Source organism: Micromonospora sp. MW-13, from assembly GCF_003434305.1.
GTDB lineage: Bacteria > Actinomycetota > Actinomycetes > Mycobacteriales > Micromonosporaceae > Micromonospora.
In genome coordinates this window covers 344644-575329 of sequence record NZ_QKKX01000009.1, presented here as the reverse complement: position 1 = coordinate 575329, position 230686 = coordinate 344644, and the positions used below count along the sequence as shown (strand labels likewise).

Sequence of the window (230686 nt, the reverse complement as noted above, 5' to 3'; positions counted from 1 at the left end):
CGTAGCCGGTCATCTCGACCCGCTTCGGGTCGATCAGCAGCAGCCGCACCTCGTCCGGGGTGGCCCGGGTGAGGATGGACACCAGCAGGGTGTTGAGGCATGACGACTTACCGGCCCCGGTGGCGCCCGCGATCAGGATGTGCGGCATCTTCGCCAGGTTGGCCACCACGAAGCCGCCCTCGATGTCCTTGCCGAGGGCGACCACCATCGGGTGGTGGTCGCTGGTGGCCACCCGCGAGCGCAGCACGTCGCCGAGGGCCACGTTCTCCGGGTCGGTGTTCGGGATCTCCACGCCGACCGCGCTCTTGCCCGGGATCGGGCTGAGGATCCGCACGTCCGGCGACTTCACCGCGTACGCGATGTTGCGGGAGAGCTGGGTGATCCGCTCGACCTTGACGCCCGGCCCCAGCTCGACCTCGTACCGGGTGACCGTCGGGCCCCGGGTGAAGCCGGTCACCTCGGCGTCGACCCCGAACTGGTCGAACACGCCGGTCAGCGCCGCGATGATCTCGTCGTTGGCCTTGCTCCGGGTCTTCGGCGCGGCGCCGCCGCTGAGCATGTTGGCCGGCGGCAGCGTGTAGTCGCCGGACAGGCCGCTGAGCGCGAGCTGCTCGGCCCGGGTGGGCGGGGGCGAGTGCTCCGGCGGCTCGGCCGGCTTGCGGGTGGCGGGCACCTTCGCCGGGGGCTTGCGGGGCAGGACCACGGTCTCCTGGAGGTCGACGCCCTCGTACGCCTCCTCGAAGTCGTCCGGGTCCGGCAGCGGCGGCGCGGCGCGCTTGGCCGGGCGGCGGCGGGCCGGCTTCTTCTCGACCGCCTCCACCGCCTCGGCCTCGTCGGCGGCCGGCGGCGTGCCGACGACCGCCCCGGCGAGCAGCCCGAGCCGCTCCGGGATCTTGTTGATCGGGGTGGCGGTGACCACCAGCAGGCCGAAGACCAGCAGCAGGAGCAGCAGCGGCACGGCCACCCAGGCGGTGACGGCGGACTCCAGCAGGTCGCCGATGCCCGCGCCGATCAGGCCGCCGGCATAGTCGCGCTGGACCGAGTCCACCGGGTTCTGTCCGATGTGCAGCATCGCCGCCGTGGCGACCAGCATGGACCCCCAGCCGACCAGGCCCCGGCCGCGGTGCTCCGGATCGGCCGGCGTACGCATCAGCCGCCAGGCGCCGATCGACAGCAGCACCGGGACGACGACCGAGATCGCCCCGAGGAAGAGCCGGACCGTGTCCGCGAGCCGGGCGCCCAGCGGGCCGGCCCCGGAGAACCAGATGGCCACCGCGCTGAGCAGGGCGAGGCCGAGCAGCAACAGACCGCCGCCGTCACGCCGGTGCTCCGGGTCGAGGTCGCGGGCCGAGGCGGCCTGCCGGCCGGCGGCCCGCACCGCCCAGCCGACGCCGTGTGCCAGCCCCATCCACACCGTGCCGATCGCGCGGCCGATGTGGACGGCGGGCCCCGGCCGGGCGGCGGCGGTGCGCCGCCGGGGCGCCGCCTTGCTGGTCTTCTTCGCCGGCTGACGGGCACGACTGTTCGTGGTGCCGCGCGGCGACGCGCCGCGTCGCCGGCTCGCCTGAGAGGTACGGCCCGCCATAGAGTCACCGTAACGGCGGGACCCGGCGGATCGCCGCTTTTCCGGGTCGTGTCCGCGCGTCGCAGCGCGAACGGAGCCGCCTGTTGTGTTATTCGCCTCAGAAGGGATGCCCGATGGCGTCGCCGGAGATCGAGGACGGTCCGGACGGCCCCCCGGCCGGGCCCGGCCGGGCGCTGCGCCCGTTGACCGGCGAGCTGATCGCCGCCGTGCTGCGCACCAGGGGGTACGCGGTCTCGGTGGACCCGCAGGGCCGGCTGCTCGGCCGCTGGGACGACAGCCTCATCTGGTTCCTGCGAATGGGCGCCGCCGGCGAGATCCTCCAGGTGCGCACCGTCGCCACGCCGACCTTCCCCATCGAGTACGTGCCGACGCTGCACGCCTTCTGCAACTCCTGGAACCACGACCGGTACTGGCCGAAGGCCTTCGTGCACGTGGACGACGACGGGCGCGCGCTGGTCTGCGGCGAGGTGATCACCGACCTGGAACGTGGGGTGACCCCGCACCAGCTCGACCAGCTCCTCGACTGCGGCATCTCGACCGGTTGCCAGCTCGCCGCCGCCGTCGGGCAGCTCGCGGGCGGGGCACGGCCATGACCAGGGCAGCCGGGCAGCCGCGCCCGTGGGACGGCCGGCTCGGGGGCCGCTGGGAGGGCCGACCGGCGGGCCGGTCCCGGGATCCGGGGCGCGGCGACCGGGGCCCGGCCGAGGCGCTGGCCGCCGCGCGGGACCTGCCCGACTCCGAGCCGCGCGTCGCCGAGCTGGAACGGATCGTCTCCGCGGCCGAGGCGTCCGGTGACCTCCGCACCGGCCTGGACGCCCGGTTCGCGCTGATCGACGCGTACCTGCGGCAGGGTGAGCGGTGGCGGCTCTTCGAACCGGTCCGCCGCTGCCGGGAGCTCCTCGACCGGGTGCCCGAGCTGACCGACGAGCAGGGTGCCGAGCTGCGCCGCTACCAGCGCTTCGCGGTGGAGGCGGTGTTCACCACCCCCCGGGTCGGGCTGGACCAGGCCCGGGCCGCGCTGGACGAGCTCGCCCGCTCCCCCGGCGGGTCGGGCGACGCGGACGACGCCCCGGGCGACCTGGTGGCCGAGCTGCGCTGCCGGCTCGCCGACCACCTCGGCGACGAGCCGGCGGCCCGCCGCTGGTACGACCGCTGGCGCACCGCCCCGGCCGACCCGGCCGCCGGCTGTCCGGGCTGTGCCCCGTCCCGCCGCGCCGACCTGCTGGCCGGCTGGGGCGACTGGGCGGCGGCGCTGGCCGAGCTGCGCCCGCTCCTCGGCGACCGGCCGCCCGACCAGGGCACCGGGCCGGGCGGGACCAGCGGGCCGGGCGGGACCAGCGGGCCAGGCGGGACCAGCGGGCCGACGGACGGGCCTGGCTCGGTGTACTCGGTGTACTGCACCGACCAGCCCGAGCGGGCGCTGGCCGGGGCGCTGCTGCCGCTGCTGCGCGCCGGTGAGCCGGAGCGAGCCGCCCAGGCGCACGTCGAGGCGTACCGGCGGCACCGGCGGGAGCGGGCGGCCTTCCCGTACCTCGCCGCGCACCTGCGGTTCTGCGCGCTGGGCGGGCACCTGGACCGGGGTCTGGACATCCTCGCCGAGCAGTTGCCCAGGCTGGGCCACCCGGCCGACGACATGGCGGCGATGGAGTTCGCCGCGGCCGGGGCGCTGCTGTGCGCCCTCGCCACCGAGGCGGGGCGGGGCGACCGGCGGATGCCCGCCGCCGGGGCCGTCGGCCGGGCGGACGTCGATGTCGATGTCGACGTCGACGTCGATGTGGCCCGGCTCGGCGGGCTGCTGGCCGAGCGGGCGACCGGGCTCGCCGGCAGCTTCGACGCCCGCAACGGCACGGGTCACCAGTCCGGCCGGATCGCCGCCCGGCTGGCCGAACGGCCGGTCGCCGCCCCGGTCCCGCTGCCCGCCGAGGAGGTGGACGGCGGGGACATGGAGCGCGGCGCGGACGGCGACGGCACGGACGGCGGACCCGACGGGCTGGCCGAGGACGAGCCGGGGGCGCTGACCGTCGCCATGGTCACGGCGGCCCTGGACCGGCGCGGGGACGCCTGGACGGTGCGGGGCGGCGGAACGGTGGTCGGGCGGTGGGATCCGGCGGTGATCGAGTTCCGGCAGGCCGGGGAGCGGGGCGAGATCCTGCACGTGCGGGTGCTGGCCACCCGGCGACTGCCAACGGACCGGCGCGCCGAGGCGTACGCGTTCTGCAACGCCTGGAACCACGACCGGCTGCTGCCCAAGGCGTACGCGCACGACGACGGCGGGGAGCTGGTGCTGGCCGGCGACGTGACCACCGACCTGGCCCACGGGGTGGCGCCGGCGCAGCTCGACGTGCTGGTCACCGCAGCGGTCACCACCGGCGTCGCGTACGCGGAGGCAGTCGCCGCGCTGCCCTGACCGGGACCGGAACCCGGCAGCCCGCACAGGCCGACGCCGGCCCGCCACTCGGGGCGGACCGGCGTCGGGACGCGGTGCGGGGTCGGGCCGTCAGACCTCGACGACCGTCGGGACGATCATCGGCCGGCGCCGGTACTTGTCGTTGACCCAGCGCCCGACGGTGCGCCGGACGATCTGCTGGAGCTGGTGCGGGTCGGTGATGCCGTCCGCCGCGGCCCGGTTCAGCGCCTCGGTGACCAGCGGGACCACCGGGTTGAACGCCTCCGGGTCCTCGGAGAAGCCCTTCGCCGATAGGGTCGGGCCGCCGACCACCTTGCCGGTGACCGAGTCGACCACCACCGTGGTGGCGATGAAGCCGCCGTCACCGAGGATCCGCCGCTCGGTGAGCAGCGACTCGCTGACGTCGCCGACGGCCAGGCCGTCGACGTAGACGTACCGGCTCTTGACGTGGCCGACCAGGCTGGCGCGGCCCTCGACCAGGTCGACCACGTCGCCGTCCTCGCAGAGCACCACCCGGTCCGGGGCGACCCCGGACTCGATGCCCAGCCGGGCGTGCGCCCGCAGGTGCCGCCACTCGCCGTGCACCGGCATCAGGTTGCTCGGGCGAACCACGTTGAGCAGGTAGAGCAGCTCGCCGGCGGGGGCGTGGCCGGAGACGTGCACCTTCGCCACGTCCTTGTGCACCACCACCGCGCCGGCCCGGGCCAGCCGGTTGATCACCCGGTACACCGAGGTCTCGTTGCCCGGCACCAGCGAGGACGCCAGCACCACCGTGTCGCCGGGGGCGATCGTGATGTGCCGGTGGTCGCCGCTGGCCATCCGGCCCAGCGCGCTCATCGGCTCGCCCTGCGAGCCGGTGGACATCAGCACGATCTGCTCGGGCGGCAGCGTGGTCGCCTCCTCGATGCCGACGACGAGGCCGGCCGGGATGTTGAGCAGGCCGAGGTCCCGGGCGATGCCCATGTTGCGGACCATCGAGCGGCCGATCAGCGCGACCTTGCGGCCGTGTTCGACGGCCGAATCGAAGACCTGCTGCACCCGGTGCACGTGCGAGGCGAACGAGGCGACGATGATCCGCCCCTTCGCCTTGGCGAAGATCGAGTCGAGCACCGGCCCGATCTCCCGCTCCGGGGTGACGAAGCCGGGGATCTCCGCGTTGGTGGAGTCCGACAGCAGCAGGTCGACGCCCTCGGCGCCGAGCCGGGCGAAGCCGGCCAGGTCGGTGATCCGGCCGTCCAGCGGGAGCTGGTCCATCTTGAAGTCGCCGGTGTGCAGCACCAGGCCCGCCGGGGTGCGGATGGCCACCGCCAGGGCGTCCGGAATCGAGTGGTTGACGGCGAAGAACTCGCACTCGAACGGGCCGAGCCGTTCCCGGCCGCCCTCCCGCACGGTCAGCGTGTACGGCTGGATCCGCCGCTCGGCCAGCTTCGCCTCGACCAGGGCGAGGGTGAACTGGGAGCCGACGAGCGGAATGTCCGGCTTGTGGGCCAGCAGGTACGGCACCGCGCCGATGTGGTCCTCGTGGCCGTGGGTGAGCACGATCGCCTGCACGTCGGCGAGCCGGTCCAGGATCGGCCCGAAGTCGGGCAGGATCAGGTCCACGCCGGGCTGCTCGACGTCGGGGAAGAGCACCCCGCAGTCGACGATCAGCAGCTTGCCGTCGTACTCGAAGACGGTCATGTTCCGACCGATGGCGCCGAGCCCGCCGAGCGGGATGATCCGCAGGCCGCCCTCCGGCAGCGGCGGGGGCATTTCCCCCTCGTTGTGCGCCTCGGTCACGCGTCCACCTCATTCTGCGACGCCGTCACTCGGCGTCCGTCGTGTCGTTCGTTCATCAGGGGAGCTCCAGACCCGCCGCCGCGCAGTCCGTGCGCAGCTGGGCGATCTCGTCCTCGGTGGCGTCCACCAGCGGGGGTCGTACCGGGCCGGCCGGCAGGCCCTTGGCCGCCAGTCCCGCCTTGACCAGGATGGTGCCCTGGGTACGGAAGATGCCGGTGAACAGGGGCAGCAGCCGCCGGTGCAGCGCCAACGCGGTGCCGGTGTCGCCCGCGTCGTACGCCTCGATCATCCGCAGGGTCTGCGCACCGGTGAAGTGGGTCGAGGTGCCGACCACGCCGGCGCAGCCGACCGCCAGGGCGGGCAGGGTGAGCGAGTCCTCGCCGCTGTAGTACGCCAGTTCGGTGCGGCTGGTCACCCACGAGGTGGCGGTGAGGTCGCCCTTGGCGTCCTTGACCGCGACGATGCGGCCGTGCTCGGCGAGGCGCACGAGGGTCTCGGTGGCGATCGGCACCCCGGCGCGGTGCGGGATGTCGTAGAGCATGATCGGCAGTCCGGTGGCGTCCGCGACCGCGGTGAAGTGCCGGACCAGCCCGCTCTGCGGCGGCTTGTTGTAGTACGGGGTCACCACGAGCAGGCCGTGCGCGCCGGCCTTCTCGGCCGCCGCGGCCAGCTCGATGGTGTGCCGGGTGTCGTTGGTGCCGACCCCGGCGACCACCCTGGCCCGGTCGCCGATCGCCTCCACCACGGCCCGGATCAGGCATTCCTTCTCCGCGTCGGTGGTGGTGGGCGATTCGCCGGTGGTGCCGTTGAGCACGAGCGCGTCGTTGCCCTGCTCGTCGACGAGGTGGTTCGCGAGCCGTACTGCGCCGTCGAGGTCGAGGGAGCCGTCGGCGGTGAACGGGGTCACCATGGCCGTGAGCAGTCGGCCGAACGGGCGGGACACCGCCCGCTCGGTGGCAACAGGGTGGTCGTGCGTCATGCTCACAACCTAGCGGACGACCACCGGAGCGTCGGCGGGGAAGGGTTCAGGACTCACTCGCCGTGCGGGCTGGCCGCCACCTGCGTGCCGTCGGGCAGGGTGGTGACGAAGAAGTCGGCGAAGACGTTCGGGGCGACCCCCTGGAGCTGACGCAGGCACTCCACCGCCAACTCCCGGATCTCCACGTCGGCCTGCTCGGTGGCCCGCATCGCGATGAAGTGCCGCCAGGCCCGGTAGTTGCCGGTGACCACGATCCGGGTCTCGGTGGCATTGGGCAGCACCGCGCGGGCCGCCTGCCGGGCCTGCTTGCGGCGCAGCGTCGGGTTGGCCTCGTCGGCGAACCGCTGTTCGAGGCCCTCCAGCAGCTCCGTGTACGCCCGCACGCTGGCCTCGGCGGCCTCGACGAACCGCTTGTGCAGCTCCGGGTCCTCGGCGATCGCGCGGGGCTCGACCATGGCGGCGTCGCGCTCCGGGACGTACCGCTGGGAGAGCTGGGAGTACGAGAAGTGCCGGTGCCGGATCAGCTCGTGGGTGAAGGAGCGGGACACCCCGGTGAAGTAGAAGCTCACCGAGCCGTGCTCCAGCACCGACAGGTGCCCGACCTCCAGGATGTGCGCCAGGTAGCCGGCGTTGGTGGCGGTGGCCGGGTTCGGCTTCTTCCAGCTCTGGTAGCAGGCCCGGCCGGCGAACTCGGCGAGCGCCTGGCCGCCGTCGGCGTCGGTCGACCACGGCACGTCGTCCGGGGGCTGGAACTGGGTCCACGCGATCAGCTTGACCTGGGGCTGCACCATCTCCGGCATTCCTGGGACTGTAGTGGCCGCCCGCCGGTGCGCCCAAGCCAGGCTCGCCCGGTGCAACATCGGTCACCCCTCTGCGCCGCCGGGGAAAGCGGGCGGGGGCGGGCGGTACGGGGGTGCCGGTCCTTTGGAGCTGAGTCGTTCGCGTCGTCACCGGTCCCGGTGGCCCGTGATGACGCGAACGGCTCAGCTCCAAAGGGCCCGCGGGACAGTACCCGAGCCCCACCCGACCGGCCCGGGGGCCGGCGGGCGTCAGACGTAGATCGAGGTGAAGGGGGCCCAGGGGAGGTTACGGGCGACCGAGAAGACCAGCCAGAGGGCCAGGAACCCGCCGATCAGCTTCGAGCTGATCTGTGGTTCCGGCAGCCGCCAGCCGAACGCCTGCTTCCCGGCCCAGGCCACGAAGAGGTACGTCAGGAAGGGCAGCGCGAAGACGAAGAGGAAGTGGTGCCGGGCGGCGGCCGGCAGGTCGCCGTGCAGCACGTACCAGAGCGCGCGGGTGCCGCCGCAGCCCGGGCAGTCCAGCCCGGTGGTGAGCTTCAACAGGCAGCTCGGGGCGGCGTCCGGCGCGGCCCGGGTCGGGTCGCTGAGCAGCGCGTACGCCATGCCGAGGCCGACGCAGCCGAGCGCGGCCAGCGGCACCGCCCAGCGCGGCGAACGGGCGTAGACCCGCATGACGAAGCGGGTGAATCGGTCCGGCTCGGCCATCGGGTAGGCCCCCGGCGGCCACTCGCCCGGCGGCCACTCGCCCGGCGGCGTACCGGCCGGGCTGTCAACGCTCGTCACGCCGCTCACGGTACACCGGACACGCTTCTCAGCGCGGCGGCCAGCGGGACGGCGAGGTCACCGGCGGCGGGCGGGGCGACCGCGTCCAGCCCGAGCCAGCCGGCCAGCCGGTACAGCTCGGCGGCCAGGGCGAGCGCCGTCTCCCCCGGGTCGGCGCCGGGCTCCACCCAGGCGGCTGGGACCAGCAGCACGCCCGCCTTCCGGTCGGCCTTCAGGTCGACCCGGGCGGTGAACCGCTCGCCCTGGAGGAAGGGCAGCACGTAGTAGCCGTACACCCGCTGCGGGGCCGGCACGTAGATCTCGATGCGGTAGCTGAGGTCGAACAGCCGCTCGGTGCGGCCCCGCTCCCAGACCAGCGGGTCGAACGGGCTGACCAGGGTGGCGCCCCGCGCCCAGCGGGGCAGCCGGGCGGCGGTGTGCAGCCAGGCCGGCTGCCGCCAGCCGCGCACCGTCACCGGGGTCAGCTCGCCGGCCTCGGCCAGCTCGGCGATCGCCTGCCGGGCCCCGGCCGCCGGGAGGCGGAAGTAGTCGCGCAGCTCCGGCTCGGCGGCCACCCCCAGCGCCCGGGCGGCGACCCCGACCAGCGCCCGGTACGCCTCCGCGTCGGTCGGGGTGGGCGCGGCCAGCACGGCCGGGGGCAGCACCCGCTCCGCCAGGTCGTAGCGGCGGGCGAAGGAGGTGGTGCGGTCGGCGGCGGCCACCTCGCCGGCCCAGAACAGGAACTCCAGGGCCTTCTTCACGGCCGACCAGTTCCACCCCCAGTTGCCGGTCTCCCGGGGGGCGTCGTGCTCGATCTCGGCGGCGGTCAGCGGCCCCCGGGCGGCCACCTCGTCGCGGACCCAGGCGACCAGGCCCGGCTGTTCCCGGGCGATGCGGCGCATCCCGCCCCAGGCGTCGTCGTGCGCCCGGGCCATCCGCCAGCGCAGCACCGGGTGCAGCCCGACCGGGACCAGCGACGCCTCGTGCCCCCAGTATTCGAACAGTTCCCTGGGGCGGCGGTAGGCCGCCGCGTCGAGCAGCGCCGTCGAATACGGCCCGAGCCGGCTGTAGAGCGGCAGGTAGTGCGCGCGTTGCAGGACGTTGACCGAGTCCATCTGGATCAGACCGACCCGGTCGAGCACCCGGCGCAGGTGTCGACGGGTGGGCGCCCCTGCGGGTGCCGGGTCGGCGAAGCCCTGGGCTGCCAGTGCCACCCGCCGGGCCTGGGCGAGCGAGAGCGATTCCGGTGCGGCCATCGTGGGCACCCTAATCCAGGTGTACGACACCGGTGCGGCTCGCTGGACGACGCGCCCACGGGGGCATAGAACGGACGCATGCTGATCATCCGCCCCGAGGAGCCGGACGACGCCGAGGCTGTCGCCCGGGTGCACGTGCACGGCTGGCAGGACGGCTACGCCGGGTTCATGCCGGACGAGGTGCTGGACCGGCTCAACGTGGCCGCCTGGGCGCAGCGCCGCCGGGACACCGGCACGGCCGACCCGGAGCACCCGTTCACCACCCTGCTGGCCGAGCGGGACGGGACGGTCGTGGGGTTCACCACGTTCGGGCCGTACCGGAACAACCAGGACCGGGCCGACCTGGACCAGACCCTCGGCGAGGTGCTGACCATGTACGTCGAGAAGGCGTACTGGGGGGACGGGACGAGCGGGCGGCTGCTGGCGGCGGCGAAGGAGCGGCTGGCCGGGCGAGGCTGGCGCGCGTACCGGCTCTGGGTGCTCCGGGACAACCGGCGGGCCCGCCGCTTCTACGAGCGGGCCGGACTGTCACCGGACGGCGAGCGGGCGACCTACCGCGTGCCGCTGGCCGGCGGAGCGCCCCCGCTCGGCCTGGTCGAGCTGCGCTACGCCGGGCGCCTCGACGACTGACCCGGCCGGCGGCGGCCCCCCGGCCGACCAGACCCCGGCCGCCCCGGGTCCGGCCCACCGGCGGACCGGCAGGAACAGCAGCAGGGCCAGGCTGATCCAGACGTAGGTGTTGCTGCCGAGGAAGCCCCCGACCCCGGTGAAGTCCTTCTCCCAGGCCCAGACGATCCGGCTGATCAGGAGGCCGTACCCGAGCGCGGCGGCGGCCAGCAGGACGCCGCGCCGACGGCTGCGGGCGGGGGCCGCCATGCCGTTGTCGACCAGCAGGATCAGCCCCGGCAGCAGCCAGACCAGGTGGTGCACCCAGGTGACGGGGCTGACCAGGCACATCACCGCGCCGGTCAGCGCCAGGCCGATGGCCTCGTCGCCGACCGCGGCGGCGGCCCGGGACCGCCACGCCCAGACCGCGAGGGTGGCCAGCACCAGCGCCGCCCAGGCCAGGCTGCTGGGGTGCTCGGGATTCAGCCGGGCCACCACGCCGCGCAGCGACTGGTTGGACACGAACGCCAGCTCGCCGACCCGGCCGGTGTTCCACAGCGCCGAGGTCCAGAACTCCCGGGACGCGTCGGGGAACAGCGCGGCGGCGGCCAGCGTGGCCCCGGCGGCGGCGCCGACGGCGGTCAGCGCGGCCCGCCAGCGCCCGGTGACCAGCAGGTAGACGATGAAGATCCCCGGTGTCAGCTTGATCGCGGTGGCCAGGCCGATGCCCACCCCGGCCCACCGGTTGCCGGCCGGCAGCAGCCGCAGCAGGTCCACCGCGACCAGGAACAGCAGCAGCATGTTGACCTGGCCGAAGTTGACCGTCTCGCGCATCGGCTCGAACGCGGCGGCCAGCAGGAGCGCCACGGCGAGGGCGTACCAGCGGGTCCAGCCGGCCCGGCGGGCGATCGGGTCGACCAGCCACCAGATCAGCACGGCGCTGACCACCACGGACGCGGCCACGCTCACCACGATCGCCGCCGTCCAGGGCAGCACCGCCATCGGCAGCATCGCCAGGGCGGCGAACGGCGGGTAGGTGAAGCCGTACTGGGTGCCGGGCTTGAGGAAGTCGTAGATCTCCCCGCCGTCGTGCACCCAGAAGTTCAGCGCGCCGTAGTAGACCTTGAGGTCGAAGAAGCCGTGCCGCACGGCCGCCACCGCCAGGAAGGCGGCCACCGCGACGGCGAGGCAGCAGACGCCGACGACCTGCCCGGTCGTCCGTTTGGCACCCTGCGCCACCGTCGCCTCCCTCGCCCTGCGTAGGCTCACGTCCCATGGCTCTCGGGTACGTCCGCCCGGCGCGTCCGGAAGACGCCGGCGAGATCGCACGCATCCAGCTCGCGACCTGGCGGGTCGCCTATCGCCGGATCCTGCCCCGGCACGTGCTCGACAACCTGGACGAGGCGTACCTCGCCCGGCGGTGGAGCACGGCGGTGCAGGAGCCGCCCTCGGGCGCGCACCGGGTGCTGGTCGCCGTCGAACAGGCCGAGCAATCGTATCTGGTGGGCTTCGTCGCCTCGGGTCCGGCCGACGCCGAGTCCCTCGCCCCGAACGAGCCGGCCGAGGCGCTCGGCCCGGACGTGGTGGCGGTGACGGACCTGCTGGTCGAGCCGCGCTGGGGCCGACGTGGGCACGGCAGCCGGCTGCTCGCCGCGAGCGTCGACCTGTGGCGGGAGGACGGCTTCGCCCGGGCGCTGGCGTGGGCGTTCGACGCCGACGCGGCGACCCGGAAGTTCCTCACCGCCGCCGGCTGGGAGCCCGACGGGGCGGCCCGGGCCCTCGACGTGGACGACATGCTGGTCAACCAGCTCCGGCTGCACGTCGCGGTGCCCGTCGAGCGTCCCGCCGACGGCTGACCGGCCGACCTCCGCGGGCCTGCCGCCCCGGCCCGCCGGACGAGCCGGAGGAGCCGGGCGGACGGGTCAGCCCTTGTCCGCGCCGTCGTTGGCGTCCCGGACGAAGTACCGCTGGAAGATCACGAAGAGCACCGCCACCGGGATGGTGGCCAGCAGCGCCGCGCCGAGCTTCAGCGGGTACTGGGTGCCCTTGCCCAGCGAGCCGCTGACCAGGTCGGCCAGCCCGCGCGGCAGGGTGAACAGGCCCGGGTCCTGCACCGAGACCAGGCTGTGCGGGAACTCGTTCCAGGAGCCCTGGAACGACAGGATGGTCAGCGTGATCAGCGCCGGCTTCGCCATCGGCAGCACCACCGACCAGAAGGTCCGGAAGACGCCGGCCCCGTCGATCCGGGCCGCCTCCTCCACGCTCACCGGGATCGACTCGAAGAACTGCTTCATGATGAACACGCCGGCCGCGTCGGCGAGCAGGGGCACCACCAGCCCGGCGTAGCTGTCGTACATGCCGAGCTGGTTGAGCACCAGGAACTTCGGGATCAGCAGCACCACGCCGGGCACCGCCAGCACCGCGATGATCGCGGCGAACAGCCCGGACCGGCCCCGGAAGCGCAGCCGGGCCAGCGCGTACCCGGCGAGCGAGTCGAAGAACACCCGGCCGAGGGTGACCAGCACGGTGACCAGCAGCGAGTTGCCGAGCCAGAGCGGGAAGTTGGTGCCGGCGAAGATCCGCTCGAAGCCGGCCAGGGTGAGCGGGTCGGGGACCGGCGACAGCGGGTTCGCCGCCGCGTCCGGCTCGGTCTTGAGCGAGTTGCCGATCTGGATGACGAACGGGTAGAGGAACACCAGCGCGAAGAAGACCAGGACCGCGTACCCGGCGAGGCGGCTGGCCAGGGCGCGGGGCGCACGGTCGCGGCGCGGCCGGGCGGGTGCGGCGGCCGGCGCCGGCCGGTCGGTCAGCACGGCCATCTCAACCCCCTTCCGGTACGCGCCGACGCCACCACCGGCCGCGCCGGGGCGCGTCCGGCTCCCGGTCGGCCATCAGCCGGCGCTGGAGCAGGGTCAGCCCGATGATGATCAGGAACAGCACGAACGAGATCGCCGCGCCGGAGCCGTAGTCGAAGTCCCGGAACGCGGTCCGGTACGACAGGTACGCCGGGGTGAGCGTGGTCTTGGCCGGCTCGCCCTGGCTCATCACGTACACCTGGTCGAAGACCTGCCAGGAACCGATCAGGCCGAGGGTGAGCACGAGGAACATGGTCGGCTTGATCATCGGCAGGGTGACGTGCCGCAGGCGCTGCCACCGGCTCGCCCCGTCGAGGGTGCTGGCCTCGTCGAGGGCCGACGGGACGTTCTGGAGCGCGGCGAGGAACATCAGCATGAACGTGCCCGAGGTGGTCCACACGACAAGCGAGATGATCGAGATCATCGCGACGCTCGGCCCGGACAGCCACTCCCACCAGCTCAGCCCCAACGGGCCGCCGGCGGCGAGCGCGGCGGGCGGCGAGTCCACCCCGACCGCGCCGAGCAGCAGGTGCAGCACGCCCCGGGAGTCGGCGAACCACTGGGGCCCCTCGACGCCGACCATGCCGAGCAGGGCGTTGACCGCGCCGGAGTTGGCGAACAGGAACAGGAACACCACGCTGATCGCCACGGAGCTGGTCACCGAGGGGAAGTAGAACGCGGTCCGGAAGAACCCCCTGCCGCGCAGCATCCGGTTGTTGACGACCAGGGCGAGCCCGAGGGCGAGCACCGTCTGGGTCGGCACCACGATCGCCACGTAGTAGGCGTTGTTGCGGATGCTGGTCATGAAGTCCCGGCGGGCCAGCCCCTCCTCGGTGAACAGCCTGGTGTAGTTGTCGGCGCCGACGAACGGCACCTTCGCGGTGAACGGGCTGCCCTGGCCGTTCCAGTCGGTGAGGCTCACCCAGAGCGCCATCAGGATCGGCAGCAGCAGGAACAGCCCGAGGATCACGATCACCGGGGCGACGAAGAGCCACCCGGCGACGTTCTCGTTGCCCCGGACGCTCCGCCCCCGGCGGGCCACGTGGATCGCCATCTCCCCTCCTCCCTGGCCCCTCCTTCCACCTCAGCCGCCGAGCGCCGCCTTGGCGTTGGCGTCGAAGCGGGCGAGGACGGCCTTCGGGTCGCCGTTGGTCAGCCCCTGCAGGCCGGTGTCCAGGTCGCCGAGGACGCTGTCCATCTTCGGGGCGTTCACCGGACCCTGGGCGTACTCGGCGCCGTCGATGAACGGCTTGTCGGCCGGGAAGGCGCTCGTGTACTGGTCGCGGACGGACTGCCGGGACGGCATGACACCGAACGCCTTGGCGAAGGCCATCTGCTGGTCGCCGGCGGTCATCGCCTCGACGAACTTGATCGCCTGCTCCTTGTACCTGCTCTTGGCCGCGACGCCCCAGCACTGGGTGAAGGAGAGCGTCCCCTTGCCCTTCGGCCCGGCGGGCAGTTCGACGACCTTGTACTTGACGTTGGGGAAGTCGTTCTGCAGGGCGCCCTTGATCCAGTTGCCCTCGATGGTCAGCACCGCCTTGCCCTTGCCGAACGCCTCGCCGGACCAGCCGGCGTCGAGCTGCTTCGGGTACCGGGCGAGGCCGTCGTCGAGCATCGTCCGGACGTACTGGAGGGCGGCCAGGTTCTGCGGGGTGTCGGCCGTGGCCTGCTTGCCGTCGGGGCTCACCAGCCAGCCGCCGTTCTGCACCAGGAACGCGCCGATCCGGTCCCGGGTGTCGCCGAGGGCGAGCGGGACCAGGCCCTTGGCCTTGATCTTCCGCGCCGTGGCGGTGAGCTGTTCCCAGGTGGTCGGCACGTCGGCGTCGGTCAGTCCGGCCTTCGTCCACAGCTCGGTGTTGATCTGGAGGGCGAGGGTGGAGAAGTCCTTCGGCGCGCAGTACAGCTTGCCGTCGTACGTGAAGGTGGTGCGCAGGCTCCCGTAGAAGTCGTCCGGGTTGCTGATCTTGTCGCCGTACGGCTCCAGCGCGCCGACGCTGGCGTAGTCGGCGAACCGGGCGGCGTCGACGTAGAACACGTCCGGCGGGGTGCCGCCGGCCAGCGACTGCCCGAGCTGCTGGGTGAGGTCCTGGGCCGGGGTGACCGTGGCGCTGTTGCCGGAGGCGGCGGCCCATTTCGCCGCCGCGTCCTGCACCGCCCTGGTCTCGGCGTCGCCGGAGGAGCCGATCAGGATTTGCAGGCTGGCCGGCCCGCCGGACTGGGCGGAATCGCCGGAGTCGTCGTCGAAGCCGCTGCCGCAGGCGGCGGAGCCGAACAGCGCCACGGCGGCGACGCCGGCCACCGCCGCGCGGCGCAGGGATCGAGGTGCCATCTCATTCTCCTGGTGGGGATGGTGGTGAGTGGGGGAAAGGGGGTGTCACGCGGTCCGGCGGAGCACCAGCGACGGCTGGAGCAGCACCGGTGAGTCGGTGGGGTGGTCGTCGAGCACGCCGGTGAGCAGGTCGACGCAGCGGGCGGCGGCCGTGCCGAGGGGCTGGCTGACGCTGGTCAGCCCGAGCGCGGCGGCGACGGGGGTGTCGTCGAAGCCGACGACGGCGACGGGGGCCGCCGGCCGGCCCGGCCCGCCGGGGGCGGCCCCGACGGCCTGGAGGGCGCCGAGGGCGAGCGAGTCGCTGGCGCAGACGACGGCGGTCGGCGGCGTCGGCTCGGCGAGCAGCTCGCGCATCATCCACTCGCCCTCGGCGATGCCGTCGACGGTCTCCCGGTGCAGCCCGCCGGGGTCGATGCCGGCCGCCCGCAGCGTGTCGTACCAGCCGGAGCGGCGTTCCCCGCCGACCGCCGAGCTGGGCAGCGGCCAGCCGATGTAGCCGATCCGCCGGTGGCCGGTGGCCAGCAGGTGCCGGGTGGCCTGGGCGGTGCCGTCGGCGTTGTCGACGTCGACCCAGGGGTGGGGATCGGGGACGCCCCACGGCCGGCCGAACGTCACGAACGGCACGCCCCGCCCCGCCAGCCAGGCGGTACGCGGGTCGCCGTGCTCGGTGCCGGTGAGCACGAACGCGTCGAGGTCGTACGCGCCGAGCAGGTCGTCGAACACGTCGATCTCCTGGTGGGCGTCCGTGGCGGTGTAGAGCATGACCCGGTAGCCGGCGCTCTCGGCGGTCTCGGTGAGCCCGTGCAGGAACCGGTCGAGCACCGAGCCGTTGATGCCGTCCCGGGTCGGCTCGATGCGTACCGCGATGAGCCGGGACCGGCCGGTGCGCATCTGCCGGGCGGCCTGGTTGGCCCGGTAGCCGAGCGCGTCGATCGCCTCCTGCACCCGGCGCCGGGTCTCCTCGCGGACGATGTGCGGGGCGTTGAGCACGTTGGACACGGTCTGCCGACTCACCTGGGCGCGCCGGGCCACCGTCGCGATGGTCACCTTCTGTGCCACAAAATCCCCCTCGCCTTCTTGAACGATCAAATGCCGATGCGGCAGGATTAGAACGTTCAAGTTGCCGGAATGTTTCGCACTTTGCACCGCCCCGGACGATCTGTCAAGACACCGCCGACCCGGCGCGGGCGGCCCTCCGTCACCACGCCGGGCGCCGGTCACCCCGACCGGCCGCCGCCACCGTCGAGGCAGGACGTCCCCCCGAGAAGCACCTGGAGCCGCCGTGACCGAACGCCGCCTGCAACCCCTGCTGCACGATCTCGTCGGGGTGGTCCGCGCCCCGACCAGCGCGCTGGGCGACGCGGCCGGGCAGATCCGCCCGGCCGGCGTGCAGGGCGTCTTCCACGCCGACGCCCGGGTGCTGTCCCGGGCCGAGCTGCGCGTCGACGACCGCGAGCCCGAGGCGCTGACCCAGGGCCCGGTCGGCCCGCACGCCGCCCGCTTCGTCGGCCTGGCCCGCTGGCTCGGCGACCCCGGCCCCGACCCGACCGTCCGGGTCGACCGGATCCGCCGGCTCGACCCGGCCGGGCTCACCGAGGAGTTGCACGTCGTCTCCACCGCCGCCGACCTGGTACGCGCCACCGTCAGCGTCGACCTCGGCTGCGACCTGGCCCCGATCGAGGTGGTCAAGTCCGGCGGCACGGCCGAGCCCCTGGAGGCGAAGGCCGGCCGCCCCGGCCAGCTCGCCTGGGCCGCCGATGGCATCACCGTCACCGTCACCGCAGACGGCGCGACGGTCGACGCCGACGCCGACCGGTCCCGCTCGCCCCGGCTGAGCTGGCCGGTCGAGCTGCCGGCACGGAGCGCGGTCACCCTGTCCTGGCGGCTCGCCGTCGACGACCCGCGGGCCGTGGTGGTCGCCCCGCCCGCCGCGCGGACCTGGGCCCGGCCGGAGGTCACCGCCGACGACCGGCGGCTGGTCCGGTTCCTCGACCGCTCGCTGGACGACCTGCACGCGCTGCGCCTCGCCGAGCCCGCCCACCCCGGCGACGTCTTCCTCGGCGCCGGCGTGCCCTGGTTCCTCACCCTCTTCGGCCGGGACAGCCTCTGGGCCGCCCGGATGCTGTTGCCGCTGGGCACCGAACTGGCCGCCGGCACGCTGCGGGTGCTGGCCCGCCGGCAGGGCGCCCGGGTCGACCCGGCCACCGGCGAGGCCCCCGGCAAGATCCTCCACGAGCTGCGCCGGCACGAGTTCGGGGCCGGCGAGGGGCTGCGGCTGCCCCCGGCGTACTACGGCACGGTCGACGCGACCATGCTCTGGGTGTCCCTGCTGCACGACGCCTGGCGCTGGGGGCTGCCGGCCGACCAGGTGGAGCCGCTGCTGCCACACCTCCAGGCCGCGCTCGCCTGGCTCGGCGAGCACGCCGACGCCGACGGCGACGGCCTGGTCGAGTACGTCGACACCACCGGGCACGGCCTGTCGAACCAGGGCTGGAAGGACTCCGGCGACGCCGTCCGGTTCCGCGACGGCCGCCAGGCCCGGGCGCCCATCGTGCTGGCCGAGGTCCAGGGGTACGCGTACGAGGCGGCGATCGGCGGGGCGGCGCTGCTCGACGCGTTCGACCGCCCCGGCGGCGACCGCTGGCGGGAGCACGCGGCCCGGCTGGCCGAGCGGTTCCGGGCCGCCTTCTGGGTCGACGGCCCGCACGGCCCGCAGCCGGCGCTGGCCCTGGACCGGGACAAGCGCCCCGTCGACTCGCTGACCAGCAACATCGGCCACCTGCTCGGCACCGGCCTGCTCGACGACGACGAGTCGGCGCAGGTCGCCCGCCTGCTCACCACCGACGCGCTGGCCGGCGGGTTCGGGCTGCGCACCATGTCCACCGACGACGCCGGGTTCAGCCCGCTGTCGTACCACTGCGGGTCGATCTGGACGCACGACACCGCGATCGTGCTCGCCGGGCTGGCCCGGGGCGGCTTCCGCGCGGCGGCCCTCGGCCTGGCCGAGGGGCTGCTCGCCGCCGCCGAGGCGTTCGACCACCGGCTGCCGGAGCTGTACGGCGGCGACGACCGGGCACTGGCCGGCCGGCCGGTGCCCTACCCGGCCGCGTGCCGGCCGCAGGCGTGGTCGGCGGCGTCGGCGGTGCTGCTGCTCCAGGCGGGGGTCGGGCTCTACCCGGACGTGCCGGCCGGCCGGGTCCTCCTCGCCCCCCTCGCCGGCCCGGAACTGGGCACCCTCGCGGCGCGCAACCTGCGGGTCGCGGACGCTTCGGTCGACGTCACGGTGACCGCCACCGGCGCCGCCCGCATCGACCACCTCCCGCCGACCCTGGCCCTGGCCCGCCCCGTCCCGGTCCCGTCCCCCCGCCGCTCCCCCGACCCCGACCACTCACGTCGGTCATGAGGTTGCCGCTGGGACACGCCGCTCGGGTCACCTGGTGAGCGCAGTCGTCAGGGGGTGCGGGTGAGTTCGGCGACCAGTTCACCGTCCTCCACCAGGCCCGTGGGGGCGAACCCGAGGCGGGGGTAGAGGGCGGCGGCAACCGTGTTGTCCGGGTGGTACGAGAGGCGGACGGCGAGGCAGCCGGGCTGGGCGGCCAGCCAGGTGGCGAGGGTGGTGACCGTGGCCGCCCCCACGCCCCGGCCCTGCTCGGCGGCGTCGACGACCATGCCGCCGATCCACCGGGAACCGTCGTCGTCGACCCCCCACATGACGTGCCCGACGACGTTCTCGTCGGCGTACACCGCCAGGGAGGTCCACCCGCCGCCGCGCATGCTCAGCAGCAGGTAGCGGGCCGCCATCGGATACACCCAGGCCCGCTGGTCGTCGCGGGGCACCACGTCGGCGACGGCCCGCCAGTTGTCGTCGTCGACGGGCCGGAGGGTGAGGTGCCGGCCGGCCCGGTCGCGCAGGTTCGAGTCGATCATCCAGCAAGCCTAGGACCGGGCCGGCCGGCCGGCGCGGTCACAGTCAGTCGAGCAGCGGATCCAGGCCGACGGTGAGGCCGGGACGGTGGCGCACCGCGCGGACGGCCAGCAGCACGCCCGGCATGAACGACGCCCGGTCGTACGAGTCGTGCCGGATGGTCAGCGTCTCGCCCAGGGTGCCGAACAGCACCTCCTGGTGGGCGACCAGGCCGGTGGCGCGGACGGCGTGCACCCGCACCCCGTCGATGTCGGCGCCCCGCGCGCCCGGCACCTCGTCCTTCGTGGCGTCCGGAACCGGCCCGAGGCCGGCCTCGGCGCGCGCCCGCGCGATCTGCCGGGCGGTGTGGGTGGCGGTGCCGCTGGGGGCGTCCAGCTTGCGCGGGTGGTGCTGCTCGATGATCTCGACGGACTCGAAGTGCCGGGCCGCCCGGGCCGCGAACTGCATCATCAGCACCGCGCCGATGCCGAAGTTGGGGGCGATCACCACCCCGACCCCGGGCTTGCGGGCCAGCCAGCCGCGCACCCGGTCGAGCCGCTGCTCGGTGAAGCCGGTGGTGCCGACCACCGCGTTGATGCCCTGGTCGATGCACCAGTGCAGGTTGTCCATGACGACGTCGGGCGTGGTGAAGTCGACGACCACCTCGGCGCCGGCGTCGGACGCGGCGAACAGGCCGTCGCCCTGGTCGACCATCGCCACCAGCTCCAGGTCGGAGGCCGCGTCGACCGCCCCGCACACCTCGATGCCCATCCGGCCCCGGGCGCCCAGCACGCCGACCCGGACCAGTTCCTCGGGGCCCTTCTCCTGCTCGTCAGTCACGGGGCACAACCTATCCCAATCGGGACGCGGTCAGCGGACGGGACCGCCCGCCGTCCCACGGGACGGCGGGTGATCGATTCCGGTTGCGGCAGGTCGCGGCTTCCACCACCACGCGGACCGCGAGATCCCGCACGTCGCGTCGGGCCCCGGCGGGACGGGGAGCTTCCGGCGGTCAGGCGGAGAAGTCACGCCCCTCGAACGGACCGACGACCGAGAGGGACATCGGCCGGGCCAGCAGCTCGGCGGCGAGGGTGTTCACGTCGTCCACGCTCACCGCGTCGACCCGGGCCAGCAGCTCGTCGACCGGCATCAGGTCGCCGTAGAGCAGCTCCCCCTTGGCCAGTCGGCTCATCCGGGAGCCGGTGTCCTCCAGGCCGAGCACGAACGAGCCCTTGCTCATCCCCTTGCCCCGGGCCACCTCGGCCCCGGTCAGCCCGTCGGCGGCCACCCGGGCCAGCTCGGCGCGGGTCAGCTCCAGCACCTCGTCCACCTTCCCCGGCGCGCAGCCGGCGTAGACGGCGAACAGGCCGCTGTCGGCGTACTGGCTGGCGTACGAGTAGACCGAGTAGGCCAGGCCGCGCCGCTCCCGGATCTCCTGGAACAGCCGGCTGGACATGCCGCCGCCGAGGACGTTGTTGAGCACCCCGAGGGCGAACCGCCGCTCGTCCAGGCGGTCGATGCCGGGGCAGCCGAGGATGACGTGCGCCTGCTCGGTCTCCTTCGGCTCGACCAGGGTGGTCGCCGGCTGCACGCGTACCGCCGGGGCGGCCGGGCGGTGCGGGGCCGGCACGGCCGGGTCGGTGTCCAGCGGGGTCCCGGCCAGGGCCTGGCGGACCAGCTTGACCACGGCGCCGTGGTCGAGGTTGCCGGCGGCGGCGACGACGATCTGCGCCGGCGTGTAGTGGCGGCGGTAGAAGCCGTGGATCTGCCGCCGGGTCATCGGGGTGACCGTCTCCTCGGTGCCGGAGATCAGCCGGCCCAGCGGGTGGTCGCCGTAGACGGCGCGGGCGAACAGATCGTGCACCTCGTCGCCGGGCTCGTCGTCGTGCATGGCGATCTCTTCGAGGATGACGCCGCGCTCGGTCTCCACGTCGGCCGGCTCCAGCAGCGAGTCGGCGACCGCGTCGCACATCACGTCGATGGCCAGCGGCAGGTCCTCGTCCAGCACGCGGGCGTAGTAGCAGGTGTATTCCTTCGTGGTGAAGGCGTTCGTCTCGCCGCCCACCGCCTCGATGTCGGCGGAGATGTCCAGCGCGGTGCGCTTGTGGGTGCCCTTGAACAGCAGGTGCTCCAGGAAGTGCGCGGCGCCGGCCTGCGGGCCGGTCTCGTCGCGGGAACCGACGGAGACCCAGATGCCGAACGAGACGCTGCGCATCGCCGGGATCGCCTCGGTGAGCACGCGAAGCCCACTGGGCAGCACGGTACGGCGTACCGTGCCGCCCAGCGGGTCGTCACTCAGCGTGCGGGTGACCGCCCGGGTCGACCCGCCGGCCCGCCCGGGCTGTGCCCCGGTGGCGTGCCGGACGGCCCCGGACGGCGCCACCCCCCGTCGAACCGCAGGAAAAGACGCGCGCTGGGCCCGACTCACAGAAACCTGCTCTCAGTTCGACGAGGGGTGGGTGGTGCTGGGGTACGCGGGTCAGCTGTGCCGGGTCCGGCGGCGCGGACGCTCGCCGCCCTCGCCACCCTCGCCGCCGCCCGGGCCGCGCTCGCCGCCGCCCGGGCCACGACCGCCCCGGTCGCCGCCGCGCTCGCGGTCGCCCCGGTCGCGCGGGCCCCGGTCGCCGCCCCGGCCGGCCGGCCGCTCGTCGCCGGCGACCTCGCCGGTGGCGGCCGGCGCCTCGGCGCCCTCCGGGCGGACCTTGTCGAGGTAGATCTTGCCGCGGGCGTCGATGTCCGCGATCTCCACCTCGACCTTGTCGCCGACGTTGAGGAAGTCCTCGACCCGCTCGACCCGCTTGCCGTCGCCCACCTTGGAGATGTGCAGCAGGCCGTCGCGGCCCGGCAGCAGCGAGACGAACGCGCCGAACGCGGCGGTCTTGACCACCGTGCCGAGGAACTTGTCGCCCATCTTCGGCAGGGTCGGGTTGGCGATCGCGTTGATCCGCTCGACCGCGGCCTGGGCCGACGGGCCGTTGGTCGCGCCGACGTAGATGGTGCCGTCGTCCTCGATGGAGATCTCGGCGCCGGTCTCGTCCTGGATGGCGTTGATGGTCTGGCCCTTCGGGCCGATCACCATGCCGATCTTGTCGACCGGGATCTTCACGGTGGTGACCCGCGGCGCGTAGTCCGACATCTCGGCCGGGGCCTCGATGGCCCGCTGCATCACGTCGAGGATGGTCTGCCGGGCCTCGTACGCCTGCTGGAGCGCGGCGGCCAGCACGTCCGACGGGATGCCGTCGAGCTTGGTGTCGAGCTGGAGCGCGGTGACGAACTCCGGCGTACCGGCGACCTTGAAGTCCATGTCGCCGAACGCGTCCTCGGCGCCGAGGATGTCGGTCAGCGTCACGTAGTGGGTCTTGCCGTCCACCTCGTCCGAGATGAGGCCCATGGCGATGCCGGCGACCGGCGCCTTCAGCGGCACACCGGCCGACAGCAGGCCCAGCGTCGAGGCGCAGACCGAGCCCATCGAGGTGGAGCCGTTGGAGCCGAGCGCCTCGGAGACCTGCCGGATGGCGTAGGGGAACTCCTCGCGCGACGGCAGCACCGGGATCAGCGCCCGCTCGGCGAGCGCGCCGTGGCCGATCTCGCGCCGCTTCGGCGAGCCGACCCGGCCGGTCTCACCGGTCGAGTACGGCGGGAAGTTGTAGTTGTGCATGTAGCGCTTGCGGTTCTCCGGCGAGAGGGTGTCCACCATCTGCTCCATGCGCAGCATGTTCAGGGTGGTGACGCCCAGGATCTGGGTCTCGCCCCGCTCGAACAGCGCCGAGCCGTGCACCCGGGGCAGCACGCCGACCTCGGCGGTCAGCGGGCGGATGTCGCGCGGGCCGCGGCCGTCGATGCGGACCTGCTCGCGCAGCACCCGGTTGCGCACCTCGGACTTGGTCAGCGACCGGAAGGCGGCGGACAGCTCCTTCTCCCGGCCCTCGAAGCGACCGCCCAGCTCCTCGGCGACCTTGGCCTTGACCCGGTCCAGGGCCTCCTCGCGGTCGGCCTTGCCGGCGATCTTCAGGGCCTCGGCGACCTCGGCGCGGGCCAGGTCGGCCACCGCGTCGTACGCGTCGGCCTGGTAGTCCAGGAAGACCGGGAACTCGGCGACCGGCTTGGCGGCCACCTCGGCCAGCTCGCTCTGCGCGCGGCACAGCTCGCGGATCGCCGGCTTGGCGGCCTCCAGGCCGCTGGCGACGATCTCCTCGGTCGGGGCGGTGGCGCCGCCCGCGATCAGGGTCACGGCGTTCGGCGTCGCCTCGGCCTCGACCATCATGATCGCCACGTCACCGTCGGCGAGGGTGCGGCCGGCCACGACCATGTCGAAGGTGGCCCGGGCCAGCTCCTCCAGGGTCGGGAAGGCGACCCACTGGCCGTCGATGTGCGCGACCCGGGTCGCCCCGATCGGGCCGGAGAACGGCAGGCCGGACAGCTTGGTCGACATCGACGCGGCGTTGATGGCCACCACGTCGTACGGGTGCTTCGGGTCGAGCGCGAGGATGGTCTCGACGACCTGGACCTCGTTGCGCAGGCCCTTGACGAACGACGGGCGCAGCGGCCGGTCGATCAGCCGGCAGGTGAGGATCGCGTCCTCGCTGGGGCGGCCCTCGCGGCGGAAGAACGAGCCGGGGATCCGGCCCGCGGCGTACATCCGCTCCTCGACGTCGACGGTCAGCGGGAAGAAGTCGAACTGCTCCTTCGGCTGCTTGCCGGCGGTGGTGGCGGACAGGACGACCGTCTCGCCGAGCTGGGCGACGACGGAGCCGGCGGCCTGGCGGGCCAGCCGGCCGGTGGAGAAGGTGATCTCCCGGGTGCCGAAGGACCCGTTGTCGATCACGGCGGTGCGGGACTCGGTGCCGAGGTTGTGCTCGGTCATGGTGCGGTGGTGCTCCTTCGCATCGGGGGGCCCACGACGCGGGGAGCTGCTCAGACGGCCGGTCTTCGATCGAAGCGCCCGGGGTGCCGGCGAGCTGCCGGGGTTCCCGGGGGCCACTACCGGAGACCGGTACGCTGACCGGCTCCCTGTCGGGTGGTCGCGCGGCCCCTGTTTCGTCAGGTGGTGGACGCCGATCGGGGGAGCGACCCGCTGGGTCGCTCCCCCGTCACGTCACCGGCGCAGGCCGAGCCGCTCGATGAGCGACCGGTAGCGGTTGATGTCCTTCTTCTGGACGTAGTTGAGCAGCCGACGGCGACGGCCGACCAGCAGCAGCAGCCCACGACGGCTGTGGTGGTCGTGCTTGTGCACCTTCAGGTGCTCGGTGAGCTCGGCGATCCGCTTGGTGAGGACCGCGACCTGCACCTCCGGCGAACCGGTGTCGCCCTCGGCGGTCGCGTACTCCGCGCGGATCTTGGCCTTGGCTTCCTGGTCGAGCGCCATGTTCTCCCTGTTTCGATGGGTTGGTCACTGCTGCCCGTCGTGTCGGTCGGTGGACCGGAGACGGACCGGCACCTCGCACCCGCGGCGTCGTGCAGGCACGCGAGGCCCCACGTCGGCTAGTCGACGTCCCCGCCAGACTACCAGCCCGCGCCGGAACCGCCCGCCAAGGGCGGCCCGACCGACCGACGGGACCCGGCCTGGCCTGGGCCGAGGCCGGACCGCGAAACGCGAGCCGACGCGAAACGCGAGCCGGAACGCGAAACGCGGGGCAGGGCGAGAGGGGCAGGGCCGAGCGGCCAGCACGATGTCACTGACATCGCGGCATCCCGGGCCCCAGAAGCCACGACGTCACTGACCTCGTGTGGATCAAGAGCCGGGCCGGCCCCCGGGCCGGGGCCAACGGGCGACGCCGAGAGGCACGCCACTCGGCTCAGCCGAGTGCGCGGCGGGCGCGCTCGACGTCCTCGGTGATCTGGGCGACCAGCGGCTCGACCGAGTCGAAGCGCACCTGGCCGCGCAGGTGGGTGACGAAGTCCAGGGCCAGCCACTCGCCGTACAGGTCCCCGGAGAAGTCCAGCGCGTACGCCTCGACCCGCCGCTCCCGGCCGGAGAACGTCGGGTTGGTGCCGACCGAGACGGCGGCGGCCAGCCGCTCCCGGTGCCCCCGGCGGACCAGCCGGGCGGCGTAGACGCCGTCGGCGGGCACCGCCACGTAGCGGTGGCAGAGCAGGTTCGCGGTGGGGAAGCCCAGTTCCCGGCCGCGCTGGTCGCCCCGGACCACCACCCCCTCGATCCGGTGCGGACGGCCCAGCGCGGCAGCCGCTGCGGCGACGTCACCGGCGTCGACGCAGGCCCGGATGTACGTGGAGGAGAAGACCGTGCTGTCCTCGGCGACCAGCGGCGCCCCCTCGACCGAGAAGCCGAACGTCCGGCCGAGCCGCTCCAGCAGCGCCACGTCGCCGGCCGCCTTGTGCCCGAACCGGAAGTTCTCCCCCACCACCACCAGGGCGGCGTGCAGGTGCTGGACCAGGAGGTCGTGCACGAACGCCTCGGCCGGCACCCGGGAGAACTCCGGGGTGAACGGCACCACGCAGAGCGCGTCGACGCCGAGCGCCTCGATCAGCTCGGCCTTGCGGGCCGGCTCGGTGAGCACCGCCGGATGCGAACCGGGGCGGACCACCTCGGCCGGGTGCGGGTCGAAGGTCACCACCACCGACTGCACGCCCAGCTCCCGCGCCCGGGCCACGGCGTGCCCGATGGTCGCCTGGTGCCCCTTGTGCACGCCGTCGAAGACGCCGATGGTGACGACCGAACGGCCCCAGCCGCCGGGCGCCGCGTCGTACCCCCGCCACCGCTGCATGACGCTCCTCCCCTGCCTTTCGCGACCGGCCGTACCCCGGCGACGGCCGGCCGGCCGTCTTCCCGCCGGCCGGCCGGCGGCTCCCCACCCGCCGGTCAGGCCGGGGCGAGCACGATCTCCGCGCGGGCCCGCCCGTCCCGCTCGCTGACGATAGCGATCAGGCCGCCGTCGGGTCCGAAGACCGCGTACGGCCCGGCGATGCCGGCCGGGTCCAGCGGGCCGCCGTGGGAGAGCACCCTGGCCTCGTCGGCGCCGGCCTCCCGGCGCGGGAAGAACCGGTCGGCCGCCGCGTCGAGCGGCAGGTTCACCACCTCGGGCGCGCGCCGCTCCAGCTCGTCGAGGGTCGCCGCCTCGGCCAGGGTGAAGCCGCCGACCGCGGTGCGGCGCAGCGCGGTCAGGTGGCCGCCGACGGAGAGCGCCAGGCCCGCGTCCCGGGCCAGCGCCCGGATGTACGTCCCGGACGAGCAGGTCACGTCGATGTCCACGTCCACCACGTCGGGGGTGTCCCGGCGGATGGCCCGCACGTCGAGGCGACTCACGGTGACCCGGCGGGCGGGCAGCTCGACGCTCTCCCCCTCGCGTACCCGCTTGTACGCCCGCTGGCCGTCGATCTTGATGGCGCTGACCGCGCTCGGCACCTGGTCGATCTCGCCGGTCAGCGCCGCGAACGCCGACCGGACCGCCTCGTCGGTGACCGTCCCGGCCGGGGTGGTGGCCAGCACGTCGCCCTCGGCGTCGTCGGTGACGGTGGCCTGGCCCAGCCGGACCGTGGCCGCGTAGCTCTTGCCGGCGCCGATGACGTAGGTCAGCAGCCGGGTGGCCCGGCCGACCCCGATGACCAGCACGCCGGTGGCCATCGGGTCGAGCGTGCCGCCGTGCCCGACCCGGCGGGTCCGGGCCAGCCGGCGGATCCGCGCCACCACGTCGTGCGACGTCATGCCGCCGGGCTTGTCGACCACGATCAGACCGTCTGCGCTCACGATCGCCAAGCCTGCCAGACCGGCGCGCGGGCCCTGTCGCCGGCACGACGCCACCGCCCGGGGCGGACCCGGACAGCCGCCGCGCCGGGCCCACCGGCGACAGCTACGACAGGGCCGGTGGGCGGACGACGGCGAGGGTTGGTGAGCCGTCAGCGGACCGCGCCGACGACCGCCCAGCCGCCGGAGCGCAGCCGCAGCAGCAGGGCGACCAGCCGGAGCAGGACGAACAGGGTCAGCCCGGCCCAGATCCCGCCGAGGCCCAGGTCGAAGGCGTACGTCAGCCAGATCGCCGGCAGGAAGCCGCCGAACGCCGCGACGATGGTGAGGTTGCGCAGGTAGCGGACGTCACCCGCGCCGATCAGCACCCCGTCGAGGGCGAACACCACGCCACCGATCGGCTGCAACGCCACCAGCCAGGGCCAGGCGACCATGGCCTGGTCGCGGACCTGCCCGTCGGAGCTGAACAGCCCCGGCACGACGCCGGCCCCGGCGGCGATGAGCGCCGCGAACGCCACGCCGCAGGCGGCGCCGACCAACGCCACCCGCCGGGCCAGGGCGCGGGCCCCGTCGTCGTCGCCGGCCCCGAGCGCCGCGCCGATCAGCGCCTGCGCGGCGATCGCGACGGCGTCGAGCACCAGGGCGGTGAAGAACCACAGTTGTACGGCGATCTGGTGGGCGCCGACCGCCGCCGCGCCGAACCGGGCGGCGACGGCGGTGGCGGACAGGAAGCTGGCCTGGAAGGCGACGCCCCGGACCAGCAGGTCCCGGCTGAGCACGAGCTGCTGGCGGATCACCCCCGGGCGGGGACGCAGCGCCACCCGCTCGCCCACCAACGCGGCGGCGAACAGCCCGCCGGAGATGCTCTGGGCCACCGCGTTGGCCACCGCCGAGCCGGTGAGCCCCCACCCGACGGGGTAGACCAGCAGCGGACAGAGCAGCGCGGAGAGCAGGTTGGGCCCGAGCACGAACCACAGCGGCCGGCGGGTGTCCTGCACGCCGCGCAGCCACCCGTTGCCCGCCGCGGCGAGCAGCAGCCCGGGGGCCCCGAGCGCCGCGACCCGCAGCCACCGCCCAGCCGCGTCGGCGACCTCGCCGGGCCCGGCGAGCGCGTCGGCCAGCGGGCCGGCACCGAGCTGCATGCCGAGCGCGACCAGCACCCCGACGCCGAGGGCCAGCCAGGACGCCTGCACGCCCTCGGCCACGGCGGCGGCCCGGTCGCCGGAGCCGAACCGGCGGGCGGCGCGCCCGGTGATCCCGTACGCCAGCACGGTGCCCAGCCACGCGATCAGGGTCATCACGGTGCCCGCGACGGCGAGCGCGGCGAGCGCCACCCGGTCGAGGTGCCCCACCACGGCCGTGTCGACCAAGACGTAGAGCGGCTCGGCGGCCAGCACCACGAGAGCCGGCAGGGCCAGCGCGGCGATCCGTCGCGGAGAGGCGACGACGGACGGGGCGGAAGGACTCATCGCCGCCGATCCTGGCACGATCCCGTAAGGACCGCAACACCCCCGACAACTTACCGCCCCCGCCGAGCGTCCATGCACTTTCTCGGAAAGAGTGGCCTCACGGCGCCCCGAAGGCACTCTTTCCCAGAAAGAGCACGGGCGCGGCGTGCGGGGTGGATCAGGGCCGGGCGGGTGGCACCCGGCGGTCGGTGACGCCGGCGTCGTGGGACGTGGTCGGCATCACCGCGGGTCGGCCTGGGTCACTGACGGGTGTCCATCGACGTCTGGAGCGCGCGGCGAGCCTGCTCGCGCGCCTCGTCGGTGTTCTCGGGCTTGGGCTTGCTCGGCATGGCTCGGTCCTTCCAGGGTGCGGGCCACGGCGACGTGGTGGCCCTGCGGCCGGTCGTGCTGGCACCCGCCGGGCGGCCCGGGATCACCGGAGCGGCCGGTCTGGGCGCGTTGGCCCGGGTCGGTCGGACCCTGGAGGGAGGCGGCACCGGGTGCGGCACCACCACCGGTGACCTGCGCCATGACGCACGGCGCCGATCGATTCCCAAGCTATCGTTCAGGTCCACATGCTGCCCACTGTTCCCGCCATCTGGACACGTTGGGATGCCCCCGAGCGGGCGAGGATCACGGAACGGTAACCGGGTCAGCGGGCCAGGAAGTGCCAGCCGAGCCACCACCAGAAGCCGAACAGGCCGATCCGGCCGACGGGCACCGGGCCCACCTCGTAGCGCATCACGTACGCGCAGACGTCGGCCAGCGACGGGATCCGGGAGCCGGGGCGACGGGCGGCCCACTCGACCGCGGCGAAGAGGGCCAGGGCGATGACGAAGCCGCCGATGGCGAGTGCCCGCATCATCGCCGCACCAGCCCCCAGAACGCGGCGAGCCAGGCGAACCAAGCCGCCGAGCGGACCAGTTCGTCCTCCAGCAACGGGTCGGCCAGCCGGGAGAAGGTGGGGAAGTCGTCGCCGGCGTGCAGGACGAAGGTGGTCCCCTCGAACACGCCGAACACGGCCACCGGGAGCAGCCACCAGACCGCGCCCGTGCCGAGCCGGCGGGGTGCCGGCCGGCGCGGCACCCGGGCGCCCAGGCCCAGCCAGATCAACGCGCCCCCGGTGCCGAGGGTGTAGAGGTTCGCCGAGGCGGAGAACGAGGGCAGTTGCCCGCCGACGAGGGAGAGGCAGACCAGCATCGGCACGGAGACCACGGGACGGTCCCAGACCCGGGGCTCCGTGCCGGCGAGCTCGCGCGGGTGATCCATCCCGCAATTCTCCCCGCCGTGACGGAGCGCGGGAAGACCAGCACCCCCCGGAGTCTTCCCTGATCTACGAAGCGATCAACGCCTTGTCCAGCTCGGCGCGGATGCCGGCCAGCACGTCCTCGGCGGTGCCGCGACCGGTGAAGCCGGCCGCGAGCCGGTGCCCCCCGCCGCCGAGGGCGACCGCGACGCGGCTCACGTCCACCGCGCCCTTGCTGCGCATCGACACCGCCCACTCCGCCGGGCGGACCTGCTTGACCACGCAGCTCACGTCGGCCTCGGCGGTGCACCGGACCGAGTCGATCAGGGCCTCCAGCACGTACGGTCGCTGGTCGTGCCGGGCCAGGTCGTCGAGCGTGGCGTACGTCCAGACGAGGCCGTGGCCCCCGGCCGCCGCCGGCTCCAGGCGGGCCCGGCAGAGCACCTCGCCGAACAGCCGCACCGCGCCGAAGGGCCGGGTGTCGAAGACCCGGCGCGAGATGTCGCCGGGCCGGATGCCGGTGGCCAGCAGCCGGGCCGCCAGCTCGTGCACCGCCGGCGTGGTCGCCTCGAACCGGAACGACCCGGTGTCGGTGGTCAGGGCCACGTAGAGGCACTCGGCGATCGCGGCGTCCAGGGTCACCCCGAGCCGGGCCAGCAGTTCCTCGGCCACCACCGAGGTGGCCGCCGCCCGGGGGTCGACCAGGTTGATCCCGCCGAACCGGGTGTTCGAGGCGTGATGGTCGAGCACCAGCGCCGCCCCGGCGGTCTCCAGCCGGTCGACCAGGCCGCCGAGCCGCGACTCGCTCGCCGCGTCGAAGCAGACGACCAGCTCCGGCGCCGGGTCCGCGTCCGCCTCCGGGACCAGCAGGTCCATCCCGGGCAGGCCGCGGATCGGCTCGGGCACCTCCGGCGGGCCGGCGAAGGTCGCCTGCAACCGGCGTACGCCGAGTTGGCGCAGGCCCAGCCCGAAGCCGAGCATGCTGCCCAGCGCGTCCCCGTCGGGGTTGACGTGGCAGATCAGCAGGACCCGGGCGTCGGGCGACAGGCCGCGCACCGCCGCGACGGCGGCGGCCCAGTCGGCCTCGCCCGGGCCGGTGTCGGCCGGCCCGGCGTCGGGACCGGTCACCGCCGGTCCGTGCCGCGGGGGGCGTCCTCGGCGTCGGCGTCCGCCCCGTCGGCGGAGTCGGCGTCTTCCTCGTCCTCCAGCCGGTACGGCTGGGCGTCGCCCGCGTACCGGGCACCGGCGGCGAGGCGCTGCACCTCGGCGTCGGCGCTGCGGGCCTGGGCCAGCAGGTCGTCGATCTGCTTGACCTGGTCCTGCACGTCGTCGAGGACGAAGGTCAGCGACGGCGAGTGGCGCAGCCCGAGGGCCTTGCCGACCGTGCTGCGCAGCATCCCCTTGGCGCTCTCCAGCGCCGCCGCCGTGCTGGACTGCGCCGCCGCGTCGCCCAGGACGGTGTAGAAGACCGTCGCGTCGCGCAGATCGGCGGTGATCCGGGCGTCGGTGATGGTGATCATGCCGAGCCGGGGGTCCTTGATCTGGCTCCGCACCACCGACGCGACCAGTTCGCGAATCCGCTCCGCGTGCCGGCGTACCTTGGCCGGATCCGTCATCTCGCCCACCTCCACGGCGTCCTGCTCCCGGCCGGAGCGGCGGCGCGGAGCGCCGCCGGATCCGACCGGCCGACAATTCGAACACTACCTTCGCGGTCGGGTCGACCGCCGGGCACGGGCGGCAACGCCCGGCGCCGCTCAGTCGTCGCCGTCGCCGTGCAGGTGACGGCGCACCGACAGCAGCTCGACCTCGGGACGGCCCGCGACCAGGCGCTCGCACGAGTCGAGCACCTCGCGCACGTGCGCGCCCTCCGCGGCCACCACGGCCACGGCTATCTCCGCCCGACCGTGCAGGTCGAGCGCTCCCACCTCGGCGGCCGACACCTCGAAGCGGCGCAGCGCCGCCACGATCGGCCGTACATATGATCTCTTGGCTTTGAGCGACCGGGAGTCGCCCGGCAGCAGCAGGTCGAAGACCGCGGTTCCGGTGAACATCGCCCCGGACGATACCCGCTGTGGCCCCCACATGATCAAGGGGTTTACGCCGTTGCGGGCGTAAACCCCTTGATCAGGGTGTCGAACGGATCAGGCGCGCGGCTTCTCCCGCATCTCGAAGGTCTCGATGACGTCGCCGACCTGGACGTTGTTGTACCCGCCCAGGGTCAGACCACACTCGAAGCCCTCGCGGACCTCCGTCGCGTCGTCCTTGAACCGCTTGAGGGAGCTGATCGTGAGGTTGTCCGCCACGACCGACCCGTCCCGCAGCAGCCGCGCCTTGGCGTTGCGGCGGATGATGCCGGACCGGACGATACAGCCGGAGATGTTGCCGACCTTGGACGAGCGGAAGACGTCGCGGATCTCCGCGCTGCCCAGCTCGACCTCCTCGTACTCCGGCTTGAGCAGCCCCTTGAGCGCGGCGTCGATCTCCTCGATGGCCTGGTAGATGACCGTGTAGTACCGGATCTCCACGCCCTCGCGGTCGGCGATCTCGCGGACCTTGTTGGCGGCCCGCACGTTGAAGCCGATGATCGTGACCGCCTCGGACGAGGCGCTCGCGAGCATGACGTCGCTCTCGGTGATCGCACCCACACCCCGGTGGATGATCCTGAGCTGGACCTCCTCGGGGATGTCGAGGTTGAACAGCGCGTCCTCGAGGGCCTCCACGGAACCGGAGACGTCGCCCTTGAGCACCAGGTTGAGCGAGGTCTTCTCGCCCTCCTTGAGCTGCTCCATGAGCGTTTCGAGGGTGGCCCGGCCGCGGGAGTTGGCGAAGGACGCCGCCCGCCGTCGTGCCTGCCGCTGCTCGGCGATCTGGCGCACCGTACGGTCGTCCGCCGCCGCGAGGAAGGTGTCGCCCGCCCCGGGGACCGCGGTGAGACCGAGCACCAGCACCGGACGGGCGGGGCCCGCCTCGGCGACCTGGTTGCCGTTCTCGTCGAGCATCGCCCGGACCCGGCCGTGCGCCCCGCCGGCGACGATCGAGTCGCCCGCCCGCAGGGTGCCCTTCTGCACCAGCACCGTCGCCACCGCACCACGGCCCTTGTCCAGGTGCGCCTCGATGGCCACACCCTGCGCCGGCCCGTCGATCGGAGCGGTCAGCTCCAGCGACGCGTCGGCGGTCAGCAGGACCGCTTCGAGCAGTTCGTCGATACCGATGCCCGGCTTCGCGGCCACGTTGACGAACATCGTGTCGCCGCCGTACTCCTCGGCGACCAGGCCGTACTCGGTCAGCTGCTGGCGGACCTTGTCCGGGTTCGCCTCCGGCTTGTCGACCTTGTTGACCGCGACCACGATCGGCACGTCCGCCGCCTTGGCGTGGTTCAACGCCTCGATCGTCTGCGGCATCACGCCGTCGTCGGCCGCGACCACCAGCACCACGATGTCGGTGACCTGGGCACCACGGGCACGCATGGCGGTGAACGCCTCGTGACCCGGGGTGTCGATGAAGGTCACCGCCCGGTCCTCGCCCTCGTGCGGGACGTGGACCTGGTAGGCCCCGATGTGCTGGGTGATGCCACCCGCCTCGCCGGCCACGACGTTCGCCTTGCGGATCGCGTCGAGCAGCTTGGTCTTACCGTGGTCGACGTGACCCATGACGGTCACCACCGGCGCACGGCTGACCAGGCGGTCCTCCGCGACCTCGGCGTCGAGGTCGATGTTGAACTGCGCGAGCAGCTCGCGGTCCTCGTCCTCCGGGCTGACGATCTGCACGTCGAAGCCGAGGTGCTCACCCAGCAGCAGCAGGGTCTCGTCGGAGCAGGACTGGGTCGCGGTGACCATCTCGCCCAGGTTGAACATCTCCTGGACCAGCGAACCCGGGTTGGCGTTGATCTTGTCGGCGAAGTCCGACAGCGAGGCGCCACGGGAGAGCCGGACGACCTGACCCTGACCCCGGGGGGCACCCGAGCTCATGGTCGGGGCCGACAGGTTGTCGAACTCCTGTCTGCGCTGCTTCTTGGACTTGCGGCCACGGGTCGGCTTACCGCCCGGACGCCCGAAGGCACCCGCGGCGCCGCCGCCACGGCCACGGCCGCCACCACCCGGACGACCACCGCCGCCGGCCGGGGCGCCCGGACGGAAACCGCCGCCGGGAGCACCGCCGCCACCACCGGGACCACCGCGGTAGCCACCGCCACCGCCGGCGCCACCACCGGGACCGCCGCGGAAGCCACCGCCGCCGCCACCGCCACCACCGGGACCGCCGCGGAAGCCACCGCCGCCGCCACCGGGACGACCCGCGCCACCGCCGCCGCCGGGGCGACCCGCGCCGGGGCCGCCGGGGCGACCGGGGCGCTGGCTCGGCATGGAGGCCGGGCTGGGCCGAGGCGGCATGGAGGCCGGACTCGGCCGCGGCGGCATCGACGCCGGGCTCGGGCGGGGACCGCCACCACCGGCGGCCGGGGGCCGCTGCTGCTGACCGCCCTGGATGCCGAACGGGTTGTTACCGGCGCCGCGCGCCGGCGGACGACCGCCCGGACGGGCACCCGGGCCCGGGGCCGGCGCGCCGGGGCGACCGGCGGCCGGGGAGCCCGGCCGGGGCGGCATCGCACCCGGACCCGTGCCCGGAACCGGACGCGGGCCGGGGCGGGGACCACCCTCGGTGGGGGGCTCCCGACGGACGTTCTCCCGCTGCTGCTGCCGGGCGGCCTGGGCGGCCTTGACCGCCGCCTCCTGCTCGGCCTTCAGCGCGGCGGCGCGCGCCTCGGCGGCCGCCACCTCGATGTCGTGGGCGCTCGCCGGCTTGGCGACCGGGGTCACCGGCTGCGGCGGGCCGGGAAGTGGCCCCTTGGGCTTCGGGCCGGGGGTCGGCGGGCCGGGCCGCCGCGGCGGCATCGGCTTCGCCGCGACCCGGGGGGCACCCGGGGTCGGGGACGGGGACGGGGTCGGCGTCGGACTCGGTGCGACCGCCGGAGGGGCGGCCGGCGCCGGGGAACCGGCGGAGGCGACGAATGCGTTGCGCAGCCGCCGGGCGACGGGCGCCTCGACGGTGCTGGACGCGGACTTCACGAACTCGCCCATTTCCTTCAGCTTGGCGAGAACGGTCTTGCTTTCGACCCCGAGCTCCTTAGCAAGCTCGTGTACGCGGGCCTTACCTGCCACTGCACTCCTCACTCCGAGGTCGTGCGGGCAGCACCCGCAGCGACCTCACTCGTGCACTTGAAGCCTGGTCATTTCAGGGACTTCATCGTGTGCTCATGTCGGTCGTCCTACCTTGCTAGCGACCCTCGCCCGGTCGGGATGACCGGACGTAGTGGTTGGCGCATCGAGATGCTCGGCCAGCTCACCGTGATCGACGACCCCGGTGACCCGCAACGCACGCCCGAAGGCGCGGCGTCGCACCGCCAGCGCGAAGCAGGCCGGATCTGGGTGCATGTTCGCTCCCCGACCCGGCAGCCTGCGAGCCGGATCGGGCCGGAGGCTGTGACCAGCCTCGTCCCCGACCGCGACCATCCGCAGCAATTCGCTGGCCGGCGCACGTCGCCGGCAACCCACACAGGTGCGCTCCGGCAGCGCGCGTCGTACCACCGGAAGAAGTCTACCCCTAGCTGCCCGAGATCGCTCCGCCCGGCTCCCGGACGTGATCGGCCCCGCTCCGCGCGGCCGTGGAAGTCTGCTCCGCGTCCGACCGGATGTCGATCCGCCAACCGGTCAACCGGGCAGCAAGTCGGGCATTCTGCCCCTCCCGGCCGATCGCCAGCGAGAGCTGGAAGTCCGGCACGGTCACCCGGGCGGTGCGGGTGGCCAGATCCACCACCTCGACCCGCAGCGCCTTGGCCGGCGACAGCGCGTTGCCGACGAAGGTGGCCGGGTCGTCCGACCAGTCGATGATGTCGATCTTCTCGCCGTGCAGCTCGCTCATCACCGCGCGGACCCGCTGGCCCATCGGGCCGATGCAGGCGCCCTTGGCGTTCACGCCCGGCGTGGTGGAACGCACCGCGATCTTCGTGCGGTGGCCGGCCTCGCGGGCGATGGCGCCGATCTCCACGGTGCCGTCGGCGATCTCCGGGACCTCCAGCGCGAACAGCTTCTTCACCAGCGCCGGGTGGGACCGGGAGAGGGTGATCTGCGGGCCGCGCATCCCCTTGGCGACGTGCACCACGACGCAGCGGATCCGCTCGCCGTGTTTGGGCTGCTCGCCGGGGACCTGCTCGGACTGCGGCAGCACGCCCTCCAGCTTGCCCAGGTCGACCGTGATGATGCCCTTCTCGGACCGCGCCTCGTGCGCCTGCACCACGCCGGTGACCAGGTCGCCGTCGCGGCCGACGTACTCGCCGAAGTGCACCTCGTCGGTGGCCTCCCGCAGCCGCTGGAGGATCACCTGCTTGGCGGTCATGGCCGCGATCCGGCCGAAGTCGTGCGGGGTGTCGTCCCACTCCCGCACCACGCTGCCGTCGTCGTCCAGCTCCTGGGCGTAGACCAGGGCCGCGCCGGACTTCCGGTCGATCTCCACCCGGGCGTGCGGTTCGGCCCCGTCGGTGTGCCGGTAGGCGGTCAGCAGCGCGGTCTCGATCGCCGCGAGGATCGTGTCGAACGGGATCTCCCGCTCGCGCTCGAGTGCGCGCAGCGCCGCGAGGTCGATGTTCACCTCTCCTCGTCCTCCACATCATCTTCGTCGTCGATGTCGTCAATGTCCTCGATGTCGTCGAGTTCGTCGTCGCCCGCCTCGTCGAGGCGGTGGAACTCGACCTGAACCCGGCCGGGGCCGAGCTCGGTGTGACGGAACTCCGCGCGGCCGGAGTCGGTCTCCAGCACCACGCGCTCGTCGTCGGCCTCGACCACCCGGCCGGTGACCTGGCGGTCGCCCGCGGGCTGTTCGGCGCGCGGCCCGGGCAGCGCGGCCCTGGCGGTCACCTTGACCAGCCGGCCGACGTTGCGCCGCCAGTGCCGGGGCAGGGTGAGCGGGCGGTCCACTCCGGGGGAGCTGACCTCGAGCTGGTACTCACCGGCCAGGATGTCGCCGCCGGCCTCCTCGGCCGCGTCGAGCGCGGCGGAGACGGCCCGGGAGACGTCCGCCACCGCGTCCAGGCTGATCCCGCCGTCGGCGTCCACGATCACCCGCACCACGTGCCGGCGGCCGGCCCGGGAGACGGAGATGTCCTCCAGGTCGTACCCGGCCTCGTTGACGACCGGCTCGACCACCGCGCGCAACCGGGCCCGCCGGGCCGCGAGGTCGCCCCGGGGGCCGCCGACGCGGTCACCGCCCCGGGGGCCGTCGGCGCGCCGGGGTCTCCCCGTCGGCCCCGTCGACCTGGTGGCACGGCCACGCTGCGTCATCTGGCGCACCCTTTCGTGATCGACGGCGCCCGGTCGGACGCCATGCCGGCACGCCACCGGCGCTCCGCCCCGGTGGCTGCGCAGAGCGTAACGCGCCCACCGCGCGACGGGCCGGGCGGCGCACCGACGCCGGTCGCCCCCGTCCGTGCTCGGATGGTGTTGACTTGTCCGGTGGCGAGGGGCAGAACGACACAGCACGACCGGGCACCAGGACATTCCCGACGAAACCTGCTGCGGGCCGGCGCACTGCTGACGCTCGGCGGTGCCGCCGCACCGCTGACCGGCTGTGATCTTTTCGACCGCGAGGAACCGGACCCGGCCCCCGATCCGCTCGAACCACTCGCCGCCGAGGCGCGCGAACTGGCCGCCCGACACCGCGCCGCGCTGGCCGCCGACCCGGGCCTGGCCGGGCTGCTCACCCCGATCGCCGAGGCCCACGAGGCGCACGCCGCCGAACTGGCGACGCTGTTCGGCCGCCCGGCGTCCGCGTCCCCGGGCGGGCCGTCGGCCGGGGCCAGCGCCGGCGGCGACCGGGCGGCGACGCTGGCCGACCTGCGGCAGGCGGAGCAGCGCGGGCGCGAGTCGGCCGCGAAGCTCTGCGCCGGGGCGCCGGCCGGGCGGGCGGCGCTGCTCGGCTCGATCGCCGCCGCCCGGGCCACCCACGTGGAGGCGCTGAAATGATCCACCGACAGGCACCCTCCGGGCCGGCCCAGGCGCTGGCCGACGCGCTCGCCGCCGAGTACGCCGCGGTCTTCGCGTACGCGCCGATCGGGGTCCGGCTCACCGACGCCGCCCGCACGGCCGCCCGCCGGGCCGAGGCGGCGCACCGGGCCCGGCGCGACGCGCTGGTGCTCCAGCTCAGCGCGGCCGGCGGCCCGGTCCCCGCCGACAAGGCCGGGTACGCGCTGCCCTTCCCCGTCACCGACGCGGCCAGCGCGCTGCGGCTGGCGGTCGAGGTGGAGGAGCGCACCGCCGCGTTCTGGCGGGCGGCGCTGCCGCACACCACCGGCGCGGACCGCAACCGGGCCCTCGCGGCGCTGACCGACTGCGCGGTGCGGGCCACCCGCTGGCGGCGCACCGCCGGGGTGACCCCGGTCACCGTCGCGTTCCCCGGCCGGCCCGACTGACCGGCTGCGGAGCGTTTCCGCTGCTCACCGTGGAGCCGCGGGCCACCGCCCCCGGTTGCGGACGGCATACCAGGTATGCATACTCCGGAGCCATGTCCATCCGTCACGGTCTGCTCGCGCTGCTCGAACGCGGCCAGATGTACGGCTACCAGCTCCGGGCCGCGTTCGAGGAGTCGACCGGCTCGACGTGGCCGCTGAACATCGGGCAGGTCTACACCACGCTGTCCCGGCTGGAGCGGGACGGGCTGGTGCGCCCGCTGCCGGAGAACGAGGGCGGGCAGCGGCCGTACGAGATCACCGACGCCGGGCGGGCGGACCTGGCGCTGTGGTTCGCGACCCCGATCAGCCGGACCGACCGGCCCCGCGACGAGCTGGCCATCAAGCTGGCGCTGGCGCTGACCACCCCCGGCGTGGACGTGCGTTCGGTGGTGCAGACCCAGCGCACCGCCACCATGCGGGCGTTGCAGGAGTTGACCCGGCTGAAGTACGCCAGCGACCGTCCCGAGGACCTGCCCTGGCGGCTGGTGCTGGACGCGATGGTGTTCCAGGCCGAGGCGGAGATCCGCTGGCTGGACCACTGCGAGACGAGCCTCGTGCGGCACCGGCCGGCGACGGGGCCCGGCGGCCGGCCGGCGGAGGCAGGCCGGACGGCGGAGACGGCGGGTCGGAACGGCGAGGAGGCACGGCGGTGAGCGGACCGGACGACGCGCCGGAGGTGGGCACGGCGGTGCTCGACCTGCGCGACGTCCACCGTACCCACGGCAGCGGCGAGGCAGTCGTGCACGCCCTGCGCGGCGTCAGCCTCACCGTCGGCCCCGGCGAACTGGTCGCGGTGATGGGGCCCTCCGGCTCCGGCAAGTCCACGCTGCTCGCCCTGGCCGGCGGGCTCGACGGGCCGACCGCGGGCGAGATCCTCGTCGAGGGGCAGCCACTGGGCGCGCTCGACCGCCGGGCACTGGCCCGGGTGCGCCGCCGACGGATCGGCTACATCTTCCAGGACCTCAACCTGCTGGGCAGTCTCACCGCCGCCGAGAACGTCGCGCTCCCCCTCGAACTGGACGGCGTCGGCGTCCGGCAGGCGCGGCGGGCGGCCCGGGCCGCGCTCGACGAGGTGGGGCTGACCGAGCTGGGCGGGCGCTTCCCGGACCAGTTGTCCGGCGGGCAACAGCAGCGGGTGGCCATCGCCCGGGCCCTGGTCGGCGAGCGACGGCTCGTCCTCGCCGACGAGCCGACCGGCGCGCTGGACTCGCAGACCGGCGAGGCGGTGCTGCGCCTGCTGCGCCGCCGGGTCGACGCGGGCGCCGCCGCCGTGCTGGTCACCCACGAGGCCCGACACGCTGCCTGGGCCGACCGGGTGGTGTTCCTGCGCGACGGGGTCATGGTGGACTCGACGGCGCCGCTGGGCGGCGTCGAGCAGCTCCTGGCCGGCAGCGGTCGGTGAGCCCGAAGCGGGCGGCCACCGCCCCGCTCCGGCAGGGCCGGCGCCCGGCCGACGTGCCGCGGCCGGCCCCGGCGGGCGGGGGCGACGCCCGCGCCCGGCAACGGCGGATCGTGGCGGCCCTGCGCTCCTGGCGGGCCGCGCTGCGTATCGCGCGGCGGGAGGCCGGGCGGGCCCGCGGACGCACCGCGCTGGTGCTCGCGATGATCACCCTTCCCGTGCTGGCGCTGGCCTTCGCCGCCGTCAGCTACGACATGTCCCGGCTGACCCGGGCCGAGCGGATCGACCGGCAGCTCGGCACCGCCGACGCGGAGCTGCGCTGGCTGGCCGACGGCCCGCTGACGCAGGACGCCTGGGGCGACAACAGCTACCCCCGCGACGGCGTCCAGCACCGGACCCGGCCGGTCACCGCCACCGAGCTGACCGCCCAACTGCCGCCCGGCAGCCGGGTCGGCGAGGTGCTGTGGTGGGTGCCGTTCGAGGTGCGCGTCGGCAACCGGCGCGAGATGTTCGACGGCCGGCAGCTCGACCTCGGCGATCCACTGCTGCGCGGGCAGGCCCGGCAGCTCGCCGGCCGCCCGCCGACGGCCGCCGACGAGATCGGGCTGAACCGGGCGGCGCTGCGCCGGCTGCACGTCCGGCCCGGCGACCGGGTCGCCCCGGCCGACGGCTCGGGCGACCGGACCGTGGTCGGGGTGGTGGAGTTCCCCGACGACCTGGGTCCCATGGTGGCCCTGCCACCGACGGCCCGCGCGCCGGTCGGTTCGCGGGGCGAGACGAGGTGGCTCGCCGACCTGCCGGACGACGTCGACCCCGGACTGACCGACCGGCTCAACGCGCGCGGGATCGCGGTGGTCGCCCGCACCCCGGCGCCCCACCCCGGGGTCGACGTCGGGCTGCTCGGCGCGTCGGTGAGCGCCGAGGACGCCGGCAACGCGGTGTTGATCGGCGGCCTCGGTCTGCTGGAGGTCGTGCTGCTGGTGGGGCCGGCGTTCGCCGTCGGGGTGCGCCGCCGACGGCGGGACCTCGCCCTGGTCGCCGTGGCCGGCGGGGACGCCGCCCACCTGCGCCGCATCGTGCTGGCCGACGGGGTGGTGCTGGGCTGCGCCGGGGCCGCCGCCGGGCTGGCGCTGGGCATCGCCGCCGCGGTCGCCGCCCGGCCCCTGACGGAGGAGTACGTCGTCCAGGCGCGGTTCGGGGCGTACCGGATCTTTCCGGCCGCCCTGGCGGCGATCGCCGCGGTCGCGGTGCTGGCCGGGGTGCTCGCGGCGCTGGCGCCGGCCTGGACCGCCGCCCGGCAGGACGTGGTGGCCGGGCTGGCGGGCCGGCGCACCCCGCCCCCGCACCGGCGGCGCTGGCCGCTGCTCGGGGCGGCGCTGACCGCCGGCGGCGCGGCGGTGGCGGCGCTGGGTGCCGCCCGCAGCGTCACGCCGGTGCTCTTCGCCGGCCTGGTCCTCGGCGAGCTGGGGTTGGTCTTCGCCACCCCGACGCTGGTCGGGTTGCTCGCCCGGGCCGGCCGGTGGCTGCCGCTGGCCCCCCGGGTCGCGCTGCGGGACGCGAGCCGCAACCGCGCCTCCGCCGCACCGGCCATCTCGGCGGTGATGGCCGCGGTCGCCGGCAGTGTCGCCCTCGGCGTGTACGTGGCCAGCGACGACGCGCGCACGACGGCCACCTACCGGCCGGGCCTGCCGTACGGCCACGTCCTGGTCCTCGACTCCGGCGCCGCGACCGGGCCGCTGCCGCCGGTGGCCCGGGTCGCCGAGGTCGCTGCCGCCGAGCTGCCGCCCAGCACGGTGGCCCGGGTCGACGCCCCGGCCTGCGCCGCGCCCGCCGCCACCGCCGGAGAGTGGTGCGAGGTCCGGGCGGAGTTGCCGCCCGGGCAGGCCTGCCCGTACGAGGTGCCGCAGTTCCGGGACGCCGCCGTCCGGCTGCGCGCCCGGGCCGATCCGCGCTGCGTCGGATGGCTGTCGGGCGGATACTCCGGCTACTCGCTGCCGTCGGTGGTGGACGACGGCGACGCGCTGGCCGCGCTCACCGGCGCCGCCCCGCAGGAGGTCGCGGCTGCCCGGCGAGTGCTGCGGGCCGGCGGCGCCGTGGTGACCGACCCGCGCTACGTCCTCGACGGCCGGGTCACCCTGGCGGCGACCCGGACGCCCGACGAGCCGGAGTCGAGGGGCACCGTCCGGTCCACCGTGCCCGGGTACGTGCTGCGCGGCGAGGTCGAGGTGGACCAGCTCGTGCTGTCCCACGCCGCCGCCGCCCGGATCGGGCTCGCCGCGCGCCAGGTCGGCTATGTCCTGGCCACCGACGCGGCGCCGACCCCCGACCAGCGGGACCGCTTCGACGCCGAGCTGCGGCGCCTCGCCCCGCTTGAGGTGGTCGTCGAGCGCGGGCGTCCGGACATCGACCGGCGGCCGGTCCTGCTGCTGCTGGCCATCGCCTCCGGCCTGATCACCGTCGGCGCGGCGGCCGTCGCCACCGGCCTCGCCGCGGCCGAGGGACGGGCCGACCTGTCCACCCTGGCGGCCGTGGGCGCCAGCCCCCGGTTACGCCGGGTGCTGTCGCTCTGCCAGGCCGGGGTGATCGCCGGGCTCGGCTCGGCGCTGGGCATCGTGGCCGGGCTGGGCACCGCCGTGATCGTCCTGGCCGCCACGAACCGCCGGTACGCCACGGCCTGGCCGGTGCAGGAGCCGTACCCGGTCGTGGTGCCCTGGCCCACCCTGGGGGTGCTGGTGGTGGTGCCGCTGGTGGCGATGCTCGGCGCGGGCCTGTTCACCCGGTCCCGGCTGGCCGTCGAGCGCCGCCTCGACTGACTGCGCCGGCGGGCCGGCGGCGGGTCCGGATCGGGGGTGCCGCCGCCGGCCCCGGGGCGGCAGACTGGTCGGGTGCCCGCACTCGGAAGCCTCACCCGTCGCCTCGGCCACCACCGCTGGTTCGGCGCGGTGGCCCGGCTGCTCGTCCCCGCCGACCGGGTGGTCGGCCGGCTCACCCGGGGCCGGGTGGTCGCGCTCGGCCTGATCCCCTCGCTCGTGATCACCACCACCGGCCGGCGCTCCGGGCTGCCGCGCAGCAACCCCCTGCTGTACGTCCCGGACGGCGACGCCTACGTGGTGATCGGCTCCAACTGGGGGCAGCAGCACCAGCCCGGCTGGGCGATGAACCTGCTCGCGCGCCCCGAGGCGGAGGTGGACGTCAAGGGCCGGCGGGTGGCCGTTCGGGCCGAGGTGGCCACCGGCGCGGAACGCGACCGGCTCTGGACGCTGCTGGTCACCGAGTGGCCGGCGTACCGGACGTACGTCGAACGGGCCGGCGGGCGGGAGATCCGCGTCTTCCGGCTGGTGCCGGCCGGGCGCGGCGAACCGGGCGGCGCCGCCGCCCGGTGACTAGGGTGGAGCCGGCGTCGCGGCGGCCCTCCCGGCGGCCGGCCCGGCGGGCAGTCGGCGAGGCAGAGGTGGTTCGTGGACCCGTACCAGGACGATCCCCGGTGGTCGGTGGCGGAGCGGGTCGCGGACGCCGCGAGGCGGCGCTTCCCGGCCGACGTCCTCGCGGTCGCGGCGCACGGCCCGCTGGCCCACGGTGACGACGACGGCGGCGGGGACGGCGAGGTCGGGCTGCTGATCGCCACGTACCGGGCCGGCGCGGGCCCGGCCCCGGCGACCCGCCGGGTGGACGGCGTCCTGGTCGACCTGAGCGTCGCCGCCGCCGACGAGCACCTCCGCCAGGCGCGGGCGATCACCGCGCTGTGGCCGCTCACCGCCGACCGGTACGTCACCACCCGGCCGGTGCACGACCCGACCGGGTGGCTGCCGACGCTGCGCGACGAGCACCTGGCCCGGCTGGCCCGGGCCCGGCCGGCGGAGTTCACCGACGCCGCCCGGCAGGCGTGGTACCGGGGCTGCGCCGCGCACTCCCGGGCCGCCCGGCTCGCCGCCTGGTACGAGACGGACCAGGCGCTGCTGATGCTCGGCGAGGCCCGGCTCGCGGCGGCCACGGTGAACGGGCTGCTCAGCCGCACCTACTTCCGGGACCCGGGGGACGCGGTCCGGCGTACCGGGCTGGCCGGGGCGGACATGACCGAGGTCGGCGCGGTGCTGGCCCGGCAGGCCGAGGAGCTGGCCGCCCGGGGCCGGCCCGTCGACGGGACCATCGACGACCTGCTCGCCGGCTGATCCCGGCCGCACGGGCGGTGGTTCGCCGGCCCCGCGCCGCCGGCGGTCGGGAGGGCGCCCCTGCCTACAGGCCGCCCTGGATGCCGATCAGGCTGCCGACCAGGTACGTCGCGCCGGCCGCCGCCCCGCCGAGCAGGAGCTGCCGCAGGCCGCTGGACCACCAGGGGCGCCTGGTGAACCGGGCCACGACCGCCCCGGCCACGAACAGCCCGACCCCGCCGACGGCCAGCGCCAGCCACAGGCTGGTCGCGCCGAACAGGTACGTCAGCAGCGGGACCAGCGCACCGACCGAGAAGAACAGGAACGACGAGGTCGCCGCCGCCCACGGGCTCGGCTGCACGTCCGGGTCGACGCCCAGCTCCTCCTGGACGTGCACGCGCAGCGCCTCCTCCGGGTTGCGCCGCACCGCCTCGGCGACCTGGGTGGCCAGGTCGCGGGGCAGGCCCCGGGCCACCCACGCGTCGGCCAGCTCGCGGGCCTCCGCCTCCGGGTGCCGTTCCAGCTCCCGGCGCTCCTTGGCCACCTCCGCCGCCACCTGCTCGTTGGCCGACCGGACGCTGGTGTACTCGCCGAGGCCCATCGAGATGGCCCCGGCGACCAGGCCGGCGGCACCGGTGAGCACGATGCTGCGCGGCGACACCCCGCCGCCGCCGACGCCCGCGATCAGGGCGATGTTGGTGACCAGGCCGTCCATCGCGCCGAACACGGCCGGCCGCAGCCAACCGCCGGACACGTCCGCGTGGTGCGCCTCACGAAGGGCCGCGGGGGTCTCGGTCATGGCAGGGTCAGGATCTCGTGACCGTCCTCGGTCACGAGGATGGTGTGCTCGAACTGGGCCGTCCACCTGCGGTCCTTGGTGACCACCGTCCAGCCGTCGTCCCACATGTCGTACTGGTACGTGCCGAGGGTGATCATCGGCTCGATGGTGAAGGTCATCCCCGGCTCCATCACGTCCGTGGGGCGGGGGCTGTCGTAGTGCGGCACGTAGAGCCCGCTGTGGAAGGACTCCCCGATGCCGTGGCCGGTGAAGTCGCGGACCACGCCGTAGCCGAACCGCTTGGCGTAGGACTCGATGACCCGGCCGATCACGTTGATCTGCCGGCCCGGGGCGACCGCCCTGATTCCCCGCATCATCGCCTGGTGGGTCCGCTCGACCAGCAGCCGGGCCTCCTCGCCGACCTCCCCCACGCAGAAGGTCGCGTCGGTGTCGCCGTGCACCCCGTCGAGGTACGCGGTGACGTCCACGTTGATGATGTCGCCGTCGGCCAGGACCGTCGAGTCCGGGATGCCGTGGCAGATCACCTCGTTGAGGCTGGTGCAGCAGGACTTCGGGAAGCCCTTGTAGCCGAGCGTCGACGGGTAGGCCCCGTGGTCGCAGAGGAACTCGTGCACCACCCGGTCGATCTCGTCGGTGGTCACCCCGGGCTTGCAGTGCTCCCCGGCTAGCTGGGTGGCCTGGGCGGCGAGCCGGCCGGCCACCCGCATCTTCTCGATGGTCTCCGGGGTCTGCACGTGCGAGCCGCGCCACTCCTGGGGACGCTTCTTGCCCACGTACTCCGGTCGGACGATGTGACCCGGCACCGGTCGCATCGGGGAGAGCGTGCCGGGGGTCAGCGGCGCACGGACGGTCATGGCGCAAGCCTATCGCCGGCCCGGCTCACGACGCGCGGGCGCGGTGCCCGGCGGCGGCCGTGACCTCTCCCACGACGACGACCTACCGGTTGTTGCCGGGCGACAACCGCTGTGCGATCGTGTGCTGCGTGGATCAAGGGGGAACACCTCCCGTCTTCGCCGCCCGGGCGGAGACCGACGGCGAACACGTCCGCGTGGTGGTCTCCGGCGAGGTGGACATGGCCACGGCCGACACGATGCTCCAGAGCGTCCTGCGCGAGCCGGCCGGCCGGGTCACCCTCGACCTGCGGGCGGTCACCTTCTTCGACTCCGTCGCGATCCACGCCGTGGTCCAGCTCTCCCGGCGCTACCCGGACGCGCTGACCGTGCTGCCGTCCCGCCAGGTCCGGCGGGTGCTGGAGATCTCCGGCCTGGCCGAGCAGACCTGGGTCGCCCCGGCCTGAGCCCGGCCTGAAACCCGCCGGCCGCGCCCGGTCCACCCCGACGGCCGGCCGCGGTCAGTCCTGGAGCCGCCGGCGCAGCGTCACTTCCGTCCCCTCGGCGGTCCGGCTGACCGTCAGGTCGCCGAGCGCCCTGATCAGCTCCAGCCCCCGGCCGCGGAAGCCCGCGCCGGTCGACTCCCGCCACCGCCCGGTGTCCAGGACGGTGGCCACCACCGTGCGGTCGGCGATGGTCACCTCCACGCCGATGGTCGGCTCGGTCGGCTCGACCGGATGCTCGATGGCGTTGGCGGCGGCCTCCGAGACCGCCACGGTCAGGTCGAACAGGTCGGTCTCGCCAACCCGGTGGGCGACGAGGAAGTCCTCCAGGCGCCGGCGCAGCACGCTGAGCCGGGCCGGGTCGGCCGGCAGCCGCAGCGCGAACCGGTTCGGCTCGGTCGCCTCCAGCGCGAGGACCGCGACGTCGTCGCGGCGGGGCCGGGAGGCCACCCGCTCGACGACGGCGTCGACCAGGTCGGCGACGTGCCCGGCGTGCCGGGTGGCGTCGGCGCGCAACTGCCCGAGGGCGGCGTCGATGCCGAGCTGGCGGTCCTCGATCAGGCCGTCGGTGTAGAGCAGCAGCCGGGAGCCGGGGGCCAGCTCGTCCTCCAGCGTCCGGTACGAGGCGGCGGGAATCGCACCGACCGGCGGCCCGAGCGCGCGGTCGTGCAGGAAGCCCACCGCGTCTCCTCGGATCAGCAGGGGAGACGGGTGCCCGGCGCTGGCGTAGCGCAGCCGCCCGGTGCGGGAGGAGAACCACAGGCAGACCACCGTCGCGAACGACGGCTGCTCGGTCGAGCCGACCAGCCGGTTGAGCCGGGTCAGCGACTCGCCCGGGTCGTAACCCTCCAGCACGTACGCCCGCAGCGCGTTGCGGAGCTGACCCATCGCGGCGGCGGCGCGGACGCCCTTGCCGACCACGTCGCCGATGACCAGGACGAGTTCGTGGTCGTCGAGCTCGACGACGTCGTACCAGTCGCCGCCGACCTCCACGTCGGCGCTGCCGGGCAGGTAGCGGCTGGCCACCACCGCGCCGGGCAGCCGGGGCAGCGTGCGGGGCAGCAGGCTGTGCTGGAGGGTGGTGGCGATGCGGTGCTCGGCCTCGTAGAGCTGGGCGTTCTCCAGCCGTACGCCGATCAGCCGGGCGAGCTGGGTCAGCGCGGCCCGGACGGTGTCGGTGGCCCCGTCGGCGCGCCCCCAGACCCGCAGCTCGCCGAGCTGCTCGCCAGCGGTGCCGGTCAGCGGCAACACGACGGACGGTTCGACGGCGGCCGGGCCGCCGCCGGCGGCCTCGTAGCGGGCCCCGGTGGCGGTGACCACCACCCGGGCGGCCTCGGCGAGGCCGAGCGCGTGCCGGGCGGCCACCTGGAGCACCTCGGCGGTGGTCCGGGCGGTGTTCACCTCGACGGCGGCGTCGGCCAGCGCGTGCAGCCGCCGGATGATCTGCCCGCGTAGCTGGCCCAGCTCGACGTTCGCCCGGACCCGGGCGATCAGCTCCTCGCTGGAGAACGGCTTGGTCAGGTAGTCGTCCGCGCCGACCGACAGGCCGGCGACCGCCTCGGCCGAGCCGGCCCGGGCGGAGAGCAGCACGATCGGCACGTGCCGGGTACGCGGGTCCGCGCGCAGCGCGGTGACCAGGCCGAACCCGTCCAGCCGGGGCATCATCACGTCGGTCAGCACCAGGTCGAACGGGGTCTGCACGGCCTGACGCAGGGCCTCCACCCCGTCCGGCACGGCCACCACCTCCCAGGTCGGGGAGAGCAGCCGGGCGACGTGCTCGCGCAGGTCGGCGTTGTCGTCGGCGAGCAGGATGCGGCCGGCCGGGCGCCGGTCGAGCGGGCCGGCGGACACCGCCGCCGAGGTGGCCGGCGGCGCGTCGGCCCACAGCGAGCTCTCGGCGGCGAAGAGCCGGGCCTGCGCCGGTTCGGCAGGGGCGGCCGGTACGGCGGCGGTCGCGACCCGGGCGGCGGGCAGGTGGGCCGAGCCGAACGGGAGGGTCACGGTGAAGGTGCTGCCCTCGCCGACCCGGCTGTGCGCCTCGGCCCGCCCGCCGTGCATCTCCACCAGCTCGCCGACCAGCGCGAGCCCGATCCCGGTGCCCTCGTGGGTGCGGGCCCGGACGCCGGGCACCCGGTGGAACCGCTCGAAGACGTGCGACAGCTCCTCGGGGGCGATCCCGACGCCGGTGTCGGTGACCTCCAGGCGGGCCGCGCCGTCGACCGCCCGGACCCGGACCCGGACCTCGCCGTCGAAGGTGAACTTCACCGCGTTGGAGACCAGGTTGAGGACGATCTTCTCCCACAGGTCCCGGTCGACGAAGACCGGCCCGGGCAGCGGCGGGCAGTCGACCACCAGGCGCAGGCCGACGCGTTCGGTGGCCGAGCGGAAGGTGCTGGCCAGCCGGGAGGTGTAGTCGGCCAGATCGGTGGGCTCGTAGTGGGCGGCCAGCCGGCCGGACTCCAACCGGGAGAAGTCCAGCACCGTGTTGACCAGCTTGAGCAGGCGCAGCGCGTTGCGGTGCATCACGGTGAGCTGGTCGGTGTAGGGCGCCGGCAGCACCGGGTCGGCGAGCAGGTCCTCCAGGGGCCCCAGCACCAGGGTCAGCGGGGTGCGGAACTCGTGGCTGACGTTGGCGAAGAAGCTCGTCTTGGCCCGGTCCAGGGCGGCCAGCTCGGCGGTCCGGGCCCGCTCCTGCTCGTACGCCCGCTGCCGGCCCACCGCGCGGGAGAGCTGGGCGGCGACCAGGTCGAGGAACGTGCGGTAGTCGTCGGTGAGCGGCAGCCGGGCGGACACTCCCACCACGAGGGCCCCCGCGGGCTCGTTGGTCGCGGTGAGCGGCAGCACCAGCGCCTGCCCGGCGACCCCGTCCGGCACCTCGGCCAACAGGTCGGCGACGTCGACCGTGCCGGCGGCCCCGCCGTCGGCGACCCGGCTCAGCACGGCCGTGGCGGCCTCGCCGAGCGGTGGCAGGTCGACCGCCGCACCGCCGCCGCTGCGGCCGGCGAGGGTGAGCCGGCCGGTGCCGTCGCGCAGGTAGACCAGGTCGAACGGGACGTCGGCCCGGTGCCGGTCGAGCACCCGGGCGAGGACCGTCCCCAGCTCGCCGGACTGCTCCGCCTCGGCCAAGCCGGCGCCCAGCTCGGCCAGGGCCCGCAGCCGGCGCTCGCCGAGCACCCGGCCGGTGGTCTCGCTCACGATGCAGAAGATCCCGTTGATGCCGCCGTCGGCGTCCCGGATCGGGTCGTAGGAGACGTCGAAGTAGACGTCCTCCAGGAAGCCGTGCCGGTCGAGCACGAAGGGGTGGTTCTCGCCCCGGTACGGCTCGCCGGTCTCCCGGACCGAGTCGAGCAGCGGCCCGAGCACGTCCCAGGTCTCCACCCAGTGCTCCCGGGCGGGCTGGCCGATCACGTGCGGATGCTTGGCGCCGATGGTCGGCAGGTAGGCGTCGTTGTAGAAGGCGCGGTGCTCCGGCCCCCAGAACATCACGATCTGCGCCCGGGAGGAGAGCATCGTGGCGACCGCGTGGCACAGCGCCGCCGGCCAGCCGGCCGGCGAGCCGAGCGGACTGCTGGTCCAGTCGAACCCGCCCAGCCGCTCGCCCATCTCGCCGCCGGCGTCGAACGCGGCCGTGAGCAGCGGCGGGATGGTCTCGTCGATGGTCCCGACGGACGGGTGCAGCCCGTCCTCGCCCCCCTGGGTCGAGCTCATACACCCTCCCGCACCGGGCCGTGTCCCCCCGACGACCGCCAGATCGTCGCCCCCCGACGACCGATGATCGTCGCCGTGCCCCGCCTTCTACCCAGACGGACCAGCAACGTAACGCGTCGGTCGGGAACGACGCTGGTAACCCGCGTGCCACCCGCACGCCCACGGCCGGCGGACGGTGGGGACGGCAGCCGCCGCCCACCACCGGCGGAAACGGCGGGGACGGCGGCGTCCGGCGTCAGAAGACCGGCAGGCCGTCGATGCTCGCGGCGTTCTTCGTGGCCCGGTAGGTGACCAGGTCCTCGGCGGTGCGCCGGGAGTGTGACCTGACCAACAGGTCCCGGTCCCCCTGATAGCCCATGAGGGGCACCGCGTACCCGCAGGAGTCGCTGACCCGGTCGACGTCGACCGTGATCACCGCGCGGGCGGAGTGCAGGTCCGGCGGGTCGGGGAAGTCGCCGAGCCGCTCGGCGAAACCGGCGTCCTCCACCGTCACCGCCGTGCCCCGTCCGTGCAGCCGGACGATGTTCGGCGGGCCGGTGAAGGCGCAGAACATCAGCGTGATGCGACCGTTCTGCCGCAGGTGGGCGATGGTCTCCGCCCCGCTGCCGTGGAAGTCGAGCCAGGCCACCCGGTGCGGGCCGAGGATGACGAAGGTGCCGCGCATCCCCTTCGGCGACAGGTTGACGTGCCCGTCGGCGCCGGAGGGCGCGGTGGCCACGAAGAAGACGGGCTGCTCCTCGATGAAGTCGCGCAGCCGCCCGTCGATGGCCGGATAGACCTTCCCCATGCCGCCATCGTCGCACCACCTACCGGAAAATGGGATGGCCCTTCCCGTCAGACAGGACGGGCGGCGGCCCGGCGGACGCGCTGGCCGGAGGTCACAGCGGGGTGACGTACGCGCCGGTGATCCCGCCGTCGACCACGAACTGGGCGGCGGTCATGAACGAGGAGTCGTCGCTGGCCAGGAAGGCCACCGCCGCGGCGATCTCCTCCGGCCGGCCGAACCGGCCCATCGGCACGTGCACCAGCCGGCGGGCGGCCCGCTCCGGGTCGGCGGCGAACAGCTCCAGCAGCAGCGGGGTGGCCACCGGGCCGGGGCACAGCGCGTTGACCCGGATGCCCTCCCGGGCGAACTGCACGCCCAGCTCGCGGGTCATCGCCAGCACCCCACCCTTGCTCGCCGTGTACGCGATCTGCGAGGTGGCCGCCCCCATCAGCGCCACGAACGACGCGGTGTTGATGATCGACCCCTTGCCCTGCCGGCGCATGTGCGGGATGACGTGCTTGCAGCACAGGTAGACGCTGGTGGTGTTGACCCGCAGCACCCGCTCCCAGGCGTCCAGGCCGGTCTGAAGGATCGAGTCGTCCTCCGGCGGGGAGATGCCGGCGTTGTTGAACGCCACGTCCACCCGGCCGTGCCGCTCGACCACCCCGTCGAACAGGTCCCGCACCGCCGCCTCGTCGGCCACGTCGCAGGCGACGAACTCTCCCCCGACCTCCTCGGCGGCCTGCCCACCCGCCGCCGCGTCGACGTCGACGCAGACCACCCGCGCCCCCTCGGCGGCGAACCGCCGCGCGGTGGCCAACCCGATCCCGCTGCCCGCCCCGGTGACCACCGTGACGCGCCCCGCCAACCGACCCTGCACCTTGTCACTCCTCCGTGGCGATGAAGACGTTCTTGACGTCGGTGAAGGCGTGCAGCGCGTCCGGGCCCAACTCGCGGCCGAACCCGGAACGCTTCATCCCACCGAACGGGGTCCAGTACCGCACCGAGGAGTGCGAGTTGACGCTGAGGTTGCCCGCCTCCACCGCCCGGGCCACCCGGATCGCCCGGCCCACGTCCCGGGTCCAGACCGAGCCGGACAGGCCGTACTCGGTGTCGTTGGCCAGCCGGACCGCGTCCGCCTCGTCGTCGAACGGGAGCACCGACACCACCGGGCCGAAGACCTCCTCCCGCCAGTGCCGATCGGCCGGCGAGTCGGCGAGCAGCACCGTCGGGGCGTACCAGAAGCCGGGGCCCTCCGGGCAGGAGCCGGTGAAGGCCACCGTCGCCCCGTCGACGTACCCGGCGACCCGGTCGCGCTGGCCGGCGGAGATCAGCGGGCCCATCTCGGCGGTCTCCAGCGCCGGGTCCTCGACCCGGAAGCCGCGCACAGCGGGCTCCAGCAACTCCAGGAACCGGTCGTACACCGTGCGCTGGACCAGGATCCGGGACCGGGCGCAGCAGTCCTGGCCGGCGTTGTCGAAGACCGCGTACGGCGCGGTGGCCGCCGCCCTCTCCAGGTCGGCGTCGGCGAAGACCAGGTTGGCGCTCTTGCCGCCCAGCTCCAGGGTGACCCGTTTCACCTGCTCGGCGCAGCCGGCCATGATCCGGGTGCCGACCTCGGTGGAGCCGGTGAAGCAGACCTTGCGTACGGCCGGGTGGGTGACGAACCGTTCCCCCACCACCGACCCTTCGCCGGGCAGCACGGTGAACACGTCCTCGGGCAGCCCGGCCTCGCGGCCCAGCTCGGCCAGGCGCAGCGCGGTCAGCGGGGTCAGCTCGGCCGGCTTGAGCAGCACCGTGTTGCCGGCGGCGAGCGCCGGGGCGAAACCCCAGGCGGCGATCGGCATCGGGAAGTTCCACGGCACGATCACCCCGACCACGCCCAGCGGCTCGTGGAAGGTGACGTCAAGCCCGCCCGGCACGGGGATCTGCCGGCCGGTCAGCCGCTCGGGCGCGCCCGCGTAGTAGTCGAGCACGTCCCGGACGTTGCCCGCCTCCCACCGGGCGTTGCCGATGGTGTGCCCGGAGTTGCGCACCTCCAGCGACGCCAGCTCCTCCAGGTGCGCGTCGACAAGGCCGGCGAACCGCCGCAACACCCGCGCCCGCTCCCCCGGCCCCACCTTCCGCCACGACTCGAACGCCGCCCCCGCCCGCGCAACCGCCTCATCGACCTCCACCAGCGAGAACGCGGACACCTCCCCCACCACAACCCCGCTAGCGGGATCAACCACCTCCATCACGCCCCCCACCTCCCACCCTTCCCACCCTTTCCTCGTCGATCATGGAGTCGTGGCGCCCCACGAAAACCCCGTACCGCCACACTTCGCCCACCACCAGTCCATGATCGACGCGGTCAGAGGCGTTCGAAGCCACGGGTCAGCTCCCAGTCAGTTATCGCGGCGTCGAAGGACGCCAGCTCTACGCGGGCGTGGTTGGCGTAGTGGGCGTGCACCTCGTCGCCGAAGACGGCTCTGGCGATCGTGGAGGACTCCCAGAGGGCCAGGGCGTCGCGGAGGGTGGCGGGGACGCGCTCGGCGGCCGGGTCGTCGTACGCGTTGCCGGCGCACTCCGCGCCCAGTTCCAGCTCGCGCTCGATGCCGTGCACCGCCCCGGCCACCAGCCCGGCGATCGCCAGGTACGGGTTGACGTCCGCGCCGGGCACCCGGTTCTCCACCCGCATCCCCTCGCCGTGGCCGACCAGCCGCAGCGCGCAGGTGCGGTTGTCGGTGCCCCAGCGCAGCGCGGTCGGGGCGAACGAGCCGGGCTGGTACCGCTTGTACGAGTTGACGTTCGGGGCGAACAGCAGGCTGAACTCGCGCATGGTGTCCAGCAGCCCGGCCAGCACCCGCTGGCCGGTGACGCTGAGGTGCGCCGGGCCGTCGCCGAGCATCGCCGAGCGGCCGTCGGCGTCGCGCAGCGAGAAGTGGATGTGGCAGGAGTTGCCCTCCCGGGCGTTCGGCTTGGCCATGAAGGTGATCGACATGCCCTCCTGGGCGGCGATCTCCTTCGCCCCGTTCTTGTAGATCACATGGTGGTCGGCGCAGGCCACCGCCTCGTCGTAGCGGAAGGCGATCTCGTGCTGGCCGAGGTTGCACTCGCCCTTGGCGCTCTCCGGGGTCAGGCCAGCGCCGGCCATCTCGGTGCGGATGCGGCGCAGCAGCGGCTCGACCCGGGCGGTGCCGAGCAGCGAATAGTCCACGTTGTACTGGTTCGCCGGGGTCAGCTCGCGGTAGCCGCGCCGCCAGGCGTCCTCGTACGAGTCGCGGTAGACGACGAACTCCAGCTCGGTGCCGGCGTACGCGGTCAGCCCGTGCGCGGCGAGCCGGTCGAGCTGGCGGCGCAGGATCTGCCGGGGCGAGGCGACCACCGGCCCGGACCCGTCCGGCCACGCCAGGTCGGCCAGCAGCATCGCCGTCCCCGGCTGCCACGGCACCCGGCGCAGGGTCTCCAGGTCGGGCACCATGGCGAGGTCGCCGTAGCCGCGCTCCCAGCTCGACATCGCGTACCCGTCGACGGTGTTCATGTCGACGTCCACGGCGAGCAGGTAGTCGCACCCCTCGCTGCCGTGCTCCACCACCTGGTCGAGGAAGAACGGCGCGTGGAACCGTTTGCCCTGCAACCGGCCCTGCATGTCGACCAGCGCCAGCACCACCGTGTCGAGCTTGCCGGCGGCGACGGCGGCCCGTAGCTCTTCGAGGGACAGGGGAGCTCTGCTCATCCGCGGGCTTCCATCACCAAGGTCTACTGCCTGACCGGATCACCGTCAATGCCCGGCCACGGCGTGCCGGCAAACCCGGAGGCAGGGAAGGTGCCCACCGCTGACCTGAGCCGTACGGCACGATGGGGCGCCATGGTGGAGATCAGCCCCCTGACCGGATCCGATCGCGCCAACTGGGAAGTGCTGGCCCGTGGGCAGAATGCGTACTTCGGGACCGAGATCAGCGACGACGGCTACGAACAGACCTGGCAACGCCTGCTCGATGGGGAGCAGAGACGCGGGATCGCCGCGCGGCTCGACGGCAAGATGGTCGGCATCGCGCACTACGTGTTCCACGCCGCCATCTGGGGGGTCGGGAGATGCTATCTAGCGGACCTGTTCGTGGACCCGGAAGTCCGGCGGCGGGGTGTCGCGACGGCAATGCTCAAGTGGATGGCGTGGGACGCCGAGGAGCACGGCGCCCCACGCCTTTACTGGAACACGCTGGACGACTCCCCAGCTCGCGCGCTGTACGACAAGGTGGCCACATTCCACGAGGGGCTCATCCACTACAGCTACCGGCGCGACGCGAACCAGAGGTCCTAGTCGTCTTTGAACGTTGATCGTGTAATCCGTCGGTTCTGAGGCAGGGTCTTTACGTAGTCGATTGAGGTATGTCTGACCTGGGCGTACGCGATGCGTGGCCTGGCTGAAGGGTGACGCGGGGCAAGACCATTGCCTGGTCGTGGGTGCGGTCCCCGGCCGGCGGGGAACGGTGGCCCGGGCGGAACTGTGGGCGGCGGTCGATGACGTGGGCGGCGGTGCCTATGGAGCTGAGTCGTTCACGTCATCACCGTCGGTCGGGCCACCACCGTTCGCGGTCACCCACCGCCCCGTCGGGTCGCGGCTGGCAGTCGTGGCTGGCGGTCGCCGACGGCGGCGGGCGTGGCCGATGGCGGCGGGCGTGGCCGATGGCGACGGGCGTGGTCGATGGCGACGGGCATGGCCGATGTCGTATTCGACTCAGCTCCATAGGCACCCGGAAGGCACACCTGCTGTGCAGCGGCGCCCACGCCAGGAACCCCCGGACTCCGTGACCGAAGCGCTCCCGCCCGAATTCTTTGCCACCGCCGTGGGTGCCGAGGACGTGTCGGGCAGGCTGCCTCCCCACGCATGAGGCTGTGGGGGCGGTGGCCGGTGAGTAGAAGGATCCGGTAAGCGCTGCGGCGGGCGATCGTGGCGCTGTTCTCGTCGAGGTCGGCCACGTCACGGAACTGACCACCGGATTCGCCACCGAATCCAAGATCCGGCACCCGGATTACCCCTTCAAGGCTGCATGACGGGGCACTAGCCGGGTGGTGAGCCACCGCAGCCCCGCCGGCTGGACGTAGATCGAGCGGCGGGCCACGGCGTCGCCCCTGGCGTCGACCTCGTAGCCGTCCAGCCACAGCCACCCGTGGTAGGTGTGCCAGTCGTCGTGGACGCGGATGACGCGAAAGACGATGGGCCGGACGAACTGGACGCTGGCGGCCCGGTTGACGTACAGGAGATCCCCGCACTTCGGCTTCCTGGGCGGCCCGGCCTCAGTCATCGCCGCTCCGGTGCTCCCCCTGCGCCGGCAGGACCATGTCGAGCCACCCGAGATGCCGCGTCTCCATCTCGGGGTCGAACGGCAGGCCGCGTCGCTCCCGCTCCTCGACCCCCAGGCGGAGCCAGTCGCCCATGTACGCGACGAGCAGGCTCCCCCGGCCGGCGAACTCGACGAGGCTCGCCACCTGGCGATCGAAGCAGGGCCATGGCTTGCCGCAGGTGAGGCACGGTCCGCCGGCGTACCTCGGCGGATGCCGGGCCGTCACCGCTCCCGCACCCCTGGCTCCAGCCGGGCCGGCGGGTCGTCGATGATCGCCTGCACCCGGACCATGACGACGCGCTCCCGCCACGGCGTGCCGTCGGGGCGCAGCTCCAACCCCTCCAGCCGCACCCACCGGGACGCCAGGAAGTTCGCGTACCGAGGGACGTACGTGACCTTCAGCCACAGCACCGTCTGCCCGATGCAGTAGTCGCACGGCTGAAGGGTCAGCACGTCGCCCGTGATGACCAGCGGGTTCACTGCCAACCTCCGCCGATCCTCGGGAAGATCGGGGGCGGCACCATCGGCCCGATGGGGCCGGGGATGTACGGGGCGGGCCGGGACGGCTGAGTCGGCTTCGTGTCCGGCTCCGGCTCCGGCCTTGTGTCCGGCTCCGGCTTCGGCTTTGGTCGGCGGGACCGGTGCCAACCTCCATGATGTCTGCTCATCCCCTCGCCCTCCTCTCGGCAGGTGGGGGGTCGCCAGCTCTTGGAAGGACCGGGCGACCCCCCGGCGCAGAACCCGCCGCCGCCTTTGGCCAGGAGCAGATCCGCGTAGGTGACAGTCTGGTGAGGACACCGCTACTCTCGATATGCGCTCACCCAATCCGCGCAGGTCAGAGGGCTGGTCGAGCGGCCACGCGAGACACACCGACGAAGCTGGGCAAGAACTGGGGGATTGATGGGTACCGCCACAAATTACGTACTCGGAGAGCTGCGGCTGTTCCGAGCGTCACTCGGGGCCAGCCAGGAGGAATTCGGCCGGGCCATCGGTTACTCCGGGTCTCATGTCAGCTCGGTGGAGACAGGCGGTCGCCCACCGACGAAGGAGTACATGAAGGCGATCGACGACCAGTACAACCTCGGCGGCCGGTTCGGTCGGATGCTCCGCGAGCTGGCCAAGCTGGACGCCGAGCCGGCCTGGCTGCGCGAATGGATCGAGTTCGAGCGCGAGGCGACCACGCTGCGGTGGTTCGAGCTGTCCTACCTCCCCGGCCTGCTCCAGACCGAGCGGTACGCGCGAGCGACGCTGGCCGGCGGCCGGTTCACCGCCGAGGAGGTCGAGCGGATCGTCGCATCCAGGCTGGAACGGCAGGAGGTCCTGGAGCGCGAGCGCCCGCCGCAGCTCATCGCCGTCGTGGACGAGAGCGTGCTGCGCCGGCCCGTGCTCGACCAGCCGGGGCTCATGGCGGAGCAGCTCGACCACCTCGCCGGGCAGGCGCTGCGGGAACACATCCAGGTGCACGTCGTGCCGGTGGACGCCGGGATGTACCTGGGGCTGGCCGGTCAGTTCATCATCGCCGAGTTGCCCGACGGCGCCCGGGTGGCCCACGCGGACAACCAGCTCAGCGCGCAGATCGTCGATGCGCCCGCCGATGTTGCTAGGCTGGCGAAGACGTGGGAGATCGTGCGGAACGAGGCGCTCCCCCGACGCCAGTCCATCGAGCTGATCAAGGAAGTGGCGAAGTCATGGAATTGATGACCCCGCAGTGGCGGAAGTCGACCAGGTCCGGCGGCAACGGCGGGTCCTGCGTCGAGGTGGCCGACAACATGCCAGGCATCGTGCTGGTGCGCGACACCAAGGACCGCGACGGCGGCACCCTCCACCTCACCCCCGGCGCCTGGCAGTCGTTCGTCGACCTGGCCAAGCAGATCGGCCCCGTGGGCTGACCCGGAAGCGTGGAAGAAGGCCCTCGGCGCGACGCCGAGGGCTTTTTTCGGGCCCGCCTTCCGCCCGGGGCAGGCAGGCACCGCTGACGCACTACTCGTCGATCAGTTGCTGGTGCCGTTGGTATCCGGCCGGGTGGCTGATCAACTACATGTCCGTGACATGGCGGTCTACCTGCCACTGAATACCGCCATGTCACGGACATGAAGTTGATCAAGCGACGCCCGTCTTCAACGCCCCAGCTCAGTCAGGGTCTTCGTCGGCGGCGGGTCCGGCGCCCGCCTCCGCCGTCGCCGACGCCGAGGTCGGGTCGGGTCGGGTCGGGTCGGGTCGGGTCGGCGGGGGCCTACCAGCCGGCGGTTGTGATCCGGTTGCGGTCCACGGCCGTCTTCCCGGGCTGCCTAATTGCCTTGCCCGCACCGTCGGCGGACCGCATCCTTGAGCCTGTGACCAGGCCCGATCCGGACGGGCCCCGCCGGGCGCTCGGCAACGCCCGGCCTGCGGCGGCGCGGGGTACTCACCTCTCTCTCACTGCGGCGAACCCGCCCCGCGCCGCCGCCCCACACCACAGGACACCGAACTCCCGCACTCAGGCGAACAGCAGGCCGGCGACCCAGAGCACGCCGATCACCAGGCCGGCGAGAAACTCGACCAGCATGGACAGGCCGGCGGCCTTGAGCGCCTGCACCGTCGACGGCCAGGCGAGTTGGTTGCTGCCCAGCCGCAGCCGCTCGGCACCCCACACCCCGCCGACGAAGCCGACCACCAGCCCCACCACCGGGATCACGAAGAACCCGACCAGCCCCAGCACGCCGCCGGCCAGCAGGGACGACGTCGGCACCCCGGCGCTGCGCAGGTTGCGCCCCGGCCAGAGGTACTTGACCACGGCACCGCCGGCCGCGACCACGGTCGCGGCGGCCAGCACCAGCCAGCGGCCCGCCCCGGCGTCGCCGAACAGCGCCCACACCAGCACCCCGCCCCAGCACAGCGGCAGCGCGGGCAGCCCCGGCACCACCACCCCGGCCAGCCCCGCCACGATGGCCAGCGCGGCCACCACCGAGACGACCGCCTGCGAGTCCGTCAGGCTCATGCCATTCCCTCTGGAGAATCGTCGCCGCGCAGCCGGGCGGTGATCGCTGCGGCCGGCACGGGGCCGCCGAACCAGCACCCCTGCCCGGTGTCGCAGCGCAACGCGCGCAGCCGCTCGGCCTGCGCCTGGGTCTCCACCGCCTCGGCGGTGACCCACAGCTCAAGGGCGTGCGCCAGCCGGACCAGCGCGTCGACGATCCGCTCGTCCCGGTGGTCGGCCGGGTCCAGTGGGTCGTCCGCCCGGATCCCCTCCACGAACGGCCCGGCCAGCTTGAGGCAGTGGATCGGCAGCCGCCGCAGGTACGCCAGGTTCGAGTACCCGGTGCCGAAGTCGTCGATCGCCAGTCGTACGCCGAGGTCGGCGAGCTGGTGCAGCGACCGCAGCGGCTCCCCCGTGGTGCCCATCACGGCGCTCTCGGTCAGTTCGAGCTGGAGCAGGCGGGCGGGCAGCCCGCTGCGGCTCAGCGCGCTCGCCACCGTATCGACGATGGCCGGGTCGTTGGCCTGCCGCGCGGCCAGGTTGACGCTGACCACCAGCTCCGTTCCGGGGAACTGCCGGCGCCACGCCTCGGCGTCGCGGCACGCCTGCCGGAGCACCCACTCGCCGAGCCGGACGATCAGGCCGGTCTCCTCGGCCAGCCCGATGAACCGGTCCGGCCCGACCAGCCCCAGCTCGGGATGCTGCCAGCGGACCAGCGCCTCGACCGCCACCATCGAGGAGTCCAGCAGCGACACGATCGGCTGGTAGTGGACGACGAACTCGCCCCGGTCCAGCGCCGCGGGCAGGCCGGCGACCAGCGCCGAACGGGCGATGTCGCGGGCGCTGCGCTCGGGGTCGTAGACCGCCCACCGGCCGCGCCCCTCCGCCTTCGCCCAGTACAGGGTGGTGTCGGCGGCCTTCATCAGCTCCGACGCGCTGGTCTCGGCGCTGGGGCACTCCACGATGCCGATGCTGGCCGACACCACGAGCTGCTGGTCGCCGACGTGCACCGGGACGGAGACCGCCGCGAGCGCCATCTCCGCGACGCCCACCGCGTCGTCGATGCCGTCGCCGCCGTCGACGAGGATGACGAACTCGTCGCCGCCCATCCGGGCGACCAGGTGGCCGTGCCCGGCGACGCACTCGGCCAGCCGGCGGGCGATCACGACCAGCAGCCGGTCGCCGAGGTCGTGCCCGAGGCCGTCGTTGACCGCCTTGAAGCCGTCCAGGTCGAGGAAGCAGACCCCGATCCGGTGGTCCGGGCCGGCGTCGCCGAGCACCTGGCCGAGGGTCTCGAAGAACAGCGTCCGGTTGGGCAGGCCGGTGAGCGGGTCGTGCAGCGCCTGGAAGCGCAGCCGCTGCTGGAGTTCGTACCGCTCGGTGATGTCCTCGATCATCGCCACGGTGAAGCGCGGCCGGCCGTCGTCGTACCGGATCAGCGAGACGGCCAGGTCCGTCCACACCACGCTGCCGTCCTTGCGGTGGTAGCGCTTCTCCACCCGGGCCGAGTCGTGCTTGCCCTCGATCAGCTCCTGGTACAGCTCCCACATCCCGGCCGCGTCCTCGGCGTGGAACAGCCCCGCCACGTTGGTCTGCCGCAGCTCCTCGGCGGAGTAGCCGAGCATGTCGGCGAAGGGCTGGTTGACCTCGATGATCTGCCCGTCGATGCCGGCGATGCCGATCCCGGTCGCCGCCCCGGTGAAGACCGCCCGGAACCGCGCCTCGCTGTCCCGCAGCGCCTGCTCGACGCGGTCCCGGGCCTGCCAGGCGCTGCGGGCGATGCGTTCCTGCTGGGCGAAGGTGCGGTCGCGCAGCGCCCGGGCGAACCCGCCGGCGAAGGCGCCCTGGAGGGCGGCTACCCGGTCGGCCGTGCCGGGCCGGGCCGGGTGGCCCGGCAGCACCTGGGCGACGAACCGTTCCCCGAGGGCGGTGACCGACCAGTCCAGGAACCCGGGCTCGATCAGGTGTGCCTCGACCAGCGCCCGGCCGACGTCCTCGGCGGGCCGGGCGGAGAACGCCTCGGCGAGCAACGCCTGGGCCAGCCGTACCGTGTGCACGAACAGCAGCCGCTCGGTCTCGACGGCGCTCAGCGGCACGAACCCGAGCCGACGCGCCGCGCGGGCCCACCCGGCGGCGTACGCCTCGGCACCGGCGCGGCTGAGCTGCTCACCGCCGGGCCCCGGCACGGCTGTCATGGCCGCCTAGCCGGCGGGCTGGTCGTACCGGGCGACGCCGCCGAACGCGCCGAACCGCTCGGGGTGGTCGTCCACGTCGGACGGCGAGTCGGGGCGCCACAGCGGCATGTGCACCACCCCCGGATCCAGGATCGTCCAGTCGCCGAAGAAGCCGGTGATCTCGGCCCGGGAGCGCAGGGTGATCTCGGTGTCGGTGCGCGCCGACAGCCGCTGCGCGTCCAGCATCTCCTGCGGCTGGTCCTCGAACGTGGAGTGGGAGACGACCAGGAAGCTGCCGGGGACGGCGGCGGCCCGCAGGGTGGCCAGGACGTCGGCGGGACGGTCGGCGTCCGGGACGAAGTGCACCACCCCGGCGAGCAGGATGCCGACCGGCCGGCCGAGGTCGAGCAGGCCCGCGGCCCGGCACTCGGCGAGGATACGCTCCGGCTCCCGCAGGTCGGCGTGGATCACGCCGGTCAGGTCGTTGCCGGCCAGCAGCTCCCGGCTGTGCGCCACGGCCACCGGGTCGATGTCGACATAGACCACCCGGGCCTTCGGGTTCGCGGACTGGGCCACCTCGTGGACGTTGCCGACGGTGGGTATCCCCGAGCCGATGTCGAGGAACTGGTCGATCCCGGCGTCGAGCAGCGCCCGGACCGCGCGGCGCAGGAACTCCCGGCCGGAACGCATCGTGGCGGCCAGGTTCGGCGTCATGCCCGCGATCTGCTCGGCGAGCTTCCGGTCGATCTCGAAGTTGTGCGCGCCGCCGAGGAAGTAGTCGTAGACCCGGGCCGCGCTCGGCCGGCTCAGATCGATCTCGGTGGGAAGTCCGTCCGGCATGTGTGTCGCTCCCGCCCAGTCGTCGCCGCGCCGCGGGCCGCGCCGGCCGCCGGGCGCGCTCGGGCGCACCCCGCCGGTGGCCGGCCGACCCGCAGGTCTGTGGTGTTCCACACTCTAGGCCGCAGGCTCCACGGTAGGCGAGATCCGATTCGGCCACCGGGCACCGGTCAGCCGGCCGACTCCAGCATCAGCGAGATGCCCTGACCCACCCCGACGCACATGGTGGCGAGCGCCCGTCGGGCACCCCGGCGGCGCAGCTCCAGCGCGGCGGTGAGCGCCAGCCGGGCGCCGCTGGCCCCCAGCGGGTGACCCAGGGCGATCGCGCCACCGTTGGGGTTGACGTGCTCGGCGTCCTCGGGCAGGCCCAGCTCACGCAGCACCGCCACCGACTGGGCGGCGAACGCCTCGTTCAGCTCGATCACGTCGACGCCGTCGAGGCCCACGCCGAGCCGGTCGAGCAGCCGGCGGGTGGCCGGCACCGGCCCGATGCCCATGATCCGGGGCGGCACCCCGGCCGCGGCGGCGCCGGTCACCCGGGCCAGCGGGGTCAGCCCGTACCGGGCCACCGCCCGCGCGCCGGCCACCAGCAGCGCCACCGCGCCGTCGTTGACGCCGGAGGAGTTGCCGGCGGTCACCGTGCCGCCCTCCCGGAACGGGGTGGGCAGCGCGGCGAGCTTCTCCAGCGAGGTCTCCCGGGGGTGCTCGTCGACCTCGACCAGCTTCGTCTCGCGCCGCCCGGCCGGCACGGTCACCGGCACGATCTCCTCGGCGAACCGGCCGCCGGCCTGTGCCCGGGCGGCCCGCTGCTGCGACCGGTACGCGAACGCGTCCTGCGCGGCGCGGTCGACGCCGTACTCGGCAGCCACGTTCTCGGCGGTCTCGGGCATCGAGTCGATGCCCCACTCCCGCTCCATCAGCGGGTTGACCAGTCGCCAGCCGATCGTGGTGTCGTACACCTCGGCGGCCCGGGAGAACGCCGAGGTGGCCTTCGGCATGACGAACGGCGCCCGGCTCATGCTCTCCACCCCGCCGGCCACGACCAGCTCCGCCTCCCCGGCGACGACCTGCCGGGCGGCGGTGGCCAGCGCGTCCAGGCCGGAGCCGCAGAGCCGGTTGACGGTGCTGCCGGGCACCTCGCCGGGCAGCCCGGCCAGCAGCGCGGCCATCCGGGCCACGTTGCGGTTGTCCTCGCCGGCCTGGTTGGCGCAGCCGAGAACCACGTCGTCGACCCGGGCCCAGTCGACCGACGGGTGCCGGGCGACCAGCTCGCGGATCACGTGCGCGGCGAGGTCGTCGGGGCGCAGCCCGGACAGCGCGCCGGCGTACCGGCCGATCGGGGTGCGGACACCGGCCACGAGATATGCCACGGTCATCGACGTAGTCCTTCGGGGTGGTGGGAGGGTCGACACGGGCCCGCCGGGTCACGGCGACGCGGGGCCAGGATATCCGCGCGGTGAGCGGATAGGTTGTCGGCATGGCCTGCCCAGTTCAGACGCCGCACGGGCGTGGCTGACCGGAGGCGGCCGGCGCCCACCGGGCCGGCCGGCCCCGGACCCCGATCCGACCGGCCGGCCCCGTCGCCCGCGCCCCGGGCCGCCGCCGCGTCGGCCGCCGCCGGCTGCGTCCTGGCCGGCACGGTCGCGGTGACCGTCGCCGTGGCCGCCGGTCCGGGCCCGGGCCTGACCGGGTACGTCAGCGAGGCCGGCGTCACCGACAGCGGGTACGCCCCGATGTACCGGATCGGGGTGTTCGCCCTGGCCGGCGCGTTGCTGCTGCTCGCCGCGGCGCTGCCGGTGGCGCTGCGGGTCGCGGCCGGCCTGCTCGCCGCCGGTGGCGTGTGCGCAGCGCTCTCCGGCGCGGTGACGTGCAGCGCCGGCTGCCCGCTGCCGCCGTTCGAACGGGCCACGGTGGCCGACCTGGTGCACGGCGGAGCGAGCATCGCGGCGACGGCGTCCGTGGTGTTCGCGATGCTGGCGGTGCTGTTCTCTCCGGCCGCGGCGGCCCTGCTGCGGCGGCTCGCCGCAGCCGGCGCGGCGGTGTCGCTGCCGCTGGCCGGGGCGGTGGGGCTGGCGATGCTCGTCGTCGGTCGGGGTGCCCTGACCGGCGTGCTGGAACGGGTGCTGCTCGCGGTCTGCGCCGCCTGGGGCCTGGCCACCGCCACCGCCCTCGCCCTGCGCCGCCGCTGAGGCCTCCGGTCGACGGCGAACCCCGCAGGCCACCCCTGTAAGGAGCCTCACCGTCGGCGCTCCTTCCACCTGCGGCGGGGGGCGGCGTATCGTCGGCGGGCGATGACCAACGTCTGGCACCTCACCGTGCGCCTGTACGTCGACCTCCGACGGCAGGCCAGCGGCATCTGTCCGGCGCGGCCCGTCTCCTGACGCCCGCCCGACCGACCGCCCCCAGACCCTTGGACGCATCCTCATGGCTTCCGCCCTGCGCAAGTTCCCCTTCTCCGTACAGATCCTGCTCGGCCTCGTCCTCGGCGTGGCGCTGGGCTTCCTCGCCCGCGCCAACGACCTGAGCTGGCTGGCCAGCACCCTCGACACCGTCGGCGGCCTCTTCGTCCAGCTACTCAAGCTGGCCGTGCCGCCGCTGGTCTTCACCGCCATCGTGGTCAGCGTGGTCAGCCTGCGCGGCGTGGCCAACGCCGCCCGGCTGGCGCTGAAGACCCTGCTCTGGTTCGGCGTCACCGCGCTCGTCGCGGTGGCCGTCGGCATCGGCCTCGGCCTGCTCACCGACCCGGGCCGGGGCGTCACCCTGGACGTCGGCGGGGCCACCCCGCCGAAGACCACCGGCTCGTGGACCGACTTCCTCACCGGCATCGTGCCGACCAATCCGGTCGGCGCGTTCGTCGAGGGCAACGTGCTCCAGATCGTCTTCCTGGCCCTGGTGGTGGGCGCCGCCGCGCTGCTGGTCGGCGAGGCCGCCGAGCCGTTCGTGGCGCTCAACCGGTCCCTGCTGGCCATCGTGCAGAAGGCGCTGTGGTGGGTGATCCGGCTCGCCCCGATCGGCACCCTCGGCCTGATCGGCCACGCCGTCGCCTCGTACGGCTGGGACCTGCTGGCCCCGCTGGCGAAGTTCACCACCGCCGTGTACGTCGGCTGCGCGATCGTGCTGTTCGTGGTCTACCCGCTGCTGTTGGCTGTCGCGGGCCGGCTCAACCCGCTGCGCTTCTTCGCCGGCGCCTGGCCGGCCATCGAGCTGGCCTTCGTCTCCCGCTCCTCGGTCGGGACGATGCCGGTGACCCAGCGTTCCGTCGAGCGCCTCGGCGTCCCCCGCGACTACGCCTCGTTCGCGGTGCCGTTCGGCGCCACCACGAAGATGGACGGCTGCGCGGCGGTCTACCCGGCCCTCGCGGCGATCTTCGTCGCGCAGGTCTTCGGGGTGGACCTCGGCGTCGGCGACTACCTGCTGATCGCGTTCGTCTCCGTGGTCGGCTCGGCGGCCACCGCCGGACTGACCGGCGCGATCGTGATGCTCACGCTGACCCTGAGCACGCTGGGCCTGCCGCTGGCCGGCGCCGGCCTGCTGCTGGCCATCGACCCGATCCTGGACATGATCCGCACCGCCACCAACGTGGCCGGTCAGGCCGTCGTCCCGACCATCGTCGCCGCCCGCGAGGGCACCCTCGACCGCGCCGCGTACGACTCGGCCGGCCGCCGGAACCCGGTGGCACCGGACGCCCCCCTCCGCACCGACGACCCGAGCCCCGTCCCCGCCTGACCCCCCGTGTTGATCAAGAGGTTTGCGTCACTGCGGAGATCGTTCCTGACGTAAACCTCTTGATCACGGCGGCCGGCGTCACCCCGCCAGGTGCCCCCAGTCGTTCTCCAGGTCCCGCCACGGGCCCCGGGCCGCCACCGCCCCGCCGATCAGCACCACCACCTGGTCGGCCCGGACCAGCGCCGCCCGCTTCGACGTCGAGCCGACCACCGTCACCCCGTGCTCCCGCAGTGCCGCCCACAGCCCCAGCTCGGTCGTGACGTCCAGCGCCGACGACACGTCGTCGGCGACCAGCAGCTCGGTACGCGGGGCCAGCGCCCGGGCCAGCGCCAGCCGCTGGAGCTGCCCGCCGGAGAGCCGGGTCCCCTTGTGCCCGATCAGCAGCCCGAGCCCGCCCCCGGCGGCGGCCAGGTCGTGGTCGAGCTGGGCGGTCGACACCGCGCCGGCCGCGTCCACGTCGTGGCCGAGCGCGATGTTGTCGGAGACCGTGCCGGAGAGCACCCGGGGGAGCTGGCCGACATAGCCGACCTGCTGCGGGCGCAGGAACAGCTCCGGTGTGGTGACCGGCTCGTCGTTCCAGCGCAGCGCCCCGGTGTGGTGCACGATCCCGGCCAGGGCGCGCAGCAGCGAGGACTTGCCGGAGCCGACCGGCCCGACGACGAGCACGAGCTGGCCGCGTTCGACGGTCAGGTCGACGTCGCGGACGGCGAGCGTCCCGTCGGTGTGCAACGCGCCGAAGCCCACCAGGTCCAGCCGGCGCAGCGGACGCCGGGGCGGGGGCTCGGGCGCGGGCGCCCGCCCGGCGGCCAGGTCCACCCCGTCCACCGGCGCCGAGTACGTCCCCACCCCGGTCATCGCCACCGTCCGGCGCGTCCACACCCGGGCCGACGGGAGCTGGGAGACCAGGGACGCCGTGGTCCACGCGAACCACCGGGCCGCGCCGAGGGTGGACACCGCGACCAGGGTGGCCCCGGCGGACAGCCCGCCGCTGAGGTAGAGCGCCCAGGCGCCGATCGGCAGCAGGCCGCTGACCAGGGCCGGCGTCGAGCGCGACCAGACCTGCACGGAGATCTCCCGGCGCTGCCGCTCGCTGCGGCTGGCGTCCAGGTCGGCGAGGTGGCCCAGCACCGGCCGGGTGGCGCCGGCCAGCTTCACCGTGCGGGCGGCCGACAGGGACGAGACCAGCGCGGTGGCGAACGCCGCCCGCGCCGCGACGGTGGCCCGGGCGGACCGTTCCAGGCGCGGCCCGAACAGCGTCGCCGCCAGCCCGGAGACGACCATCGTCCCGGCGAAGAACGCGGCCGGCACCAGGCTGCCGGAGACCAGCGTCATGGCGACCACGGCGACCAGGGCGATGGCCTGGTCGAGCAGGTTGTCGGCGAGGATCACCACCCGTTCGGTGTCGCCGCCCTGGGCGACCACCTCGGCCGGGGTGTGCCCGCTGATCCGGCGCGGGCCGGTCTGCCCGTGCACCAGCCGCAGGCTGATCCGCAGCATCTGGCGGACCCACCAGTTGGGGAACCAGACGCTGGTCAGGTAGGGCACCGGCGTGGTCACCAGCAGCGCGGTCACGATGCCGACCGCCGGCCACCACGGCCCGCCGACGCCGTCCACCAGGTCCACCCAGAGCCAGGGCAGCACCGCGCCGTCCAGGCCCAGCAGGCCGCCGAACGTGAACAGGGCGATCGCGGCCAGGCCGTACCGGGGGTCGTTGGTGGTCAGGCGCAGGATCTCCCGCATCGTCCGGGCGGGCGGCGTCGGCGGCAGCGGGGGCGGCTCGACCTTCGTCCGGACCACGCCGGCCGGCGCGCCCGCCCCACCGGGGCCGGCACCCGGGGCCGGGGCCGGCGGCCGATCGGTCAGCAGCGCCGTGCCGCCGCCCCGCCCGGCCGCCCCCGCCTCGGCGTACGCGGCGGCGTGGCTGACGGCCAGCAACTCGGCGAACCGCGCCGAGGAGCGCAGTGGCCCGGCCTCGACCACCGCCCCGTCGGCCAGCACCACCACCTCGTCGCAGCGGCGCACCGAGGAGAGCCGGTGGGCGATGACGATGCCGATCCGGTCGGCGAGCAGCCGGTCGGTGGCCCGCTGCACCAGCGTCTCGGTGACCGGGTCCAGCCGGGCGGTGGCCTCGTCGAGGACCACCACGTGCGGGTCGCGGACCAGGATCCGGGCGAACGCGACGAGCTGCTCCTGGCCGGCGGACAGCACGTGCCCGCCCTCGCCGAGCCGGGTGCGCAGGCCGTCGGGCAGCTCGGCGATCCAATCGGCCAGGCCCAGCTCGTGCAGCGCCCGGGCGGCGGCGTCGAGCAGGGCCGGGTCGAACAGCGCGACGTTCTCGGCGAGGGTGCCGGCCAGGATCTCGGTGCGCTGCGGCACCACGGCCACCCACCGGCGCAGCCGCTCGACGTCCAGGTCGAGCAGGTCCACCCCGCCGAGCAGGACGGTGCCGCGCGGCAGGTCCACCGCCCGGGTGAGCACCTTGGCCAGGGTGGACTTGCCCGACCCGGTCCGCCCGACCAGGGCGTACGACCGGCCCCGGACGAAGGTCAGCGAGACGTCGCGCAGCGCCGGGGCGCGGTCGCCCTCCGCCCCGCCCGCCGGGTAGCGGAAGGTGAGGTTCCGCACGGCCAGGTCACCGTCGACGGGCTCCCGGCCGCCGGTCGGTTCCTGCCGGGCGTCCTGGAGAAGCTGCACCCGCCCCCAGGCACCGAGCGCGTACTGCAACTCGGGCACCATCCGGCTGACGTGCTCGACGGTCGCGCCGAAGGCGAGCACCAGCAGCCAGACGGCGGTCAGCCGGGCCGCGTCGATCCGGCCGGCGGCCAGCGCCCAGGCCCCGCCGAGAACCACCCCGACGATGCCGACCCGGATGACGCCGGCGCCGACCGTGGTGACCGCCGCCGACATCCGCCACACCAGCCGCCCCCGGGCCAGCACCTCGGCGGCCCGCCGGGCGTAGAGCCGCAGCACGTACGGCCGGGCCAGGCTGGTACGCACGTCGTCCTGGCCGTGGACGGCCTCCTCCATGACGGCGGCGAGGTCCGTCCAGGCCTCCTCCTCGGCCATCCGGGCCGGGGCGATCCGCCGGGTCGGCCGGCGCAGCACGACCGCGAGCAGCGCGGTCAGCACGAGCATGCTCACCCCGGCCGGCCACCAGACCACCAGGGCCACGACCGTGGAGAGCAGGCCGGTGGCGGACATCTGGGCGATCCGTACGCCGTGCCCGCGCACCTCGGAGGCCACCTGGTAGACGTCCCCGTCGATCCGGTCCAGCAGCTCGCCGACCGGGGTCCCCTCCAGGGTGGGCAGGTCCTGCCCGAGCGCCACCCGGCACAGCCGCCGCCGGACGTCGGCGGACCAGTCCGCGGTCAGCCCGGCCATCACCAGCCCGATGGCGAGGTCGGTGAGAACGGCGGCGCAGAGCGCCACCGCGAGGACGACGAACAGCGCCCCCGAGCGGTGCACCAGCACCGGGCCGGCGAGCGCCGACGCGGCGGCCTGGCCGGCGGCGCCGAGGACGACCAGCACGGCGACGACCGTCATCCGGCGTGCCGAGGTGGCCCACAGGTCACGGAAAAGGCGCATGTCGGTCCCTCCGGACTCCGGGGTGGCGGTGCCTCCACCCTGCGTGATCCGGCCGGACCGTTCAACGCATTTACCCCATCGGGGTCGGGTACGGCGGCGGTCAGGTCCGGGCGACCCGCCGGAGGAAGCGGCCAGGCGGCGGGGGAGCTGCCCCGCGGCTCAGAACAGCACGGTGGCGAGGGTGCCGACCGGGCGGAAGCCGCAGCGCTCGTAGACCCGGCGGGCGGCCAGGTTGAAGTCGTTGACGTAGAGGCTGACCGTCGGGGCGACCCGCAGCAGGGCGTCCCGGGTCACCGCCGCCATCGCCGCCGTGGCGATTCCCCTGCCGCGCCACTCCGGCGCCACCCAGACCCCCTGGACCTGCGCGGTGCGCCGGGTCACCACCGCCAGCTCGGCCTTGAACACCACCTGGCCGTCGACGAACCGGGCGTACGCCCGACCGGCCCGGACCAGGTCGGTGACCCGCCGCCGGTAGCCGTGCCCACCGTCCTCGGTCAGCGGCGAGACGCCGACCTCCTCGGTGTACATGGCCACGGCCGCTGGGAAGAGCCGGTCGACCTCGTTGCCGTGCACCAGCCGCACGTCGGGGTCGACGGCCACCAACGGCAGCGCGTCGGCGGCCAGCAGCGGCTGGTTGGGGCGGACGTCCCGGGCCGGCCCCCAGTGCCCGCAGAGCCGGTCCCAGAGCCCGAGCACCGCATCGGCCCGACCGACGATGGAGGAGCAGAGGCGTTCCTCGGCGGCGAGCAGCTCGGCATAGGCGGCGACGGCGGGCTCCGAGGCGAGCACGGGGGTGAGGTTGCCGCCGAGCCAGCAGATGGACTCCAGGCTGCGGCGCGCGCCGTACCCCAGGATCCGGCCCTCGGCCCGCCACCAGGCCAGCCCGCGCGCGGCGACCCGCTCGGCGACCTGCGCGCCCGCGAACGGGTCGAGGTCGAGCAGCCGCTCGACCGCGCGCCGCTCCGATTCCCCGAGTTGCCGTACCGGCACCGTCAGCACGGTTACCAGCCTGCCAGATCACCCCGCCGCCTCGCCGGCCGAGTGCCGAGCCCACCGAGACCGGCCCGACCGCACCCCGGAAAGGCGGCCCCTGGGCGGGCAGCGCGCTGGGAACGCCCCGCACCCGATGATCCATCCCGGCGTCCCCTGCATCCCCCCGGCACCCCGCGCGGTGACCCGCGGCGCCCTGGTCGCCCCGAGACGACCGCTGACGTATCCGACAGTACGCCACCTTGTCGTCGACACGTTGCCGATATATCGTTGATGCATCAGCGACAGAGCTTGGAAGGGAGAGCCCTGATGGGTTTCCACCAACGGATGCACGTACCCGAGGCGCGGATGCGCGGCTTCGGCTTCCCCCCGTTCCCGCCGGGTCCCCCCGGCCCGCCGTTCCCGCCCGGCCCCCCGCACGGGCACGGCGGCGGCCGGGGCGGCCACCGGGGCCGCGGCCGGGGGCGCCGGCCCAACGTGCGCGCCGCCGTGCTGGCCCTGCTCACCGAGCGGCCGATGCACGGGTACGAGATGATCCAGGAGATCGACTCCCGCACCGGCGGGGCCTGGCGGCCCAGCCCCGGATCGATCTACCCGACCCTCCAACTCCTCGAGGACGAGGGCGTCGTCACCGTCGCCACCGAGGACGCCGGCGGCGGCCGGAAGCGGTTCACCGTCACCGAGGCGGGCCGGGCCGAGGCCGGCGAGGCGGCACAGGCCCCGCCGTGGGGCGAGTTCGCCGAGGACACGGTCAACAGTTGGCACGACATCCGCGACGCCGGCAACCAGGCGATGCAGGCGCTGCGCCAGGTGATGACGACCGGCACCGACGACCAGCGGGAACGGGCCGCGCAGGTGCTGGCCGAGACCCGGCGCAAGCTCTACGCGATCCTCGCCGAATCCGACTGACCTCCCGCCCGCAACGACCTCCCGCCCGCAAATGCAGAGAAAGAGTGGCCACTCCGCCTGGAATGGCCACTCTTTCTCTGAATTTGCGCGGGTGGGCCCGGGTGTGGGCGGGTGGGGGTGGGCGGGTGGGTGGGGTCAGTGGACCGTGACCGTGGCTCCCGGGGCCAGGTCGCGCAGGTCCTCGGGGATTTCCGCGCCCATCTCGTCGGCGATTCGCAGGGCCTCGAAGATCAGGGTCTCCACGATCTGCGCCTCCGGGACGGTCTTGACGACCTTGCCCTTGACGAAGATCTGGCCCTTGCCGTTGCCGGAGGCGACGCCGAGGTCGGCCTCGCGGGCCTCGCCCGGGCCGTTGACGACGCAGCCCATGACCGCGACGCGCAGCGGCACCGGCAGGCCCTCCAGGCCGGCGGTGACCTCCTCGGCGAGCTTGTAGACGTCGACCTGGGCCCGGCCGCAGGACGGGCAGGAGACGATCTCCAGGCCGCGCTCGCGCAGGCCCAGCGACTCCAGGATCTGGTTGCCGACCTTGATCTCCTCGACCGGCGGCGCGGAGAGGGAGACCCGGATGGTGTCGCCGATCCCCTCGGCCAGCAGCGCGCCGAACGCGACCGCCGACTTGATGGTGCCCTGGAACGCCGGCCCGGCCTCGGTCACGCCGAGGTGCAGCGGGTAGTCGCACTTCTCGGCGAGCTGCCGGTACGCCCGGATCATCACCACCGGGTCGTTGTGCTTCACCGAGATCTTGATGTCCCGGAAGCCGTGCTCCTCGAACAGCGAGCACTCCCACAGCGCCGACTCGACCAGCGCCTCGGCGGTGGCCTTGCCGTACTTGGCCAGCAGCCGCTTGTCCAGCGAGCCGGCGTTCACGCCGATCCGGATCGGCACACCCGCGTCGCCGGCCGCCTTGGCGATCTCCTTGACCTTGTCGTCGAACTGCCGGATGTTGCCCGGGTTCACCCGCACGGCCGCGCAGCCCGCGTCGATCGCGGCGAAGACGTACTTCGGCTGGAAGTGGATGTCGGCGATGACCGGGATCTGCGACTTGCGCGCGATCGCCGGCAGCGCCTCGACGTCGTCCTGGCTCGGCACGGCGACCCGGACGATCTGGCACCCGGACGCGGTCAGCTCGGCGATCTGCTGGAGGGTGGCGTTGACGTCGGAGGTGAGGGTGGTGGTCATCGACTGCACCGAGACCGGCGCACCCCCACCGACCGGCACCGAGCCGACCATGATCTGGCGACTGAGCCGCCGTGGGGCGAGCGCCGGGGGCGGCGCGACGGGCATACCGAGACTGACTGCGGTCACTTCAGGCACTCACCTTGAGAAGAGCGTGATCGGGTTGACGACGTCCGCGGTGATGGTCAGCAGCGTGAACGCGCCGCCGATCAGGATCACCGCGTACGTGATGGGCATGAGCTTGAGGTAGTCGACGCGGCCCGGGTCCGGCTTGCCGAAGCGGGCGAACAGCCAGGACCGGGCCCGCTCGAACCAGGCGATCGCGATGTGCCCGCCGTCGAGCGGGAGCAGCGGCAGCAGGTTGAACACGCCGATGAAGAAGTTCAGCGAGATGAACAGCATGAAGAACACCAGCCAGGCGTTGTTCTCCACCGCCTCGCCGCCGAGCCGGCTCGCGCCGACCACGCTGATCGGGGTGTCCATGTCCCGCTCGCCGCCGGTGATCGCCGTCCACAGGGCAGGCACCTTCTGCGGGATCCGCTTCATCGCCTCGTACGTGCCGACGGCCATGTCGCCGGTGAACCGGGCGGTCCCGCCGAGCGCCTCCACCGGCCCGTACGACACCCGGGTCGGGGTGCTGAACTGGAGGCCGACGCCGAGCGCGGAGACCGGGCCGACCTGGCCCTTCGGGTTGTCCAGCGGCGGGCGCTGGGTCTGGGCGAGCACGGTGCTCGTGCTGCCCGGCTGGCCGTCGCGGACGTACCCGATCTCGGCCTTGTCGCCGGGCTTGGTGGCCCGCAGCGCGACCAGCAGGTCACCGTAGTTGTTGACCGGGGTGCCGTTGAGCGAGGTGATCCGGTCGCCGTCGCGCAGGTTGGCCTGGGCGGCGGGGCTGGCCGGGTCGGCGACCGCGCACTCCCGGACCAGGTTCTCCGGCACCACGCACTTGGCCAGCGCGATCACCGCGGGCTCCTGGCGGGCCTCGGCGTCGGTGGTCGGGAAGTCGGGGTTGGGCAGGCCGGCGGACATCGCGACGATCCAGGTCGCCACCAGGGCGAGCGCGAAGTGGGTGATGGAGCCGGCGGACATCACGATCGTGCGCTTCCACACCGGGTAGCGCCACATCACCCGGGACTCGTCGGCCGGGTCGACGTCGTCGTCCTGCGGCGTCATGCCGACGATCTTGCAGAAGCCGCCGAGCGGGATGCCCTTGACGCCGTACTCGGTCTCGCCGCGCCGGAAGGACCAGATGGTGGGGCCGAAGCCGACGAAGTAGCGGGTGACCTTCATCCCGAACGCCTTGGCGGTGAGCATGTGCCCCGCCTCGTGCAGGCTGACCGAGACGAGGATGGCCAGGGCGAAGAGCACCACCCCGAGCAGGTACGCCATCAAGCTCCTTCCACCGACGCCACGATGATCTCCTGCGCGTGCGCGCGTGCCCACGACTCGGCGGCGAGCACGTCCTCGACGGTACCTGGTTCGGCGAAATCGGGAGTGTCCTCCAGCACCCGCCGGAGGGTGTCCACGATCCCGAGGAACGGCAACCGGCCGGCGACGAACGCCGCCACGCACTCCTCGTTGGCCGCGTTGTAGACCGCCGGGCGGCAGCGCCCGGCCGCCCCGGCCGCCTTGGCCAGCGCCACCGCCGGGAACGCCTCGTCGTCGAGCGGGGCGAACTCCCAGGTGTGGGCCGTCGTCCAGTCGACGGCGGCGGCGGCGTCCGGCACCCGGTCGGGCCAGCCGAGGCCGAGCGCGATGGGCAGCCGCATGTCCGGCGGGCTGGCCTGGGCGATCGTGGACCCGTCGGCGAACTCCACCATCGAGTGGATCACCGACTGGGGGTGCACCATCACGGTGATGTCGGCGTACGGCACGTCGAACAGCTCGTGCGCCTCGATCACCTCCAACGCCTTGTTGACCATGGTGGCCGAGTTGATCGTGACCACCGGCCCCATGTTCCAGGTCGGGTGGGCCAGGGCCTGTTCCGGCGTGACCTCGGTCAGCTCGTCGCGCCGCTTTCCCCGGAACGGCCCGCCGCTGGCGGTCACCACCAGCCGGCGCACCTCGCCCCGCGCGCCGCCGCGCAGGCACTGGGCCAGCGCCGAGTGCTCCGAGTCGACGGGCACGATCTGCCCCGGGCGCGTCACCGCGGCCCTGACGAGGGGGCCGCCGGCGACGAGGGACTCCTTGTTGGCCAGGGCGAGGGTACGGCCGGCGCGCAGCGCCGCGAGGGTCGGCGCGAGCCCCAGCGAGCCGACCACGCCGTTGAGCACCACGTCGCAGGGCCACTGGGCCAACTCGGTCATCGCGTCCGGGCCGGCCACGATCTTGGGCAGCTTGAAGTCGCCGCTGGACCAGCCGCGCCGGCTCGCCTCGGCGTAGAAGGCGAGCTGGAGGTCCTGCGCGGCGGACGCCTTCGCCACCCCGACCGCCTCGACGCCGAGTTCGAGGGCCTGGCCGGCGAGCAGCTCGACGTTGCCGCCCCCGGCACCGAGCGCCACCACCCGGAACCGGTCGGGATTGCGCCGGACGATGTCGATGGCCTGGGTGCCGACCGACCCGGTCGACCCGAGCAGCACAAGATCGCGGGGAGAGTTCACCCGCCCATTCTTCCCCACCGCCGCTGGGCGTCCCCTGCGAGCCTCACCGCCGACCCACCCATGATCGTTTGCGCAGAACAGAGACGACACGCCGACGAAGTTCTCCCCAACCAGCAGACGATCATCAGGGATCGCCCAACGACGGTTGGGCACGGCCTCGATCTGCTCGAACGGCAGGCCGCGCCCCGGAGTCGATTCAGCGCTTCACCATGTGGTCTTCGGCTCGCTGATCGAGGGGTTCCTCAGCACCGACCGGAGCGCACTACAGCCAGGAGTACGCGGTCGACCGGGGCGGGGTGACCACCTCAGCACGGCGTCCCCGGCCCCCGACGACCGCCCAGACGGCCGCACCGAAGATCGCGCAGAGGGGGGCGCAGACGACTGACTGCACAGACGAGTCAGCTCCAAAGGGCCGCGAACAGCCTCTCCCCGCCACCCGCGCCACCACGGCTCGGGCCACGGATCAGCAGTCGCTCGGTGTGGAGCACGGTCATGTCGCGCGATCGTAGTGCGTACCGGGGTGCGGCGCGGGGAAGATGATCGCGGTGGGAGACGGATGGCAGCGGACGAAGCGGATCACCAGCGCCGCGTTCCGGCCGGTACGGGGCCGGGACCTGTCGCTGCACGCCGCCGCGATCACCTTCTACGGGGCGGTCGCCGTGGTGCCCGTGGCGCTGCTGGCCATCTGGCTGACCGGGCTGCTCGCCGGTGGCGGCCGGGTCCGGCGGCTCACCTCGTACGCCGTCGACACGCTGCCCACCGACATCGGCGCGAACCGGGCGGTGGCCGCGCTGCTGGAGGCCGGCCTCCACCTGACCCCGGTGCTCGCCCTGGCCTCGCTGCTGCCGGCGTCGCTGTACGGCGAGGGGCTGCGCCGGGCGTTCGTCTCGGTGGCCGCCCCGCGTGAGCCGGGCGGGGCGCTGGTCGGCTGGCGGGGCCGGCTGCTGCTGCTCCCGCTGCTCGCCCCGGCCCCCGCGCTGCTGCTGTCGATCCTGCTGGCGCTGCCGTACACCACCGGCCTGGTCCGCCAGGGCGGCTGGTCCGGCGCGCTCGGGGTGGTGCTGTCGTTCCTCGGGGTGTGGCTGGTGCTCACCCCGGTGCTGTTCTGGGTGTTCCGGGTGGTCGGCCCGGCCTCGCCGGACTGGCTGTCGACGCTGGGGATGGGCTCGTTCACCGCGGCGAATCTGTCCGGGTTCCTGCACGGCTTCGTGCTGTTCGCCTCGCTCCCCCTCGACCTGGGCGTGCCGTTCGGCGGCTTCGACCAGATCGGCGGCGGGGTGGCCGTGCTGCTCTGGCTCTACGTGTTCCACGTGATCGTGCTCGCCGGCTACTCGGCCACCCTCGCGCTGAGCGACTGGCGCGCCCGCCGGGCCGGCGAAACCCCGGCCGGGGCCCCCGACGGTCTCCCGCCGGCAGCCCCGCCGCACTAGGCTGCCCGGGCATGAGCGATACGAGTGAGCTGCCGTCCCGCGCCGACGTGGTGATCGTCGGATCCGGACACAACGGGCTGGTCTCGGCGATCCTGCTGGCCCGCGCCGGGCTGGACGTGCTGGTGCTGGAGGCCGCCGACGTGATCGGCGGCGCGACCCGCACCGAGAACCCGTTCCCGAGGGTGCCGGGGCTGCGCCACTCCACCGGGTCGTACCTGCTCGGGCTGATGCCGCCGGAACTGCTCGCCACGCTCGACGTGCGCATCCCGGTGCTTCGCCGCGACCCGCACTACTTCCTGCCCACCCCGGGCGGCGCCGGCTCGCCGTACCTGCTGATGGGCAGCGACCACGCGGCGACCCGGCGGCAGCTCACGGAGTTCTTCTCCCCCGCCGACGTGGCCGCCGACGACGCCATGCAGGCCGAGCTGGCCCAACTCCGCGAGGACCTGGCACCGGCCTGGCTGGCCGAGCCGCTGGCGGTGGAGGAGACCGCGCAACGGCACGTCCGCCCGGCCCTGCGGCAGGTCTTCGTCGACCTGGTGCGCGGCTCGGTCGCCGACTACCTGGCCCGCTTCGACTTCCGCTCCGAGCTGCTGGTCAGCATGTACGCGGTCACCGACGGCCTGTCCGGGCTGAACGCCGGCCCGGACGACCCGGGCACCGGGCACAACTTCCTCGTGCACAACATGTGCCGGCTGCCCGGCTCCGACGGCACCTGGATGATCGCCGAGGGCGGGATGGGCACGGTCTCGCGTACCTTCGCCGAGGCCGCCCGCGCCGCCGGGGCCACCATCCTGGCCGGCGCCCCGGTCGCCGCGATCACCCTCGACGGCGGCGCGGCCAGCGGGGTGACCCTGGCCGACGGCCGGCAGGTGGCCGCCCGGGTGGTGCTCGGGGCCTGTGACCCGTACCGGCTGATCGACCTGCTGCCCGACGGCGCGCTCCCGGCGCCGCTGGCGCAGCGGATGGCGGCGGCCCGCCGCCCCGGCACCACCCTCAAGCTCAACCTGGCGCTGACCGGGCTGCCCCGGTTCTCCTGCCTGCCGCAGGACGCGCCCAGCCCGTTCGGCTCCACCATCCACCTGCTGCCCGGCTCGGCGTCGCTGGTCGGTGGCGGAGGCGAGCCGCCGATGGCCGCGCTACGCGCGATGTGGGCGGACGTCCAGGCCGGCCGGCTGCCCGACGAGCCGACCATCGAGTGGTACCTGCACACCACCGTGGACCCGTCGCTGTCCGACGCCGCCGGCCACCACTCCTCGGCGCTGTTCGTCCAGTCGGTCCCCTACGAGCTGGCCGGCACCACCTGGGACGAGGCCCTGCCCGGCTACGTCTCGCGCCTGGTCGACATCTGCGAGCGGTACGCCCCCGGCACCGCCGACCTGATCGCCGACGCCGTGCCGCTGCCGCCGCCCGGGATCGAGGCGCACTTCGGCATCACCGGCGGCCACATCCACCACGTCGACAACACGGTCTCGTTCACCGACCGGATGCCCTACGCCACGGGCGTCGACGGCGTCTACGCGGGCAGCGCCGGCTGCCACCCGGCCGGCAGCGTCATCGGCGCCGCCGGCCACAACGCCGCCCGCCGCATCCTCACCGACCTCTCCCGCTGACCCACCACCCCACCCCCTCGGGTGGGTCAGGGGGTGGGGGTTTCTGCGGTGGCGCGGTGGGCGCGCACCTTGTGGCCGACGCTGGTCAGGCACCGGCCGCTGGGCAGGTCGAACCTCCAGCCGTGTAGCTGGCAGGTGAGCTGGTCGCCCTCGACGATGCCGAACCGGGTCAGGTCCGCCTTCAGGTGCGGGCAGCGGCGCTGCACCACCCAGTCGCCGAGGGTGATGTCCTCGGCGTCGTTCGACCGCTCGTGCTCGTCGTACCAGCCCTCGGCGTACTGGAGGCGCTCGGTGGACAGGCACTTGAAGAAGGCGTACACGAACTCGTTGTACTGGCCGATCCGGGCGGCGGAGAACCGGCAGGACAGGAAGAGCGAGTTGACCCAGTCCACCTCGCCGATGTGCAGCAGGTGCTCGATCAGCGCCCGCTCGGTACGGAACCGGTAGCGGACCTTCTCGTCCGCGTACGGGCGCACCTCCTTGCCCGGGAAGTCCACCACGATCGACTCGACGCTCTCCCCGTCGTAGCCCACCAGATCGAAGCGGACCGGGCCGCCGACCCCCTTGGCCAGGTAGATCGACTCCTCCAGCAGCGGCTCGATGCGGCGCTTCATCCCGGCCAGCACGTCGACCTCGGGGTGCCGCCAGGACGCCCTCTCCGCCTCGATGACGCCGCGCTTGCGCTCCCGCATCTCCTCCAGGTGGGCGACCTTGTTCGCGAAGAACTCCGCCACCGGAACCGGGTGGGTGGTCGTCGCGCCGCCGGTGGTGACCTCGGCGACGCTGCCGGGCAGCAGCACGATGCCGTTGCTGCCGCCGACCTTGGCGTACTCGGACAGGAACACCGACTGGTCGGGGAAGATGTTGCCCTCGTCGCCGTGGATGTCGTTGAACTGCCACAGCGCGTCGTCGAGGAAGCACGGCGGCCCGGCGATCGGGAAGACGTGGTCGGCCTTCAGGTCGTCGATGTAGCGCCAGGTGCGGTCGAACTGCCGCTCCCGCTTCTGCTTGCCGAACGCCGTCTTCGCCGACTGCGGCAGCTCGTAGACCATCGGGTACCAGATCGCGCCGGAGAACTGGAGCAGGTGCGCGTGCACGTGGCCCAGCTCGGCGAAGACGCTCAGGTCCGTCGGGCGGGCGTCGTTCTGGTTGAGCAGCCGGACCCCGTCGTACTCGACCCAGAGGGAGGAGTCACCGATCGGGCCGTCGGTCGGGCTGGTCAGCGCCTGAATCATGATCTTGAGGCCGCCGTCGAGCTCGACGACCTGCTCGTTCGGGGCCCTGAGGAACTTCGTGAAGCCCAGCTCGCGCAGTTCGTCCGCCAGCTCCGAGGTGGGGAACTCGGGCAGCAGGACGGTGGCGTCCTTCGACACGTACCGCCTGAGGTGCGCCGCGTCGAAGTGGTCCCGGTGCAGGTGCGACACGTACAGGTAGTCGACCTGGCCGAGGGCTTCCCAGTCGAGCAGGGAATTGTCGGGAAACGGGAACCAGGACGCGAAGTAGGCGGGATTGACCCACGGGTCGCACAGGATGCTGCCCGCGGCCGTGTCGATCCGCATGCTGGCATGTCCCGTACCGGTCACTCGCACCGCAGTCCCCCTCAAACAGGCAATCAAGGTGTACGTCAGAACGCTACCGGAGGCAGTGTGGTCGGCGACCCGCGACGCCGGTAGTGCCCTCCGGCCCGGAGGCCCCGGGCCGGACGGCCGGCGGCCCCGGGTCGCGGCGGCTCCGGCTCGCCCGGGGCCGGACACCGGGAAACCCCCACCGGACGAGGCCAGGCGCGGGGCGTGCCAGACTAACCGGAGATCCGATCGCGAGGGAAGGACCGACAGTGGCAGGAAGCGAGCCGGTGACGTCGCCAGATCAGCACAAGCCCGGGCACCGGAAGGCAGGGCGGATCGGCGCGGTGCTCACCGCGTTGGCGTTGCTCGCGATGCTGTGCGGCAACCACGAGGGCAGGGTCGAGGACATCTGGCTGGTCGGCCTGGCCGTGCTGCTGCTGGCCGTCGTCGTCGGCGACGCGGTGCTGCGGCGCAACGGCCTGCGCTCCTGACCTTGGCCGGCGGCCCGCCGACCCCGGTACGTACCGAGGGCCCGTCCCCCTGCTGACCAGGGGAACGGGCCCTCGCCGTCTGCGCAGGTCGCGGCGGCCCCTGCCGGGCGAACGCCGCACCGCCGGCCGGCGCCCGCGGCGGACGGCTGGTGGCCGGGGAGGAGGCGCCGGGTCAGCGACCGAAGAGGATGTCCTGGACGTCCTTCAGCGCCGCGTCGACCTCCGCCTCGAAGTAGCCGCCGGGCACCAGGCCGAACCGCAGGGTGTCCAGGTCCTTCGGGTTGACCGGCATCGGCCCTCGGCCGGCCATGCCGCCGAGGAGCTCGTCGAAGAGCCGGTCGACCTGCTCCGGGTCGTACCCGCTGCCGAACCGGCGCACCTGGAAGCTGCGGCGGATCTGGTCCACGCGGTGGAGGTCGCTGCCGGGGGGGCCGGCCATCGGCGGGCCGGCCATCGGCGGCGGGCCACCGACCGGCGGGCCGGTGACCGGGGGCGGCGCATTCATCGGCGGGCCGCCGAGCGGCTGCTGCGGCAGGGGCGGCGGCCCGCCCGGGCCACGACCGCGCAGCTCACGCAGGTCCCGCTCGGGCATCCGGATCTCGGCGGTCATGTCGGCCCGACCGTGCCGGCCCGCCTCGAAGCCGTCGAACCGGTCGTCCGGGCCGTAGCCGCCCGGCCCGGCGGGCAGGCCCCGCGGCGGGGGGCCGCCGTGTCCCGGGCCGGGGCCCATCGGGCCGCCCGGACCCATCGGGCCGGCACCACCCGGGCCACCCGGGCCACGCGGGGCGTCGTACCCGCCGCGCGGCGCGTCGTAGCCCCCGGCGGGAAAGGCGCCGCTCGGCTCGTCGTAACGGCCGTACCGGTCGGCGGGCGGGCCGGCCTGCGCGGGCATCGGTCGGGGCGGCATCGGCCCCGGTCCCCGGTCGTCGCGCATCGGCACCGGGCCACGGTCGTCCCGCATCGGGACGGGGCCACGGTCGTCGCGCATCGGGCCGGGCCCCCGGTCGTCGCGCATCGGCACCGGGCCACGGTCGTCCCGCATCGGGCCGGGCCCCCGGTCGTCCCGCATCGGCACCGGGCCACGGTCGTCCCGCATCGGCGGCATCCGGTCGGGCGGGCCCATCCGGTTCGGCGGGCCGAGCCGGTCGGGCATCCCGGAGTCGGTGCTGCGACCGGGCACGCCGCCGCGCTCCTCCAACTCGGCCAGCTGCCGCTCGACCCGGTCGAGGTGCAGGTCGACCTGCCACTCGTCGTAGCCGTTGAAGCGGACCCGGAAGACGACGTCGTGGACCTCCTGGGAGGCCACGGGCGCGCCGATCGGCTGGCCGGCGAGCGTCGCCTCGACCCGGTCCAGGAAAGCGTCAACCTCGTCGACCTTGTAGCCCCGGCGGAGCGCCTTACGTCGGAAACGCTGACCCTGACTCGCCACTATGTCTCCTGGTCTCGTTCGCTACGCCCGGTCACGCCGTCGCCTCCTGCGGCATGTCGGTGTCGTCGTCCTCGGCGGCGGCGAGTTGCCCACAGGCGCCGTCGATCTCACGGCCCCGGGTGTCCCGCACCGTCGTGGACACCCCGGCGGCACGCAGGCGCCGGACGAACTCCCGCTCGACCGGCTTGGGGCTCGCGTCCCACCGGCTGCCCGGAGTCGGGTTGAGCGGGATGAGGTTGACGTGGGTCAGCCTGCCGGCCAGCAACCGGCCGAGGAGGTCGGCCCGCCACGGCTGGTCGTTCACGTCCTTGATCATCGCGTACTCGATGGACACCCGACGCCCCGTCCGGGCCGCGTAGTCCCACGCTGCGTCCAGCACCTCGGCCACCTTCCAGCGCTGGTTGACCGGCACGAGCTCGTCGCGCAGCTCATCATCGGGCGCGTGCAGGGACAGCGCAAGGGTCACCGACAGGTCTTCGCCGGCCAGCCGGCGGATGGCCGGGACCAGGCCGACCGTGGAGACGGTGATGTGCCGCTGGGACAGCCCGAGCCCGTCCGGGGCGGGAGCGACCAGCCGGCGGATCGCCGCGGTCACCCGCGAGTAGTTGGCCAACGGCTCACCCATCCCCATGAACACGACGTGGGACAGCCGCGGCGGGGAGCCGGCGACCGCACCGGAGGCGGCCACCCCGGCCAGGTAGACCGCCTGGTCGACGATCTCGGCGGTGGAGAGGTTGCGGGTCAGCCCGGCCTGGCCGGTCGCGCAGAACGGGCAGGCCATCCCGCAGCCGGCCTGGCTGGAGATGCAGACGGTGACCCGGTCCGGGTAACCCATCAGCACGCTCTCCACCAGCGAGCCGTCGTGCAGCCGCCAGAGCGCCTTGCGGGTGGCCCCGTCGTCGCAGGCCAGCTCACGGACCGGGGTGAGCAGGGTGGGCAGCAGCGCACCGGCCAGCCGGTCCCGGGTGGCGGCGGGCAGGTCGGTCATCCCCGCGGGATCGCGGACCAGCCGGCCGAAGTAGTGGGTGGAGACCTGCTTCGCGCGGAACGCCGGCTCGCCCAGCTCGGTGACCAGCGCCTGCCGACCGGCCAGGTCGAGGTCGGCGAGGTGCCGGGGTGGCATGGCCGCGCGGCGTGCGGCGGGGACGTCCGGGGCGGCGGGAATCAGCGGAAGGCTCGTCATGGCGCTCCCAGTCTCCCACGCCGAATGGACGACGCGCCTGGCCGGAGGTGCCGAATCGGCCCCGACCAGGCGGTCGGCACGGGGTGACCGGCGTGATCCATGCCTCAGCCCACCACCGGGACGAACACGGCCAGCAGCAGGTACGCGGTGGGAACCGCGAACAGGATCGAGTCGAGGCGGTCCATCAGGCCGCCGTGGCCGGGCAGCAGGTTGCTCATGTCCTTCACGCCGAGGTCCCGCTTGATCATGGACTCGGCCAGGTCGCCGAGGACCGCCGCGCAGGAGACGGCCACCCCGAACAGCGCGCCCCACCAGGGGGCCACGTCGAACAGCAGCCAGATCAGCAGGGCGCTGCCGACGGCGGCGGCGGTGACCGACCCGGCGAAGCCCTCCCAGGACTTCTTCGGGCTGATCGAGGGGGCCATCGGGTGCTTGCCGAAGTTGGCCCCGGCCGCGTACCCGCCGGTGTCGGAGAGCACCACCGCGACCAGGGTGACCAGCACCCGCAGGTGCCCGTCGCCGGGCGCCGCGGCGAGCATCGCCGCGAACCCGCCGAGGAACGGCACGTAGACCGCGATCAGGGTGGCCGCCGTCAGGTCACGCTGGTAGTTGCCGGGGCCGTCGCCCAGCCGCCAGATCATCGTGCCGAGCACGGTCACCAGCAGGCCGAGGCAGAGCGCGTCGGGGCCGGCGAACCAGGCCAGCCCGACCGTGAGCACGCCACCGGTGATCAGCGGCACCAGCGGCGGGTGGGCCCCGCCACGGCGGACCGCCCGGGCCATCTCCCAGGTGCCGACCGCCAGGGCGACGGCGAGCACGAACAGGAAGGCGGGCAGGTAGAAGAAGAGCGGCACCAGCACGGCCGCGCCGAGACCGAGGCCCACCCCGATCGCGGCGGGCAGGTTGCGCCCGGCGCGACTCGGCGACGCCTGCTGGGTGGCCGGGCGGTCCGCGCTGGCCCGCCGGCGCCCGGGCTCCCGTCGGCCCCGGGGCGGCTCCGGCACCGCGTCGCCGCCGGTCACCGTCGCGGAGGGCTCCTCCGGCAGGTACGGCGGCGGGGCCGGCTCGCGCCCGGCGACGGGCTCGTCGACCGGCCCGGCGGGGTGCCCGGGGCCGACCGGCCGGTCCCGGGCGGCGTGGCCCGGGTCCCCGACGCCGGGCAGGCCGGGCCAGCTCGACTCGTCGCCGGGCAGCGGACGGGCGCCGTACGGGTCGGTGGCGTCGGCGTCGAACGGCTCCAGCCGGCGCGACTCGGCCCGGCCCCCGGGCCCGGCCGTGTCCGGCGCGATCGGGTCGGGCGCGGGGGCGCCGAGTGTGTCGGGGGCCGAGGGCGCGTACGCGTCGGTGGCGGCGCTGCGGGCCCACTGCCCCGGTTCGAGGTCACGGTCGGGCCAGGGAAGCGCGGCCGGGGCGTCCGGCCGGTTCCAGCCTCGGGGCCCGGCGCTGCGGTAGGGGTCGAGGTGGGACATCACGCACCGAACGGACGCGGTACGGGGTTCACCACATGACGTACGACCAAGACCATCCCCTACAACGACTGTTCCGTCCGGTTGACCGGCCCGACGGCCGGCCGATCCCGGCCGTTCACCGCGTGGTGGCCGGAATCGTGCCGAGCCTACTGCACCGGCCGCCCGGAGAGGGCGGACGATGGGCCACCCGCGCCGACCGGCGGCGGTACGCGGGACTCCCCGGCCGGCCAGGGCCCGGTGCCGGCCCCGCAGGGACACGGCGGCCCGCGACGACGAGGGCACCGGCGTGCCGCCGCCCGACGGCGACGGCACACCGGTGCCACGGCAGGTCACGCGTCCGGCCCGGGCCGGACGCGGATCAGACCTCCAGGAGCTCGGTCTCCTTGTGCTTGACCAGCTCGTCGACGCCTGCGACGTACTTCTGGGTCAGGTCGTCGAGGTCCTTCTCGGCGCGGCGGCCGTCGTCCTCGCCGACCTCGCCGTCCTTGACGAGCCGGTCCAGCTCTTCCTTGCCCCTGCGGCGGATGTTGCGGATGGCCACCTTGGCCTCCTCGCCCTTGTGCCGGGCGACCTTGATCATCTCGCGGCGCCGCTCCTCGGTCATCTGCGGGAGCAGGATGCGGAGCTGGGTGCCCTCGTTGTTCGGGTTCACGCCGAGGTCGGAGTCGCGGATCGCCTTCTCCATGGCGTTGATCTGCGAGGTGTCGTAGGGCTTGATGATCACCATGCGCGGCTCGGGGACCCCGATGGACGCCATCTGGGGCAGCGGGGTGGGGCTGCCGTAGTAGTCGATAATGATCTTGGAGAACATGGCGGCGTTGGCGCGACCGGTACGGATCGCGCCGAACTCCTCCTTGGCGTGCTCGATCGCACGCTCCATCTTCTCCTCGGCCTCGAGGAGGGTGTCGTCGATCACCGGTCTCCTCGCCTCCTTCTTGTGTTCGTCGTGGGCTGTGCTGTCGTGTCGGGACCGTCGCTCGCCGGCCGCCGGCCGCTCACGCGGTGATCAGGGTGCCGATCTTGTCGCCACCCACCGCGCGGATGATCGTGTCCTCGCCCTGCGCGCCGAAGACCAGCATCGGCAGGCCGTTCTCCATGCAGAGGCTGAACGCGGCGGCGTCGGCCACCCGCAGGTTACGGCGCAGCACCTCGGAAAAGGTGATCGAGTCGAACTTGCTGGCGGTCGGGTCGATCCGGGGGTCGGCGGAGTAGACGCCGTCCACGCCGTTCTTGCTCATCAGCACCACGTCGGCGCGGATCTCCAGCGCGCGCTGGGCGGCCACCGTGTCGGTGGAGAAGTACGGCATGCCCGCGCCCGCGCCGAAGATGACCACGCGGCCCTTCTCCAGGTGCCGGATGGCGCGCAGCGGGATGTACGGCTCGGCGACCTGGGCCATCGTGATCGCGCTCTGCACCCGGGTCTCGATGCCCTCCTTCTCCAGGAAGTCCTGGAGGGCGAGGCAGTTCATCACGGTGCCCAGCATGCCCATGTAGTCGGCGCGGGCCCGGTCCATCCCGCGCTTCTGCAGTTCCGCGCCGCGGAAGAAGTTGCCGCCGCCGACCACCACCGAGACCTGCACGCCGCGGCGGACCACGGTGGCGATCTGTCGGGCGATGGCCTGCACGACGTCCGGGTCGACGCCGATCGCCCCGCCGCCGAAGACCTCGCCGGACAGCTTCAGCACCACCCGGCGGGCCCGGCCTGGCGGTGGGGCGGTCGGATCGTCCGCCCCACGGCTCCGGTCACCAACAACCTGCGTCATCCGCCCCGCCCCTCCCCACGCGCACCCCACGTGCGCCGGTTACCGCGTACCTGCCGTCGCTGACCCTATGCGACAAGGAGGCCGCGGTGCCTGTCACGTACACCAGCGACCTCCCGTCGACGTTCCCTGCCCGCGGGCGCGTCACACGCCCGAGCGGCGGCTCAGGCCTGGCCGACCTCGAACCGCAGGAAGCGGGTCACCTCGATGCCAGCCTCGGCCAGCACCTGCTTCACGGTCTTCTTGTTGTCGGCGACCGATGCCTGCTCGATCAGGACGTAGTCCTTGAAGAAGGCGTTGACCCGACCATCGATGATCTTCGGCAGCGCCGCCTCGGGCTTGTTCTCCTCGCGGGCGGTCTGCTCGGCGATGCGCCGCTCGGACTCGACGACGTCGGCCGGCACCTCGTCGCGGGTGAGGTACTTCGGCCGCATCGCGGCGATCTGCATGGCCACGCCGCGGGCGTCGGCGTCGCCGGCCTCGTCGGTCTTGCCGGCGTACTCCACCAGCACGCCGACGGCCGGCGGCAGGTCCTGGCTCTTGCGGTGCAGGTAGACCGCGACGGTGCCGTCCAGCTTGGCGAAGCGGTTGAGCACCAGCTTCTCGCCGATCTTGGCGGACTGCTCCTGGATCAGGTCGGCGACCGGCTTACCGTCGATCGTGCTGGCGAGCAGCTCCTCGGCGGTGCCCACGCCGCTGGCCTCGCCGTGCTCGACGAGCTGCTGGGCCAGCACGATGAAGGCGTCGTTCTTGGCGACGAAGTCGGTCTCGCAGTTGAGCTCCAGCAGCGCCTTGCCCGAGTGCGCGACCAGGCCGTTGGCGGCCGTCCGGCCGGCACGCTTGCCGACGTCCTTCGCGCCCTTGACCCGCAGGATCTCGATGGCCTTGTCGAAGTCGCCCTCAGCCTCGGTCAGCGCCTTCTTGGAGTCCATCATGCCGGCGCCGGTGAGGTCGCGGAGCTTCTTGACGTCCGCGGCGGTGAAGTTGGACATGACTCTCTCTTCGGTGTTGGGACAGCGATGGGATGTTCTGGGGGGCGGTTACCCAAATCCGGGTCGGATCTGCCCGGCCTACCCGCCGCGCCCCGCCGCCCGGGCAACCGGACGGCGGGGACGCGGCGATGCGGTCACTCCGCGGCGGCTGCCGCCGGCTGCTCGGCGGGCTGCTCGGGCTGCTCAGCAGACTGCGCGGGCTGCTCGGTGGGCTGCGCCGGCTGCGCGTCGGCCTTCTTCGGCTCCTCGAGCAGCTCGCGCTCCCACTCGGCCAGCGGCTCGTCGGCACCGACCTGGCCCGGCTCCGGCTTCTCGTCGCCGCCCCGGCGACGGCCGGAACGGGCGATCAGGCCGTCGGCGACGGCGGCGGCCACAACCCTGGTCAGCAGCTCGGCCGAGCGGATCGCGTCGTCGTTGCCCGGGATCGGGAAGTCGACCTCGTCCGGGTCGCAGTTGGTGTCGAGCACCGCGATCACCGGGATGCCCAGCTTGCGGGCCTCGTCGACGGCGATGTGCTCCTTCTTGGTGTCGACCACCCAGATCGCGGCCGGGAGCTTCTGCATGTCCCGCAGACCACCCAGGGTGCGGGTGAGCTTGATCTTCTCGCGGGAGAGCTGCAGGGTCTCCTTCTTGGTGTAACCGGCGGCGGTGCCGCTCAGGTCACCCAGCGCCTCCAGCTCCTTCATCCGCTGCAGCCGCTTGTACACCGTCTGGAAGTTGGTCAGCATGCCACCGAGCCAGCGGTGGTTGACGAACGGCTGGCCGACCCGGGTCGCCTGCTCGGCGATGGCCTCCTGGGCCTGCTTCTTGGTGCCGACGAACAGGATGCTGCCGCCCTCGGCGACGGTGTTGCGCACGAAGTCGTACGCCTTCTCGATGTAGTCGAGGGTCTGGCGCAGGTCGATGATGTAGATGCCGTTGCGCTCGGTCATGATGAAGCGCTTCATCTTCGGGTTCCAGCGCCGGGTCTGGTGCCCGAAGTGGACACCGCTCTCCAGCAGCTGGCGCATGGTCACGACGGCCATGGTGGGTACTCCTTGTGGTCCCTGGTTGTCACGCCCGGCCGGTGGCCGGGCGTCCTGGCGCCTGGTCGCCGGCCATGGTGTTCCCGATCAAGATCGGGACCAGGGAGGCCGTCGCCCCACGACGATTCGTGGAGAGGGCGCGCGAGGTCGACCGCCGAGGCGGTCGCCAGTCGCCCAGTGTACGCCCCTGCCCGGCCCGCCGGTCAGCGGGCGGCGAGCGCGGCGGCGACGAAGAGCACCAGGCCCACCGTGAGGTACGCCGTCGGCGGCCGGAGCCAGCCCCGGCTGCCGTCGGCGAGCGCGAGGCCGCCCGTGCGCAGCCCGTAGAGGCCGACGCCGAAGATCGGCAACCCGGCGACCAGGAAGATGCCCACCACGACGTCGGCGGCGGACAGCGGGTCGCCGAGCACGCCGTGCCGCAGCACCCGCAGGGCCGGGACCTCGAAGACCGCCACCAGCAGTGCGATCAGCACCGCCAGCGCCGGACGGCGGGTCCGGTAGACGCCGTCGGACGGCGGCGGGCCGGGGCGGCGCAGCCCGTCCTGGGCGTACGCCGGGTCCAGGCCCGGCGGGGGCAGGTCCGGTCGGACGGCCACCGGGGGCATCGGTCCGGTCGGCATCTCCAGCGGGTGCGGCGCGCCCACCGCCGGTCCCGCGTCGGCCCCGCGCCCAGCCTCGCCCACCCGCCCAGCCTCGCCCGCGTGCCCCGCCTCGGCCGCCGGGCCGGGGCCCGTGCCCCGGTCCGGGCCGCCCGGGCGGTCCGCCTCCCCGGGACGGTTCGGGTCGACGACCGGGTAGCCGCCGAGCGGCCCGGAACGGACCGGCTCCGACCTGCGCCCGACCGGGTCGACGCCGAGCGGGTCCGGCTCGGGCGGAGCATCCCGGGGGGCCGCGTCGTACGGGGCGCCGGAGACCGGCGTGGGCCGCTGGCCGACGGTCAGCGCGAACTCGCCGGCGCGCTCGCCGGGGGGCAGCGGGAACGCGGCGGAGTGCTGGCCGGCCGGCACGGCGGGGTCGGCGCCCCGCGGCCCGGCGGCCAGTCCGGCCTCGGCGGCCCGGGCCGCCCGGCGCGCCTCCCGCTCCGCGGCCAACTCGTCCACCGACACCCCGAACGAACCCGTGTCGGCCCGCCTCGACCGCGACGGCCGGTAACTGTCGGTATCGGGTTCGGTGAGCCCGAAGGCGTCGTCCGCCCCGTGCCGCCCGGTCTCGCCGTACCGGCCGACGGGCGGGTCGGTCAGCCCGTCATAGCGTCGCTCGCCGGTGTCCCCGCGCTGGTCCGGGGCAGGGAACTCGTCCGCTCGGTAGCGGTCGTCGCCCGGCGAGCGCCAGTCCTGCTCGCCGTACCCCCGCTCGCCGGGGTACCAGCTCGACTCCTGATCATCGGGAAAGCTCCGTCGTGCGTTCACGACGGGCACCGTATGTGACAGGGGCACCCCCGCGCCATCCGATGATCGACTGCCCCCGAACGGCACCGGACGCCCCACTGGATCGCCCACCGTTGGCGGTGGGCAGGACCCGGACGCCGGGACGCGGAACGGCCCGGGGCGGCGGGTCGGACGTCCCGGGGGCCGGGCCTGCGCGTCGCCGTCCGGCGCGGCGCGCGCGACGGCCGGTCACGGCCGCCGGACGGCGGGGCGGGGCCACGCTCCCCCGCCCGGACCGTTCCGGCGGGACCGCCCCCGCGGCGGCCCGGCCACCGGCGGCCCGACCAGCGGTTGCCCCGGCAACCGCCTCCGGTTGTCACGATCGTCGGTCGGATCGGCGGCAGCCGCGCCCGGGCGGCGCCGGCAGCCTTCCGGAGAACCCGATCCACGGAGGTCCCATGCGACTCACATTCCCGGCACGGCACCGGCTCGCCGCCACCCTCACCGCCCTGTTCGCGGTGGCCTGCTCGGCGCTCGCCGCCGCACCGGCCACCGCCGCCCCCGACTGCGACGTCCCCGACCCGCCGCCGATCTGCTCCGAACCGGGGGAGCCCGACCAGGCCCCGACCGGCTCGTTCGAGGCGATCGAGCACCGCAACGGCGGCATCCGGGTCGTCGGCTGGGCGGCGGACGGGGACACCCCCGGGGCGGTCACCGTCAAGATCCGCCGGGACGGCGTGCTGGTCCTGACCGCCACCGCCGACGGGTCCCGGCCCGACGTCGGGCCGCACGGCTTCGACCGGCTGCTGCCGGCCGCCCCGGACGGCCGGCACACCGTCTGCGTGGCCGCGGTGAACGTCTACGGCAGCCTCCCACGCCAGCCGGCCGAGAAATCGCTGGGCTGCCGCGACTACGTGGCCGGCCGCCAGCGGGTGGGCGGCGACCCGTACCTGACCGGCGACACCCAGCACGCCACCGCCGTCGAACCCGACTCCTTCGCCTGGGGGCGGACGATCGTGTCCGCGTACCAGGTCGGGCGGGACGCCGACGCGCCCGGCGGCGCCACCAACATCGGCTTCGCCACCTCGTACGACGCGGGGCTGACCTGGACCAGCGGCACGCTGCCGGGGATCACCCTGGCCGGCGGCGGACCGCACCTGCGGGCCAGCGACCCGGTGGTCGCCTACAGCGCGCGGCACGGCGTCTGGTTGACGGCGAGCCTGGTGATCAACGACCTGCACGACGGCGTGCTGGTCAACCGGTCCACCGACGGGCGGACCTGGTCGGCCCCCGGCTGGGCGGTCGGCAACGACGGGCAGGACCGGGACAAGGAGTGGGTGGTCTGCGACAACTGGACCGCCAGCCCGCACTACGGGACCTGCTACCTCACCATCACCAACCTCAGCGCCAGCAGCCGGATCGAGCTGGCCAGGTCCACCGACGGCGGCCTCACCTGGGCCACCGTGCCAAACCCGCGCGGGGCCGCCTCCTCGCCCACCGGCAACGGCACCGCCCCCGTGGTACGGCCCGACGGGCGGCTGGTCGTGGCGTACGGGCTGAACGGGTCCACCAGGGCGTTCACCGTCGACGGCGCGGGCGCGGTGTGGAACGACAGCGGCACGATCCACGCGGGCACCTACCATCCCGTGCCGGGGATGCGGGCCGTCTCGGTGGTCTCGGCCGAGGCCGACCGCTCCGGCCGGATCGTCGCCACCTGGCACGGCTGCCGGGCCGGCTACCCCTGCCAGGTCAACGACGTGCTGTTCAGCACCTCGCCCGACGGGGTGAACTGGACGTACCCGGCCGAGGTGCCGGTGGACTGCCCCGACCAGGGGCTGTGCGCCGCCACCGACCGGCTCGCCCCGACGGTCGCGGTGGACCCGGACGACCCGGCCCGGATCGGCATCCTCTGGAACAGCTACCTCAACGGCCGGATCGACACCCAGTTCACCTCGTCCGTCGACGGCGGGCACACCTGGCGGCGCTACCCGCAGACGCTCGCGACGATGCGGACGGACCAGCTCGCCAACAGCGGGCTCGGCCGGATGCTCGGCGAGTACCTGGGCCTGTCGGTGGCGAACGGCAGCGCCGTGGCGACCTTCCCGGTCGGCCAGGCACCGCCCGCCGGGCAGGCTTTCGACCAGGCGATCCACGCGTACAACCCGCTCGGTTTCTGAGCCGGGACGCCGGGCCGTCGGACCCCGTCGCGGGGACCGGCGGCCCGGCCGTCCATAGCACGCAGGGAGCATGATCGTCCGATCGTCCACAGCGGCCCCCGTCGTCCACAGCCTCCCCCGGACGGGCTGCCGGGCCGGGCATGGTGCGGCGCATGACGAAGCGGAACCAGGCGGTCGGCGCGTACGGGGAGCGGTGCGCCGTCCGACACCTGATCGGGGCCGGGCTGCGCCCGGTCGCCCGGAACTGGCGTTGCCCGGCCGGCGAGATCGACATCATCGCCTGGGACGGCGCGGTGCTCGCCTTCTGCGAGGTGAAGACGAGGCGCACCGCCGAGTTCGGCGCGCCGGCCGAGGCGGTCGTGCCGGCGAAGGCGCGGCGGCTGCGAGGGCTGGCCGCCCGCTGGCTCGCGGAGACCCGCACCACCGCCGACGAGGTGCGGTTCGACGTGCTCTCGGTCGAGCTGCCCGACGCCGGGGCGGCCCGGGTCGAGCACCTCAAGGGGGCGTTCTGAGATGGGCGGCCGGGCGTGAGCTACGCGAAGGTGCTCTGCGTCGGCCTGGTCGGGGTGGCCGGACACGTGGTGGAGGTGGAGGCGGACCTCGCGCCGGGGCTGCCGGCCGTGGTGATCTCCGGGCTGCCCGACACCGCCCTGCACGAGGCGCGCGACCGGGTCCGCGCCGCGGTCGTCAACTCCGGCCAGCGGTGGCCGAACCGGCGGATCACCCTGAACCTGCTGCCGGCCACGATGCCGAAGTTCGGCTCGGCCTTCGACCTGGCGATCGCCGTGGCGCTGCTCGGCGGCTCCGGGGAGCTGCCGCTGCTGGCGCTGGAGCGGGTGGTGGTCCTCGGCGAGCTGGGCCTCGACGGCACCGTACGGCCGGTGCGCGGGGTGCTGCCGATGGTGGCCGCCGCGGCGCGGGCCGGTCTGGACCGGGTGATCGTCCCGGCCGGCAACGCGGCCGAGGCGGCGGTCGTCCCGGGTGTCCGGGTCCGCGCCGTGGACACCCTGCACCGGCTGGTCGAGTTCGTCCGGGACGGCACGCCGTTGATCGAGCCGCCCGCCGAGGCGCCGTCCACCGGCACGGGCGGGCCGGACCTGGCCGAGGTGGCCGGGCAGGCGCTGGGCCGGCGGGCCCTGGAGGTGGCCGCCGCCGGCGGGCACCACCTGGCGCTGTTCGGGCCGCCCGGGGCCGGCAAGACGATGCTCGCCGAGCGACTGCCGTCCATCCTGCCCGAGTTGGACGACGACGCGGCGCTGGAGGTCACCGCGCTGCACTCGATCGCCGGGCTGCTGCCGCCGGGCGGCCGGCTGGTGCGCCGGCCGCCGTTCCAGGCGCCGCACCACACCGCGACGGTGGCCTCGCTGGTCGGCGGCGGGTCGGGGCTGGCCCGCCCCGGCGCGGTGTCGCTGGCCCACCGCGGGGTGCTCTTCCTCGACGAGGCGCCCGAGTTCGGCAAGGGCTCGCTGGAGGCGCTGCGCCAGCCGCTGGAGCACGGCCGGGTGCAGCTCGCGCGCAGCCGGGGCGGCACCGAGTACCCGGCCAGGACGCAACTGGTGCTCGCCGCCAACCCGTGCCCCTGTGCGAAGCCGGCCGGGGACGCCTACTGCGAATGCTCGCCGCTGGCCCGCCGGCGCTATCTCGGCCGGCTCTCCGGCCCACTGCTGGACCGGATCGACGTGCAGGTCACCCTGCCGCCGTTGCGGGCGGCGGAGTTGCTGGAGAGCACGACGACCGGGGAGCGGTCCGCCGCCGTCGCGGCCCGGGTGGCCGCCGCCCGCCGGGCCGCCGCCGAGCGCTGGGCGGGCACCGGCTGGCGGGTCAACGCGGAGGTCCCCGGTCCCTGGCTGCGCCGTCCACCCTGGCGGCTGCCCGAGCGGGACACCCGCGAACTGCGCGGCCGGCTCGACTCCGGCTCGCTGTCGGCGCGCGGCTTCGACCGGATCACCCGGATGGCGTGGACCGTCGCCGACCTCGACGGGCGGGACCGGCCGGACTCCGACGACGTCCGGGAGGCCATCCAGCTCAGGACGGGGGACGCGGCGTGAACACCGACGAGGACCTGCTGGCCCGGGTGGCCTTGACCTGGCTCGCCGAGCCCGGCACCCGGTCGGTGCACCGGCTGGTCGACGAACTGGGCCCGGCAGGCGCCCTGGACCTGCTGCTCGACGGCGGCGCGCCCGAGGAGTGGCTACGCGCCGCCGTGGCGGCCCGGTCCCGGGACGGGGACGCCCGGGCCGTGGCCGCCGACGCCCTGGCCCGTACCGAGCGGCTCGGTGCCCGGATCGTCACCCCGGACGACGAGGAGTGGCCGCCCCGCGTCGAGGGCCTGCGCCGGATGGTCCTGCCGGGCGCCAACCGACGGGTGGACCGGGAGACGGCGCCCCCGCTCTGCCTCTGGGCGCGCGGCGGTTGGCCGCTCCGGGAGGCGCTGGACCGGTCGGTCTCGGTGGTCGGTGCCCGGGCCGCCACCGGGTACGGCACGCACGTGGCCACCGAGCTCGGCTACGGGCTGGCCGACCGGGACTGGACGGTGGTCTCCGGGGGCGCCTTCGGCATCGACGCCGCGGCGCACCGGGGCGCGCTCAACGCCGGCGGGCTGACGGTGGCGGTGCTCGCCTGCGGGATCGACCAGCCCTACCCGATGGGCAACGCCGCCCTGTTCGACCGGATCGCCGAGACCGGGCTGCTGGTCAGCGAGTGGATGCCGGGCGCCGAGCCGCATCGTCCCCGGTTCCTCATCCGCAACCGGGTGATCGCGGCGGCGACGCTGGGCACGGTGCTGGTGGAGGCGGCGGCGCGCAGCGGCGCGACCCAGACGTTCAACCGGGCGCTCGCGATCGGCCGGCGCCCGATGGTGGTGCCCGGTCCGGTCACCTCCGCCATGTCGGTCGGCGCCCACGAACTGCTGCGCGAGCAACCGTCGGCGAGGCTGGTCACCGGCGTGCCGCACGTGCTGGAGGAGGTGGGCCGCATCGGTGCCGACCTGGCGCCACCGCCCCGCGCCCCGCAACGCCCCCGGGACCTGCTCGACGACGAGGCGACGCTGGTGCTGGAGTCGATGCCCCGGCGCGGAGCGGTCGACGTGGACCGGCTGGCCGCCCGCGCCGGCGTGGACCTCCGGACCGCCCTGCGCAAGCTCTCCCTGCTGGAGGAGCTGGGCATGGTGCGCCGCCGCGACGACGGGTACGCGCTGGCCGCCCGCCCGGCGCGCGCCGCGCCGGCACCGCCGCCGTGACGGGGCACACCCGGGTGGCCCGCAGACGTCGCACGGCACCGTCTCACCCTGCCGGCCCCCGCCGGCGGCAGGGGCCACCGCCGCAGGATCGGCGCGGAGCTCGGCCCGGGTCGCGGGGCGCTCGTAAGCTGAGCCGGTGCGAGGCGACGGACGGGCACGGCCGGAGTGGTCGGCCACGAAGGACACGCCGGGCGGCCCCCGGTGAGCCGCGCCGGGCGCGGCACGAGGGAGACGCACGCGGCCCTTCCGGCAGCGCTGCGGGAGGCGGTGGACGACTTCGCCGACCACCTGGCCCGGGTGCGCAACCGCTCGGCGCACACCGTCCGGGCGTACGTCGGCGACCTGGTCTCCCTGCTCGACCACGCCGCCCGGATGGGCTGCGTCGGGGTGGCCGACCTCGACCTCGGCGTGCTGCGGAGCTGGCTGGCGAAGCAGCGGACGACCGGGGCTGCCCGGACCACGATGGCCCGGCGGGCGGCCTCGGCGCGCACGTTCAGCGCGTGGGCCCACCGGGCCGGCCTGCTGCCCACCGACGTGGCCGCCCCGCTGGCGAGCCCTCGGGCCCACCGGGACCTGCCGACCGTGCTCCGCGTCGACCAGGCGAGGGCCCTGATCGAGGCCCCGGCCCCCCAGCCGACGACCCCGGCCCCCGCCACCGGCCCGACCCCCGACCCAGCCCAGGGCCCGGTCCAGGGAACAGCCCACGACCCAGCCCGGAGCCCAGCCCACGACCCAGCCTGGAGCCCGGTCCAGGGCCGGGCTCCGGCCACGACGGCGGAAGGGCCTGGTGACGAACGGCCCCCGGAGGGGCCGGGCCCTGCCACCGCCCCGCCGCCGGCTCCCGCCGACGGGGCGGAGGCGCGCGCCGTGGTGCTGCGGGACCGGTTACTGCTTGAGCTGCTCTACGCGACCGGGGTGCGGATCAGTGAGGCGTGCGGCCTGGACACCGCCGACGTGGACGACGCCCGCCGGGTCGTCCGGGTGCTCGGCAAGGGCTCCCGGGAGCGGTCCGTGCCGTACGGGGTGCCGGCGCAACGGGCGCTGGACGGGTGGCTTCGCGCCGGCCGGCCCGTCCTCGCCGGCCCGGGCTCCGGCGACGCCCTGCTGCTCGGGGCACGGGGCGGCCGACTTCACCCGACCACCGCCCGGCGGGTCGTCGCCGGGTACGCGGAGGCGGCCGGGCTGCCCCGGACCAGCCCGCACGGCCTGCGTCACTCGGCCGCCACCCACCTGCTGGAGGGCGGCGCGGACCTGCGGGCGGTGCAGGAGCTGTTGGGCCACTCGTCGCTGGCCAGCACGCAGATCTACACCCACGTCTCGGTGGAGCGGTTGCGGGCCGCGTACCGGCAGGCACACCCGCGCGCCTGAACGGCACAGCACCGCGTGCCTGAACTGCACAGCACCGCGCGCCTGAGCCGCACGACTGCCCACCCCGCATGCCTGAGCCGGCCCGGTCCCGCACCGATGTTCCCCCTCGGACCGACCGTCGCGCAGGTCCTTCGGGCGTGACCGGGAAAGCCGGGAGAGCCGGGAGAGCCGACGGGCCGCCGTCGCATGGTGGTTGCGGGCCACCGTCGATGGATGTCGGGCTACGATCATGGGATGAGCGCGCCGCAGCCGCCCGAACCCATCCCCGGCGCCCGGCTGCTCTTCTCCCTCGACCCGGCGGTGAGCCACCTCAACCACGGCTCGTTCGGCGCGGTGCCGATCGGCGTGCAACGCGCCCAGCAGCGGCTGCGCGACGAGATGGAGGCGAACCCGCTGCGCTTCTTCGGGCCGGGCCTGGTGGACCGGATCGCCCACACCCGCCGGCACCTGGCTGGCTTCCTCGGCGCCGACCCTGACGGCACCGCACTGGTCGGCAACGCCACCACCGGCGTCGCCGTGGTGCTCCAGTCGCTCGGCCTGCGCCCCGGCGACGAGGTGCTCACCACCGACCACGGCTACGGCGCGGTCCGCTTCTCCGTCGACCGCGAGTGCCGGCGCACCGGGGCCACCCACCGCACCCTGCACGTTCCGTTGGCCGCGACGGACGAGCAGGTCGTCCGGCTCGTCCGGGCGGGGCTGCGGCCCGGCCGGACGAAGCTGCTCGTCGTCGACCAGCTCACCTCGGCCACCGCCCGCCTCTTCCCGGCCGCGGCGATCGTCGGAGTCGCCCACGAGCAGGAGGTGCCGGTGCTCGTCGACGCCGCCCACGCCCCGGGCATGCTGCCGACCCCCGTCGGGAGCATCGGCGCGGACTTCTGGGTGGGCAACCTGCACAAGTGGGGGTACGCCCCGCGCGGCACCGCGGCGCTGGTGGTGGCCCCGTCGTGGCGGAACCGGATGGAGCCGCTGGTGGTCTCCTGGGAGCAAACGTCCGGCTTCCCGGGCAACGTCGAGTGGCAGGCGACCCTGGACTACACCCCGTGGCTGGCCGCGCCGGCCGGCGTCTGGACCCTGCGCAGCCTCGGCGTCGACCGGGTGCGCGCGCACAACGCCGCGCTGGCCGCGTACGGGCAGCGGGTGGTGGGGGACGCGCTGGGGGTGGCGCCGGCCGACCTGCCGGATCCGGGCGGACCGACGGTGGCGATGCGGATCGTTCCGCTGCCGGCCGGGCTGGCCACCACGATCGACGACGCCAGCGCCCTGCGGGGCCGGATCGCCGAGGAACTGTCCGCCGAGGTGGCGGTGATGTCCTGGAACGACCGTGGCTGGCTACGGCTGTGCGGCCAGGTCTACAACACGCCGGACGAGTACGAGCGGCTCGCCGCGCGGCTGCCGGCCCTGCTCGCCCGGCGCTGATCGGCGACCGCACCGACGTCGACCGCACCGACGCCAACCGCACCGGTGGGCCCCGGGGCGGCGGCTCGCCGGGGCGGCGGCCCCTGGCGACCGGTCGTGCGGCCGTACCGGGCTGAACCGTGCGGCCGGGCCGGTCAGGCACGCCGGTCAGATGGGCAGAAGGCGGAGGGGGCCGAGCCCCAGCAGGGCCAGCGGGTCCAGGTACTCCTCTGCCCGGCGCAGCCCCCAGTGCAGGCAGGCCGGCTCGGGACAGCCCGCGTGCCCGGGCCGCAACCAGCCCAACGGCGTTCCGGCGGTCACCCGGTCCCCGGCGCGGACGCCCGGCCGCACCGGCTCGTACGTGGTCCGCAGCCCCGCGTCGTGCCCGACCGTGACCACGGGACGACCCGCGACCGGGCCGGCGAACAGCACCACCCCCGGCCCGGCGGCCCGGACCACGGCCCCCGGCGCGGCCACCAGGTCGACGCCCCGGTGGCCGGGCAGCCACGGCTGCGGGGGCGGCGTGAAGCGGCGGGCCAGTCGCGGGGCGCCGTCGAGCGGCCACCGGAACCGCACGTCCGGCGCGGACGGCTGCGTCCGGGCCGCTGCGCCCGGCGCTCCCGCCGCCGGCCCGGACCCGGGCAGAACAGGGTCGGACAGAACCGGGCCGGACGGAACAGGGCCGGACGGGACGGGCCCGGACGGGAGAGGGCCGGACGGAACAGGGCCCGGCAGGACAGGGCCAGGCCCGACGGCGGACACGACCACCGCGCCGGCGGCACCGGATTGCGGCGGTACCCCGGGACCGGACCCGTGCCCGGCGGCGAGGACGACCGCGCCCAGCGCCGCTCCGGCCAGCAGCGCACTGCCCCACCCCGGGCCTCCGGCCCCGCTTTTCGTCCGCATGCCCGGCAGCGTGCCGGGTTCCCGGGACGCGCCGCCACCGCCGGCCGCCGGCCTGTGGACGGCCGCGCGGGCTGTGGACAGCCCCCGCCCGGACCGATGATCTGCTACGGCCCGGCCGGCCGGGGCCGGCCCTATGCTGACCCGGTGCGTCGCGGCCGGCACCCCGGCCCGCGACCCGCCCAGCGGTGCCGGCGCAGACCAGGGAGAGCGTGATGGCCACTGTGGACGACATCAGCCGGCCCTCCCGGGTCGCCGGGCCGGACGAGGCGATCAGTGCCGAGGAGCTCCAGCTCGCCGCCCGTAACCACGGTATCCCGCTGGAGGCGCTGCGCTACGACGTGACCCCGGCCGGGCTGCACTACCTGCTCATCCACTACGACATCCCGGACGTCGATCCGGCGACCCACGCGCTGACCGTCGACGGCGCGGTGGGCACCCCGTTCACCGTCGACCTGGCCGAGTTGCGCCGGCGTCCCCGGGTCACCCACCAGGTCACGCTGGAGTGCGCCGGCAACGGTCGGGCGCTGCTGCGCCCTCGGCCGGTGAGCCAGCCGTGGCTGGTCGAGGCGGTGGGCAACGCCGAGTGGGCCGGCACCCCGCTGGCGCCGCTGCTGCGCGAGGCGGGGCTCGCCCCGGACGCCGTGGACGTGGTGTTCACCGGCGCCGACCACGGGTTCGAGCGGGGGATCGAGCAGGACTACCGGCGCGCGCTACCGGTCGCCGACGCGCTGCGCGAGGAGGTGCTGCTGGCGTACGAGATGAACGGTGCTCTCCTGCTGCCGCAGCACGGCGCGCCGCTGCGGTTGATCGTGCCCGGCTGGTACGGGATGGCGCACGTGAAGTGGCTGCGCTCGATCACGGTGCTGACCGGCGAGTTCGACGGCTACCAGAACGCGGTGGCCTACCGGCTGCGCGCCGACGCCGACGACCCGGGCGTGCCGGTGACCCGGATCGAGCCCCGTGCCCTGGTCCGGCCGCCGGGCTTCCCGGACTTCATGTCCCGCGCCCGGGTGCTGCGGCCGGGGCGGTGCACGGTGGACGGTCGGGCCTGGTCCGGGCACGCGCCGGTGACCTCGGTGGAGGTGACCATTGACGGCGGCGTGACGTGGGCGCCGGCGGTGCTGGACGAGCCCACCGGCGGGGAGTGGGCGTGGCGTCGGTGGCGCTTCGAGTGGACGGCGGAGCCGGGGCGGCACGTGCTGGGCGCGCGGGCGACCGACGCCTCGGGGCGGAGCCAGCCGGTGGAGCAGCCGTGGAACCGGGGCGGCTTCGCCAACAACATGGTGCAGCGGGTCGAGGTCGTGGTGCCGGCGGAGTGAGCGTTGGACCCGGCGGGGACGGGCCGGGACGGGTCGGAGGTGGTCAGCCGCCGAAGCCGGAGTCGGCCGGCAGGGAGATGTCGGGCTTCTCCAGCTCCTCGACGTTGACGTCCTTGAAGGTCATCACCCGGACGTTCTTGACGAACCGGGCGGGACGGTACATGTCCCACACCCAGGCGTCGTGCATCTCGACCTCGAAGTAGACCTCGCCGTCGGAGTTGCGCACGTGCAGGTCCACCTGGTTGGCCAGGTAGAAGCGGCGCTCCGTCTCCACGACGTAGGAGAACTGGCGGACGATGTCGCGGTACTCCCGGTAGAGCTGGAGCTCCATCTCGGTCTCGTACTTCTCGAGATCTTCCGCGCTCATCGCACTCCGCCTTCCATGACCACATCTTCCCCCACCGGCGCGGGAGGTCGGGGCTGCTCGCCCAACGCCACGCCGACGGTACCCCCTGACGCGCCGAAGCGCGCCATCGGCTCGTTCGGACCCGCACCCACCGGTCGACGGGATCTGGGGGGCCGCCCGTCCAGGCCGGACACGGCGGCCACGTTCACGTACGAGAAACGGTGTTCCCGGCACGGTCCGTGCGCCCGCAGGGCCGCGGTGTGCTCCGCCGTGATGTAGCCCTTGTGCTCGGCGAAGCCGTAGTCGGGGAACGTTCCGTCCAGCTCGACCATGATCCGGTCCCGGGTGACCTTGGCCAGCACGCTCGCCGCCGCCACGCAGGCGGCCACCCGGTCGCCCTTCCAGACCGCCAGCCCCGGCACGTCCAGCCCGTCGACGCCGAAGCCGTCGGTCAGCACGTAGTCGGGGCGGGTGTCCAGCGACGCCAGCGCCCGGCGCATCGCGGCGAGGTTGCACACGTGCAGGCCCCGGGCGTCCACCTCGTCGGCCGGGATCACCACCACCGCGTACGCCAGGGCGCGGGTGACCACCTGCTCGTAGACCCGCTCCCGGCTGGCCGGGGTGAGCAGCTTGGAGTCGGCCAGCCCGTCGATCTCGCCCCGCCGTCCCTCGGGCAGCACCGCCGCCGCCGCGACCAGCGGGCCGGCGCAGGCGCCCCGGCCGGCCTCGTCGGCGCCCGCCACGTGCCGGAAGCCGCGGCGTTGCAGGGCGCGCTCCAACGCGTACAGCCCGGCCTCCCGGCGCACCACCGTGCGCGGCGGGGTCAGCACGACGTACCGCCGGCGGTGGGGACGCCCCCGGCGGACCCGGCGGACCCGGCGGGCGGGGGCGGCGCGTCGGGCCACACGGCCAGCACCCGGCCCAGCAGGGCCGGCAGGTCGGCCGGGTAGTACCGCTCGGTGGTGGCGGCCAGTTCGTCGGCCGGCCACCAGCGGTGCCCGAAGACGCTGGCCCGCTCGACCGCGTCGAAGCCGGCGGTGTCCACCTGCCAGGACGGCACCCGGACCAGGAAGAACTCCTGCTCCTGCTGGTACTGGCGGCCGTCGAACGGGAACCGGATCGTCTCCCGCCACACCGGCTCGCCCAGCTCGGCCGGGGCCAGCCGCAGGCCGGTCTCCTCGGCCAGCTCCCGGGCCGCGCCGGCGGCCGGGGACTCCCCCGGCTCCAGCCCGCCGCCGGGGGTGAACCAGTACCGGTGCTCGGGACGCGCCGGGTCTGAGCCGGCGAGGAGCAGCACCCGGCCGGCGGCGTCGACGAGCAGCACGCGCGCCGCGCGTCGATGGGTGTAGACCGTCACCGTTCCAGCCTGCCAGACCCGTCCCGGGTCGCCCACGCCCACCCGGGAGCCGGCGGGGACGGCGCGGCGGATCAGGGGTTGGGGACGCCGTCGAACGACTTCGGGACGGTGAGCCAGGTGGCGCGGCTGACCGGCCAGAACACGGTGAAGGCGCGGCCGACCACCTGGTCCTCGGGGATGGTGGCGCTCTGGATGTTCTGCCCGGACTGCTGCCAGTGCTCCAGCGAGTCGCCGGAGGCCGAGCGGTGGTCGCCCATCACCCACAGCCGCCCCTTCGGGACGGTGATGTCGAACTCCTGGTCGGCCGGCTTGTCCTGCTGGCCGTTCGCCGAGTAGATGTACGGCTCGTCGAGCGACCTGCCGTTGATCACCAACCGCTCCTGCGGGTCGCAGCAGACCACGTGGTCGCCGCCGACGCCGATCACCCGCTTGATGAAGTCCTCGCCGTCGGGGTTGCCGCTCCACTCGGTGGGCGCCTTGAAGACGACCACCTCGCCCCGGTGCGGTGACCGGAAGTCGTACACCAGCTTGTTGACCAGCACCCGATCGTTGATCTGGAGGGTGTTCTCCATGGACGGCGAGGGGATGTAGAAGGTCTGCAGCACGAAGGCCCGCACCAACACCGCGACCAGGATCGCCACGCCCAGGAGGATGGGCAGCTCCTTCCAGAAGGAGCCGCTCTTCTTGTCGGTCTGCTCGTCAATCACGGGTGGAGCCTACGTCGCCGGGACCACCCGGGCCGTCCGGAACGCGCGAGAACGGATGCCGCGGCCGAGACCGGGACGAGCAGCAGCACACCGCCCGATCCGGTGGGTCGCACCGGGGCCGGGGAGTCGCCGGCCGTCGTGACGGTCCTGCCGACCCCGGCGAAGGTCTCCGGCACCGGCAGCGACGCCCACCGGGAGGACGGCCAGACCACCATGAACGCCCGCCCGACGACGTTGTCGATCGGCACCGGGCCCTGGCAGCGGGCGTCCTGGGAGACCAGCCGGTGGTCGCCCATCACGAAGATCTGACCGGGTGGGACCACCACCTCGTCGAAGCGCCGCGACCGGCACTCCCGGGGGTTCGGCGGAAGGTCCAGCGGGGAGTCCTGGATCACGTACGGCTCGTCGAGCGGGATGTCGTTGACGGTGACCCGGCCCTGGTCATCGCAGCACCTCACCCGGTCGCCGGGCAGGCCGACGACCCGCTTGATGAAGTCCTTCTCGCCGGGGCGGCTGACCCCGACCAGGTCGCCGATCGTGCGGGCGAACCTCCCGGCGATGCCGGGCTCGGGCTCCTGAGTCTGCTGGGGGACCCACCTGTCGGTGCCCCGGAAGACCACCACCTCGCCGCGCCGCGGCTCCCGCACGTCGTAGACGACCTTGTTGACGAGCACCCGGTCGCCGATGAGCAGAGTGTCCTCCATCGACCCGGACGGGATGAAGAACGCCTGGAACAGGAAGGTGCGGATCAGCAACGCCAGGCAGAAGGCGACGATCAGCAGCAGGGGCAGTTCCTGCCAGAGCGGCATCTGCCGGCGGATGCGTCGGGAGCGCCGGTGCCACGGGTCGACGGAGCCGTCCTCGTCAAGCGTCCGCACCTGGCCACTCCCCGGTCCGCAGAAACGACACTACCGCCCGGGAGCCTCGTCGAGGCCCCGCGGGCGGTAGTGGGACGATCCGTGGTCGCGGCTGCCGCCGCGCCGCGTCGATGCCCGCCTGCGCCCGTGCGAACAGCGTAACCGGGGCTGGCCCGTACGACATCCGCGCAGCTCAGGCGGTGTGGCGAGCGAACGGTCAGCTCGGCTGCTTCTCGCGACGCTCCTTGATCTTGGCCTTCTTGCCCCGCAGCTCGCGCAGGTAGTAGAGCTTGGCGCGACGGACGGCACCACGGGTCACGATCTCGATCCGGTCGATCGCCGGGCTGTTCACCGGGTAGGTCCGCTCGACACCCACGCCGAAGCTGATCTTGCGGACGGAGAAGGTCTCGCGCAGGCCGTCACCCTGGCGGCGGATGACGACGCCCTGGAAGATCTGGACACGGGAACGGTTGCCCTCGACGACCCGCGCGTGCACCTTGACGGTGTCACCGGCGCGGAACTCGGGAATGTCGACCCGCTTCGACTGGGCGTCAAGGGCGTCCAGGATGTTCATCGCTGCGTCCTCGTGAGGCTCACGGCGCACCGTCACTCGGTGCGCGGATGGGTGATTCTGATCCCCGGGTGGCGACCGACGGGCGGCCCCGGTCGGGAATCCTCGCAACCGCCCACGGCGCAGGCGGATACGGCAACCTCCCTACTTTGCCACATCCCCCGGCGGCACCTGAAATCCGGCCCGGTCCAGGGCCGCTCTGTCCCGCTTGTCCAGGCTCGCCGGGTCGAGCGCGGCGAACATGTCGGGCCGGCGGGTCACGGTACGCACCAACGCCTCGTCGCGCCGCCAGCGGGCGATCCGTCCGTGGTCGCCGGAGCGGAGCACCTCCGGCACCTCGTGCCCCCGCCAGGCCGCCGGCTTGGTGTACATCGGCGCCTCCAGCAGCCCGTGGGCGTGCGACTCCTCGTCCAGCGAGCCGGCGTTGCCGAGCACCCCGGGCAGCAGCCGGGTGACCGCCTCCAGGATCACCAGCACCGCCACCTCGCCGCCGAAGAGCACGTAGTCGCCGAGCGACACCTCGGTCACCCGCATCCGGGTGGCGGCGTGGTCGAGCACCCGCTGGTCGATGCCCTCGTACCGGCCGCAGGCGAACAGCAGGTGCGACTCGGTGGCCAGCTCGTGCGCCATGGCCTGGGTGAACGGTTCCCCGGCCGGGGAGGGCACCAGCAGCCGGGGCCGGGCCAGCCCGTCGGGGGTCAGCCCGTCGGGGGTCAGCTCCGGCGGGGCGAGGGCGTCGAGCGCGTCCCCCCACGGCTCGGGCCGCATCACCATGCCGGGCCCGCCGCCGTAGGGGGTGTCGTCGACGGTGCGGTGCACGTCGTGGGTCCAGCTCCGCAGGTCGTGCACGGCCAGCCGCAGCGTCCCGTTCGCCCGGGCCTTGCCGATCAGCGACAGGTCGAGCGGGGCGAGGTACTCGGGGAAGATCGACACGACGTCGACGCGCATGCGCGGGTGCTCCAGCGGTCTAGAGGTCGAGCAGACCGGCCGGCGGGTCGACGACGACGCGTCCGCCGGCGAGATCCACCTGGGGGACGATCGCCTTGACGAACGGGATGAGCGCGGTCCGCCCCTCGGGGCGGCGCAGCACCAGCAGGTCCGAGGCGGGCGCGTGGTCGATGCGGGCCACCTCGCCGAGGTGCTCGCCGCCCGGGGTGACCACGGCGAGCCCGACGAGCTGGTGGTCGTGGAACTCCTCCGGGTCCTCCGGCGGGGCGACGTCGCCACTGTCCACCCCGAGCAGGGTGCCGCGCAGCGCCTCGGCGACGTCGCGTTCGAGAATGCCCTCGAAGGCGACCAGCATCCGCCCCTGGTGCCAGCGGGCGGACTCCACGGTCAGCTCGGCCGGGACCCGGAACTGCACGCCGGGACCGGGGGCGGGGTTGGCCGGCGGCGCCGCGCCCGGCTCGGCACTGAGTACCGAGCCGGGAGCGAAGCGTGCCTCGGGCTCGTCGGTGCGCACCTCCACGGTGACCTCACCGCGGATGCCGTGCGGCTTGCCGATCCTGCCGACGATGAGCAGCATCAGTACGAATCGACGATGTCGACGCGCACACCGCGCCCACCGATGGAGCCGATCACCTGGCGCAGCGCCTTGGCGGTCCGGCCGGACCGCCCGATCACCGTGCCGAGGTCCTCCGGGTGCACGCGGACTTCCAGCCGCTTGCCCCGACGGGAGTCGACCATCCGGACCCGGACGTCGTCCGGGTGGTCGACGATGCCCTTGACCAGGTGTTCGAGCGCCGGACGCAGTGCCATGTCAGGCCTGCTCGCCGGCGTTCGCGGCGGGCTGCTCCTCGGCCTTCGGCGCCTCGGCCGGGGCCTCGGCCTTGGCGGCCTTCCTGGCCGGCTTCGCCGGGGCGTCGGTCAGGCCGGCGGCGGCCTTCGCCTCGGCCTCGTACGCCGCCTTGCGGTCGGCGCGCTCGGCGGCGACCTTCAGCGGCGGCGGGGCCGGCAGGCCCTTGAACTTCTGCCAGTCACCGGTCAGCTCCAGCAGACGCTGCACGGCCTCGCTCGGCTGCGCGCCGACGGACAGCCAGTACTGGACCCGCTCCGACTTGACCTCGATCACCGAAGGGTCCTCCTTCGGCTGGTACACACCGACGAACTCGATCGCGCGACCGTCACGCTTGGTGCGCGCGTCGGCGACGACGATGCGGTACTGCGGGTTGCGGATCTTGCCCATCCGCAGGAGCCGGATCTTTACGGCCACAGTTGTTTCGCTCCTGTTGCGATCTCACCGGCCCAACACGGGCGGTGCACGGGTGAGCGCCGACCGGCACAGTGGGGTTGGGCCGGAGACTGCTCGGTGGACTGGCGACGCGCCCGGGTTAGAGGGCGCCGGACGCGCGCCGGATACCAGCGACCCATTCTGCCAGATCGGGCCCGGATCCCTCACACCGGCGGGCCAGGTCACCCGGCCGGCCGGCCCGATGGCGCCCTTCGCGCCCTTTGTCCGACTGTCCGGGCCCGTCGCGGCGACGGCTCACCGGACCGGCGGGCGATCCCAGCCGTCCGGCAGCTTCTCCGGCACCTCCCACCCGGGCGGCGGGGTGAAGTCGCACCAGGTCCCGTCGAACGGGAACTCGCCGGCCTCGGCCCGGGCGATCACCCGCAGCCCCTCGGCGCGCACCGCGGCCTCGTCGGCAACCCAGTAGTCGTCGGGGAGGGCCAGCCGCTCGGCGAACTCCTCCTCGTCCTTCCACTCCCAGCTGCGGTCCGGCCGGATCACCACGTCGAGGTCCTGGTCGACCATGTCCACCCCGGCCACGGCGCCGTCGTCCCAGCGGACTCCCGGCTCCTCCAGGTTGACGTACCAGTTGGTGAAGCGCCCGTCGGCGTCGGAGAACCACCAGACCGAGTGGGCCGCGCCGACGGGCAGGAACTTCAGCACCGACGGGCCGTTCCACGACCCGCGCGCCAGCCGGTACGACGACGTGACCCACTCGGCGAACGGCATCGCCCGCATCCCGAGGCCGGCCTCGGTGACCTCGTAGGCCACCGGCGAGTCCCGGGCGACGAAGATGAGCAGCCCGCGCTCGTCGTCGCTGACCACCCGCCCCGCCCGGACCCAACCGATCCGGCCGTGCCGCACGTTGCGATGCATGATCAACCGGCCGGGCGCGAACGTCATGGGCACCGACCCTACCGGGGCGCGCCCGGGGAGGGCGGGCGCCGATGTTCCGACACCCGATCGGCCGTTTCGGGCTGTCGATCCCCGTCGCTGAATCGCTACGGTGTGATGGACGCCGGGTCACCGAGGGAAGGACCGCCTGTGTCGGAGGACGTACGGGTCGAACTGCCCAGCGGCGAGACGGTCTGGGTCCGGGTCGCCGGCACCGCCGGCCCGGCCGACGTGGGCTGGCGGGAGGACCAGGTGTACCGCCTGGAGGGCCTGCTGGAGACGGTGCGGGGGGTGGCGGGCAGCGTCCGGGCCGGGCTGCACGAGGCCCGGCCCGACTCGGTCAGCGTGGAGTTCGGGGTCACCATGTCGGCGAAGACCGGCCGGGTGCTCAGCGTGCTCACCGAGGCCGGCGCCGAGGCCAACCTGAAGATCACCCTGGGTTGGCAGACCGGCCCGGCCGACGACCGCCCGGCGCCCACGGGCACGAACGGCTGAGGGGCCGCGCGTCATGGGGGTCCCGCTGATCACCGACGGATTCGACGAGATCAGCCGGGCCCTGCGGTCCACCGTGATCGAGGTGCCCCGGGGCGACGGCATCCGCGGCGGCACGGCCTTCTTCGTCGCCCCCGGCTACGCCCTGACCTGCGCGCACGTCGTGAACGGCCGGGAGGGCGCCACGCTGCCGGTGCGCTGGGGCGGCCGGCCGCTGAGCGCCCGGGTCGTGCACGCCGCCCCCGCTTCCCCCGGCGGCCAGCCGATCTGGCCCCTGCCCGACCTCGCGGTGCTCCGGGTCGCCGACGCGCCCGCCGAGCACCCCTGCGTGTGGCTCGGCGAACAGCCGCCGCCCGACGGCGCGCCGCTGCACACCTTCGGCTTCGCCGGGGCGTACGGCACGCCCGAGCCCACCCCGGCCTGGCTCTCCTCGGCGGGCCGGCAGGGCGTCCGGGGCGCCACGGCGCTGCGGATCCGCGACGACGAGCTGGCCGAGGGCAGCTCCGGCAGCCCGATCGTGGACCTCACCAGCGGCGAGGTGTGCGCGGTGGTGAAGACCGCCCGCAGCCCCGGCGACCCGTACGGTGGGCTGGCCGTTCCTCTGGGCGAACTGCGCGGGCTGCCCGTGGCCCTGCTGCGCGAGCTGTGGCGCGGCCACGACCGGCACCACGGCGCCGACGGCTCCTGGGCCCACGCCGTGGACCGGTTACGGGCCCGGCGCGCCGCCAGCACGCCGCCCGAGGTGGCCGAGCTGCTCGACCCGGGGGCGAAGCTGCCGGTGCTGCGGGCCGCCGAGGAGGCGAAGCTGCGCGGCATCCTGGCCCGGTTGCCGGCGGCCGACGACGCGCACCAGCTCTACGAGCGGGCGTGCGGCCGGTGGTCGCCGACACCGGCCCAGCCGCTGCTGGACCGGCGCGACGTGGTCCGCGCCCTCGACGACGTCGCGCGGGCCCGGCGCGGGGAGCTGCACCCGCTGCTCGTCTTCGCCACCGCGCTGATCCCCCGCTGCCCGGTCGCCGAGCGGGGCCGGCTCCAGGACTGGGTCGACGACCTGGCGTTCCGGCTGGGCCAGCGGGCCCAGCTCGCGCAGCACCGGCCCGCCCGACTCCCCGCCCAGCGGGTGCCGCCGGGGGAAGCGTCGTCGGTGTTGGTCGAGGTCACCCCCGCCGGCCACGACCAGCGGCGCTACCTGTTGTCCGTGTCCGTCTACCGGGGCCGGGACGACGTACGCTGCCTGGCCCAGCACGACGAACCGATGGCCCTGCCCCAGTTGGAGGCCGCCGTGCGCCGCGAGCTGCACGTCGGGCTCCGCCAGCTCGGTTGGGGCCGCACCGTGATGATCGAGCTGACGCTGCCGCCGGAGCTGCTCGACCTGCCGATCGACGAGTGGGTCCTCGCCCCGCACGACGTCGCCCCGCTCGGGCTGGTCCGGCCCGTGCTGGTGCGCATCGCCGACGACGGCGAGGACGGGGCGGCCGGGCCGGAGGCGCAGGAGCGCTGGGAGGCACTGTCGGCGGCGGCGGAGGGAATGTCCTTCGCCACCGTCGACTGTCGCGCCGAGACGGATCCGACCTGGTTCTACGCCCACCTCACCACGACCAACCCGGCGGGCGTGCTGCTGCCCGGCCCGACCACGGACCCGGCCCAGCGCACGCTGCTGGAGGTCGGGGTGCGGGCCGGGGCGCCGGTGGCCCTGTGGAGCCGGGCGGGCTGCGACCGGCATCCCACCCCGGGGGGCGCCGGCGCCTGCCGGGGGGCGGCGTTCCTGGCCGACCTGGAGTCCCGGCTGCGCCGCCGGCCGATCGGGGCGCTGCCGCTGGAGGTCCGGCAGCTACGCGCCGCGGCGGTGGCGGCCCGCGACGACAACCACTGCGGGCACCGGCTGGTCCTGCTCTGGGACAACCCGTTCCGGCGCTACCGGGACCCCTCGACGCTCGACGCGCAGTGGTGAGACCGGCGCGGGCCGGCCGACAGGAGGGACGAGACCTTGCAGGACTGGTGGATCTATCGGGGCACGGGGAGTCCCCACTCCGGGATACTCCGGCTGCCCCCTCCCCCGCCCTGGCGGGTGTTCGACGGCGCCCCCCTGGTGCCGCCGCCGTCGAGCCCGGACGACGCGGCCGGCCGACGGCTCGGTGAGCTGCACCGCGCGGTCAGCTACCAGCCCCGCCCCGACGAGCTGGAGCTGGTGAACGCCGCCCTCTACCTGCGGCGCCCGCTGTTGATCACCGGCAAGCCGGGGGTGGGCAAGTCGACTCTCGCCTACGCGGTGGCGCACGAGCTGGCTTTGGGCCCGGTGCTGCGCTGGCCGATCACCAGCCGGTCCACCCGCGCCGAGGGGCTCTACAGCTACGACGCGATCGGCCGGCTCCAGGAGGCCAGCCTGCACCACCAGCTCGGCACGCCGGGAGACCTCCCGATCGGCCGCTACCTGCACCTGGGCCCGCTCGGCACGGCCCTACTGCCGTACGAGCACCCCCGGGTGCTGCTGATCGACGAGATCGACAAGAGCGACGTGGACCTGCCGAACGACCTGCTCAACATCTTCGAGGACGGCGAGTACCGCATCCCGGAGCTGCAACGGATCGCCGCCAGCCAGCCGCAGGTCGAGTTGCCGATCGAGGGCAGCACGGACCTGGTCGCGGTGCACCAGGGCGTGGTGCGCTGCCACGCGTTCCCGCTGGTCATCATGACCAGCAACGGCGAGCGCGAGTTCTCCCCCGCGTTCCACCGCCGGTGCCTGCGGCTGGACCTGGGCCAGCCGGACGCCGAGCAGCTCGCCGCGATCGTCGCCGCGCACTTCGGGACCGAGCCGACGGCCGAGACGGCCGACCTGATCGAGCTGTTCCTGTCCCGGCGGGAGCGCGGCACCCTCGCCACCGACCAGCTCCTCAACGCCATCTACCTCACCGTCCAGGCACCCGACGGGGGGCGGCCGGACCGGGAGCGGCTCGCGGACCTGGTGCTGCGGCAGCTCGACGCGGGGCCGGACAGCTGATGAACACGGTCCGGCTGGTGGGCGCGCTGCGCGGTCTCGACCTCGACGTGCAGCCGCGGGAGCTCGCGGACGCCCTCTGGCTGGCCCGGTTCCTGCCCGGCGGCGGCCCGCCGGGCGAGGCGCGGACGCCCGTCCCGTCGACCGACCCGGCGGACGCCGAGCCGACCGAACCGGCGGACCCGACGCCCGAGCGGACGGCCCCCGACCGGCTCCCCACGCCCCGGACGCCCCTGACCGGGCCCCGGTCCACGCCGACGCCGGACAGCGACGGCGCGTCCGACCCGGTGCGCTGGGTACGCCTGCACGTGCCCGGGCCGGCAAGACGCACGGCGGGCACCGGCGGGGCGGGCCTGCCGGTCCGCGCCCCGGCACCGCCCGCCCTGGACACCCGGGCGCTGGCCCGGAGCCTGCGTCCGCTGCGCCGCCGGGTGCCCGACCCGCACACGCTCGCCCTCGACGAGGAGGCGACCGCGACGCGGGTCGTCGAGCAGGGACTGTGGGTGCCGGTCCTGCGCCCGACGTCGCAGCCGTGGTTCGATCTGACCCTCGCCGTGGACACCGGGGCGTCGATGGCCGTCTGGCGTCCGCTGGTGGCCGACCTGGAGTTGGCGTTGACCCGGCTGGGGGCGTTCCGGCACGTCCGGCGGGTGCGGCTGCCGTCCGGGGCCGAGCCCCGGCTCACCATCGGCCCGGCCGACGGGCCCGGCGGGCCCGGCCACTCGACGCGGGAACTGCTCGACCCGCGGGGGCGCCAGCTCATCCTCGTGGTCAGCGACTGCGCCGGGCCGCAGTGGCACGACGGCTCGATGTTCCGCACCCTGCAGACCTGGGCCCGGCACGAGACCGTGGCGATCCTGCAACCGTTGCCGCAGCGGATGTGGCGGCGCAGCGGCCTGGTGCCGGTGCGCGGCCGGCTCACCGCGACCGAGGGCGACAGCGCCAACCGCCGGCTCCGGTTCGTACCCCGGCAGTGGCGGCCCGGCGCCGGCCTGCGCGGGCTCGTCCCGGTGCCGGTGTTGCAGATCCAGCCGGACTGGCTGGCCGGCTGGGCACGGCTCACCGGCACCGGCGCCGGCACGATCGACGCGGTGGTCACGCTGCCGCCGCAGCCCGGGCCGCCGGCCCCCGCCGAGCCGGTCGACGGCCCCCCGCAGGACGAGGCGGCCCGGCGGCTGAGCCGGTTCCTGGCCACCGCCAGCCCGGAGGCGCTGCGGCTGGCCACCCAGCTCGCGGACCTTCCGGTGACGCTGCCGATCATGCGCCTGGTGCAGCAGGCGTCGGCGGTGCCGGCCCATCCGGCGCACCTGGCGGAGGTGCTCCTCGGCGGGCTGCTCGTCCGGCAGCCCGACCCGGCGGGCGACCTGCGGTTCGACTTCCACCAGGGCATCCGGCCGATGCTGCGGGACCTGCTGCTGCACACCGACCTGCTGCACCTGCGGCACGAGATCGCCCGGTTCCTGGCCCGCCAGATGGGGATCAGCATGCGGGAGTTCGCGGCGGCGCTGAGCGCCCCGGCCGGGGTGGCCGGCGACGCGGGGCTCGGTGAGTCCTTCGGCCGCCTCCCGGCCACGGTGCTGACCCGGCTCGGCGGCCGGCACCGGGAGCTGATCGAGTTCGTCGAGCAGCGGGAGCAGGACGCCCGCCTGCCGTCCCCGGCCAACGGCCACCACCCGGACCCCCGGGTGACGACGGAGCCGGCCCCGTCCGGCGCCGACCCGCCCGTGGACGCGCAGGATCTCGACGGGCTCGACGCGACCATCCGGGCGTTACGGCAGGCGACGGCCGGCGGCCCGGACCGCGCCGGCCTGACCCGTCTCGCCCACGCGTTGCGCGCCCGGTTCCAGCTCACCGGGGACGTCGCCGACCTGGTCGAGGCGGCGTCGATCCTGGAGCAGGTGCGGGGGCGGGCCGGCGGCGGCACGGAGCCGGACGACCCCGACGCGGTGCTCGACCTCGCCGAGGTCCGGCTGTCGCTGTGCACCGAGCGCGGCGCCACGGCCGACCTGAACGAGGCCGTGGCCCTGTTCCGCAGCGCCCTCGCCGCGCCCGACGGCCCGCGCTCGCAGTGGTGGCGCGGCACCGTCGGGCTGGCCCGCGCGCTGGTGGTCCGGGCCGACCGGCTCGGCACGGTGCCCGACCTCGACGAGGCGGTCGAGCTCTACCTCGCGGCGGCCGGAACGGCCCCCGGGCCGGGCGGGGACGACCTGCGGCTGCGGGCCGTCGACGCGCTGCTGCGCCGGTACGCGCTGACCGGGGACACGACCGCCCTGACCCGGGCGGACGCGGTCAGCGGCGACGCCCCGGCCACGGCGGGGCGGCACAGTCGTCGGGTACGCCTGGCGGACCTGCTGCGCCGCGCCGCCCGGGAGACCGGCGAGCCGGACCTGCTGCGCCGCGCCGCGGCCCTGTACGTCGAGGCCGCCGAGCGTTCCGGGCCGGACGGCGACGCCCGGGTCCTGCGCGGCCTCGCCGAGGCGCGGGGCGAGCTGTCCGTCGCCACCGGTGACCCCGCCGAGCTGGACGCGGCGGTGGAGGCGGCACGGGCCGCCGTGGCGGCCGGCGGCCGGGACGACGTGACGCACGTCGAGTGCCTGGCCACCCTCGGCCGGGTGCTGCGCCTGCGCGTCGACCGGGACCGTCGGGACGGCGACCTCGACGCGCTGGTCGACGCCGCCCGCCGGCTGCTCGACGCGGTGCCCGGCTTCCACCCGGACCGGCACCACCACCTCGCCGCGCTGGGCGACGCCCTGCGCCTGCGGTACGACGCGGGCGGTGACGCGGGCGACATCCAGGAGGCGTGCGCCCGGTACGAGGAGGCCGTGCGGACGTCCCCGACCTCCGGCGCACAGCTCGGCCGGCGGCTGGCCGACCTCGGCGACGCGCTGCGGGCCCGGGCCGACCGGTTCGGCTCCCGGGCCGACCTGGACGCCGCCCGGCAGTCCCTCACCCGGGCGGTCGACGTCACGCCCGCCGACGACCCCCGGCTGCCCGACCGGGTCCGCCTGCTGGCGGAGGTGCTGCTCGCGCTGCGCGAGCGGTCCGCCGCGGTGGCGGTCTACCGCCGGGCGGTGGAGTTGCACGGCCGCCGGCACGGCCCGGACGGCGACCCCACCGTCGACGTGCGGGTCGCGTTCGGCCGGGCGCTGCTGGCGGCGGAGCGGTTCGCCGAGGCCCGGGAGGAGCTGCGGGCGGTGGCCGACATCCTCACCCAGCGGCTCGGCCCCGGGCACCGCCGCACCCTGGCCGTCCGGTCCGCGGCGGCCGAGGCGCTGGCCGGCCTCGGCGACCCCGGCGGGGCCGGTCGTGAGCTGCGTGACGTGCTGGCCGGGCAGATCCGCTCGCTCGGCGCGGACGACGCGGACCCGGCGGCGACCCGGCGGCTGCTGGACCGGCTGGCCGGGGACGGGTAGCTCGGGGCCCGGGCAGTCGGCGGGGCGGGGCGCCCGAGCGGCGTGGTCGGCGCAGCTCGCGCGGGCCCTTCGACCGGGCACCCGCGAGTTATCCTCGGCTCTTGGGATCGACGCATTTATCTGGGTCGCTCGTCGGAGCGCGGCCTGCGGCACTTGGCGGAGGGATGGCCGAGCGCATGAGGGAAGCCGAGTTCGGGTCCGCACCGACGATCCTGCCGGACCAACTGCTCGACGAGCTGGCGGAGAACGGCACCGACGTGCTCCGACACGTGATCCGGCGGGTGCGGGCCGAGGCGGGCGCCGGGGGACGGATCGTGGCCCGGTTCAACAACCAGAACGGCGGCGTGCCCACCGCGCCGTACCTGGGCCGGGACGCCCCGGCCGGGCCCGGCGCGGACGAGGCGGGCCCGTGACGGACGCCGGGCCGGCGCCGGTGCCGTTCCAGGAGTTCGTGCTGAAGGTGCACAGCCGGTGCAACCTGGCCTGCGACTACTGCTACGTCTACGAGATGGCCGACCAGAGCTGGGCCCGCCGGCCCCGGGTGATGAGCGCCGAGGTGGTGCGGCGGACCGGGGAGCGGATCGCCGAGCACCTGCGCGACCACGGGGTCACCGAGGCCAGCGTCGTCCTGCACGGCGGCGAGCCGCTGCTCGCCGGGGCCCGCCGGCTGGAACACGTGGTGACGGAGCTGCGCCGGCTCGCCGGGGCGGGGACCGCGCTGTCCTTCGTGGTGCAGACCAACGGGACCCTGCTCGACCAGGACATGCTGGAGGTGTTCCGGCGGCACGACGTGCGGGTCGGGGTGAGCCTCGACGGCGACCGGGCCGCGACCGACCGGCACCGCCGCCGCCCCGACGGCGCCAGCAGCTACCCGGCCACCGTCCGCGCCCTGGACCTGCTGTCCGGGCCGCGCTACCGGTCGCTCTTCGCCGGCCTGCTGGCCACCGTGGACCTGCGCACCGACCCGGTCCGCGCCTACGAGGCGCTGCTGGAGTTCGACCCGCCGGTGGTCGACTTCCTGCTGCCGCACGGCACCTGGACCGACCCGCCACCGGGCCGGTCGGCCGACCCGGCCTCGACCCCGTACGCGGACTGGCTGATCGCGGTCTTCGAGCGCTGGTACGCGGCGCCGCGCCGGGAGACCGGCGTGCGGATACTGGAGGAGATTCTGGTGCTGCTGCTCGGCGGGGCGAGCCGCGTCGAGTCCGTCGGGCTGTCCCCGGCCGCGTTCGTGGTGGTGGAGACCGACGGCGAGATCGAGCTGGTGGACACGCTGAAGGCGGCCTACCCGGGGGCCGCGGCGACCGGGCTGACCGTGCACTCCGACCGGTTCGACGCGGCGCTGGCCCATCCCGCCGTGCGGGCCGGCCAGCGCGGCGTGGCCGGGTTGCCGGGGGCGTGCCGGGCCTGCCCGGCGCACCAGGTCTGCGGCGGCGGCCTGTACCCGCACCGGTTCCGCGCCGGACGCGGCTTCGACAACCCGTCGGTGTACTGCGCGGACCTGTACCGCCTGATCGGTCACCTGGCCCGGCGGGTCGCCGGGGCGCCCGGACCGCCGCCGGCCGGGCCCCCGGACCCGGCGACGGAGCGGACGGTGCCGGGCCCGGCCGCGGCCTGACCCGCCGGCCGTGTCGGCATCCCGATAGGACATCCGGAGAGTACGGACGGAGGGTGATGTGGGCGGCGCGGAAGGCTATCCTCGTAGCTCGGCCGGGCCGCGCCACCCGGGCCCCGGGAGTCCGGCGGCCGGGACCAGGGAGGCTCGATGAGTGCTCAGCGCAGCGCCGCCGACGGCCGGCCGCGGATCGTCCTGGCCCACGCCGGCGCCGACCAGCTGTGGGCGGAGTGGCTCGGCGAGCAGCTCGAACAGGGCGGGGCCGGCACCGAACCGAAGCAGCTCGAACCCCGGCCCGCCGACGACCTCGGCGCGCTGCTGCGGGACGCGGCCGGCGACGCCGCCGGGCTGCTGCTGGTGCTGAGTGACGCGCTGCTGCGCGCCGGGACGCGCTCGGTCGCCGAGTGGGCGGAGGCGGTGGCCGCCCTGCGGGCCGAACGGGGGGACGTGCTGCGCCCGGTGGCGGTCGGGCTGCGCCGGCCGACGTTCCTCTCCGCCGGCGAGTGCCCGGTGCTCGGCGTGCTGGACGAGGCCGACGCCCGCGCCGAGGTCCTCGCCCTGTTCGGGCTGGCCGCACCGACCTCCCGCCGGTCGTCCGCCGTGCCCTGGCCGCTGCACCAGCCCCGGTACTGGCGCCAGCCCTTCCCGCCCCGCAACCAGCACTTCACGGGCCGCGAGGAGGCGCTGCGGGAACTGCGGGACCGGCTCGCCGGGGACGTGACGGCGGTGGTGCCGACCGCGGTGCTGGGCCCGGCCGGGATCGGCAAGACCCAGCTCGCGGTCGAGTACACGTACCGCTTCGCGGCCTGCTACGACCTGGTCTGGTATGTGCGCAGCGAGCAACTCTCCACGGTCCGGGCCGACCTGGCCGGGCTGGCCGCCTCGATCGGCCTGCGGATCAGCGACGACCTCGGGGTGACCGCCGACGCGGTGCTGGAGGCGCTGCGCCGGGGCGAGCCGGTCCGCGACTGGCTGCTGGTCTTCGACAACGCGCCCGCCCCGCACGAACTGGCCCGGCTGCTGCCCAGCGGCCGGGCGCCGCGGGGGCGGTGCCACGTGCTGGTGACCTCGCGGGACGAGGACTGGCGGTCCCGCGCCGACGTGCTGGAGCTGGACGTCTACCGACGGGTGGAGAGCGTCGACTTCCTGCGCCGACGGGCGCCCCGGCTGACCGAGCACGACGCCTTCGAGCTGGCCGACCGGTTCGGCGATCTGCCGCTCGCCCTCGACGCCAGCGCCGGGTACCTGTCGACCTCGCACCTGCCCGTGCGGGACTACCTGGTCGAGAGCGAGCAGCGGATGACCGCGCTGCTCAACCAGGCCCAGGTCTCGTCGTACGAGCGCCAGGTGGTGATGGCCTGGGTGCTGCCGATGAACCGGCTCCGGGAGCGCCGGCTGTCCGCCGCCCAACTCCTGCGGCTGTGCGCGTTCCTGGGGCCGGAGCCGGTGCCGATGTCCCTGCTGCTCGGCCCGCCCGACGGCAGCCGGCCGGCGGTCGAGCTGCCCGCCCCGCTCGGCGAGGAGATCGGGGACACCATGTCCCGGGCGAGCATGTTCCACGAGATCGGCGCGTACGGGCTGGCCCGGATCGGCGAGCGCGACGGCCGGGAGACCGTCCAACTGCACCGGGTCTTCCAGCAGTTCCTCCGGGAGCAGCTCACCGACGCCGAGCGCCGCACGTACGCCGGCACCGCCCGGCGGCTGCTCGCCGCCGCCGACCCGGGCGATCCGGACCAGATCGCCTACCGTCCCCGCTACGCCGACCTGCTGGTGCACGCGGAGGCCGCCGACGTGGCCGTCGCCGCGGACGATCCGGCGGTCCGCGGCCTCGTGATCAACCTGTGCCGGTACCTCTTCGCCCGGGGCGAGTACACCGCGTGCCAGCGGCTGGGCACCCGGGCCCGGGCGGCCTGGGTGGAGGTGATCGCCCGGAGCCACCCGGACGTGGTGGCGCTGAGCGTCACGCTGGCCAACGCGCTGCGCAGCCGGGGCGAGTACGAGCGGGCCCGGTCGCTGGACGAGGCGAACCTGGCCCGGGCCCGCGCCGACCTGGGCGAGGGGCATCCGGAGACGCTCGGCGCGGCGAACGGCCTGGCGGCGGGCCTGCGCCGGCTCGGCGACTGGAAGGCGGCGTACGAACTGGACCGCCAGGCCCACGAGCGTGGGCTGCTGGCGCTGGGCCCCGACCACCCCCGCACGCTGCTCACCGCGCACAACTTCGCGGTGTCCCGGCGGATGATGGGCGAGTTCCGCGCCGCGCTCGCCCTCGACGAGGACACGCTGCGCCGGTACCGGATCCGGTTCGGCGGCGAGGAGAACCGGTCGACGCTGTTCTCCGCCAACAACGTCGCCCGGGACCTGCGCGAGTGCGGGGAGTACGCCCGGGCGTGGGAACTCCAGGAGGAGGTCCACCGGCGCTACGGGGTGCTCTTCGGCCCGGACCACCCGGACTCGCTGCGGGCGATGAAGAACCTCGCGGTCACCCGCCGCAAGGCCGGGCGGTACCTCGACGCGTACCAGTTGGCCAGCGGCTGCCTGGCCCAGCACCGGCACCGGTTCGGGCCGGACTACGCCGAGACGCTGGCCGCCGCCGTCAACCTGGCCAACGACCTGCGGTGCCTCGGTGAGGCGCCCGGGGCCCGGGCCCGCGCCGAGGACGCGCTGGAGCGGCTTCGCCGCACGGCCGGCGAGGAGCACCCGTACGCGCTGTGCGCCGCCCTGAACCTCGCGATCTGCCTGCGGCTGACCGGCGCGCCGGAGGAGGCGCGCCGGCTCAACGAGCGCACCCGGGCCGGGCTGTCGGCGGCGCTCGCCCCGGACCACCCGTACACCCTGGCCTGCGGCACCAACCTCGCCAGCGACCTGCGGGCGCTCGGCGAGGTCCGGGCGGCGCGGCGGCTCGGCGAGGAGCTGCTGGAGCGGCTGCGCACGGTCCGGGGCGAGGCGCACCCCTACACCCTGGCCTGCGCGTCGAACCTCAGCGAGGACCGGCGCGCCGACGAGGACCACGAGGGCGCCCGCGACCTGCTACGGGACACCATGACGAGCTACGAGCGCACCCTCGGCGCGGACCACCCGGAGGCCGAGGCCGCGGCGGCCCGTAGCCGGCTGGACTGCGACGTGGAGCCCCCGCCGGCCTGAGCCGCGCCCCGCGCGCTCAGCCCGCCCGCCCGGCCGACGGGCTCGGACGGTCGACGGGCTCGGGCGGCGGGTACAGCCGGGCGGTCCACCGCCGCGGCACCCCGGTCGCCCCAGCGTCCCGGCCTCGGGGCCGACCGCCCGCCTGGCGGGGCCGGCCGACGCCGGGCCGCGCCGCCCGCCGGCCCGCCCGGACGGCCGGCGGCCCCGAGGCCGGGACGCGCGGGCCGACGACCGCCGGCCCACTGTGCGCGCTGCCCGGGTCGGCCGCCGGGTCGGGGTCCGCCGAACGGTCGCGGAGCTGGCTGCGGTACAGCGTCCGGTCGCCGACCACCAGGCAGGCGATCCCGGTGGCCAGCATGCTCGGGAAGAGCAGGCTCAGGTTCCCGGTCGTCTCGGCGGCCATCACGACCAGCGCGAGCGGCGCGTGGGCGATCGAGCCGAGGCAGGCCGCCATGCCGATGATCACGTACGGGGCCGGGGAGCCGGGGGCCAGCCCGAGCGGCTCCAGCAGGCGCCACACCGCCGCCCCGGCGGTCGCGCCGATCACCAGCCCGGGGCCGAAGATCCCCCCGGAGCCGCCGGAGCCGACCGACAGCGAGGTGGACACGATCTTGACGAGCGGGATGGCCAGCAGCACCCACACCGACGTGGCGAGCATCGCGTCGGCGTCGAAGGCGCGCTGCGCCGTGCCGTACCCGGTGCCGAGGACGCCCGGCACGGCCAGCCCGATCGTCCCGACCACCAGCCCCGCGAGGGTGGGACGCAGCACCCGGGGCAGCCGGCGCAGCCGCGCCGAGGCGAAGAAGCCGGCCGTCGAGTAGAACGTCCACGCGTACAGCCGGCCGAGCAGCCCGGCGAGCAGGCCGAGCAGCGGCACCACCAGCCACTGCGCGGGATGGTCCCAGCCGGTCCCGGCGACCGTGCCGAAGATCGGCTCGAAGCCGTGGAACAGCCCGAAGACCAGGAAGGACACCGCCGAGGCGAGCAGGGCCGGCACCACCACGCCGGGCGCGACGTCCGCCCGGTAGAGCAGCTCGGCCCCGAGCAGCGCGCCGCCCAGCGGTGACCGGAAGATCGCCCCGACCCCGGCGGCGAGGCCCATCGCCACCGTCGTGCGGGCCTGCTGGTAGCTGAGCTTGAACCGCCGGGCCACCACCGAGGCCAGGGCGGCGGTGATCTGCGCGGTGGGCCCCTCGCTGCCGCCCGACCCACCGGAGCCGATCAGCACCGCGGAGGCGAACATCTTGACCGCCGGCACCCGGGCCCGCATCCCGGTCGGGTCGTGGTGCGCGGCGTGGATCGCCGCGTCCGTGCCGTGCCCGCTGGCCTCCGGCGCGACCCGGAGCACCAGGGCGGTGGCGACGAACGCGCCGGCCGCGACGAGCAGCGGGACGACCACCGGGTACGGGAAGCCGCTCGCCTCGGCCGGGCCGTCCTCGCCGACCAGGCCGGGCACCCGGTGCCCGGCGATCCCGCGCAGCAGCAGCTCGTTGCCCAGGTGCAGCAGCTCGGCGAACGCGGCGGCGGCCAGCCCCGAGAGCGCTCCGGTGAGCGTCGCGAGGGGAACCCACAGGCGCAGGCCACCCGGCCCGCCGCTACCGCTCATCGGCAACTCCATCACCAGCGATGCCTCGCCAGCCGAGGCGGTGCGTCACCCGCCTCGTCGAGCGGCCGGCGACCGGGCCTGCGTCACGGGTGACCGTCCACCGTCGACCGCCACCCGCGTGCCCGATGATAGCGACCGATCCGTCACGATGGGTGCCGCTCGCGCCGTCGTCTTACGGTCTCGTCCTGCCGTCGGCGGCCGGGGCGGTGTGCGGCAGCGGCGTGCTCGGCGTCGGCGTCGTGTCGAACGGACCAACGGACGTGCCGCCGGGCGGTGACGCGCCGACGGGCCCGGCTCCGGTGACCGGGAACGCGTGGCGGGGCGGCCGGGGGTGCCGGCCGCCCCGCGCAGGCGGTGGGTCAGTAGGCGCGGGCCAGGATGGCGACCAGGTCGGACTCGTCCTCGGAGTCGGGGACCGAGCCGTCGGCGCGCAGCAGGCAGCGCACGGTGACGCCCTGGCCGTTCGCCTCGGCCTCGCCGGCCACGCCGACCGCCGACCACGGCACCCGGGCCCAGCCGGTGGCCGCCGCCCCGATCGCCTCGGCGAGCGTGGCGACCTCGACGGTGCGGGACTCGCGGTGCGCGAGGGCCTGGTCGTGCAGCACCCGCTGGTCGGCCTCCAGGGCGGCCAGCACCGCGCCGACCACGTCGGCCACCGGGGTCGGCGACTTCGAGCCGTCCGTACGCCGGACCACGACCGCGTTGCCGGCGGCCAGGTCGCGGGGGCCGACCTCGACGCGTACCGGATAGCCGCGCAGCTCGGCGTCGACGGCCCGGCGGCCGAACGGGGTGTCGGTGCGGTCGTCGAGCGCGACCCGGACCCCGGCGTCGCGCAGCGCGTCGCAGAGCTCTCTCGCCGCCTCGGCAGGGCCGCCTGGGCCCTCGCCGTCCTTGACCACCATCACGTACGCCTGGATCGGCGCCAGCCTCGGCGGCACCCGCAGTCCGTTGTCGTCGCCGTGGGCCATGATCAGGCCGCCCAGCATCCGGGTCGAGGTGCCCCAGGAGGTCGTCCAGGCGTGCTCCCGGCCGCCCTCGGCCGAGGAGTAGCTGATGTCGAACGCCTTGGCGAAGTTCTGCCCCAGCTCGTGGCTGGTGCCGAGCTGGAGGGCCTTGCCGTCGCCCATCATGCCCTCGCACGTGTACGTGGCGGTGGCCCCGGCGAACCGCTCGCGGGCGGTCTTCAGGCCCACCACGACGGGGATGCCGAGCACGTTGACCATCAGGTCCTCGTACGCCTCGTGCAGGATCCGGCGGGCGTAGGCGCGGGCGTCTTCCCGCGTGGCGTGGGCGGTGTGCCCCTCCTGCCAGAGGAACTCGCTGGTGCGCAGGAAGATCCGGGGGCGCAGCTCCCAGCGGACCACGTTCGCCCACTGGTTGAGCAGCAGCGGCAGGTCCCGGTACGAGTCGATCCACTTGGCCATGAACTCGCCGATCACCGTCTCGCTGGTGGGGCGCACCACCACCGGCTCGGCGAGCTGCTTGCCGCCGCCGTGGGTGACCACCGCCAGCTCCGGCGAGAAGCCCTCGACGTGCTCGGCCTCGCGCTTGAGGTAGCTCTCGGGGATGAACAGCGGGAAGTACGCGTTCTCCGCGCCGGCCGCCTTGATCCGGGCGTCCATCTCGGCCTGAATCCGCTCCCAGATGGCGTAGCCGGCCGGTCGGATGACCATGGTCCCCCGGACCGGGCCGTTGTCGGCCAGCTTCGCCTTGGCGATCAGGTCCTGGTACCAGCGGGGAAAGTCCTCCGCACGGGGAGTGAGCACGCGTGCCATGACCGCACATCCTATGCGGCCCCCGCCGGGACGCCGTCATCGGGCGCGGTGCGCCGTTCGCCCGTCGCCCCGGGTGCACCGGTCCCCCGCCGCCGGAACTCCGACGCAACTTCTTGATCACCGGGGCGAACCGGGGTGGGTGGGGGTCAGGGGAGGGGGTGGCCGCGGAGGATGATGCGGGTGGGGGTGCGGACGACCGAGAGGTTCCGGCGGGGGTCCTCCGGGTAGACCGTCAGGTCGGCGAGGCCGCCCTCGACCAGGCCCGGGAAGCCCAGCCACTCCCGGGCCTTCCAGGAGGCGGCGGCGAGGACGTCCACCGCCGACATGCCGGCCTGCTCGTGCAGCAGCAGCATCTCCTCGGCGGCCAGCCCGTGGTCGATGCCGCCGCCCGCGTCGGTGCCGACGTAGATGGGCACCCCCGCCTCGTACGCGGACCGGACCACGTCGGGGAACCGGTCCCGCAGGGCGAGCATGTGGTCGGCGTACCCGGGGAACTTCGGGCGGGCCTGCTCGGCGATCCCGCCGAACGTCCGAATGTTGATCATCGTGGGGACGAGGGCGGTGCCCTGCCGGGCCATCAGGTCGATCAGGTCGAGGCTGAGTCCGGTGCCGTGCTCCACCGAGTCCACCCCGGCCCGCACCATGGTCTCGACGGCGGACTCGGAGAAGGTGTGCACCGCCGCCCGCGCCCCGGCGGCGTGCGCGGCGGCGACGGCGGCGGCCATCGTGTCGGCGTCCCAGGCGGGCGCGAGGTCGCCGACCCCCCGGTCGATCCAGTCGCCGACCAGCTTGACCCAGCCGTTGCCGGCGGCGGCCTGGGCGGCGACGGTGGCGGCCACCTCCGCCGCGTCGACCTCGACGCCGATGTCGCGCAGGTAGCGCTTCGGCGGGGCGACGTGCCGGCCGGCGCGGGCCAGTCGCGGCAGCTCCGGGTCGTCGTCCAGTTCGGGGTACGGGTACGGCGAGCCGGCGTCCCGGATGGCGAGGACCCCGGCGTCCCGGTCGGTGCGGGCCAGCTCGCGGGCCTGGTCGAGGGAGGTGATCGGGGCGCCGCCCCGGGCGATGCCGAGGTGGCAGTGGGCGTCGGTCAGCCCGGGCAGGATGAAGCCGCCGTCGACCACCGTCTCCGCCTCGGGCACCGGGTCGAAGGTGACCCGGTCGCCGACCAGCCAGAGATCCCGGACCTCGTCGTCCGGCAGGAGCACACCGCGCACATGCAGAGCCATGTGCACAGTCCTACCGGATCACTGCCGCGTCCGCGCGGGGGACCTCCCGTCGCCCGCCGTCGCCGACCCGGTCAGCGGGGGCGGTTGTCGCCGCCCTTGCCGAGCTTGTTGAAGTCGATCTTCGGGAGCTTGAAGCCGGGCGGCAGGCCCTGGCCACCGGCCAGGTCGTTCGGGTCCAGGCCCGGCGGGAGCTGCGGCATCCCGCCCGGGAAACCGCCCGGCAGCCCGGCGCCCGCCCCGGTGCGCGGCCGGTTGCCGCCCTTGGTGCCCTTGCGCTTGTTCTTCGGCGACTTGGTCGCCTTGCGCCGGCCACCGCCGGGCAGGCCCATCATGCCGCCCATCTGCTTCATCATCTTCTGCGCGTCGGCGAAGCGGTTGAGCAGCTGGTTGACGTCCATCACCGTGACGCCCGAGCCGCCCGCGATCCGGGCCCGGCGGGAGCCGTTGATGATCTTCGGATTGGTGCGCTCGGCCGGGGTCATCGACCGGATGATCGCCGTGACCCGGTCGAAGTGCTTGTCGTCCAGATCGGCGAGCTGGTCCTTCATCTGCCCCATGCCGGGCATCATGGCCAGCACGTTGGCGATCGGGCCCATCCGGCGCACCGCGATGAGCTGGTCGAGGAAGTCCTCCAGGGTGAACTGCTCGCCGCCCATCAGCTTGGCGGTCATCTTCTCCTTCTGATCGGAGTCGAAGGCCTGCTCGGCCTGCTCGATCAGAGTGAGGACGTCGCCCATGCCGAGGATCCGGCTGGCCATCCGGTCGGGGTGGAAGACGTCGAAGTCCTCCAGCTTCTCCCCGGTGGAGGCGAACAGGATCGGCTGCCCGGTCACCTCGCGGACCGAGAGCGCGGCACCGCCCCGGGCGTCGCCGTCGAGCTTGGAGAGCACCACGCCGGTGATGCCGACGCCGTCGCGGAACGCCTCGGCGGTGCGCACGGCGTCCTGACCGACCATCGCGTCGATGACGAAGATGACCTCGTCCGGGTTGACCGCGTCGCGGATGTCGGCGGCCTGCCGCATCATCTCGGCGTCGATGCCGAGCCGGCCGGCGGTGTCGACGATGACGATGTCCCGGGCGGCCCGCTTCGCGTGCTCGATCGAGGCGCGGGCGACCTGCACCGGGTCACCGGTGCCGTTGCCGGGCTCCGGGGCGTACACCTCGACCCCGGCGCGGCCACCGAGCACCTGGAGCTGCCCGACGGCGTTGGGACGCTGGAGGTCGGCGGCGACCAGCAGCGGCTGGTGACCCTGGGCCTTGAGCCAGCGGGCCAGCTTGCCGGCCAGGGTGGTCTTGCCGGAGCCCTGGAGGCCGGCGAGCATGATCACCGTCGGCGGCTGCTTGGCGAACTGGAGCCGCCGCCCCTCGCCGCCGAGGACGTTGATCAGCTCCTCGTTGACGATCTTGACGATCTGCTGGGCCGGATTCAGCGCCTGGGAGACCTCCGCGCTGCGGGCCCGCTCCTTGACGTTCGCGATGAAGCCCTTGACCACCGGCAGGGCGACGTCGGCCTCCAGCAGCGCCATGCGGATCTCGCGCGCGGTGGCGTCGATGTCGGCGTCGGTGAGCCGACCCTTGCCGCGGAGCTTGGTGAAGATCCCGGAGAGGCGGTCACTCAAGGTGTCAAACACGCGAACATCCCGTTTGTCAGTGTTCCGGCGGGCACAACGCGGCCGGGCGCAGGTGTCCGGCCATCGCTAGGGTAGCCCGCCGCCCGCGCCCGCGCTCCGGCCCCGCCGCCCGCGCCCGCGCTCCGGCCCCGCCGTCGAGCAGCGGGATCACGGCGGCCGGCGGCGGGCCCCAGGGCGGGGACGGTCGTCCCCGGCTCACACGGCGGCCAGGACGGCGGCCTCCAGGCGGGCCCGCTCGTCGTCCGGCGGCCAGCCGCCGACCAGGTAGAAGGCGTCCACCACGTCGCCGCCGAGGGTGCAGATCCGGGCCGCGCGGACCTGGGCGCCGGCCTCGTCGAGGGCGCAGGTCACCCGGTACAGCAGCCCGGCCGCGTCGGCGGCGCGCAGCTCCAGCAGCACCGCGTCGGTGGCCGCCTCCCGGTGCCAGACCACCCGGGGCGCCGCGCCCGACCCCCGCGCCGCGAGGGCCCGGCCGCGCAGCCGCCGGGTGACCGAGACGTCCCCGGCGACCGCCCGGCGCAGGTCGCCGCCGAGCGCGATCGGGTCGGGCGGCAGACCGTAGCGGGGTTGCACCCGGCACTCGACCAGGGCCCGGCCGTCGACCGTGGAGGCGTCCGCGGAGAGCACCTCCAGCCGGTGCAGGGCCAGGCAGCCGGCCACCGTCGCGAGCAGGCCGCGTCGGTCCGCCGCGGCCACCGCCACCCGGTCCCCGGTCAGGTGTACGACCGGCAGCGGCCCGGCGACCAGCGCCGGGTCCGGGGCGGGCGGGGCGGGCAGCACGCCGGTGTCCAGCGCGGTGCGGACCCGGGTGACCAGCTCGGCGACGAGCCGGCCCTTCCAGTCCGACCAGGCGGCCGGGCCGGTGGCCGCCGCGTCGGCGCGGACCAGGGCGTGCAGCAGGTCCAGGGTCGCCGGGTCGCCGACCTGCTCGGCGACCCGGGCGATGGTCACCGGGTCGGACAGGTCTCGGCGGGTGGCCACGTCGGGCAGGAGCAGGTGCAGCCGGACCAGCGTGCCGATCAGCGCCACCTCCGTCCCGGGCAGGCCGATCCGGGCCGCCACGGCCTCGGCCAGCGGCGCGCCCACGATGCTGTGGTCGGCGGCACCGCCGGCCCGCCCGGCGACACCCTCGCCGGGCAGCCCCTTGCCGATGTCGTGCAGGAACGCGCCGAGCAGCAGCAGGTCCGGCCGGTCCACCTCGCGGGTGTGCCGGCCGGCCTCGTACGCGGTCTGCACGAGATGCCGGTCGAGGGTGTAACGGTGCACCGGGTTGTGCTGGGGCAGGCTGCGCAGCCGGGTCCACTCGGGCAGCCAGCCGTCGATCAGCCCGTACCGGTCGCAGGTCTCCCAGGCGGGCACCAGGCCGGGACCGGCCCCGAGCAGGGTGATCAGCGCGGCGCGCGCCTCGACGGGCCACGGCGACGGCAGCGGCGGGCAGTACGCGGCCAGCCACTCGCAGGTGGCCCGGGCGATCGGCAACCGGGTGGTGGCCGCCGCGGCGGCCATCCGCAGCGACAGGCTCGGGTCGGGGCGGGCCCCGATGGCGGTGCGGGCCAGCACCAGTTCCCCGTCGTGCTCGACGACGTCCCGGGCGACCGGACGGCGCACCGGCCGGAGGTCGCCGCCCCGGCGGCGGCCGGAGCGCAGCCGGTCGGCGGACCGCCAGGCGTCGTCGAGGGCATGGCTGACGCTGCGGGCGTCCCCGGCCACCCGGCGCAGCAGCGCGTCGCCGTCGCGCACGACGACCTCCGGCCCGTGCGCGGCGTCGGACTGGGGTTGTCGCAGCCCGAGCCGGGCGGCGACCCCGTCGCGTTCCTGGGCGACCAGCCGGTCGACCCGGCGGCCGGCCTGCTCGTGCAGGGCGTCGCGGGTGTCCAGCAGGCGCAGGTGAGCGGCCCGGACGGCGGGGCGCAGCGCGTCGGTGACGCCGGCGGTGGCGATGGCCCGCAGGATGCCCACGTCGCGCAGCCCGCCGGCGGCCTCCTTGAGGTCGCCCTCCAGCAGGAAGGCCAGCTCACCGTGGGCCTGCCAGCGGGCGGTGGTGATCTCGCGCAGGCCCGGGAGCTGGCGCACGGCGGTGCGCCGCCAGTGGTCGGTGGCGGTCCGGACCAGCGTGTCGGCCAGTTCCCGGTCCCCGGCGACGAACCGGGCGTCGAGCAGGCCGAGGGCGACCTTGACGTCGTCCCGGGCCACCGAGAGCGCCTCGGCGAGGGTGCGCACCGAGTGGTCCAGCCGCACGCCGGCGTCCCAGACCGGGTACCAGATCTTCGAAGCCAGCTCGTCCACCCCGCCCACCCCGGCGTGCAGCAGCACCAGGTCAAGATCCCCGTACGGCGCACACTGCCGCCGCCCGAGCCCACCCACGGCGACCAGCGCGACGCCCTCCGGCCAGGCCGACAGGCCGCCCAACCACCGGTCGAACGCCTCCGCCCGCGCCCCCCGAGCCCCTTCCCCGATCCCCCCGGGAACGCCGACGACCCCGTTGATCAAGAGGTTTGCGTCACCGTCGCCGGTACTTCCCGACGCATTCCTCTTGATCAACGAGGTCATCTCCCGTGTTCCGGACTAGAGGGCGTCCAGGCCGCGTTCGCCCGTGCGGACCCGGACGACCTCCTCGACGCCCGTGACCCACACCTTGCCGTCGCCGATCTTGCCGGTCCGGGCGGCCCCGACGATGGCGTCCACGATCTTGTCGACGTCGATCTCGTCGGTGAGCACCTCCACCCGGATCTTGGGCAGGAACTCGACCGTGTACTCGGCACCCCGGTAGACCTCGGTGTGCCCCTTCTGCCGGCCGTACCCCTGGACCTCGCTGACGGTCAGCCCGGCCACCCCGAGGGCGTGCAGGGCCTCCTTCACCGCGTCCAGCTGGTACGGCTTGATGACTGCGGTCACCAGCTTCATGTCCAACCCCTCCATCCCAGGAACGTTAACCGGCGACCTTCTCGCTGACCGGCTCGGCGGGCTCCTCCGGGGCCGGCTTGGCGCCGGCGGTACCGCTCGGCGTCCCGATCCCGGCGAGCGCGAACGCGCCGCCGCTGCCGCCACCGGCCGGCGAGAGGTCGTAGCCGCTCTCGGCGTGCTCGGCGATGTCGATGCCCTCGACCTCGGCCTCGGGCCTGAGCCGGAAGCCGATGGTCTTCTCGATCACGAAGGCGAGCACCCAGGCAACCGCGAACGACCAGACGGTCACGATCAGGCCGGCCACGGCCTGCCGGCCGAACTGGGTCAGGCCGCCGCCGTAGAACAGGCCGTCGGAGGCACCGATCACGTCGGTGATCGCGCTGTTGACGGAGTTGGTGGCGAACAGGCCGAGCCAGAGCGAGCCGATCCAGCCGCCGACGAAGTGCACGCCGACCACGTCGAGGGAGTCGTCGTAGCCGAGCCTGTACTTCAGGCCGACGGCGAAGGCGCAGGCCGCACCGGCGACGATGCCGAGCAGGACTGCCGCCCAGGGGGCGATGAAGCCGCAGGCCGGGGTGATGGCGACCAGGCCGGCGACCGCGCCGGAGGACGCGCCGACCAGGGTCGGCTTCCTGTCCTTGATCCACTCCACCGCGAGCCAGCCGAGCACCGCCGCGGCGGTGGCGAGCTGGGTGTTGATGAACGCGAGGCCGGCGACCGAGTCGACGGTCAACTCCGAGCCGGCGTTGAACCCGAACCAGCCGAACCAGAGCAGGCCGGCGCCGAGCGCGACCAGCGGGATGTTGTGCGGCTTCATGCCCTCGCGGGGCCAGCCGAGCCGCTTGCCGAGCACCAGCGCCACGGCCAGGGCCGCCGCCCCGGCGTTGATGTGCACCGCGGTGCCACCGGCGAAGTCCAGCGCGTGGAGGTCACCGCCGACGATGCCGCCGCCCCACACCCAGTGCGCGACCGGGAAGTAGACCAGCGTCGCCCAGCCGAAGGCGAACAGCAGCCAGCCGGCGAACTTGGCCCGGTCGGAGATGGCGCCGCTGATCAGCGCGACGGTGATCACCGCGAAGACCATCTGGAACGCCATGAACACGTAGAGCGGAACCCCGATGCCGCTGGGGTTCTCCGCGGTGGCACCCCACAGGTCCGTCTCGGCCAGGAAGGTCCTGGTGCCGAGGTACGCGCCCGGGTCCCCCCAGAATCCGTTCACGTCGGTCCCGAAGGCGACGCTGAAGCCGTAGAACCACCACAGAACAGAGATGAGCCCGATGGCGGAGAAGCTCATCATCATCATGTTGAGCACGCCCTTGGCGCGGTTGAGCCCGCCGTAGAACAGCGCGAGCCCGGGCGTCATGAGCAGCACGAGCGCGGTCGAAACCAGCAGCCAAACGGTGTTGCCGCCGTCGATCGTCGGTGCTTCAGGCACGCTGGCCTCCTAAAGGTGAGGTTCCCTCCTTCGCGGCTTCCGGGGCAGCGTCGCCCGTACGCCGGTTGCGCGGAAGCTTGGCCGCCTCCTGTTCCCCCAACGTCACCGATCGATTTCCAACCAGTGACGCTGTGTTTCGCACGTGTGAAGAAACCCTCACCGCCGCCAACCCGCCCTCTCACGGAAAGCCCCGCCCTCTTTCACGGAAAGAGTGGCCATCCCGGCGGGAATGACCACTCTTTCCGTGAAAGTGCGCGCGCGGCGCGGGCGGGGCGGGGTCAGCGGAGGGCGTGTTCCAGGGCGTGTCGTTCGTAGTCGAGCAGGCGTAGGTCGCGCATCGGGCGGCGGAGGTGGCCCTTGTGCACGATCCGGACGAACGCCGGCTCCCCGGCGGCGGCCATCCGGCGGATGCCCTCCACGTGGTCGACGATCCGCTTGCGGATGGTCCGGATCAGCCGGTGCCGGTCGCGCGGGATCAGCCCGTACGCGTCGGCGAACAGGCGCAGCCGGCGCGGCCGGTCCGGGCGCTTCCAGCCGAGGGTGATCGAGTCCCGGTCGGAAAAGATCGGCACCCAGGTCCACGCCGCGTACGCCACGTCGTAGATCCGCGCGCCCGGCGAGGCGAGGTCGAAGTCGATCAGCCCGAGGGTGCCGTCCGGCCGCCAGATGACGTTGTGCGGGGCGGCGTCGTGGTGGCAGATCACCTCGGTGTCCGGCGGCGGCGGGCCGAACGAGCGCCAGACCGCCCCGGGCGGCGGGGCGAAGCCGTACTGGGCGTCGTGGAACATCCGCAGCATGGTGGCGACGGTCACCAGCGCCTCGTCGGTGACCCAGTGCGGGGCCAGCGGGTACTCCCCGCACTCCCCCTCCAGGTACGACAGCACCTCGCGGTTGCGCTCGTCCATCCCGAGCGCCCGGGGGGCGCCGGTGAACCCGACGTACTCCAGGTGGCGCAGCAGGGCGTGCACAGACGGGGTCCACGGCCCGGCGTTGCGCCGGACGGTGTCGCCCACCCGGACCACGGTGCTCACGTTCCCGCCGTGCAGCGGGATCTCCTGCGAAGTCACGTACGGTCTCCCGAGGCCCGGCGCCGGGTGGCGGTCCCCGCGCCATCCGGCGTGGGCGCGATCGTCACTGGTCACTGCGAGGTTACGCGTCCCGGGCGAGCGGCTCGGTGCCGAGCAGCGCGTCGACGAACTGCGCCGGGTCGAACGGGGCCAGGTCGTCCTTGCCCTCGCCGAGGCCGACCAGCTTGACCGGGATGCCGAGCTTGCGCTGCACGGCGATCACGATGCCGCCCTTGGCGGTGCCGTCGAGCTTGGTCAGCACCACGCCGGTCACGTTGACCACCTCGGTGAAGACCCGGGCCTGCTCCAGGCCGTTCTGGCCGGTGGTGGCGTCGAGGACGAGCAGGGTCTCGTCGATCGGGCCGTGCTTCTCGACCACCCGCTTGACCTTGCCCAGCTCGTCCATGAGGCCGACCTTGTTCTGCAACCGGCCGGCGGTGTCGACCAGCACGGTGTCCACGCCGGTGTCGATGCCGCGCTTGACCGCGTCGAACGCCACGCTGGCCGGGTCGGCCGCCTCCGGGCCCCGGACGGTCTCCGCGCCGACCCGGCCGCCCCAGGTTTCGAGCTGGTCGGCGGCGGCGGCGCGGAAGGTGTCGGCCGCGCCGAGCAGCACGGTGCGGCCGTCGGCGACCAGCACCCGGGCGATCTTGCCGCAGGTGGTGGTCTTGCCGGCGCCGTTGACCCCGACGACCAGCAGCACGGCCGGGACGCCGTCCTTCGGGGCGGTGCGCAGCGACCGGTCCAGGCTCGGGTCGAGGGCGTTGACCAGCTCGGCGGCGAGCAGGGCGCGCAGCTCGGTGGCGGAGCGGGTGCCGAGCACCCGGGTCCGCTCCCGGAGCCGGTCGACGATGTCCCGGGTGGCGTCGATGCCGACGTCGGCGGTGATCAGGCTGTCCTCGATCTCCTCCCAGGCGTCCTCGTCGAGGTGGTCGCGGGAGAGCAGGCCGAGCAGGCCCTTGCCGAAGGCGTTCTGCGAGCGGGACAGCCGGGAACGCAGCCGGACCAGCCGGCCGGCGGTCGGCTCGGGCACCTCGACGGTGGGCGCGGGCGCCTCCACCACGGGCGGCGGCTCGACCAGGATCCCGGTGGAGAGGTCGGACTCCGGGGCCTCGACGGGCGGCCCGGCGAGGTCCTCCTCGGCCCGGGTGTCCACCTCCGTCTGCGGCAGCGGCGGTTCGGGGCGCCGGCGCAGCCGCGGCACCACCAGCCCGAGGCCGCCGAGGATCAGCACGCCGAGCAGGGCGAGCGCGATGAGGAGGTATTCCGTCATGCCGAAATCCTGTCAGATGCCGACGACGGCGTCCCAGCCACCGCACCCGGCGCGCACCCGAGCTGCGGGTACGCTCGCCCAGCGGTGGCTGGCGGAGTGGCCGACCGGGTAGAAATGATGAGATCGGCTCACCCTGGAGGTTCCCGTGCCGGCTCCCCGCCTGCTGATCGGCCCGCTGCTGCGCCGGGTCGTCGGCACTCGGGCCACGGTGTGGGTGGAGACCAGCGCGCCCGCCACGGTCCGGGTCCGCACGGCCGGCGGCGCCGAGGGCACCGCGGCCACCTTCTCGGCGTACGACCACCACTACGCGCTCGTCGTGGTGGAGGGGCTGACCCCGGACAGCGCGACGACGTACGAGGTGCTGGTCGACGACGAGACGGCCTGGCCGGAGCCACGCGGCGGCTTCCCACCCAGCGTGATCCGCACCCGGGCCGCCGACGACCGGAACCAGCCGGTTCGCCTGGTCTTCGGTTCCTGCCGGGAGACCACCCAGCACTCGACCGCCCGCAGGCTGCCCCCGGACGCGCTCGACGCGTACGCCCGGCGGTTGATGGCCGAGCCGGACCGGGCCGCCGCCCAGCCCGACCTGCTGGTGCTGCTCGGCGACCAGGTCTACGCCGACGAGACCTCGCCGACCGTACGCCGGCTGCTCAAGCGGCGCCGGCGGCGGCCGGAGGGCGCCCCGGCGACCCAGGTGGTCAGCTTCGACGAGTACACGAAGCTCTACCTGGAGTCGTGGCGGGACCCGGAGATCCGCTGGCTGTTCTCCACCGTGCCCAGCGTGATGATCTTCGACGACCACGAGGTGATCGACGACTGGAACACCTCCGCGTCGTGGCGCGCCGACATGCGCGAGCAGCCGTGGTGGGCCGAGCGGATCGGCAGCGGGCTGGCCTCGTACTGGGTCTACCAGCACCTGGGCAACCTCGACCCGGACGAGATCGCCGCCGACCCGGTGTACGCGAAGGTCACCGCCGCCGCCGGGGGCGACGCCACCGAGGTGCTGCGCGAGTTCGGCGCGCGGGTCGACCGGGAGGCGGACGAGGCGCACGACACCGACCGCTGGCGCGCCGTGCAGTACCAGTGGAGTTACGCCCTGGACCTGGGGCGGACCCGGCTGGTGATGCTGGACAACCGGTGCAGCCGGGTGCTGGAGCCGGGCAACCGGGCGATGCTGCCGCCGGGCGAGTGGTCCTGGTTCCTCGACCGGGCCCACGGCGTCTACGACCACCTGGTGGTGGGCGCGTCGCTGCCCTGGCTGCTGCCGCCGGGCATCCACCACGTGGAGGCGTGGAACGAGCGGCTCGCCGACTCCCGGCACCCCTGGCTGGCGGGCCTGGCCGAGAAGATGCGCCGGGGGCTGGACCTGGAGCACTGGGCGGCGTTCCGCCGGTCCTTCGACGCCCTCGGCGCGCTGTTCGCCCGGCTCGGCAGCGGTCCGCCCGGGCACACCGGGGACCGGGTCGGCGCCGGCCCGGCGTACCCGCCGCCGGCGTCGATCAGCGTGCTCTCCGGGGACGTGCACCACTCGTACGTGGCCCGGGCCCGGTTCGACGACCCGGCGGTGCGTACGCCGGTGCACCAGCTCACCTGCTCGCCGATCCACAACCAGGTGCCGGCCGCCATGCGCCCGCTGATGAAGCTCGGCTGGTCGCCGGGGCCGGCCGGGGCCAGCCGGGCGCTGGCCCGCTCGGCCGGGGTGCGCCGCCCCACCGTGCGCTGGCGCAAGCTCGCCGGCCCGTACTTCGGCAACGCGGTGGCCACCCTCACCCACCGGGGCCGCGCCGCCGAGGTGATCATCGAGGGCACCACCGAGGACGGGCACCTGCGCACGGTGGCGCAGCGCCGGCTCGCCGTCGAACGCTGAATCCGGCTGTCGTACGCCGTACCCTTGCGGCGTGGACGATGATCACCTTCCGGACACCCTGCGGGCCGTGGAGCACGAACTGACCGCGCTGCTGCGCCGGGGCCGCTCGCTGTCCTGGGAGGTCGCCAAGGAGGTGCACCCCAACCTGGAGCCGAACGCGTACGGGCTGCTGCTGTGGCTGCGCCGGTCCGACGCGATCCGGTTGACCGACCTGGCCGCCCGGCTCGGCATCAGCAAGGGGACGCTGAGCCGGCAGATCAACGGCCTGGAGGGGCTCGGGCTGGTGCGCCGGGAGCCGGACCCGGACGACCGGCGGGCGTTCCAGCTCAGCCTGACCGAGGAGGGGCAGCACCGGTTCGACGCCGCCCGGTCGTCCCGGCTCGCGGAGTTCCGGCGGATCGTGGAGAGCTGGCCGAAACGGGACGTGGAGGACTTCGGCCGGTTGTTGCGCCGGTTCAACGACGCCATCGACTGAACGCCGGGACGGGCGCGGCGGTGGTCCGCGCCGGCGAGCGACAGTGAGGAGCCGACCATGAGCCTGGGAGCTCCCCTCGACCGGGAGGACTACGGCCCGCGGGTCCGACCGCTGCCCTTCGAACGCGGCACGGACGGGCCCCGGGTGGTGCTGGTCGGCGTCGACGGCACCCGGACCTCGCTGCGGGCCGCCGCGTACGCGGCGGGGCTGGCCCGGCGGCAGGGCGCCGGGCTGGTGGTGGTCTTCGTCAGCACGCCGGCCGCCGGGCGGCGGGCGACCTCACGGGGACGGCCGGTTAATCCGGTCGCCGGTTGTCGGGGCACCGGCCAGGATGACCCGATGACCTGGACAGCACCGGAGATCACCCGGACCAACGAGCCCTACGTCGGCGACGAGCGCACCATGCTCGACGGCTGGCTGGACTACCACCGGCAGACCCTGCTGCTCAAGTGCGCCGGGCTGACCGCCGAACAGTTGCGTACGCCGAGCGTCGAGCCGTCCGCGCTCACCCTGCTCGGGCTGGTGCGGCACCTGGCCGAGGTGGAGGCCTGGTGGTTCCGGGAGAACCTCGCCGGCCAGCGGGTCGACTACCCGTACTTCACGCCCGAGCACCCGGACGCCGACCACGACGTCAGCACCGCCGACGCCGAGGCCGACCTCGCCACGTACCACCGGGAGGTCGAGTTGGCCCGGGCCGCCGCCGCCGGCCGCTCCCTCGACGAGGAGTTCACCGAGGTCGGGTCCAAGAAGCGGACGTTCAACCTGCGCTGGGTGTACGTGCACATGATCGAGGAGTACGCCCGGCACAACGGCCACGCCGACCTGATCCGGGAACGCCTCGACGGGGTCACCGGCGAGTGACCGACCGGCGCCCGGCGGGCCGTCCGGCCGGACGGCCCGCCGGGGGTCAATACGCCAGCGCCGCCCGCAGGTAGCGCAGCCCCGAGGGCCCGTCCCACCGGTACGCCGACAGCCCGGCGGCCCGGGCGCCCCGGACCGCCCAGTCCTCGTCGTCGACGAAGAGCACCCGGGCCGGGGATGTCTCCAGCGCCGCGCAGGCAGCCTGGAAGTACTCCTTCGCCGGCTTGTGCACCCCGACGACCGAGGAGTTGACCACCACGTCCAGCTCGCCGACCAGGCCCAGCGCGGCGAGGTCGGTGTCGAGCAGGTCGGTGGCGTTGGTGCCGAGACCGACCCGCACCCCGGCGGCCCGCACCTCGCGCACGAACGCCAGCACCCCGGGGTCCACCTCGCCCCGGTAGCGCTGCCACTGCTCCACCGCCGCCCGGGCCCGCTGCGGGCCGACCGACTCGGCCAGCGCGTCGGCCACGCTGGACGTCCAGTCTGCGTGGCTGACCTGGCCGGTCAGCACCGGCTGGAGCCGCCCCCACTGCGAGGCGATCTCGGTGAGCACCCCCGCCGAGAGGCCGTACTCCCGCTCCACGCCGGCGGCGACCGCCGGGTCCCAGCGCCGCAGCACCCCGTCGAGGTCCACCAGGAGCGCCGTCGCACGTTCCCGAGCCACTACTCGTTCTCCTCGCCGCGGCTGTGCCGCTCGTCGTCGGCCCGGTTGAGCCGCTGGCTGATCACCTGGGTGACCCCGCTGCGCATGGTCACCCCGTAGAGGGCGTCGGCGATCTCCATCGTCCGCTTCTGATGGGTGATCACGATGAGCTGGCTCTTCTCCCGCAACTGGGCCAGCAACGTGATCAGCCGGCCCAGGTTGACGTCGTCGAGGGCCGCTTCCACCTCGTCCATGATGTAGAACGGGCTGGGCCGGGCCCGGAAGATCGCCACCAGCATGGCCACCGCGGTCAGCGACCGCTCGCCGCCGGAGAGCAGGGACAGCCGCTTGATCTTCTTGCCCGGCGGGCGGGCCTCCACCTCCACGCCGGTGCTGAGCAGGTCGTCGGGCTCGGTGAGGATCAGCCGGCCCTCCCCGCCGGGGAAGAGCACGGTGAACACCTGCTCGAACTCCCGGGCGGTGTCTTCGAACGCGCTGGCGAAGACCTCCAGGATCCGATCGTCGACGTCCTTGACCACGGTGAGCAGGTCCCGCCGGGTGGCCTTGAGGTCCTCCAACTGCTCGGAGAGGAACTTGAAGCGCTCCTCCAGCGCGGCGAACTCCTCCAGCGCGAGCGGGTTCACCTTGCCGAGCAGGGCCAGCTCGCGCTCCGCCTTGGCGGCCCGCTTCTCCTGCACCGGGCGCTCGTAGCGGACCGGCTCGGGCACCGGCAGCCCGTCCCGCTCGGCCGCCGCCACGTCCGCCTGGGTCGGCGGTACGGGCTGGTGCGGGCCGTACTCGGCGACCAGGGTCTCCACGTCCAGGCCGAAGTCCTCGGCGGCCTTGGCCTCCAGCTGCTCGATGCGCAGCCGCTGCTCGGCGCGGGCCACCTCGTCCCGGTGCACCTGGCTGGTCAGCCGCTCCAGCTCCGCGCCGAGGCGCTTGGCCGCGCCGCGTACCTCGGACAGCTCGGCCTCCCGGGCGGCGCGTTCGCGCGCCACGGCATCGCGGTGCTCCTCGGCCCGCGCGATCGAGGTGGTCAGCCGGGTCAACGCCTCGCGGGCGCCGCCGGCCACGGCGCGGGCGATGTCAGCGCCCCGGGCCCGGGCGGCCCGGCGGGCCGCCGCGCGCTCCCGCGCGGCCCGCTCGGCGGTGGCCTGCCGGCGCAGCGAGTCGGCCCGGCCGGCGATCGAGGAGACCCGTTCCTCGGCGGTACGCACCGCGAGCCGGACCTCCATCTCGTTCTGCCGGGCCTGCGGCACCATGGCGGCGAGCTGGTCCCGCTCCTCGGTGGACGGCTCGGCGTCGATCGGGGTGGCCTCGGCCAGCCGGAGCCGCTCCGCCAGCTCGGCCAGGGCGGTCAGGTCGCGTTCCCGGGCCGCCTCGGCGCGGGACCGGGAGTCGCCGAGCCGGTCGGTCTCCGCCTGCGCCGACCGGGCGGCGGCCCCCAGCTCGGCGAGCCGGCGGGCGGCGGCGTTGCGGTGGCTCTCGGCCTCCCGCTTCGCGGCGGCCGCGTGCTGCACCGCCTCCTTCGCGGCGGCCACCTCGGCGCGCGCCTCGACGAGCTGGTCGCGCAGCTCGGCGGCGGCCCGTTCGGCGGCGAGCCGGTTGGCCCGGGCCTCCTCCACGGCGGCCTGCACCTCGATGAAGCTGGGCGCCTTGGCCGACCCGCCGGCCGCCGCGTACGCCCCGACCACGTCTCCGTCCACGGTGACCGCGCGCAGCTCGGGGTTGCCGGCGACCAGCTCGGACGCGGCGGCGAGGTCGTCGACCAGCACCACGTCGCGCAGCGCCCGGTGCACGGCCGGGCGCAGCTCGGCGGAGCACTCGACCAGGTCGGGGGCCCAGCGGGCGTGCTCGGGCAGCTTCGGGCGCAGCGCGTCGGCCGGCCCGGTCATGCCCGGCCCGGCAGGGCTGCCGACCAGCAGTCCGGCCCGGCCGGCGTCGGAGATCTTCAGCAGCCGCATCGCCTCGACGGCCTCGTCGACGCCGCTGACGGCGACCGCGTCGGCGAGCCCGCCGAGCGCGGCGGCGAGCGCCGCGGAGTGGCCGGGGGCGACGGTGAGCAGCCCGGCGAGGCTGCCGAGCAGGCCGGGCACCTCGTCGGCGCGGGCGAGCAGCGCGCCCGCGCCGTCCTTGCGGCGCAGGCCCATGGCGAGCGCCTCCTCGCGGGCCTTCTGCGTGGCGGCGTCCTTCTCGGCGGCCCGTTCGGCGTCGGCGAGGGCCCGGACGGCGGCCTGCGCCCGTTCCTGCACCGCGACGGCCTCGGCGTGCCGGGCGTCGAGGTCGGCGTTGTCCCGGTCGGCCTCGGTGGACTGCTCGGCCACCGCGTCCAGGTCGGCCTGCGCCTGCTCGGCACGGGCCAGGGCGTCGGCATGCGCGGCGGCGAGCCGGTCGATCTCCTCCCCGGCGCTGGTGGTGCGGGCCCGCGCCGAGTTCACCTGCCCGGTGAGCCGGGCCAGTCCCTCCCGCCGGTCGGCGATGGCCTTGGCCGCCGCGACCAGCTCCCGCTCGGCGGCGGCGAGCTGCCGTTCCAGCTCCTGCCGGTGCTCGACGGCCTCGGCGAGCCGGATCTGGTCGTCGGTCAGCGCCGCCCGCAGCTCCTCCTCCTGCTCGTGCACCCGCTCGGCCTCGGCCTCCAGTTGGTCGGGGTCGCGGCCGGGGCGCTCGTCGTCGCCGGTGGCGCTGAGGTGGCGCAGCCGCTCCCGGGCGAGCTGCTCGATGGAGCGGAACCGCTCGGACAGTGCGGAGAGCTTGTACCAGGTGTCCTGGGCGGCGGCCAGCAGCGGGGCGTCCTCGGCCAGCGCCGCCTCCAGCTCACCGAGCCGGCCCTGCACCTCGGTGTGCTCCGCCTCGACCTGCTCCCGTCGCTCGCGCAGGGCGCTCTCGTCGGCGATCTCCCTGTCCAGGGTGGCGCGCAGGGTGGCCAGGTCGTCGGCGAGCAGCCGCAGCCGGGCGTCGCGCAGGTTGGCCTGGATCGCGGCGGCCCGCCGGGCCACCTCGGCCTGCCGGCCCAGCGGCTTGAGCTGGCGGCGCAGCTCGGCGGTGAGGTCGGTGAGCCGGTTGAGGTTGGTCTGCATCGCGTCGAGCTTCCGCAGCGCCTTCTCCTTGCGCTTGCGGTGCTTGAGGACGCCGGCCGCCTCCTCGATGAACGACCGCCGGTCCTCCGGCTTGGCGTGCAGCATGCCGTCGAGCCGGCCCTGCCCGACGATGATGTGCATCTCCCGGCCGATGCCGGAGTCGGACAGCAACTCCTGGATGTCGAGCAGGCGGCAGGAGTCGCCGTTGATCTCGTACTCGCTCTCACCGGAGCGGAACATCCGGCGGGTGATCGAGACCTCGGTGTACTCGATCGGCAGCGCGCCGTCGGTGTTGTCGATGGTGAGGGTGACCTCGGCCCGGCCCAGCGGCGCCCGGCCGGCGGTGCCGGCGAAGATGACGTCCTCCATCTTGCCGCCGCGCAGCGCCTTGGCGCCCTGCTCGCCGAGCACCCAGGCGATGGCGTCGACGACGTTGGACTTGCCGGAGCCGTTCGGGCCCACCACGCAGGTGATCCCGGGCTCCAGCTTCAGCGTCGTCGCGGAGGCGAAGGACTTGAACCCCTTCACCGTCAGGCTCTTGAGATACACCTTCTCGATCCTCGTCGGTGGTCGCCGACCGTCGTGGGCTGCGCGGACCTGCTGAACCCGCAGACTAACCCGGCGTCGCCGGGGGCCGGGCACGCGACCCGCCCCGGGCGGCCGTCGGCCACCGGCGCTCACGACCGGCACCGGGCGTCACCGGTACGGATCGGACGGATCGCCGGGCCGCACCTTGATCAATTATTCAAGATCGGGAAATGGTGGCCGGAAAATGGCCCGGACATGGCTGCGCGCCGGCACATAAGTGTCGGCGCGCGATTTCGCGTGGTGCGATTCAGTTGTCTGACAACCGGAGATCAGGTCAGCGCCGGCTCGGCCAGACGGAGCAGATCGTCCGCCTCCGCCGCAGCCGCCGCGAGCCGATCATTCTCGGCACGCAGGCGCGTGATCTCGAACTCCAGTGCCTGAACCCTGGACCGCAGTCGGGTGACCTCGTCGAGCAGACGCCGATCGGGCGCTGCACCTACGTGGCCGTAGAGGGCCTTCGCCATGCTGACTCCTTGATATGCGCTGCCGGAAAGGCCGGTCCAACGCGCGCCCACTCGTTCGCGGCTGCCATTCCCAGCGATTCTGGGCATGGCCGGGCGCGACTGGCGACACCTACATATTGAGCCGACAACCCCGCATTCGTCAAGTTGCCGCAGGCCGTAGATCATCTCCACGTCGGCCGGTCCACTTGTCGGGGGCTGCCACCAGGCACGGACACGCTCTGTCCGGACGTGCTAACTGTACGCCCGGGATCACCGGAAGGGACCACTCGTGCGAGTCGGATTCGCTTAACTCTTCCTTAGCCACGTTGCCGCAGCTCGCGCCGCACCCGTAGGTTCAGCCCGGTCCGCAACCGACCCGTGGAGGCGACAGGCGTGTACGGCTCGACCGACCCGACCGACCCGGAGGGCGCCCGCCGCCGCCAGGACTTCCCGGCCGGCGAGCCGGCCTGGCTGACCGACCGGCCCGAACCGCGGTCGGCGTACCTGTTCGGGGACGAGCCGGACCAGCCGGGCGACCGCCGAGCGGCCGATCCGCACCGGGCGGAGCCCGTCCACCGGCCCTGGGCGCCGCCGCCCACCGCGCGGTGGGAGCGACCGGGCGACGAGCCCTGGCGGGAGGAGCCCACCGGGCGGCGGCAGCCCGCGGGCGGGCCGCGACGGCCGGCGGGCGAGCCGTGGCGGCCCGACGCCGAGCCGTGGCGCGACGAACCGACCGGACGGCGGTACGACCAGCCGACCGGACCGTGGCACGGCCAGCCGACCGGACCATGGCAGGACGAACCGGCCGGACGCTGGCACGACCAGCCGACCGGACCGTGGCACGGCCAGCCGGCCGACGGGGCGGGGGAGGCGGAGCGCACCCGAATCGTGCCGGTCGTCGGGCGCGCCGCGTCGGCGGCCGACGGGCCGCGGGCCGGCCGCACGGCGTACCGGGAAGACCGGGCCGGGGACGCCCCGACCGGCGGCGAGGGGCGGCACCGGCCGGCCCGCCGGCTCCCGCGCCCGCTGCTGATCGGCGGGGCCGCCGCGGCGGCCACGCTCGTGGTCAGCCTCGGCGTCGGCGCCCTGCCCCTGCCCGGCGGGGACGACCTGCGGACCGACCGGGCCGCCGCTGACGCTCCGGTCGCCGCGCCGGCCGACCCCGACGCCGCGTCCGGCCCGGGTGGCGCCGCAGCCACGCCCTCGCCGGGTGCGTCCACCGCCCGCCCGTCGGCCACGCCGAGCCGGACCGGCAAGCCGACGCCGGGGCCCAGCCGGTCCACGGCCGCGTCGCGGAGCAACCAGCGCAGCACCCCGGCGACGACGTCCCGCAGCGCCGCCGGGATGGGTGCCAGCAGCCAGGCGCAGCAGGTCGTCGACCTGGTCAACGCCGAGCGGGCCAAGGCCGGCTGCGGCGCGCTGAAGATCAACAGCAAGCTGACGGCCGCCGCCCAGGCGCACAGCCAGGACCAGGCCGACCACCGCAAGATGTCGCACGACGGCAGCGACGGCAGCGACGTCGGCGAGCGGCTCGACCGGGTCGGGTACTCGTGGCGGGCGTACGGCGAGAACGTGGCCTGGAACCAGCAGACCCCGGCCGCGGTGATGGACGCCTGGATGAACAGTTCCGGGCACCGGGCCAACATCCTGAACTGCTCGTTCACCCAGATCGGCGTCGGCGTGGCCAGCAGCAACGGGCCGTACTGGACGCAGGACTTCGGCACCCCGCGCTGAGGCGGCGGCGCTGACCCCCTGCGGCCCGGGCGAGTCGTCGCGGGAGCCCGCTCGTTGCACCGGGTGAGGCCCGCCGAGGCGGTACGTGGGGGCGGCGGACCCGACCGGGCGGCCGGGGGCCGCCCGCTACCCGGGAGCTGCCGATGCGGATCCGGCTGCGCTCGCCCGGCATCGGGCGTGGACCGCGCCGGATGCTGCGGTCACTCGTCGCGGTGACGCTGCTCACGGCGGCGTACGGCTGCCGGGCGGACCTGCTCCCGCCGGGCGCACCCACCCCGTGGCCGGCCGGCTCGGCCCGACACTGGCGCTGGCAGTGGCAACTGACCGGGCCGCTCGACAGCACAGTGGACGCGGACGTGTTCCTGCTCGACCCGGTGCGTACCACCGCCACCGAGACCTCGGCGTTGCGCGCCCGGGACCGCCGGCTGATCTGTCAGGTCGCCGTCGGCTCGTACACCCGGACCGACCCGGACGCCGACCGCTACCCGGCGGCGGTGCGCGGCGGGGCCGGGCCACGGCCGGACACCCGCTGGGTGGACGTCCGGCAGTGGGACGTGCTGGCACCGATCCTCGCCGACCGGTTCCGACTCTGCCGGGGCAAGGGCTTCGGCGCGGTGGCGCTGGCCGACGCCGACGGGTACGCCCACCGGCCCGGCCTTGCCCTGGACTTCGACGACCAGTTGCTGTTCAACCGGCGGGTGGCCGCGCTGGCCCGTTCGCTGGGCCTCTCCCCCGGCCTGCTGGGCGACGTACCGCAGGTGGCCGCGCTGGCGCCCGACTTCGACTTCGCGGTCAACGAGGAGTGCGTCCGGCGGGGCCAGTGCGCGAAGCTGCTGCCGTTCACCGACGCCGGCAAGCCGGTGTTCCACGTCGAGTACACCGGCGACCCCGCCGACTTCTGCGTGACCACCGTCGGGTACGGCTTCGCCTCCATCCGCAAGGAGCGCGGACTCGACGCGTGGCGGTCGCCCTGCCCGGCCGCCCCCTGACCGGCTCCCGGGTCAGCCCCGCAGCGCGCCCCGGGGCCGGGGCTGGCAGCGGGGGCAGCTGAACGACGAGCGGTTCATGAACGCCTCGCGGCGCATCGGTGTCCCGCACCGCCGGCACGGCTCACCCTCCCGCCCGTACGCGTTGAGCGAGCGGTCGAAGTAACCGCTCTCGCCGTTGACGTTGACGTACAGGGCGTCGAAGCTGGTGCCGCCCTCGGTGATCGCCTCACCGAGGACGTCCCGGACGTGGCCGAGCAACCGCAGCGCGGCAGGCCCGGTCAACGCGTCGGTCGGCCGGGCACCGTGCAGCCGGGCCCGCCACAGCGCCTCGTCGGCGTAGATGTTGCCGACGCCGGAGATCAGGGTCTGGTCGAGCAGCGCCCGCTTCACCTCGGTACGCCGGCGGCGCAGGGTGGCGACGAAGGCCTCGTCGGAGAACTCGGGGTCCATCGGGTCCCGGGCGATGTGCGCGATCTCCCCCGGCAACTCCGCCCCGCCCTCGGAGACCGACAGCCCGCCGAACGTGCGCTGGTCGACGAAGCGCAGCTCGGGGCCGTCGTCGGCGAACCGGAACCGGACGCGCAGGTGCAGCTCGTCGGCCGCCGTGGCCGGCTGGAGCAGCAACTGGCCGGACATGCCGAGGTGACCGACGACGGCGTCGCCACTGTCCAGCGGCAGCCACAGGTACTTGCCGCGCCGCCGCACGTCACGCACCGTCCGCCCGGCCAGCACGTCGGCGAAGTGCCCCGGCCCGGCGAGGTGGCGGCGGACCGCCCGGGGGTGGCGTACCTCGACGGCGGCGATCCGCCGGCCGGTGACCCACTGGGCCAGGCCCTGCCGGACGGTCTCGACCTCGGGCAGCTCAGGCACGGCCCGCCTCGTCGGCCGCTCGGGCGCCCAGCGCGGTGCCGCCGGTCGCGTCCCCGACGGACCCGTTCGGCCCGCCGGGGGCGCCCGTCCCCACCGCCGCCGGCGTCGCCACCTGGTCGGCCGCCGCGTACTCGGCCGCCGCCTGCTCGGCCTGGTCCCGCTCGGCCTGGTCCCGCTCGGCCTGTGCGGTCAGCTCCCGCCAGGCGGACTCGGCGGCCCGCTGCTCGGCCTCCTTCTTGCTGCGCCCCTCCGCCCCGCCGTAGCGGTTGCCGGCAACCACCACCCAGGCGGTGAACGTCTTGAGGTGGTCGGGGCCGGTGCCCTCGATCCGGTACTCCGGAACGCCCAGCCCCAGGGCGGCGGTCAACTCCTGGAGGCTGGTCTTCCAGTCCAGCGCGGCGCCCCGCCCGGCCGACTCGGCCATCAGCGGGTCGAACAGCCGGTGGATCACGATCGCGGCGGTGTCGAGGCCGTACTGGAGGTAGATCGCGCCCAGCAGGGCCTCCAGGGTGTCGGCGAGGATGCTCGCCTTGTCCCGGCCGCCCGTGCTCTCCTCGCCCTTGCCCAGCAGCAGGTACGCGCCGAGCCCTTCCGGGCCCAGCCCGCGCGCCACGTCGGCGAGCGCCCGCATGTTCACCACGCTCGCCCGCAGCTTCGCGAGCTGCCCCTCGGGCAGGTCGGGATGGTTGTGGAAGAGCGCGGTGGTGATCACCACGCCGAGCACCGAGTCGCCGAGGAACTCCAGCCGCTCGTTGGTGGGCAGGCCGCCGTTCTCGTACGCGTACGAGCGGTGGGTCAGCGCCCGCTCCAGCAGTTCCGGGTGCAGCGAGACCCCGAAGGCGGACTCCAGGTGGCCGACGGGGGCCCGCCGCCGCTTGTCGTTGGTCATGATGCGGTTACCTCTTCGTTCGCGACCGGGCGGGCCGCGCGCGGCAGGCCCCCCGGGGCCGGCGCGGGGCGCGCGGCCGGTCGGGCCGGGACGGGACGGGACGGGCGGTCACAGGCTCACCTCGGTGTCGGTGGTGCGATCGGCGTGGTCACCGGGCTTCGCGGGGGCCTGCGGAGCACGATCGAGCAGCGTGGAGACAGTGTCGGTGGCTCGCCGACGCCACAGGTGGGCGGCGAGGGCGATGCCGGAGGCGACGTCGTCCGCGCGGGCCGCGCCGTGGCAGACGACCACCGTCCCGGCCACCCCGAGCAGGGCCGCCGCCCGGGGGGCACCGCCGCTGGCGGGCGGCCCGCCGGCCAGCGCGTACGCGCCCTCGATCGCCTTGAGCAGCACGTTGCCGGTGAAGCCGTCGGTCACCACCACGTCGGCGCGCGCGCCGGAGGCGATGTCGTAGCCCTCGACGAGGCCGACGTAGCGCGCTCCGTCGGGCAGCGGCGCGGCGGCGAGCAGCGGGGCGGCGGTGCGCCGCAGCCGGTCCCCCTTGCCGCCCTCGGTCCCCACGGACAGCAGCCCGACCCGGGGCTCGGCCACCGCGTGCGCGACGGCCGCGTAGGCCGCGCCGAGCACGGCGTGCCGGGCCAGCGTGGCGGGGCCGGGTTCCAGCGAGCCGCCGACGTCGAGCAGCACCACCGGGCCGACGACCGCCGGCAGGGTGGCCACCAGCGCCGGCCGCCGCACGTGCGGCCAACGACCGAGCCCCAGGGCGGCGGCGGTGACGGTGGCGCCGGTGGCACCGGCGGAGACCACCGCGTCGGCGATCCCGTCGCGGACGGCGGTGACCGCCGCCCGCACGGTGCTGTCGGCACGGGCGGCGACGGGGTGGTCGGCCATGCCGACGGCGGCCCGCACCGGCCGGACCGTGACCCGGGTGCGCTGCACCGGGTCGAGGGCACCGATCAGCCCGTCGGCGACCTCGGCGGGGCCGACGAGCAGGAGGTGCAGGTCCGGGTCGGCGCGCATGGCCCACAGAGCGCCGTCAACCACGACGGCGGGAGCATCGTCCCCGCCGAGGAGGTCAACGGCGATCCGCGCGGTGCCCGGCTCCACCGGAACGTCGGCCGGAACGGTCCGGCCGGCGACGGCGGGAGCCGGGGCACCGGGCGATCGCCAGGATGCGCGCGCCACCCGACCTGGGGTCGGGGGCGTCACTCGGCGTCCAGGTCAGACCTCGATGACCTGGCGGCCGTTGTACGTGCCGCAGACGGAGCACGCCGTGTGCGGCAGCTTCGGGGACTTGCACTGCGGGCAGGCCACGGTCGACACCACGGCCGCCTTCCAGTTCGCCCGGCGGGACCGGGTGTTGCTGCGCGACATCTTGCGCTTCGGGACGGCCACGGTTCCTACTCCTCTGTACGGTTCAGTTGCGACAGGCCCGCCCAACGCGGGTCGATCTGCTGGTGACTGTGGTCGGCCGGCAGATCGTCCCAGTGCACCCCGCACTCGGGGCACAAGCCTGGGCAGTCCTCCCGGCAGAGCGGGTTGGTCGGCAGCATGAGCACCACCGCGTCCCGCAGCGCCGGCTCCAGGTCGATCAGATCGTCCTGCATCCGGCCCACCTCGTCCTCGTCGGTCGTGATGTCCGTGGTGCTGTTCTCGTACGCGTACAGCTCCTGGACGTTCACGACCATCGACTCGTTGATCTCGCGCAGGCACCGGCCGCACTCGCCCCGGACGGGACCGCTCACGGTCCCCGAGACGAGCACGCCCTCGGACACCGACTCCAGCCTCAGATCGAGGTCGAGGTCCGCGCCCTCCGGCACGCCGATCAACTCCACGCCGAGGTCCGCCGGTGCCGGGACGACCCGCCGATGCGTACGCAACGCGCCAGGGCGACGCGGCAGGTCCCTCGTGTCGAGGACCAGCGGCGCCCTGGGGTTGAGTGATGAAGGCGAGTGTTTGGGCATAGTCAGACTCCGGCCGGTGAGAGGCCGACAAAAAAGGTTACCTGGACGCCCGCCGGACCGTCGAACCGGGGGCGACGCCCGCCCCGCCTGTCGGCTGCTGAGGTGCCGCTCAGAAGGGTAGCGGGCGATCCGCCTCGTCCCCACCGAAGGTGCCGATCTCCCGCAGCGCGTGCATCTTGTCCCGGCCGCGCTCTATCGAGGCCAGCGCCCGGGTGAGGAACTGCTCGAAGTTCGCCAGCGCGGTGTCGACGTAGTCGTCGACCTCCTCGCGCAGCCGCTGCGCCTCGGCCCGGGCCTCGCCGATGATCCGGGCGCCCTCGTGCTCGGCCGAGACGGTGATCTCGTTCACCGACACCAGGCGGGCGTGTTCCGCCTCACCCTCGCTGATGATCCGGTCGGCCTCCCGCTTGCCGGCATCCATGATCTTGTCCCGCTCCTCCAACAGGGCGGCGGCCCGGCGCAGGTCGGCGGGAAGCTCGGCACGCATCTCGTCGAGGGCGGCGATCATCTCGCCCCGGTCGACCATGCAGTTGTTGCGTGACATCGGGACGGAGCGGGCCTGCTCCACCATGGCGATCAGTTCGTCGATGCGATCGAGCGGGTCCACCGGTACCTCACTCCTGTCGTTCGTCGGCCGACCTACATGATGCGGGCTACGGCCGGGTTCCCGCTCGACCCATCATGTCGCGCCGGGGCCACCGCCCGCCGGTCTGCCCCGCCCGGCGGGCGTCGTGTCGCGACCGGCGGGCCGATCGGGCACGCGCGAGCCCGACGAATCGCCCGTTACGGGACGGTCCGGGGCCGAGGTGCGAGATCGGGCGCGCGGGTCAGGGGTGCGGGGTGAGACGGGACCGCAGGGCGTCGCGGACCAGGTCGGGGACGTGGGCGGAGACGTCGCCGCCCCACTTGGCCACGTCCTTGACCAGGCTGGAGGAGAGGAAGGAGTAGAGCGGGTTGGTCGGCATGAACAACGTCTCCACGCCGGCCAGACCGATGTTCATCTGGGCCATCTGAAGCTCGTAGTCGAAGTCGCTGACCGCCCGCAGGCCCTTGATCAGGACACTGGCCTGCTGCGCCCGGCAGAAGTCGACCAGCAGGCCACGGAAGGACGCGACCCGGACGTTGTCGTACGAGGACGTCACCTCCCGGAGCATGTCGATCCGCTCCTCGACGGTGAACAGGCCGCTCTTCGACTGGTTCACCAGCACGCCGACGATCACCTCGTCGAAGAGCCGGGCGGCCCGGCCGATGATGTCGAGGTGTCCATTGGTGACCGGGTCGAACGAGCCGGGACACACCGCACGTCTCATGAGCGGCGACCGTACCAAAGGGTGGTCTCGCCGTACCGGCGGCTGCGCTCCCCCGTGACGCCCCGCACCCAGGCGACCGGGCCGGTCCGGCTGGACCGTTCCACCACCACCAGGGCGTCCGCCGCCAGCCAGTCGCCGTCGACCAGCGCGGTCAGCATCGCGGTGACCTCGGCGTCGGGCACGGCGTACGGGGGGTCGGCGAACACCACGTCGTACGGCCCGCCGTCCGGACCGGCCGCCAGCACCGTGCCGACCCGACCGGTGACCAGCCGGGCGGCCGGGGCGGCCCGCAGCGCGGTGATGTTCTCCCGGACCACCCGGGCGGCCCGGGGATCCGACTCGACCAACAGCACGTGCGCCGCGCCCCGGGACAGCGCCTCCAGCCCGACCGCGCCGGAGCCGGCGTACAGGTCGACGAAGCGCGCCCCGGCCAGGTCGACGTCGGCCTGCACCGCGCTGAACAGCGCCTCCCGCACCCGGTCGGAGGTGGGTCGGGTACCGGCGCCGGGCGGCGCGGCGATCCGCCGGCCGCCGAGCGTCCCGGCCACGATCCGGGTCACCGCCTGCTCCTGCTCATGCCCCGACGCTACGCGACCCCACCGGCCGCCACGGTGCGTGCCACGGACGTCGCGCCGCGATCACCGGACGTACATCAATGATCTCAAATCCATAACATCACCCTCGGAGGTTTCCGTGCGCTGTGCCGGCCGGCCCGTTCTCGCTAGGGTCTGCCGGGTGCCGGCCGCGTCCCGCCGGCCCACCGGCGCCGGGAGGCGTCGTCGCGGGCGCGCCGCACCCGGCCGCGACCGCCGTTGCCCCCGCGCCGCACCCCCTGACGCTTCTTCACCCCGGGAGTACGCGTGATCCGTCCCAAGCTGTCGCCACGGCGGCCGGTCGTCGTGGCCGCCGCCGCCCTGGCCGGCCTCGCCACGGCGTTCGCGGCGTCGTCTCCGGCGCTGGCCACCAGCCCGTCGCCGCAGCCGTCGGCCTCCCCGGCCACGTCCGCGCCGACGGCGACGCCGCCTGCTAGCGAGTCGTCGACCACGCCCGCCCCGGAGGGGCCGACCTGCGTCAGCGCCGCCGACGCGCGGTACACGCACAAATTCCGCGGCAAGCTCGGCGAGGCCAGCATCACGCTGGTCAACGGCCCGCTCTGCGAGGGCGAGGAGCAGGCCTTCGCGCTGGTCTCGTACGTCGCCCCGTCGGCGAAGGTCGAGTTCCCGCAGTACGTGCTGAGCAAGTCGGTCGACAAGTTCACCTCGGTCGCCAAGGACGAGGTGGGCACCCGGTCGACGCTGAAGTTCAAGGTCGAGGTCCCCACCTGCTACACCCAGGTCGACTTCGTCTTCGGTGACAAGATCATCGACCCGCTGACCAAGAGCGGTCCGCGCTACGGCGACCGCAAGGTCGGCAGCCCCAAGGGCATCGGCTCCCAGTCGAAGGGCCCGCAGGCCTGGTACAACGGCGGCGGTGAGACCTGCGAGGCCGCGCCCGAGGCGGTCGTCGAGTCCGACTGCGCCGGCAAGGTCACGTTCAGCCTGATCAACCGCGACGGCAACGCCCCGGCGAACTTCGTGATCGCCACCGACAAGGGCTTCAGCAAGGCCGTCACGGTCCCCCTGCGCAGCATCGAGAAGGTCGAGCTGGACGCCGCCGCCGTGGACGGCCAGATCACCGTCACGGCCAACGAGAAGAGCGTCTGGACCGGTACCCCGAAGGCCCCGGCGGAATGCCAGGAGCCCGAGGTCGGCGAGCCGGAGACCTCCTACGAGTCCACCTGCGACGAGCTGGTCCTGCTGGTCCAGAACCCGAAGAACGGCGTCAGCCTGACCTCGACCTTCACCCCGAGCACCGGCAAGCCGCAGACCGTCACCATCGAGCCGGGCACCAACAAGTCCGTGCGCTTCCCGGCCGCCAAGGGTCTGACCGTCGTCGTCACCGGGGACCTGGAGTCCGCCGAGCCGATCAAGTGGACCGCCCCGCTGAACGGCTGCGACGAGGGCGGCACCGGCGGCGGCGAGGAAGGTGGCCTGCCGGTGACCGGCGCGGCGGCCGGCGGCATCGCCGCCGGGGCGGTCGCCCTGCTGGCGGCCGGCGCGGTGCTCTTCGTGGTCGCCCGGCGTCGACGGATCCGCTTCACCTCCTGACCCACCGACCCACCCCGACCCGCTGAGCTGACCGGGTCCCCCCGAACCGCACGGCCCGAGGGCGCGTCGACCACCCGGCCGACGCGCCCTCGCCCCATGCCGGCCGTCCCCCACCCCGCCCCGCAGAGTTCGCGCTCTTTCACGGGATCAGTGGCGTCGTGCTCGCCGGAGGCCACTGATCCCGTGAAAGAGCGCCCGCGTGGGGCGCGGCGGGACGCGGCGGGTGGGTGGGGGTGGTCAGTTGGTGGTGAGGAGGTGGTCGATCAGGGTTGGGGCGACCGGGTCCTCGTCGTCGTTGGTCAGCACGACCAGCCGGCGGTCGGAGTCCGGCAGCCAGGCGACGAACGCCTTGAAGCCGAGGTTGTGCCCGGAGTGGCCGACCGACCGCTCCCCCGCCAGCGGGCCGACGAAGCAGCCGTACCCGTACGCCTGCGGTCCGGAGCCGGCCTGCGCGTACGCGGTGATCATTTGTGCGACCGAGGCGGGGGTGAGCAGTCGGGCGTCCCGCAGCCCGTCGAGCCAGGCCAGTAGGTCGCCGGCGGTGCACCAGACGTCACCCGCGCCCATGCTCACCGTGTCCAGGTCCCAGGAGAGCACCGGACGGCCGCCGGAGTGGCCCGTCGCCACGTCGGCGCGTCCGGCGCCGGAGCCGGCGAAGCTGCCGGTCATGTCCAACGGCGCGAAGACCTCCTCCGCCAGGAAGTCCCGGTACGCCCGGTCGGCGGCCCGCTCGACGGCGCGGGCGAGCAGAACGTAGCCCGGGCTGCTGTAGTGCCAGCCCGCACCGGCGGCGAACAGCGGCGGGACCTCGCGGAACACGGCCAGCAGTTCGTCGGGGTCGATCGCGCCGGCCAGGTCGAGCAGCGGGTACTCCTCCCAGTGCCCGAGGCCCGAGGTGTGGGTGAGCAGGTGGTGCAGGGTGATGGGCCGCCAGGCCGGCGGGCAGTTCGGCACCCACCGGTCGACGGGATCGTGCACGTCGAGCCTTCCCCGCTCGGCGAGGAGCAGGACGGCCGCGGCGGCCATGTTCTTGCTGATCGAGGCGATCTGGAACCGGGTCCGGCCGGAGCAGGGCTGACCGGTGGCGTCGTCGGCGAGGCCGGTGGCCTGCTCGACGGCGCGCCGGTCGCCCTGGGCCAGCAGCACCATGCCACGAAGGAGAGACGGGGTCGACATCGGTCGAGCCTAGGCGCGGACGCGTCCCCGGTGGGGGGCCGCCGACGACCCTCGCGGCCGGCGACACCGCTCCTCCCGGGGTGCGGCACCATGCACCGCCCGACGGGGGCCGCCGGTGCCTCACCCGGAGTCGATCAGGCCGCCCGGGGCGAGATCAGCCCTTCTCCAGGTACTCCGCTCGTTCCTCGTCGACCAGGGCGGCCACCGATGCGGCCAACGCCGGGTGGCGTTCCAGCTCCGGGTCCTCCTCGACCAGGGCGATCGCCTCGGCCCGGGCGTCCCGGATCAAATCGGCGTCGCGCAGCAGCGACAGCAGCCGCAGGTGCGAGCGCCGGCCGGACTGGGTGGCCCCGAGCACGTCGCCCTCGCGGCGCTGCTCCAGGTCCAGCTCGGCGAGCTTGAAACCGTCCGTGGTGGACGCCACCGCGTCGAGGCGCTCCCGGGCCGAGGAACCCTCGGCCGCCTCGCTGACCAGCAGGCAGAGGCCGGCCGCCGAGCCCCGGCCCACCCGGCCGCGGAGCTGGTGCAGCTGGGAGACGCCGAACCGGTCGGCGTCCAGCACGATCATCACGGTGGCGTTGGGCACGTTGACACCCACCTCGACGACCGTGGTGGCCACCAGCACGTCCAGGTCGCCGGCGGCGAAGGAGCGCATCACGGCGTCCTTCTCGTCGGCGGGCAGCTTCCCGTGCAGGATGCCGATCCGCAGCCCGTGCAGCGGCCCCTCGGCGAGCAGCGGGGCGACCTCGGTCACCGCGAGCGGGGGCCGTCGGCCGTTGTCGTCCTCCCGGGGCGGCTCCTCCTCCGACGCCGGTCCCTCTCCGATCCGGGGGCACACCACGTACGCCTGGTGGCCGGCGGCGACCTCCTCGCGCAGCCGGCGCCAGGCCCGGTCCAGGAAGGCCGGCTTCTCGGCGGCCGGCACCACGTGCGAGGCGATCGGCGAGCGCCCCTGCGGGAGCTGGGACAGGGTGGACGTCTCCAGGTCGCCGTAGACGGTCATCGCCACCGTGCGCGGGATCGGGGTGGCCGTCATCACCAGCACGTGCGGCGGCTGGTCGGCCTTGGAGCGCAACGCATCGCGCTGCTCGACGCCGAACCGGTGCTGCTCGTCGACCACCACGAGGCCCAGGTCGGCGAAGTCCACCCCCTCGTACAGCAGGGCGTGGGTGCCGAGCACGATCCCGGCCCGCCCGCCGGCCACCTCGGCGAGGGCCTGCCGGCGGGCTGCCGCACCGAGCGAGCCGGTGACCAGCTCGACCCGGGTGGCGTCGTCGGCGGCACCCAGCTCACCGGCGCGGGCGAGCGGGCCGAGCAGGTCGAGCATCCCCCGGTGGTGCTGGGCGGCGAGGACCTCGGTCGGGGCGAGCAGCGCGGCCTGCCCGCCGGCGTCGACCACCTGGAGCATCGCCCGCAGCGCCACCACCGTCTTGCCGGAGCCGACCTCGCCCTGGAGCAGCCGGTGCATCGGGTGCGGGACGGTCAGGTCGGCGGCGATCTCCGCGCCGACCGTCCGCTGGCCGGGCGTCAGCTCGTACGGCAGCCGGGCGTCGAACGCGTCGAGCAGCCCACCGGCGCGGGGTGGCCGGGCCTTCGCCGGCCAGGCGGCGGCCCGGAGCTTGCGCTGCACGAGGGTGAGCTGCACGGCGAACGCCTCGTCCCACTTGAGCCGGCGGCGGGCCCGGTACAGGTTCTCCTTGCTGGACGGTCGGTGGATCTCGCGCAGCGCGGTGCCGATCCCGACCAGTTTGCGGTCGGCCCGGACGGTGGCGGGCTGCGGGTCCTCCGGCGGGGTGAAGGTGTCCAGCACCACCCGCACGCAACGGGCGATCACCCAGGTCGGCACCGCCGCCGCGGCCGGATACACCGGGATCAGCGCCCCGGCGAACTCCTCGACCTCCTCGTCGACCGCGGCCTCACCGTCGCCGCCGTCGCCGAGCATGACGTACTCCGGGCCGTTGAGCTGCCGCTTGCTCCGGAACTCGGTGACCTTGCCGGCGAACAGCCCCCACCGGCCGGGACGCAGCTCCCGCTCCCGCCACGCCTGGTTGCCGAAGAAGGTCAGGGTGAGCACACCGCCGGAGTCGTCCCCGACGGTCACCTCCAGGAGGTTGCCCCGCCGCTGGCGCATCGGCCGCACGGCGGTCTTCTGCACCTGGGCCAGGACGGTGACCTGCTCGCCGACGTCCAGGGAGCGGATGTCGGTGTGCTCGCCGCGCTCGTCGTACCGGCGGGGGAAGTGGTAGACCAGGTCACCGGCGGTGTGCAGGTCGAGGTGCGCGGCCAGGGCCTTGGCCGTCTTCTCCCCGACGAGCTTCTTCAGCGGCGTGTCGACCGTGGCCGGCTCGGACGTCGTCATTCGACCCCCACCAGGAGCGGATAGTGCGGTTGGCCGCCCGGGTACGCCTGGACCTCCACGAACGGCCAGCGCCGGGCGACGTGCTCGGCGACGGCGGCGGCCAGCCCGTCGGGGGCGTCCGCGCCGGAGAGCAGGGTGACCAGCTCACCGCCGCCGCCGAGCATCCGGTCGACGACGGCGGCGCAGGTGTCGGTCAGATCCACGCCGATCAGGTGCACCTCCCCCTCGACCAGGGCGAGCACGTCGCCGGGGCGGCACGGGCCGGCGACCGTCAGCGCCTCCCGGCCGGCCCAGCAGACCTCGGCGTACCGGCACGCGCCCGCGGCCTCGGCCATCGCGATCACGTCGTCGGCGAAGCGGCGCTCCGGGTCGCGCACGGCGAGGGCGGCCAACGCCTGCACCGGCGACCGGGTGGGCACCACGCTGACCTTCACCCCCAGCGCGTGCGCCTCCCGCGCGGCGGCGCTCGCCACGGCCTGGGTGTTCGGGTCGTTGGGCAGCACCACCACCCGGGCCGCCGCGGTGGCCAGGATCGCGTCGAGCAGGTCACGGGTGGACGGGTTGCCCGGCACCACCGTCGCCCCCTCGCCCGCGCACAGCTCCGCGATGCCGGCGCCGGAGGCGACCACCACGGCCGCCCGGCCGTCCCGCGCCGGCGCGGCCACCTGGTCCGCGAAGCGGGTCACCGAGATCCGGTACGGCCGGCCGGCCTCCACCCCCGCCTCCACGGCCGCGCCCACGTCGTTGACGTGCACGTGCACGTTCCAGGTGGTCGACGCCGCATCGGTGGCCCCGTCGCCGACCACCACCAGCGAGTCGCCGAGCCCGGCCAGGATCTCCCGCAGCCGGGCGACCGCCTCGGGCCCGGCGTCGAGCAGGAACTGCACCTCGTACGCGTACTGCGCCGAGCCGGTCTCCCGCACGGCGGTGGCCGGCGGGCGGGCCTCGCGCGGGGCGGGCGCCGGCCGGTGCGGGCTCTCCCCCGTGATCGCCTCGACCAGCGCGTCGAGCAGCAGGCACAGCCCTCGGCCGCCGGCGTCGACCACGCCGGCGCGGGCCAGCGCCGGCAACTGCTCGGGGGTACGCGCCAGGGCCCGGGCGGCGGCCCCGGCCGCCGCCCGGGCGACGGTGCGCAGGTCGTCGCTGTCCGCCGACTCCGCCGCCCCGGCCGCCGCCGCGACCACGCTGAGCAGGGTGCCCTCGACCGGGCTGGCGACGGCGGCGTACGCGGCGTCGGTGGCGTCGCGCAGCGCGGCGGCCAACTGGCGGCCCCGCACCACCGGCGCGGTGGCCAGGGCGTCGGCGAAGCCGCGCAGGATCTGCGACAGGATCACCCCGGAGTTGCCCCGGGCGCCGAGCAGCGCGCCGCGCGCCATCAGCCGCAGCGCGTGCCCGTGCGGGGTGGACCCGCCGTCGCCGACGGTCTCCAGGTCCATCGCCAGGGCCTGCTGGGCCGAGGTGAGGGTGAGCACGAGGTTGGTGCCGGTGTCGCCGTCGGGGACCGGGTAGACGTTGAGGTCGTCGATCTCCCCCTGGTGCCGGCGGAGCGCGGCCAGCCCACCCGCGCACCAGCGGCGCACCGCGGCGGCGTCGAGGGTGTCCAGCACGGCGAGAAGCCTACTGGCGCACACCGACACCCGCCCGGGCCGACCGCCCCGCCCCGGCGTGTCCACCCGCCGTCATGCCCGACAGGGGCCGGTTGGCCAGGCACGGGGGGCATCGGGTAACCTGACCAGGTTGCCCGGGCAGCGCCTGGCGGCGACCTCATGAACGTTTCAAACCCAGGAGTATCCCGTGGCTAGCGTGTGCGACGTCTGTGGCAAGGGACCGGGCTTCGGCCACAACGTGTCCCACTCGCACCGGCGGACCAACCGCCGCTGGAACCCGAACATCCAGTCGGTGCGTACCCCGGCCGGTGGTGGTAACACCAAGAAGTTGCAGGTCTGCACCTCCTGCATCAAGGCCGGCAAGGTCACCCGCGCCTGACGCGGTAGCGCCGACCCCACCATTTTCGCCGGACAGCCGGCGGGCCTGAGGGCTCGCCGGCTTTTCGTGTCCGCCCCGAACGTCGCCCGCCGGCCCGGCAGGCCACCGCGCCGGGGCGGCCGGTCAGAGGGTACGGCCGAAGGAGAGGCAGCCCGGGGCGTCCTGGTAGAACCCGAAGTTCGGGATGCTCTCGTACCCGGCCGAGGTGTACATGGCGATCGCCTCGGGCTGCTTGTACCCGCACTCCAGGATGAGCCGCTTGCGTCCGTGCTCGCGCGCCGACCGCTCGACGGCCGCGAGCACCGCCCGCGCCACGCCCCGGCCGCGCGCCGCGGGGCTGGTGTACATCCGCTTCAGCTCCGCGGTGTCCCCGGCGTCGCCGTGGCTGCGCCAGCCGCCGCACCCCACCGGCTCCCCCGCCAGGTACGCGACCAGGAACGCCCCGCCCGGCGGCTCGAACTCGACGGCGTCGACCGGGGTGTCGTCCCCGCTGCCCCCGTACCGCTGGCCCAGGTCCGCCAGGGCGGCCCGGATGAGCCCCTGCGCCTCCGGCGAGTCGAAGCGGGCCGCGCGGATCTCGATCTCACTCACGGAGTGAAGGGTACGTCCCTGACCAGTGCCTACCGGAAGTGGTCCCAGCCGGCCGGGCCGGCGTACGGCGCGCCGTCGACGGTCACGCCCGCGCCCTCGACCACCCGGCCGACCGGCCGCCACGGCGCGGGCAGCACCACCGCCGGGGGGAAGGTCGCGGCCAGCGCGTGGTCGTCGCCGCCGCCGAGGATCCACGAGTACGGGTCGACCCCGAGTGCCTGGGCGGCGTCGCCCATCTGCCGGGGCACCTCGAAGGCGTCCCGGCGTACGTCGATGCCGACCCCGCTGGCCCGGGCCACGTGCCCGAGGTCGGCCAGCAGCCCGTCCGACACGTCGATCATGGCGGTCGCGCCGAGCCGGGCGGCGTGCGGCCCGGCCGAGTACGCCACCTCGGGCCGTCGGTACGCCTCGACCAGCAGCTTCGGGGTGCGGAAGCCCCGGGACAGCACGGTGTACCCGGCGGCGGCGTACCCGCTGCGGCCGGCCAGGGCCAGCACGTCTCCCGGGCGGGCGCCCGAGCGGACCACCGGGGCCCGGCCGCCCAGGTCGCCGAGGGCGGTGACCGCGATCGTCAGCGTCGGGCTGGCGGACATGTCGCCGCCGACCACGCTCGCCCCCACCGTGGCCGCCTCGGCGGCCAGCCCGTCGGCCAGTTCCTCGGCCCAGGCCGGGTCCAGGTCCGCCGGCATGCACAACGCCACCAGCAGTGCGGTCGGGGTGCCGCCCATCGCCGCGATGTCGGCCAGGTTGGCCGCCGCCGCCCGGTGCCCCACGTCCCGGGCGCTGGACCAGTCCCGCCGGAAGTGCCGTCCCTCGACCAGCACGTCGGTGGACGCGACGACGCGGGCGTCCGGCGCGGCCAGCACCGCGGCGTCGTCGCCGGGCCCGAGCAGGCAGGCCGCCCCCTGGGGCAGCCGGGCGGTGACCCGGTCGATCAACCCGAACTCGCCGATCCCGGCCACGCTCATGCCCGTCCCCCGTCGTGCCCGTACCCGCCGTGGGCCCGGAACCGTCCCACGCCGCACCCGCTGTCGCGCCCGTCGCGCTCGCTCACCGCTTCTCCTTGGCCACCGATAGGGATCAGACCTGGTCCGTAAGGTAGTTTCACCCTTCGGGCCGCCCACGGGCGGCGACGGACGGAGGTCGAGTCGTGGTACAGGCGTACATCCTCATCCAGACCGAGGTCGGTCGGGCGCGTGACGTGGCCGGCCTGATCGCGGACCTTGCCGGCGTGGTCCGGGTCGACGCCGTCACCGGGCCGTACGACGTGGTCGTGCTCACCGAGGCGAACACGGTCGACGAGCTCGGCAAACTCATCGTCAGCAAGGTGCAGATGGTGCCCGGCATCACCCGCACCCTCACGTGTTCGGTGGTGCGCCTGTAAGTGGACGAGATCACTTCCTCCTCGGACAAGACCGACGACAGGACCGACGGGGCCGACAAGACCGACGGGCGGACCCAGGGCCCGGCGCGCCGGAACCGGACCAACCGGAGCGCGGCGCTGGTGGCCACGCTGGTCGCCGTCCCGGTGACCGTGGCCGTGGCCGGATTCACCTTCGCCAAGCTCACCCCGGACACCCCGGCCGCCGAGCCGGGCCCGTCGGCGACCAGCGCCCGGCCGCAGTCCACCGCGCCGGTCGAGATGGCCGCCCCGAAGCTGGCCGAGCGACCCGAGATCGTGTGCCGCGCGCTGACGTCGCAGCTCCCGCCGACCGTGCGGGATTTGGCCCAGCGGCCGGTCACCGCCGGCCCCGAGCAGAACGCGGCGTACGGCGATCCGGCGCTCACCGTCGCCTGCGGCGGCGACGAGCCCACCCCCGGGTCCACCGACGACGTCTGGGTGGTCAACAAGGTCTGCTGGTACGCGGTCGAGGGGCCGGACGCGACCGTGCTCACCACCCTGGACCGGGAGACCGCCGTGCGGGTCACCGTTCCCCACTCGTACGGGTCGGCCCTGCAGTGGGTGAGCCCGATCGCCGACGTGGTGGTCGCCTCGGTGCCCTCCGGCGGCGCCGTCCCGGCCGGCTGCACGGGCTGAGCGCAAGCCGTGCCCGCCCGGCGCGGCGGGACCCGACGCGGGTTCAGTGCAGGCCGACGCCGCGCCGCTGCGCGGTGCGGATCAGGCGGTTGACCAGCTTCGGGTACTCCAGCCCGGAGGCGGCCCACATCAGCGGGAACATCGACGTCGGGGTGAACCCCGGCATGGTGTTGATCTCGTTGAGGTAGATGTCCATCTCGGGGGTGACGAAGAAGTCGACCCGGGCCAGCCCGGCGCAGTCCAGCGCGGCGAACGCGCGGACGGCGTACTCCTGCACCTGCCGGGTGACATGGTCGGGCAGCGGCGCCGGGAGGTCGTACTCGGGCTCGGAGAGGTACTTCGCCTCGAAGTCGTACCAGTCGTGCGCGCCGCCGGCACGCACCTCGGCCAGCAGGGACGCCTCGGCCCCGCCCCCGGCCTCGCCCTCCAGCACGCCGCACTCGATCTCCCGGCCGACGATCGCGCCCTCGACCAGCACCTTCGGGTCGATCTCCCGGGCGGCGGCGACGGCGGCCTCCAGGCCGGCCCAGTCGTCGACCTTCGTGATGCCGAACGACGAGCCGGCCCGGGACGGCTTGACGAAGACCGGCAGGCCGAGCCGCCGCTTGTCCTCCTCGGACAGGGTCACCCCGTTGCGGAGCACCGCGTACGGCCCGACCGGGATGCCCTCGGCGGCGCAGAGCTTCTTGGTGAACTCCTTGTCCATGGCGGCGGCGGAGGCGAAGACGTTCGCCCCGACGTACGGGATGTCGGCCATCTCCAGCATCCCCTGGATGGTGCCGTCCTCACCGTAGGCCCCGTGCAGCACGGGGAAGACCACGTCGACGTCGGCCAGCGCCCGGGGGCCCTCGGCCGGGTCGAGCACCATCAGCCCGTTGCCCGTCGGGTCGGCGCGCAGCACGATGTCGGCGCCGGCCTCGGCGGTGATCTCCGGCAGCCGCCGGGCGCTGATCGCCAGGTCGCGAGGGTCCCCGCTGGTCAGCACCCACTTGCCGGCCCGGGTGATACCCACGGGGACCACCTCGAACTCGTCCGGGTCGAGCGCGCCGAGGACGCTGCCGGCGCTGACGCAGGAGATGCCGTGTTCGGGGCTGCGACCGCCGAAGACGAGGGCCACACGGGTCTTGCCTGGGGTGGTCACTCGGTCACCCTTTCGTCCGCGACTGCGAGGCTGGTGGTGCTCGCCGGTGGTGCTCACCCGGTTGACCTTACTGTGGGTGGCGAGATATGGATGCCGATACCCGGGGAGAGCGGCAATACACCGCAACCGGTCAACATTGCCTAAACGCAGCGTAATCGCATCAGCTCGCCCACGCCTACTCGCCCGCACGCCTCTTGCGCCCGCACGTCTCTTGCGCACGCCCGACTCCCGGCGAGGATGCGCATTCGGGAGCCTTTGGAGCTGATGTCGCAGACGACTCACCCCATCGGCCGCCACGGACCGAAGAGCCGAGGGCAACGAGTGAGGACGCGGGCCGGGCGGACGGGCGAGAGCAGCGCATCCCTGGCCGGGACGTGATGTCGCAGACGACTCAGCTCCAAAGGACGCTCGGGGCGGTCGGCGGTCGGCGGTCGGCGGTCGACCAACGATCAAAGACCGTAGCGGCGGTCAGAGGCCGTAGCGGCGGCCGACCGCGATCACCTTCACCCGCTGCCGGCCGGCCCGCACCATGCCCAGCGCCATGAACGCGCCGGCGATCCGGTCGGCCGCCTCCCGGCTGCTCGCGCCGACCACCTGCCGGCGCCGCTCCGGCGCGCGCCGCTCGTCCCGGACGACCCCGTCGACGGGCCGGACGTCGGTGAGCACCACCAGGAACCGGGTCATCGCCGCTCTCCAGCCCTGCCCCACTCCGACCGGGCGGACGCCTGCTCCGGCTCCGCCGTGGTCGCCGCCAGGCCGCCCGAGGGGTCCCGGCACACGTAGGCCAGGCTCGCGTGGATCCACGCGTCGTCGTTGTCGCGAAGCACCGGATGCGTGCACCAACGGCACCGCGACACCCGGGGCCAGGAGGCGGTCACCGTCATGCGATTCCCTTCCGGTGCGTCCCGGGTGGCGGCACGCGGCGATCGGGTACGGGGGAGAAAACCCGATCGCCACGCGCCCCATCCCCTCCGGTCACTCACCACCGCCGTCGCCACGACAACCGGTGGTGAGGAACTGGTCACACATTGACATGTGGATGGGCGTGAATGCAACTCTCATCGGCGTTCTCTCATGTACACCTTCCCGAAGATGTATGTCACCATCAATGCATGGCTCCGAAGACCGCCAGAGCCCGACGGCTCGGCATCGCGCTACGTACGCACCGGGAGGCGGCCGGCCTCACCCTCGAGGCCGCCGCCGACGAGATCAACAGCACCCGGAGCACCCTGTCCCGGTACGAGAACGCCCAGACGTTGATCAGCCCGGCCACGGTGCGCGCCCTGCTCACCCTCTACGGCGTCGGCGCCGACGAGCTGGCCGCGGCCGTCCAGCTCGCCAAGGACGCCCGCAAGCCGGGTTGGTGGGTGTCCTACTCGTACCTGCTGGACCGGCGGACCATCGACTTCATCGCGCTGGAGGCGGAGGCGACCGGCATCGCCAACTTCGAGCCGTCGGTGGTGCCCGGCCTGTTGCAGACGGCGGACTACATCCGGGCGGTGATGCGGGGCGGCCCGCACACCCTCAGCGACGACCAGGTGGAACAGCGGGTCCACCTGCGACTCGACCGCCAGCAGCGGCTCACCGACGAGGACCCACCGATCCTCGACGCGATCATCGACGAGGGCGCGCTGCTGCGCCCGGTGGGCGGTGCGAACGTGATGGAGGGGCAACTGCGTCACCTGCTCAAGACGGCCGAGCTGCCCAACATCACCGTCCAGGTGATACCGCTGGCCGCGGGCTACCACCGGGGCACCCGGGGCTCGCTGCACATCCTGGAGTTCCCCGACCCGGAGGATCCGATCATCGCGTCGGTGGAGACAGTGGCCGGGCAGATGGTCCTGGACCGGCCCGGCGACCTGCGCACCTGTACCAAGATCATGGAACATCTACGGTCGGTCGCGCTCAGCCCCTCGGCCAGCCGGGAACAGCTTTTCCGCATCCTGAAGGGACGGTAGGACCATGACCCCGACGACGAGCACGGCGCTGGCCGCGGCGCGATGGCGCAAGAGCAGTCGCAGCGGCGACGAAGGCGCCTGCGTGGAGATGGCGGTCGTGCCCGGCGCGATCGCGGTCCGCGACTCCAAGGACCCGGCCGGCCCGGCACTGATCTTCCCGCCGGCAGCCTGGACCGCCTTCGCCGCCGCCCCGCCCCGCCCCTGACCGCCGCGCCGGCCGGGGTCCCGCCCCGGCCGGGGGGTCCCGCCCCGGCCGGCGCGGCCCGCCCCGGCCGGCACCCGCCCGGCCCCTCGTCGTGGTCCACCCGCCGCCCGGTCCGCACCGCCGGCCGGCGGGTGGGCCACCACCGCACACCACCACCCCACGGCGCCCCGCCCGCCGCGGCCGACCGCACCGCCGGTCGCCGGGGCGGGTCAGCCCGGACGACGAGCGGTCATCGCGGTGGCGTCGAGGTCGTCGTCGTGCACCACGGCCGGCTCCAGGCCCAGTCCGGTCAGCGTCGCGCGCAACGCGTCGACCTGGCCGGCGGACACCTCCACGACGAGGTGCCCGCCCGGGGCGAGCCAGTCCGCCGCCGCCTCGGCCACCCGGCGCAGCACGGTCAGCCCGTCGGAGCCGCCGTCGAGCGCCACCGGGGCCTCGTGCAGCCGCGCCTCGGGCGGCATCAGCGTCACCGCGTCCGTCGGCACGTACGGGGCGTTGGCCACGATCAGGTCGAGTTCGCCCCGCCACCGCACCGGCAACGGCTCGAACAGGTCGCCCTGGTAGACCGGCACGCCGAGGTGGGCGAGGTTGCGCCGGGCGCAGGCCACGGCCGCCGGATCCAGGTCGGCGGCGGCCAGCCAGCGGGGGGTGAGCCGCCCGGCGAGCACCAGCGCGGCCGCGCCGGACCCGCAGCACAGGTCGAGCACCGCCGCGCCGGGTCGGGTGACCGCCGCAGCGGCCGACACCAGCAGCGCGGTACGCGCCCGTGGCACGAACACGCCGGGGTCGACGCCGATCCGCAGGCCGCAGAACTCGGCCCAGCCGAGCAGGTGCTCCAGCGGCAGGCCGGCGACCCGCCGGTCGACCAGGTCGGTGAGCCGCCCGGCCGAGTCGGCGGCGGCGATGAGCAGTTCCGCCTCCTCCTCGGCGAAGACGCAGCCGGCGGCGCGCAGCCGGGACACGAGGGCGGGACGGTCGGGGTGGAACTCGATGGACGTCATGCGCAGCCTCCGGGAAACGCTCGTCGGCGGCTCAGGCGTCGAGGGCGGTGGTGACGTCGGCGAGCAGGTCGGCGGTGTCCTCCACCCCGCAGGAGAGCCGGACGAAGCCGGGGGCGGTGTCGTCGCCCCACTGGGCCCGGCGGTCCGCCGTGGTGTGCAGGCCGCCGAACGAGGTGGCCGCGGCCACCAGCCGGGCCGCGTCGACGAACCGGCCGACCCGCTCGGCGTCGCCCAGGTCGAACGAGAGCACCCCGGGCAGCCGGCGCATCTGCGCCGCCGCCACCGGGTACGCGGGGTCCCCGGGAAGGCCCGGCCAGCGCAGGCCGGTCACGTCGGGGCGGCCGGCGAGCAGCCGGGCCAGCGCCTCGGCGTTGGCGGACTGCCGGGCCAGCCGCAGGTCGAGCGTGGCCAGCGAACGGTGCGCCAGCCACGCGTCGAACGCCCCGGGCACCGCGCCGGTGACGGTGCGCCAGGCGGTGACCGGGTCGAGCAGCTCCGGCGTACGGCTGGCGACGTAGCCGAGCAGCAGGTCCGAGTGCCCGGTCAGCGCCTTGGTGCCGGAGGCGACCACCAGGTCCGCGCCGAGGTCGAGCGGGCGCTGGCCGAGCGGCGTGGCGGTCGTGTTGTCGACCGCGACGAGGGTGCCGGCGGCGTGCGCGTCCCGGGCCAGCGCGGCCACGTCGGCGACGTCCAGGCCGGGGTTCGCCGGGGTCTCCAGCAGCGCCAGCCGGACCCCGCCGAACGACGGGTACGGCCCGGCGGTCGGCGCGAAGAGCACCCGCACGCCGATCCCGGCGAGGGTGTCGGTGGCGAACGCCCTTACCGGGAAGTACCCGTCGGCGGGCAGCAGCACGGTGTCACCGGGACGCAGCAGCGCCAGCAGCAGGCCGGTGATCGCCGCCTGACCGCTGGCGAAGACCCGGACGTCACCGCCCTCCAGCTCGCCGATCGCCGCCTCCAGCAGCCGCCGGGTCGGGTTGTCCGGCCGGCCGTAGCCGTTCGGGCTGGCCGCCGGCCCCCGCCACGGATCGAGGTGGTACGGGGCGGCCAGTACCGGGCCGGGCAGGAACGGGTCCCCCGGCACGGGCTCCGGCAGGCCGGCCCGGACGCACCGGGTGCCGTCGCCGTCGCTGGTCGGCGCGTTCATCCGGGCCTCACTCGTACGACTCGGGCTTGGCGGTCCGGCTCATCAGCGCGTCCACCGCGAGCCGCGGGTCCATCCCCTCGTGACAGATCCGCTCGATCTGCTCGGTGATCGGCATCTCCACCCCGTGCGACCGGGCCAGGTCCCGGATGGCCAGGCAGCTCTTCACGCCCTCGGCGGTCTGCCGGGTGGCCGCCTGGGCCTGCTCCAGGGTCTCCCCCCGGCCCAGGTGCTCGCCGAAGGTCCGGTTGCGGGCCAGCGGCGACGAGCAGGACGCCACCAGGTCACCCATCCCGGCCAGCCCGGCGAAGGTGATCGGGTCCGCGCCGAGCGCCACCCCGAGCCGGGCGGTCTCGGCCAGCCCCCGGGTCATCAGCATCGCCCGGGTGTTGTCCCCGAAGCCCATGGCGGTGGCGATGCCGTACGCGAGGGCGATCACGTTCTTCACGGCCCCGCCCAGTTCGCAGCCGATCACGTCGTCGTTGGTGTACGGCCGGAAGTACGGCGTCCGGATCGACGACTGGACGAGCTGGGCGCGGCGGTCGTCGGTGCCGGCGACCACGGTGGCGGCGGGCTGCTCGGCGGCGATCTCGGGGGCGAGGTTCGGGCCGGAGACCACCACCACCCGGTCCGGGGTGACCCCGGCGGTCTCCACGATCACCTCGCTCATCCGCCGGGTGGTGCCCAGCTCGATCCCCTTCATCAGCGACACCAGCGTCGAGTCCGGGTGCAGGTCGCCGGTCCACTCGGCGAGGTTGCCGCGCAGCGTCTGCGACGGGACGGCCAGCACCACGATCTCCGCGCCGGTGATCGCCTCGGCGGCGTCCGCGGTCCCGGTGACCCGCTCGGGCAGCCGCGCCTGCGGCAGGTACTCCGGGTTGCGCCGGTCCCGCCGGATCGCCTCGGCGACGGGCCGGCGACGGGCCCAGATCGTCACGTCCCGCCCGGCGTCGGCGAGGATCTTGGCGAACGCCGTTCCCCAGGAGCCGGCCCCCAGCACGGCCACGTGCCCGGTCATGCCGCATCCCCCTCGTCCTGCCGGGAGCGGGCGGCGGCGGGGCGGGCCGGCCGTTCCCAGAGCGGGGGCGGCGTCCCGCCACGGATCTCGGCGAGCTGGTCGCGTAGGCGGATCATGATGGCGTCCGTCATCTCTTCCAGGATGGCTTTGCTGGGCGTCGAGCCGGCCCACCGGTCCAGGTCGACCGGTGGCCCGGCGACCACGGTCACCGGGATGCGGGGCCGCAGGCTCAGCCGGTTGGTCCGGGGGTCGAAGATCCGCTCCGGGCCCCACATGGCAACGGGGATCACCGGGGCCCCGGTGGCCAGCGCCAGCCGGGCGGCGCCGGTCTTGCCCCGCATCGGCCACAGCTCCGGCTCACGGGTGGTGGTCCCCTCCGGGTAGATCACCACCGCGCCCCCCTCGGCCAGCGCGGCGACCAGGGAGTCCAGCGACTTGACCGCGTCCACCGTGCCGCGCTCCACCGGAATCTGCCGGCACCGGTGCAGGATCCAGCCGACCACCGGCACCCGGAACACGCTGGCCTTGCCGAGGAACTGCGGCCAGCGCCCCGCGTCGTAGACGAAGTGCGCGGAGACCAGCGGGTCGGCGTGCGACAGGTGGTTCGGCACGATGATGATCCCGCCGTCGCGGCGCAGTTGCTCCATGCCCCGCCAGGTGCGCCGGGTCCAGACCGTCATCACGGGCTTCACCAGCACCACGGCGAACCGTCGCCAGAATCCCAGCCTGCGCCGTGTCACCCTGCCTCCTCCTGGCCCCGACCCGCACACCGCACCGCCGCGCGTCGCCCGCAGCGAAATCATGCCTGCTCGCCCCGGGTACGGCCAGTGAGGGTACCGCCGCCCGACTGGCAGGATTGTGCCGTGCGGCAGCGGACCTGGACTGTGGTGGTACCGGTGAAGCGCCTCGGCGTGGCGAAGAGCCGGCTGCGCGGGGCGCTGCCCGCCGTACCCCACGAGGAGCTGGCGCTGGCCCTGGCGGCCGACACGGTCGCCGCGGTACGGGCGTGCCCGGCGGTGGCCGACGTGGTGGTGGTCACCGACGATCCGAGGGTGGCGGCGGTGGCCGACGCGGCGGGCGCGCGGGCGGTGCCGGACCCGCCCGGCGCCGGCCTGAACGCCGCCTTCCGGCTGGGCGCCGCGGTCGCCACCGCCGGCGGGGCGTGGGTGGCCGGGCTCACCGCGGACCTGCCGGCGCTGCGCCCGGCCGAGCTGGCCGCCGCGCTGCACGCGGTCGCCGCCGGGCCGGCGGGGGTACGCCGGTTCGTGGCCGACGCCCCGGGCACCGGCACCGTGCTGCTCGCCGCGCCGCCCGGCGTGCCGCTGGCCCCCCGGTTCGGGGTCGGCTCGGCGGCGGCCCACCTGGCCGACGGCGCGCTGCCGCTGACCGGTGCCTGGCCGACCCTGCGCCGGGACGTCGACACCGCCGCCGACCTGGCCGCCGCCGCCCGGCTGGGGCTCGGGCCGCGCACCGCCGCCCTGGCCGGCGTCGGCCGGCCGGCCGCCCGTCCGGGCTGACCCGCCCGGCCCCGGCGCGGGGTGTACGGTGCTGCCATGCAGGGCACGGTGGCCACCTACGACGCGGCGACGCGCAGCGGCGTGCTGCTCCTCGACGACGGCACCGAGTTGGCCTTCCCGGCCCGGGCGTTCGACGCCTCCGGGCTGCGGCTGCTGCGGCTGGGCCAGCGGGTCCGGGTCGAGACCGACGGCGCCGGGGAGATCGTCCGGGTGACGTTGCCGACGATGCCCTGAGCTACCCGCCCAAGTTCATTTTGCGTTAACCCGTTCCGGGACATCATGAGCGGGTGAGCACCCCTCGCGAGCACCCCACCGGCCCGTCCACCGACCATCGACCCGTCGACGACCGCCCCATCGGTGAACGGGAGACCGGCGACCCGGCGCCCGCCCGCAACGGGTCCCCCCGGCGCGGCGTCGACGGCCGCTTCCGGGCCCGCGAGACCGCCGAGGACGAGCCGGCGGCGTCCGGCCCTGCCGCCGCGTCGGCCTCCGCCGGGCTGGAGGAGGTGCTCGACGCGCCCGTGGAGCAGCCCACGCCGGCGGTGCGGCCCGGGCCCGAACCCGACGACGAGCCGGCGCGGCCCGAGCCGCTGCCCGAGGACCGGTTCCTCAACCGGGAGCTGTCCTGGCTCGACTTCAACGCCCGGGTGCTGACCCTGGCCGAGGACCCGGCCACCCCGCTGCTGGAGCGGGCGAAGTTCCTGGCCATCTTCGCCAGCAACCTCGACGAGTTCTACATGGTCCGGGTGGCCGGGCTCAAGCGCCGCCTGTCGGCGGGGCTGCCGGTGCGCGGCGGGGACCGGCTGCCGCTGCGCACCCAGCTTGAGCTGATCACCGAGCGGACCGCCGACCTGGTCGGCCGGCACGCCGCCTGCTTCGTCGACGACGTGCTGCCGAAGCTCGCCGCCGAGGACATCCGGATCCTGCGCTGGTCGGACCTGGACGCGCCCGAGCGGGAGCGGCTGCGCACCTACTTCCGCGAACACGTCTTCCCGGTGCTCACCCCGCTCGCGGTCGACCCGGCGCACCCGTTCCCGTACATCTCCGGGCGGTCGTTGAACCTGGCCGTCGCCGTCCGCGACCCCGACGGCGGCTCGGAGCTGTTCGCCCGGGTCAAGGTGCCGAACAACGTGCCCCGGTTCGTCCGGGTCGCCCGGGACTCCCCCGGGGTGCGGGTGCTCCCGGTCGAGGAGCTGATCTCGGTGCACCTGGGGCAGCTCTTCTCCGGCATGCAGGTGGTCGAGTGCCACCTGTTCCGGGTCACCCGCAACGCGGAGGTGGAGGTCGACGAGGACCGCGACGAGGACCTGCTCCAGGCCCTGGAGCGGGAGCTGGCCCGCCGCCGGTTCGGCCCGCCGGTACGGCTGGAGGTGGCCGCCTCGATCTCCGACCACATGCTGGAGCTGCTGGTCCGCGAGCTGGACATGGACGGCCACGACGTGCTGCGGGTCCGCGGCCTGCTCGATCTGTCCGCGCTGTGGCAGCTCTACGGCGACGCCGACCGCCCCGATCTGAAGGATCCGCCGTTCGTGCCGGCCACCCACCCCCGGCTCACCGAGGGCGAGGTGCCGCGCAGCGTCTTCGCCACCCTGCGCGACGGGGACGTGCTGGTCCACCACCCGTACCACTCGTTCGCGACCAGCGTGCAGCGCTTCGTCGAGCAGGCCGCCGCCGACCCGGACGTGCTGGCCATCAAGCAGACCCTCTACCGGACCAGCGGCGACTCCCCGATCGTCGACGCGCTGGTCGACGCCGCCGCCGCCGGCAAGCAGGTGGTGGTGCTGGTGGAGCTGAAGGCACGGTTCGACGAGGTGGCCAACATCGGCTGGGCGCGCACGCTGGAACGCGCCGGCTGCCACGTGGTGTACGGCCTGGTCGGCCTCAAGACGCACTGCAAGACCGCCCTGGTGGTACGCCAGGAGGGCAACCAGATCCGCCGCTACTGCCACATCGGCACCGGCAACTACCACCCGAAGACCGCCCGGCTGTACGAGGACTTCGGCATGTTGACGGCCGACCCGGAGATCGGCGCCGACCTCACCGACCTGTTCAACGTGCTCACCGGCTACAGCCGGCAGACCGCGTACCGGCGGCTGCTGGTGGCCCCGCAGGGGATCCGGCGGGGGCTCGTCGAGCGGATCGAACGGGAGATCGCCCACGTCCGCCTCGGCATGCCCGGGCTGGTGCAGTTCAAGGTGAACTCGCTGGTCGACGAGGAGGTCACCGACGCGCTCTACCGGGCGTCCCGGGCCGGGGTGCACGTCGACCTGCTGATCCGGGGCATGTGCACCCTGCGCCCGGGGGTGCCGGGGCTGTCGGACAACATCCGGGTCCGGTCGATCCTCGGCCGGTTCCTGGAGCACTCCCGGATCTTCCGGTTCGGCAACAACGGGGCCGCCGAGTTCTGGATGGGCTCGGCCGACCTGATGCACCGCAACCTGGACCGCCGGGTGGAGGCGCTGGTGCAGGTGAGCGACCCGGTGGCCCGGGCCGAGCTGGACCACGTGCTGGTCGCGGCGTTCAGCCCCGACGTGGAGGCGTTCGAGCTGGCCGGGAACGGCTCCTGGACCCGGCGGACGGGAACGCCGGACGCCCCGCTGACCCATCTGCAGGACCTGCTGCTGCGCCGCGTCGGTGGCACCGCCGGTTGAGCCTAGGCTGAGCGGATGTCGGAGCGGGACCAAATGATCCGGGCGGCGGGCGGGGTCGTCTGGCGCCCCGCCGGGGGCGACGTGCTGGTCTGCCTGGTGCACCGTCCCCGATACGGCGACTGGTCGCTGCCCAAGGGCAAGCTGGAGCCGGGCGAGCACCCGCTGTCGGCCGCCGTCCGGGAGGTCGCCGAGGAGGCCGACGTGCGGGCGGTGCCGCAGGTCCGGCTGCCCACCATGCGGTACCGCAGCGAGGGCCGGCCGAAGACCGTCGACTACTGGTCGATGCGGGCGGTCGGCGACGGCGGCTTCCAGCCCGACACCGAGGTCGACGAGATCCGCTGGCTCCCCGCCGGGGAGGCGGCGCGCCTGGTCAGCTACCCGCACGACGCCGAGGTGCTGGCCGCGTTCGCCGCCCTGCCGCCGGTCACCGCGACCGTGGCGCTGGTCCGACACGCCCACGCCGGCCACCGCGGCACCTGGTCCGGCCCGGACGCCGGCCGCCCGCTGGACGACACCGGCTGGGCACAGGCGCACGCCCTGGCGCCCCTGGTGGCCCTGGTCCGCCCGGTCCGGCTGCTGTCGGCCTCGGCCCGCCGCTGCGTGCAGACCCTGGACCCGGCGGCGGTCCTGCTGGACCTGCCGATCGAGGTGGCCGGCGACCTCGACGAGCCGCAGCCCGGCCAGGACCTCCACGAGCAGGCGCTGGCCGCGGCGGCCTGCCTGACCGAGCTGGCCGCCACGGGATCCGCCGCCGGGGTGTGCAGCCAGGGCAAGGTGATCCCCGAGGCACTGGCACGCCTCACCGGCCGGGCCGACGACTTCACCACCGCGAAGGGCGGCGGCTGGCTGCTCGCCTTCGCCGCCGACCGCCTCCTCGCCGCCGACCGCCTGTAGCCAGGGGGCCGGCGGGGCGGTCAGCCGGCCGGTGCGGGCCGCAGGACGAGGGTCACCGCGACCGGCAGGTGGTCGCTGGCGGTGCTGCGCGGCGCCACCGGGTCGGCGGCCACCAGCCCCGGCGAGACCAGGACGTGGTCGATCTGCTCGCGCGGATCGTCGGCGGGGCTGGTCGGCAGGGGACGGGCCGCGGCGAGCGCGTCCACCAGCCCGGCCCGGATGAACTCCGCGTACGCCGGGGCGCCCGGCTCGGTGTTCAGGTCGCCGGCCACGACGAGCGGCCGGCCGGCGGCGTACCCCAGGGCGAACGCCGCCACCGCGCGGGCCTGTGCCACCGGTTCCCGGCCGGGTGGCGGTTGCAGGTGGGTGGCGACCACCGCGAGCGGGACGCCGCCGATGTCGACGGTGACGCCGAGCGCCTGGGCGCCGGTGGGCGCGCCGAGGGCCGCCAGCGCCACGGTCCGGGCCGACGACACGGGGTACCGGCTGAGCACCGCGTCGCCCCACACCGGGTCGGCGGCGGGCGCGAAGACGTACGACATGCGCAGCCGCGCCGCGAGCAGGCCGAGGACGTCGTGGCCGCCGTTGAGCAGCCAGCCCCGGTCGACCTCGCCGAGCACCACCACGTCGGGATGTTCGGCGGCGGCCACCCGGGCCAGTTCGTCCGGGTCGAACCGTCCGTCCAGGCCGAATCCCATCCGGACGTTGTACGCCACCACCCGGACGCCCGCCGCCGGCCCGCCGGAGCGGACCGGCACGACCTCGGTGGACGACAGGTTCGTCGCCACGAGGGCGAGCAGGGCCGAGGCCGCGGCGGTCCGCACCGCCCACGCCCGGGACGCCGGCGGCTGCGCCGCCTCACCCCCGGGCCCACCGGTGAGCGCCACGACGGCGACGAAGCCGGCCACGGCGACCGGCACCGCCGCGTTGGGGTAGCCCAGGTCGTAGGCGGCGTAGTAGCCGACGGCGGCGACGGCGAAGAGCAGCATGCCCAGCACCGCCGCGAGAGCCGACCGGTCGGGCCGGCCCGGAGCGCCGGCCGGAGCCGCCCCGGCGAGGCCGAGGCAGGCCCCGGTGCCGGCGGCGGTCAGCAGGACCGCCGGTCCCAGCCAGCCGGGCTCACCGGCGGCGAACAGCGCCGCACCGGCCAGCAGCGCCAGCGGGCCGCCCAGCCGCGGGTACCCGCGGGGCGGCCGGGCCAGCGCGGTGAACAGGAAGAGGGCGACGGCCAGGCTGAACAGGACAGGCACCGCACCGGCGTCCGGCGAGCCGGCGAGCCCGTCGGCGGGGCCGCGCCGGTAGGACGACGCGGCCCACGTCACCGCCGGGGAGAGCGCCACCAGGCCGGCCAGCAGCAGCGCCGGGCCGGCGAGTAGCCAGGCGCGGGCGCCGCCCGGTTCGGCCGGTGGCGCCGGGCGGGCCGTCCCGGCCAGGAACAGCGCCACGAGGGCGACGCTGCCGGCCCACCCGGCCCAGCCACCCCGCCAGACCAGGTCGTACGTGCCGAGTGCCCCGTGCGCCACCGCGGCGACGGCCAGTCCGAGCGCCAGCCCGGGCACCGGGCGGTCAGTGCTGGCGGCGCGGCCGGCGAGCCAGAGCAGCCCGGCGACGAGGCCGGCGGTGGCCAGCCAGAGCTGGGTCCGGCCGCCCGGAGCGGCGGTGAGGGCGAGCCGGGCGCCGGCCAGCAGCACGGCGGCGGCGAGGACGACCGGGCGGGCCCCGAGCCGGCGGACCAGCGGGGGAAAGGCCAGGGCGAGCACGAACCAGCCGAGCGCGAACGCTCCCAGCAGTTCGGCGGGGGTGGCGGCGGCCTGCCCGAAGATGGTGATGACCGACGGGAGGAAGACCCGCAGCACGTCGGTCAGGACGACGACGCCCAGGGCGAGGGTGGCGGTGCTGAGGTGGCGGTAGCGCACGGGCTGCCTTTCGCCGACCGGCGGGGGTCCGGCGATTCTGCGCGCGCCGTCCGGCGTCGGTCAACGCCCGTCCGTGGCCCCGCCGCGTCGGCCCAGCTCTCGGGCCCGCACCGGCCAACGGACCGAACCGCCCCAGACCCGTCACCGAGCCGCGGCGGCGGGCGACCCGAGGCGGGCTGCCACCGGCACGGGCGGGCGACGTGAGGAACCGACGCCGACCGCGCGGCGGGCGACACCAGGAAGGGGCGCCAACCGGTGCGGTCGGCGCCCCTTCCTGCGGTCTCGGCCGGTCAGCGCTTGCTGGCCGCTTTCTTGGCCGGTGACTTCTTCGCCGGCGCCTTCTTCGCCGCCGTGCTCCTGGTCGCCGCCGCGGTGGTCTTCTTCGCCGCGGTCGACTTGGTCGCCGCCGCGGTCTTCTTCGCGGGAGCGGCCTTCTTGGTGGCGGTCTTGGTCGCCGTCGCCCTGGTCGCCTTCGCCGGGGCGGCCTTCTTGGTGGCGGCGGTGGCCTTCGCCCCGGCCGCCTTGGCACCCGCCGCCTTGGCAGTGGTCGCCTTCGCCCCGGCCGCCTTGGCGGTGGTCGCCTTGGCAGTGGTCGCCTTGGCGGTGGTGGCCTTGGCAGTGGTGGCCTTCGCCCCGGCCGCCTTGGCACCCGCCGCCTTGGCAGTGGTCGCCTTCGCCCCGGCCGCCTTGGCGGTGGTCGCCTTGGCGGTGGCGGCCTTGGTGGCGGCCGTGGCGGTCTTCTTCGCCGCCGCCGTGGCCTTCGGCACCTTGCCGCTGGCCACCATCTCCTTGAACCCGGCGCCGGGCCGGAAGGTCGGGACGGATGTCTTCTTGACCTTCACCGCCTCGCCGGTCCGCGGGTTGCGCGCTGTTCGGGCTCCCCGGGCGCGCTTCTCGAACGCTCCGAATCCGGTGATCGCCACCTTCTCGCCCTTGGTGACCGCCGCCTGGACCTCAGCGAGGACCGCGTCGAGCGCGGCCGTCGCCGTCTTCCGGTCCCCCAGGCGAACGGCGAGCGCCTCGATGAGCTCGGCCTTGTTCACGACTTCCTCCCGATTGTGCAACTGACTCGACGCGAGCCATTCTGCGCGCACGGTATGCCCTGTGCTGCCTGGACACAAACATTCGGCGGAAAAAAGCCCTTGTGTCGTAACGGATTCGCCCCCACCGGGCGGGCCGGTGGGGGCGGAAACCGATGGCGGATCGGGCGAACGGCTATGCCACGGAGGGCAGGAACGGCAGCCGGCCGCCCTCGTACACGGTGATGTCGGACTCATGGCGGAGGGTGAGTCCAATGTCATCCAACCCCTCCATCAGCCGCCACCGGCTGAAGTCGTCGAGGGGGAAGGGCCAGGCGGCGCCAGCGGCCCGGACCTCTCGGGAGGCCAGGTCGACGGTGACAGCGGTGGTCGGGTCGGACTCGACGAGGCGCCACAATTCCTCGACGGCTTTCAATTCCAACTCGACCGGCAGCAGACCCTCCTTGAGGGCGTTGCCGCGGAAGATGTCGCCGAACCGGGGCGAGATCACCGCCCGGAACCCCCAGTCCCGCAGGGCCCAGACGGCGTGCTCCCGGGACGACCCCGTACCGAACTCGGGGCCGGCCACAAGAATCGACGCGCCCGAATGTACGGAATCGTTCAGCACGAATGACGGGTCCTCCCGCCACGCGCTGAACAGCCCGTCGGCAAAACCGGTCCGGGTCACCCGCTTGAGGTACACGGCGGGGATGATCTGGTCGGTGTCCACATTGGAACGGCGCAGCGGCACGGCGGTGCCGGTGTGCACGGTGAACTTGTCCATCTGTCGCGGCTGCCCTTCTACAGGTCGGCGGGGGCGGCCAGCCGGCCGACCACGGCGGTGGCGGCGGCGACCGGCGGCGACACCAGGTGGGTGCGTCCGCCCCGGCCCTGGCGGCCCTCGAAGTTGCGGTTGGAGGTCGAGGCGGAACGCTCGCCCGGGGCGAGCGTGTCCGGGTTCATGCCCAGGCACATCGAGCAGCCGGCGAACCGCCACTCGGCCCCGGCGTCGGTGAACACCTTGTCCAGCCCCTCGGCCTCGGCGGCCTCGCGGACGGCGGCGGAGCCGGGGACCACGAGCATCCGTACGCCGCCGGCGACCTTCTGCCCGCGCAGCACGTCGGCGGCGGCGCGGAGGTCCTCCAGCCGCCCGTTGGTGCAGGAGCCGACGAAGACCACGTCGACGGAGAGGTCGCGCAGCGGGGTGCCGGGCGTGAGGTCCATGTACTCCAGGGCCCGGCGGGCGGCGGCGCGCTCGGAGTCGGTGCCGAACTCCTCCGGGTCCGGCACGGCCGCGCCCAGCGGGGCGCCCTGCCCGGGGTTGGTGCCCCAGGTGACGAACGGGGTGATCCGGCTCGCGTCGAGGGTCACCTCGGCGTCGAAGGTCGCCCCCTCGTCGGTGGGCAGGGTCCGCCAGTGGTCGACGGCCGCGTCCCAGTCGGCCCCCTGGGGCGCGTTCGGCCGCCCCTTGAGGTACGCGAACGTGGTCTCGTCCGGCGCGATCATGCCAGCCTTGGCGCCCCACTCGATGGACATGTTGGCGACGGTCATCCGCCCCTCCATGGACAGCGCGCGGATCGCCTCGCCCCGGTACTCCACGATGTGCCCCCGACCGCCGCCGGTGCCGACCTGGGCGATCAGGGCGAGCACCAAATCCTTGGCGGTGACGCCGGGGCCGAGCTGGCCGGTGACGTTCACGGCCATCGTCTTCGGGCGGGCCTGCGGCAGCGTCTGGGTGGCCAGCACGTGCTCGACCTCGCTGGTGCCGATGCCGAACGCGAGGGCTCCGAAGGCGCCGTGGGTGGCGGTGTGCGAATCGCCACAGACGATCGTCATGCCGGGCTGGGTGACGCCGAGCTGCGGGCCGATGACGTGCACGATGCCCTGGTTCGCGTCGCCGAGCGGGTGCAGCCGGACACCAAACTCGGCGCAGTTGCGGCGCAGCGTCTCGATCTGGGTGCGGGAGGTGGGGTCCGCGATCGTGAGCAGATCGCCGCGTCGCTGCTGGAACGCCGGATCCGCGTACCCCGTCGGGGTGTTGTGGTCCTCGGTCGCGAGCGTGAGGTCGGTGCGCCGCACGGGGCGGCCGGCGAGCCGCAGCCCGTCGAAGGCCTGCGGGCTGGTCACCTCGTGCAGCAGGTGCAGGTCGATGTAGAGCAGGTCCGGTTCGCCCTCGGCGGACCGGACGACGTGCGTGTCCCAGACCTTCTCGGCCAGGGTCCTCGGTTGAGTGACTCCCACCATCTGGACATCCTAAATTCTGGGAGGTAAATTTCGGCTTGTGGGACACAGTATGAGCGGTGTCGGCGTTCTCGACAAGGCGGTGGTCATCCTGGCCGCCTGTGTCGACGGCGCCAGCCTGGCCGAACTCGTTGAACGCACCAAGCTGCCCCGGGCCACCGCGCACCGGCTGGCGCAGGCGCTGGAGATCCACCGGATGCTGGTCCGGGACACCCAGGGCCGCTGGCGCCCCGGCCCCCGCCTCGGTGAGCTCGCCAACGCCGCGCCGGACGTGCTGCTGACGGCGGCGGAGCCGCTGCTGGCCGCGCTGCGCGACGCCACCGGGGAGAGCGCCCAGCTCTACCTGCGCCGCGCCGACGAGCGGATCTGCGTGGCCGCCGCCGAGCGGGCCAGCGGCCTGCGGGACACCGTGCCGGTGGGCTCGGTGCTGCCGATGACCGCGGGTTCGGCGGCGCAGATCCTGCTGGCCTGGGAGCCACCGGAGGCGGTGATGCCGCTGCTGCCCCGGTCGAAGTTCACCGGCCGCACCCTGGCCGAGGTGCGCCGGCGCGGCTGGGCGCAGAGCGTCGCCGAGCGGGAGGCGGGTGTGGCGAGCGTCTCGGCCCCGATCCGCGACCGCACCGGCCGGGTGATCGCCTCGATCAGCATCTCCGGCCCGATCGAACGCCTCGGCCGCCGCCCCGGCGAACGCCACGCCATGGCCGTGGTCAGAGCCGGCCAACGCCTCTCCGGCCTCTAACCCACCCATTCCCACCCCACCCCCTCGCGGGACGGCGGGGGGTGGGGTGGGAATGGGGACGGCCCGCCTCACTTGGTGAGACGGGCCGAGTGGGACTGTAGCCCCGACCGGATTCGAACCGGCGCTACCGCCTTGAGAGGGCGGCGTCCTGGGCCGCTAGACGACGGGGCCAGAACTTTCCCTGCATCGCCGCCCTGCCGGGCGGCGCCGCTGTAGTCTAGCGGCGTGCCCCGCGCGGGGCACGCCGGGGGTGGGCTGTCGCGCAGACCGCCCGCCACCACGGCCCCGGCCACGGATTTCCTCGCCGGCCGGGCCCGTACCGGGCCCAGAGCGCACGATCCAGGTACGCGAAACAGCCCGCCTCACCGGAGTGAGACGGGCTGAACGGAACTGTAGCCCCGACCGGATTCGAACCGGCGCTACCGCCTTGAGAGGGCGGCGTCCTGGGCCACTAGACGACGGGGCCAGAACTTTCCCTGCGCCGCCCTACCGGGCGACGCCGCTGAACTCTACCAGAGATCCCTTCCGGCCCCTTGCGGGCTACCGGAGCGCTCTCCAGCGCATCCAGCGACCGGCGCTCTCGCGACCACCGGTTGCTGGGGTACCAGGACTCGAACCTAGACTAACTGAACCAGAATCAGTTGGGCTGCCAATTACCCCATACCCCATTGGCACCTCACGGTGCCGTTCGGCACCTTGCGGCACCGGAGAGAAACTCTACCCTCCCGGCCCCGGCAGGCCAAATCGGGGACCCGAAACCCGTGCTGTGCTGCGGTTGCGAGCCCCCCGACGAGTCAGCTGACCGGGACGACCGGATTGGTCAGCTCCCCGATCCCCTCGATACGCACGGTGACGGTATCCCCCTCCACGAGCGGGCTAACCCCCGCCGGGGTGCCGGTGAGCACCACGTCGCCGGGGAGCAGCGTCATCACGTGCGAGACGTACGACACCAGGGCCGGGACGTCGAAGACCATGTCCCGCGTCCGGCCGAGCTGCCGCACCTCCATCTCCTCCGGGTTGCGGCCCACCTCGCACCGGACCTCCAGGTCGGTGACGTCCAGGCCGGTGGTGATCCAGGGACCGATGGGGCAGAACGAGTCGAACCCCTTGGCCCGGGTCCACTGCCCGTCGGACCGCTGGAGATCCCGGGCGGTCACGTCGTTGGCGCAGGTGTAGCCGAAGATGGCCCGCTCGGCGGCTGCCCGGTCGGCCCGCCGCGCGCCCGGTGCGCCGATCACCACGGCCAGCTCGGCCTCGTGCTCGACCCGCTTGGAGAAGATCGGCAGCCGGATGGCGTCGCGCGGGCCGATCACCGAGGTGGACGGCTTGAGGAAGAGCAGCGGCTCCTTCGGCACCTCGCTGCCCTGCTCGGCGGCGTGCTCGGCGTAGTTGCGGCCCACGCAGACCACCTTGCTGGGCAGGATCGGGGAGAGCAGCCGGACGTCGGAGAGCGCCCATCGGGCACCGCTGAACTGGATCTGGCCGAACGGGTGCCCCTCGATCTCGGCGATGGTCAGGCCCTGCGGGCCTGCCTCCGACTCGCCCTCGACGACCCCGAACGACATTCCCTTGGCATGAGCGAAACGAGCGATACGCACCAGGCCAATCTAGCCCCGGGACGGCGCCCGGCCGCGCCGGCCGCGCGCCACGGGCGGCGCGGACAGCCGGCGCCGCACGGGGGACGCCCCGGCGACGGCGGGCGGTGGGGCCCGGAACGGCCCCGGGCCGGCCACCCTACGTCGTCCGTCACCGGCGTGGGCCGGGTTCGCCACTTCGTACCCGCACGACGTGCCGCCGCACCTAGCGTCGGCTACCGGAGGTTCGTTCGTATGCCTGCAACGACACGACACCACAGGGCCCTAGCAGTGTTCGTACACTGCCTCGGCATTCTCGCCGCCGTGCCGGCACTGCCCACGGCGGCCCCGGAGGCGGCGGCCACGCCGGCAGCGGCGGTCCGCCCGGCGGCGGCCGTCGCCACGCCGACGGAGACCCCGACGCCCACCGACTCCGCGACGGCGCCGACGCCGGCGGCTCCCGCGCCGCCGCCGCTGGTCTCGCCGTCCGTGGTGGTGCCGACCCGGGGCGCGCCGTCACCGGTGACGGTGGCGGTGGCGCCGGCCGGCACGCCCGCGCCGGGCTACCAGGTCCAGGTCCGCAACACCGGGAGCCTGCCGCTGGCCACCACGGTGCGCCAGGAGCTGCCGGTCGGGACGTCCGCGACCTGGATCACCCCCGGTGGGCGGGCCACCCGCTCGGCGACCAGCACCGAGGTGACCTGGCAGCTCAACCTGCCCGCCCGCAGCACCACCACGCTGCACACCGCGCTCACCGCCGCCGCGCCGGGCCGGCCGCTCACCGCGCCGGCCTGCGCCTTCACCAGCGACGGCAGCCGGCCGTACGACTGCGCGACCGCGACCTGGAGCGGGCTGGCGGTGCCGGCGGCCCAGGCCACCGCGGCCCCGCCGTGGCGTCGGCCCCCAGTGCTGCTCGCCGCGCTGGCCGTGGTCCTCCTGGCCGGGCTCGGCGGGGTGTGGTGGTGGCAGCGGCACGCGCGCTCCGGCGCCGGGCGGCCCGGGGCCGCCGCACCGGCCGGGACCGTCGGGGCGACCGTGCCGGCGACGGACGACCGGGGCACGGTGTACCCCCGGCCCGCCACGCCGGCGGCCGTGACCCGCCGCCGCCGGCCCCCGGTCTGGCTGCTGGTGGGGGCGGCCCTGGTGCTCCTGGCCGGGGTGGTCCTCGCCGCCACGCTGACCGCCACCCGGCGGGTGGCCGCCATCGACACGGCCAAGCAGCCGACCAGCGGCGCCTGGGTGGGACGCAGCGCGACGGGGGTGGTCGGCGTACCGCTGCGCGAGCAGGCGCTGGAGTTCACCGTCTACCGGGTCGTTTGCCCGAACGCGCCGCTCGCCGGCGGGCAGTGCCAGGCCACCGTCGGGGTCCGCAACGTCACCCCGCAGCAGCAGACCTGGCACGGTCAGATGCAGCGGGCGTACCTGCCGGGCGGCACCTGGGTCAGCACCGACGAGACCGCGACCCGGCTGGCCAACCAGGGGCGGGACGTGTTCGCCCAGCCGCTCGCCGCGGGCAGCCGGCTGGTGCTGCCGCTGGTGTTCACGGTCGACGGTCCGGCCCGGCCGAAGCAGCTCGAACTGCGCAGCGGGGTGTTCTCCGCCGGGGTCCGGGTGGACGTGCCCTGACCCGGGGCCGCGGGGGCGGGCGGGCGACGGTCGTACGCTGGGTCGGTGACCGCCGCCCTCGCCCCCGCCGCACCGCTCGACCTGGCCGACTGGCAGGCCCGGCGGCGCGCCCACGAGAAGCGGGTCGACGGGTGGCTGGCCCCGCACCTGGCCCGCCGCCGCACCGGCGCGAAGCATCCGGTGGAGGACTTCCTCTTCACCTACTACTCGCACCGCCCCGCCCAGCTCCGCCGCTGGCATCCCGGGGCGGGCGCGGTGCTGCGCGGCGCGGACCCGGCCGAGTTCGGCCCGGACTACCGGGCCACCGCCAGCGGGCTCACCCTCGACACCGAGGGGGTACGCGCCCGGCGGGCCGACTCGGTCGACTGGATCCGCGCCCTGCTCGCGGCGACCGCCGGCCGGCCGGCGCACCTGGGCTGCTTCGGGATGCACGAGTGGGCGATGGTCTACCGGCAGACCCAGGAGGAGGTACGCCACAACGCGTGGCCGCTGCGGCTCAGCCCGGCGGAGACGGCAGCCGTGGTCGAGGAGCGGGGCGTGCGGTGCAGCCACTTCGACGCGTACCGGTTCTTCACCGCGCCGGCCCGGCCGCTGAACCTGCTCGCCCCGACCCGGGAGAGCCAGCACGATCTGGAGCAGCCGGGCTGCCTACACGCCAACATGGACCTCTACAAGTGGGCGTACAAGCTCTCCCCGCTGGTCTGCTCGGAGCTGGTGGCCGACGGCTTCGCCCTGGCCCGGGAGATCCGCGCGCTGGACATGCGGGCCAGCCCGTACGACCTGGCCGCGCTCGGGTACCCACCGGTGCGGGTGGAGACGCCGGAGGGCCGCGCCGAGTACGCCGCCGCGCAGCGCGGGTTCGCCGAGCGGGCCGCCGTCCTGCGCGCCCGGCTGCTCGCCGCGCTCGGCTGAGCGGAGGGGCCCCTCCCGACGCCCGCGGCCGGTGGACTGGAGGCGGTTCCACAGGATGGACCGCCAGCAGCCGGGCGAGCCGGTGATCGAGTCGCCCAGCGGCATGCCGGCACCCGCCGGCCCGGGTCGCCCACGACGGCCCGGCGCCCCGGACGGGCGCGGCCCGCGTCAGGGGTGGCCGCGGTGCGTCGCCCACTCGGGGGCGAGGATCGACATCACCGTGGCGTCGACCCAGTCGTCGCCGTCGCGCAGCACCTGGCGCAGTACCCCCTCGGCGACGAACCCGACCTTCTCGTAGACCCGCCGGGCCCGCGGATTGACCGCGAACACCTCCAGCGAGATCCGGTGCAGGCCGAGCCGCTCGAAGCCGTACCCGACGACCAGCCGCACCGCCTCGGTGCCCAGCCCCCGGTTCCGGCCGGCCGCGGCGAACAGGGTGCGGAAGTTGCAGGCGCGGTTCCACTCGTCCCAGTCGTTGAGGACGACCTCGCCGACGCAGTCGCCGGTGGCCCGGTCGACCACCGCGAGGTCGAGCCGGTCGGTCTGCGCGTTGCGGCTGCCGTACCAGTCGCGCAGCCGCTGCTCGTCGAGTTCGTCGGGCGGGCTGCCGGTCAGCCGGCGGACCTCGGGGTCGGTCACCGCGGCGCGGAGGGCCGCCACGTCGTCGTCGACGAACGGGCGCAGGACCACGCGGTCCCCGGTGAGGGTGGGCTTGACGGAGAAGTCGGGCGTCGGTGGGGTGCTCACGCCCCGGCACGCTACGGCCGGCCCCGCCGCGCCGCCGCCGATTTCCGCCCCGGGACGGTCAGTCGCCCTCGGCCCGGCGGTCGCGCTTGCGCTGGGACTGGCGCTTCTTGTCGGCGAGGCGGCGCTCCTTGGCGCCCCGGGACGGGCGGGTCGGGCGGCGCGGCGGGGGCGGCGGGGCCACCGCCTCGCGCAGCAGCGCCGCCATCCGTTGCCGGGCCGCCTCCCGGTTGGCGAGTTGGGCCCGGTGCTCGCTGGCGGCCACGGTGAGCACCCCGTCGACCAGCCGGCCGGCCAGGCGTTGCAGCGCCCGGGCGCGCAGCGGTTCCGGCAGGCTCGGCGAGCCGGCCACGTCGAAGCTCAGCTCCACCCGCGAGTCGGTGGTGTTGACGCCCTGCCCACCCGGGCCCGACGAGCGGGAGAACCGCTCCCGCAGCTCGGCGTCCGGCACGACCAGTCGGTCGGTCACCCGCAGTCCGTCGTCCACGCCCCGAGGCTAGCGCCCCACCCGCGCCCGTGGTGCGGAGCCGAGGGGCCGGGCGGACGACCCGGCTCAGCCACCCTTGCCGATGATGGTGTCGGCGGTCTGCTGCACCTGGTCGATCGGGATGGCGAAGCCGATGCCGATCGAGCCGCTGCCGTCGATGGTGGCGATGGCGGTGTTCACCCCGACCACCTCGCCCCGGGCGTTGACCAGTGGGCCGCCGGAGTTGCCCGGGTTGATCGACGCGTCGGTCTGCACGGCCCGGTGCCGGTTGGTACCGAGCCGCACCTGACGGTCGAGCGCGCTGACGATACCCGCGGTGACGGTGCCGGCCAGCCCGAGCGGGGAACCGACCGCGAGCACCGGCTCGCCGACCCGGGTGGCGCCCGGCTTGGCCAGTGGCAGCGGGGCCAGGCCGGCGTCCGGGGGCACCCGGAGCACGGCCAGGTCGCTGCCCGGTTCCCGGCCGACCACCTCGGCGGCGAACCGCCGGCCGTCCGGCAGCTCCACCGTCACCGCTCCCCCGCCCCCCTTGGCCAGGATGTGGTCGTTGGTGATCAGGTGTTGCTGGTCGTCGATGGCGAACCCGGAGCCGGTCGCCCCGGCGCCGGAGCCGCCCCCGACCAGCACCGACACCACGCCCGGCACGGTCCGCTCGGCGGCGGTGACCAGCTCGGCGGGCACCGGCGCCGCCGATGCCGCGGCCGGACCCGGCGCGCCGGCCTGGTCGGCGACCCACGCGCCGGCCGCCGCGCCGGACAGGGTGGACAGGGCCACCACCCCGGCCGCGGCCAGCAGCCGGTCCCGCCAGCCGCGCCGCCGCCCGCCCCCCTCCTGGCCGGGTACGTCCCACCGGCTGCGTCCGTCCGGGTCGAGTTCGGGCGAGACGAACCACGGTCCGCGCGGCTCGCCCAGTCCGGTCTGCACTGCCATGCGTGCGCTCCTCACGTCCTCGTCACCGCGGATGTCCGTCTCGGTCACCCGGAAGGGTCGGCGCGCCGACGCCCCGGGACCCGCGCTCGGCCGGTTCAGGGCAGCCGGGAGAACCACCGCATCGACCCCGCCGCTGCCCCCATCGCCAGGACCAGCCCGAGCCCGATGAACCGGGCGGAGACGTCCTGCCGTTCCCGGCGGTAGCCGACCGAGGTGCCGATGTCGTCGTAGACCGCCCGCAGCTCCGCGCTGCTGGTCGCCTCGTGGAAGCCGCCCCCGGTGGAGTCGGCTACCGCCCGGAGGGTCTGCCCGTCCACCGGCACCTGGATGGGCCGGCCGCCCCGGTCGACGAACCCGGACGGGGTGCCGAACGAGATGGTGTGCACCGGCACCTTCGCCGCGACCGCCTCGTCGGCGGCCTCCATCGGGTCCATGCCGGAGGTGTTCGCCCCGTCGGAGAGCAGGATGATCCGGGCCGGCGGTGGCTGCTTGGCCGCCTGGCTGTCCAGCCCCTTCACCGCGCCGAGCGAGGTGTTGATCGCCTCCCCGATGGCGGTGCCCTGCACGCCGGTGGCGCCCTCGGCGAGGCGGTCGATCCCCTCGTGCAGCGACTCCCGGTCGGTGCCGGGCGGCACCAGCACCGCCGCGCTGCCGGCGAACGCGACCAGCCCCACGTTGAACTCGTCGGGCAGGCCGTCGACGAACCGCCGGGCGGCGTGCTTGGCCGCGCTGAGCCGGTCCGGGTCGACGTCGGAGGCGAGCATCGAGGTGGACACGTCCACGGCCACCATGACGGTGGCCCGTTCCCGGGGCACCCGCACCTCGTCGTGCGGCCGGGCGAAGCCCACCACCAGCAGCCCCAGCATGGCCAGGAAGAGGCCGGCCGGAACGTGTCGGCGCCACGCGGGGCGGTGCGGGGCGACCCGGTCGAGCAGCCGCAGGTTGGTGAAGCGGACGGCGTACCGGCTGCGGCGGCGCTGGGCCAGCAGGTAGCCGGCGGCGAGGGCGGCGACTCCGAGCAGCAACCAGAGCCGGGCGGGTGACTGCCAGGTCACGCGGCACCTCCCCGGGCCGCGCCCGGCCGCGGCGTCGGGCCGCCGCCGCTCGCCGCCGGCGCCAGGGCGAGCCGGCGCTGGGCGTGCACGTGCCGGACGATGTCGGCGCACCAGTCCCGGTCGGTGCGCAGCGGCAGGTGGCCCGCACCGCACCGGCGCAGCGCCTGGCGGACCTGGTCGCGTTGGGCGACGGCGGCCTCGGCGTACCGCTGACGCAGCCGGGGGTCGCCGGTCCACACCTCCCGCCGCCGGCCGGTCTCCGGGTCGACCAGGGTGATCAGGCCGACGTCCGGCAGCTCCAGCTCGCGCGGGTCGGTCACCTGCACGGCGAGCACCTGGTGCCGCACGGCGAGCCGGCGCAGCGGCGCCTCCCACGGCGGCGGGGCCGCCGGTTCGTCGGGCAGCCCGTCGAGGAAGTCGGAGACCACCACGACCAGGCCCCGTCGGGCGGCGACCCGCCCCACCGCGGCCAGGCCGTCGGTCAGGTCCGGGGGCGCCAGCGGCGCGGTGTCCGGGTCGTAGCCGCCGACGCGCGGCGCGGACAGCAGCGCCCGGAGCAGACCGAGCAGGTGGGTCCGGCCGCTGCGGGCGGGGAACCGGCGCAGCCCGTCCGGGGCCAGCAGTTGCGCGCCGAGCCGGTTGCCGGAGCCGGCGGTGAGGAAGCCGACCGCCGCCACCGCCGCCACCGCCAGCTCGCGCTTGTCCAGCTCGGCGGTGCCGTACTCCATGCTGGGGCTGGCGTCCACCAGCAGCCAGGTGGTCAGCTCCCGGTCGGCGTCGACCTCGCGGACGTGCGGGACGGTGGTCCGGGCGGTGACGGCCCAGTCCATCCGGCGTACCTCGTCCTCGCCCGGCCGGTACTCACGGCTGCCGGCGACCTCGCTGCCCGGGCCGGGCAGCAGCCCGCGGTACTGGCCGTGCAGCAGCCCGTCCAGGCGGCGGGTGACGGTCAGCTCCAGCCGGCGCAGCCGCCCGTCGGGCGCGAGGTCGGCCAGGGTCGGGTCGGCCGGCGGGGTCCCGCTCCGCGCCGGCGGGGCGGCGGGGCCCCTCACGCCGCCGCCAGGTCGGTGGCGTACCCGGTGTGCTGGGTGGCGATCCGGGGCGGCGGCACCGCGTCGACCAGCCGGTGCACGACCGCCTCGGCGGAGACCCCATCGGCCACCGCGTCGAAGGAGAGCACCAGCCGGTGGGCGAGGACGTCCACCGCCAGTTCCCGGACGTCCTCGGGCAGCACGTGGTCCCGGCCGCGCAGCAGCGCCTGGGCCCGGGCGGCGGCGACCAGGCCGAGGGTGGCCCGGGGGCTGGCCCCGTACGCCAGCAGCGGCGCGATCTCGGGCAGCCCGAACCGGCCCGGGTCCCGGGTGGCCAGGATCAGCCGGACGACGTACTCGGCGAGGGCGTGGTGCACGAAGACGTCGCCGGCCCGGCGTTGCAGCGCGCGTAGCCGGCCGGGGTCGAGGACCGGGCGGGGGCTCGGCCGGCCGGCGCTCATCCGGTAGAGGATGGCCAGCTCGTCGGCGTCCCCCGGGTAGTCCACGACGATCTTGAGGAGGAACCGGTCGCGCTGTGCCTCGGGAAGCTGGTACACCCCCTCGGACTCGATCGGGTTCTGGGTGGCGAGCACCAGGAACGGGTCGGGGACGGGCCAGCTCCGCCCGCCGATGGAGACCTGCCGCTCGGCCATCGCCTCGAGCAGCGCGGACTGCACCTTGGCGGGGGCGCGGTTGATCTCGTCGGCGAGCACCAGGTTGGCCATGATCGGGCCGAGCTCGACGTCGAAGCTCTCCTTCGAGGCCCGGTAGATGCGGGTGCCGACGATGTCGGAGGGCACCAGGTCCGGGGTGAACTGGATCCGGGAGAAGGTCCCGCCGACCACGGTGGCGAGCGTCTGCGCGGCGAGCGTCTTGGCCACGCCGGGGACGCCCTCCAGCAGGCAGTGGCCGTTCGCGAGCAGCGCGGTGAGCAGGCGTTCGACGAGCCGATCCTGCCCGACGATCACGCGTTTGACCTCGAAGAGCGTCTGTTGCAGCTCGGCGCCGGTCGGATCGGGATCGACCGGGCTGGGCAGGCTGGCCAGGGTGTCCGAGATGTCCGTCACGGTGCTTGCTTCCCGTGGCGGCGGTCCGGCAAACGTCGGAATCTACGCCACTCGGGGTGCCTTTGTCCCCTGACCGGGACGACCCTCGCCATCCGCCGCGAAGCGCGCCCCAGGTCCGGTAACGGACGCGACGACGCCGGCCCGTCCGGGGCCGGCGTCGTCCGGTGGTACGGATCAGGGGGTGAACACCGACAGGTGGAAGGGTCGGTCCGCCGCGGCGCCGGTCGAGTCGAAGGTCTGCACGAACACGCCGTTCGGCGTGCCGAGCCGCGGCGCGACCGAGACCTGGCCGGTCGGCGGGATGCAGCAATCGGCGGCGTCGCCGATGGTGGCCACGTAGCCGCCCCGGGTCAGGCTGTGGTTGAACACGACCTGGTACTGGCCGGGGCCGTACTTGGTCGTGGAGACCGCGTCGTGCCCGCGGACCAGCACGCCGGCGGCGCTGACCACCGCGAAGGAGGTGGAGCCGGCCACGAACGACGGGCTCGCGCCCTCCTGCAGCGCGGCCTTGGCCTGGGCGGCCTCGGCCGGCGTCAACGCCGGCTGGCCGGCCGGGGCGGCGGGTCGGGCGCCCGGCTGCCCGGTCTGGGCCGCGGGCTTCGCCGCCGTCGTCTGGGCGGCGGCGATGCCACCACCGGCCAGCGTCAGCGCCAGCACGCCGAACGTGACCGCAACCGCCCTACCGGAAATGAATCTCGCCATGACAGGTCCCCCTTTTGTTGACCGTGTCGACACGACCGGCTCGTCAGGCAACGAGCCGGATTGCTTCCGAGCCCGACCGGTGCTGCGGAAAGGCGTCGGCACAGCCGCCGCCGACGCGTTGACGATTGCCGGACGGGCCGCCAGATGGCCTCTGAACAGCTATAACTACCGAGAGTGCCAGGGCTGGAACCAGGTGGAAACTAGCATCGGAAAAAGTGCTGGGTCAATAGCCGACGGCGGCGTTTCAGATTTGTTCAGGCTTTCGGAAAAATGCGAGATGTGAGCGCCGGACAATTCACGAAAGGCATTCGGGACGCCAGTGCGCCGGGCGCCGGCCGGAGGCGTTAGCGTGGCTCCGTGAGCACGTCCGAGAAGGCGCCGCCCGGGCTCGACCGGGGCGCCCGGGTCCGCGCGGGACTCTGCTGGCTGGCCGTGGCGCCCGGGCTGGCCTGGGCGGCGGTGCGGCTGCCCGGCCTGGAACGGGGCCCGCTCGTGCAGGCGGTCGCCTTCACCCCGTACGTCGCGGCCTGGACGCCCGTGCCGCTGCTGCTCGCGCTCGCCCTGCGGCGGCGCTGGCCGGCGGCGGTCGCGGCCCTCGTCGCGGTGGCGCTGATCGGGGCGGTCGGGCCCCGGGCGCTGCCCGCCGGGCAGCCCGCCGCGCGGGGGCCGGAGCTGCGGCTGCTCACCGCCAACCTGCTGGCCGGCGCTGCCGATGCCCGCACCGTGGTGGACCTGGTCCGCGCGCACCGGGTCGACGTGCTGACGGTGCAGGAGTTCACCCCGGACGCGGCGGCCGAGCTGGACCGGCTGGGCCTGGCCGGCCTGCTGCCCCACCGGCAGCTCAACCCGCAGGTGGGCACCACCGGCTCGGGCCTCTACGCCCGCTTCCCGATCGCCGGGGGCGGGATCCGGCAGAACCGCGGCGGCTGGGGGTTCAGCCAGGCGTACGGCACGGTGACGCCGCCGGGCGGGCCGCCGGTGCGGGTCGAGTCGGCCCACCCGGCGGCCCCGTACGCGGTCGACCAGGTCGGGCCCTGGCGTGCCGACCTGGAATCACAGCCGGCGGCCACCCCGGCGGCGGGGCTGTCGATCCTGGCCGGGGACTTCAACGCCACCCTCGACCACGCGCCGCTGCGCGCCCTGCTGGCCACCGGGTACGCCGACGCGGCCGACGCCGCCGGTACCGGGCTCGCCGGCACCTGGGGGCCCTACGACGGCGACCCGATCCCGCCGGTGACGATCGACCACGTGCTGGTGGACCGGCGGATCGCCGTCCGGTCGGTGGCGGTGCACCCGCTGCCGGGCAGCGACCACCGCGCGGTCCTCGCCGGGCTGCGGCTGCCCGCCCCGCCCCCGGCGGGTGGGTGAGCGGGCGGGCCCGGCCGCTTCGGTACGGCGCTCCCGCTCAGGCGTGGGCGCGGTCGAGGCCGTAGGTGAGCGCGTCGACGAGGGCGTGCCAGGACGCCTCCACCACGTTGGGGTGCACGCCGACGGTCGTCCAGTCCCGGCCCGTCCCGTCGGCGGTCTCCACCAGCACCCGGGTCACCGCGCCGGTGCCGTGGCTGCCCTCCAGGATGCGCACCTTGTAGTCGGCCAGCTCGAAGTCGCGCAGCTCCGGGTAGTGCCGGGACAGGCCGACCCGCAGCGCCTCGTCGAGGGCGTTGATCGGTCCGTTGCCCTCGGCCGTGGCGATCACCCGCTCACCGCGTACCCGGATCTTCACAGTGGCCTCGGACACCACCGCGCCGTCCTCCCGGTGCTCGACCAGCACCCGGTACGACTCCAGGGCGAACGGCCGGGCCGGCGCGGCGCCGGCCAGCTCGGAGCGGACCAGCAGCTCGAAGGAGGCGTCGGCGGCCTCGAAGGACCAGCCGCCGGCCTCCAGCTCCTTCACCCGGCTGGTCACCCTCGACAGGGTCTCCGGATGGCCGGCCAGGTCCAGGCCAAGCTCGCGGCTCTTGAGCTCGACGCTGGCCCGGCCGGCCATCTCGGTGACCAGGATCCGCATGTCGTTGCCCACCACCGATGGGTCCACGTGGTTGTAGAGCAGCGGATCCACCTTGATCGCGCTCGCGTGCAGCCCCGCCTTGTGGGCGAAGGCGGCGGCCCCGGCGTACGCCTGGTGGGTGTCGGGGGCGATGTTGGCGATCTCGGCGATGGCGTGGGAGACCCGCACCATCTGCTCCAGGCAGCCCTCCGGTAGGACCGGCAGCCCGAGCTTGAGCTGGAGGTTGGCGACGACGGCGAAGAGGTCGGCGTTGCCGGGGCGCTCGCCGTACCCGTTGGCGGTGCCCTGCACGTGGCGGACGCCGGCCTCGACGGCCGCGATGGTGTTGGCCACCGCGCAGGCGGTGTCGTTCTGGGCGTGCATGCCGAGCCGCCCGGCGTCGACGCCGGTCCGGGCGACCAGGTCGGCGATCGCGGCGGTCACCTGGGAGGGCAGCATCCCGCCGTTGGTGTCGCAGAGCACCATCACCTCGGCGCCGGCGGCCAGCGCGGTCTGGACCACCGCCGCCCCGTACGCCGGGTCGTGCCGGTAGCCGTCGAAGAAGTGCTCGCCGTCGACGAAGACCCGCCGCCCCTCGGCGACCAGGTGCGCCACCGTGTCCCGGATCATCGCCAGGTTCTCGGCGGCGGTGGTGCGCAGGGCCCGCTCGACGTGCCGCAGGTCGGCCTTGGCGACCAGCGCGACGGCCGGGGTCCCCGCGTCCAGCAGCGCCTGGACCTGCGGGTCGACGGCCACCGCGACGCCGGCCTTGCGGGTCGCCCCGAACGCGACGAGCTGGGCGTGCTTCAGGTCAAGCTCGGTGCGGGCCCGGCGGAAGAACTCGGTGTCCTTCGGCACGGCGCCCGGCCAGCCCCCCTCGATGAAGCCGACCCCGAACTCGTCGAGCAGCCGGGCGACGGCCAGCTTGTCGACCACCGAGTAGGTGAGCCCCTCTCGCTGGGCGCCGTCGCGCAGCGTCGTGTCGTAGACCTGGAACGTCATGGGGAGTCCTCTCGGGCGCGGGTGGGACGGGGCGGGCGGCGGGGGCGGGACCAACAAAAAGACCCCCCGCGGATGCGGGAGGTCTGCGCGCTCGGCGGAGGGGAGGCCGGGCGCGCTAGGTGCCGATAATGACGACGCTGCTGGTCACGATCACCACTCTGCCACTCGGCCCACGGTTTTGGGAGGCACAATCCACATGCCGGGACGGTGACTCAGGGTTGCGATACCGCAACCGCCCTCGCCTGCGGGGCAGAGCCCGCCGTTGGTGATCGGTTTCACAAGTCACCTGGCCGCTATCAAGCCGAAACACCGCTGCGGAAGTATCTGGAACCGATCCAGTTACCGGCCTCGTGCCGCTGTCAAGGAGGACCCCGTGCTCACTGTCGGTGACCGCTTCCCCGAGTACGAACTCACCGCCTGCGTGTCCCTCGACGCCGACAACGCGTTCGAGTCGATCAACCACAAGTCGCACCAGGGCAAGTGGCGGGTGGTCTTCTTCTGGCCGAAGGACTTCACCTTCATCTGCCCGACGGAGATCGCCGAGTTCGGCCGGCTGAACGGCGAGTTCGCCGACCGGGACGCCCAGGTGCTCGGCGTGTCGGTGGACAACGAGTTCGTCCACTACGCCTGGCGCAAGGACCACCCGGACCTGCGCGAGCTGCCCTTCCCGATGCTCAGCGACATCAAGCGCGAGCTGACCGCCGCCTGCGGCGTGCTCGGCGAGGACGGCGTGGCCCAGCGCGCCACCTTCATCGTCGACCCGGACAACGAGATCCAGTTCGCCATGGTGACCGCCGGCTCGGTCGGCCGGAACGTCTCCGAGGTGCTGCGGGTGCTCGACGCGTTGCAGACCGACGAGCTGTGCCCGTGCAACTGGAACAAGGGCGGCGACACCCTCGACGCCACCAAGCTGCTCGCCGGCGCCGGGGCCTGACGATGGGTCTGGACGCGGTCAAGGCGGCCCTGCCCGAGTACGCCAAGGACATCAAGCTCAATCTCGGCTCCACCGTCGGCACCTCGACGCTGAAGCCGGAGCAGGCCTGGGGCACCGCGCTGGCCTGCGCCGTCGCGGCGCGCAACCCGGTGGTGCTGCGGGAGATCGCCGCCGAGGCGGCCGGGCACCTCACCCCCGAGGCGGTCGAGGCGGCCAAGGGCGCCGCCACGATCATGGCGATGAACAACGTCTACTACCGGGCCAAGCACCTCATCGGCGACGACCAGTACGCGTCGATGCCGGCCCGGCTGCGGATGCAGATCATCGCCAGGCCCGGCGTGGAGAAGGGCGACTTCGAGCTGTGGTGCCTCGCCGTCTCGGCGATCACCGGCTGCGGCGTCTGCCTGGAGTCACACGAGAAGACGCTGCGCGGGGCGGGCTACACCCGCGAGCAGGTGCACGAGGGGCTGCGGATCGCCGCCGTGGTGCACGCCGCCGCGGTGGCCCTCGATGCGCAGGCCGCGCTGGCCTGAACCGGCCGTCCAGACTCCGCCGGTGCCGCGGTCGCGGCACCGGCGGAGTCGGCGTTCGCGCCGTACGCGTGTAGGGGCCGACCGGGCTGGGTAGGTGTATTTCGGACACGAGAACACCTTCTCTCCGACGCGACTACGACAGTCGAGGCAGGAGCACCCCATGGACAGGCTCGACCCGCACACCACGCACGGCACACCGGAGCCCATGACCCACGGCGGGCAGGGCGCGATCGCCGGCGGCGCCCCCGCCGGCGCGTTCGACCCGTGGAGCTACCGCGACCGGGCGTCGGTGGCCGACGCCGACCTGGTCGGCTACAAGATCGAGGCCACCGACGGCGGCATCGGCAAGATCGACAGCGCGAGTCACGAGGTCGGCGGCAGCTACCTCGTGGTCGACACCGGCCCGTGGATCTTCGGCAAGAAGGTCATGCTGCCGGCCGGCACGGTCAACCACGTCGACCACGACGAGCGCAAGGTGTACGTCGACCGCGCCAAGGACCAGATCAAGGCCGCGCCCGAGTACGACGAGGACAGCCACAGCGACCCGGCGTACCGGGACAAGCTCGGTGGCTACTACGACGAGAGCTACGGCAGCCTGCCCCCGGGCACCGCGCGCTGAGCCGCGCCACCGGCACGGCCGGCGGGATCGATGCACCGTCGCGGCCGGTGGGGTTCAACCCCACCGGCCGCTACCGTGTCAGGGGTGGACCCGATCGAGGCACACCGCAGGATTTCCTTCTCCACGATGTTCAACTTCCGCGACGTCGGCGGCTACCCGACCGGCGACGGGCGCGCCGTCGCCTGGGGCCGGCTCTACCGTTCGGACTCACCCCACCGGATCGACGGCGCCGACCGGGACGCCTTCGTCGCCCTCGGCATCCGCACGGTGATCGACCTGCGCCGCCCGTTCGAGGTGGCCCGGGACGGCCGGGTGCCGGAGCTGGACGGGCTCACCTACCGGCACATCCACCCGGAGCACACCGCGTGGTCGGAGTCGCAGTACGAGCCCGGCTCCAGCCTGGCCCGCTACCTCGCCGACCGGTACGCCGACCTCGCCGGGACCGGCGCCGCCGGGCTCGCCGAGGCGGTCGGGCTGATCGCCGACGGTGCCGCCGCCCCGGTCGTCGTGCACTGCGTGGCCGGCAAGGACCGCACCGGCATCGTCTGCGCGCTGACCCTCTCGGCGCTCGGCGTGAGCGACGCCGACATCGCCGCCGACTACGCGCTGAGCACGGAGGCGGCGGCGCGGTTCAGCGCCTGGGTGGCCGCCACCACCCCCGAGACCGAGGAGCTCCCCGCACCGTTCCTGGCGTCCCCGGCCGAGGCGATGTCGCTGTTCCTGACCGAACTGCGCGCGGGACACGGCTCCGCCGAGGAGTACCTGCGGCACGCCGGCGTCACCGACGCCCAGCTCGCCGCCCTCCGCGACCACCTGCTGGAGTGACTTCCCGGCCCGGCCGCTCCCCCGGCGCGCTCAGTGGACCTGGGTGACCCAGCCGTGCGGGTCGGCGGCCCGGCCGCGCTGGATGTCCACCAGCCGCCGGTGCAGGTCGGTGGTCACCCGGCCCGGCTCGCCCCCGCCCACCAGGAACTCGCCGTCGGGGAAGCGGACCTCGCCGATCGGCGTGACCACGGCCGCGGTGCCGCAGGCGAAGGCCTCGCGCAGCCGGCCGCTGGTCGCGTCGGCCTGCCACTCGGCGAAGCTGACCGGCCGCTCCTCGACCCGGTGGCCGGCCTCGGCGGCGAGGGTGAGGATCGCGTCGCGGGTGATGCCCGGCAGGATGGTGCCGGTCAGCGGCGGGGTGACCAGCGTGTCGTCGTCGTAGACGAAGAAGACGTTCATCCCGCCCAGCTCGTCGACGAAGCGGCGCTCCACGGCGTCGAGGAAGACCACCTGGTCGCAGCCGGCCTCGATCGCCTCGGCCTGGGCGGCCAGCGAGGCGGCGTAGTTGCCGCCGCACTTGGCCGCACCGGTGCCGCCCGGGGCCGCGCGGGTGTAGTCCGGCGAGACCCACACCGTCACCGGCTTGACCCCGCCGGAGAAGTACGCCCCCGCCGGGGAGGCGATGACCACGTACAGGTACTCGTTGGCCGGGCGGACACCGAGGAAGACCTCGCTGGCGAACATGAACGGGCGCAGGTAGAGGCTGCTCCCGTCGCCCTCGGGGATCCACTCCCGGTCGATCTCCACCAGCCGGCGCAGCGACTCGACGAACGTCTCCGGCGGTAGCTGCGGCATCGCCATCCGGCGGGCCGAGGCGGCGAACCTGGCGGCGTTGGCCTCCGGCCGGAACATGGTCACCGCGTCGCCGGTGCGGTATGCCTTCAGGCCCTCGAAGATCTCCTGCGCGTAGTGCAGCACCGCGGCGGCCGGATCCATCGGAATCGGCGCGCGCGCCTCGACCCGGGCGTCGTACCAGCCCTTGCCGTCCGCGTACCGGATGGTGACCATGTGGTCGGTGAAGACCCGGCCGAAGCCCGGGTTGGCGAGCAGGGCGGCCCGGTCCGCGGCGGATACCGGCGCGGGATTCGGACGGATCTCGAATTCGAGCATGTCACCACCGCTCATCGCGCGGACCTCCCTGGGACGACGGCGCGCGGGACCGCACGCCGGATTCACTGGTGCCAGCAATTTACCCCGAACGCTCGTTCAGCGGGTAGCCGCGTGCTGGCGGGACGGACGTCCCGAGCGGACGTTCCGGCTGATCGGACGCCCTTCCGGGGGCGTCGGGGCGGGATGGGCCGTCAGGCCACCGCGTGCGCGGCGAGGCGGTCGCCCACCTCGGCGGTGCGCAGCGGTACCCCCGGGGCGCGGCCGGCCAGCTCCGTGCCGACGGCGGCGGTCACCCGGGCCGCGGCCTCGGCGTGCCCGAGCTGGTCGAGCAGCAGGGCGGCGGAGAGCACGGCGGCCACCGGGTCGGCGACCCCCTGGCCGGCGATGTCCGGCGCGGAGCCGTGCACCGGCTCGAACATCGACGGGTACGCCCCGGTGGGGTTGATGCAGCCGCTGGCGGCCAGCCCGATTCCGCCGGTGACCGCGGCGGCGATGTCGGTGAGGATGTCGCCGAAGAGGTTGTCGGTGACCACCACGTCGTACCGCTGGGGCTGGGTGACCAGGAACATCGCGGCGGCGTCGACGTGCTGGTACTCCGTGGCCACGTCCGGGTGCTCGGCGGCCACGGCCGCGAAGGCCCGGGCCCACAGCGACCCGGCGTGGGTCAGCACGTTGGTCTTGTGCACCAGGGTGACCTTGCGCCGCTCGCGGCGGGACGCGCGGGCGAACGCGTCGCGGATCACCCGCTCCACCCCGTGCCGGGTGTTCAGGCTCTCCTCGGTGGCCACCTCGGCGGGAGTGTCCCGGTGCAGCGAGCCGCCCGCGCCGGCGTAGAGCCCCTCGGTGCCCTCCCGGACCACGACCAGGTCGACCTCGCCGGGCTTGACGGTGGCCAACGGGCCGGCCACGCCGGGCCACAGCCGCGACGGGCGCAGGTTGACGTACTGGTCGAAGGCGAACCGGAGCTTGAGCAGCAGGCCGCGCTCCAGCACGCCCGGCGGGACGGTCGGGTCGCCGACCGCGCCGAGCAGGATCGCGTCGTGGCCGGCCAACTCGGTCAGCACTGAGTCCGGCAGCACCTCGCCGGTGCGGTGGTAGCGGGCCGCGCCGAGGTCGTACTCGGTAGCCTCCACACCGGGGAGCACGGCGTCGACGACCTTGAGGGCCTGCGCGACCACCTCGGGTCCGATCCCGTCCCCGGCCACCACCGCGATCCGTGCCACGTCGTGAGCTCCCTCGCCTCGTCGTCTTCGGCAACGGTACGACTCCGTCCCGCCTCCCGGTACGACCCTTCCGCATTCTGGGAAACTGGGATGCACAGCAGGCTCCCAGGTGGGATTCATGATGCGGTCAACTTCGCTGCCTAGGGTCGGTGGCGAACGGGTCACGGGGGCCCGGACGGGATTCGCCGCCACGCTGCGGCGCCGTCAGCGAAGGAGTAGCTGTGATGCGGATCGACGAGCAGCCCCGGCACCGGTGGGCCGACGAGCAGCCGCGCACCCGGTGGGTGGAGCAGCCGGCGATCGCCAGCCGCCGCCCCGACCTGCGCCTGGGCAGTCGCAGCCACCGCCTCGACCGGGCCGGCGGCACCGCCGTCGACCGGATCGCCGTGCAGCACACCGTCCGCACCAGCACGGCCGAGTACTCCCTGCTGCTCAACGCCCCGAACTGGCTGGGCCGGCGCGGGGTGGGCGAGGCTCTCGCCGACGCCGTCGCCGAGCTGCGCGCCATCGACCTCACCTACGGCCCGAACCGGCGGGACAGCCTCGTCTCCCGGCTGCGCCGGGGGGAGATCAGCCCCGAGTCGTACCCGCCGCTGGCCGACCTGGTGGACCGGTGCGCCGCGATGCGGGCGGCGACCGACGGCTGGTTCGACGCGTGGGCGGTGCCCGGCGGCTTCGACCCGGGCGGCCTGCTCGGCGGCTGGGCGGTGGAGCGGGCCGCAGCCCGGCTGCGGACCGCCGGCATCCACGACTACGCCGTCCTCACCGGCGCCGACCTGGTGGTACGCGGGCACGCCGCGCACGGGGGCCCGTGGCGGGTGGCCGTGCACCACCCGACCGACCCCCGCCGGCCCCCGCTCGTGCTGGAGATGACGGCCGGCGCGGTGGGCACCTCCGGGGTGACCGGCCGACGGGGGCACGTGGTCGACCCGCACACCGGGGAGCCCGCCGACCAGCTCGACGCCGCCACCGTGATCGGGCCGGACCTGGCGGTGGCCGACGCGTACGCCACCGCGCTCTACGCCGCGGGCCCGACGGGCCTGGCCTGGTTCCGCACCGGGTCGGACTACCGGGCGTTGTTCGCGCACCGCCGACGCTGAGAGCCCGACCGGGGCCACCCTCGGCGGCCGGTCTTCGCATCCCGGCCGTGGGTGGACCCGCGATCGGCCCCCACGGTCTCGGCAACGACTGTGGGGGCCGGTCAGCGACGAGTGCGCGTGGCTCGCGCAATCGAGGGGTACGGACCCGGGCCGGCCGAACGTCGACCGCGCCACCCGAAGACGGGCCGACGCCGAACTCAGCCAGTGACCGCACGAGTACGCTAGCGAATCGACGCAACTCAACGCAAGAGTCTCCACAGCGGACGGTCTCCGGGGGACGATCGGAAGTTTCGCGGCTGACCTGCCGCGGGGTCGCGGTGACTTAGCGGGCCCGGGATGGCACGCTGTCCGCCGTGAGTTTCGATCTGAGCGTGTGGGCCCTCCCGGACGGGGCCACGCCCGCGGACGTGCGGGCAGCGGTGCAACGGTGCCGCCAGGGGCAGCACAGCGACCGCTACCCGGACCCGCGGGTCGTCGCCTTCTACCGGGCGATCACGGCCAGCTATCCGGACCGGCCGGCGGGACCGGGTTCCCCGTGGGAGGTCGCGCCCCTGCACGCGGCCAACGACCACATCGAGATGAACCTCAACCCGGCCTGCGAGGACCAGGTGCTGCTCGACATCGAGCGGCTGGCCGGCGAGTGCAACCTGATGCTGTTCGACTACCAGGACGGCTCGGTCTACCCACCGCCCGCCCCGGCGCGCCGCTGACCGGGTACGACGAGGGGCCCGGCCGTTCGGCCGGGCCCCCGATCCGTCCTGCGTGGACGCGCGTCGCGCGGGTCCTGGAGGGACCTTACTCGTCGCGCAGGTCGGCGGCGCTGGCCGAGGTCGCGCCGATCGACTCGGCCGCCGAGGTGAGCAGGTCGGCGCCCAGCGCCTGGTCCACCGTGAGGGTCATCAGCGTCTCGCCGCCGGCCTCCCGGCGGGCCACCTGCATCGCCGCGATGTTGATGCCGGCCTCGCCGAGCAGGGTGCCGACGGTGCCGACCACGCCCGGCCGGTCGGCGTAGCGCAGGAAGAGCAGGATGCCCTCCGCGCCGATCTCCACGTCGAAGCCGTCCACCTCGGTGAGCTTGAGGACGTCGCGGGCGCCGGCGTGGGAGACCGTGCCGGAGACGCTGACCGTGCGGCCGTCCGGCAGCGCGCCGCGCACGGTCACCAGGGTCGGCTGGTCGGCGGTCTCGCCCTGGCTGGCGAGGTTGACCTCGACGCCCCGCTCGGCGGCCAGGTGCGGCGCGTTGACGTAGGTGACCTGCTCCTCGACCACGGAGCTGAACAGCCCCTTGGTGGCGGCGAGCTTGAGCACCGAGACGTCGTGGTTGACGATCTCCCCGCGCACCTCGACGGTGACGCTGGCGGCCACCCCGCCGGCCACGGCGGTGAACGCCCGGCCGAGCTTCTCGGCCAGCGGCAGCAGCGGGCGGACGTCCTCGGCGACCACGCCGCCGGCCTGCACGTTGACCGCGTCCGGCACGAACTCGCCCTGCAACGCCAGCTTCACGCTCCTGGCCACGGCCAGGCCGGCCTTGTCCTGCGCCTCGGCGGTGGAGGCGCCCAGGTGCGGGGTGGCCACCACGTTGTCGAAGGCGAACAGCGGCGAGGAGGTGCACGGCTCCTTGGCGTACACGTCGACGCCGGCGCCACCGACCCGGCCCTCGGCGATCGCGTCGGCGAGGGCCTGCTCGTCGACCAGCCCGCCCCGGGCGGCGTTGACGATCCGCACCCCCGGCTTGACGATCGCCAGCTCCTTCTCGCCGATCAGGCCCACGGTCTCCGGGGTCTTCGGCAGGTGGATCGAGATGAAGTCGCTCTCCCGCAGCAGCTCCTCCAGCCCGACCAGGCGCACCCCGAGCTGCGCCGCGCGGGCCGGCTGGATGTACGGGTCGTACGCGATCAGCCGGGTGCCGAAGGCGGCGATCCGCTGCGCGAAGAGCACCCCGATCCGGCCGAGGCCGACCACGCCGACGGTCTTGCCCTGCACCTCGACGCCGGTGTACCTGGACCGCTTCCACTCGCCGGCCTTGAGCGCGGCGCTGGCGCTGGCGGTGTTGCGGGCCACGGCCAGCAGCAGCGCGACGGCCTGCTCGGCGGCGGACACGATGTTGGAGGTGGGGGCGTTGACGACCATGACGCCCCGCGCGGTGGCGGCCGGCACCTCGACGTTGTCCAGGCCCACGCCGGCCCGGGCGACCACCTTCAGCCGCGGGGCGGCGGCGATCGCCTCGGCGTCGATCTGCGTGGCGCTGCGCACGATCACCGCGTCGGCCTCGGAGAGCGCGGAGAGCAGAGCCGGACGGTCGGTGCCGTCGACGTGCCGGACGTCGAAGTCGTGGGCGAGCACCTCGATGGCGGCGGGGGCGAGTTCTTCGGCGATCAGTACGACAGGATTCATCGGTCCTCGTAGAGGTCGTGTGGCGGTCGGCCGGGACGTCGGGGCGCCGCGCTGCGCCCCGCGCCGAGTCGTGCCATGGCCGTCAGGTGCCGGCTACGCACCTACCCGCGATCGTAGGGCGCGGGCCGGCCGGCAGGCCCCGGACCTCGGGGTGAGTGCCCTCACAAACCCGACATGTCAGTGGCGTTACGGGTGGGTGTAGAGACAGCGACGACCCGCCCGGCGCCGGATCGGCGTCGGGCGGGTCGCCGCTGTCCGCGCCGGAGTCAGGCGGTCTCGGTGATCGGCCGGTCGACCCAGCTCATCATGGACCGCAGCTTCTGACCGGTCTCCTCGATCGGGTGCGCCGCGCCCTCTGCCTGCCACTTGGCGAAGTTGGGCCGGCCGGCCTCGTCCTCGGCCACCCACTCCCGGGCGAACTCGCCGGACTGGACCTCGCCGAGGATCTTGCGCATCTCCTCCTTGACCCGGGCGTCGATCACGCGCGGACCACGGGAGAGGTCGCCGTACTCGGCGGTGTCGGAGATGCTGTAGCGCATCTTCGCGATGCCGCCCTCGTACATCAGGTCGACGATCAGCTTCAGCTCGTGCAGGCACTCGAAGTAGGCCACCTCGGGGGCGTAGCCCGCCTCGGTGAGCACCTCGAACCCGGTCTGCACCAGGGCCGCCGCGCCGCCGCAGAGCACCGCCTGCTCGCCGAAGAGGTCGGTCTCCGTCTCCTCCTTGAAGGTGGTCCGGATCACGCCGGCCCGGGTGCCACCGATCCCCTTCGCGTAGGCCAGGGCCAGCGCGAGGGCGCTGCCGGTGGCGTCCTGCTCGACGGCGACCAGGCAGGGCACGCCCTTGCCGTCGACGTACTGGCGGCGGACCAGGTGACCCGGGCCCTTCGGGGCGACCATCGCGACGTCCACGTCGGCCGGCGGCTTGATCAGGTCGTACCGGATGTTGAAGCCGTGGCCGAAGAGGAGGGCCTTGCCGGGTGCCAGGTTCGGCGCGATCGCCTCCGTGTAGAGGGTCCGCTGCGCGGTGTCCGGGGCCAGGATCATGATCACGTCGGCCTCGGCCGCGGCCTCCGCCGGGGTGAGCACCCGCAGGCCCTGCTCCTCGGCCTTGGGCCGGCTCTTCGAGCCCGCCGGCAGGCCGATCACCACGTCGACGCCGGAGTCGCGCAGCGACAGCGCGTGGGCGTGGCCCTGGCTGCCGTACCCGATCACCGCCACCTTCTTGGCCTGGATCAGGCCCAGGTCGGCATCGTCGTCGTAGTACACCTCAACGCTCATTGACTTCCCTTTCGTACGACGGCCCGGGCGGCCCGTCGTGGCTTGTGCGGGTGGTGTGGCGGGCAAGGGGCTCAGGCGGCCCGCAGGGCCGGGCCGGCGGTGATCGAACGCGAGCCGCGCCCGATCGCCACCGTGCCGGACTGGACCATCTCCTTGATCCCGAACGGTTCGAGGTCGCGCAGCAGCGCGTCCAGCTTGTCGGGGGTGCCGGTGGCCTCGATCGTCAGCGTGTCGGGCGCGACGTCGACCACCCGGGCGCGGAACAGGGCGACCGTCTCCAGCACCTGGCCGCGGACGGCCCGGTCGGCGCGGACCTTGACCAGCAGCAGTTCCCGGGCGACCGAGACCTGCGGGTCCAGTTCGACGATCTTGAGCACGTTGACCAGCTTGTTGAGCTGCTTGGTGACCTGCTCCAGCGGGGACGACTCGGCGTTGACCACGATGGTGATCCGGGAGACGTCCGGGTTCTCGGTCTCGCCGACGGCGAGGCTGTTGATGTTGAAGCCCCGCCGGGAGAACAGCCCGGAGACCCGGGCCAGGACGCCCGGCTTGTTCTCCACGAGCACGGAAAGGGTGTGCAGGTTCATTACAGTGCCTTCCTCGTCAGGCCCTCATGGCCCTCGCTCCGCTCGGTGCACTCGGTCACGAAACAGCCTTCCTCGTCATGCCCTCATGGCCCTCGCTCCGCTCGGTGCACTCGGTCATGACTACACATCGTCCTCGTCGAAGGTCGGGCGGACGCCGCGGGCGAACATGATCTCGTCGTTGCTGGTGCCGGCGGCCACCATCGGCCAGACCATCGCGTCCTTGCCGACCACGAAGTCGATCACGACGGGGGCGTCGTTGATCGCCATCGCCGCCTCGATGGTCTTGTCGACGTCGGCCGCGTTCTCGCAGCGCAGGCCGATGCAGCCGAGCGCCTCGGCGAGCTTGACGAAGTCCGGGATGCGGTGCTTGTGGGTGCCCAGCTCGGTGTTCGAGTACCGCTCGTTGTAGAACAGCGTCTGCCACTGCCGGACCATGCCGAGGTTGCCGTTGTTGATCACGGCGATCTTGACGGGGATGCCCTCCAGCGCGCAGGTGGCCAGCTCCTGGTTGGTCATCTGGAAGCAGCCGTCGCCGTCCACCGCCCAGACCACCGTGTCCGGCCGGCCGACCTTGGCTCCCATCGCGGCCGGGACCGCGTACCCCATCGTGCCGAGTCCGCCGGAGTTGAGCCAGGTGGCCGGCCGCTCGTACGAGATGAACTGCGACGCCCACATCTGGTGCTGACCGACGCCGGCGACGTAGACGGCGTCCGGCCCGACGATCTTCCCGAGCCGCTCGATCACGAACTGCGGGGAGAGGGTGCCGTCGGCCGGCTCCTCGTAGCCCAGCGGGTACCGCTCGCGCAGGTCGTCGAGCTGGGTCCACCAGTCCCCGAGGTCGGCCGGGTGGCCGGCGGCCCGCTCGGTGGTGACCGCGGCGATCAGCTCGTCGATCACGTGCCGGGCGTCGCCGACGATCGGCACGTCCGCGTGCCGGTTCTTGCCGATCTCGGCCGGGTCGATGTCGGCGTGCACGACGGCCGCGTCCGGGGCGAACGAGTCCAGCTTGCCGGTGACCCGGTCGTCGAACCGGGCGCCGAGCGCCACGATCAGGTCCGACTTCTGCAGGCCGTAGACCGCCGCGACGGTGCCGTGCATGCCCGGCATGCCCAGGTGCTGCGGATGCGAGTCGGGGAACGCCCCGAGCGCCATCAGCGTGGTGACCACCGGGATGCCGGTCAGCTCCGCCAGCCGGCGCAGCCCCTCCGTGGCGCCGGCCTTGAGCACCCCGCCGCCGACGTAGAGCACCGGCCGGCGGGCCGAGGTCATCAGCCGGGCCGCCTCCCGGATCTGCTTGCCGTGCGGGTGCAGGGTCGGCCGGTACCCGGGCAGGTCCAGCGTCGGCGGCCAGGAGAAGGTGGTCTGCGCCTGGAGGACGTCCTTCGGGATGTCCACCAGCACCGGGCCGGGGCGGCCAGTCGAGGCCAGGTGGAACGCCTCGGCCAGCACCTGCGGGATCTCCTCGGGCGTCTGCACCAGGAAGTTGTGCTTGGTGATCGGCAGGGTGATGCCCTGGATGTCGGCCTCCTGGAAGGCGTCCGTGCCGATCGCCGGCCGGGCCACCTGACCGGTGATCGCCACCACGGGCACCGAGTCCATGTACGCGTCGGCGATCGGGGTGACCAGGTTCGTCGCGCCCGGGCCGGAGGTGGCCATGCAGACCCCGACCTTGCCGGTGGCCTGGGCGTACCCGGTGGCCGCGTGTCCGGCGCCCTGCTCGTGCCGGACCAGGATGTGCCGGACGGTGGAGTCGTAGAGCGGGTCGTACGCCGGGAGGATCGCCCCGCCCGGGATGCCGAAGACGACGTCGACGTCGAGCGCCTCCAGGGACCGCACGAGCGAACCGGCTCCGGAGGTCTGCGCGGGAGCGGGCTGCCGTACCCCCGGGGTGGCCGGGCCGGCGGCGCGGGTGGCCGGCGCGACCTGGTCGGCGGTCGCCGGCTCGGCGCCGGCGCGGGCCCGGCGGGCGGAGTGGGCGAGGGTCTCTGGCGTGGGTCTCGTCATGGCGGTTCAGGCCTTCGGCTGGAGTGGCTGATGCTCTTCAGGCGGTGCAACGCGGGCGGGGTCCGCCCCGATGGGTCCGACGGCAATAAAAACGGCCCTCGTGCAGATGCACGGGGCCAGCGCACTCTCGATGACGGAGAGTGCGCTCAGGTAAGTACTCGCGGAGAGGTCGACGACATGCGGTCAAGCCTGCCGCATCTCACGCGATGAGTCAACTGATCCCACATTTTGGTTCACGGACTTCGACGGAGTGCTCTCCGACACACCGCTGCCGACCGTCCCGAGCTGCGCGGACGCCTCCCCGTCGGGGCGCGGGGCGGGCATCGACGGCAGTCGACGGGGACGCGCCGCCGCGGGCGGGGGCGCGACGGCGGCGGGGTGCCCGGCGGCCGGCGCCGACACCGGGGCGGGACGCGCGCCGGCGGACGTGGCGGCCTCCAGCATCGCCTCCAGGTGCTCGGCCGGCACCCCCCAGCCGAAGAGCGCGCCCTGGCCCCACCGGCAGCCGGCGGCGACCACCGCGGCCAGCTCGGTGGGGGTGGTCACCCCCTCGGCGATCACCTCCATCCCGAGCTGGTGGCCCAGCCGCATGACGATGTCGACCATCGGGGCGAAGGCCGGGCCGTCGGTGCCCACCGGGCGGACCGGCTCGTGCTCGGCGACCAGGCTGTGGTCGATCTTGAGAATGTCGATCGGCAGCCGGCGGAGCTGCCCGAGCGACGAGTACCCCGCGCCGAAGTCGTCCAGGGCGATCCGGACGCCGGTGCGCCGCAGCGCGGTCAGCCGCCGGATCAGCTCGTCGAGGTCGGTCGCGACGGCGTGCTCGGTGACCTCCAGCACCAGCCGCTGCGGCGGCACGTGGTGGGCGCGGAGCGCCTCGGCGACCTGGACCACGTACTCGGGGGCGTGCAGCTCCCGGGGCGAGACGTTCACCGACACCCACACGTCGTGCCCGTCGGCCAGCCAGCGGGAGAGCTGGTAACACGCCTGGTGCAGCACCCACGCGCCGAGCTTGGCGATCATCCCGCACTCCTCGGCCAGCGGGATGAACTCGTCCGGGCGGACGTTGCCCAGCTCGGGGTGGTGCCAGCGCAGCAGCGCCTCCGCGCCCACCGGGCGCACCGACGGCAGCGACGCCACCGGTTGGAACGCCAACCGCAGCTCGTCGCGCTCGATCGCCCCGCGCAGCTCGTGCTCCACCGTCGTGCGGCGGCGCAGGAGCTGGTCGTAGGCGACGTCGTAGTGCTCGATCCGGTTCTTGCCGCGCTGCTTGGCGTAGCGCAGGGCCAGGTCGGCGTGCCGCAGCAACAGCTCGGTGTCCGGCTCGTCGGGCTGCCCGGCCACCCCGATGCTGACCGAGAGGAAGACCGGCCCGCCGGGCTGCTCGTACGGGCGGCCGAGCACCCCGAGCAGCCGCTCGGCCACCCGGCCGGCGTCGGCCGGGCGGCCGGGCATGAGCACCGCGAACTCGTCGCCGCCCAGCCGGGCGGCCAGGTCGCCGGGGCGCAGGTTGCCGCGCAGCCGCCGGCCCACCTCGGCCAGCACCTCGTCGCCCACGTCGTGCCCGCGCATGTCGTTGACGTTCTTGAAGCCGTCCAGGTCCAGGCCGAGCAGCACGCACGGGACGCCGGAGCCGGCGCTGTCCTGCAGGGCCCGCAGCAGCCCCCGCCGGTTGGCCAGGCCGGTCAGCGGGTCGGTGTGGGCCAACTCCCGGAAGTGCGCCTCGCGCTCGGCCAGCCGGCCCGCGTACCGGCGCACGTCGTTGAGGGCGAGGTACTGCCGGGCCACCAGGGCGAACCCCTCGACGCTGCCGGCGACGATGCCCAGCGCGTCGAACCGGCCGCCCTGGAGGAGGTGGTACATCGCCGAGGCGGCCATCGCGACCATCGGTACGAAGGCGTACATGCCGTCCCGGCGGATCAGGTCGACGTCGACCTGACCGGGCGGGACGGCCCCGCGCATGGCCAGCGCGGCGGCCAGCAGCCCGGCCGCGACCAGCCCGGCGCCGCCCAGCACCATCCCCGGCACGCCCTGGCAGAGCCCCCCGGCGAGGCCGAGGCCGCCGCAGGTGACCGCCGTGATCCCGGTGCCGAGCCAGGCCAGCCGGCGGCGGGGCGCGGCGGCCCGCACGAGCACGATCAGGGTGAGCCCGGCGGTGAGCGCGACGCCCACCGTGGCCAGCAGGATCGGCGCGCAGGCCACCGGGGTGGCGCTCGCCAGCAGTCGGCTCGGCTCGGAGAGGAGCACCCAGCCCACGAACCAGAGCGCGGCAGCCACGACCAGCCCGTCGAGCACCAGCCGGGCCGTCGCCGCCCGGGTGACCCCCGCGCCGGGCAGCCGGAGCAGGCCCGCCCCGAAGGCGAACGCGCTCATCGTCGTGCCGGCGGAGATCAGGGTGGCCCACCCCGTACGCTGCCCCTGCGTGTGCGCCAGGTGGCTGCCGCCGGCGAGCGCCGCGGTCAGCCCGGTCAGCAGGCTGACCAGCGCGAAGGCCGCCGCGGCGGCGACCAGCGTGCCGGCCCACCCGTACGGGCGGCCGGCCCGGCGGGCGAGGACGACCAGCAGCGCGGTGGCGCCGGCGGCGACGAGCCCGCTCAGCGCCGCGACGGCGATCATGACCGGGGTGGAGTACACGTCCTCAACTGTGCCGGATGCCCGCCTCGCGTGGGGGGCCGGGTGCGCAATTGTTGGGACACCGCGCAGCACCCCTGGGAGGGCGCCGGCCGGCGGTGCAAGACTGGTACGCATGCCTGAGCTGCGGTCGAAGACCTCCACGCACGGCCGGACGATGGCCGGCGCCCGGGCCCTCTGGCGGGCCACCGGGATGACCGACGACGACTTCGGCAAGCCGATCGTCGCCATCGCCAACAGTTTCACCCAGTTCGTACCCGGCCACGTGCACCTCAAGGACATGGGCGGCCTCGTCGCCGACGCGGTGGCCGAGGCCGGCGGGGTGGGCCGGGAGTTCAACACCATCGCGGTCGACGACGGCATCGCCATGGGCCACGGCGGGATGCTCTACTCCCTGCCCAGCCGCGAGCTGATCGCCGACGCGGTGGAGTACATGGTCAACGCGCACTGCGCGGACGCCCTGGTCTGCATCTCGAACTGCGACAAGATCACCCCGGGCATGCTGCTGGCCGCACTGCGGCTGAACATCCCCACCGTCTTCGTCTCCGGCGGGCCGATGGAGGCCGGCAAGACGGTGGCGATCGAGGGGATCGTGCACTCCAAGATCGACCTGATCGACGCGATGGTCGCCTCGTCCAACGACGCGGTCACCGACGACCAGCTCGGCGAGATCGAGCGCTCCGCCTGCCCGACCTGCGGCTCCTGCTCCGGCATGTTCACCGCGAACTCGATGAACTGCCTCACCGAGGCGATCGGCCTGGCCCTGCCCGGCAACGGCTCGACGCTGGCCACCCACGCCGCCCGCCGGTCGCTCTTCGTCGAGGCCGGCCGCACCGTCGTGGAGATCGCCAAGCGCTGGTACGACGGCGACGACGCCTCGGTGCTGCCCCGGCAGATCGCCAACCGGGCCGCGTTCGAGAACGCCGTCGCCCTGGACGTGGCGATGGGCGGGTCGACCAACACGATCCTGCACCTGCTCGCCGCCGCCCGGGAGGCGGAGCTGGACTTCTCCGTCGCCGACATCGACGCCGTCTCCCGCCGGGTGCCCTGCCTGGCCAAGGTCGCGCCGAACTCGCCGCAGTACCACATGGAGGACGTGCACCGGGCCGGCGGCATCCCGGCCATCCTCGGCGAACTGGACCGCGCCGGCCTGCTGCACCGGGACGTGCGCTCGGTGCACTCCCCCAGCCTTCAACGGTGGCTCGCCGACTGGGACGTGCGGGGCGGCTCGGCCACCGAGGAGGCGGTCGAGCTGTTCCACGCCGCCCCCGGCGGGGTGCGCACCACCGAGCCGTTCTCCACCACGAACCGCTGGTCCACGCTGGACACCGACGCGGCGGGCGGCTGCGTGCGGGACCTCGCCCACGCCTACAGCGCCGACGGCGGGCTGGCCATCCTGCACGGCAACCTCGCCCCTGAGGGCTGCGTGGTGAAGACCGCCGGCGTGCCCGACGAGTGCCTGACCTTCCGCGGCCCGGCCAAGGTGTACGAGTCGCAGGACGACGCCGTCACGGCGATCCTGGCCAAACAGATCGTGGCCGGGGACGTGGTGGTGATCCGGTACGAGGGCCCGAAGGGCGGCCCCGGCATGCAGGAGATGCTCTACCCCACCTCGTTCCTCAAGGGCCGGGGGCTGGGCCGGTCCTGCGCGCTGCTCACGGACGGCCGGTTCTCCGGCGGCACCTCGGGCCTGTCCATCGGGCACGCCTCCCCCGAGGCGGCCTCCGGCGGCCTGATCGCCCTGGTCGAGCCCGGCGACGAGATCGTCATCGACATCCCGGCCCGGTCGATCTCGCTCAATGTCGCCGAGGACGTGCTGGAGGCCCGACGCATCGCCCAGGAGAAGCGCGACCGGCCGTACACCCCGGTCGACCGCGAACGGCCGGTGTCGGCGGCGCTGCGCGCGTACGCCTCGATGGCGACCTCGGCCAGCGACGGCGCGTACCGCCGGGTGCCGGAGTAGGCGCGGGGGCCCTGCCGGACGCGGAGCGGCGGCAGGGCCCGACACCGTCCACGAGCGACGCTCAGTACCCGAACAGGGCGATGACGAGCGACGACACCGCGGCGGCGAGCAGCACCCCGCCCGCGCCGATCCCGACCGCCGCGCTCACCGGCACGGTGCGGGCCCGGGCGACCGGAACCGCCGCCAGCGCCGCCGCCGTCACCAGGGCGGCGACCACGTGGATCAACGGATAGTCGAGCAGTGCCGCGACCGGGAACAGGTGCACCCCCACCACGAGGGCGACCCAGGCGGGGATCAGCTCCCTGCGGCCTCGCAGGGCGAGCAGCCCGGCACCGAGTGCCGCGACGCCGAACTCGCTGCCGACGACCAGGCCGAAGGAGACGTCACGCTCTGCTGATCGGGATCGTCCTGGTCGGTCAGCCCGGCGTGGTGACGCTGATGGTCGGACCGGTAGTCCGCGAGCGAGTGGGTCGCCGCCGTCGCACCGGCCAGGTCTCCGACGATGGCACTTATCCGCCCGAAGTCGCCGTGGCTGGCGTGATGCAGCAGATAGTTGTGCATCGCCCGAAGCAGTCCGATCGTGGTCAGCACCGATGCGGCCGTCAACAGAATCAACATTCCACCGACGTACCAGGCGACTTCCGGCACTGACATGATCAGCGTCGCCGAAACGGCGACCAACAACCACAATCGTAGGCTTCGCAGCGCGGACACGTGGAGCTCTGCCGTTGGTAGACGACACACCCGGAGGGTGCTGTACTCACGATCGCGTCGGACGAGCTCCTCACCGCGGCGGGATTATGCCGCATCCGCCTACCGCGCCCTCATGGGAATTCGTTGCTGAAAGGGTCGCATCGTCAACTTGTTCCGCCGGGAGCCAGTCCCCGAACGCGCAATTCTTCGCGCAACGTCCGCCACATCGTTTGCGGTGGAAATCGGATCGGTCAGGATACAGAAGGTGTCCCTTCTCACCGCTGCGTCAGGGCGGCGAAGCGGACCGGCTCCGCCAGCACCGACGCCGCCCCGGGGATGTCCGTGAGGCGTGCCGCGAGGGTCGCGCGGGCCAGCCGCTCCGGCAGCGCGACGCCGAACTTCAGCCCGGCGAGGGCCCGCGCACTGACCTCGGGCAGGCAGATCCGCTGCGCCGCGTCCGCGACTAGGGCCCGCCACTGCGTCCGGTTCAGGTCCGCGCGGAGCCGGATGGTGTGGTCGTCGAACCGCTGCATCGGATCGACGACCTCGCCCAACGTCGCGGTCAGGGTCGCGTTTGCCCGCAGGCCCGCCCACGTCCACCAGGTCAGGTCGCCGTTAGGTGCCCTGACGACGAGGCTCCCGCCCGGGTGCACCACGGCCGACCGGTCGGTCCGTTCCGCCGCCAGCCGTTCCACCGCCCGCCCGGTCAGCCGGACCGGTGGATCCTCGCCGAGGAGGACGTCCCGCATCGCCCGGGTGAGCGGGTGACTCCAGCCCACCCAGCCCAGCGAGGTCCAGCGGGCCCGGCCGCCGTCGTCGGCCGGCTCCACGAAGCAGCGCCGCCGACGCCAGTCGACGTACGTGACCCGCCAGCTCCGCCCGCCGAGCAACAGCAGCCGGTCGCCGGGCACCTCCTCGGTGAGCAGGCTAGGGTCGATCCGGCCCAGTTCCTGGCGGCCGTGCAGGACGGTGAACTCCGGCGGCCCGGTGAAGACGGCCGTCATGTCGATGAAGTGCCGCCTGCCGAACCGTCGCTCCGCCTCCGGCCCGACGAACAGCAGCCCCCCGTCGCTGTCCAGGTAGCCGTGATCGAGAAGGTGCCGGACGATCGGCTCGGCCCCCGGGCCGAAGGGCGCGAGGCCGTTCCACGCCTGAGCCCAGAGGCGGTCACCGACCCGGTGCTCCTGCAGGCAGAGCGCGAGCATCTGCTGGGCGACGATGTGCCGAGGGTCGGGCGGCGGGACGACCGGTTCCACCCAGCCTCGCCCCCACAGCGTCAGCAGCGCAGCCGCCCGGGTCAGGTCCTGTCCGGTGCGGCACAGGAACAGGCAGTTCCGGGTGCTGCCCGGGCGGCGGCCGGTGCGGCCGAGCCGCTGCAGGAACGACGCCACGGTGGCGGGCGCGTCGATCTGGACGACCCGGTCCAGGTCACCGACATCGATGCCGAGTTCGAGCGTGCTGGTGGAGACGATGACGCAGTCCCTCGCCTCGGCGAACGCCTGCTCGGACCGGCGTCGCTCGTCAGTGGAGAGGGAGGCGTGCGACAGGAAGGTCGTCCCCCCGCGTTCCCGCAGCAGTTGGCCGAGTTCCTCGACGGTCTGCCGGGACTCGCAGAAGACCAGCCGCTTCTCGCCGGCGTGCAGGGCGGAGATCACCTTCGCCGCGTTGAACAGCGACCCGACGTAGTCGAGTTCGATCTCGCCGGGCGGCGGGCCGGCAGTCTCTGCGGAATCGGAACCGGAACCGGAATCTGCAACGGCAACGGAAGCGGAAGCGGGCACGTCGGGAGCGATCACCCGCCCCGGCCGGCTGCCCGCCGCCGAGCCCTGCAGCCAGGTCAGCAGTTGCGCCGGGTTGCCGACGGTCGCGGAGAGCCCCACCCGTTGCAGCGGCCGGCCGGCGACCCGGGTCAGCCTCTCCAGCACCGCGAGCAGGTGCCAGCCACGATCGTCCCCGGCGAAGGCGTGGACCTCGTCGACCACCACCGCCCGCAGCCCGGCGAAGAAGGTCCGGTGGTCGACGTTGACGCTCACCAGCATCGCCTCGAGAGACTCGGGAGTGGTCAGCAGGATGTCGGGGCGCTGCCAGAGCACGGCCCGCCGGGCGGCGGTGTTGACGTCGCCGTGCCAGATCGCCGCGGTGCGGCCGAGCCAGCCGGCGTACCGCTCGATGCGGGGATGCAGGTTGTTGAGCAGGGCCTTGAGCGGGCACAGGTAGAGCACCGAGGTGCCGGTCCAGCCCTCCCGCGCCATCCGCGACAGCAGGGGGAACACCGCCGCCTCGGTCTTCCCGCCCGCCGTCGGGGCGAGCAGCAGCCCGTCGTTGCCGTGGAGCAGCGGCCCGATCGCGTCTCGTTGCAGCGGACGCAGCTCCGGCCAGCCGAGGCTGTTGACGACGTGGTGCAGCACCACCGGGTCGAGTGAAGTCTCTTCGTTCACAGGGTCAGGTCGACGTCGTCGGCCGAGGCGGCGTTCCGTTCGACCTCCGTCAGTTCGTCGGAGCGCAGCGTCAACGCGTAGTGCTCCCGGGGATTCCAGTCGGCGAACTGGTCCACCCGGTCGAAGATGTCGGCGACGAGCTTCTTGAGATAGACCCGCGGAGCGACCCCGACCTGACCACCCAGCCGGCCGGCGACGGCCCGGGCGAGTTCAGCGAGGTAGTCGTCGCCGACCACGTCGGTCACCCGGTCGCTGCCGTAGATCTCGCGTACCCGTATCCCGAGCTGGACCAGGGCTGCCTCGGTGAACCCGGGGAGCCGAAGCTGGGTGGCGCGAGGGTTGTCCCAGCGCGGTTCCGGGCCGAAGTCGGTGGCGAGGCGCTGGGCCAGCGGCGCGAGCCGCTGCACACCCTGCTGGCCGTCGAAGAACGCCGGGGTGCCGGTGATCAGCAGGAACAGGCCCGGGAAGCGCCCGGCGTAGATGTCGTCGACCAGTTGCCGCAGCGCGTTCAGGGCCTTGTCGCGGGCGTCCGACCGAACCCTCTGCAGGGTCTCGACCTCGTCGAGGACCAGGAGCAGGCCGGGATGCCCGCTGTCCCGGAGCACCGTCAGCAGGCCCTGCAGGAAGCTGAGCGCCCCGAAGTGGTCGAGGTCCCCCTTGACCCCGGCGGCCCGGCGAGCCGTGGCCGCGACGTGGGGCTGTCCGCCCAGCCAGGCGGCCAGCCCGCCAGCGGTCACCTGGTCGCCGGAGGCGATGGCCGCCCGGTAGCCGCGCAGCGCGGCTGCGAAGCCGGGTGTGCTCCGGGAGATGTCCGCCAGCCGGCGTTCCAGCAGCTCGCCGACCGCCCGGTCGAGCCCGTCCGCGTCAGTTTCGGCAACCGTGCCAGCGGCCAGCACGTCCTCCTCGAGAGCGAAGATCCACCCGTCGAGGACCGGACGCAGCGCGCTCGGGGCGAACTGCTCGGTCGTCAACTGTTCGACGAGCCGGCGGTAGACAGTCTCCATCCGGTGCAGCAGCGTCTCCAACTCGGAGACCTGCACCTCGGCCACCGCGAATCCCCGGCGCTTCGCCCGCTCCCCCAGCCACCGGGTGAGGAAGGTCTTCCCGGCGCCGTACTCGCCCCGCACGGCCTTGAACACGCTGCCGCCACCGGCGACCCGGTCGAGCTCCTCGTCGAGGGTGGAGGTGAAGCGGTCCAGTCCGACGGCGAGTGCGTCCAGGCCGTTGGCGGGCACCGCTCCCCGCCGGAGGGCGTCGACGATGTCCCTGCGCCGCCGCGCGCTGACCTCTACCGTCACGGGGCCTCCAGCCCGAACTGCTCGACCATCAGGGCGATGTCGAGCTTGGCGGTCCGGCCGTCCGGGTCCAGGCTGAGCACGGGGTACCCCTCGACCTGCAGCAGCCGCCGCAGCACGGTGAACGTGCCGGTGACCCGGTGCACGGGTACGCCGGCCCTGGTGGCCAGCGTCTCCAGGGCTGCCCGCCCGTTGCCGGCGATGAGAGTGGCGACCATGGCGGCCACCCGCTCGTCGGACAGGGGCGCCCGGGTGCCCCGGCGGTCGGCGTACACCGGGCTGGCCAGCAGTGCGTCGACGAGGACCGTCGCGGGATCAGCCGCAGCAGGCGGTTCGGGCGGGGCCGGCGCGGCAGTCGGGGCGGGCAGGTCGAACAGGCCCTCGTCCTGGACGGCCGGCCGGGCGGCACGGCGAACGGAACGCCTGTTCTCCGGTTGGGCGGCCTCGCGGGAGGTCGCCTCCCCGGCCGTCGGCCGCAGCGGCTCGCGCCACCACTCGGGGCTCGACACCGGCGCTCCCGCCCACCCCGGGACGGCGTTCTCGTCGTGTACCGCGAAGAGCAGCAGTGGGATCACGGCCTCGGCGGGAGCGGCACCCCCATGGTATCCGGCCTTGCGCGGGCCGTACCGCAGTTCCTCCCGCCAGGGCAGGATCGCCTTCCCCTCGGCGAGGGCCACCCGGCTGCCCCAGAAGAGCAGCTCGCCGTCACCGGGTTCACCCGTCGCCGGACGCCACCGGTTCTCGCTGGAGTCGGCGGGCAGGAGGACCGCCTCGGTGCCCCGGTCGACGACGTGGCCGTGGTCGGAGACCAGCACCACGACCCGGTCCTGTGCCACCGCGAGCAGGTCCCGCAGCCCGTTGACGGTGTCCGTGCTCCACTCGGTGGTGCCGGGGTCGCTGCGGTCCAGGGCGTCGTCGATGGTGTTGATGACGGCGGCGACCAGCGGGACGGCGGGGTCGGCGATGGCGGCGGCCACCTCGGGGTCGACGGCCTGCCCGGCCGGGGTGCGCAGGTCGGACTTGTGCAACAGCACGCTGCCCGGGAACTGCTCGCGGAAGGCGCGCAACTCGGCGCCACGGTCACCGACGGCGATCCGCCCGCTGAACAGGCTGCACCGGTTGACCTGCGTGACCGTCGGCAGCGCGGCAAGGACCCCGGTCCGGGGGCCGCCGCCGGGGGTCAGTTCGGTCCAGACGCCGCTGCGGCCGAGGGAGTCGGCGATCTCGATGCCCGCCGCGGTGCCCATGCCGTCGAGGACGAGCATCAGGACCCGACGCCCGCCGTCGAGGACGGGACGGACGACGCGGTCCAGCACGTCCTCCACCCGCAGCAGGGCACCAGGTTCCCGCTCGGCGCCGGTCATGTCCTGCAGCAGCTCGGCGAACTGGCGGTCGTGCCGGGCGCGACGGGCGTCGACGGCCGCATGCAGCAGCCGGTACGCCTGCGCTACCTCCTGGTCGACGTCGCCGGCGAAGACGTCCAGCCGGGCGCGGTCGACCCACCCGTCGGCGCGGACCTGTCGGTGCACGGCGTCGAGAATGGTGGCGGGGGCGGGTCCCTCGGGCACGGCCAGCCACCGCAGCAGCCGGACGGCCATCCTGGCGGTCTCCACCCGGGGCCGGTCGGCCGACCGGTGGGCCTCGACCTCGGCGAGCCGGTCCTGCGCCCGTTCGATCAGCTCAGCGGCGGGCCCCGCCCCGGCCACCGGAACGGCGAGCCGCACCGCGGCCCCGAACGCGCGCATCCGCTGGGTGAAGCCGGCCGGCAGCAGGGCCGACGCGGCGAGCCGCCCGGCGATGTCGATCTCGGCCGCGATCTCCTCGGCCCGGCGCAGCATCCGATGCGCGTCGTGGCGTACGGCGTCGTCGCCGTCGAGGGCCCGGTAGATCCACGCCTCCGTGGCCTCCCCGAACGCGGTCGCCTGCGCCTCCGTCAGCCGGGCACCGCCGAAGCGCGGTTCGAGCCGGGTCCGGGCGACCACCAGCTCCACGTCGGGTCGCGGCTCGACGTCCCGGGGCCGGAGCACCCCGGCGAGCAGGCCGAGCGGGATGGCGTCGATGCCGTGCCCGGCCCGGACGGCGGCGAGCACCGGCACGGCGACCGGGCCGGCCACCTCGGCGAGGAACACGGCGATCCCGTCGGTCCACTCGGTGGGCAGGTCGGCGAAGCGCAGTTGGGTACGTGCGTCGGTGCTCCACTGGAGGAGCCCGGCGCCGTCCAGCTCGTCGGGGTCGAGGCCGAGCACCGCCCCGGCGAGGTGCCGCAGGGCGTGATCTCGGGTGAGGATGAGGCCCGCGGGCGGGGCCCAGCCCTCGACCGGGGCGAGATCGGTGAGCGCGTCGGCGACCCAGCGGCCGGTGCGCACCAGGGTCGAGTCGAGCCGCACCTGGCCGCCGAACACCTGGGTGACCACGTCCCACGGGTCGACGCTGCGCCCCTTCTGCATGCTGACGTGGGTCAGCAGGCCGTCGCCCAGTTCCATGTCGGTCAGGTCGGTCAGCAGGACGAGCTTCTCGTACGCGGCCCGGTCGGCGAGCGCGGCCCGTGCGGCGATCGGCGTCGGGCAGGGCACGATCCGCACCGGGGTGTCCCCCACGGTGAGCACCGGCTCGTCGGTCCACTCGGGGCGGGCGTGCAGCACGATGGCGTCGCTGTCGTCCCGCTCGGCGAGCCACGCCTCGACCTTGCGCCGTACGGCCGCCGGGCGGACGGCGGCCCGGGTGAGGCTCACGGCCGGCGCTCCGACTCCTCGACCTGCCAGGTGACGGTGACCCGCCTGCCGGCAGCGACCTCGACCCGCAGCACGTCGACGAACCGGTCCAGTTCCTCCGCGCCGGTCACGACCGCCTGGCGGGCGGCTGGCGGCGGGAGAACCGGGTCCCCGGGATCGCGTGGCTTCGGGACGACGCCCGGCGGGTTCGGGATGACGGGCGGCGGATCGAGGGCCAGCGGGTTGGAGTCCGGCGGGACAAAGACCGGCGGGTCGACAACCGGCGGCTTCGTGGGTGCGACCGGCCGATCGTCGTCGGCCAGCAGTGCGGCTGCGGCGTCGACCGCGTCCTGCAACGCCTTGGCCAGGTCGGAGCCGTGCTGCTCGTCCCGGGCGGCGGCCCGAAGCCGGTCGAGTACGGATTGGGCGCGGGAGTCGGACGTGGCCCGCTGCTTCACGGCCCTGATCAGCGGCCACTGCGTGGCGGCCAGCGCCGTGCAGAGCTTCCCGGCCTGCTTGTAGACGCCGCTCGCGGCCAGGCCGTCCAGGCCGCTGAGGCGCTTCTCCCCTTCGGCGACCACGCCGACGAGCACCACATCGTCCTGTTCGGCCTTGACCTGGGCGAGCAGCTCGGCGACCCGCCGGGCGGTGGCGAGCCGGCCGACCTGCGCGTCCGGCTCGAGGCCGAGCAGCGCGGCGTGCTCCGTCAGGCTGGCCACGAGTTTCCCGGCGGTCTCGGCGTACGTGGTGGCGACGCCCCGCATCTTCCCGGCCAGGTCCACGAGGTTGGCCGGGTTGCGGAACCGGGGCAGCACCTCGCCGAAGAAGGGCTGCCCGAACTGCACGGCCGCCTTCCATGCCTCCTCCGTCGGCATCGGCGGGTGCCGCAGCTCGAAGCGGTCCTCCACGCCGTTCACCACGCCGACGTTGACCTTCCGAACGCTGTCGTACCAGCTCAACTGCTGTTCGAGAGCGAAGACGGCGATGATCAGGTTCTGCAGGTCGCGGTCGAAGCCGCGCCGCTTCGGCACGTCCAGCCAGCCCCGGAGCCGGTGCACGGGGAAGTGGTCCCGGTAGTCCTCCTTGGCCGCCTCCTGCAGCAGGTGCCGGCTCCAGTAGCAGGTGCCCATGGTGAGCACGTAACGGTTGTCGATCAGCTCGCCGAGCTGCAGCGGGTTGCAGATCCGGCGGAGCAGCCGCTGGTCGGCGGGGGTCGCGACGGAGACGCCGCCGGTGGGGTCGGCGGCGGCCAGCTTCGCGTACTCGAAGACCTTGGCCAGGTCGCCACGGGTGAGCGGCTTCTCCTCCACCGGCAGGGCCGGCGTGCCCGGGTACGACCACTCCAGCAGCTCGGCGGTGAGGTTCTTGAACGCGTCGGCGAGGGTCCCGCCCCGGGGGTCGCCGATGCGCAGCCCCTCGGCCAGGGTGTGCAGCACCCCGACGGTGTCGTCGTGCACGTCGGAGGGCTGCGCGTTGGCCGCCCCGTACGCCTGCTTGAGCGCGGTGATCAGGCCCTCGCGGAGCTGGGTCTGCCGTTGCAGCAGGTAGACCCGGCCCTGCTGCCGGTCGGCCTTGGGCCAGTCCGCGGCGAGGGTGTTGAGCCGCTCCCCCGCGCCGCCGACACCGAGCAGGTAGTTGATCTTTGCGAGTTGGGCGACCCGGCCCATCAGGTCGTCGGTGAGGTAGAGCGGCAGCCAGAACACCGTGTTGGAGCCCCGGGGCAGTTCCTCGATCCGGGCCCGGTCGGCGCTGCGCGGGTAGTCCTGCGGGTCGAACGGGTAGTCCACGACGATCCGCCAGGACTCGCCGGGGGCGAGCAGCGCGGCGATCGGCATGGTGTCGGGGTCCCGGACGTTGCCGAACTTGACCTGGACGACGTGCCGCCGACCCCGCCAGTCGCGCGGCTGCTGCAGCTCGCCGTGGCTGCCCTCGCTGCCGGCCAGCCCCATCTCGGCGCTGATCAGTTCCCGGAGCAACTGCTGCCGCACGCCGGCCGAGGTCTCGTTGTGCGGTACCAGGTCGAGCAGCTTGTCGAAGTCGACGGTGTGCAGCTTGAGCGACACGACCTTGTCGTGGTCGTCGGTCAGGTGCAGCTCGCCGGCGTCCTGCTGGATCTTCGTCAGCCGGTTGAGCACCATCGTGTTCTCGTAGCCGGGGATCGGCGAGGCGATGGAGCCGAAGTTCAGCGCGTGCAGCTTGGCGGCGGTCAGGTTGTGCAGGGCCGGCACCTCGGGCACCAGGGCCCCGAGCAGGATGGTCTTGACCAGCTTGTCGTCGAGCTGGAACTGGGTGTGCGAGGCGGTCTTCTCCTCGTCGATGCCGCTGAGGGCGAGCAGGATCGGGCGCAGCTTACGCAGGTAGAGCGTGCGGGCGGCCTCGAACTTCTGGCGCAGCTCCGGGCGGTCGGGCAGCTCGCCGTGCAGCACCAGCGGGTCGAACAGGGCCGCGACCCCGATCAGGTCGTTGACGCGCAGGGTGTCCCGCCGCTCGACCAGCAGCTCCGTCATCACCTTCAGCGCCGTCCGCTCACGCTGCAACGCCTGGGAGAGTGCGACGAGGGTGGCCACGAGGGCCGGCGAGAAGGGGTAGAGCTGCCGGAAGGCGGTGGCGTCGGAGCCGATGCCGGCGTCGCCGTACTGCGCGCCGAGCAGCAGCGTGTCCCACACCTCGCGGTTGTGCCGGACTGCGGCGAAGGCGTTGTCGATGACCGCGCGGGCCGTCTCGTCGTTCGGCTTGAGCAGCCGCCCCTCGGTGATCTCGGGCAGGTTGGTGTCGGCGAGGACGATCTCCCCGAACCGCCCTTGGACGCTGCGCATCACCTGCGCCAGCGCCTCCCGCTCGGTGCCGCCGACCTGCGGGCCGAGGAACTCCTCCAGGTTGCGCTGGCGGGCCACGAAGGAGACCAGGGGCAGCGGACGGGTGGCGTCGGCGGACTCGACGAGCTTGTTGAGCTTGGCGCCCTCGGTGTTGACGAAGGTGTGGTCGGCGATCCGGCCGGAGAGCCAGAGGATCAGCTCGTCGAGGAAGAGCACGATCGCGTCGTACCCGAGGGACTTGGCGTGCCGGGTGATGACGGCGAGGCCGGTGTCGAGGTCGAGGTACTCGGCGCTGTGCACCGCGCCGCTGAAGAACGCCTGCGTGAGGGCGCTGACCAGCGCGTCGCGCTCCTTGGTGCCGGGCGGCTGCGCGGCAGCCTCGGCGTACCGCTGCTGGGTCCAGCCCTCGGCCTGGGCCCGCATCGCCGCCAGGCCGCCGCCCGTGACGGTGCCGCCGCCCAGTGCCGCGAAGAACTTGTCGTCACCGAGCGTCCGGCGCAGGCCGGCGGCGTTGCCCAGCAGCGCGTCCGACCGGTGTACGGCGGGAAGCGGCGCGTCCGGGTGGGCGACGGTGACGTGGCGCAGGTACCCCTCAAGGATCGCCTGCTCCACCGAGCGCGCGTCGAGCATGTGCAGGGTCAGGGTGAGGAACTTCCGGTCGGGCAGCCAGTCGTCGGCGGCGACGACCGCGCCGTCCAGCCCTCCGATCTCCCGGGCCCTGGGGTTATGCGCGAGGATCTCCCGCAGCACCGACATGAAGTGCGACTTGCCGGAGCCGAACGAGCCGTGCAGGAACAGCGCCTGGGAGCGGCCGGTGGTGACGGCGTGGCCGATCCGCCCCAGCGCCTTGGCGAAACTCTCCCGAAGCTGGTCGGTGACGACGTACCGGCTCAGGTCGGCGCCCTCGGCCGCCTTCACCACGAAGTCGCCCTCGCCGACGGACGTCGGGATGTCGATCAGGTCGCGCAGCAGCGTCGCCAATGTTCCTCCAGCTCCCCAGGTGCCCGACACGCTACCCATCGACCTGATTGAACGGGTACCGCACTGGTTGGCCAATTTGCGGTCCGGCTGACGGGACCACAGTGGACCAATGGCGGGCGCTTCCTCCGATCGTCCGAGAAGTCCCAGCTCAGCGTCGACCGCTCGCGGCAGGGCCGGTTGGGGACTGAACGAGAGTCTGAATCTCGACACTCAGGGTCAGCCGGCCAAGGTCCGGCGCTGGCACAGCTCCGAGAGCTGCAATCACAACTGTGAGGGTTCCTCCACCACGACGGGCCGGCCGATCGGGGTGGTGCCCGGTGACGGTCATGCCAGCCGAAGGGCGGCCAGGGCAGCGGGCAGGTCGTCGCCCTCGACCAGCAACAGGGGGCCGTCGTCGTCGTGGCGGTAGACGGCGCAGCCGGCCCGGCTGAATCGGACGCTGAGCGGGCGGCCAGCGTGCTGCCCCGCCAGCCGCCGCAGCCCCGGAACCGGGTCGGGCGGCAGCGGGCGGGCGTCCGACCGGGGCACCGGCACCGCCACCCCGGGGTCCTCCGGCACGGTTTCGGGGAGAGCGACGTCCAGGCCGTCGAGGCAATGCGCCACGGCCGTCTCCAGGCTGGCCCGGCACGGCAGGTCGTCGTGGTGCACCGGGGCTGCCGGCGGGCGCAGCTCGACCGACCAGAGCACGCCGTGCGCCCGCATCGGCGCCGCCGGATGCCGGCGCAGGTCGAGCACGTTCACCACCAGCGCCAGGTCCAGGCCGAGGGCGAGCCGGAGCAGCTCGGCCAGCGGCGGCGGGTCGGGGCGTACCGCGGTCACCAGCAGGCGCGCGGCGGGCAGCGCCGGGCCGACTGCGCGCACCTGCTCCCCCACCGGGTCCGCGCCCGCCCAGGGCAGGGCGACGTAGCCCTCGCGCACGTCCGGTGGGAGGTCGTGGCCGCCGTCGGCTTCGGCGAGGTCCTCCGGGCGTACGCCGAACACGGCCGCCCAGGCACCCAGCCGGTAGCGGCCGGGGAGCCGGACGACGGCCCGGCCGCCGGGCCGGACGCTGACCGCCGGCACCGCCTCCGGCGTGCCGACCCGCCAGGTCAGGTGCACCACCCGATGCCGCAGGTCGGTCAGGGTGATCAGGGCCGCCAGGTGCACTCGGCGGGTGCCGCCGCAGGTGGTGCAGGTCAGCGCCGACGGCCGCGCCGGGCGGCAGTCCGGGCAGGACCGCCATGGCACCGGCTCGCCGAGCCACGGCGGGTCCGGCGGCTCGGCCGCCCGGCGCAGCGGCACCCGGGTCCGGCGCACCACCTGCCCCGTGGGCTGCTCGACCAGAGTCTCCACCGGCTCGCCGCAGCGCAGGGCGGTGTGCCACCAGCGGCCGTCCCGCCATACGGCCTGCGCTCCGGAGGCGGTGCAGTCGGCGCGCACCCGACGGGCGAACTCCGCCACGTCCGTCGTCGCCGGGATGAGCGGCCGGAGCGGATCGGGGCTGAGCATCCGGGCGGGCGCGTCCCGGCCGCGCTCGCCGAGCCCGGCCAGCGCGTCGGCCACGTCCGTGCCGGCCAGGCCGGCGGTCAGGTCGGCGAAGCACGACTCCGGCGGCCCGTCCGGCACCGGGGAGCCGGGCACTTCGTACCGGAGGGACCAGCGCAGCCCGCCGCCGTGCCGGCGGGCCTCCACGACCAGGTCGAGCAGGAGCAGGTCGGCCACCCCGCAGAGCCGGGCCAGCCGCCGCATCGGGTCGACCGGGGGCGGGGCTGCCGACCGGCCCACCAGCACCCGCCACGCCGGCCGGGCTGCCTCCGCAAGCGCCCGCGCAGCCAAGTCGTGCCGCTCGGCCGCCGGCAGGTCGGGCCGCCAGGCAGCCGGCAGCCGTACGGTCAGCGAATCCACGCCTGCGGCGACGCCCGCCTCGGCGGCCAGTTCGCGTACCCGGGGCGTCAGCTCGACCGCCCAGCCACCCGCCGGGCACGGGCGGGGGTCGAGGTCGTCCGGCACGATCTCGTGGGAGGCGACCGCGCCGGTGTCCAGGTTGGCCACCGTCAGCACGAGCTGCGCGCGCCGCCGGCCCCGCCGCCCGCAGCGATGGCAGGCCACCGCGACCGTGCCTGTGCCCCGGCACAGCCCGCACGCGCGGTACGGCTCCCGGTGCCCACCCGCGCCGCAAGCCGGACCGTCATCGTTGCCGCCGTCGGCCAGGAGCCGGTTGCCGTAGCGGGTGCAGCGGCAGGGGTCGAGCCGGAAGGTGGTGCCGTCGCAGTCCGGGCAGGCGACGGTGGTCACGCCGATCATCGGGGCGGCCGGGCGGAGCACGGCCCGTCGTGGTCGGTGCGGCGCACGCAGCGCCGGCCACCGGGCAGCGGCAGGTCGCAGAAAACCCGCTGGCGTACGCCCTGCTCCTCCTCGGCCGACACGGTGGTCTCGCCGGCGTCCACCTCGGGCAGGAACGTCACCGAGCGGGCCAGCGCCGCCGCGAACCGACGGGCGGTGGGCAGGTCGGAGGCGGTGAACGGCAGGTGCACCACCCAGCGCGGGCTCACCACCGGGCCGCCCGGTCCGCGCCGGCGCGCTGCAACTGCCAGGCCCGCAGGACTTCTCTGATCCGCTCGATCTCCCGGCGGCTGCTGTCGAGCGCCGCGTAGACCTCGGCCAGGTCGTCGGCGACCCGGTCGAGGAATGCGGCTACCTCGACCGCGTCCACCCCGCGCCGGCCGCGCCGGGTGAACCGGCGCTCGCGCACCTGCCAGGGCTTCAGCGGTACGTGGTCGGCAACCCGGTACGCCGATGACCTCGGCGACCCGACCGGACGCGGATGACGGGGGAACGCGCGCACGCCAGCACCTCCTCGATGACCAATAGGGAGCGGCATTCAATAGACGGTGGGAATTCCACGGTCGTCGCCTTTGTCAGGGCCATCTTGTAAGGTCAGGGGCACTATCACAACCAATGTCAGCCCATACTGTTCCGCTATTCGTGCGCAACATTCCCGTACCTCCAGTGGGCGTCGAGATGTTGCAAAATTCAACGGAGGGAGGCCGGATGGCCGAGGACATGGGATCGACAGTGCCCCGACGGCGGCTCGGCAAGGCGCTGCGTGACCTGCGCACCGAGGCGGGGATAACCCTGGACGCCGCCGCCGAGGCGCTGGAGTGCAGCCGGCAGAAGGTGTGGCGGATCGAGAGCGGGCTCGGCTCGGTGCGCGGCCTCGACGTCCGCGCCATGTGCGAGCTGTACGCGGCGAAGGCCGAGCTGACGCGCGCCCTCACGGCGTTGGCCGGCGAGACCAAGGCGAAGGGCTGGTGGCACGCCTACGGCGACGCCATCCCCGACTGGTTCGAGCTGTACGTGGGCCTCGAATCCGCCGCCTGCCGGATCCGGCGATACGACGAGGCGTTGATTCCCGGCCTACTGCAAACCCGTAGCTACGCGCACGCCGTCTACCAGCATCGCGCGGAGGTGACCGAGGAGGAACGCGAACGGCTGGTTGAGGTACGACTACAGCGACAGTCCCTGTTGACCCGCCGGCTGCCCGCAGCACCCGAGATGAAGGTCGTCATCTCGGAGGGCGCGCTTCTGCGGATAGTCGGAGACCGGCCCACGATGGCCGAGCAACTGCGTCATCTGCTCGAAGTCGGTGAGCGGGACTCGGTGAGCATCCGCGTCCTCCCGCTGTCGATCGGCCTTCACCGTGGCGTCGAGGCGGGCACCTTCGTCATGTTGGAGTTCCCGCTCGGCAACCGGGCGACACCGGAACCGCCGGTGATCTACAGCGAGTCGTGGACCGGAGCCCTCTACCTCGACCGGCCGGACGAGTTCGCCGCCTACGAGAATGCCTGGGGAAGCCTGGATCAGCTCGCCCTTGATGAAGGACAATCAAGGCACTTTATCGACAAGATCATCGGAGAGGTCCACCATGGCTGACCTGACCGGCGCGCGGTGGCGCAAGAGCACCCGCAGCGGCAGCAACGGCGGCGACTGCGTCGAGGTCGCTGACAACCTGCCCGACATCGTCGCCGTCCGCGACAGCAAGGATCCGCACGGCCCGACCCTCGCCTTCACCCCCACCGCCTGGACGGCCTTCATCCGGTCCGCTCGCCGCTGACGTACGCCGACATCGCACAGCGCTCCCGACGAACCCGGCGGGGGCGCTGTGGCAGCCGACCGACCAGCTCATTGACTCGGCGCCGGCGGAACCACCTCTATAAGGCGGCGGACGGCGGCGGCATGGGGGTCTCCGAGCGGATCGAGGATCTGAAGTGCCTCCTGCCAGCAGCGCTGCGCGTCGTCGTGTCGGTCGGTGGCGTGAAAGGTATCGCCGAGCGCGGCGAGGGTGAGTCCTTCGCAGCGTCGGTCGTCGAATCTGCGGAAGAGTTCCAGAGCCCGCTGATGTTGTTCGAGGGCCTCGTCCAGTCGGCCGCTCTGCTGGTAGGCCAGGCCCAGGGGGTAAGAGGCCCAGGCGACGCTCCACTGGTCGTTGATGCCGTCGAGGATGGCGACCGCTGCCTGGTAATGGGCGACGGCGGTGTCGAAGTGTCCGCGTGCGCGGTGGCAGTTGCCGAGGCTGAGCATCGACATGCCCTCGCCTCGGGTGATGCCGTGGTGACGGAAGACCTCCCGCGCCTGGCCGTACAGGTTGAGGGCCTCGTCTATCTGGCCGAGTTCCTCGTGGATGAGGCCCAGGCCCCGCAGGCAGAAACCTTCTACCCAGTGGTCCTCGACGTCACGGCTTGCGTCGGCACCTTGGCGGTAGCAGTCAAGGGCGGTCTCGCGCTGCTCCATCCGCCAGTAGGCGTCGCCGAGGCAACGCAGGTTGGCGGCCTCGCCGAGGCGTGACCCGGCGGACCGGGCGGCACGAAGGCCGGTGAGGTGGACGTCGCGCCAGTCGGCCCAGTACGACTTGAGTTCGAAGAATCCGTCGCTGACCACGGGCAGTTGCCAGGCGATGTCGTGGTCACCCAGCTCGTCTGCCTGCCGAATGGCGTCAAGGATGTTCAGCCGCTCCCGCTCAAACCACGCCATCGCCTCGGCCACGGTCCTGACGGGAGTGATCGGCACGTCGGGTTCGGCTGGGACGAGAGCGACGGCATGGGAGGAGGGAAGAATGACCTTACGGCCTTCCTCCGCCATCCACAGGTACCAGGTGTAGACGCGGCGTCGCGCTCGGCGTTGCTGCTCGGGCGTCTCCTCGGCCTGTGCACGTTCAAGGGCGTAGGCACGCAGAAGGTCGTGGAACAGGTACCGGTCGCGGGCAGGGCTCTGCACGAGATGCGCCGCAGTGAGCTGGTCGAGAAGACTGCGGGCTCGGGGGAGGCTCACGCCGGCGATGGCTGCCGCTGCGGAGACGGAGATGTCGGAGCCGGCGTGCAACCCGAGGAGCCGGAAGAACCGCGCCGCATCCTCGGGTAGCGCCTGATAAGACCAGGAAAACACGGCCCGTACGTCGGACAGTTCGTCATCATCGACCGTCAGGGCGTCAAGCTGATGGTCGACGAGCGCAAGATCAGCCACGAACTCCGCGAGGGTGACGTAGGGAGTGTTGGCGATGCGTTCCCCAATGATCCGCAGGGCAAGCGGAAGGTAGGCGCAGCGGCGGGCGAGTTCGGCGGCGGCCTGCGGTTCGGCGCTGACGCGGTCTCCGCCGACGCTGTCGCCCAGCAGTGCGATCGCTTCGTCCGGGGACAGGACATCCAGGGTCATCCGTGACGCTCCTTCCCGCGCGACAAGCCCGGAGAGCCGGCTGCGGCTGGTGATGATCGCCATGCAGGTCGGTGTGGCGGGCAGCAGTGGCCGAACCTGGCCGACCGTGGACACATTGTCCACCACGATCAATATCCGCTTGCCGGTCAGGGCGGACCGGTAGAGGGCGGCGCGTCCCTCGGTGTCTGTCGGGATCTGTTCGGCCGGCACGTGAAGGGCGCGAAGGAAGGTGTCCAGTGCCTGTCCGACGTCCAAGGCGGGGCCTGGCCCGTAGCCTCGCATGTCGACGTAGAGATCGCCGTCGGAGAACCAGTGCCGGGCTCGGTGAGCCCAGTGCACAGCCAGCGCCGTCTTGCCCACACCCGGGGCGCCCGCGATGGCAGCGACGGTCATCGACGGGCCGCCCGCAGCCGTGGCGTTGCCGGCGGGCAGTGCCGCGTCGAGTCGGGTGAGGGTCTGCTTGCGGTTGACGAAGCGGGTCGCGTCGAGGGGTAGTTGGCGGGGCGGCGGTGGAGGAGGCGGCCCAGCGAGCCCGAACAGGTTGACCCCGCCGTACACCGTCCCAGCCTGTACGACAGCCTCAGCGTCGCCTGACGACTCATTATGCGCCGGGCGCACGCTGCCTCCTCCCCGAAGGCGAGTAGGGGATCTATGGGGAACTGGGCTGGAGTTGGGCTGCATACGTTCGGTAGGGGATCGACGCCGAGACGGCGGCATCACGCCACAGGTTGGCCTGCACGATCTTCTCCGGCTCGCTGATCAGCGCGCCGGAGACGAACCGCCCCTCCTCGTCGTAGTACATCGCCACGAGCTGATGGGAGTCGAACAACCAGTAGTCGTAGTGCGGCAATGCTGCCGGCCAGTCGTTACCGGAGGCCACGATGAGGCGGACATCCTCACCCGCCTCGACCGTGTGTTCGTAGGCCCAGCCGCACTCGAAGCGGACGTAGTCCGACAGCGGCTCGGTCACGACATGGACGCGGTGCATCCGCTTGCCGGCCGTCACCGCTGCCCGCACCGTGTCGCACCAGGCGGCGATCCCGGGGAACTCCCCGCGGGACTGGCCCGCCAGGAACCGGGCGAACTCATCCTGCTCGTACGACACGTCGTACCGCTGAAGCGTCTCCAACCGGTAGGCCGTGTAACGGAAGTCGCGGAACAGTTGGTTGAACTCGTCGTCATTCAGCGACGTGAACGATCGGGTCAACCCTCGATCACCGCTGCCCGGACTCGCGGTAGCGCTCAATCGCGCCGAGCACCACCTCGGCAGAGATCCGAACCGCACCCTCACCAGGAAGAACGTTCTCCAGCTCGCCGAGGGTGTCTCCGTCGACCAGGTGCCCTTGGACGACCAGCTCTCCGCTCTCGGCGAGGTAGACCGTCGGGCAGCCGTTGCCACCCGACCCCGGGTCCTTGTAGAGCTTGGTCAGCTTCACCGCGACCTCCTCCGAGTAGACAACCAGCCGGCGTCTCTTGCGACGAGGGTAGTACGCAGCGTAGCGGCCGAACAAGCCGATACCGGCGATCTGGGACCCTCCACTAGCATCGAGGACAACCAACAGTCCCTGCCGCCTCCGATTGACCTCGTGACGTTCGAAGTCGGCTGCTCGGAGGTGGAACCGACAGTGGATCCGATAATGGTTACCGCCGCGACAACGCTCGTCGCGTGGACGACCAACGAACTCGCCCAGGGCGGCCGACTGGCGGTAACGGCGCTGATCGACTTCCTGAGGGACCGATTCCGGCGCGAGCCTGAGGCGCGCGAGGTCATTGAGGGGCTGCTCCACCAGCCGTCACCGGACGCTGCGCGCCCTCTTGCGGAATTGCTGGATCGCGAGGCGCAACGCGACCCGGCGTTCGGCGCGGAGTTCCAGGCCCGATGGAAGCGGACCGACGCGGCCGTCGCAGCAGGTCCGGGCGGCGTCGCCAACTCGATCTCCGGTGACGTCAGCGGGCCCGTGGTGCAAGCCCGCGACGTCCATGGGGGCATCTCGTTCGGCTGAGACGACACGACACTGACCAGCGACCTCGTGCACGGTTGCCGGTGGTCGAATTGCAGTCCTTCATCCGGGGCCAGGGGCGGCTGGTAGTACCCGCGTCGTGCGTGGTGACAACGCTCGATAACGCGGGCGAGGTCCTTCGGCTGCGGCGGCGCCGGCGACGAGGAGAGCGCCCCGCAGGCCGGCGAGGTTCCATCCCGGCGCAGGGGATTCGACCCGTCCCGGCCATCAGCACCGAGCATACCCTTAATGGGCGATGATCAGCAGGGGATGAGGCGGCTGCTGCACGTGGCTGAGATGCCAACACTGGGCATAGCCGCTGATGAAATATGACGGTGTGTTCATCTTGACCCACCAGTGGTGACGGCTACGATTCGTCGGTGCCGCTGACTGTCTCCCTCCGCGAGCTGACCAACAGCTACATTCGGCTTCGAAAGGCCGCCGAGACGAGCCCCGCACCCGTCGGGCACCTGCTGCGCTTCTACTCGGTCGAGTGCGGATTGAAGACGTGGGCGCTCAAGGATCGAAACGCACGATCCACCGCTCAGCGGCAGGAGCTCATCACGCATGACCTTCGGCAACTGGCCAGGAGCCTGAACCTCAGCGCCTCCGCCTACCGCGACCTGATGGCCTGCCGACGTCCCCCGCGAGGTGGATTCAGCCATCCGCCCGTGGAGGTGAGGGAGCTTCACGAGGCATGGAGGTACGGCGCAGAGCTTGATCCCGAGGACGAGGTGCGGGCTGTGGCAGTCTTGACCACGCTCGGAAGACTCTGCGAAGAAAGGATCGGGCGGTGAACGACGACCAGCCGAATGCCGACCAACCCGGCCACCCCGATCACCTCTTCACCTGGTTGGATGTCAACCAATACTTTGCCGATCTCGCCCGGCATGGCGGCTGGCCCCACTGGCTGCGCGAGGTCGACGCGTACTGGGACAGCGCCCGCTTCGTCGTAGATCCGACGGTGCCGGCGAATGAGGTCTGGGCATGGCTACGGAATGCTCTCGGGCCGCTGACTGTCGAGCCCGAAAACGCCGTACTCCTGCTCGATGACGCCGGTCCGGACGGCCCGCAGCGGCCACTCGCCATCGAGATCGAGGCCACCGGCGACGTCCCCCCCGCCGAACGCCGGCCACGCTGGAACGATCGCCGGGTGGTCGCCGAGTTAGCGACGGTGCTGCCCGAGCCGCAGTCGGCCCTGCCGCACGAGGTCTCCGTCGTCGCCTTCCACTCGTTCAAGGGCGGGGTCGGGCGCACTCTGCACTGCGTCGCCACCGCACGGCGCCTCGTCGAGCTGGGGCGGAAGGTACTACTGATCGACGCGGACCTCGAAGCGCCGGGAGTCACCTGGATGGTGGCCGACTCGACGCGTATCGACTTTGCCTACGAGGACTTCCTCGCGCTGGTGCACGGTGCCGTCGATGAGACGTACGTCGAAGCCATTAGCCTGGGCCGAAAGTTCCTGGCGAATCAGGAGTTGGGCGGGGTGGTAGTGCTGCCCGCCCGCCGGGACCATCTACGGGTCGCCCCACCCCGCATCGAGCCGGTCGATCTGCTCACCACCGACCGGGATCCGTACGTGTTGACCGAAGCCCTGGCCGAGCTGGGGCACGCGGTCGGCGCGGACACCGTGCTCGTCGACCTGCGAGCCGGATCAAGCGAGCTGAGTGCTCCGCTGCTGCTCGATCCCCGAGTGCTCCGGGTCTTCGTTACCAGCATCAGCGACCAGTCGGTTCGCGGCACCCGCCAGATCCTGCATGAGCTGGCCCGCCGGGCGCCCGGCCGACAACCGAGCCACCCGGACTGCGCGCTGCTCCTAACGCAGTTCCACGCGGTGGACCACGGAAACCGGCTGTCCGACGTGGTGGCCGAGCTGCGGGACAGCGCACTTGAGGTCTCCGGCCGGATCGGCGACCTCAACAACGACCTGCCGGCAACCGATGCGGCCATTCCGATTATGACCAGCCGGTTCGAGCCCGGCCTGCTGAATCTGCCGGCCAACTGGGACGAGGTGGTGGCACTCATTGCCCGCCTGCGGTTGACCGACGTGGTGGCTACCCTGGTCGAGGCACTACCCGCGACGACCAAAGCCCCCGCCTCGGTCGAGGCCGAACCGACCACGGTCGAGGAGCGGCGACACCACCTGGCCGGGGTCGCCGATGCCATGATTTACGCCGAGCAGACCGCCGAGTCGGACTTCCTCACCACTGACGCGCTCCGGAACCTCGCCGAGGCCCACCGCACGGAACTGCCGGTGGAGGTCGTCATCGGCGGCAAGGGAGCCGGAAAGACATTCACCTTCATGCAATTGTGCCGGCGGTCCGACTGGGCATCCTTCGTCCGGGACGTCGGGGTGTCAAACGCCTCGCTGGACGTCCCGACCGTGCCGGTCCTGGCCTCCACCAACCTGTCCGACGAATCGGCGAATCTGATCGATCGGCTGCGGTCGGCCGCGTCGGTCGGTCTCACCGGACGGAAGCCGGCGAGTCGGCAGGCGATTCGGGACCTCATCGCGGAGGCGCTGACCGACAAACTTACCCAGGTCGGTTGGCGACGGGTCTGGCTGGCTTGCTTCGCCCGGTCGATCGGGTTGGATTCCACTCCGGCCATGGCCGAGGAGGCTCTCACCAGCTTCGCCCGGGACCGGTCGGCAGTGTTCGTACTCGATGGACTAGAGGATATGTTCCCCAAGTTCGCCGAGCGGGCCCAGCAGCAGGACGCTCTCCAGGCACTACTGGTCGGTTGCCCGGAGTGGCTGCGCACGTTGCGCGGCCGGCCGCTCGGCTTGGTGGCGTTCGTCCGCCGGGACCTGGCCCTGGCCGCAATCCGGCAGAACCCCGGCCAGTTCGAGAAGCGATACGAGAAATACTCCCTGCGCTGGAACACCGAGGAGGCGCTGCGGCTGGCCGCGTGGGTCTGCCAACGAGGTCGAAGCCTGCCGAACGTCTCCAGCGAGGACATCCGCACCGCCACCGAGGCCCGACTCTCCGAGCTGATGTCGACCGTCTGGGGCGAGAAGATGGGCAGCGCCAAGTCCAAGGAGGCCCGCTCGGAGGTGTGGTTCTTCGCCGCGCTGTCCGACTTCCGAGGCCAGATCCAGGCTCGGGACATCGTCGCGTTTCTCGCCACTGCCGCCGCCGAGTCGTTGGGCGCCGACCAGCGCTGGTCCGATAGGGTGTTGGCCCCAGCCGCAATGCGCAACGCCCTGCCAAAATGCAGCGAACAAAAGATCGAGGCAATCCGGCTAGAGAACCCCCCGGTGCGCGAACTGCTCGACCGTCTCCGAGACCTTGACGTCGACCGGAAGAAAGTGCCGTTCCGGTTGGAGTCCGTCGGGCTCAGCAGCGAGGAGGCACGGTTACTGGACACGAACGGTGTCGTGTTCCGGGAAGGTGACCAGTACTGGATTCCGGAGATTTTCCGGCACGGGCTGGGCTTTTCGGTTCAGGGTCGGCCGAGGGTGGTTGCGATGGCGAAGTTGGTACGTCGCCGGAACGACATTTCCGGCTGACGCTCACACAAACTCCCACCCTGGCGTGCCGCTCAAACCCGTTACTGCCTGCCGACCCCGTCCCTCTATCCTCAGTCGTGGATCCATGACTGCTGACGTTGACCTGCGATGCCCGGAGCCCCGCCCACCTGGCGCGGTTCTGGATCGGCCTGATCGGCGGGAGGTCGTCGAGGAGGCCTGCGGCGGGCTCCGCGTTCCTCGGCACGAGCCGGCAAGGCGCGATTCATTTCAGACACCCCGAAGAGAGACCTATGCCTGCATCACTGCATCCGGTTCCGACACCCTCACCCGACCAGGTGCGGAAACACCTCGCATGTTGGCGCGAAGGCGACAGCGAAAAAATCGATGCTGCGCTGAGGGTTACGTTTGGGGCAATTCCACAGAACACCGATGTCGGTGCGGCCGGGGTCAAGGTCGCAGCGCTGAACAGCCTTTACGCAACCGGTATACTGGGCGTGCTTAAGGTCGCACGGCACATCGTCAGCCTGGACATCGACGCTGCACTGGCCGAGCCCGACGTAAACCCTGACCTCATCGAAAAGATCGCCATCGTTGATTTTGGTGGCAACAAGCGACGCAACTACTCTTTTGCGACCAAGTACTGCAGCTTCCACAGGCCCGACCTATACCCCATCTACGATTCTCTGGTAGCCGGGGTCCTCAACGAATTACTCAAGCAGGGTGCGACGTTCGACAACTTCGCACCTGGCGAACGCTGGGCAGCCGACTATGCGATCTGGCACCGCTCGATCAACAGGTTCCGCACGCACTATAGCTTGGAAGAGTTCTCCATCCGGGAAATCGACAAGTACCTGTGGATGTTGGGCAAGGAACGGAAGGAAGGCCACGCCCGTCGGCCAGCCTTCCGCACCCGAAGACCGCGCGGCCGTCTGACTCGCGCTTGTTCGGAGGGCACCAACTGGGCTCCTCAATCAGGCTGGCCGGCGGGGTGACCGCGCTTTCTAAACCGAACTCTCCACGCCTGGGCCGGCGACCACCGGCCCAGGCGGACTCCGCCGGCTAATCTCATGCAGACGTCGCAGCTTGGGATAAGCCCCGCAGGTTGGTTAGCTCGGCGCGGTCGGCTCCGAGCTGGGACAGCTCGGCGTCGATGAGATCGGTGAAGAACTGTGCCGGCGAGCCGGGGAAGTCGGGCCGCTCATCGGCGTGCCATTGGTGCAGCCAGAGCTCCAGCTCGGCGATGCCGGCGAGCAGCGGCAGCAGCCGCTCCGCCGGCCAGGCCGCCTGAAGCTTCCGGTCCAGGTAGACGGTCGCCAGCGCCTGGGCCTGGGCGAGGTGGTCCCACCCTGCCCAGCCGAGCAGTTCCGTGCCGTCGCCATCCCGGCCCGCCTTCGGGTACGAGATGAACCGCTCCTTCGGCACGTCGAGCTTGCCGCGCGCCCGCCAGTACGACGGCTTCGCAAAATCGGCCGAGGTGTACTTCGGCGGAACCGCGATCTGCACGCCCTCGCCCGCGTCCTCCAACCGCTGCTGCTCCCAGGTCCGCTCCCACTGCGCCCGCTTCCGCAGCCCCGACGGCTTGTAGCGGTAGGTGGCGAGGTACGGCACGTGCTCGTCGGCGACCAGCTTGGCGAGCGTCTTCGTGAGGTCGTAATCGTCACGGCTGACCCAAAGCTCCAACACCGACCGGAAGTCGTCGTCGTGGCGCACCTTGTCGGCGAGCTGCGCCACGGACTGAGGCGTAGGACGGTCGCCCCACAGCTTCGGGGCCTCCAGGCGGTCGAGCAGCCAGTCCCGCAGCGCCTTCGTCTGCATGGCGTCCCAACCGTCGGTGGCCCAGCGCCGCTTGCACTCCGGCCGCTCGATCAGCCCGATGTTGCGATCCGACTCGATGACCTCGATCCGCCGCTGCACCAGCGCCCGGTAGTCATCCGGCCAGTGCGTCGGCAGCTCCGTAACCGGCGTCGACCCGTGCCGCGCGAACCACTGCGTCTCCACCTCGCCGGCCGCCATCTTCCGCGCCAGCACGATTTCGAACGCACGCTCGCCCAGCTTGAGTTCCGGCGGCTCCGGGCAGGTCAGCTCCTCGCGAAGCAGCCCGTAGAGCCGGTAAACCTCCCAGTCCAACTCCTCCTGGAGCGCGATCATCTGCGATCGGGTCAAGTCATAGTCGCGGTTCGCCGCACGCAGCCTCTCCCGGGTCGGTACCCCGGACTCCGCGACCGCCGCCGGGGTCAGGCTGGAAAGCCGCTGCGCCAGCGAGTCGAGCACCCGCGCCCGCCCCAACGGGTACGTCTTCGGCAGCGGAAACTCCTGGAGCTTCGTCCCGGTGAACTCGTATCTCGGCTCCCAGTCCTCGTCGCCGATGCCGCCACCAATACCGCCGTTGCCCTTGTTATGGCTGACCTGCTTGAGCCAGAAGCAGGCGGTCGAGCTGTTCAGCACCCCGAGCAGCCGCAGGTGATCGTCCTCCGTCGCCTCCCGCCTCAGCTTTATCATCGGAGCATGGCGATTGAAAAGCTTCGCGCCCCTACTCAGAACAAAGTGGTTGTGGGTAGCCACAAAGGCGAAGCAAATGCATAGGGACACACCGAGTCGCTGCGATGCAACTTGGTGCCAGCCCCACCACGGGCGACCTTCTTCTTTGTAGGATAACTTGGCAAACGTCCGTCGAGCCCACAGTGACTCTCGAAGCGGCCATAGCCGACGCAGGACACCTGGATAATCAGCAATATCGAGATGTTCCGAACCGCGATGGAGAAAGAGGGAATGATCACCCCCATGAACAACAAAGTCGCGAACCGCTTCGCCAGTAACGAACTGGAGATGAGCGTCAGACTCAACCCCAACCCGGGCAAGCTGCTCCCTGGTTGCCAGCATTGACGAATCTGCGTTTGTTTGTCCGACGTAGCCGATGTTGTCCACAACGCCGCTCAAGACATCCGCGCCGGATTGGAGCTTCGACATGACTGGAGAAGCAACGCCTGCGGAGAGACTCCATGGATGAAGCGAAAGATTAGCACGTGGCAAATCAGCAATCGAGACCCATTCGGACACACTTCCCGGCTGGCCGATCTGATCCACTACAGCCCGCCAGACAAGGCCCTTCGACGGTTCGTTCGGCTGACTCGGCTCGCCCCGGACGCCAAGTACAGCTCGAACGGCAGATGCTCGCCGACGCGAATTTGCCCGCCCAATCAGGATCACGGTCGGAGTTCCGTGACCAGGAATATACGCCCCTGAAGCATCGATCACCTCAGTCAATTCAACGTGATGGGCCAGGTATTTTTCGATCAACCTCTTGCCGAACTCGCGCTTCATGAAGCCGTTACCGGTGATCTGGCCGGCGTGGCCCGCCCCCTCGCCGTGCTCGTCACCGCGCTTGGCCAGGTCGAAGAAGCGCTTGGCGAACGGCACCGTCAGCGCGTACTGGCGGTGACAAACATCGGGGTAGATGCTGCGGTAGAGCTGGTTGCGGGCCGAGTCTGCCACCGTGATGTACGGCGGGTTGCCCACAACCACCGTGTACTGCCCCTCGCGCAGGTAGTCGCCCAGCACGTCGGCGTCCTCGGTCGCGTACGCGAAGGCGTTTCGGCCCTCCAGCTCCGCGATCAGATCCCCCTGGTGCCGCGACTTCCGCCCCCAGTGCAGCAGCGAATCGCCCGTCGCAACCCGCACCGGCCAAGCCGGCGTCCGCTCCAGCGACGTCAGCCCGCACTCCCTCATCGCGGCGACCAGCAGCCGGAACCGGGCGATCGCCACCGCGAACGGGTTGATGTCCACCCCGGTCACCTGCCCGAGCGCCCGCTCGACCAGCACCCGCACGTCGGTCGTCGGCTCCCGCTTGCGCCACAGCTTCACCAGCCGGTCGAACGCCCCGAGCAGGAAGTGCCCCGAACCGCACGTCGGGTCGATGACCAAGGTCTCCGAAAGCCCGAACTCCTTCACCGCCGGCTCGAACG

Annotated in this window: 198 protein-coding genes, 3 tRNA genes and 3 pseudogenes (2 of these 204 running past the window's edge); 69 read left to right on the top strand and 135 right to left on the bottom strand. The window is 74.0% G+C overall.

From position 1 onward, the window contains the following. A protein-coding gene (locus C5N14_RS06700) for a DNA translocase FtsK (protein ID WP_117666505.1) crosses the window boundary here: on the bottom strand, positions 1–1585 show its 5' portion. It extends 887 nt beyond the left edge of the window; the window shows 1585 of its 2472 coding nt (coding positions 1–1585); it begins with the start codon at positions 1583–1585; its stop codon lies off the left edge, out of view. Positions 1586–1698: 113 nt separating this feature from the next. On the opposite strand from C5N14_RS06700, the gene C5N14_RS06695 reads away from it, so the two are divergent. Next, complete coding sequence (locus C5N14_RS06695) at positions 1699–2178, top strand: YbjN domain-containing protein (protein ID WP_117666503.1); 480 nt, start codon at positions 1699–1701, stop codon at positions 2176–2178. Then, positions 2175–3992, top strand: coding sequence for a YbjN domain-containing protein (locus C5N14_RS06690; RefSeq protein ID WP_117666501.1), 1818 nt, complete (start codon positions 2175–2177; stop codon positions 3990–3992). The genes C5N14_RS06695 and C5N14_RS06690 overlap by 4 nt, the downstream gene beginning before the upstream one ends. 90 nt (positions 3993–4082) lie before the next feature. Here the strand turns inward: C5N14_RS06690 and C5N14_RS06685 are convergent, their stop codons facing one another. The 5 genes from C5N14_RS06685 to C5N14_RS06665 form a co-directional block, all read right to left on the bottom strand. Further along, positions 4083–5771, bottom strand: coding sequence for a ribonuclease J (locus C5N14_RS06685; protein WP_117666499.1), 1689 nt, complete (start codon positions 5769–5771; stop codon positions 4083–4085). 55 nt (positions 5772–5826) lie between these two features. Beyond that, complete coding sequence (gene dapA, locus C5N14_RS06680) at positions 5827–6750, bottom strand: 4-hydroxy-tetrahydrodipicolinate synthase (protein WP_117666497.1); 924 nt, start codon at positions 6748–6750, stop codon at positions 5827–5829. A gap of 53 nt (positions 6751–6803) precedes the next feature. Then, positions 6804–7541, bottom strand: coding sequence for an FAD-dependent thymidylate synthase (gene thyX / locus C5N14_RS06675; RefSeq protein WP_117666495.1), 738 nt, complete (start codon positions 7539–7541; stop codon positions 6804–6806). A 258-nt stretch (positions 7542–7799) separates the two neighbouring features. Next, positions 7800–8342, bottom strand: a complete 543-nt coding sequence (locus tag C5N14_RS06670; RefSeq protein WP_371685803.1) for a DUF2752 domain-containing protein — start codon at positions 8340–8342, stop codon at positions 7800–7802. Beyond that, positions 8339–9568: a winged helix-turn-helix domain-containing protein gene (locus C5N14_RS06665; protein ID WP_117666493.1), complete on the bottom strand. Its 1230-nt coding sequence runs from the start codon at positions 9566–9568 to the stop codon at positions 8339–8341. The genes C5N14_RS06670 and C5N14_RS06665 overlap by 4 nt, the downstream gene beginning before the upstream one ends. Before the next feature lie 78 nt (positions 9569–9646). Between C5N14_RS06665 and C5N14_RS06660 the strand changes: the two genes are divergently transcribed. Continuing rightward, the gene (locus tag C5N14_RS06660) at positions 9647–10198 is read left to right on the top strand and encodes a GNAT family N-acetyltransferase (RefSeq protein WP_117666490.1); all 552 of its coding nucleotides are present in this window, start codon (positions 9647–9649) and stop codon (positions 10196–10198) included. On the opposite strand, the gene C5N14_RS06655 is transcribed toward C5N14_RS06660, so the two are convergent. Further along, positions 10097–11413, bottom strand: coding sequence for a glycosyltransferase family 87 protein (locus C5N14_RS06655; RefSeq protein WP_117666488.1), 1317 nt, complete (start codon positions 11411–11413; stop codon positions 10097–10099). The genes C5N14_RS06660 and C5N14_RS06655 overlap by 102 nt on opposite strands. 35 nt (positions 11414–11448) lie before the next feature. Between C5N14_RS06655 and C5N14_RS06650 the strand changes: the two genes are divergently transcribed. Then, positions 11449–12030 (top strand): GNAT family N-acetyltransferase, encoded by a 582-nt coding sequence (locus C5N14_RS06650; protein WP_117666486.1) that lies wholly within the window; start codon positions 11449–11451, stop codon positions 12028–12030. A 66-nt stretch (positions 12031–12096) separates the two neighbouring features. On the opposite strand, the gene C5N14_RS06645 is transcribed toward C5N14_RS06650, so the two are convergent. From C5N14_RS06645 to C5N14_RS06630, 4 genes are read right to left on the bottom strand one after another with little or no spacing between them, the layout of a single operon-like run. Further along, a complete protein-coding gene (locus C5N14_RS06645; RefSeq protein ID WP_117666484.1) occupies positions 12097–12993 on the bottom strand; it encodes a carbohydrate ABC transporter permease in 897 nt (298 codons plus the stop codon). A 1-nt stretch (position 12994) separates the two neighbouring features. Further along, positions 12995–14083, bottom strand: coding sequence for a carbohydrate ABC transporter permease (locus C5N14_RS06640; RefSeq protein WP_117666482.1), 1089 nt, complete (start codon positions 14081–14083; stop codon positions 12995–12997). A gap of 30 nt (positions 14084–14113) precedes the next feature. Beyond that, entirely contained in the window at positions 14114–15361 is a 1248-nt protein-coding gene (locus C5N14_RS06635; RefSeq protein ID WP_117666480.1) for an extracellular solute-binding protein, read from the bottom strand. A gap of 45 nt (positions 15362–15406) precedes the next feature. Beyond that, positions 15407–16420, bottom strand: coding sequence for a LacI family DNA-binding transcriptional regulator (locus tag C5N14_RS06630; RefSeq protein ID WP_117666479.1), 1014 nt, complete (start codon positions 16418–16420; stop codon positions 15407–15409). Between the two features lie 223 nt (positions 16421–16643). Here C5N14_RS06630 and C5N14_RS06625 point away from each other — a divergent pair, with 223 nt between their 5' ends. Next, positions 16644–18764: a glycogen debranching N-terminal domain-containing protein gene (locus tag C5N14_RS06625; RefSeq protein WP_117666477.1), complete on the top strand. Its 2121-nt coding sequence runs from the start codon at positions 16644–16646 to the stop codon at positions 18762–18764. A 47-nt stretch (positions 18765–18811) separates the two neighbouring features. Here C5N14_RS06625 and C5N14_RS06620 read toward each other — a convergent pair whose 3' ends face one another. The 17 genes from C5N14_RS06620 to rimP all read right to left on the bottom strand — a co-directional run bounded on the left by C5N14_RS06620 (position 18812) and on the right by rimP (position 36992). Then, complete coding sequence (locus tag C5N14_RS06620) at positions 18812–19288, bottom strand: GNAT family N-acetyltransferase (RefSeq protein WP_117666475.1); 477 nt, start codon at positions 19286–19288, stop codon at positions 18812–18814. A gap of 43 nt (positions 19289–19331) precedes the next feature. Beyond that, positions 19332–20105, bottom strand: a complete 774-nt coding sequence (gene dapB / locus C5N14_RS06615; RefSeq protein WP_117666473.1) for a 4-hydroxy-tetrahydrodipicolinate reductase — start codon at positions 20103–20105, stop codon at positions 19332–19334. Between the two features lie 172 nt (positions 20106–20277). Further along, positions 20278–21648, bottom strand: a complete 1371-nt coding sequence (locus C5N14_RS06610) for a pitrilysin family protein (RefSeq protein ID WP_117666471.1) — start codon at positions 21646–21648, stop codon at positions 20278–20280. Between the two features lie 96 nt (positions 21649–21744). Continuing rightward, on the bottom strand, positions 21745–24129 hold the full coding sequence (locus C5N14_RS06605; RefSeq protein WP_117666469.1) for a polyribonucleotide nucleotidyltransferase: 2385 nt from the start codon (positions 24127–24129) through the stop codon (positions 21745–21747). A gap of 231 nt (positions 24130–24360) precedes the next feature. Further along, positions 24361–24630, bottom strand: coding sequence for a 30S ribosomal protein S15 (gene rpsO / locus C5N14_RS06600; protein WP_043962418.1), 270 nt, complete (start codon positions 24628–24630; stop codon positions 24361–24363). Between the two features lie 430 nt (positions 24631–25060). Beyond that, positions 25061–25990 carry a bifunctional riboflavin kinase/FAD synthetase gene (locus C5N14_RS06595; RefSeq protein ID WP_117666468.1) on the bottom strand — a complete coding sequence of 310 codons (930 nt, stop codon included), beginning with the start codon at positions 25988–25990 and terminating at the stop codon, positions 25061–25063. 95 nt (positions 25991–26085) lie between these two features. After that, positions 26086–26970, bottom strand: coding sequence for a tRNA pseudouridine(55) synthase TruB (truB, locus tag C5N14_RS06590; protein ID WP_117666953.1), 885 nt, complete (start codon positions 26968–26970; stop codon positions 26086–26088). Positions 26971–27119: 149 nt separating this feature from the next. Further along, a complete protein-coding gene (locus C5N14_RS06585) occupies positions 27120–28436 on the bottom strand; it encodes an MATE family efflux transporter (protein WP_117666465.1) in 1317 nt (438 codons plus the stop codon). A 631-nt stretch (positions 28437–29067) separates the two neighbouring features. Continuing rightward, positions 29068–29277 carry a DUF6186 family protein gene (locus C5N14_RS06580; RefSeq protein WP_207892624.1) on the bottom strand — a complete coding sequence of 70 codons (210 nt, stop codon included), beginning with the start codon at positions 29275–29277 and terminating at the stop codon, positions 29068–29070. Beyond that, positions 29277–29684, bottom strand: a complete 408-nt coding sequence (locus tag C5N14_RS06575) for a hypothetical protein (protein WP_117666461.1) — start codon at positions 29682–29684, stop codon at positions 29277–29279. Before C5N14_RS06575 ends, C5N14_RS06580 begins: the two co-directional genes overlap by 1 nt. A 64-nt stretch (positions 29685–29748) precedes the next feature. Further along, a complete protein-coding gene (locus C5N14_RS06570) occupies positions 29749–30789 on the bottom strand; it encodes a bifunctional oligoribonuclease/PAP phosphatase NrnA (protein WP_117666459.1) in 1041 nt (346 codons plus the stop codon). After that, complete coding sequence (rbfA, locus tag C5N14_RS06565; protein ID WP_117666951.1) at positions 30786–31277, bottom strand: 30S ribosome-binding factor RbfA; 492 nt, start codon at positions 31275–31277, stop codon at positions 30786–30788. The genes C5N14_RS06570 and rbfA overlap by 4 nt, the downstream gene beginning before the upstream one ends. Before the next feature lie 138 nt (positions 31278–31415). After that, entirely contained in the window at positions 31416–31712 is a 297-nt protein-coding gene (locus tag C5N14_RS06560; protein WP_117666457.1) for a DUF503 domain-containing protein, read from the bottom strand. Between the two features lie 90 nt (positions 31713–31802). Continuing rightward, positions 31803–34817 carry a translation initiation factor IF-2 gene (gene infB, locus C5N14_RS06555; RefSeq protein ID WP_117666455.1) on the bottom strand — a complete coding sequence of 1005 codons (3015 nt, stop codon included), beginning with the start codon at positions 34815–34817 and terminating at the stop codon, positions 31803–31805. Between the two features lie 93 nt (positions 34818–34910). Then, on the bottom strand, positions 34911–35243 hold the full coding sequence (locus tag C5N14_RS06550; protein WP_117666453.1) for a YlxR family protein: 333 nt from the start codon (positions 35241–35243) through the stop codon (positions 34911–34913). Between the two features lie 16 nt (positions 35244–35259). Continuing rightward, positions 35260–36303 (bottom strand): transcription termination factor NusA, encoded by a 1044-nt coding sequence (nusA, locus tag C5N14_RS06545; RefSeq protein ID WP_117666451.1) that lies wholly within the window; start codon positions 36301–36303, stop codon positions 35260–35262. Then, entirely contained in the window at positions 36300–36992 is a 693-nt protein-coding gene (gene rimP, locus C5N14_RS06540; RefSeq protein ID WP_117666449.1) for a ribosome maturation factor RimP, read from the bottom strand. Before rimP ends, nusA begins: the two co-directional genes overlap by 4 nt. Positions 36993–37220: 228 nt before the next feature. Here rimP and C5N14_RS06535 point away from each other — a divergent pair, with 228 nt between their 5' ends. The 7 genes from C5N14_RS06535 to C5N14_RS06505 all read left to right on the top strand — a co-directional run bounded on the left by C5N14_RS06535 (position 37221) and on the right by C5N14_RS06505 (position 43726). Then, positions 37221–37673: a hypothetical protein gene (locus C5N14_RS06535; RefSeq protein WP_207892639.1), complete on the top strand. Its 453-nt coding sequence runs from the start codon at positions 37221–37223 to the stop codon at positions 37671–37673. Further along, entirely contained in the window at positions 37670–38119 is a 450-nt protein-coding gene (locus C5N14_RS06530; RefSeq protein WP_117666447.1) for a ferritin-like domain-containing protein, read from the top strand. Before C5N14_RS06535 ends, C5N14_RS06530 begins: the two co-directional genes overlap by 4 nt. 92 nt (positions 38120–38211) lie before the next feature. Continuing rightward, positions 38212–38811 carry a PadR family transcriptional regulator gene (locus C5N14_RS06525; protein WP_117666445.1) on the top strand — a complete coding sequence of 200 codons (600 nt, stop codon included), beginning with the start codon at positions 38212–38214 and terminating at the stop codon, positions 38809–38811. A 23-nt stretch (positions 38812–38834) separates the two neighbouring features. Continuing rightward, positions 38835–39560 (top strand): ABC transporter ATP-binding protein, encoded by a 726-nt coding sequence (locus tag C5N14_RS06520; RefSeq protein WP_117666947.1) that lies wholly within the window; start codon positions 38835–38837, stop codon positions 39558–39560. Beyond that, positions 39557–42370, top strand: coding sequence for an FtsX-like permease family protein (locus C5N14_RS06515; protein WP_243639215.1), 2814 nt, complete (start codon positions 39557–39559; stop codon positions 42368–42370). Before C5N14_RS06520 ends, C5N14_RS06515 begins: the two co-directional genes overlap by 4 nt. Before the next feature lie 72 nt (positions 42371–42442). Continuing rightward, on the top strand, positions 42443–42940 hold the full coding sequence (locus C5N14_RS06510) for a nitroreductase family deazaflavin-dependent oxidoreductase (protein ID WP_117666443.1): 498 nt from the start codon (positions 42443–42445) through the stop codon (positions 42938–42940). Between the two features lie 75 nt (positions 42941–43015). Beyond that, positions 43016–43726, top strand: a complete 711-nt coding sequence (locus C5N14_RS06505) for a nucleotidyltransferase domain-containing protein (protein WP_117666441.1) — start codon at positions 43016–43018, stop codon at positions 43724–43726. 64 nt (positions 43727–43790) lie between these two features. On the opposite strand, the gene C5N14_RS06500 is transcribed toward C5N14_RS06505, so the two are convergent. Together C5N14_RS06500 and map are read right to left on the bottom strand one after the other, a co-directional pair. Next, entirely contained in the window at positions 43791–44504 is a 714-nt protein-coding gene (locus C5N14_RS06500) for a VIT1/CCC1 transporter family protein (RefSeq protein WP_117666439.1), read from the bottom strand. Continuing rightward, entirely contained in the window at positions 44501–45358 is an 858-nt protein-coding gene (gene map, locus C5N14_RS06495) for a type I methionyl aminopeptidase (protein ID WP_117666438.1), read from the bottom strand. The genes C5N14_RS06500 and map overlap by 4 nt, the downstream gene beginning before the upstream one ends. A gap of 128 nt (positions 45359–45486) precedes the next feature. Here map and C5N14_RS06490 point away from each other — a divergent pair, with 128 nt between their 5' ends. Beyond that, on the top strand, positions 45487–45801 hold the full coding sequence (locus tag C5N14_RS06490; RefSeq protein ID WP_117666435.1) for an STAS domain-containing protein: 315 nt from the start codon (positions 45487–45489) through the stop codon (positions 45799–45801). 54 nt (positions 45802–45855) lie between these two features. Here C5N14_RS06490 and C5N14_RS06485 read toward each other — a convergent pair whose 3' ends face one another. The 5 genes from C5N14_RS06485 to C5N14_RS06465 form a co-directional block, all read right to left on the bottom strand. Then, positions 45856–49545, bottom strand: coding sequence for a SpoIIE family protein phosphatase (locus C5N14_RS06485; RefSeq protein WP_117666433.1), 3690 nt, complete (start codon positions 49543–49545; stop codon positions 45856–45858). A gap of 235 nt (positions 49546–49780) precedes the next feature. Continuing rightward, positions 49781–50332 carry a pyridoxamine 5'-phosphate oxidase family protein gene (locus C5N14_RS06480; protein ID WP_117666431.1) on the bottom strand — a complete coding sequence of 184 codons (552 nt, stop codon included), beginning with the start codon at positions 50330–50332 and terminating at the stop codon, positions 49781–49783. Between the two features lie 91 nt (positions 50333–50423). Next, entirely contained in the window at positions 50424–51191 is a 768-nt protein-coding gene (locus C5N14_RS06475; protein WP_117666429.1) for a 3-oxoacyl-ACP reductase, read from the bottom strand. A 4-nt stretch (positions 51192–51195) separates the two neighbouring features. Then, positions 51196–52548, bottom strand: coding sequence for an aldehyde dehydrogenase (locus tag C5N14_RS06470; protein ID WP_117666428.1), 1353 nt, complete (start codon positions 52546–52548; stop codon positions 51196–51198). A gap of 116 nt (positions 52549–52664) precedes the next feature. Continuing rightward, positions 52665–54029 (bottom strand): glutamine synthetase family protein, encoded by a 1365-nt coding sequence (locus C5N14_RS06465; protein ID WP_117666426.1) that lies wholly within the window; start codon positions 54027–54029, stop codon positions 52665–52667. Positions 54030–54161: 132 nt separating this feature from the next. On the opposite strand from C5N14_RS06465, the gene C5N14_RS06460 reads away from it, so the two are divergent. Then, a complete protein-coding gene (locus C5N14_RS06460; RefSeq protein WP_117666424.1) occupies positions 54162–54614 on the top strand; it encodes a GNAT family N-acetyltransferase in 453 nt (150 codons plus the stop codon). A 712-nt stretch (positions 54615–55326) separates the two neighbouring features. Here C5N14_RS06460 and C5N14_RS06455 read toward each other — a convergent pair. From C5N14_RS06455 to C5N14_RS06445, 3 genes are all read right to left on the bottom strand, one after another. Then, a complete protein-coding gene (locus C5N14_RS06455) occupies positions 55327–55599 on the bottom strand; it encodes a hypothetical protein (RefSeq protein WP_117666421.1) in 273 nt (90 codons plus the stop codon). Further along, positions 55592–55783, bottom strand: a complete 192-nt coding sequence (locus C5N14_RS06450; RefSeq protein WP_117666420.1) for a hypothetical protein — start codon at positions 55781–55783, stop codon at positions 55592–55594. The genes C5N14_RS06455 and C5N14_RS06450 overlap by 8 nt, the downstream gene beginning before the upstream one ends. A 77-nt stretch (positions 55784–55860) precedes the next feature. After that, positions 55861–56118 (bottom strand): hypothetical protein, encoded by a 258-nt coding sequence (locus C5N14_RS06445; protein WP_117666418.1) that lies wholly within the window; start codon positions 56116–56118, stop codon positions 55861–55863. Positions 56119–56538: 420 nt separating this feature from the next. On the opposite strand from C5N14_RS06445, the gene C5N14_RS06440 reads away from it, so the two are divergent. Then, positions 56539–57336 carry a helix-turn-helix transcriptional regulator gene (locus C5N14_RS06440; RefSeq protein ID WP_117666416.1) on the top strand — a complete coding sequence of 266 codons (798 nt, stop codon included), beginning with the start codon at positions 56539–56541 and terminating at the stop codon, positions 57334–57336. Continuing rightward, on the top strand, positions 57327–57527 hold the full coding sequence (locus tag C5N14_RS06435) for a DUF397 domain-containing protein (protein WP_371685802.1): 201 nt from the start codon (positions 57327–57329) through the stop codon (positions 57525–57527). The genes C5N14_RS06440 and C5N14_RS06435 overlap by 10 nt, the downstream gene beginning before the upstream one ends. A 587-nt stretch (positions 57528–58114) precedes the next feature. Here C5N14_RS06435 and C5N14_RS06430 read toward each other — a convergent pair. From C5N14_RS06430 to pcaF, 4 genes are all read right to left on the bottom strand, one after another. Next, positions 58115–58615 (bottom strand): DUF456 domain-containing protein, encoded by a 501-nt coding sequence (locus C5N14_RS06430; protein ID WP_117666412.1) that lies wholly within the window; start codon positions 58613–58615, stop codon positions 58115–58117. Further along, positions 58612–60789 (bottom strand): bifunctional diguanylate cyclase/phosphodiesterase, encoded by a 2178-nt coding sequence (locus C5N14_RS06425; protein ID WP_117666410.1) that lies wholly within the window; start codon positions 60787–60789, stop codon positions 58612–58614. Before C5N14_RS06425 ends, C5N14_RS06430 begins: the two co-directional genes overlap by 4 nt. A 6-nt stretch (positions 60790–60795) precedes the next feature. Next, positions 60796–61608 carry an SAM-dependent methyltransferase gene (locus tag C5N14_RS06420; RefSeq protein WP_117666408.1) on the bottom strand — a complete coding sequence of 271 codons (813 nt, stop codon included), beginning with the start codon at positions 61606–61608 and terminating at the stop codon, positions 60796–60798. A gap of 167 nt (positions 61609–61775) precedes the next feature. Continuing rightward, on the bottom strand, positions 61776–62981 hold the full coding sequence (pcaF, locus tag C5N14_RS06415; RefSeq protein WP_117666406.1) for a 3-oxoadipyl-CoA thiolase: 1206 nt from the start codon (positions 62979–62981) through the stop codon (positions 61776–61778). A gap of 132 nt (positions 62982–63113) precedes the next feature. Here pcaF and C5N14_RS06410 point away from each other — a divergent pair, with 132 nt between their 5' ends. After that, positions 63114–63794, top strand: a complete 681-nt coding sequence (locus C5N14_RS06410; protein ID WP_117666404.1) for a DUF998 domain-containing protein — start codon at positions 63114–63116, stop codon at positions 63792–63794. A 247-nt stretch (positions 63795–64041) separates the two neighbouring features. Further along, the gene (locus C5N14_RS06405) at positions 64042–65331 is read left to right on the top strand and encodes a dicarboxylate/amino acid:cation symporter (RefSeq protein ID WP_207892638.1); all 1290 of its coding nucleotides are present in this window, start codon (positions 64042–64044) and stop codon (positions 65329–65331) included. A gap of 78 nt (positions 65332–65409) precedes the next feature. Here the strand turns inward: C5N14_RS06405 and C5N14_RS06400 are convergent, their stop codons facing one another. Further along, on the bottom strand, positions 65410–68916 hold the full coding sequence (locus tag C5N14_RS06400) for an ABC transporter ATP-binding protein (RefSeq protein ID WP_117666400.1): 3507 nt from the start codon (positions 68914–68916) through the stop codon (positions 65410–65412). A 159-nt stretch (positions 68917–69075) separates the two neighbouring features. Next, positions 69076–69915, bottom strand: a complete 840-nt coding sequence (locus tag C5N14_RS06395) for a DUF4081 domain-containing GNAT family N-acetyltransferase (protein ID WP_117666398.1) — start codon at positions 69913–69915, stop codon at positions 69076–69078. A gap of 300 nt (positions 69916–70215) precedes the next feature. On the opposite strand from C5N14_RS06395, the gene C5N14_RS06390 reads away from it, so the two are divergent. Beyond that, the gene (locus tag C5N14_RS06390) at positions 70216–70815 is read left to right on the top strand and encodes a PadR family transcriptional regulator (RefSeq protein WP_117666397.1); all 600 of its coding nucleotides are present in this window, start codon (positions 70216–70218) and stop codon (positions 70813–70815) included. A 135-nt stretch (positions 70816–70950) separates the two neighbouring features. Here the strand turns inward: C5N14_RS06390 and ispG are convergent, their stop codons facing one another. The 3 genes from ispG to dxr are packed head-to-tail and all read right to left on the bottom strand — an operon-like array spanning position 70951 to position 74594. Next, positions 70951–72123, bottom strand: coding sequence for a flavodoxin-dependent (E)-4-hydroxy-3-methylbut-2-enyl-diphosphate synthase (gene ispG / locus C5N14_RS06385; RefSeq protein ID WP_117666395.1), 1173 nt, complete (start codon positions 72121–72123; stop codon positions 70951–70953). 9 nt (positions 72124–72132) lie between these two features. Beyond that, the gene (locus tag C5N14_RS06380) at positions 72133–73383 is read right to left on the bottom strand and encodes an RIP metalloprotease (protein ID WP_117666393.1); all 1251 of its coding nucleotides are present in this window, start codon (positions 73381–73383) and stop codon (positions 72133–72135) included. Next, positions 73383–74594 (bottom strand): 1-deoxy-D-xylulose-5-phosphate reductoisomerase, encoded by a 1212-nt coding sequence (gene dxr, locus C5N14_RS06375; protein WP_117666391.1) that lies wholly within the window; start codon positions 74592–74594, stop codon positions 73383–73385. The genes C5N14_RS06380 and dxr overlap by 1 nt, the downstream gene beginning before the upstream one ends. Positions 74595–75139: 545 nt before the next feature. On the opposite strand from dxr, the gene C5N14_RS06370 reads away from it, so the two are divergent. Together C5N14_RS06370 and C5N14_RS06365 are read left to right on the top strand one after the other, a co-directional pair. Next, positions 75140–76024 carry a YhjD/YihY/BrkB family envelope integrity protein gene (locus C5N14_RS06370; RefSeq protein ID WP_117666943.1) on the top strand — a complete coding sequence of 295 codons (885 nt, stop codon included), beginning with the start codon at positions 75140–75142 and terminating at the stop codon, positions 76022–76024. Positions 76025–76035: 11 nt separating this feature from the next. Continuing rightward, positions 76036–77637, top strand: a complete 1602-nt coding sequence (locus C5N14_RS06365) for an NAD(P)/FAD-dependent oxidoreductase (protein WP_117666389.1) — start codon at positions 76036–76038, stop codon at positions 77635–77637. 26 nt (positions 77638–77663) lie between these two features. Here the strand turns inward: C5N14_RS06365 and C5N14_RS06360 are convergent, their stop codons facing one another. Further along, positions 77664–79226, bottom strand: coding sequence for a Rieske 2Fe-2S domain-containing protein (locus C5N14_RS06360; RefSeq protein WP_117666387.1), 1563 nt, complete (start codon positions 79224–79226; stop codon positions 77664–77666). 245 nt (positions 79227–79471) lie between these two features. Here C5N14_RS06360 and C5N14_RS06355 point away from each other — a divergent pair, with 245 nt between their 5' ends. After that, a complete protein-coding gene (locus tag C5N14_RS06355; protein WP_117666385.1) occupies positions 79472–79693 on the top strand; it encodes a DUF2631 domain-containing protein in 222 nt (73 codons plus the stop codon). A 172-nt stretch (positions 79694–79865) separates the two neighbouring features. Here the strand turns inward: C5N14_RS06355 and C5N14_RS06350 are convergent, their stop codons facing one another. The 8 genes from C5N14_RS06350 to C5N14_RS06315 form a co-directional block, all read right to left on the bottom strand. Beyond that, positions 79866–81122, bottom strand: a complete 1257-nt coding sequence (locus C5N14_RS06350) for a DivIVA domain-containing protein (protein ID WP_117666383.1) — start codon at positions 81120–81122, stop codon at positions 79866–79868. 31 nt (positions 81123–81153) lie between these two features. Next, positions 81154–82305 (bottom strand): 23S rRNA (adenine(2503)-C(2))-methyltransferase RlmN, encoded by a 1152-nt coding sequence (gene rlmN, locus C5N14_RS06345; protein WP_117666382.1) that lies wholly within the window; start codon positions 82303–82305, stop codon positions 81154–81156. Positions 82306–82409: 104 nt separating this feature from the next. Then, positions 82410–83774, bottom strand: coding sequence for a phosphatidate cytidylyltransferase (locus C5N14_RS06340; protein ID WP_117666380.1), 1365 nt, complete (start codon positions 83772–83774; stop codon positions 82410–82412). A 358-nt stretch (positions 83775–84132) separates the two neighbouring features. Then, positions 84133–84690 (bottom strand): ribosome recycling factor, encoded by a 558-nt coding sequence (gene frr / locus C5N14_RS06335; protein ID WP_117666378.1) that lies wholly within the window; start codon positions 84688–84690, stop codon positions 84133–84135. A gap of 79 nt (positions 84691–84769) precedes the next feature. Beyond that, positions 84770–85537: a UMP kinase gene (gene pyrH, locus C5N14_RS06330; RefSeq protein WP_117666377.1), complete on the bottom strand. Its 768-nt coding sequence runs from the start codon at positions 85535–85537 to the stop codon at positions 84770–84772. A gap of 161 nt (positions 85538–85698) precedes the next feature. After that, positions 85699–86526 carry a translation elongation factor Ts gene (gene tsf, locus C5N14_RS06325; protein WP_117666375.1) on the bottom strand — a complete coding sequence of 276 codons (828 nt, stop codon included), beginning with the start codon at positions 86524–86526 and terminating at the stop codon, positions 85699–85701. A gap of 134 nt (positions 86527–86660) precedes the next feature. Then, complete coding sequence (gene rpsB / locus C5N14_RS06320; RefSeq protein WP_117666373.1) at positions 86661–87551, bottom strand: 30S ribosomal protein S2; 891 nt, start codon at positions 87549–87551, stop codon at positions 86661–86663. A gap of 203 nt (positions 87552–87754) precedes the next feature. After that, positions 87755–88960, bottom strand: coding sequence for a hypothetical protein (locus tag C5N14_RS06315; protein ID WP_371685801.1), 1206 nt, complete (start codon positions 88958–88960; stop codon positions 87755–87757). A 416-nt stretch (positions 88961–89376) separates the two neighbouring features. Between C5N14_RS06315 and C5N14_RS06310 the strand changes: the two genes are divergently transcribed. From C5N14_RS06310 to C5N14_RS06285, 6 genes are all read left to right on the top strand, one after another. Next, a complete protein-coding gene (locus C5N14_RS06310; RefSeq protein ID WP_117666369.1) occupies positions 89377–91095 on the top strand; it encodes a sialidase family protein in 1719 nt (572 codons plus the stop codon). A 152-nt stretch (positions 91096–91247) separates the two neighbouring features. Continuing rightward, the gene (locus C5N14_RS06305) at positions 91248–91607 is read left to right on the top strand and encodes a YraN family protein (protein ID WP_117666941.1); all 360 of its coding nucleotides are present in this window, start codon (positions 91248–91250) and stop codon (positions 91605–91607) included. Between the two features lie 15 nt (positions 91608–91622). Then, positions 91623–93143, top strand: coding sequence for a YifB family Mg chelatase-like AAA ATPase (locus C5N14_RS06300; RefSeq protein WP_117666367.1), 1521 nt, complete (start codon positions 91623–91625; stop codon positions 93141–93143). Beyond that, a complete protein-coding gene (locus C5N14_RS06295) occupies positions 93140–94333 on the top strand; it encodes a DNA-processing protein DprA (RefSeq protein WP_117666365.1) in 1194 nt (397 codons plus the stop codon). The genes C5N14_RS06300 and C5N14_RS06295 overlap by 4 nt, the downstream gene beginning before the upstream one ends. 201 nt (positions 94334–94534) lie before the next feature. Continuing rightward, entirely contained in the window at positions 94535–95701 is a 1167-nt protein-coding gene (locus tag C5N14_RS06290; RefSeq protein WP_117666363.1) for a tyrosine recombinase XerC, read from the top strand. A 234-nt stretch (positions 95702–95935) separates the two neighbouring features. Further along, on the top strand, positions 95936–97117 hold the full coding sequence (locus tag C5N14_RS06285; RefSeq protein WP_117666361.1) for an aminotransferase class V-fold PLP-dependent enzyme: 1182 nt from the start codon (positions 95936–95938) through the stop codon (positions 97115–97117). A 147-nt stretch (positions 97118–97264) separates the two neighbouring features. On the opposite strand, the gene C5N14_RS06280 is transcribed toward C5N14_RS06285, so the two are convergent. Further along, positions 97265–97954: a murein hydrolase activator EnvC gene (locus C5N14_RS06280; protein ID WP_371685809.1), complete on the bottom strand. Its 690-nt coding sequence runs from the start codon at positions 97952–97954 to the stop codon at positions 97265–97267. 260 nt (positions 97955–98214) lie between these two features. Between C5N14_RS06280 and C5N14_RS06275 the strand changes: the two genes are divergently transcribed. Continuing rightward, on the top strand, positions 98215–99321 hold the full coding sequence (locus C5N14_RS06275; protein ID WP_117666357.1) for a sulfite oxidase: 1107 nt from the start codon (positions 98215–98217) through the stop codon (positions 99319–99321). Between the two features lie 43 nt (positions 99322–99364). On the opposite strand, the gene C5N14_RS06270 is transcribed toward C5N14_RS06275, so the two are convergent. The 11 genes and pseudogenes from C5N14_RS06270 to C5N14_RS06220 form a co-directional block, all read right to left on the bottom strand. After that, positions 99365–99688, bottom strand: a complete 324-nt coding sequence (locus tag C5N14_RS06270; RefSeq protein WP_007075222.1) for a DUF2469 domain-containing protein — start codon at positions 99686–99688, stop codon at positions 99365–99367. Further along, entirely contained in the window at positions 99685–100497 is an 813-nt protein-coding gene (locus C5N14_RS06265; RefSeq protein WP_117666937.1) for a ribonuclease HII, read from the bottom strand. Before C5N14_RS06265 ends, C5N14_RS06270 begins: the two co-directional genes overlap by 4 nt. After that, entirely contained in the window at positions 100491–101024 is a 534-nt protein-coding gene (locus C5N14_RS06260) for an NUDIX hydrolase (RefSeq protein WP_117666939.1), read from the bottom strand. Before C5N14_RS06260 ends, C5N14_RS06265 begins: the two co-directional genes overlap by 7 nt. A 71-nt stretch (positions 101025–101095) precedes the next feature. Then, positions 101096–101731: a signal peptidase I gene (gene lepB, locus C5N14_RS06255; protein ID WP_117666355.1), complete on the bottom strand. Its 636-nt coding sequence runs from the start codon at positions 101729–101731 to the stop codon at positions 101096–101098. A 9-nt stretch (positions 101732–101740) separates the two neighbouring features. Continuing rightward, positions 101741–102609, bottom strand: a pseudogene (lepB, locus tag C5N14_RS06250) (signal peptidase I). Positions 102610–102805: 196 nt separating this feature from the next. Next, on the bottom strand, positions 102806–103162 hold the full coding sequence (rplS, locus tag C5N14_RS06245) for a 50S ribosomal protein L19 (protein WP_117666351.1): 357 nt from the start codon (positions 103160–103162) through the stop codon (positions 102806–102808). A 141-nt stretch (positions 103163–103303) separates the two neighbouring features. After that, the gene (gene trmD / locus C5N14_RS06240; protein ID WP_117666349.1) at positions 103304–104107 is read right to left on the bottom strand and encodes a tRNA (guanosine(37)-N1)-methyltransferase TrmD; all 804 of its coding nucleotides are present in this window, start codon (positions 104105–104107) and stop codon (positions 103304–103306) included. A gap of 19 nt (positions 104108–104126) precedes the next feature. Continuing rightward, positions 104127–104681 carry a ribosome maturation factor RimM gene (rimM, locus tag C5N14_RS06235; RefSeq protein ID WP_207892637.1) on the bottom strand — a complete coding sequence of 185 codons (555 nt, stop codon included), beginning with the start codon at positions 104679–104681 and terminating at the stop codon, positions 104127–104129. A 2-nt stretch (positions 104682–104683) separates the two neighbouring features. Continuing rightward, the gene (locus C5N14_RS06230; protein WP_013732101.1) at positions 104684–104917 is read right to left on the bottom strand and encodes an RNA-binding protein; all 234 of its coding nucleotides are present in this window, start codon (positions 104915–104917) and stop codon (positions 104684–104686) included. Between the two features lies 1 nt (position 104918). Continuing rightward, positions 104919–105371 carry a 30S ribosomal protein S16 gene (rpsP, locus tag C5N14_RS06225; RefSeq protein ID WP_117666346.1) on the bottom strand — a complete coding sequence of 151 codons (453 nt, stop codon included), beginning with the start codon at positions 105369–105371 and terminating at the stop codon, positions 104919–104921. Between the two features lie 273 nt (positions 105372–105644). Continuing rightward, positions 105645–106292, bottom strand: coding sequence for a DUF402 domain-containing protein (locus tag C5N14_RS06220; protein ID WP_117666344.1), 648 nt, complete (start codon positions 106290–106292; stop codon positions 105645–105647). Between the two features lie 141 nt (positions 106293–106433). Here C5N14_RS06220 and C5N14_RS06215 point away from each other — a divergent pair, with 141 nt between their 5' ends. The 7 genes from C5N14_RS06215 (at position 106434) to fxsT (ending at position 117939) form a co-directional block, all read left to right on the top strand. Further along, positions 106434–106778, top strand: coding sequence for a CU044_2847 family protein (locus C5N14_RS06215; RefSeq protein ID WP_117666342.1), 345 nt, complete (start codon positions 106434–106436; stop codon positions 106776–106778). A 13-nt stretch (positions 106779–106791) separates the two neighbouring features. Next, entirely contained in the window at positions 106792–108726 is a 1935-nt protein-coding gene (locus tag C5N14_RS06210; RefSeq protein ID WP_117666341.1) for a trypsin-like peptidase domain-containing protein, read from the top strand. A 36-nt stretch (positions 108727–108762) separates the two neighbouring features. Further along, the gene (locus tag C5N14_RS06205; RefSeq protein ID WP_117666339.1) at positions 108763–109773 is read left to right on the top strand and encodes a MoxR family ATPase; all 1011 of its coding nucleotides are present in this window, start codon (positions 108763–108765) and stop codon (positions 109771–109773) included. Further along, positions 109773–113183, top strand: a complete 3411-nt coding sequence (locus tag C5N14_RS32005) for a tetratricopeptide repeat protein (RefSeq protein WP_165878039.1) — start codon at positions 109773–109775, stop codon at positions 113181–113183. The genes C5N14_RS06205 and C5N14_RS32005 overlap by 1 nt, the downstream gene beginning before the upstream one ends. A gap of 176 nt (positions 113184–113359) precedes the next feature. Then, positions 113360–113596, top strand: a complete 237-nt coding sequence (locus C5N14_RS06195; RefSeq protein WP_128763522.1) for a hypothetical protein — start codon at positions 113360–113362, stop codon at positions 113594–113596. After that, positions 113593–114801 carry an FxsB family cyclophane-forming radical SAM/SPASM peptide maturase gene (locus tag C5N14_RS06190; RefSeq protein ID WP_117666335.1) on the top strand — a complete coding sequence of 403 codons (1209 nt, stop codon included), beginning with the start codon at positions 113593–113595 and terminating at the stop codon, positions 114799–114801. Before C5N14_RS06195 ends, C5N14_RS06190 begins: the two co-directional genes overlap by 4 nt. 147 nt (positions 114802–114948) lie before the next feature. After that, a complete protein-coding gene (gene fxsT, locus C5N14_RS06180; protein WP_117666333.1) occupies positions 114949–117939 on the top strand; it encodes an FxSxx-COOH system tetratricopeptide repeat protein in 2991 nt (996 codons plus the stop codon). Positions 117940–117955: 16 nt separating this feature from the next. Here the strand turns inward: fxsT and C5N14_RS06175 are convergent, their stop codons facing one another. The 9 genes from C5N14_RS06175 to ftsY form a co-directional block, all read right to left on the bottom strand. After that, entirely contained in the window at positions 117956–119545 is a 1590-nt protein-coding gene (locus tag C5N14_RS06175) for a chloride channel protein (RefSeq protein ID WP_165878038.1), read from the bottom strand. A gap of 359 nt (positions 119546–119904) precedes the next feature. Then, positions 119905–121320 (bottom strand): proline--tRNA ligase, encoded by a 1416-nt coding sequence (proS, locus tag C5N14_RS06170; protein WP_117666329.1) that lies wholly within the window; start codon positions 121318–121320, stop codon positions 119905–119907. Positions 121321–121466: 146 nt separating this feature from the next. Beyond that, on the bottom strand, positions 121467–122546 hold the full coding sequence (locus tag C5N14_RS06165) for an amidohydrolase family protein (RefSeq protein WP_117666327.1): 1080 nt from the start codon (positions 122544–122546) through the stop codon (positions 121467–121469). A gap of 71 nt (positions 122547–122617) precedes the next feature. Then, entirely contained in the window at positions 122618–124177 is a 1560-nt protein-coding gene (gene ffh / locus C5N14_RS06160; RefSeq protein WP_117666325.1) for a signal recognition particle protein, read from the bottom strand. A 195-nt stretch (positions 124178–124372) separates the two neighbouring features. After that, positions 124373–126727: a [protein-PII] uridylyltransferase gene (locus C5N14_RS06155; protein ID WP_117666323.1), complete on the bottom strand. Its 2355-nt coding sequence runs from the start codon at positions 126725–126727 to the stop codon at positions 124373–124375. A gap of 15 nt (positions 126728–126742) precedes the next feature. Beyond that, complete coding sequence (locus tag C5N14_RS06150; protein WP_174537509.1) at positions 126743–127081, bottom strand: P-II family nitrogen regulator; 339 nt, start codon at positions 127079–127081, stop codon at positions 126743–126745. Between the two features lie 25 nt (positions 127082–127106). Further along, on the bottom strand, positions 127107–128516 hold the full coding sequence (locus C5N14_RS06145) for an ammonium transporter (RefSeq protein ID WP_117666321.1): 1410 nt from the start codon (positions 128514–128516) through the stop codon (positions 127107–127109). 278 nt (positions 128517–128794) lie between these two features. Further along, positions 128795–129658, bottom strand: a complete 864-nt coding sequence (locus tag C5N14_RS06140; RefSeq protein ID WP_207892623.1) for an aminoglycoside phosphotransferase family protein — start codon at positions 129656–129658, stop codon at positions 128795–128797. A 7-nt stretch (positions 129659–129665) separates the two neighbouring features. Next, positions 129666–130856: a signal recognition particle-docking protein FtsY gene (gene ftsY, locus C5N14_RS06135; protein ID WP_117666319.1), complete on the bottom strand. Its 1191-nt coding sequence runs from the start codon at positions 130854–130856 to the stop codon at positions 129666–129668. Positions 130857–131001: 145 nt separating this feature from the next. Between ftsY and C5N14_RS06130 the strand changes: the two genes are divergently transcribed. The 4 genes and pseudogenes from C5N14_RS06130 to C5N14_RS32575 all read left to right on the top strand — a co-directional run bounded on the left by C5N14_RS06130 (position 131002) and on the right by C5N14_RS32575 (position 134059). Then, the gene (locus C5N14_RS06130; protein ID WP_117666317.1) at positions 131002–132723 is read left to right on the top strand and encodes an alkaline phosphatase D family protein; all 1722 of its coding nucleotides are present in this window, start codon (positions 131002–131004) and stop codon (positions 132721–132723) included. 31 nt (positions 132724–132754) lie between these two features. Then, entirely contained in the window at positions 132755–133198 is a 444-nt protein-coding gene (locus tag C5N14_RS06125) for a MarR family winged helix-turn-helix transcriptional regulator (RefSeq protein WP_117666315.1), read from the top strand. Between the two features lie 57 nt (positions 133199–133255). Further along, a pseudogene (locus C5N14_RS32580) lies at positions 133256–133447 on the top strand (universal stress protein); the annotation flags it as partial. Positions 133448–133537: 90 nt separating this feature from the next. Beyond that, complete coding sequence (locus tag C5N14_RS32575; protein ID WP_207892635.1) at positions 133538–134059, top strand: DinB family protein; 522 nt, start codon at positions 133538–133540, stop codon at positions 134057–134059. Positions 134060–134105: 46 nt separating this feature from the next. Here the strand turns inward: C5N14_RS32575 and C5N14_RS06115 are convergent, their stop codons facing one another. From C5N14_RS06115 to C5N14_RS06105, 3 genes are all read right to left on the bottom strand, one after another. Next, a complete protein-coding gene (locus C5N14_RS06115; RefSeq protein WP_117666311.1) occupies positions 134106–134723 on the bottom strand; it encodes an HAD family hydrolase in 618 nt (205 codons plus the stop codon). Further along, positions 134723–138331, bottom strand: coding sequence for a chromosome segregation protein SMC (gene smc, locus C5N14_RS06110; protein ID WP_117666310.1), 3609 nt, complete (start codon positions 138329–138331; stop codon positions 134723–134725). The genes C5N14_RS06115 and smc overlap by 1 nt, the downstream gene beginning before the upstream one ends. A 308-nt stretch (positions 138332–138639) precedes the next feature. Continuing rightward, positions 138640–138834 (bottom strand): hypothetical protein, encoded by a 195-nt coding sequence (locus C5N14_RS06105; RefSeq protein ID WP_036374707.1) that lies wholly within the window; start codon positions 138832–138834, stop codon positions 138640–138642. A gap of 372 nt (positions 138835–139206) precedes the next feature. On the opposite strand from C5N14_RS06105, the gene C5N14_RS06100 reads away from it, so the two are divergent. Continuing rightward, entirely contained in the window at positions 139207–140547 is a 1341-nt protein-coding gene (locus C5N14_RS06100) for a CAP domain-containing protein (RefSeq protein ID WP_117666308.1), read from the top strand. 143 nt (positions 140548–140690) lie between these two features. Then, positions 140691–141536 (top strand): endo alpha-1,4 polygalactosaminidase, encoded by an 846-nt coding sequence (locus C5N14_RS06095; protein ID WP_117666306.1) that lies wholly within the window; start codon positions 140691–140693, stop codon positions 141534–141536. Between the two features lie 12 nt (positions 141537–141548). Here C5N14_RS06095 and mutM read toward each other — a convergent pair whose 3' ends face one another. The 8 genes from mutM to rsmD all read right to left on the bottom strand — a co-directional run bounded on the left by mutM (position 141549) and on the right by rsmD (position 147129). Further along, on the bottom strand, positions 141549–142406 hold the full coding sequence (mutM, locus tag C5N14_RS06090) for a bifunctional DNA-formamidopyrimidine glycosylase/DNA-(apurinic or apyrimidinic site) lyase (RefSeq protein WP_117666304.1): 858 nt from the start codon (positions 142404–142406) through the stop codon (positions 141549–141551). Then, a complete protein-coding gene (gene rnc, locus C5N14_RS06085) occupies positions 142399–143295 on the bottom strand; it encodes a ribonuclease III (protein ID WP_117666302.1) in 897 nt (298 codons plus the stop codon). The genes mutM and rnc overlap by 8 nt, the downstream gene beginning before the upstream one ends. A gap of 108 nt (positions 143296–143403) precedes the next feature. Continuing rightward, positions 143404–144402 carry a phosphate acyltransferase PlsX gene (locus C5N14_RS06080; RefSeq protein ID WP_117666300.1) on the bottom strand — a complete coding sequence of 333 codons (999 nt, stop codon included), beginning with the start codon at positions 144400–144402 and terminating at the stop codon, positions 143404–143406. Between the two features lie 114 nt (positions 144403–144516). Next, positions 144517–144690, bottom strand: coding sequence for a 50S ribosomal protein L32 (gene rpmF / locus C5N14_RS06075; RefSeq protein ID WP_117666298.1), 174 nt, complete (start codon positions 144688–144690; stop codon positions 144517–144519). Between the two features lie 5 nt (positions 144691–144695). Next, positions 144696–145259, bottom strand: a complete 564-nt coding sequence (locus tag C5N14_RS06070; RefSeq protein WP_117666296.1) for a DUF177 domain-containing protein — start codon at positions 145257–145259, stop codon at positions 144696–144698. A 109-nt stretch (positions 145260–145368) separates the two neighbouring features. Further along, positions 145369–145866, bottom strand: a complete 498-nt coding sequence (locus C5N14_RS06065) for a hypothetical protein (RefSeq protein WP_117666294.1) — start codon at positions 145864–145866, stop codon at positions 145369–145371. A gap of 220 nt (positions 145867–146086) precedes the next feature. Beyond that, positions 146087–146569: a pantetheine-phosphate adenylyltransferase gene (coaD, locus tag C5N14_RS06060; RefSeq protein WP_117666293.1), complete on the bottom strand. Its 483-nt coding sequence runs from the start codon at positions 146567–146569 to the stop codon at positions 146087–146089. Further along, positions 146566–147129, bottom strand: a complete 564-nt coding sequence (rsmD, locus tag C5N14_RS06055) for a 16S rRNA (guanine(966)-N(2))-methyltransferase RsmD (RefSeq protein ID WP_117666291.1) — start codon at positions 147127–147129, stop codon at positions 146566–146568. Before rsmD ends, coaD begins: the two co-directional genes overlap by 4 nt. Positions 147130–147429: 300 nt before the next feature. Between rsmD and C5N14_RS06050 the strand changes: the two genes are divergently transcribed. Next, a complete protein-coding gene (locus tag C5N14_RS06050) occupies positions 147430–148716 on the top strand; it encodes a cell wall anchor protein (protein ID WP_117666289.1) in 1287 nt (428 codons plus the stop codon). Between the two features lie 237 nt (positions 148717–148953). On the opposite strand, the gene C5N14_RS06045 is transcribed toward C5N14_RS06050, so the two are convergent. From C5N14_RS06045 to C5N14_RS06035, 3 genes are all read right to left on the bottom strand, one after another. Further along, positions 148954–149892 carry a serine hydrolase gene (locus tag C5N14_RS06045; RefSeq protein ID WP_117666287.1) on the bottom strand — a complete coding sequence of 313 codons (939 nt, stop codon included), beginning with the start codon at positions 149890–149892 and terminating at the stop codon, positions 148954–148956. Between the two features lie 154 nt (positions 149893–150046). Continuing rightward, positions 150047–152251: an ATP-dependent DNA helicase RecG gene (recG, locus tag C5N14_RS06040; RefSeq protein WP_117666285.1), complete on the bottom strand. Its 2205-nt coding sequence runs from the start codon at positions 152249–152251 to the stop codon at positions 150047–150049. Beyond that, positions 152248–153858, bottom strand: a complete 1611-nt coding sequence (locus tag C5N14_RS06035) for a DAK2 domain-containing protein (protein ID WP_117666283.1) — start codon at positions 153856–153858, stop codon at positions 152248–152250. Before C5N14_RS06035 ends, recG begins: the two co-directional genes overlap by 4 nt. Positions 153859–154045: 187 nt before the next feature. On the opposite strand from C5N14_RS06035, the gene rpmB reads away from it, so the two are divergent. Next, positions 154046–154237: a 50S ribosomal protein L28 gene (gene rpmB / locus C5N14_RS06030; RefSeq protein WP_007456456.1), complete on the top strand. Its 192-nt coding sequence runs from the start codon at positions 154046–154048 to the stop codon at positions 154235–154237. A gap of 123 nt (positions 154238–154360) precedes the next feature. On the opposite strand, the gene C5N14_RS06025 is transcribed toward rpmB, so the two are convergent. Continuing rightward, entirely contained in the window at positions 154361–154828 is a 468-nt protein-coding gene (locus C5N14_RS06025; RefSeq protein ID WP_117666281.1) for a GNAT family N-acetyltransferase, read from the bottom strand. Positions 154829–154857: 29 nt separating this feature from the next. Then, on the bottom strand, positions 154858–155796 hold the full coding sequence (locus C5N14_RS06020) for a thiamine-phosphate kinase (RefSeq protein WP_117666279.1): 939 nt from the start codon (positions 155794–155796) through the stop codon (positions 154858–154860). A 182-nt stretch (positions 155797–155978) separates the two neighbouring features. Here C5N14_RS06020 and C5N14_RS06015 point away from each other — a divergent pair, with 182 nt between their 5' ends. Both C5N14_RS06015 and C5N14_RS06010 read left to right on the top strand, forming a co-directional pair. Further along, positions 155979–156212, top strand: a complete 234-nt coding sequence (locus C5N14_RS06015; RefSeq protein WP_013284547.1) for an Lrp/AsnC ligand binding domain-containing protein — start codon at positions 155979–155981, stop codon at positions 156210–156212. Beyond that, positions 156213–156866 (top strand): DUF3515 family protein, encoded by a 654-nt coding sequence (locus C5N14_RS06010; protein ID WP_117666277.1) that lies wholly within the window; start codon positions 156213–156215, stop codon positions 156864–156866. It begins immediately after the preceding gene. A gap of 43 nt (positions 156867–156909) precedes the next feature. Here the strand turns inward: C5N14_RS06010 and C5N14_RS06005 are convergent, their stop codons facing one another. Continuing rightward, positions 156910–158007, bottom strand: a complete 1098-nt coding sequence (locus C5N14_RS06005; protein ID WP_117666275.1) for a D-alanine--D-alanine ligase family protein — start codon at positions 158005–158007, stop codon at positions 156910–156912. A 468-nt stretch (positions 158008–158475) separates the two neighbouring features. After that, positions 158476–158691, bottom strand: a complete 216-nt coding sequence (locus C5N14_RS06000; RefSeq protein WP_117666273.1) for a hypothetical protein — start codon at positions 158689–158691, stop codon at positions 158476–158478. 428 nt (positions 158692–159119) lie between these two features. Between C5N14_RS06000 and C5N14_RS05990 the strand changes: the two genes are divergently transcribed. Next, complete coding sequence (locus C5N14_RS05990) at positions 159120–159965, top strand: helix-turn-helix transcriptional regulator (protein ID WP_117666269.1); 846 nt, start codon at positions 159120–159122, stop codon at positions 159963–159965. Positions 159966–159969: 4 nt separating this feature from the next. Further along, on the top strand, positions 159970–160170 hold the full coding sequence (locus tag C5N14_RS05985; protein WP_117666267.1) for a DUF397 domain-containing protein: 201 nt from the start codon (positions 159970–159972) through the stop codon (positions 160168–160170). A 209-nt stretch (positions 160171–160379) separates the two neighbouring features. Here C5N14_RS05985 and C5N14_RS05980 read toward each other — a convergent pair whose 3' ends face one another. Genes C5N14_RS05980 through C5N14_RS05965 form a run of 4 tightly spaced genes read right to left on the bottom strand, consistent with a single transcriptional unit; the run spans position 160380 to position 164073 of the window. Further along, complete coding sequence (locus tag C5N14_RS05980) at positions 160380–161171, bottom strand: putative protein N(5)-glutamine methyltransferase (RefSeq protein WP_117666265.1); 792 nt, start codon at positions 161169–161171, stop codon at positions 160380–160382. Positions 161172–161202: 31 nt separating this feature from the next. Next, entirely contained in the window at positions 161203–162318 is a 1116-nt protein-coding gene (locus tag C5N14_RS05975) for a cystathionine gamma-lyase (protein WP_117666264.1), read from the bottom strand. A gap of 7 nt (positions 162319–162325) precedes the next feature. Beyond that, complete coding sequence (locus C5N14_RS05970) at positions 162326–163333, bottom strand: NAD(P)H-dependent glycerol-3-phosphate dehydrogenase (protein ID WP_117666262.1); 1008 nt, start codon at positions 163331–163333, stop codon at positions 162326–162328. Beyond that, complete coding sequence (locus C5N14_RS05965) at positions 163330–164073, bottom strand: 1-acyl-sn-glycerol-3-phosphate acyltransferase (protein WP_117666260.1); 744 nt, start codon at positions 164071–164073, stop codon at positions 163330–163332. The genes C5N14_RS05970 and C5N14_RS05965 overlap by 4 nt, the downstream gene beginning before the upstream one ends. 123 nt (positions 164074–164196) lie before the next feature. Here C5N14_RS05965 and cofC point away from each other — a divergent pair, with 123 nt between their 5' ends. Genes cofC through C5N14_RS05945 form a run of 4 tightly spaced genes read left to right on the top strand, consistent with a single transcriptional unit; the run spans position 164197 to position 168395 of the window. After that, positions 164197–164850, top strand: coding sequence for a 2-phospho-L-lactate guanylyltransferase (gene cofC, locus C5N14_RS05960; protein ID WP_207892622.1), 654 nt, complete (start codon positions 164197–164199; stop codon positions 164848–164850). Between the two features lie 36 nt (positions 164851–164886). Continuing rightward, positions 164887–165084: a cold-shock protein gene (locus tag C5N14_RS05955; protein WP_117666257.1), complete on the top strand. Its 198-nt coding sequence runs from the start codon at positions 164887–164889 to the stop codon at positions 165082–165084. A gap of 53 nt (positions 165085–165137) precedes the next feature. Next, positions 165138–167501, top strand: coding sequence for an RNA degradosome polyphosphate kinase (locus C5N14_RS05950; protein ID WP_371685800.1), 2364 nt, complete (start codon positions 165138–165140; stop codon positions 167499–167501). Positions 167502–167516: 15 nt separating this feature from the next. Then, positions 167517–168395 (top strand): NUDIX hydrolase, encoded by an 879-nt coding sequence (locus C5N14_RS05945; RefSeq protein ID WP_117666255.1) that lies wholly within the window; start codon positions 167517–167519, stop codon positions 168393–168395. A gap of 20 nt (positions 168396–168415) precedes the next feature. Here the strand turns inward: C5N14_RS05945 and C5N14_RS05940 are convergent, their stop codons facing one another. The 4 genes from C5N14_RS05940 to leuC form a co-directional block, all read right to left on the bottom strand. After that, entirely contained in the window at positions 168416–170311 is a 1896-nt protein-coding gene (locus C5N14_RS05940) for an endonuclease/exonuclease/phosphatase family protein (RefSeq protein ID WP_117666253.1), read from the bottom strand. A gap of 290 nt (positions 170312–170601) precedes the next feature. Next, positions 170602–171354: an HU family DNA-binding protein gene (locus C5N14_RS05935; protein ID WP_207892621.1), complete on the bottom strand. Its 753-nt coding sequence runs from the start codon at positions 171352–171354 to the stop codon at positions 170602–170604. Positions 171355–171526: 172 nt separating this feature from the next. Beyond that, positions 171527–172114 carry a 3-isopropylmalate dehydratase small subunit gene (gene leuD, locus C5N14_RS05930; protein WP_117666249.1) on the bottom strand — a complete coding sequence of 196 codons (588 nt, stop codon included), beginning with the start codon at positions 172112–172114 and terminating at the stop codon, positions 171527–171529. A 17-nt stretch (positions 172115–172131) separates the two neighbouring features. Continuing rightward, the gene (gene leuC / locus C5N14_RS05925) at positions 172132–173574 is read right to left on the bottom strand and encodes a 3-isopropylmalate dehydratase large subunit (RefSeq protein ID WP_117666247.1); all 1443 of its coding nucleotides are present in this window, start codon (positions 173572–173574) and stop codon (positions 172132–172134) included. Positions 173575–173623: 49 nt separating this feature from the next. Between leuC and C5N14_RS05920 the strand changes: the two genes are divergently transcribed. Beyond that, positions 173624–174310, top strand: coding sequence for an IclR family transcriptional regulator (locus C5N14_RS05920; protein ID WP_091671614.1), 687 nt, complete (start codon positions 173624–173626; stop codon positions 174308–174310). A gap of 98 nt (positions 174311–174408) precedes the next feature. On the opposite strand, the gene C5N14_RS05915 is transcribed toward C5N14_RS05920, so the two are convergent. The 4 genes from C5N14_RS05915 to C5N14_RS05900 form a co-directional block, all read right to left on the bottom strand. After that, positions 174409–174481: transfer RNA gene (locus C5N14_RS05915), tRNA-Glu, on the bottom strand. 222 nt (positions 174482–174703) lie between these two features. Further along, a tRNA-Glu gene (locus C5N14_RS05910) sits at positions 174704–174776 on the bottom strand. Between the two features lie 130 nt (positions 174777–174906). Continuing rightward, positions 174907–174978, bottom strand: a tRNA-Gln gene (locus tag C5N14_RS05905). 126 nt (positions 174979–175104) lie between these two features. Beyond that, positions 175105–175908 (bottom strand): fumarylacetoacetate hydrolase family protein, encoded by an 804-nt coding sequence (locus tag C5N14_RS05900; RefSeq protein WP_117666245.1) that lies wholly within the window; start codon positions 175906–175908, stop codon positions 175105–175107. 231 nt (positions 175909–176139) lie between these two features. Here C5N14_RS05900 and C5N14_RS05895 point away from each other — a divergent pair, with 231 nt between their 5' ends. Together C5N14_RS05895 and C5N14_RS05890 are read left to right on the top strand one after the other, a co-directional pair. Next, the gene (locus C5N14_RS05895) at positions 176140–177510 is read left to right on the top strand and encodes a hypothetical protein (RefSeq protein WP_117666243.1); all 1371 of its coding nucleotides are present in this window, start codon (positions 176140–176142) and stop codon (positions 177508–177510) included. A 45-nt stretch (positions 177511–177555) separates the two neighbouring features. Next, a complete protein-coding gene (locus C5N14_RS05890; protein ID WP_117666241.1) occupies positions 177556–178422 on the top strand; it encodes a 3-methyladenine DNA glycosylase in 867 nt (288 codons plus the stop codon). Between the two features lie 168 nt (positions 178423–178590). Here C5N14_RS05890 and C5N14_RS05885 read toward each other — a convergent pair whose 3' ends face one another. The 7 genes from C5N14_RS05885 to C5N14_RS05855 form a co-directional block, all read right to left on the bottom strand. Further along, positions 178591–179169 carry a GNAT family N-acetyltransferase gene (locus tag C5N14_RS05885; protein ID WP_117666239.1) on the bottom strand — a complete coding sequence of 193 codons (579 nt, stop codon included), beginning with the start codon at positions 179167–179169 and terminating at the stop codon, positions 178591–178593. 58 nt (positions 179170–179227) lie between these two features. Continuing rightward, positions 179228–179653 (bottom strand): alternative ribosome rescue aminoacyl-tRNA hydrolase ArfB, encoded by a 426-nt coding sequence (arfB, locus tag C5N14_RS05880; protein ID WP_117666237.1) that lies wholly within the window; start codon positions 179651–179653, stop codon positions 179228–179230. A 66-nt stretch (positions 179654–179719) separates the two neighbouring features. Then, a complete protein-coding gene (locus C5N14_RS05875; RefSeq protein WP_117666235.1) occupies positions 179720–180583 on the bottom strand; it encodes a S1C family serine protease in 864 nt (287 codons plus the stop codon). Positions 180584–180678: 95 nt separating this feature from the next. After that, on the bottom strand, positions 180679–181638 hold the full coding sequence (locus C5N14_RS05870) for a VWA domain-containing protein (protein ID WP_117666233.1): 960 nt from the start codon (positions 181636–181638) through the stop codon (positions 180679–180681). After that, on the bottom strand, positions 181635–182690 hold the full coding sequence (locus C5N14_RS05865) for a DUF58 domain-containing protein (RefSeq protein WP_117666231.1): 1056 nt from the start codon (positions 182688–182690) through the stop codon (positions 181635–181637). The genes C5N14_RS05870 and C5N14_RS05865 overlap by 4 nt, the downstream gene beginning before the upstream one ends. Continuing rightward, positions 182687–183736 (bottom strand): MoxR family ATPase, encoded by a 1050-nt coding sequence (locus C5N14_RS05860; RefSeq protein ID WP_117666229.1) that lies wholly within the window; start codon positions 183734–183736, stop codon positions 182687–182689. The genes C5N14_RS05865 and C5N14_RS05860 overlap by 4 nt, the downstream gene beginning before the upstream one ends. Before the next feature lie 174 nt (positions 183737–183910). Beyond that, positions 183911–184438: a hypothetical protein gene (locus C5N14_RS05855; RefSeq protein WP_117666227.1), complete on the bottom strand. Its 528-nt coding sequence runs from the start codon at positions 184436–184438 to the stop codon at positions 183911–183913. A 426-nt stretch (positions 184439–184864) separates the two neighbouring features. Between C5N14_RS05855 and C5N14_RS05850 the strand changes: the two genes are divergently transcribed. Further along, positions 184865–185806, top strand: a complete 942-nt coding sequence (locus tag C5N14_RS05850; protein ID WP_243639260.1) for an endonuclease/exonuclease/phosphatase family protein — start codon at positions 184865–184867, stop codon at positions 185804–185806. Between the two features lie 37 nt (positions 185807–185843). Here the strand turns inward: C5N14_RS05850 and cimA are convergent, their stop codons facing one another. Then, a complete protein-coding gene (cimA, locus tag C5N14_RS05845; protein WP_117666222.1) occupies positions 185844–187427 on the bottom strand; it encodes a citramalate synthase in 1584 nt (527 codons plus the stop codon). 373 nt (positions 187428–187800) lie between these two features. On the opposite strand from cimA, the gene C5N14_RS05840 reads away from it, so the two are divergent. The 4 genes from C5N14_RS05840 (at position 187801) to C5N14_RS05825 (ending at position 190338) form a co-directional block, all read left to right on the top strand. Then, on the top strand, positions 187801–188361 hold the full coding sequence (locus C5N14_RS05840) for a peroxiredoxin (RefSeq protein ID WP_117666220.1): 561 nt from the start codon (positions 187801–187803) through the stop codon (positions 188359–188361). 2 nt (positions 188362–188363) lie between these two features. Continuing rightward, positions 188364–188894 (top strand): carboxymuconolactone decarboxylase family protein, encoded by a 531-nt coding sequence (locus C5N14_RS05835; RefSeq protein ID WP_117666218.1) that lies wholly within the window; start codon positions 188364–188366, stop codon positions 188892–188894. 160 nt (positions 188895–189054) lie between these two features. Beyond that, a complete protein-coding gene (locus C5N14_RS05830) occupies positions 189055–189513 on the top strand; it encodes a PRC-barrel domain-containing protein (RefSeq protein ID WP_117666216.1) in 459 nt (152 codons plus the stop codon). Between the two features lie 84 nt (positions 189514–189597). Next, positions 189598–190338, top strand: a complete 741-nt coding sequence (locus tag C5N14_RS05825; protein WP_371685799.1) for a tyrosine-protein phosphatase — start codon at positions 189598–189600, stop codon at positions 190336–190338. Between the two features lie 30 nt (positions 190339–190368). Here C5N14_RS05825 and C5N14_RS05820 read toward each other — a convergent pair whose 3' ends face one another. Both C5N14_RS05820 and C5N14_RS05815 read right to left on the bottom strand, forming a co-directional pair. After that, positions 190369–191463: a branched-chain amino acid aminotransferase gene (locus tag C5N14_RS05820; protein WP_117666213.1), complete on the bottom strand. Its 1095-nt coding sequence runs from the start codon at positions 191461–191463 to the stop codon at positions 190369–190371. A 176-nt stretch (positions 191464–191639) separates the two neighbouring features. Then, on the bottom strand, positions 191640–192671 hold the full coding sequence (locus C5N14_RS05815; protein WP_117666211.1) for a 3-isopropylmalate dehydrogenase: 1032 nt from the start codon (positions 192669–192671) through the stop codon (positions 191640–191642). 224 nt (positions 192672–192895) lie between these two features. Between C5N14_RS05815 and C5N14_RS05810 the strand changes: the two genes are divergently transcribed. Beyond that, positions 192896–193771: an FAD:protein FMN transferase gene (locus C5N14_RS05810; protein WP_117666209.1), complete on the top strand. Its 876-nt coding sequence runs from the start codon at positions 192896–192898 to the stop codon at positions 193769–193771. Positions 193772–194124: 353 nt separating this feature from the next. Further along, positions 194125–194481, top strand: coding sequence for a hypothetical protein (locus C5N14_RS05805; protein WP_117666207.1), 357 nt, complete (start codon positions 194125–194127; stop codon positions 194479–194481). Between the two features lie 85 nt (positions 194482–194566). Here C5N14_RS05805 and serA read toward each other — a convergent pair whose 3' ends face one another. From serA to C5N14_RS05780, 5 genes are all read right to left on the bottom strand, one after another. Further along, positions 194567–196165, bottom strand: coding sequence for a phosphoglycerate dehydrogenase (gene serA / locus C5N14_RS05800; protein ID WP_117666205.1), 1599 nt, complete (start codon positions 196163–196165; stop codon positions 194567–194569). Between the two features lie 266 nt (positions 196166–196431). Beyond that, entirely contained in the window at positions 196432–197445 is a 1014-nt protein-coding gene (gene ilvC, locus C5N14_RS05795) for a ketol-acid reductoisomerase (RefSeq protein WP_117666203.1), read from the bottom strand. Positions 197446–197516: 71 nt separating this feature from the next. Continuing rightward, positions 197517–198032, bottom strand: a complete 516-nt coding sequence (gene ilvN / locus C5N14_RS05790; RefSeq protein ID WP_117666201.1) for an acetolactate synthase small subunit — start codon at positions 198030–198032, stop codon at positions 197517–197519. Between the two features lie 120 nt (positions 198033–198152). Continuing rightward, a complete protein-coding gene (locus tag C5N14_RS05785; protein ID WP_117666199.1) occupies positions 198153–200036 on the bottom strand; it encodes an acetolactate synthase large subunit in 1884 nt (627 codons plus the stop codon). Positions 200037–200219: 183 nt separating this feature from the next. Beyond that, entirely contained in the window at positions 200220–202670 is a 2451-nt protein-coding gene (locus C5N14_RS05780) for a bifunctional diguanylate cyclase/phosphodiesterase (RefSeq protein WP_117666197.1), read from the bottom strand. 112 nt (positions 202671–202782) lie between these two features. Here C5N14_RS05780 and ilvD point away from each other — a divergent pair, with 112 nt between their 5' ends. Next, entirely contained in the window at positions 202783–204630 is a 1848-nt protein-coding gene (ilvD, locus tag C5N14_RS05775) for a dihydroxy-acid dehydratase (protein ID WP_117666195.1), read from the top strand. Positions 204631–204691: 61 nt separating this feature from the next. Here ilvD and C5N14_RS05770 read toward each other — a convergent pair. From C5N14_RS05770 to C5N14_RS05730, 9 genes and pseudogenes are all read right to left on the bottom strand, one after another. After that, positions 204692–205009, bottom strand: a pseudogene (locus C5N14_RS05770) (hypothetical protein); the annotation flags it as partial. After that, positions 204925–205191 carry a hypothetical protein gene (locus C5N14_RS05765; protein WP_371685808.1) on the bottom strand — a complete coding sequence of 89 codons (267 nt, stop codon included), beginning with the start codon at positions 205189–205191 and terminating at the stop codon, positions 204925–204927. The gene C5N14_RS05765 and the pseudogene C5N14_RS05770, both read right to left, overlap by 85 nt. A gap of 407 nt (positions 205192–205598) precedes the next feature. After that, positions 205599–207761, bottom strand: a complete 2163-nt coding sequence (locus C5N14_RS05760) for a DEAD/DEAH box helicase (RefSeq protein ID WP_117666189.1) — start codon at positions 207759–207761, stop codon at positions 205599–205601. After that, positions 207758–209059 (bottom strand): BREX system ATP-binding protein BrxD, encoded by a 1302-nt coding sequence (gene brxD, locus C5N14_RS05755; protein WP_117666188.1) that lies wholly within the window; start codon positions 209057–209059, stop codon positions 207758–207760. Before brxD ends, C5N14_RS05760 begins: the two co-directional genes overlap by 4 nt. Beyond that, entirely contained in the window at positions 209056–211788 is a 2733-nt protein-coding gene (pglZ, locus tag C5N14_RS05750; RefSeq protein ID WP_117666186.1) for a BREX-2 system phosphatase PglZ, read from the bottom strand. Before pglZ ends, brxD begins: the two co-directional genes overlap by 4 nt. Continuing rightward, a complete protein-coding gene (locus C5N14_RS05745) occupies positions 211785–215603 on the bottom strand; it encodes a phage resistance protein (RefSeq protein WP_117666184.1) in 3819 nt (1272 codons plus the stop codon). The genes pglZ and C5N14_RS05745 overlap by 4 nt, the downstream gene beginning before the upstream one ends. Before the next feature lie 285 nt (positions 215604–215888). Then, complete coding sequence (locus tag C5N14_RS05740) at positions 215889–217838, bottom strand: hypothetical protein (RefSeq protein WP_128763520.1); 1950 nt, start codon at positions 217836–217838, stop codon at positions 215889–215891. A gap of 5 nt (positions 217839–217843) precedes the next feature. Next, a complete protein-coding gene (locus tag C5N14_RS05735; RefSeq protein ID WP_117666931.1) occupies positions 217844–218095 on the bottom strand; it encodes a hypothetical protein in 252 nt (83 codons plus the stop codon). Next, positions 218092–218388, bottom strand: a complete 297-nt coding sequence (locus C5N14_RS05730; protein ID WP_243639212.1) for a DivIVA domain-containing protein — start codon at positions 218386–218388, stop codon at positions 218092–218094. The genes C5N14_RS05735 and C5N14_RS05730 overlap by 4 nt, the downstream gene beginning before the upstream one ends. 206 nt (positions 218389–218594) lie before the next feature. Between C5N14_RS05730 and C5N14_RS05725 the strand changes: the two genes are divergently transcribed. Both C5N14_RS05725 and C5N14_RS05720 read left to right on the top strand, forming a co-directional pair. Beyond that, a complete protein-coding gene (locus C5N14_RS05725) occupies positions 218595–219476 on the top strand; it encodes a helix-turn-helix transcriptional regulator (RefSeq protein ID WP_117666178.1) in 882 nt (293 codons plus the stop codon). Then, the gene (locus C5N14_RS05720; protein ID WP_117666176.1) at positions 219469–219657 is read left to right on the top strand and encodes a DUF397 domain-containing protein; all 189 of its coding nucleotides are present in this window, start codon (positions 219469–219471) and stop codon (positions 219655–219657) included. The genes C5N14_RS05725 and C5N14_RS05720 overlap by 8 nt, the downstream gene beginning before the upstream one ends. Before the next feature lie 68 nt (positions 219658–219725). Here the strand turns inward: C5N14_RS05720 and C5N14_RS05715 are convergent, their stop codons facing one another. From C5N14_RS05715 to C5N14_RS05705, 3 genes are all read right to left on the bottom strand, one after another. Then, entirely contained in the window at positions 219726–221810 is a 2085-nt protein-coding gene (locus C5N14_RS05715; RefSeq protein ID WP_243639210.1) for a tetratricopeptide repeat protein, read from the bottom strand. A gap of 91 nt (positions 221811–221901) precedes the next feature. After that, the gene (locus C5N14_RS05710; protein ID WP_117666172.1) at positions 221902–222459 is read right to left on the bottom strand and encodes a DUF6879 family protein; all 558 of its coding nucleotides are present in this window, start codon (positions 222457–222459) and stop codon (positions 221902–221904) included. A gap of 7 nt (positions 222460–222466) precedes the next feature. Further along, the gene (locus tag C5N14_RS05705; RefSeq protein WP_117666929.1) at positions 222467–222688 is read right to left on the bottom strand and encodes a hypothetical protein; all 222 of its coding nucleotides are present in this window, start codon (positions 222686–222688) and stop codon (positions 222467–222469) included. 150 nt (positions 222689–222838) lie between these two features. Between C5N14_RS05705 and C5N14_RS05700 the strand changes: the two genes are divergently transcribed. From C5N14_RS05700 to C5N14_RS05685, 4 genes are all read left to right on the top strand, one after another. Then, a complete protein-coding gene (locus tag C5N14_RS05700) occupies positions 222839–223255 on the top strand; it encodes a hypothetical protein (protein WP_117666170.1) in 417 nt (138 codons plus the stop codon). Between the two features lie 377 nt (positions 223256–223632). Further along, positions 223633–224049: a hypothetical protein gene (locus C5N14_RS05695; RefSeq protein WP_117666169.1), complete on the top strand. Its 417-nt coding sequence runs from the start codon at positions 223633–223635 to the stop codon at positions 224047–224049. Then, positions 224046–226763: a ParA family protein gene (locus C5N14_RS05690; RefSeq protein ID WP_117666166.1), complete on the top strand. Its 2718-nt coding sequence runs from the start codon at positions 224046–224048 to the stop codon at positions 226761–226763. The genes C5N14_RS05695 and C5N14_RS05690 overlap by 4 nt, the downstream gene beginning before the upstream one ends. A 251-nt stretch (positions 226764–227014) precedes the next feature. Beyond that, a complete protein-coding gene (locus tag C5N14_RS05685; protein ID WP_128763519.1) occupies positions 227015–227716 on the top strand; it encodes a hypothetical protein in 702 nt (233 codons plus the stop codon). A 73-nt stretch (positions 227717–227789) separates the two neighbouring features. Here C5N14_RS05685 and pglX read toward each other — a convergent pair whose 3' ends face one another. Next, on the bottom strand, positions 227790–230686 hold the 3' portion of the coding sequence (pglX, locus tag C5N14_RS05680; RefSeq protein ID WP_117666162.1) for a BREX-2 system adenine-specific DNA-methyltransferase PglX. Its footprint extends 622 nt past the window's final position; 2897 of the gene's 3519 nt are visible here — the last part of the coding sequence; its start codon lies beyond the right edge, outside the window; it ends in the stop codon at positions 227790–227792.

Bases quoted from the DNA above. Each gene is read 5' to 3' on its own strand.
- C5N14_RS06210 (WP_117666341.1), top strand. From the start codon at position 106,792: ATGGGGGTCCCGCTGATCACCGACGGATTCGACGAGATCAGCCGGGCC.
- rimP (WP_117666449.1), bottom strand. From the start codon at position 36,992: ATGACGCAGCGTGGCCGTGCCACCAGGTCGACGGGGCCGACGGGGAGA.
- dapA (WP_117666497.1), bottom strand. From the start codon at position 6,750: ATGACGCACGACCACCCTGTTGCCACCGAGCGGGCGGTGTCCCGCCCG.
- proS (WP_117666329.1), bottom strand. From the start codon at position 121,320: ATGGCACGCGTGCTCACTCCCCGTGCGGAGGACTTTCCCCGCTGGTAC.
- C5N14_RS06425 (WP_117666410.1), bottom strand. From the start codon at position 60,789: ATGACAGCCGTGCCGGGGCCCGGCGGTGAGCAGCTCAGCCGCGCCGGT.
- rlmN (WP_117666382.1), bottom strand. From the start codon at position 82,305: ATGACGAGCCTTCCGCTGATTCCCGCCGCCCCGGACGTCCCCGCCGCA.
- C5N14_RS06500 (WP_117666439.1), bottom strand. From the start codon at position 44,504: ATGACCGAGACCCCCGCGGCCCTTCGTGAGGCGCACCACGCGGACGTG.
- C5N14_RS06605 (WP_117666469.1), bottom strand. From the start codon at position 24,129: ATGACCGAGCACAACCTCGGCACCGAGTCCCGCACCGCCGTGATCGAC.
- C5N14_RS06480 (WP_117666431.1), bottom strand. From the start codon at position 50,332: ATGGGGAAGGTCTATCCGGCCATCGACGGGCGGCTGCGCGACTTCATC.
- C5N14_RS06650 (WP_117666486.1), top strand. From the start codon at position 11,449: ATGGCTCTCGGGTACGTCCGCCCGGCGCGTCCGGAAGACGCCGGCGAG.
- pcaF (WP_117666406.1), bottom strand. From the start codon at position 62,981: ATGACCGTGGCATATCTCGTGGCCGGTGTCCGCACCCCGATCGGCCGG.
- C5N14_RS06595 (WP_117666468.1), bottom strand. From the start codon at position 25,990: ATGCAGCGGTGGCGGGGGTACGACGCGGCGCCCGGCGGCTGGGGCCGT.
- C5N14_RS06365 (WP_117666389.1), top strand. From the start codon at position 76,036: ATGAGCGATACGAGTGAGCTGCCGTCCCGCGCCGACGTGGTGATCGTC.
- C5N14_RS06045 (WP_117666287.1), bottom strand. From the start codon at position 149,892: ATGTCGACCCCGTCTCTCCTTCGTGGCATGGTGCTGCTGGCCCAGGGC.
- C5N14_RS06420 (WP_117666408.1), bottom strand. From the start codon at position 61,608: ATGCCGGACGGACTTCCCACCGAGATCGATCTGAGCCGGCCGAGCGCG.
- C5N14_RS05835 (WP_117666218.1), top strand. From the start codon at position 188,364: ATGGGTCTGGACGCGGTCAAGGCGGCCCTGCCCGAGTACGCCAAGGAC.
- rplS (WP_117666351.1), bottom strand. From the start codon at position 103,162: ATGAACATCCTGGACGCCCTTGACGCCCAGTCGAAGCGGGTCGACATT.
- C5N14_RS06430 (WP_117666412.1), bottom strand. From the start codon at position 58,615: ATGAGCCTGACGGACTCGCAGGCGGTCGTCTCGGTGGTGGCCGCGCTG.
- C5N14_RS06380 (WP_117666393.1), bottom strand. From the start codon at position 73,383: ATGGCGTACCTGCTCGGGGTGGTGCTCTTCGCCCTGGCCATCCTCGTC.
- thyX (WP_117666495.1), bottom strand. From the start codon at position 7,541: ATGGTGCAGCCCCAGGTCAAGCTGATCGCGTGGACCCAGTTCCAGCCC.
- C5N14_RS06575 (WP_117666461.1), bottom strand. From the start codon at position 29,684: ATGGATCACCCGCGCGAGCTCGCCGGCACGGAGCCCCGGGTCTGGGAC.
- C5N14_RS06400 (WP_117666400.1), bottom strand. From the start codon at position 68,916: ATGCGCCTTTTCCGTGACCTGTGGGCCACCTCGGCACGCCGGATGACG.
- C5N14_RS05765 (WP_371685808.1), bottom strand. From the start codon at position 205,191: ATGCACAACTATCTGCTGCATCACGCCAGCCACGGCGACTTCGGGCGG.
- pyrH (WP_117666377.1), bottom strand. From the start codon at position 85,537: ATGACGCAGGTTGTTGGTGACCGGAGCCGTGGGGCGGACGATCCGACC.
- C5N14_RS06560 (WP_117666457.1), bottom strand. From the start codon at position 31,712: ATGTTCACCGGAACCGCGGTCTTCGACCTGCTGCTGCCGGGCGACTCC.
- C5N14_RS05975 (WP_117666264.1), bottom strand. From the start codon at position 162,318: ATGAACGCGCCGACCAGCGACGGCGACGGCACCCGGTGCGTCCGGGCC.
- C5N14_RS06220 (WP_117666344.1), bottom strand. From the start codon at position 106,292: ATGACGTTCGCGCCCGGCCGGTTGATCATGCATCGCAACGTGCGGCAC.
- rbfA (WP_117666951.1), bottom strand. From the start codon at position 31,277: ATGACGGATCCGGCCAAGGTACGCCGGCACGCGGAGCGGATTCGCGAA.
- C5N14_RS05990 (WP_117666269.1), top strand. From the start codon at position 159,120: ATGGCTCCGAAGACCGCCAGAGCCCGACGGCTCGGCATCGCGCTACGT.
- C5N14_RS06465 (WP_117666426.1), bottom strand. From the start codon at position 54,029: ATGAGCAGAGCTCCCCTGTCCCTCGAAGAGCTACGGGCCGCCGTCGCC.
- C5N14_RS05685 (WP_128763519.1), top strand. From the start codon at position 227,015: ATGCCTGCATCACTGCATCCGGTTCCGACACCCTCACCCGACCAGGTG.
- cimA (WP_117666222.1), bottom strand. From the start codon at position 187,427: ATGACGTTCCAGGTCTACGACACGACGCTGCGCGACGGCGCCCAGCGA.
- C5N14_RS05980 (WP_117666265.1), bottom strand. From the start codon at position 161,171: ATGACGTCCATCGAGTTCCACCCCGACCGTCCCGCCCTCGTGTCCCGG.
- C5N14_RS06150 (WP_174537509.1), bottom strand. From the start codon at position 127,081: ATGAAGCTGGTGACCGCAGTCATCAAGCCGTACCAGCTGGACGCGGTG.
- C5N14_RS06660 (WP_117666490.1), top strand. From the start codon at position 9,647: ATGCTGATCATCCGCCCCGAGGAGCCGGACGACGCCGAGGCTGTCGCC.
- C5N14_RS06275 (WP_117666357.1), top strand. From the start codon at position 98,215: ATGGCCACTGTGGACGACATCAGCCGGCCCTCCCGGGTCGCCGGGCCG.
- C5N14_RS06635 (WP_117666480.1), bottom strand. From the start codon at position 15,361: ATGGCACCTCGATCCCTGCGCCGCGCGGCGGTGGCCGGCGTCGCCGCC.
- C5N14_RS06390 (WP_117666397.1), top strand. From the start codon at position 70,216: ATGGGTTTCCACCAACGGATGCACGTACCCGAGGCGCGGATGCGCGGC.
- C5N14_RS06230 (WP_013732101.1), bottom strand. From the start codon at position 104,917: ATGGCACTGCGTCCGGCGCTCGAACACCTGGTCAAGGGCATCGTCGAC.
- C5N14_RS06440 (WP_117666416.1), top strand. From the start codon at position 56,539: ATGGGTACCGCCACAAATTACGTACTCGGAGAGCTGCGGCTGTTCCGA.
- C5N14_RS06580 (WP_207892624.1), bottom strand. From the start codon at position 29,277: ATGCGGGCACTCGCCATCGGCGGCTTCGTCATCGCCCTGGCCCTCTTC.
- trmD (WP_117666349.1), bottom strand. From the start codon at position 104,107: ATGCGCGTCGACGTCGTGTCGATCTTCCCCGAGTACCTCGCCCCGCTC.
- C5N14_RS06070 (WP_117666296.1), bottom strand. From the start codon at position 145,259: ATGCCCAAACACTCGCCTTCATCACTCAACCCCAGGGCGCCGCTGGTC.
- C5N14_RS06665 (WP_117666493.1), bottom strand. From the start codon at position 9,568: ATGGCCGCACCGGAATCGCTCTCGCTCGCCCAGGCCCGGCGGGTGGCA.
- C5N14_RS05810 (WP_117666209.1), top strand. From the start codon at position 192,896: ATGCGGATCGACGAGCAGCCCCGGCACCGGTGGGCCGACGAGCAGCCG.
- C5N14_RS05785 (WP_117666199.1), bottom strand. From the start codon at position 200,036: ATGACGAGACCCACGCCAGAGACCCTCGCCCACTCCGCCCGCCGGGCC.
- C5N14_RS06020 (WP_117666279.1), bottom strand. From the start codon at position 155,796: ATGAGCGTGGCCGGGATCGGCGAGTTCGGGTTGATCGACCGGGTCACC.
- C5N14_RS06435 (WP_371685802.1), top strand. From the start codon at position 57,327: ATGGAATTGATGACCCCGCAGTGGCGGAAGTCGACCAGGTCCGGCGGC.
- C5N14_RS06155 (WP_117666323.1), bottom strand. From the start codon at position 126,727: ATGACCTCGTTGATCAAGAGGAATGCGTCGGGAAGTACCGGCGACGGT.
- C5N14_RS06195 (WP_128763522.1), top strand. From the start codon at position 113,360: ATGAGGGAAGCCGAGTTCGGGTCCGCACCGACGATCCTGCCGGACCAA.
- C5N14_RS05945 (WP_117666255.1), top strand. From the start codon at position 167,517: ATGTCGGAGCGGGACCAAATGATCCGGGCGGCGGGCGGGGTCGTCTGG.
- leuC (WP_117666247.1), bottom strand. From the start codon at position 173,574: ATGGTGGGAGTCACTCAACCGAGGACCCTGGCCGAGAAGGTCTGGGAC.
- ilvD (WP_117666195.1), top strand. From the start codon at position 202,783: ATGCCTGAGCTGCGGTCGAAGACCTCCACGCACGGCCGGACGATGGCC.
- C5N14_RS05970 (WP_117666262.1), bottom strand. From the start codon at position 163,333: ATGACCGGGCACGTGGCCGTGCTGGGGGCCGGCTCCTGGGGAACGGCG.
- serA (WP_117666205.1), bottom strand. From the start codon at position 196,165: ATGAATCCTGTCGTACTGATCGCCGAAGAACTCGCCCCCGCCGCCATC.
- C5N14_RS05725 (WP_117666178.1), top strand. From the start codon at position 218,595: ATGGCCGAGGACATGGGATCGACAGTGCCCCGACGGCGGCTCGGCAAG.
- C5N14_RS06620 (WP_117666475.1), bottom strand. From the start codon at position 19,288: ATGATCGACTCGAACCTGCGCGACCGGGCCGGCCGGCACCTCACCCTC.
- C5N14_RS32575 (WP_207892635.1), top strand. From the start codon at position 133,538: ATGACCTGGACAGCACCGGAGATCACCCGGACCAACGAGCCCTACGTC.
- C5N14_RS32005 (WP_165878039.1), top strand. From the start codon at position 109,773: ATGAACACGGTCCGGCTGGTGGGCGCGCTGCGCGGTCTCGACCTCGAC.
- C5N14_RS06585 (WP_117666465.1), bottom strand. From the start codon at position 28,436: ATGAGTCCTTCCGCCCCGTCCGTCGTCGCCTCTCCGCGACGGATCGCC.
- C5N14_RS06645 (WP_117666484.1), bottom strand. From the start codon at position 12,993: ATGGCCGTGCTGACCGACCGGCCGGCGCCGGCCGCCGCACCCGCCCGG.
- tsf (WP_117666375.1), bottom strand. From the start codon at position 86,526: ATGTCCAACTTCACCGCCGCGGACGTCAAGAAGCTCCGCGACCTCACC.
- C5N14_RS05745 (WP_117666184.1), bottom strand. From the start codon at position 215,603: ATGGGTAGCGTGTCGGGCACCTGGGGAGCTGGAGGAACATTGGCGACG.
- recG (WP_117666285.1), bottom strand. From the start codon at position 152,251: ATGACGACGTCCGAGCCGGCCACGGTCGACACGCCGCTGAAGAAGCTC.
- C5N14_RS05895 (WP_117666243.1), top strand. From the start codon at position 176,140: ATGCCTGCAACGACACGACACCACAGGGCCCTAGCAGTGTTCGTACAC.
- C5N14_RS06305 (WP_117666941.1), top strand. From the start codon at position 91,248: ATGACGAAGCGGAACCAGGCGGTCGGCGCGTACGGGGAGCGGTGCGCC.
- C5N14_RS05855 (WP_117666227.1), bottom strand. From the start codon at position 184,438: ATGGCGAGATTCATTTCCGGTAGGGCGGTTGCGGTCACGTTCGGCGTG.
- fxsT (WP_117666333.1), top strand. From the start codon at position 114,949: ATGAGTGCTCAGCGCAGCGCCGCCGACGGCCGGCCGCGGATCGTCCTG.
- C5N14_RS05875 (WP_117666235.1), bottom strand. From the start codon at position 180,583: ATGGCAGTGCAGACCGGACTGGGCGAGCCGCGCGGACCGTGGTTCGTC.
- C5N14_RS05920 (WP_091671614.1), top strand. From the start codon at position 173,624: ATGAGCGGTGTCGGCGTTCTCGACAAGGCGGTGGTCATCCTGGCCGCC.
- C5N14_RS06165 (WP_117666327.1), bottom strand. From the start codon at position 122,546: ATGGCTCTGCATGTGCGCGGTGTGCTCCTGCCGGACGACGAGGTCCGG.
- C5N14_RS06310 (WP_117666369.1), top strand. From the start codon at position 89,377: ATGCGACTCACATTCCCGGCACGGCACCGGCTCGCCGCCACCCTCACC.
- C5N14_RS05720 (WP_117666176.1), top strand. From the start codon at position 219,469: ATGGCTGACCTGACCGGCGCGCGGTGGCGCAAGAGCACCCGCAGCGGC.
- C5N14_RS06640 (WP_117666482.1), bottom strand. From the start codon at position 14,083: ATGGCGATCCACGTGGCCCGCCGGGGGCGGAGCGTCCGGGGCAACGAG.
- C5N14_RS06105 (WP_036374707.1), bottom strand. From the start codon at position 138,834: ATGGCGAAGGCCCTCTACGGCCACGTAGGTGCAGCGCCCGATCGGCGT.
- ilvC (WP_117666203.1), bottom strand. From the start codon at position 197,445: ATGAGCGTTGAGGTGTACTACGACGACGATGCCGACCTGGGCCTGATC.
- coaD (WP_117666293.1), bottom strand. From the start codon at position 146,569: ATGAGACGTGCGGTGTGTCCCGGCTCGTTCGACCCGGTCACCAATGGA.
- C5N14_RS06460 (WP_117666424.1), top strand. From the start codon at position 54,162: ATGGTGGAGATCAGCCCCCTGACCGGATCCGATCGCGCCAACTGGGAA.
- C5N14_RS06530 (WP_117666447.1), top strand. From the start codon at position 37,670: ATGATCCACCGACAGGCACCCTCCGGGCCGGCCCAGGCGCTGGCCGAC.
- C5N14_RS05985 (WP_117666267.1), top strand. From the start codon at position 159,970: ATGACCCCGACGACGAGCACGGCGCTGGCCGCGGCGCGATGGCGCAAG.
- C5N14_RS05955 (WP_117666257.1), top strand. From the start codon at position 164,887: ATGCAGGGCACGGTGGCCACCTACGACGCGGCGACGCGCAGCGGCGTG.
- C5N14_RS06690 (WP_117666501.1), top strand. From the start codon at position 2,175: ATGACCAGGGCAGCCGGGCAGCCGCGCCCGTGGGACGGCCGGCTCGGG.
- C5N14_RS06485 (WP_117666433.1), bottom strand. From the start codon at position 49,545: ATGAGCTCGACCCAGGGGGGCGAGGACGGGCTGCACCCGTCCGTCGGG.
- rnc (WP_117666302.1), bottom strand. From the start codon at position 143,295: ATGACCAACGACAAGCGGCGGCGGGCCCCCGTCGGCCACCTGGAGTCC.
- C5N14_RS06000 (WP_117666273.1), bottom strand. From the start codon at position 158,691: ATGACCCGGTTCCTGGTGGTGCTCACCGACGTCCGGCCCGTCGACGGG.
- C5N14_RS06525 (WP_117666445.1), top strand. From the start codon at position 38,212: ATGTCCATCCGTCACGGTCTGCTCGCGCTGCTCGAACGCGGCCAGATG.
- C5N14_RS05820 (WP_117666213.1), bottom strand. From the start codon at position 191,463: ATGAGCGGTGGTGACATGCTCGAATTCGAGATCCGTCCGAATCCCGCG.
- C5N14_RS06270 (WP_007075222.1), bottom strand. From the start codon at position 99,688: ATGAGCGCGGAAGATCTCGAGAAGTACGAGACCGAGATGGAGCTCCAG.
- C5N14_RS06175 (WP_165878038.1), bottom strand. From the start codon at position 119,545: ATGAGCGGTAGCGGCGGGCCGGGTGGCCTGCGCCTGTGGGTTCCCCTC.
- C5N14_RS05830 (WP_117666216.1), top strand. From the start codon at position 189,055: ATGGACAGGCTCGACCCGCACACCACGCACGGCACACCGGAGCCCATG.
- C5N14_RS06095 (WP_117666306.1), top strand. From the start codon at position 140,691: ATGCGGATCCGGCTGCGCTCGCCCGGCATCGGGCGTGGACCGCGCCGG.
- C5N14_RS06340 (WP_117666380.1), bottom strand. From the start codon at position 83,774: ATGTCCCACCTCGACCCCTACCGCAGCGCCGGGCCCCGAGGCTGGAAC.
- C5N14_RS06470 (WP_117666428.1), bottom strand. From the start codon at position 52,548: ATGGAGGTGGTTGATCCCGCTAGCGGGGTTGTGGTGGGGGAGGTGTCC.
- rpsO (WP_043962418.1), bottom strand. From the start codon at position 24,630: ATGGCGCTCGACCAGGAAGCCAAGGCCAAGATCCGCGCGGAGTACGCG.
- map (WP_117666438.1), bottom strand. From the start codon at position 45,358: ATGACCGTCCGTGCGCCGCTGACCCCCGGCACGCTCTCCCCGATGCGA.
- C5N14_RS06455 (WP_117666421.1), bottom strand. From the start codon at position 55,599: ATGACTGAGGCCGGGCCGCCCAGGAAGCCGAAGTGCGGGGATCTCCTG.
- leuD (WP_117666249.1), bottom strand. From the start codon at position 172,114: ATGGACAAGTTCACCGTGCACACCGGCACCGCCGTGCCGCTGCGCCGT.
- rpsB (WP_117666373.1), bottom strand. From the start codon at position 87,551: ATGGCCGTCGTGACCATGCGCCAGCTGCTGGAGAGCGGTGTCCACTTC.
- C5N14_RS06285 (WP_117666361.1), top strand. From the start codon at position 95,936: ATGAGCGCGCCGCAGCCGCCCGAACCCATCCCCGGCGCCCGGCTGCTC.
- C5N14_RS06695 (WP_117666503.1), top strand. From the start codon at position 1,699: ATGGCGTCGCCGGAGATCGAGGACGGTCCGGACGGCCCCCCGGCCGGG.
- ftsY (WP_117666319.1), bottom strand. From the start codon at position 130,856: ATGACGGAATACCTCCTCATCGCGCTCGCCCTGCTCGGCGTGCTGATC.
- ilvN (WP_117666201.1), bottom strand. From the start codon at position 198,032: ATGAACCTGCACACCCTTTCCGTGCTCGTGGAGAACAAGCCGGGCGTC.